Raw genomic sequence first — 227790 nt, forward strand, 5'->3', positions numbered from 1 at the left:
ACATCCGCGCCCTGCACGGCGTCGACCTCGCCGTCCACCCCGGCCAGGTCACCTGCGTCCTGGGCGACAACGGCGCCGGCAAATCCACCCTCATCAAAATCATCTCCGGACTGCACCAGCACACCGAAGGCGACTTCCTCGTCGACGGCCGGCCCGTGCGCTTCACCACCCCCCGCGAAGCCCTCGACAAAGGCATCGCCACCGTCTACCAGGACCTCGCCACCGTCCCCCTGATGCCGGTCTGGCGGAACTTCTTCCTCGGCTCCGAGATGACCAAGGGCCCCTGGCCCGTCCGCCGCCTCGACATCGAGAAGATGAAGAAGACCGCGGACGAGGAACTCCGCAACATGGGCATCGTCCTGGACGACCTCGACCAGCCCATCGGCACCCTCTCCGGCGGCCAGCGCCAGTGCGTCGCCATCGCCCGCGCCGTCTACTTCGGCGCCCGCGTCCTCATCCTCGACGAGCCCACCGCCGCCCTCGGCGTCAAACAGTCCGGCGTCGTGCTGAAGTACATCGCCGCCGCCCGCGACCGCGGCCTCGGCGTCATCTTCATCACCCACAACCCCCACCACGCCTATATGGTCGGCGACCACTTCTCCGTACTACGCCTGGGCACCCTCGAACTGTCCGCCGCCCGCAGCGATATCGCCCTCGAAGAACTCACCAACCACATGGCCGGCGGAGCCGAACTCGCCGCACTCAAACACGAACTGGCACAGGTCCGCGGCGTCGACGTCGAGGAACTGCCGGAAGAATCGGACCTCCAGGTACCGACCCCCGCAGCCGGAGGCACGACAGCCTCCGAGGCGTCCCGCTGAGCCCCTCCCCTCCCCCGCCCCCTCGGGTGAAAGGACAGTCCCGATGGCTGCCGCCAACTCCGCCCCCGCCGCCCTGGACCGCATCAGGGTCGGCTCCGCCCCGGACTCCTGGGGCGTCTGGTTCCCCGACGACCCCCAGCAGGTGCCCTGGGAGAGGTTCCTCGACGAGGTCTCAGGGGCCGGATACGAGTGGATCGAGCTGGGTCCTTACGGCTATCTGCCGACCGACCCGGCCCGGCTCACCTACGAGGTCACCAAGCGCAATCTGAAGGTCTCCGCGGGGACGGTCTTCACGGCGCTGCACCGGGGGCCCGGGGTCTGGGAGTCCACCTGGGAGCACGTCAGCGATGTCGCCAGGCTGACGCAGGCCATGGGCGCCAAGCACCTCGTGGTCATCCCCTCCTTCTGGCGGGACGACAAGACCGCCGAGATCATCGAGCCGCCCGAGCTGACCGGCGAGCAGTGGGCGCACCTGACGAAGGGCATGGAGCGGCTGGGCCACGAGGTGCGGGAGCGGTTCGGTCTGGACATCGTCGTGCACCCGCACGCCGACACCCACATCGACACCGAGGCGCACGTCGAGCGCTTCCTCGACTCGACCGACTCCGACCTGGTCAACCTCTGCCTGGACACGGGGCACTACGCCTACTGCGGCGGCGACAGCGTCAAGCTCATCGAGACGTTCGGCGAGCGCATCGGCTATCTGCACCTCAAGCAGGTCGACCCGGAGATCCTCGCGGACGTCGTCAAGAACGAGGTCCCCTTCGGTCCGGCTGTCCAGCGCGGTGTGATGTGCGAGCCGCCGGCCGGCGTCCCCGCCCTGGAGCCGGTGCTGGCCGCGGCACAGGGCCTCGGTGTCGACCTCTTCGCCATCGTCGAGCAGGACATGTATCCGTGTCCTCCGGACCAGCCGCTGCCCATCGCGGTGCGCACCCGTAAGTTCCTCCGCTCCTGCGGAGCCTGACGGAACCCCACCGGAAGGGACGACAGCCATGGCCCAGGGCGGAACGCTCGGCGTTGCCGTGGTCGGCACCGGCAAGATGGGTGCCGACCATGTGCGCCGCCTCCATGAGGTGACCAGCGGAGCGCGGGTGGCCGCTGTCGTGGACGTCGACGAGGTGCGGGCCGAGAAGATCGCGAACGCGATCGAGGGCTGCACCGTGTTCACCGACCCGTCCGCCGCCATGGCGGCGGACGGCGTCGACGCCGTGCTCATCGCCTCGCCGGGGCCCGCCCATGAAGCGGCCCTGCTCACGGCCCTCGAGTACGACCTTCCCGTACTGTGCGAGAAGCCGCTCACGCCCGATGCCGCCTCTGCGCTGCGCGTGCTGGAGGCCGAGGTGAAGCTGGGCCACCGGCGTATCCAGGTCGGTTTCATGCGGCGGTACGACACCGAGTACATGAAGCTCAGGTCGCTGCTCACCAGCGGTTACCTGGGGCGCCCGCTGATGCTGCACAACCGGCACCGCAACGCCGCGGCGCCGGCCGGGTTCACCAGTGCGAATCTCATCAACGACTCAGTGGTGCACGAGATGGACGTGACGCGGTGGCTGCTCGGCCAGGAGATCACCGCCGTCACCGTGCTGCGCCCGGCCCCCTCGGAGAACGCCCCCGAGGGCCTGGACGACCCGCAGTTCGTCATCTTCGAGACCGACGGCGGTGCACTCGTCGACGTCGAGATCTTCGTCAACTGCGGATTCGGCTACCAGGTGCAGGCCGAGGTGGTCTGCGAGCGCGGCACGGCCAGGATCGGCGACGGCCACGCCATGGTCACCAACATGGCCGGCCGCTGGGGCGGCACCATCGCCCAGGACTTCGTGGAGCGCTTCGAGGACGCGTACGACCGTGAGGTGCAGGCCTGGGTGGACGCCACGCGGCGCGGCGAGGTGACCGGGCCCAGCACGTGGGACGGATATGCGGCGGCGGCGGTCTGCGAGGCGGGGGTGCGCTCCCAGACGGACGGGGGGCGGGTGGAGGTCGAACTCGTGGAGCGCCCCGCGCTCTACGCCTGACGGCTCGACAGTCGATCCTGACGGTCCGTTCACGGGCCGACGACCCGCGCCCCCGTCTGCGGCGTCAGCGGGGACGCGACGTACGTCGTGTGCGGGTACCGGTTGCCGATGCTGCGGTAGACCACGGGTGCCGCTGCCATCCGGTCGGACAGCAGGCAGTTCTTGCCGTCGATCACGGCACGCGGGGCGGCGAGGAGATCCGACAGCGCGACCCAGTCCGCCTCGATGACCTCGGGCCATTCGGTCAGCACCACCACGGCGTTCGCGCCGTTCACCGCCGCCGCCAGATCGGTGCAGGGCGTGGCGTCGGGGAAGAACTCGGTGAGCCGGGCCGGGGGGATCGCCGGATCCCACACCCGTACGGCCCCGGCCTGCGCCGCGAGATGCGGGATGACGGTGAGGCTGGGCGCCGCACGCACATCGTCGGTCCAGGGCTGGTAGCGCACGCCGAGCACGGCGATCTCGGAGCGCGCCAGGTCCGCGCCCAGCGTCTCCTGCAGGATCTGCGCAACGACGCGCGGCTGTTCGGTGTTGACCTGGATGGTCGCGTCGAGCAGCGGAGTCGGGACTCCCTGCTCGGCGGCCCAACGGGAGAGCGCGGCGGTGTCCTTGGGCAGACACGAGTCGCCGAAGCCGAGCCCGGGCTGCAGGAACGCATGGCCGATACGCGGGTCGAAGCCCATGCCGCGCAGCACGTCGTCGACGTCAAGACCCGGCAGGGAACACAGCCGTGCCAGCTCGTTGGCGAAGCTGATCTTCGTGGCGAGGAAGGCGTTGCTGGCGTACTTGGTCATCTCCGCGCTGGCGGGACTGGTCACCACCCAGGGGCAGGCTACGGAGCCGTACAGCCGGCGCAGCACATCGAGATGATGCTCGGAGTAGACGCCGACGACCAGCCGGGCCGGGGTGAGCCAGTCGTCCAGGGCGCTGCCCTGGTTGAGGAACTCGGGGTTGTACGCGAAGCGGTCCCGCAGCTCGGGGTGGCGCGCGACGAGCGCGTCGCTGGTCCCGGGCGGCACGGTGGACTTCAGCACGAGGAACGGTACGGGGACCAGGCGCGCCACGTCCTCGAGCGCCGCGTCGACATGGGAGAGGTCCGCCGCTCCCCCGGGCGCCGGCGGTGTCCCCACAGCGATCAGTACCGCGTCGAAGGGCTCGCGCCGGTGCTCCTGGCTCATCTCGGCGGCGAAGCGCAGCCGGCCGCCGGCGAGAGCGAGGGCGAGCTGTTCCGCCACTCCCGGTTCGAACAGGGGCGCCTCGCCGCGCTCGAGCACACGCAGCCTCTCCGGGTCCCGCTCGATCCCCATGACGTCGTGGCCCTGTTGCGCCATGGCGACGGAGCCCGTCAGACCGACATAGCCCTGTCCGACGACAGCGATACGCAACGGACTTCACCCCCGTGAACGGCGCGGAACCAGGGCCTGTGTCGGAAGTGGCGCCGTCCGCCCGGAGGGCGGGCCGGGCGGCGTCTGGTGCGTGCTCTCGGCGTGCCGGGTGGAAGCCCTCGTACTGGACGTACTTGGGCTTTCGCCCGGTGCGGCGAGAGTGCGTGCCAGGCGTCGCCCGGCAGGCGCCACTTCCGACACAGGCCCTAGGTGCAGGGAAGGCGCCCACTGTAAGGAGGTGACCGAAGCGCCACCCGTCGGCTCACCCCGGAGGTGATCAGCTGTTCACTCCGGTGGTGTCATCACTGCGCCTCTGGCCGGACGGTTCCGCGCCCGCCCTGCCGGACCTCGAAGGTGACGCGCGCCGTCGTGTGGCGACGGCCCGTCAAAGCCCTGACGGCAGGCTGCGATACGGAGCCCGAAAGCCCGAAAAACCGGGGAGATACGGAAGCCCATTGGGCCATTCGGTCACGTAGTGCTTTCAACGGGTTACCCCGTGTGGCGAACGGGGTTGATGGAACCTAGCTTCGCCTCATGACGACTCGAAAGATCAAGTACCTCGGATGCGTCGCAGCCGTCGCGGTTTCGGGGCTCGGTGCAGCCCCGCCCGCCGCTGCCACGGCGCGTCACGTGGTGCTCCCCGGACAATCCATCCAGAAGGCGGTCGACGCCGCCCGGCCGGGGGACACCATTGTCATCGCACCCGGCACCTACCGTGAAAGCGTGCTGATCACCAAGTCCGGACTGACGCTCCGTGGGGCGGGGAGCCGGACCGTGATCACACCCCCGAAGAGCGGAGCCGGCAACCGCTGTGCGACGGCCGGCAACGGCATGTGCGTACTGGGCACGGACGCCAAGCCCGTCCAGGGCACCACCATCCGCTCCCTCAGACTGTCCGGCTTCAAGAAGAACGCCCTGTGGGCCTCACGTACCGACCGGCTGACGGTGCAGGGCGTGATCGCCGAGAAGAACGGCCAGTGGGGCATCGCCGAGGAGCGGTCCACGCGGAGTCTGTTCTGGGGCAACATCGCCCGGGACAACGCCGAGTCGGGCCTGTTCCTCTCCAACACGATCGACACCGAGGCCGGGGCCACGGACACTCGGTCCACCGTGGTCAGGTACAACCTCCTGCAGCGGAACCGCATCGGAGTCACGGTCAGGCGCCTGCGAAACCTCACCGTGGCGAACAACAGCGTCACCGGGAACTGCAACGGGGTGTTCGTCGTAGGCGACGAAGGGCGGCCTCAGGCCGGGGACATGGCCATCCGGCGCAACTCGATCTACTCGAACAACAAGTACTGCGCGAAGACGGCCCGCCTGCCGTACATCCAGGGCTCGGGCATCGTTCTCACCGGCGCCGAGGACATGCTCGTCGAGGGCAACATCATTCGCGGCAACGAGGGCAAGTCCACCTTCTCGGGCGGAATCGTGCTCTACAAGAGCTTCGTGGGCGCGATCAACCAGCGCAATGTCATCCGCGACAACCTGGTGCTGGGCAACACGACGGCCGACCTTGCGAACCGGGACACCGGGACCGGCAACCGCTTCAGCGGCAATGTGTGCGAGGTCTCCGAACCCGCGGGCCTGTGCTGACCGGCCGGCCGGCTCCCGCTGAACCGAGCGAATCGAGGCGCTACATGACCACGGTAACTCTCCGCCCCCAGCCGGCCACGGCCCCCCAGTCGGCCATGCAGCTGAGGGAGCTGATCTTCGGGGCGGCCTGCGCGGCGGCCGTACGCGCGACCGCCAAGCTCGGCGTCGCAGACGCGCTGGGGGACGAGCCCGCCACCGCGGAGGAACTGGCGGCCGCGCTGGGTGTCGAACCACGGCCGCTGAGGCGGCTGATGCGGGCCGTGTCCTGCTACGGCATCTTCGCCGAGACCGAGGACGGCAGGTTCGTCCACACCCCCATGTCGCGACTGCTGCGCGACGACGATCCGAACAGCCTGCGCTTCATCTCCCTGTGGTGCACGGAACCCTGGACCTGGGCCGCCTGGCCGCGGCTCGACGAGGCGGTGAGGTCGGGCGGCAGCGTCTTCCACGACCTGTTCGGCAAGGGGTTCTTCGACTACCTGCACGAGGACGCGCACGAATCGGCCCATGTGTTCAACCGGGCCATGACCACATCCAGCATGCAGTCGGCGCGGGACCTCGTCGAACTGCTCGACATGACAGGGGTGTCGACGGTCGCCGACATCGGCGGCGGCCAGGGGCACGTCGTGGCGGGACTCCTGGAGAGGTACCCGCACATGCGGGGGACCCTGCTCGATCTGCCGCGCGTGGTGGAGAAGGCGGATCCGCGGCTGCGCGAGGGCGGTGCGCTCGCGGACCGGGCGTTCATCATCGGCGGCGACTGCCGGGAGGGCATCCCGGTCGAGGCCGATCTCTACATCATCAAGAACATCCTCGAGTGGGACGACGACAGCACCCGCAGGACCCTGCGGAACGTCATGGCGGCGGCCAGGCCTGGCGCCAGGGTGGTGATCATCGAGAACATCGTCGACGACACCCCGTCGATGAAGTTCACCACGTCCATGGACCTGCTGCTGCTCCTCAACGTCGGCGGAGCCAAGCACACCAAGGAAAGCCTGGTCACCCGTATGAAGGAGACGGGTCTGACGGTGGGTGAGATCCGCCCGGTCAACCCGTATCTGCACGCCTTCGAATGCACCGTCCCGAGCTGACCGGCGCTGCAGCAGAGAACACCGTCGCCGGCTCCGCGGAGATTCCGCGGAGCCGGCGACGGTGTCTTCCGTGCGGGTACGAGCCGTCAGGCCGAGCCGTCCCGTTCCCAGAGGTAGAACTGCTGGGCCATCGCGTCCTTCGGACTGCGCCACGTCTCCGGGTCGTACGCGCTCACATACGCGGAGAGCCGGTCGCTGATGTCCCGGAAGGCAGGGTGACCCGCCACCTTGGCGATCGCCGGGCCGGGCGGCCGGTCCGCCTCCACCAGGTGCATATACACGTCACCGAACTGCCAGAGGGTGCGGCGCGTGACCCCGACCAGGTGCGGCAGCTCGCCGCTGTCGGAGTCCGCGAACACCTTGGCGATGTCGGGGGCCGCGCCCGGTGCCATCCGGGCCACGATCAGGGCTTGGTGCGTCAAGGGGCTTCCTTCCTTTCGGTGGCGCCAAGCCGCGCGGACCGCCCGGAAGGCGGTCCGCAGGGCGACTGGCGACTATGTGGTCAGTCGGTGGTGACGGAGGCGGTCGGACGCGCCTGGGCCGCGCGCTGCTCGATCTTGTCCCGGATGAGCTGCATCTGGACGACCGAGTTGCGGTTGATGTTGTCGGTCATCCACGCGTCGTCCACCGGGGCCTCGGGCTTCATCGCGAAGTCCTGCGTCCAGTGCATCCGGACTCCGTCGGAGGTCTCCGAGTACACCCACTCGATGTTCATGTACTCGAAGGGACCGGTCTCGACCCGGCGGGCCCTGACCTTCAGCGCGTTCCGGTCAGCCACCCGCTCGGAGACCCAGCTCCAGACCTTGCCGTTCTCGTCCGGGTGCATGGTCAGCCGGAAGGTCGTCTTGTCGCCCTCCCGCTCGAGGACATCGACGGACGCGTACTCGCTGAAGAGCTGCGGCCAGTTCTCGATGTCGTTGGTCATGTCCCAGACGAGGTCCAGGGGAGCGGCGATCGTGATCTCGTTCTCGGTGTGTCCCGACACGTCAGGCTCCCGCCATCAGGCTGCTGTTGACGAGGTTGAGGAACTCCCTCGGTGTCTTGCACCGCTCCGCGTCGGTGGGCAGCGCGCGGCCGTGGCTGTTCTCCAGCTCGCCGACGATGCCGAGCAGACCGAGCGAGTCAAGCCCGATCTCCGAGAAGCCGGTGTCGAGCCGGCGCTCCATGTCCTTGGCGTCGACGGTGACGCCGGCGGCCTTCTTCATCAGAGCCGTGAGCTCCTGGACGGTCAGTTCGCTGTTCATGAGGATTTCTCCTTCTCACGAGAGGGCATCGGTGCCGTGCCGGAGCACGAGCGCCGCGTTCGACCCCATGAGTCCCCGGCTGAGGACCAGCGCCGTACGCAGCTCGGCGGGCCGGGCACGGGAGGTCACCAGATCGAGGTCATGGCAGACGTCGAACACGTTCGGGGTGGGCGGGACGAGGCCGTGTTCCATGGCGAGTACGGCGGTCGCCGTGTCCAGCACGGGCGCACCGCAGTAAGCACGGCCGATTCCGGTCTTGGGCGCCGTCACCGGCACGCGGGTGGCGCTCGAGCCCAGTACGTCGGCGATCGCCAGCGCCTCCGCGCGATCCGCCTCCGGTACGCCGAGCGCGTCCGCGAACACGACGTCGATCTCCTCGGGGGCGCACTGCGCCTCCTGGAGTGCGCCGCGGATCGCCTGGGCGAGCCCCTCCCGGGACTGCTCCCAGCGGGAGGCGCCCGTGAAGGTCGCGGCGTGACCGGCGATGACCGCGCGCGCCCGGACGTCCCTGTCCCGGGCCGCCGCCTCCTCCTCCACCACGAGCATGGCGCCGCCCTCGGCGGGCACGAACCCGCTGGCGCCGGTGGTGAAGGGACGGTATGCGCGCGCGGGGTCGTCGCTCGTGCTCAGCTCTTCGTAGCCGAGTTGGCAGACGACCGAATAGGGGGCCAGCGGAGCCTCCGCGGCACCGACCACGACGGCGTCGGTGCCACGCCGGATGGCTCCGGCGGCGTGCGCCAGCGCGTCGAGACCACCGGCCTCGTCGCTGGCGACTACTCCACACGGTCCCTTGAAGCCGCCCCGGATGGAGATCTGGCCGGTGCTGGCGGCGTAGAACCATGCGATGGACTGGTACGGGCCGACGAAGCGGGAACCCTGTCCCCACAGTTTCTGCAGTTCGCGCTGGCCGAACTCGCCACCGCCGGACCCGGCCGCGGTGACCACGCCCACCGCGAACGGGTCGTCGACGGTGTCGGCGCGGCCGAGCCTGGCGTCCTCCCGAGCCATGTCGGCCGCGGCCATCGCGAAGTGGCTGAACCGGTCGGTCTGGACGAGGAAGGTCTCCTCGATCAGATCTGCCGGCTCGAATCCGCGGACCTCGCCCGCGATGCGGAGCGGCAGGTTCTCGCAGCCCTCGCGGGTCACCTTGTCCAGGACACTGGTGCCGGCCTGAGTGGACTTCCAGAAGGTCTCGGTGGTCGTTCCATTGGGTGCGACGACGCCGATGCCGGTGATGACGGACCGTCGTGCGGGCTTGGAGCTCATCGTGTGCCCCCTTCGGGTCGGGTCAGAACCACCGCGGACTGGAAGCCGCCGAACCCGCTGCCGACCGACAGCACGTTGCGGAGCTTGAGCGGGCGCGCGGTGCGCGGCACATAGTCGAGGTCGCATTCGGGGTCGGGTGTCTCGTAGTTCGCCGTCGGAGGCACCACTTGGTGGACGAGGGCGAGCACGCACGCGACGACCTCGATCGCCCCGATGGCGCCCAGCGAGTGGCCCACCATGGACTTGATCGAACTCATCGGCGCTTCGTAGGCGTGCGCGCCCAGGGAGCGTTTCACCGCGGCCGTCTCGTGCCGGTCGTTCTGCTGGGTGCCCGAGCCGTGCGCGTTGACGTAGTCGATCAGTGAGCCGTCGATACGGGCGTGGTCGAGCGCGTCGTCGATCGCGTGGGCCATTTCCAGGCCCTCCCGGGTGAGACCGGTCATGTGGTAGGCGTTGCCGTAGGTGGCGTAGCCGCTGATCTCGCAGTACACGTGCGCGCCGCGGGCGCGGGCGTGTTCGAGCTCCTCCAGCACCAGTACGGCTCCCCCTTCGCCCATGACGAACCCGTCGCGGTGGGCGTCGAACGGCCGCGATGCGTGCTCCGGGTCGTCGTTGTTCGTGGACGTCGCCTTGATCGCGTCGAAGCACGCCATGGTGATGGGCGTGATCGGCGAGTCGGAGGCTCCGGCGATGGCGACGTCCATCCGGCCGTCCTCGATGGCGTGGAAGGCGTAGCCGATCGCGTCGAGGCCGGAGGTGCAGCCCGTGGAGACCGTCTGTACGGGTCCGTGGGCGCCGAACATCTCGGCCACCTCGGAGGCGAGCGCGCTGGGCGAGAACGCCCGGTGCAGATGAGGGCCGGCCGCGCGGTGGTCGACATCCCACCTCCGGCCCTTCTCGCTCACCGCGACATAGTCGTGTTCGAGGCGCGTGGTGCCACCGACCGCGGTGCCCAGGGACACGCCCATGCGCCAGGGGTTCTCCTGCTCGGGGGCGAGACCCGCGTCCCGGACCGCCTCTCGGGCGGCGACCATGGCGAACTGGACGTAGCGGTCGGCGCGCTGTGCCGTCGCCACGTCGATTCCGTGTGCCGCCGGGTCGAAGTCGCACTCGGCGGCGATGCGCGAGCGGAGCCCCTCCGGGTTGAAGAGCGTGATGCCCCGCGTCGCGGTACGTCCGCCCGCGAGGAGGTCCCAGAACGCCGGTACGCCGACGCCGCCCGGGGCAACGATGCCGACACCGGTGACCGCCACGCGCCTGGTCATGACAGGGCCTCGGTTCGCTGAGGCGTCCTGGCCTGTCCGGCTCCTTCCGTGGCGTCGGTTTCCTCTGTGTCGACATGCCCGAGCGCGGGGCGCGGTGCCAGCGGGCCCAGATGGAACACCAGACGGGCCTCCTCGTCCCCCACGTTGCGGAACCGGTGCCGCATATAAGGGGGGATGAGCAGAGCCTGATCGGGCTTGATCGGATGCGTCTCCCCATCGAGGTCCACTTCGAGCGCACCGCACACGACGTACACGAATTCCTCCGAGTACGGGTGGTAGTGCTCACCGATGCGGTCGCCGGGCTGGACGATGGCCAGGCCCATGAAACCGCTCTTGGCGCCCACCGCCATGGGCGTGAGCATGGCGCGCAGATCACCTCCGCGCTTGGTGTTGGGCTGAGTCTCGCTGAGGTCCACGATGCGTGGGCGGTGCATGGTCATGTTTGCTTCCTCCATATGACGGGTGCCGACGGCGTACGCGCGTCCGGCTGTGACACGGCCGAGGCGGTCCGGGTCAGGAGTCCGATGCGCGGCGGTCGGTGATCAGTTGCATGTCGGAGCGTTGGAGGAAGCGCAGGATGTCCTGTTCGTCCGCCGACGCGCCGTCCACGCCGAGGGCATCGCCGTCGAGCAGACGCGCCAGGACGGCTGCCTTGCGGTCGCCCTTGAGACCGAGGGCCGCGGCGGGATCGGCATCGATGGGGCCCCGCACATCGACCAGCCGGACGACGATGTCGTCGCGCTGGAAGACGGTGCTGCTGTGAATGGGGCTGGTGGGGTCGTCCGCGGCCGCCTCGTCCTGGCGGGCGAGCAGCTGTGCCAGGGGCAGACCGCATCCCTCCTTGGCGGGGTAGAGGAGCGCGTGCCGCTGCACGTCCTCGGGGACCGGACCGCCGAACGACACATGGTGCACCGACGGCAGCGCGGCCCGTGTGAAGAAGAGCCGGGCGGATCCGGGGTTGCTGAGGTCCCGGTCCTGCTCGAGGTAGGGGTTGATGGCCTCCTCGATCGCCGTGACCTCGGGCTGGCGCGCCACGTAGCGCAGCGCGGTCATCAGGTCGCCCTCCACCTCGATGGCCCGGACCAGCCGGTTTCCGTGCATATAGACAGAGGTGCGGCGCAACATGGTGGTGTCGTCCACGTGTGGGTTCGGCGCGGTGTAGCCGGACATGATCTCGCGGACGACCGGCTCGCTGCCCGGCTTCACGGTGAAGGTGAGGGCATGGCGCACCACGCCGTCGCCCAGCCGTGGCGAGACCTGCAGATGTCCCTTGGCTGACTCGGGCAGGGGCCCGGCGACATTGCCGGTCTCCCGCAGAATGCTGAAGCGCATCGAGCGCGTGTCACGGACGCAGCTGTGCATGGGCTGCACCGTCTCCACGTGCTCTTCGCTGTTCACCCAGGCCAGGAAGGGCAGGGCGCTCTCCCACTCGCTGGTGATGAGCCACTGCGAGGGGTTCTCGATGGACTGGCACAACTGGTCGCTGATGTGCCCGGGCACCGAGGCCACATGGTTGCGCAGGCGCTCGTATGCCTCCAGGAACTCCTTCTGGGCACCTTCGTAGAGGTCCAGCAGCAGGACGACCCGAAGTCTGGAGCCGTCGAACGCGGACTGCGACACGCGTTCCGAGATTGTCATCGTCATCCAGCACACATCTCCTTCGAGACAGCAAGGACGCCACATCTCCTGATGCGACGTCAGGCCGCTTGGAATCCGGGTTGCTGTCCCGCGGATTCCGAGGGTCGTCCCCCGAGAGCGAGGGCGACGATCAGCACGGAACCGATCATTGGTCGGTCCCGGAAGGCGCGCGAGTTGCGTGAACCACGTGGGTGACAGCTCCGGCGAAGCGGGTGACACACCGGGCTCAACCGCCCGGGGGAAGCGCCTGAGGAACCGGCTGAACCACCTGGGGGAAGCCCGTGAGGGGCCCGGCTGAACCACCCGGGGGACGCGAGCGGCGAACCGGCTGAACCAGCCGGGTGAATGGGGCGGACGAAGCCGTCCCCCCAAGCCCCGTCAGGGCATGGAACCTTCATCCCCGAACGTGGGGGGACCCCAGCTGGAGGCATTGATGAACGAAGAAGTCGACCACCGCGTACCGGTCCTCATCGTGGGCGGCTCCCTGGTGGGGTTGTCCGCCTCGCTGTTCCTGGGCCGACTGGGCATCGAGCACATGGTGGTCGAGAAGCACTCGGCCACATCGATGCATCCGCGTGGGCGCGGCAACAACGTACGCACGATGGAGCTGTTCCGGGTGGCCGGTGCGGAGCAGCGGATCCGGGAGGCCGCGTCGATCCTCGCGGACAACCACGGCATCCTGCAGACACCGTCACTCGCCGAGGAAGGCGAGTGGCTGTTCAAGGAGATGGACCCGGGTGGCGGGCTCGCCCGGTTCAGCCCGAGCGGATGGTGTCTGTGCAGTCAGAACGACCTGGAGCCGGTGCTGCTGCAGTGCGCTCGTGAACTCGGGGGCGACATCCGCTTCTCCGCGGAGATGCTGTCCTTCGAGCAGGACGCCGACGGGGTCACCGCGGTCGTGAAGAATCGTGACACCGGCGAGCACACCACCGTGTACGCGGAGTACCTCGTCGCCGCAGACGGGCCGCGCAGTCCGGTCCGGGAACGGCTGGGCATCGGCCAGACGGGGCCCGGCGAGCTGTTCCACAACGTCAGCATCACCTTCAACTCCAAGATGCTCGCCGACGTGGTGGGCGACCGGCGCTTCATCGCCTGCTACCTGACAACCCCGGAGGCGGACGGGGCGCTGCTGCCGGTGGACAACGTGGAGAAGTGGGTGTTCCACGCGCCGTGGCAGCCGGGGCGGGGCGAGACGCTGGAGGACTTCACCGACGAGCGGTGCATCGACCAGATCCGCAAGGCCGTCGGCGTGCCGGACATCGACGTGGAGATCACCGGCAGGGCCCCGTGGCACGCGGCGGAGCGCGTCGCCGAGTCCTATGCGTCGGGCCGGGTCTTCCTGGCCGGGGACTCCGCCCACGAGATGTCGCCGACCGGAGCCTTCGGGTCCAACACGGGCATCCAGGACGCCCACAACCTCGCCTGGAAACTCGCCGCCGTACTGAACGGCTGGGCGGGGCCCGGACTGCTGGCGACCTATGAGACGGAGCGCCTGCCGGTCGCCCAGGTGACCAGCGCGCGCGCCTCGGCCCGCTCCGTGGAGCACAGCCACCCCGGCTATGCCCCCGCCCCCGGCGCGGGCGGCGGACAGCAGGGCGGTGTGCTCAAGGTGGCTCTGGGCTACCGCTACCCCCGCGGCGCCGTCATCGGCGCCGACCCCGCGCAGCCCGTGGTGCCGGACACCATGCAGCTGACGGGCGAGCCGGGCAGCCGCGCTCCGCACATGTGGCTGCTCAGGTCCGGCGTTCGCACGTCCACCCTCGATCTCTACGAGCGTTCCTGCGTGCTGCTCTGCGGCGCCGCGAGTACGTGGCACATGGCGGCGAGGCGGGTCGCCGAGCGGTTGTCCGTGCCCCTCGACTCCTTCCGGATCGGCAGCGGACCGGATGCTGATCTCGCCCCCGAGAAGGGCGGCGACTGGGCCGCGCTGCACGGTACGACGGAACAGGGCGCGGTGCTGGTCCGCCCCGACGGCTACGTGGCGTGGCGTTCGGAGGGCGCTGTCGCCGACCCGGAGGCGACGCTGTACGAGATCATGGCGTCGTTGCTGGACCTGGCCTGACGTAGGCCTTCCACAAGGCCGGCGCGGCGTCGGCCACGCCGCCTCCCGGGGTTGATGTCGGCACGGGAGGCGGCGGGCGGCTTCGGCTGCTTCTGTCCCGAGGCCGTGCGTGCGGGCCTCGGGACAGAGCCGTGTCTAGACGGTGCAGTCCGTCCCGTTCAGCTTGAACGCGGCCGGCGCGGTGTTGGCGCCCGAGAGCGATCCGTTGAAGCCGAAGGTCACCGTCGAGCCCGGCGCGATGGACGCGTTGTACGAGGCGTCGGTCGCCGTGACCGCGGTGCCGGACTGGCTGACGGTGGCGTTCCATGCCTGGGTGACGCCCTGTCCCGACGGCCAGCTCCACGCCAGCTGCCAGCCGTTCACGGTGGTCGTCCCGGTGTTCTTGATGGTCACCTGGGCGGTGAAGCCGGTGTTCCACTGGTTCTGCACGGTGTACGCGACCGCGCAGCTGCCCGTCGGGGTCGGCGTGGTGTCACCGGTCCAGCCGAGGGCCTCCGCGATGCCGTGATAGGCGGGCTTGGGCTGGAAGTTCTCGTCGTACGGGGTGGCCGCGCCGTATCCGTCGAAGAAGTCGGGGATCCAGGAGTCGGAGTCGGTGAAGCCCCAGACGGTGATGCCCTTGCAGCGTGAGACGGCGACGCAGGCGCTGGTGACCGCCTTGTAGTCGGCCTTCTGCTGCGCGAGCTGGGCCTCGGTCGGGGGAACCGTCATCCGGATGTCGAGCTCGGTGATCACGACGTCGACGCCGAGGTCGGCGAAGCGCTGGATGTTGGCCTGGAGGCTGGACGGGACCTGGCCGAGGATGAGGTGGGCCTGCAGACCGACGCCGTCGATCGGGACGCCCTGTTCCTTCAGCGACTTGACGAGGTTGTACATCGCGGTGCTCTTCGCGTTGATGCCCTCGACGTTGTAGTCGTTGATGTACAGCTTGGCGTCGGGGTCGGCGGCGCGGGCGGCCCTGAACGCGTCGGCGATGTACGAGTCGCCGATCGCGGTCTGGAAGACCGACTGGCGGCGGGTGCCGTCCTCGTTGAACGGCTCGTTGACCACGTCCCAGTGGTCGATGCGGCCCTTGTAGCGGCCGGCTTCGGTGGCGATGTGGTCGGTCATGACCGTGCGGAGGCTGTCCGCCGTCCAGGTGCCGTTCTCGACCCAGCTGGGCAGCTGGCTGTGCCAGACCAGGGTGTGTCCGCGGACCTTCTGGTTGTTGGCCTCGGCGAAGTTCACGACGCTGTCGGCGCCGGACCAGTTGTAGCTGCCGCGGGTCGGCTCGACCGAGCCCCATTTCATCTCGTTGCCGGGAGTGATCGAGTCGAACTGCTCGGCGGCGACACTCGCGTAGGTGCCGTTGAGCTTGGACGCGGTGACCGCGGTTCCGTAGTAGATGCCCTTGGCGGCGGCGAGGTCCCGCAGCACGGGGGCCTCGGCCGCGTGACCGGAGGTAGCTCCTCCGATCAGCAGCAGGGCGGCGGCCGAAACCCCGAACGCGGCTCTTCGTAAGCACTGGAGCTTCATGGATTTCCCTCTCCTGATGGCTTCACGTGACTTCCGGCTTCCGGAAGGCTTCTGCAAAGTTTCGAGAGTGCGTCCGGAACGCTAGAGGCGTATGAGCGAACGGTCAACGCAAGTGGGGGAATTGACTGCAGTGGCAGTGCTGCCTGGACCCAACGGCCGGTCGCCTGCGGTTCAGCCGACGCGCGGGCCCCGGCCGCTGACGCCATGCGGGGCATGGGCTTGACGCCAACGGCCGGTGGCCTGCGAGTTCACCGGCGTCCTGTGGTTTCTTCAGCGGTCCTGGTGCGGTGAGACGCTGAACGTCGCGTGCAGACGGCGGGTGTGGTCCACCTGCCGTACCGGTCCGGTGAGGGTCACCCTGGCCGTCAGCCGCGGCTCGGCGCTGGAGGCGCTGAGCCGCAGTTCCAGCTCACCCGGCTCGACGATCCGCCGCCCGCCGCGGCCGGTGAACGACGCGAGGTCCGCGGGCACGGTGACTTGGACGCGGCTCGCCTCTCCGGCCGCGAGAGGCACCCGTACATATCCGATCAGGCGCTGGACGGGCTGCACGACCGAGGCGACGGGGTCGTGCAGATAGAGCTGCACGACCTCGGTGGCCTCGCGGTCACCGGTGTTGCGGACCGTGAGGGCGAGCCGCACCTCGGCGTCCGTCGCGGCCTGCACATCGTCCACGGTCAGGTCCGACCACTCGAAGGTGGTGTACGTCAGGCCGTGCCCGAACCCGAAGGCCGGCGTGGGGTCGGTGTTGGACACATCGCTGATCTGGCCCAGCGGGGCCGCCAGGTAGGTGGACGGCTGGACTCCGGGTCGGCGCGGGATGCTGACGGGGAGCCTGCCGGACGGGGTGACCCGTCCGGTGAGCACACCGGCGATGGCCGCGGTGCCCTCCTCGCCGGGGAAGAAGGACTGGACGATGGCGGCGGATTCGTCGACGGCGCGGCCGAGCGCGTAGGGCCGCCCGGAGAGGAGCGTCACGACCACCGGCGTACCGGTGTCGAGGAGCGTGTCGAGCAGCTGCTGCTGTACGCCGGGCAGCACCAGGGACTCCGCGTCGCAGCCCTCGCCGCTGGTGCCACGGCCGAACAGCCCGGCCCGGTCACCGAGCGCGAGCACGACGACGTCGGCGCCACGCGCCAGTTCGGCGGCCACGGCGAAGCCACTGGTGTCCGTGGAGTCGACGCTCGCGCCGGGCGCCGTGACGATCTCGCTGCCGGGGAACTCGGCCAGAAGCGACTCGCGAAGCGTCGGAAGCTCGATGCCGGCCGGCACCTCGGGGTGGTGGACGCCGACGTGCGCGGGGAAGGAATAGCAGCCCAGGACAGAGTTCGGGGTGTCGGCGGTGGGGCCGATAAGGGCGATCCTGGCCGGGCTCGCCAGGGGCAGGGTGCCGTCGTTGCGGAGGAGGACGACGGCCTGCTCCGCGATCTCCCGGGCGATGGCGCGGTTGGCGGCCGTGTCCAGGTCCACCGATCCGCGCAGCGCCTCCGGGTCCGTCAGGTCGGCGTCGGCCAGCGCCTCGGGCACCGGGTTCCAGTCGGGGTCGAGCAGTCCCAGCTCGGCCTTCTGGATCAGTACACGCCGAAGGGCGCGGTCCACCAGAGCCTCCGGCACCTGACCCGCGGTGACCGCGTCGCGCAGCGACTGTCCGAAGGTCTTGACGTTGGGCAGCTCCACATCCACGCCGGCGGCGAGGGCGGCGCCGGCCGCCTCGCCCCAGCTGCCGGCCACGCCGTGCAGGGCCTTGAGGAAGGCGATGCCGAAGTAGTCGGCCACGACCGTCCCGGCGAAGCCCCAGGTGTCCCGCAGCAGTCCGGTCAGCAGCTGCTCGTCGGCGTGGGACGGCACCCCGTCGGTGTCGGTGTACGAGGCCATGACCGACCGGACGCCGCTCTCCCGCACCGCCATCTCGAACGGCGGGAGCATGACGTCGGCCCGCTCCCGGGCGCCCATGCTCACCGGCGCCAGATTGCGGCCGGCCCGGGAGGCCGAGTAGCCGACGAAGTGCTTGAGCGTGGCGACGACGCCGGCGGACTCCAGGCCCTGGATATAGGCGGTGGCGACCGTTCCCACCAGGTAGGGGTCCTCGCCGATCGTCTCCTCGACGCGGCCCCACCGGGCGTCGCGTACGACGTCGAGGACGGGGGCGAGCCCCTGGTGCACGCCCACCGAGCGCATGTCCCGTCCGATGGCCTCCGCCATGCGCCGGACGAGTGCCGGGTTGAAGGTGGCGCCCCAGGACAGTGGTACGGGATAGGCGGTGGCGCCCCAGGTGGCGAAGCCCGCGAGGCACTCCTCATGGGCGAGGGCCGGAATGCCGAAGCGGTTCGCCTCGGCGATGCGTCGCTGGGTCCGCAGCAGGGAGAGCGCTCCCAGGGCGGGATCGACCGGAGCCGTGCCGAACGGCCGGGTCAGCTGACCGAGTCCGTGCGGCAGGAGGGCGTCGAGGTCGACCGGTTCCTCCATGTCGTGCTGGTGCGGCGCGACCTCCCCGCCCTCGTCGGAGGCTCCGACCCAGACGCCGTACAGCTGCGCGATCTTCTCCGGAAGGGTCATCGCGGCGATGAGCGCGTCGGCTCGGGTCTCGGCGTCGAGGGAGGCGTCGCTCCACAGGGGAGTTGCGGAATCTGTCTCTACGGACACGTTGTCGATCACTTTCCTCCGACGCCCATGAGCCCCTGGACCAGGGTGCGCCGGGCGAACAGGTAGACGAGCAGGACAGGCAGGGTGGATACGACCACGGCCGCCAGCAGTCCGGGGATGTTCATCCCGTACTGCGTCTGGAAGTTGAAAAGGCCCAGGGTGATGACCTTGGTCGACTCCGACTGGGTCAGCACCAGCGGGAACAGGAAGCCGTTCCATGCCTGGAGGGCGGAGAAGACCGTGATGGTCGAGATGCCGCCCTTGGACAGCGGAAGCACCAGCTGGAAGAACACCCGCCAGGTCGGCGCGCCGTCCATGGCCATGGCCTCGTACAGATCCGGGGTGATGTCACGCATCACCCCGGTGAGGATCAGCGCGCACATCGGCAGCGCGAACGCCGCGGTCGGCAGGATGACGCCGATGAGGTTGTCGTACAGCCCGGCCTGGCTGATGACATAGAACATCGGCACGATGACGGCCTGCGCGGGGATCGCCAGTCCGAGCAGGAAGAGCCGGAAGACCCCCGTGGTCATCCGGCCGCGGCTCCTGACGATGGCGAACGCCAGCGGCGGCACCAGCAGCAGGACGATGGCGACCACGCTCACGGTGACGATCAGCGTGTTGAGGAAGTACTGTCCGAAGCCGGTGTCGAAGACGTTGGTGTAGTTGTCCAGCGTGAAGCTGTCGGGAAAGCTCAGCGGACCGTTGTCGGAGTAGTCGCTGCGGCTCTGCAGCGTGGCAGCCAGCAGGACGTACAGCGGCAGGGCCACCAGGAACAGCCAGACCAGCGATCCGAAGCCGGCGAGGTAGTTGGGACGACGCTTCATCACACGCCCTCCATCGTGCTGCGCATCTTGTCGTAGCCCGAGAGGCGCACCATGACGAGCGAGATGATGGTCGCCACGATCACCAGGACGAGGGCGACGGCCGAGCCGGCGCCGTAGTCGAAGCGCTTGAAGGCCGTTTGGTACATGTAGTAGGCGCTGATGGTGGTGTCGGTGCCGGGGCCGCCCTGAGTGAGGATCAGGATGGTGTCGAAGGTCGTCAGGCCGCCGACCACCATGATGATGCCCGAAGTGATCATGGTGTTGCGCAGCTGCGGCAGGGTGATGTGGAAGAACTGCCGGAACCTGCCGGCGCCGTCGATCTCCGCGGCCTGGTAGAGCACCTTCGGGATCGCCCGGGCCGCGCCCTGGTAGATCAGGGTGTGGAACGGCACGAACTGCCAGGCGCCCACGAAGACCAGCACCCCGATGGCGCCGCTCTGCACGCCGAGCAGGTTGCCGTCGCCGAACAGCCACTTTGCTTGTGCGGGGACTCCGAAGTTCGGGTCCAGGAGGGCACGCCACAGAACGGACACGGCCGTCGCGGACAGCAGCAGCGGGACGAAGAAGATCGCCGACAGGACCGCACGGTTGCGCTGCTGGCCGGCTGCCCAGACTCCCAGGACGATGCTGAGCGGTGTCTGGACCACCACGCCGAGTACGGTGATCAGCACGCTCAGCCAGAGGCTCTTGACCAGGACTGGGTCGTCGAAGAGCTTGGTCCAGTTGTCGGAGCCGACAAACTGCGGTGATCCGATTCCGTTCCAGCTCATGAAGGACAGCACCGCGACGAGCACGAGCGGGACGATGGCGAACAGGACGAAGAACACGGCGGCGGGGGCCGCCCAGGCGATGCCCGGGCGGCCCACCCTGGCGGCGGACCGGCCCGCGGGCCGCCGCCTTTCCACGGTTTTCACGGTGGTGATGGTGGTCATCTCGGAAGTCCGGCTCACGATGTCGGCAGGGCCTGCATGGCCTTGATGAAGCCGTCCGCGTCGAGCTGTCCGTTGAAGAACTGCTGGATGGCGGTGTGCATGGCATCGGCCGCGGACTGCGGGTACGCCTGGTCCCACGACAGCTGGAACGACGGAGCCGCCTTGACCAGGTCGTACTGGAACTTCGAGTACTCCGGGCTGGCGGAGGTGTCCAGGAACTTCTCGGTGTTGGTGGTCGTGGGCAGGTTGCCGATGCCCAGCTGCGCCTTCACGAACTTGTCCGAGTACATGAGCTTCAGGAAGTCGGCGACGGCCTCCGGGTGCTTCGTCTTCTTCATCACCGAGTAGAAGTTGTTGGTGTTGCCGACGACGTTGGCCGGGTCACCCTTGCCGCCCTCGATGGTGGGGAAGGTCGTGTACCCGAGGCCGTCCTTGGCGAACTCGGGGTTGTCGGTCTGGTGCTGGGAGTACTCCCACGAGCCCATCAGCTCGAACGCGGCCTTGCCCTTTGCCAGCAGCGTCACGGAGCCTTGGTCGGTGTACTTGACCGAGTCGAAGTTCTTGCCGAACGCGCCGGTGTCGACGAGCTCCTTGAGCATCGACAGCGCCTTCTTGCTGTCGGCGCTGGCCCAGGCCTCCTTGTCGCCGCCCAGCGCCTTCTCGAAGAGCTCGGGGCCCGCGACGCGGTCGTAGACGTACTCGAACCACATCAGAGTCGGCCACTTGTCGCCACCGCCGAGGGCGATGGGCGTCGTCACACCCTTGTCCTTCAGGGTCTTGACCACGTCCAGCAGCTCGTCCCAGGTCTTGGGCGGCTCGACACCCGCGTCCTTGAGTACGTTCCCGTTGTTGAACAGCACGACCGGCTGGGTGCCACGCATGGGCACGCCGTAGGACTTGCCGTCGATCACGGCCGCGTCGAACACCGACGGCAGGAAGTTGGACTTCAGGCCCGGGTCCTTGGCGATGAAGTCGTCGAGCGGCAGAAGCAGGCCCGCGTCGACGAACGGCTTGATGCTGCCGCCGCCCCAGTTGAAGAAGACGTCGGGGGCCTGGTCCGTGTTGATGATCGTCTGCAGCTTCTGCTGGTAGTTGGCACCGGGGATGGTGTCCAGCACCGCCTTGACCTTCGAGGTCTTGTTGAATTCCGCGACGATCTGCTTCTCCACCTTGTTGGCGGAGTCACCGTAGACCAGGACGTGGATCTTTCCGTCGTCCCCGCCCCCGGACGAGTCGCCCGAGCCGCACGCCGACAGCGAAAGCCCGAGGGCGAGTGCTGCACCGGCGGCTACGGCACGTGGAAACCATGCCCGCTTCTTCATCGAAGCCCCTCCGAAAAGTATCGAGCCCAACACCGAAATATGTTGTGCGCGGTGTGACGCTAGGCCTCGACTCCAGGAGGGTCAACCCTCCGTCATCGGGTTACCAAAGCGTTACCGGCCTGTCGTGTCGGGACTGCCGTATGCTGCCGCTCATGCGTGATGACGACGAGACGGGGCGCGTCACCCTCGCCCAGATCGCCGAAAAGGCGGAGGTCTCCATTTCGACAGTTTCGAAGGTCCTCAACGGCCGCCAGGACGTGTCGCCGCCGACGAGGGTCAAGGTCGAGCGCCTGCTGGAGGCCCACGGCTATCGGCGGACTCCGAAGTCCGCCGGTGAGGCACCGCTCATCGAGATCGTCTTCCACGAGCTCGACAGCATCTGGGCCATGGAGCTGATCCGGGGGGTGGAGAACGTCGCCGTGGCGAACGACGCGAGCGTGGTGCTCACCGAGAGCGGCACCCGGCACGCGCCGACCCCCGACTGGATCGAGAAGGTCCTGCGGCGCCGCCCGCTCGGGGTGATCCTGGTGTTCTCGTCCCTGCCGCTGGAGTTCAAGCAGCAACTGCGGTCACGGGCCATCCCGTTCGTCATAGTCGACCCGGCCGGCGACCCGGAACCCGACGTGCCCTCCGTGGGCTCGGCCAACTGGTCCGGCGGACTGGCCGCGACCCGTCATCTGATCGAGAACGGGCATCGGCGCATCGGGGTCATCACCGGTCCCGAGGACATGATGTGCTCGCTTGCCCGGCTCGACGGCTTCCGTTCCGCCATGAGCATGGCCGGACTGGAGATCGACCCGGACCTCGTCCGCTTCGGCGACTTCCATGTCGAGGGCGGCTACTCCCGGGCGATGGAGCTGTTGCAGCGGCCGGACCGGCCCACCGCCATCTTTGCGGGCAGTGACCTGCAGGCTCTCGGCGTACTCGAGGCGGCGCGCGTCAACGGACTGCGCATTCCGCATGATCTGTCGGTCGTCGGTTACGACGACGTCCCGCTCGCCCAATGGACCAGCCCGGCGCTGACGACCGTGCACCAGCCACTGCAGAAGATGGCCGAGGAGGCGGCACAGATGCTGCTGCGACTCAGGGCCGGAGAACCCGCCGTCACGCGCCTGGAGCTGGCCACCAGCCTGGTCGTCAGGAAGAGTACGGCCCCTCCCCCGCGCTCGTAAGTCCGCGCCGACCGTCGGTCTCGAGACGGGCCCGACGCCTACCGCAAACGTGGGCGACGACGAAGCGGGCGCGGTGATCAAGGACCACCGCGCCGCGCGTTCATCGGATGACGTTCGTCAGGAGGCGGTGCACGCACCGATGACGGGTGCCGACGTGTTGCCGTTCGTCATGACGGTGAACCCGAAGCTCGTCGATGCACCGGCTGCCAGGCTGCCGTTGCCGTTCGGCTTCATCGTCATCACGTTGCCGCTGCTGTCCCACGTGGGAGTGCCGTTCCACGTCGTGGAGATCTTCTGCGGCGAGGCCACGGTGACGGTCACGGTCCAGTTGGTGATCGCGGAACTGCCCGCGGTGATCGTCACCTTGCCGTTGAAGCGGTCGCCCCACTCTTCGGCCTTGCTGTAGGTGGCAGTGCAGGTGGCGCCGCTGCCACCGCCTGAGCTTGAGCCGCCGAGCGCGGTGAGGACGGCGGTGTAGGCGGGCTTCTTGACGTAGTTGCTGTCGAAGAGCAGCGGTGTCCCGCTGGCACGCCAGGAGTACTTGTCCGTCACACCCCATACGGTGATGCCGGTGCAGCGCGAGACGGCCAGGCAGGCCTTGACCACGCTGCTGTAGCTGTTCGCCTGCGCCGTCCCGGAGCCCTCGATGTCCAACTCGGTGATCTGCACGTCCACGCCGAGGTCGGCGAAGCGCTGCAGGTTCGCCTGGTAGTCGGACGGCACCGGGGACGAGCTGTTGAAGTGCGACTGGAAGCCGACGCAGTCGATCGGAACGCCGCGCGCCTTGAAGTCCTTGACCATGTTGTAGACGGCATTGCTCTTCGCGTTCACGCCGTCGGTGTTGTAGTCGTTGTAGCAGAGCTTGGCGCTGGGGTCGGCGGCGCGGGCGGTACGGAACGCCTCCTCGATGAAGCCGTTGCCGAGCTTGTCCTGGAAGGGCGAGCTTCGCCGGGCACCGCTGCTGCCGTCCTGGAACGCCTCGTTGACCACGTCCCAGGAGTGGATCTTGCCCTTGTAGTGCGTCATCACCTGGGTGATGTGGTTGTTCATCGCCGAACGCAGGTCGGTGGCGCCGAGGCTGCTCACCCAGCTGGGCAGCTGGGAGTGCCACACCAGGGTGTGACCGCGGACCTTCATTCCTCTGCTCTGGGCGTGGCTGACGATCCGGTCGGCCGAGGTGTAGGTGAACGAGTTCCGGGTCGCCTCCAGGGCGTCCCACTTCATCTCGTTCTCCGGTGTGACGGAGTTGAACTCGGTGTTCAGCGTGGAGACGTACTGCGACTCTCCCAGGTGACTGGCGGCGACAGCGGTGCCGAAGTACCGGCCCTTCTCGGCCGCCGCGGCGCCGAGCGTGCTCGCGGCGGCGGCGCTGCCCGACAGGGTGACGACGCCGGCGGCGGCGAGGAGACCCGCCACCCCCAGGGCGACCGCCTTTCGGGCACGCGACCGCCGTGGCGGGCGGCCCGGTTCGCGGTGGGTTGCAATGATCATGTCAACCTCTTCTTTTCGAGTGCCGGACGGACGGGGCAGGCCGCCCGGGCATTGCGGAATGGCGCCATGCGCGGAGCCGCGCATCCGGGGCATGACGCACCCGTGACGCGCGAGCCGCGTGGCGAGAGGTGGAACGAACGCTGGCGAGTGTGGCAGCCACTCCCTGCAACGTCAACGCCAAGTTTCAGAAAGATTTCGACGCCGGAAACGCGTCTGCCTGTCTAGCGCATCGCCGCTTTGACCAGCAAAAACGTGGCCTATCCAGAGGAGGAGTGGCTTGCGGGCCCGTACTCGCCACACATCGTCGAGCGGAGAGTTACGGCAATTCCGCGAAACAATCGACGCAGAGTCACCGAAACATCTCTCCGCATACGACGCGATGGGCGTCGCGCGTGACGCCGATTCACAATAACGGCCGTCGAAGCGACGGCTTCGCCCCCATCTATGCCACACCCAGGCCTGCAGTCATCTACGAAATGTTTCGAAATCTGGGTCCATTCGGATGGATGCGAACGGTGTCACGCCCAGGAGCGGCTGAGACTGACGGGCAGGGACAGGCAGCCCTCAGGCAGTCTCCCTTGCGTGGTCATGTGACTGCGCCCGGGCATAGTGACGGGCCCCGGCTCAGAGAGCCCGGGACCCGTCACGGTGCCCTTAGTGGGTCGCGGTGCCCTTAGTGGCCGCCGCCGCCACCGCCGCCGTGGCCGCCGCCGCCACCGCCGCCGTGGCCGCCGCCGCCACCGCCGCCGTGACCGCCGCCACCGCCGTGGCCGCCGCCGTTACCGCCGCCGTCATGGCCGCCGCCGTGGCCGCCACCGTCATTGCCGCCGTAGCCACCATCATGACCGCCGTAGCGGCCGTCACCGTAGCCGTTGTCGTCATCGTCGTCGTAGTTGCTCCAGTAGCCGCCCCACTTGTCGTGGTCGTTGTCGTCGTCGCGGTCGGAGTAACCCGAGTCTCGATGCGAATCCGAGTCAACGGCGCTGGCGACGCCGGCGCCGGTGAACGCCAGGGCGACCGCGGCGAACAGCGCGGCAGCCAGGCGCCCGAACCTGGACAGGATTGCACTCATGATGCTTGCCTCTCAGGGAGAAATGGATTGTCGCTGATCCCGGAACATCCAGGTCCAGCTCGCATCCGGCCCTCCACAGGGACCTGACACGTGGGACGCGCTCGCGGCCCTCTCCGGCTTCCCGCCCAGCGTGCAGGCGACTTCCACGCCACCTGATGTGCGGCTACTGGGCGTGATTCAAACCGGACCCTCGCGGCTCGCCGACGTGTTGCGGCAGGCCGAGCTTCCGCGACGCCACCCCTCCGACCGGACCGCGGCAACTCGGTCACGATGCCGACCGGCCTTTGAGGCTTCGTACGGCCTTCAAATCAAGCCCTGCGAATCCCTCGTGTCCTCACGCTAGGCAGATAACCGGCAAAACGTCAACTAATGCAGGAACCAGCACAAAAGGGATGCCAACGCGACGGACGATTCCACGTCAGATTTATCCCTGTTGTGGGCTGATTGAGAAGATTTCTTTGCATTGATACCTTCTCGTCATGCACGAGACTCAGCGGCGTGAAGTCTCGGACGCCAAGGCGCTCAAGGGACTGGCCCACCCCCTCCGGCAGCGGATGCTCGCCCGGCTGCAGCGCAGCGGCCCGGCCACCTCCGCCGATCTGGCCGCCGAGTTCGGCGCGGACCGCGGTGCCACCAGCTATCACCTGCGCCAACTCGCCCGGTTCGGCTTCATCCAGGAGGACACGGCCCGATCGACCGGTCGCCGTAAGTACTGGCGTGCCGTGCCCGAGGATGTCCGGCTCCCCCACCACGCGGCGGACGCCGAGGCCGAAACCACGGCCCAGGAGATCGGGCACCAGTGCTGGGAGCGCGCGGAACACGACCTTGCCGCCTTCCTGACCACCCCCGACGCGTTCGGCGAGTTCGGCGCCGCCGCCCTGCACTCGCTGGGCGGCACGACGCTGACCGCCGAAGAACTGGCCCGGTTCACGGACGAGTACATCGCGTTTTTCACTCGCTGGCATCGCGAACCCGATCAGGCATCACCCGGCAGTCGGCATATCACCGTGCTGTTCAACGCGTTCCCGACACCCGACGACAGCGACCGGCAGCGGTTGTCTCCACCCGGACCGGGGTCTGACGCCGACGCGCGTCAGTCCCCGTGAGGCATCAGCGACTTGGAGGACCTGTGCGGGCGTCAGGTCGCCCAACACCGACGTATGCCATCGGGCGCACGGGCGCTTCCTGACTATCCGTCAGTTGTCGGTACGGATGGGAGGGGCGGTGGTTCGGTCACGGTGACCTCAGCAGGGCGCAACAGGTGACCGCCGACACGGTAGCCCGGGCGGTGGACGGCGGCACAGGTGGGCCGGTCCACCCGGTCCGAGGGGTCGTAGGCGACGGCCTCGTGCAGGGCAGGGTCGAAGAGCTCCCCCGCACGACCGAAGGACTCGAGGCCCAGCGCCGCCAGTTGGCGCTGAAGCGCATCGGTGACCTGCCGGAAGCCGCCCGTCACTTCGCCGGCCTCGTCGGCGTGCTGGACCGCGTCGAGTACGGGCAGGAGCCCGGCGAGCACGTTGGCCACGGCGATCTCGCGTACGGCCAGGCGGTCGCGCTGCACGCGCTTGCGGTAGTTGTCGTACTCGGCCTTCAGTCGCTGAAGATCCGCGGTGCGCTCCTGGAGCTCTGCACGCAGCACCTCGGTTTCCGTCCGCTCCCCCTGCTCGGTCCCTTTCGGCTGCTCCTTCGCCTCCGTCCGCCCATCCGGCTGCGGCTGCGCAGGGCCGGCGGCTCGGCTCTGGGCAGGGCGCTCTGAGACCCCGCCGTTGCGGCCGGGGCCGCCGGGGGGCGCCAGTTCGGCGGATTTGCCGTCGGCGCCCCCGTACCGGGGCTGAAGGGTGACCGGATCGATGCGCCGCTTGTCCCGGACGAGCACCAGCCGGTCCTTGGACTGGTGATCGTGCGGCTGGTTCATCCCGTGCCTCCCTTCGAATGCTGCTCGTCATCGACGATCTCGGCGTCGACGACGTCTTCCTCCGTGCCCGTCGCCCCTGTGCTCTGGGCCCCGCCCTGGGCCTCGGACGCCTGGGCCTGGGCCTGGGCCTGGGCCGCCTGGGCCTGGGCCGCCTGGGCCTGGGCGTACATGGCGCTGCCGATCTTCTGCGCGGCCGCCGCCGCCTTCTCGGTGGCCGTGCGGATCGCGGCTGTATCGTCACCTGCGGCGGACTCGCCCTTGAGCTTCTCCTTCAGTTCGGCCAGCGCGGTCTCGGTCTCGGCCTTGACGTCGTCCGGGATCTTGCCCGGGTTGTCCCGGATCAGCCGCTCGGTCTGGTAGACGAGCTGTTCGGCCTGGTTGCGGGTCTCGGCGGCCTCACGCCTGCGGCGGTCCTCCTCGGCGTGCTGCTCCGCCTCCCGGACCATGCGGTCGATGTCGTCCTTGGGCAGCGCGGAGCCACCGGTGACGGTCATCTTCTGCTCCCTGCCAGTACCCAGATCCTTGGCCGACACATGCATGATGCCGTTGGCGTCGATGTCGAAGGCGACCTCGATCTGCGGAATTCCGCGGGGCGCCGGCGGCAGACCGGTCAGCTCGAACATGCCGAGCTTCTTGTTGTACGCCGCGATCTCCCGCTCGCCCTGGAACACCTGGATCTGCACGGACGGCTGGTTGTCCTCGGCCGTGGTGAAGATCTCCGACCGCTTGGTCGGGATGGTCGTGTTCCGCTCGATGAGCCTGGTCATGATGCCGCCCTTGGTCTCGATACCGAGCGACAGCGGGGTCACGTCCAGCAGCAGGACGTCCTTGACCTCGCCCTTGAGCACACCGGCCTGCAGCGCGGCACCGACGGCCACGACCTCGTCCGGGTTGACGCCCTTGTGCGGATCCTTGCCGGTCAGTTCCCTTACCAGCTCCGTCACCGCCGGCATCCGGGTCGAACCGCCCACGAGGATCACGTGATTGATGTCCGAGAGCTTGATCCCGGCGTCCTTGACCGCGTTGTGGAACGGGGTCTTGCAGCGCTCCAGCAGATCGGCGGTCAGCTGCTGGAACTGGGCGCGCGTGAGCTTCTCGTCCAGGTGGAGCGGGCCCTCAGCCGAGGCGCTGATGTAGGGCAGGTTGACGGTGGTCTCGGTGGCCGCGGACAGCTCGATCTTCGCCTTCTCGGCGGCCTCCCGGAGCCGCTGGACGGCCATCTTGTCCTTGAACAGGTCGACGCCGTAGTTGTTCTTGAACTGCTTGGCCAGGTGTTCGAGGATCCGCTGGTCCCAGTCGTCACCACCGAGGTGCGTGTCGCCGTTGGTGGCCTTGACCTCGACCACGCCCTCACCGATCTCGAGCAGTGACACGTCGAAGGTGCCGCCGCCCAGGTCGAAGACCAGGATCGTCTGGTCGTTCTCCTTGTCCAGCCCATACGCCAGCGCGGCAGCGGTCGGCTCGTTGATGATCCGCAGCACCTTCAGCCCGGCGATCTCGCCCGCCTCCTTGGTGGCGGTGCGCTGGGCGTCGTTGAAGTACGCGGGCACGGTGATGACCGCGTCCGTCACGTCCTCGCCGAGGTACGCCTCCGCGTCCCGCTTGAGCTTCTGCAGCACCCGGGCCGAGATCTCCTGAGCGGTGTACCTCTTGCCGTCGATGTCACCGGTCTCCGGGAAGCGCCACTGCGCGTCACCCATGTGGCGCTTCACCGACCGGGCGGTGCGCTCCACGTTCGTGACCGCCTGGCGCTTGGCGATCTCGCCCACCAGCACGTCGCCGCCCTTGGCGAAGCCCACCACCGAAGGCGTGGTTCTGGCGCCCTCGGTGTTGGTGATGACGGTGGGCTCTCCACCCTCCAGCACGCTCACCACGGAGTTCGTCGTACCGAGGTCAATACCGACTGCCCGTGCCATGTCAGCTCTCCCTCCTCCGCTCACCTGCGGCACGTAGACCCTCTTCAACACCGTGGTAAACCTTGAGTCCCCTTAAGTCAAGAATCCTTAGCGAGATCTGTGTGGGGCGCGCTGGAAGAGGCGGGCGTACCGCGGCGGCCTGGGCCTGCGCTGCCGGCGCGCGCATTCGGGGCACGTGTACGGCCGGCGCACGGGGTACCCGGTGTGGCACATGCCCATGTGAACGCTGTCGTCCTTTGCGGGCGGTGGCTGGGCCCGGGGGCCGCGGTGCCGCTCCAGGAGGAGTGCTGTGGAGTGGTTCACGGACGCGGACTACTGGCTGGGCAGGCTCGGCTTTCAGCGCGGCCTGGCCGCCTTGTACTTCGTCGGGTTCCTGAGCACGGTCAACCAGTTCCGGGCTCTGATCGGTGAGCGCGGTCTGCTCCCTGTGCCCCATTACGTGGCGACCGTTCCCTTCCGGCAGTCGCCCAGCATCTTCCACCTCCACTACTCCGACAGGTTCTTCGGGCTGGTCGCCTGGACGGGCGTGGTGCTGTCCGCCGCACTGGCCGCGGGGGCGGGCGACCGCGTCCCCCTCTGGGCGTCGATGCTGATGTGGGCGGCCCTCTGGGTGATGTACCTGTCGATCGTCAACGTCGGGCAGACGTGGTACGCGTTCATGTGGGAATCGCTGCTGCTCGAGGCCGGGTTTCTTGCGATCTTCCTGGGCAACGAGCGCACGGCGCCGCCGGTCCTGGTGCTGTGGCTGCTGCGCTGGCTGCTGTTCCGGCTGGAGTTCGGCGCCGGGCTGATCAAGCTCCGCGGCGACCCGTGCTGGCGAGATCTGACCTGCCTCTACTACCACCACGAGACTCAGCCGATGCCCGGCCCGCTCAGCTGGTTCTTCCACCGCCTGCCCCGGCCGGCGCACCGGGTGGAGGTCGCGGCCAACCACATCGCGCAGCTCGGCGCTCCCGCCGCGCTGCTCACTCCGCAGCCGATCGCCAGTGTGGCGGGCGGGGTCATCATCCTCACGCAGCTCTGGCTGGTCGCTTCCGGCAACTTCGCCTGGCTGAACTGGCTGACCATCGTGCTCGCGCTGCCCGCGATCGACGGAGGGTACGCCGCAGAGGTCCTGCCGCTCCCCGAGCCTCGCGCCTTCCCGGCCACACCGGCGTGGTACGAAGGCGTGGTGATCGCCGTCACCGCACTGGTGGCCGTGCTCAGCTACTGGCCGGTCCGCAATCTGCTCTCGCGCCGGCAGCTGATGAACTTCTCCTTCAACCCCCTCCACCTGGTCAACACCTACGGAGCCTTCGGCAGCATCGGCCGGGTCCGCTACGAGGTGGTGATCGAGGGCACGGACGAGCCGGAGATCACCGACGGCACCGTGTGGAAGGAGTACGGCTTCAAGGGCAAGCCGGGCGACCTGCGCCGCCTGCCGCCGCAGGTGGCCCCGTACCACCTGCGGCTCGACTGGCAGATGTGGTTCGCCGCGCTCTCACCCGTCTACGCGCTGTCCTGGTTCGCACCGTTCATCGGGCGACTTCTCGACAACGACCGGGCCACCCTCGGACTCCTGCGCAGCAACCCCTTCCCCGCGTCGCCGCCCACCTACATCCGCGCCCAGCTCTACAGCTACCGCTTCACCGACCGGCATGGGCTGCGCAAGAACCGCGCCTGGTGGGACCGCACGCTGGTGGGCAGCTACCTTCCGCCGGTGACCAAGGCGCCCTGACGGTTCCTTCCTCCCAGTTCATTCTTGACAAGGGATTGAGCAGGATCTATGCACATGTGTCGAGAGGGTTTTCTCCCTGTTTGCCAGTAGAGCGCCATTCGCCAGTGAAGCGTTCGGGAGGTGAGCCCAGTGGCGGGCCGCGCAACACCTGGCCCCCAGCGGGACCTCTATGCGGTGCTCGGTGTGGAGCCGACCGCTTCGGGCGGCCAGATCACATCGGCGTACCGCAAGCTCGTCCGCGCACTGCACCCGGACGCCAACCCGGGGCAGGAGGCCGCAGGCGAACGTTTCGCCGAGGTCCTGTCCGCCTACGGCACGCTCCGCGATCCCGTCCTGCGGGAGGCCTACGACGCCGAACGCTCTCCCACTTCCGCGCGCGGTGCCACGAGCGGGCCGCAAGGACGCCGCGGCCGGCCGGTCAGAATTTCCGTCAGAGTCAGGACGGCCGAGGCCCCGGGAGCGGCGGACGCGGCCATGGATCGGCCGGGGCGCGGGGCGCCACGCGCCGAGCCGTCGTGGACCTGGTCCCGCCGGACGGAGTGGCCGTACGACGAGGAAAGCGCTCCCGGGTCGAGCCTCTCCGACCCTTGGGATCTGTTGTGGCAGTGGATCATGCGGTGGTAAGGGGAACGTCCCTGCCCGTGAAGCCAGGGGGTGTCACAGGTGGCACGGCTGCAGGTCAAGGGCGGCGAACTGGTGGTGCGCCTGTCCGCGATGGAGAGGCTCTGCGCGCGTCGGCGACATGTCCGGGTGCCTTTGGCCGCCGTGGAGAACGTCGTCGTGACCCACGACTGGTGGCGTGCGCTGCGTGGGGAGCCCGAGGCGGCCGTGTGGTTGCCGGGGACGCGTTTCGTGGGTGTACGCAGGCATCCTCAGGGGCGTGACTTCGCCGTTATGCGGATGCCCAGGCCGGTGGTGAGCGTAGATCTGAGACCGCCGTCGCCCTTCGCTCGCCTCGTGGTCTCGGACCCCGAACCCGAGGCCACGGCCTCCGCCATCCGCGCCGCCGTACGGGGCCCGGAAGCCTCTGCGCGGCCGGCGCAGGCATCTGCCGACCCGAAGTAGGGATTGTCAATATGTCCGGAAAGCGGTATATCAACCGCTAGAGCAGACAGCCGGAAGGCGTTGACATCAGGCACGGCACAAGGAGAGGGGTGTGACCGATGGTGCTGATGCGTACTGATCCCTTCCGCGAACTCGATCGACTGACGCAGCAGGTCCTGGGAACGGTCGCCAGGCCCGCCCTCATTCCGATGGACGCCTACAGGCACGAAGGCGCCCTGCTGGTGCACTTGGATCTGCCCGGCGTGGACCCGGACTCCATCGACCTGAGCCTCGAGCAGAACGTCCTGACCGTGCAGGCGGAGCGCCGTGCTCCCGACACGGAGGGCGTCGAGATGGTCGTGGACGAACGGCCGCATGGGGTGTTCAGCCGGCAGCTGTTCCTGGGCGAGACACTGTCGCTCGATCAGGTCGAGGCGAACTATGACGCCGGCGTCCTGACCGTCCGTATCCCGGAGGGCGAGCCGGCCAAATCTCGCAAGATCGAGATCAGTCGCGGTGACGAGACCAAGGAGATCGCCGGCTGATCGCCGTCGGAGGCGGACCCAGGGACCATCCACCTGCGCGCCCGGGCGCGCGGGTGGAGCCGCGGGGCTCACGGTGAGTGGAGCCCGCAGGGTCGCAAGGAGGCCAGGAGCCGCGGGCCTTCCGCAGTTTTCGCCTTCCACCGTTCAGGGGTGAGGGAGGGCAAGTAAATGGAGCCACTGAGGGTTTCCTCCCAACGGCGAGACGCATGGGAGGTCGTCGAGGTCACGGGCGAGATCGACATCACCACCCGGGACGAGCTGGGCGACCACCTCGACGACGTGATCGCAGCCCACAATCCGGCGAGGGTCATCGTGGACTTCTCCGACCTGGACTTCTGCGACGCCAGCGGTCTGAGCGTGCTCCTCGCCGCCGCCCACGAGGCCCGGCAACGCAACGGGCAGCTTCGTCTGGTCTGCCCGGAGGGACCGATCAGGCGCCTGCTGCGCATCACCGAACTGACAACGATCATTCCCGTATACGACACCGTCACGCAGGCCATGTTCCCGTCAAGGAGGGGAGCCGATGATTACCGAACTGGCCCTTGAGCGAGTGGAGTTCACGTGCGGCCACTGCTGGTACCGGTGGAGCGCCGACTACGACGTGCAGCACTACCGGGACGACGACGGAGAGGAATGGGAGTACTTCACCCGCGACGGGATCGCCGCGACGTCCCCCTACGAGCCCCAGGGTGCGCCGCCCTGCCCGCTGTGCGGCCGCCGCTGGGTCGGCCGCCTCACCGCACGCAGGCCCGTGCCCGTCCCGCCGGGCGCGGCCGATGCGCCCCGTCAGAAGATCACGGGACTCGGTGAGTACCGCGCCGAGCGGCACGGTGCCCCGCTGCTCGGTGCGGCATCCCACGAGCAGCCGGAACAGCCGGCTCCGTCCTCGAGCGGCCAGGTATCGGACGATCGCTAGTCGAGCGGACGCCGCCGCCGGAACCGCCGGTCCTCGGTCGGTTTCCGGGGGCGGCTTCGCTCGACTGGACGCGTGTGATGCCGCCGAGCACAGCAGGCGCCCCTCACCTCGCAGGAGCGGCCGCGGCATGCCCTCAGTCGACCGGCCAGGTATGGACGGGTGCGTTCAGATGCATGTAGTCGATGTACTGCTGGGTCATCCGCCGCAGCGCTTCGTGGTGGCCGACGTGCGATGAGGCGTCGATCCGGTGGTACATCTCCTTTTGCCACACCGCGCCGTTGCGCCCGGTGACGCACCGTTGCTCGATGATGCCCAGCAGCGGCTCGCGCCAGGCCGCGTCCATTCCCGAGAGCTCGAGCCCCCGGTGCGCGAGCGGCAGCAGGCGCCTCAGAACGAGTTCGGGCACCGGTACTTCACCCATTCCGGGCCAGTACAGCCGTGCGTCGATGCCGTGGCGTGCCGCCGTATGGAGATTGTCCTCGGCGGCCGAGAACGACATCCGGGACCAGACCGGCCGGTCCTCCTCCACCAGGGCGCGGGTGAGCCCGTAGTAGAAGGCGCCGTTGGAGAGCGTGTCGGCGACCGTCGGGCCGGCGGGGAGCACGCGGTTCTCCACCCGCAGATGCGGTTTGTCGTGCGCGACCGCGTAGACCGGGCGGTTCCAGCGGTAGATCGTGCCGTTGTGCAGGGTCAGCTCGGCCAGCTCGGGGATGTCTCCGCCCTCCAGCGTCTCCTTGGGGTGCGGGTCGTCGCAGATGGGCAGCAGCGCCGGGAAGTAGCGGACGTTCTCCTCGAAGAGGTCGAAGACGCTGGTGATCCATCGCTCGCCGAACCACACCCGGGGCCGCACACCCTGCACCTTGATCTCCTCCGGGCGGGTGTCGGTGGCCTGCTCGAACAGGGTGATGCGGGTTTCGTCCCAGAGCTCCTTGCCGAACAGGAACGGCGAGTTGGCAGCAAGCGCGACCTGAACCCCCGCGATCGCCTGTGCCGCGTTCCAGTAGTCGGCGAACTCGTCAGGGGACACCTGCAGGTGGAACTGGGTGCTGGTGCACGCGGCCTCGGGGGTGATGGTGTCCGCGTAGGTCCGCAGCCGGTCCACACCGTCCACCTCGATCCGCAGATCCTCGCCGCGGGCGGCGAACACCTGCTCGTTCAGCAGCCGGTAGCGCGGGTTCTCCGACAGCGCCGCCTCGCCGACGTCCGCCTGGCGCAGCGTGGGCAGGATGCCGACCATGATCAGATGTGCGCCGACCGTCGCAGCGCGTTCGTCTGCGTGGTTGAGGGCGCCGCGGATCTCGCCCTCCCAGGCGTCGGGCCCGCCGGCCGTCAGCCGCCGCGGCGGAATGTTGATCTCCAGATTGAACCGCCCCAGCTCCGTGGACCAGGCGGGATCGGCGATCGCCTCGAGCACATCGCTGTTGCGCATCGCCGGCTCGGCCCCGGCGTCCACGAGATTGAGCTCGATCTCCAGGCCCACCTGGGGCCGCTCCGACTCGAACCGTGACTCACGCAGCATCTGCGCGAACGCGTCGAGGCACTCCTGCATCTTCATTCGGTACCGGCGGCGGTCCTCACGCGTGAACACCAGCGCCGGGACGTCCCGTCCCATCGGCCCTCCCGAGTCTCCTCGGCGGACACGTCACTACCAGACCAGAATCCCACTGCCGGGCAGCACTGACGAGGCGGAGCCCGTGCCTCGGACAGCAGCCGACCGGGAGGGCGGACGCGCGTAGCGGACAGCGCCCGAGGCCCTCTAGCGGGGCGGCGCGGTGGTGCGCATCATAGGGGTGCTTGTACTGCACAGCATTCTCCCTGCTCTCCTGCGCATCACCGTTCACGGGGTCGTTGCGCAGCAGCATTTGTCATGAGCGCGCCATAAGCGCGCCTCTCCGGAAGGGAATGCACCATGGCTTGCGGAACGACCAGCCTGTGGGCCGGCGAGACCAGCTGGTTCTGTTGTGGGAACGCCTGGGGCCCGTGCGGCAGCGCGGGCGGCGGCGCCTGCGGGACCTGCAGGTCCGCCTCGTACCACGGCGCCTGGCCCAACGCATCGCAGGCGTGCTGGGACATCACCCGGCCCGACCTGTGCGGCGAGAACATCCCCCGGCGCGGCTGCGGCTCGGTGATGAACGTCAGACACCAGTGCTCGGGCGCCACCGTGTGCATCACCATCACCGACTGCGGCCCGCGCACCAAGTCCTGGTGCGGCGAGGCCACCTGCTGCAACGGCGTCTGCCGCACCAACCGCGTGCTGGACCTCACGCCCGCGGCGTTCTCGGCCATCGGCAACCTCAACTCCGGCATGCTGCCGGTCTACATCTACGAGTGAGGGGGCGTCACGACATGACCGCTCACCAGGGCATACCCGGTGGCGTCGGCCGCCGTCGCTTCCTCACCAACGCCGTCGTCGGCGGCGCCACCATCGTCGGCGCGACCGCGCTCGGCGGCATCGACGCCGACGCCGCCTTCGCCGCGCCCCAGGCATCGCTCGACCCCGCATTCGCCAAGTCCTCCTTCGTGGAAGGGCGGATCACACGGATCGACGGCAGCGTGCTGCACGTCCTGGGCTCCCACGGCGACCGCGCCCGCATACAGCTCACCAACGCCACCAGCATCTGGAAGGTGGAGCCCACCACCGCTGATGCGATCGAGGCCGGCGACGGTCTCTACGCGCGTGGAGTTCCGATGCCCGACGGCACCGTCGCCGCCGACGCGGTGTGGGTGAACATCGTCAACATGGCCACGACGATCCGCGGCATCGAGAAACACCGGCTGCACCTCGCCCACGGACACCACGAGATCGTCGGCAACGTCGTCCCGTCCGCCACCAACGCCTCGTACGCCGGACGGGCCCTCACCTCCGACCTGTCCCAGCTCCGCATCGGACAGCACGCCCAGGTCCTGGGCGCGTGGCGGCCGTCCGACGACTCCGTCGACGTCGTGCGCATCTCGGTCGGGCACTGAGCGGGCGGGGGGAGAGATGGAGTCACTGACATCGGGCCTCGCATCAGGCCTGGCATCGGACCTGGCATCAAGCCTGACATCAGGGCTGGTCCCCGCTCTGGTCCCGCTGGTGCTGGCCGGGCTGCTCGGGTGGACCGGCGCGGTCAAGCTCTTCGGCCGCGGCACCGTCCGCCAGGCGCCGAAGACCGCGCTCGCCCGCATGCTGCGCAGCAGCGAACGGACGGTGCTGGTGCTGCGCACTGTGGGCGCGGCCGAGCTGGTCGCCGCAGTCGGCCTGCTTGCCCTCCCCGCGTCGGTGGGGGCGACGGCCGCGGCAGCACCGGGGGTTGTGGCGGCCGCTCTCGGGGCGGGCTTCCTCGGCTACCTCGCCCGGGCCCGGGCGACCGCGCCCGAGTCGTCCTGCGGCTGCTCGGCGAGCGACGACGCCCCGATCACCTGGCGCGCCTTCGCCCGTGCGGCCGCGGTGCTGGCAGGCGGGGCGGTGTCGGCGGCGTGTGCTCTGCGTGCCGCCGGGATGGCCGGAGGGCGTACGGGGGCGGATGGTGCGGCGCAGCCCTGGTGGACCGTGATTGAGGAACAGCCGTTCGTCTCACTGGGCTTCCTGCTGCTGTCCTCGGCGGTGTTGGTGGGGCTCTCCGCGGACCTGGACCGCTGGTGGCGGCTGCCGCTGCGCCGATTCCGGCTCCGTCTGTTCGGCCATCCGTTCAACTCGGCCGCGGCGAGCGGCTCCGCGGTTCCGGTCGCGGCGACGGTCGAGCTTCTGGAACGTTCTCTCGCCTGGCAGGCCGCATCACCCGTCGTACGGTCGGGGCTGGTGGACCACTGGGATGAGGACGGCTGGCGCGTCCTGCAGTTCACCGGCGTGTACGAGGAGGGCGGTGAGGAGGGCGGCACGGCCCGGCCGGTCGCCGTGCTCTTCGCGCTGGACGCGACGGTCAGCACGGACACGACCGCCGAGCCGGCCGTCCGGGTCGCCATCGTCGACGCGGACACCGGCGAGGCGGTGGCCAACGAACTGCTCTCTCCTGCGGTCCGGCCCGCCCTGCCCCTCGCCGGCTGACGGCAGTTGTTCGCCGGCGCCCACGTGGGCGCCGGCGAACACCCACCCTCGCCCGCCTCGCCGCGGTCCCGACCCGGAGCCGAGCAGAGCTCGTCCGCGCTCCCCAGGCCGCCGGTAGTACACGCGGCGCTCGGGGTCGGTGGCAATCGTGCTCGGTTCCAAGGCGGTCACGGTGGCCGCGGTCGTCACCGAATGGCACGGCGTGCCGGCCGACCAGCCCGGTGAGAGCGGATGACGGCGTAGACCGGCACGGTAGACCGGCACGCCCGAGTACCGGCGGCAGACGCCCCGACCCGACCACCTCGCTCAGCTGGCACCAAGTGAATGATCAAAGTGGCGAGGGGGTTAGCATATGAGCGCCGCCTAGCTCGAAAGATGAACTGTGACTGCCAACGAGGACTCGTTCACCAACTGGAAGAACCGCGAGGAGATCGCGGAGTCGATGATCCCGATCATCGGGAAGCTGCACCGGGAGCGGGACGTCACGGTCCTGCTTCACAGCCGCTCCTTGGTGAACAAGTCGGTGGTCAGCATCCTCAAGACCCACCGATTCGCCCGTCAGATCGCCGGCGAGGAACTCTCCGTCACCGACACGCTGCCGTTCCTGCAGGCTCTCACCACGCTCGATCTCGGCCCGTCCCAGATCGACATCGGCATGCTCGCCGCGACGCACAAGACCGACGACCGCGGTCTCTCCGTGCAGGAGTTCACCGCCGAGGCCGTCGCCGGCGCCACGGGCGCCAACAAGATCGACCGCCGCGAGCCGCGCGACGTCGTCCTCTACGGCTTCGGCCGCATCGGCCGCCTCGTCGCCCGCCTGCTCATCGAGAAGGCCGGCTCCGGCAACGGCCTGCGCCTGCGCGCCATCGTCGTCCGCGGGGGCGGCGACCAGGACATCGTGAAGCGCGCCTCGCTGCTGCGCCGCGACTCCATCCACGGCCAGTTCCAGGGCACGATCACCGTTGACGAGGCGAACAGCACGATCCTCGCCAACGGCAACGAGATCAAGGTGATCTACGCCAACGACCCGACGGAGGTCGACTACACGGCGTACGGCATCAGGGACGCCATCCTCATCGACAACACCGGCAAGTGGCGAGACCGCGAGGGCCTGTCGAACCACCTCCGCCCCGGCATCGACAAGGTCGTCCTGACCGCGCCGGGCAAGGGCGACGTCCCGAACATCGTCCACGGCGTCAACCACGACACGATCAAGCCGGACGAGCAGATCCTGTCCTGCGCGTCCTGCACCACCAACGCGATCGTCCCGCCGCTGAAGGCGATGGCGGACGAGTACGGCGTTCTGCGCGGCCACGTGGAGACCGTCCACTCGTTCACCAACGACCAGAACCTGCTGGACAACTACCACAAGTCCGAGCGCCGCGGCCGCTCCGCGCCGCTCAACATGGTCATCACCGAGACCGGTGCCGCCTCGGCCGTCGCCAAGGCGCTACCCGACCTGAAGGCGAAGATCACCGGCAGCTCGATCCGCGTCCCGGTTCCGGACGTCTCGATCGCGATCCTGAACCTGCAGCTCGCGCGCGAGACCACCCGCGAGGACGTCCTCGACTACCTCCGCAACGTGTCGCTGACCTCGCCGCTCAAGCGCCAGATCGACTTCATCAGCGCACCCGACGCGGTCTCGAGCGACTTCATCGGCTCGCGCCACGCCTCGATCGTCGATGCCGGCGCCACCAAGGTCGAGGGCGACAACGCGATCCTCTACCTGTGGTACGACAACGAGTTCGGCTACTCCTGCCAGGTCATCCGCGTCGTCCAGCACGTCTCCGGGGTGGAGTACCCGACCTACCCGGCCCCGGCGGCCTGATCTCGGCGGACTGTCCGATCCGCCGTCCCGGCAGGCGGGGCGGCGGTGGGGGCGGCAACCGGTCGCGCTCGGCATCCGGTTGCTCTCCCACCGCCGCCACCGCCCCATCACTCTGGCATTGTTCGCCCAGGCCCTGGCCTTGTCCGCCCAGGCCTGCCTGACCGCAGTCGGCAAATTCCAGCCCCGCATCGGTCACTGCAAACGCGGACACAGCCCTTCAGAAACTGCGCACCCGTCTGGGAACTGCCCACCCGCCACCGCAAACACCATTGCAGTACGAGTCGGGGATGCACATCAGTGCACGTGAAAGTGGGTCAGGGGCTATGTGGCGGTGCCCTTCTTTGCGCCGGTGCGGGCCTTTCCGTCAGACCCGTTCGACGTACTGCCGGGCGCCGGGCTGAACGCCCCTCCGTGGCGGAGGATGGCGTAGCCGATGCCGACGCCGGCCGCCACGGGCCATTCCAGCAAGCCGACTACTCCGAGCGTGCCGAGGCCGAGGAAAACAGGGAGCCCACCTTTGGCCGGCAGGACGCGCTGAGCTGCAGTGACGGGCATTGCGACGACTTTTGCAGCCGCGGAGGCGACGCGCCCGACGGGGATGTTGATGGTGAGGGTCTGCTCGGCGCGCCTTTTCGGGGGACTCGCTGCCTGCTCGGCACTCCTCTTGGAGGGGCTCGCTGCCGGCTCGGCGCGCTTGTTCGAGGGACTCGCTGCCTTCTTGCGCGTGGAGGCTGGGCGACTGGGCGTTTTCGCCGTCCGACTGCGGGCTTGCTGAGCGGTGGCGTTCACGGTTTTCCTCCCAATGCGCTGTTCGGTGTTACAGATTTGGCAATTATCATTCTCTGAGGCTTATGTTGCCTTTTGGTGCCGTTGTGTAGCTCTGAATGGCTCTACATCTGAAGGTGCCGCCGCTCAGCCTGTGACCGTTGCTCGCCAGCAAGCAGGAGGTGCCCAGTGCTGCCGTGGAGTGAGGTTCTGGCGTCTGTCCCCGGCCTGGCTTCTCCACCGGCGCCATGGAGGGTGGCAGGCGAGGTCGCGGGTGGCGCTGTCGGTGCGGTCCGTTCGAGTTGGCAGGCGGTGGGTGATGCCCTGAGCGCTCTGCCGCGGGGTCTTGCCGACGTATCCGCCGTACTGGCGGACGCCGGGCAGGACCGCTCACGGCGGCGCGTGTGGTCCCGTGGGGGCAGGGCGCACATCGAGGTACGCGGCCTGAGCGGGCGAGGAAAACGCCACGACCGGCTGGTGGGTGCGCTGGGGACGGCGCTGTGCGCCGTGGAGGGTGTGCGCTGGGCCGAGGTGAACGCGGTGCTGGGGCAGGTGGTCGTCGACGTGGATGAAGACGACTTCGGCCTGGACCGGCTGGTGGAGCTGGTGGAGCAGGTCGAAAAGGCGCACGGCAGCGATGGTGAGACCTTCGCCGGCCATCGTCCTCATCCACCGTTTGACGCGGCACCGGCGGTGCTGGCCGGGGCGTCGCTGGCCGCGGACTGCCTCGGGCTGGTGGCGGCGTCGCTCGGCCAGGCGGTGCCGTGGTCCGCACCAGCCCTTCTGCGGGTGCCGGTGGTGTTGGCGGAGACCCAGCCGCGACTGCGCCGTCTGCTGGATGGACGGCTGGGCCGAGCACATGCCGAGATGGTGCTGGGGGTGTCCAACGCGGCAGTGCACTCCCTGACTCGGGGGATGGCGCCGCTCGCCGTGGATGCGGTGCAGCGGCTTTGGCAGCTCGCCGAGATCCGCAGCCGGCAGGCCGTGTGGAGTCAGCGGGAGAACGAGTTGGTGGGCGGCGGCGAGGCACTGCCGCGTCATGCGCCCGAGCGGGCGCGCCGACCGGCGCCGCTGCCCGCCGGACCGGTGGAGGCATGCGGGCAACGGACCTCGCTTGCGGCGCTGCTGGGATCCGGTGGGGTACTGGCGTGGACCGGCAGCCCCGAGCAGGCCGCGCAGGCGATCCTGGCGACCGTGCCGAAAGCCGCGGGGATGGGCAGAGAAGCTTTCAGCGCACGGCTGGGCCGGGACCTGGCACGCGACGGCGTGGTCCCGATGGACGGGACCGCCCTACGGCTGCTGGACCGGGTCTCGACGGTCCTGATCGACTCGACCGTCCTGTGCGCCCCCCGCCCGCGGCTGCTGTCGGCTGTCGCCACCGGCCGGCTGGACGACGCCGATGTGTGGCGCGCCGGGCAGTCGGCTCTGCTCGGCCGCTCTCTGCAGGAGCTGTGCGGTCCGGGACCCTGGATCTGCGACGAATGGCGGCTGGAGCGCCCCGCCGACGCACCGCACGGGCGACCTGACGCCCCCTCGGGGCTGCCACTGGACCTACGCGACGCCGACGGGCGGCGCCAAGGCCGGGTTCTCGTCGGCTGCGAACTCGACCCGCTGGCTGACGCCTTGCTGGGAACGGCCCGCTCCGCCAGCCGCCGTCTGTTGCTCACCGAGCACGCGAGTGCGGACGAACTGGTCTCGTGGGCCGACGAGGCCGTGCCGATGTCCGCCTCGCTCCCCGAGGAGGTGCGGCGCCTGCAAAAGGACGGCCAGGTCGTCCTGCTGCTCACGTCTGCCGAGGACCAGGCACTGGCCGCCGCAGACGTCGGTGTCACGGTGCTGCCCGGCCACGGCGAAGCAGGCCGGGTGTGCTGGTCGGCGCATCTGATCTGTGGCCCGGGCCTGGCGCAGGCCTGGCGTGTCCTTGCCGCCCTCGACGAAGCGCACCAGGTCAGCAGCAGGTCGGCTCGCCTGTGCCTGGGCGCGTCGGCCCTCGGAGCGCTGATCGCGGCCTCCCGCACCCGCCGCACGATGCTCGGCGTGACCACCTCACCGATTCACGGCGCCGCGTTCCTTGCCCAGATCGGCGGTCTCAGGGCGGCCCGTCGCCTGGCGCGTAAGCCCCTGCCGCCCGCCCGTATCCGTAGCGTCTGGCATGCCTTGGAGGCCCACGAGATCTTCGGCGTTCTGGGGGCGCTCAGCAATGGCCCGGACGGCCGGGCGACGGCTGGGTCGTCCGCTGAATCAGGTCGTAGGGCTGAATCAGGTCGTAGGGCTGAATCAGGTCGTAGGGCTGAATCAGGTCGTACGGCGCAGGGCGCCCTGGCCGAAGCCGTACACACCATGGCTGACGCCGCCGGCCTGGCCGCAACGGCCCGCGGGGCCGCGCAGCTGGTGACCGCGGTACGCGAGGAACTGCGCGACCCCCTCACCCCCGTGCTGGCGCTGGGCGCTGCCGCCTCCGCCGCCGTGGGTTCCGGCATCGACTCGGCCCTGGTGGGCGGCGTGATGGCCGGCAACGCCGTGGTCAGCGGCGTGCAGCGGTTGCGTGCCGAACGCGCGCTGAACGGTCTGCTCCTCGCCGAGCAGCAGATGGCCCGACGGGTCCACTGGACACCCGTCGCCTCCACGGCACGGCACCCGGACCGGTCCCGGTTCTTCACCGGGCTGCAGACCGCCCCCGTACACACCACCACCGCACAGGACCTGCGGGTCGGGGACATCATCGCGCTGCGGCCCTCCGACATCGTCCCGGCGGACGCCCGGCTGCTGGTCAGCGACCGCCTGGAGATCGATGAGGCCACCATGACCGGCGAGTCCGTCCCGGTCGCCAAGGACCCGGCGGCCACCCCCGGCGCAGAGCTGGCCGAGCGCTCTTGCATGGTCTATGAGGGATGCACCGTGCTGGCCGGGACCGGCTGTGCCGTCGTCGTGGCCACCGGAGCGCAGACAGAAGCCGGCCGCGCCGCCGACCTGGCCGGTACCGCCACCACGCCGCCCGGCATCGAAAGCCACCTGGCAGCCCTGACCAAGACCGCGCTGCCCGCGGTCGGCATCGGCGGCGCCGCGGTCACCCTCCTGGGTCTCCTGCGCGGTGTGCCGGTACGCGAAGCGCTCGCCTCGGGTGTGGCCGTCGCCGTCGCCGCGGTTCCCGAGGGGCTCCCGCTGGTCGCGACCGTCGCCCAGTCCGCCGCCGCCCGCCGCCTGTCCCGGCACGGCATCCTGACCCGTTCCGCTCGCGTCCTGGAAGCGCTGGGCCGTGTCGATGTCGTGTGCTTCGACAAGACCGGCACCCTCACGCAGGGCAGGCTGAGCGTGACCGGGCTGGCCACACCCGACCACGAGCTACGGATGGACAGTGCACCCGGCCGCCACCTCCTGCAGACCGCGGCCAGAGCCTGCCCGATCCCCAAGGCCGGCCAGAGGCTGCCCCACGCCACCGACCAAGCGGTCGTCGACGCCGCAACCGCTCACTGCGCACCCGACCACACCTGGCGATCCGTCACCGAACTGCCCTTCGAAGCCAGTCGCGGCTACTCCGCCTGCCTGGGCACCGAATCAGGAGACCCCTACCTCGCAGTCAAAGGGGCACCGGAAACAGTCCTCGCCCGCTGCACCGCCACCGTCTCCACACCCCACGAGCCCGGCAACGACAGCACCGTCCCCCTCAACCCGGCCCGACGCCACGCCGCGCACCACCTCGTGCAGCGCATGGCCGCGGGCGGACTCCGCGTCCTCGCGGTGGCGGAGGCCAGGCCCACCTCACCCGCGAACCCCAGCGACGACGTGGCCGACCGGGCCCACGACCTGACGCTCCTCGGCTTCCTCGCCATCGCCGACCCCGTACGGCCAGGAGCCGCGGAAACCGTCAAACGCCTGGCGGAAGCCGGGGTACGGACTGCCATGATCACCGGCGATCACCCCGCCACCGCGGCCGCCATCGCCCGCGAACTCGGCATTCCCGATGGCGACACCGTCCTCACCGGCGCCGAACTGGACACCCTGTCCGAACGCGCCCGCCTCCGCCGGATCGCCCAGACCGCCGTCTTCGCCCGCGTCTCCCCCGAGCACAAGGTCCGCATCGTCCAGGCCCTGCAACGCACCGGACACGTGGTGGCCATGACCGGCGACGGCGTCAACGACGCCGCCGCCATCCGCCTCGCGGACGTCGGCATCGGCCTTTCAGCCCACGGCTCCACCTCCGCCCGTGCCGCCGCGGACCTCGTCCTCACCGACCCGGACCCCACCCGCCTCCTCCAGGCCCTCATCGAGGGCCGGACCCTGTGGCACAGCGTGCGCGACGCCGTCGCCATCCTCGTCGGCGGCAACGCCGGGGAGGTCGCGTTCACCGTCCTCGGCACCGCCCTTTCCGGCCGCGCCCCCCTCGGCACCCGTCAACTCCTGCTGGTCAACCTGCTCACCGACATGCTGCCCGCCCTCGCCGTCGCCCTCGCCCCGGCCCGGGCACCCAAACCCGGCGAAGACCCTCTGACCGGCGGCCCGGTCTCCTCGCTCCTCGGACGCGACCTGGTCCATGTTCTGGCCGTCCGCGGCACCGCCACCACCCTCGGCGCCACCACCGCCTGGCAGATCGGCCGCTTCACCGGCCTGCAACGGCGCGCGAGCACCATGGGCCTGGCCGCACTGGTCGGCACCCAACTGGGCCAGACCCTCATCACCGACTGGCACAGCCCCCTTGTCCTGGTCACCGCCGGTCTCTCCACCGCCGCACTCGTCGCCGTCGTGCAAACCCCCGGCATCAGCCACTTCTTCGGCTGCACCCCGCTGGGCCCCGTCGCCTGGGCCACGGTCACCGCCTGCGCGGCCACGTCCACCGTCGCCGCCGCACTCGCCCCCCGCCTCCTGGATTCCCAACCCGCAGCCACACCCGCCTGACCACCGTCGAAGGACGAACTGTGACTACGAGAGGCGATGGAAGAGGCGAGCCCGGTCATCGCGATGATCACGGAAAGACTGAGGTTCCGCAGGCCATCGACTCGTCGAACCCCTTGAGCTCTGTCCGGCGAAGCATGTCCGGCGAAGCGGCAGTCGTCACGGCTCCACCGTCCCAGGGACCATCGTGGCGCGGACCGTCTTGCCGGCGTCCGGGCGGTGAAACCATGTGACGTCGGCCTTGAGCCGCTGAACTTCCCGCAGACCGCGACCCCGCCCACCCTGGAGCGCTTCGGTGAAGGCGGGGAAGGCGGGGTTGGGGTCCTCGACATCGATGACGAGCTGGTGCGGCTCCCTGAGGGCCAGCCGGACGGTGATCCGCTGCCCGGCGCGTGGCGTAAGGCCGTGCCGAACAGCGTTGTCCACGAGCTGGGCGAGCACTTCCGTGGCTGCGTGGACGTCCCCCCGCCAACCGAGGACTGTGAGGGCGGTACGGGCATTGACGCGAGCCCGGTGGACGGCACCGGCGTTGCCGGGGAGGTCCATGGGTGGGTACTCGCGTAAGACCGGAGCGGTCACGGCGACAGGTTCCCTGTCGTCGGTTCCCTCGACGACGGGTCGTCCTGCCGTAGCTGGGTTGAACGAGGACGGCGTGTGGTTCAACGGGTCTCCTGCGCATGGGGGGTTGGCGCATTGACGGGACTCTGCAGCGACAATGCAGAAACGTTCCGTCACCGCGTTGTGTCGAATTATGAGGCATCCGGTTAAGGTTTCAACAAGACTCGCCGACCACGCCGGGACGTCCACATCCCCGGCCGACCAGGCCACAGCAACCAACGGCGGGCGCCGGAGCGGGGACCCTCGTCCCGCGAGAGCTCCTGCATTGCTCGTACTCACGCGTGAGGGGCGCTCCGAAGAGCGCCCCTCATCTGCGGAAACTTCTCCGCGCGGTCGTAGCCGGCTACCGGCAGTACGACAGCCCCTCAGCCCTCGACTGCCGGTGTTTCCGGACTGCTCAGTGGACCGGAGCAGTCGGCGACTTGTTCTCTTCGGCGAGGCGTTCCAGACCGCTCTGGGTCTTGAGCGGCTTCTCCTTGATGAAGAGGACGGCGATCAACGCGAGGAAGGCGAAGGGCACTCCGACCAGGAAGACATCGGCGGTGGCGACGCCGTAGGCGTTCTCCACCACCTGGCGGGCCGGTTCGGGGAGGGTCGCGAGGTCGGGGACTTCACCGCCACCGGCGGCAGCGCCGCCGCCCGCCGCGCCGCCGAAGCCCTTCTCCATCTCGCTCGTGACCCGGTGACTCAGCACGGCGCCCAGAGCGCTCGTGCCGATCGCGCCGCCGAGGCTGCGGAAGAAGGACAGGACAGAGGTCGCGGCGCCCAACTCGGAGGCTGGGACATCGTTCTGAGCCGCCAGGACGAGGTTCTGCATCAGCATGCCGACGCCGATACCGAGGACTGCCATATAGACGCTGAGCAGCAGGAAGGACGAGTCGGCGCTGATCGTCGACAGCAGGCCCATGCCTGCCGTCATGACGATGCCGCCCGCGATGAGGAAGGCCTTCCACTTGCCCTTGGCGGTGATGATCTGTCCGGCGATGGTGGTGGAGAGCATCAGACCGAAGATCATCGGCAGGCTCATCAGGCCCGCGACCGTCGGGGACTTGCCGAGGGAGATCTGGAAGTACTGGGACAGGAAGACCGTGCCGCCGAACATGGCCACACCGACGAGCATGCTCGCCACGGTGGTCAGGGTCACCGTCCGGTTGCGGAAGATGTCCAGCGGGATCATCGGTTCCTGGACCTTGGACTCGACCAGAACCGCAAGGGCCAGCAGCACCACACCGGCAGACACCAGGGCGGCCGTCTGCCAGGAGGCCCAGTCAAACTCGGTGCCGGCGAGAGTGATCCACAGCAGCAGGGCGCTCACCCCGGACATGATGAGGACGGCACCGACATAGTCGATCTTGACGTCCCTGCGGACCGTGGGCAGCTTCAGGGTGAGCTGGAGAAGCACGATCGCGAGCAGGGCGAAGGGCACGCCGATGAAGAAGCACCAGCGCCAGCCGAGCCAGGACGTGTCGACGAGGACGCCGCCGATGAGCGGGCCCGCGACCGTACCGACGGCGAAGACCCCGCCGAAGATGCCGGAGTAGCGGCCGAGTTCACGTGGCGGGATGATCGCAGCCATCACCACCTGGGCAAGAGCGGTCAGTCCGCCTGCGCCGATGCCCTGGACGACACGGCTCACGATGAGGATGCCGACACTGTTGGAGAAGCCGGCGACGAGCGAGCCGACGACGAACATCGACAGCGACAGCTGGATCAGCAGCTTCTGGTCGTAGAGGTCGGACAGTTTGCCCCAGATCGGGACGGTCGCGGTCATCGCCAGGAGTTCTGCGGTGACCACCCAGGTGTACGACGACTGAGTTCCGTGCAGGTCGGAGATGATCCGGGGCAGCGCGTTGGCGACCACGGTCGAGGCCAGGATGGCGACGAACATGCCGGCCATCAGGCCGGACATGGCCTGGAGTATCTGACGTTGAGACATGGATGATGCGGACGCCTGGGTTTCAGGCGTGACGGCAGCGGTCATCGGCTGTCGTTCCTCATTCTCTGATGATTTCTGTGATGAAGCCTGTGGGTGCTTCAGCGGTTCAGTCCGGCGGCCAGTGAGGCGAATGCCTGGTGGTAGACGCTCTGGAAGGTGCCCGTCCGGCCGGTGGAGGCCCAGTGCTCGACGGCGGAGCGGGCGGCGGCGATCGCCACGTGCACGAGGAGCCTGGGACGGAGGTCGGAGTCGGCGTTCTGCTCGAGGCGCTCGGCCACTGCGGTGATCAGTGCGCGTTCATCAGCACCACGTGCGGCGAGGATGCGGGGCAACAGCGAAGGCGTGTTCCGCAGCACCGCGCACTGCAGGTCCCAGCGCTCGTGGTCCTCCTCGATATGCGCGAGTTCCTGGCCGATGGCCTCCTGCACCGCGTCGAGCGCGGTGGCCTCCTCGGGTGCGTCGAGGACCGCTTGCCGAACCCGCTCGGCGCTCTCCGGGTCGGGCCGGATGATCGCGTCCTCCAGGCGCGGGAAGTAATTGAAGAACGTCCGCATGGAGACGCCGACCGAGGCGGCCACAGCTTCCACGGTCACGTTCTCCAGTCCGCGTTCCGCGGCCATGCGCAGCGCCGCGTCCGCGAGCGCATCACGCGTTGCCCGCTTCTTGCGTTCGCGCAGCCCCGGGCTCGGACCCCCTCCACTCATGAAGGTGCATGCTATGCAAGATTTCACCGCATGCAAAATTGTTTGGACCGACGCCACCGTCAATGGAACCGTCAATGGATGATGCGGGGTCGCGCGCTCGAAGCAAGGGCGGTTACCGCGCCAGGGCCGCCCTTGCCACCGCGAGTGCCTGTTCGGCGTAGCCGCGGCCGAACAGCACCGCGTGCACCAGCAGCGGGAAGAGCTGGTGCAGCCCGATGCGGTCGGCCCAGCCGTCGGCGAGTGGCACTGTTTCCTGGTAGCCGTCCAGTACGCGGTCCAAGTGCGGGCAGCCGAACAAGTGCAGCATCGCCAGGTCGGTCTCCCGGTGGCCGCCGTGCGCGGCCGGATCGATCAGCCAGGCATGATGGTCGGCGCCCCACAGGACGTTGCCGTTCCACAGGTCGCCGTGCAGCCGGGCGGGCGGCTCGGCAGGGCCCGCCAGCTCGGGCAGCCGCTCCAGTACGCGTTCGACCACGGCCGCTTCGGTGGGGCGCACCGTGCCGTCGTCGACGGCGCGGCGCAGGTAGGGCAGCACCCGATGCTCGGCGTACCAGCGCGGCCAGTCGGTACCGGGGATGTTACGCATGGGCGCGAGCCCGATGTACGCGTCCTGGGGGCCGTCTGGCGGCGGGGAGCCGAACGCGGGCGCGCCGGCTGCGTGCAGGGCGGCCAGATCGCGGCCGAAGCGGGCCGCTGCCTCACCGCTCGGCCGGCCGGGCGGAACCCGGTCGGTCACCAGCCAGCGCTCATCGTGGCAGTGCACAGCGGGAACGCGGACCGTGCCGGTGTCGGCCAGCCAGTGCAGCCCTGCTGCCTCGGCCCGGACGGCGCCGGGGGCGTCACCGCGCTTGACCATCACCACCCGCCCGCCGTTGAGGGTGACTTCGGAGAGCGTTCCGGAGAGCGCACGCTCGCGGGTCATGGCGCGCCCGATGAGCCGGGCCGCCGCGGCTCCCGGGCCTTCGCCGCCTTCGGCCGCTGGAGGTGTGGTCATGAGCCTGGGTACTTGCTCAGACCGGCGAGCAGGCCGGACGTAGCGGCATGGATCATGGCCGGCACCTGATGGCCGCGGTCATGCCCGGGAACACATCGGCGCGTGGGAGTTTGACGACAGGGCCTAAGGACGGCGACCGGCAGACGCCCCCGATGCGGACTGCGAACCAAGCACATGTGCACGGCCACCAGGGTACGGCCCTGTTCTGGCGGCAAGGCCTTCAAGGAGGGCGGGACGGGCGGGGCGCATGTCGGGCGGACTGCAACTCACCGACACGCAAAGGGCGATCGAGCGACTCATGCCTGCCGACAGCGAGTCACTCACGCCTTCCGACGTCGCCGTCCGCATCGCCTACACTGTCAGCCTTCCCTCCGGGGTCGGGTCGACGTCCCGGAAATCGCCATTCTGCCCACCCGTCAGACAGCAAGTACCCCCGGGAGACCCTGCATTGAGCCGCAAGCCCGCCACCTGACGCAGCTGACCATCCGAGAGCCGGCTGACGGCCGCCGCAGGGCGGCGAGGACGCCCCGGGAAGACCGCCGGGGCACCTGGCGCGTCAACCGGCAGCCCCTGATGGTGAGCGCGACGGCGGCCAAGCATCTGCACTGGTGGTGACCGCTTCTTGGTCCTCGCGTCCTGTCTCGGGACATCCACTGCCTTCCCAAGCCCTGTCACAGGAGAATCGTTGCACCACGATGAGCGAGTAGACCGGCCCGGAAGCCACGGCGAGCACCATATCCAACGGGAGTTGGACACCGTCGCCCGAGCCGACCGTTTCTACGAGGAGCAGGTTCTCGACCGGCTCAACGCGGGGATGCGTGAGTTCGTGGCGCGCCAGGAGATGTTCTTCCTTGCCACGTCCGACGCCCGCGGCGAGTGCGACAGCACGTTCCGCGCCGGGCCGCCCGGGTTCCTCCAGGTGCTCGGTGAGCGTTCCCTGGCCTACCCCGAGTACCGCGGCAACGGCGTCATGGCGAGCCTCGGCAACATCCGCGAGAACCCGCACGTCGGCATCCTGATGATCGACTTCCTCCGCGATCGGATAGGCCTGCACGTCAACGGCACCGCCCGCCTCGTCTCCGACGACAGCATGCGCACCGCGTACCCGGAACTCCCCCGCGATCCGGTACCCGGCCGCCGCCCCCAGGTGTGGGTCGAAGTCGAGGTCGAGGAGGCCTACATCCACTGCTCCAAGCACATACCGCGGATGACGAAGCTGCCGACCGCTGGTGGCAGGGCCTGGGGAACCGACGACGTCAGGCGCAAGGGCGGCGACTACTTCGGGGCCGCAGCCGAGGCCGGGCGGGCCGGTTCAGGCACCAGGGGACAGGTCACCCCGCAGTAGCGGAGGAGTGCGGTGCGGAGGACGGCGGCGGTTTTGTCGTACGGGGTGGCCGGGCCGCGCCACCGCGACCGTGACGCGGTTGGCACGGTCGCCGGCCTCTCGCTCGTCCCATCTCCCCATGCTGGGCGTTCTGTGAAGCGCCGCCGGCACCCCTGAAGCCGGGCGGGCCGGGTCAGCCGCGCAGGTGAAACAGGACGGTCCGCATCGCGCGTTGAACGGCGTGGCGTGACTGCTCGGTGTGATCGATCGTCTCGAACCCGTGGTGCCCGTCCGGCACGTCGATCACCTCGACGTCCGCCCCGCAGGCCTTGGCAGCGGCCAGGAACTCCTCGACCGTGGCGGCGATTTCGGCGATCTCCAGGCCCACGCGGGTCAGCACGATCGGCAGACGTCCCGCGGCGCTCACCATGGCGGCCGGGCGGAAGCGGGGATCCACGGCCCCCCGGGCGGGCAGCGGCGCGAGGACGGGATAGGTCGCTGCCGTGCACCGCAGCCACGACGGGGGCTCGGCGAGCCAGTCCGCGAGGAGCAGCCCGCCGCCGGAGAAATACCACAGCGCGATGCGCTCGGGGTCGATGCGCGGGTCGGCCCGGAGCAGTTCGACGGCGTCGGCGACGTCCTCGGCGGCGCGCCCGTAGTCGTCGAGGCCGTGCAGCCGGTGGTCCAGGGTCACGCCGACCACGCCCAGGCTAGCCGCGTACCGGCCATAGCCGACCAGGGTCGGCCAGTCCCGCGGTGTGGGCTGGGTGTCGGCGGGGACAGGGCCGCCGTGGACGAACATCACCGCCGGACGCGGTCCCTCGGCCTCGGCAGCGCCGGCGCCCTCGGCGGGCTCATCGGGGATGTAGAGGTCGATCCGTCCGACGCGCTCGCGGGGCCGCTCCGGTACGTCGAGTACGAAGGGCCGGAGGTACGCGGGCACCGTGTCGGTCGCGGTGATCCGGTGTCCCTCTCCCGCCGCGGCCCTGATCAGCACCTCGGTCAGCTCGTCGGGGCAGGAGAGCATCGGCCAGTGCCCGGTGGCGAGTTCGAAGAAGCTCACCTCGGGGTCGGCCAGGGCCTGGAACTGCGGCAGTCCGCCCGCGACCAGGTCCTCGATCATGGCGATGTTCAGGCCGCTGCCGGTGCACAGGACGCCCGTGGTGGGCAGTGCGGCGACCGCGCCCGAGAGCCTGAGCGGCCGGGTGAGCGTACCCGCCGGCTGCGGGGCGGCGTGGCGGGTCAGCCGGGCCAGTGCCTCGTCCGGGAGGCCGGCGGTGCTGCCCCAGCGCTGCCACTCGTCGGATGCGGGCGCGGGGATCAGCCAGTCGTCCCCGGCCTGCCCGGACCGGTCGAGCAGCCGCCGTCGTACTTCCTGGTCCGGCACCAACTGGAGGGCTGCGTCGCCGTCCTGGGGCATACCCGCGTCCAGGTACACGATCCGGGTGATCCGCTCCGGACGGCGGTCGGCGGCGCCCAGCACCGGGTGGATGCCGTAGTCGTGGCCGACGATCACCACCTCCGGCGCGTCCACGCCGTCGATCAGCCGCACCACATCCTCGATGTGCGTCTCCAGATCCGTGCCGGGGCCCGCCTCGTCGCGGCGGTCCCCCATGCCGGTGAGGGTCATCGGGTGCACCTCGGCACCCGACTCCCGCAGCCGGTCGGCCACCTCCTGCCAGATCCAGCCGCCGGTGAAGCAGCCCGACACCAGTACGAATGCCGTCATGATCGCCTCCTCGCCCATCCCGGTCCGTGCGGGTCACCTGATCACCCGTCTCGATTGGCGCGGGCGGCCTGATCGGCTGTCCGCGCTCGCCGGTACGGTAGGAACTCCCTCTGAGGGAGGTTCAAGTCTTGTCCGATGACGGCATGTTGAGCATCGGTGAGCTCGCCGAGCACGCAGGCGTCACCGTGAAGACCGTCCGCTTCTACTCCGACCGCGGCCTGCTGCCCGAGGCCGCCCGCAGTGCCGGGGGCCACCGCCGGTACGGCCCCGAGGCGATCGACCGGCTCCGCCTGATCCGCTCGCTGCGGACCCTCGACCTGCCGGTCACCGACATCGACCGGGTCCTCGACCGGGAGGACGCGCTGGAAGACGTCATCGCCGGGCAGCTGAAGGAACTCGGCTCCCAACTGGCAGCCATACGCTGGCGCCAGGCTGCGCTGCACCTGCTGCGGGACTGCACCGCCGAGGAGCGCGCCGACCGGCTGCGGGTGATCGGCACGGTCGCAGCTCCGCCGGACACGGCCGCGCTGGCCCGCTTCTGGCGGCGCGTGCTGCCTGTACGGCTTCCGGCCCGGATGGTCTCGTGGATCCTCGACGCCGCCGTGCCGCAGCCGCCCGCAGATCCCACGCCGGCCCAGGTGCTGGCCTTCGCCCGGCTGCACGCCCTCGCCACGGCACCCTGCCCACCGGGCCACGGCTGGCGCCCCCCACCCCCGGAGCGTGATCCGGAGTACCGCCCGGCCGTGCTCTACGACGGCCTCGGCGAGGCGTACCAGCTGGTCGCGCCGGCCCTGCGCACCGGGCGGGCGCCGCATGAGGGAGAGGCCCTCGACTGCTTCGTCTCCGCCTACGCCGGCGCCCACGGCACCCGGGACACCCCGGCCTTCCGCCGCCGGCTGAGCCTCCAACTCGACCGGTCCGCCCACCCCGTGATGGACCGCTACTGGCAACTCGCCGCCGAACTCGCCACCCCGCTCGAACCCACCCTCGGCGCCGCCCAGGACTGGCTCCGCACCGCCCTGGACACCAGCCTCTCCGAACAACACGCCTAGGACGCTTCTTTCGGTTCGGGAAGTGGGGTTCGGAAGGACGCGGGCGGCATAACTGGATTATCTGCTGTGCATCGCCTGAGCGGCTTCACTCTGAAGCCGCTCAGGCGGTCGTGGGCGACCCGCCCGTACGCCGCAAGGGGTACGGGCGGGTCGGCGGCGGTGCCTGCGGCGAACGGGCTCACGCATCGCGCCGCTGAAGCAGGACGGCCGCGCCGGCCAGGAGCACGACGATGTAACCGGCGAACACCGCGAGCCCGGGCCCGGGTGACAGTGCGTCACCGGTCGTCTGCACCGCCATGAAGGCGTTCCCGGCGTTCGACGGCAGGTACGGGCCGATGGCGTCGTTCCAGCTGCTCGGCAGCAGTTGGATCAGGCCGGGCACCACGAACAGCGCGCCCACCACGAGGGTGATCGCCCCGGCGGTGTTGCGCAGCAGGGCGCCGACCGCAAGGCCGATCAGCCCGGCACCGGTCAGGTAGACCGCCGCGCCGACCAGCGCGCGGAACACCCCCGGATCCGACAGCGCGGCGGTGGCCATGTCGCGGGAGGACAGGACCGACTGTCCGGCCAGGAAGGCCCCCAGGGCCGCGATGAACATGAGCACGAAGCTCACGGCTGCGAAGACGACGACCTTGCCCCACAGCACCGGCAGGCGGGCCGGCACCGCGGACAGCGTGGCGCGGATGGTTCCGGTGGCGTACTCGCCGGCGCTCATCAGCACGCCGAGCACCGAGATGGCAAGGGCGGCGAGGGTGACCCCGCCCAGGCTGATCGAGGTCGGGTCCCCGAAATCATCCTGTCCGGGGCCCTCTCCCGAGCCGACCACACCGGACAGCAGCAGCCCGAAACCGACGACGAGGGCTACGGTGATCGCCAGTGTGTAGATCGTCGAGCGCAGCGACCGCAGCTTGATCCATTCCATGTGGACGACCCGCGGAAAGGTGACCCGCTGACCGGCCGCGTGTCGGCCGGCCGTCTCGGGCGTGTCGTGCGGGGCGAGGGCGGTGGTGCTCATCGGTTCGTCCCTCCCGTGGTGGCGAACTCCGCAGTGGTGGCGTGGTATTCGACGGCGTCACGGGTCAGCTCCATGAACGCCTCCTCCAGCGACGCCTCCTGAAGGGACAGTTCGTGCAGGACCAGTCCGGAGACCGCGGCGCGTTCGCCGATCTCGGCGGCGTCCAGCCCTTGGACGTCCAGCACGCCGGGCTCGCTGCTGGTGACCGAGGCGCCGTCACCCACCAACAGGTCACGCAGGTGCGCGGCCTGCGGCGAGCGCACCCGTACGCTGCGGCCGGAGGACTGGGCGACGAAGTCGGCGAGCGGGCCGGCGGACAGCAGCCGGCCGCGCCCGATCACGATGAGGTCCTCGGCGATCAACGCCATCTCGCTCATGAGGTGGGAGGAGACGAAGACCGTCCGGCCCCGGTCCGCGAGGTCCTTCAGCAGGTTGCGGATCCACAACACCCCTTCGGGGTCGAGGCCGTTGACCGGTTCGTCCAGCATGACGACCTGTGGGTCGCCGAGCAGCGCCGAGGCGATGCCCAGCCGCTGCCCCATGCCCAGTGAGAACCCGCCCGCCCGCTTGCGGGCCACCTCCGTCAGGCCGACCATGTCGATCACCTCCAGCACCCGCCGCTTGCCGATGCCGTTGCTCGCCGCCAGAGCCACCAGGTGGTGATACGCCGAGCGTCCCGGGTGGATCGCCTTCGCCTCCAGCAACGCCCCGATCTCCTGCAGTGGGGCTTTGTGCTGCTCGTACGGGCGGCCGTTGATGCGCGTCGTCCCGGACGACGGCCGGTCCAGCCCCATGATCATGCGCATCGTCGTCGACTTGCCCGCCCCGTTGGGCCCGAGAAACCCCGTCACCACACCGGAACGCACGCTGAAGCTCAGCGCATCGACCGCGAGTTTGTCCCCGTACCTCTTACTGAGGTTGTTAACCTCGATCACAATCCACCTCCGCGACCTTTTGAGGCTTCAAGCTTCTTCGAGGAAAGCGGAACCCCGCGTCAACCCACGGCGTGCACTGCGCGTACCACGACCGCAGTACGCCACGGCCATGGACAGCGACCGTGGGACGACCCGCGCGCCGATTCGTACGTGGGCGACGCGCCCCCGGCGCCGTTCGTCGGAGTGGTTCAGGATGTGCCGGGCGCGGGGCGTGAGAGTCGGATCATGGCGCGGTAGAGGGCGCGGGGAGCGGGGGCCGGGGGCAGGGGCGGGAGCTCGGTTCCGGGGGTGGCGTAGGCGCGGAGCATCTGGCCGACCAGGCGGCGCCAGGCGTCGGGGGCTGCGTCGCCGGTGGCGGCGACGACGCCGGCGTTGGCCATCAGGAGGACGACCAGGTCCTCTGAGGCAAAGTCGTCGCGCAGGTGGCCGCTGTTCTGAGCGCGGGTGATGACTTCGATGAACCCGTTGTACGCCTCGGTGCGCCGGGCTTCGAGTGCCTTGGCGGCAGGAAAGGTCATGGTCAGGACGTCGGCGAAGCCGCGGTCGGCGGCCTGCATGGCGCAGACGGCCTCGATGTAGCGGATGAAGCCGTGCCAGGGGTCGGGGTCGGCGAGTGCTTCGGTGACGGCTTCGGCGTAGGCGTCCATGCGGTCTGCGAAGACCGCGGTGATGAGCTCTTCGCGGCTGGCGAAGCGGCGGGAGAGGGTGGCCTTGCCGACGCCTGCCTCGCGGGCGACGGAGGCCATGGAGACACTCAGGCCCTCGGTGGCGTACAGACGGCGGGCGGCGGCGAGGATGCGTTCGCGGTTGCGCTCGGCATCGGCGCGCAGACCCTGCTCGGGCTGCTGGCCTGGGGTTTCTGCGGGGTCTGCGGGTCCTGTCATGCCTTCCACTCTACCCAACTGGAACGCACGGCCCAATTATGCGGGTATGCTGGCACCACGGAACCGGGAAGGCCGTTCCAGTTCTTCTTGAAGGTGATCGCCGTGCCTGCTGTAACTCTCCAATCCGTCCCAGGGAGCGCTCTGGCCGAAGACGCTGCCTGCGGCGCACCGCGCGTGCCGGTCACCGCCGTCTATCCGCTGGAGCAGGCCCCGGACGCGTTCGCCGCCCTCGGTTCCGGCGCGCTCGGCAAGCTCGCCATCACCTGCTGCTCCTGAGCCCCCCACCTCCACAATGGAAGAGATCTGATCATGCCCACTCTCGCCATCGTCGGCGCCGGCCCCGGCATGGGCCTGGCCATCGCCCGCACCTTCGGCCAGCGCGGCTTCGACGTCGCCCTCATCGCCCGTACGAAGGAGAAGCTGGACGCCCTCGTCGACCAGCTCGGCCAAGAGGGCATCACGGCCGCCGCGTTCCCCGCCGACGTACTGGACCGCCCTTCCCTCACCGCCGCCCTGGACGCGGTGAAGGCCCGCTTCGGCACCGTCGACGTACTGGAGTACTCCCCAGCGCCGCACTCGCCGGTGCCCGGCTTCACCATGGCCGCCCCGAGCGAGGTCACGGTGGACAACCTGCAGCCGCAGATCGAGTACACCTTCTACGGCGCCGTCACCGCCGCCCACAGTGTGCTGCCCGCCATGCGGGAGGCCGGAGCCGGGACCCTGCTGTTCACCACCGGCGGGGGCTCCATCCATCCCATCCCGATGTTGGGCAACGTCAACGCCGCGGGCGGAGCACTGCGCAACTGGGTGCTCAACCTGCACAACGAACTGGCGGGCAGCGGTGTGTACGCCGCGCACGTGGCGATCAGCACCTGGATCGGCGACGGCGGCCCCGAAGGTATCCCCGCGGCCACCCCCGAACAGATCGCACCCCTGTACTGGGACCTGTACGAGCGCCGCGACCAGCCCGAGGCCGTCTTCAGCGGCTGACAGCCCGTCGGCACACGGTTCGCCGCCCACGGGCGGCGAACCCCTTGCTTTTCCTTTCCCGGCCCTACCCGAAGGATCTCCGCTCCCCATGAATGTCTTCCTGTGGATACTGCAGGCCGTCCTCGCCGCCATGTTCGCCATGGCCGGTGTCATGAAGTCCACCCAGCCCAAGGACAAGCTCGTCGACAAACTGCCCTGGGTCGCCGACTTCTCGCCCGCCACCGTCCGTCTCATCGGGGTCGTCGAGTTCGCCGCAGCCCTCGGGCTGATCCTGCCCGCGGCCACCGGCATCGCCCCCGTCCTCACCCCGCTGGCCGCGACCGGCCTGGCGATCACGATGATCCTCGCCGCCATCACCCACGCCCGCCGCAAGGAGCCCTCGGCGATCGCCTTCAACGCCGTTCTGCTGGTACTCGCCGCCGTGGTCGCCTGGGGCCGCTTCGGCCCCTACTCCTTCTGACCTCCCCCACCGGCAAGGAACGCACGATGCGTGTCACCGGCTTGGGCGCCACCGGCGGCATCGGCCGCCTCGTCGTCCAGATGCGTCAGGTGGCCGAGTTGGCTCTCAAGCTGGAGGAGGACGAGCACGAGCACGACTCGGCCCACGCCGACACGCAAGGGATCCGTGCCCAGGACGACGCCGCTTCGCCGTCGTCCTGACCAACCCCTCAACTGGTGCGGCTGCCGCCCTCCCCTGTGCCGATCAGCTTGATGCCGAACCCCGAACCCCCCGAACCCCGAGCTGATCAGGGGAGCCGGGCGGTCAGGTGATAGCGGCCGGAGGGCAACCGGTGTGAGGCCACGCCGTCCGTGTGGCCGAGGAAACGTACTCCGTCCACTCCTGCCAGCGGGGTCCGTCCTTCGCGGACGGAATCGGCGGAGACGGCCGGAAGGCGCAGCGTCGCCTCGCTGTTCGCGGGCACGACCGCGTCGTACACCAGGGTCCGGCCTGTGTCGTCGACTGCCCACTCGCTTCTGATCTCGCCGTACGGCGACTCGTACGAGCCCGACACCTGCGTGATCCTGCCGGTGGGATCGATGTGGGGTTGCAGGACGAAGTGCTTGAAGCCGGGGCTGTCCAGGTCGCGGGCGATGCCGGCCATGTACGCGTACATCCACTCCATGATCGCGCCGTAGGCGTAGTGGTTGAAGGAGTTCATGCTGACCGGACCGAACCCGTCGTCCTCGGAGTAGGAGTTCCAGCGCTCCCAGACGGTGGTGGCACCGTTCCTCACCGAGTACAGCCAGGACGGCAGCGCGTCCTGGTGCAGCAGCTTGTACGCCAGGTCCGGGCGTCCCTCCTCGGTGAGGACGGGGGCGAGGACGTTGACGCCGAGGAAGCCGACGGACAGCGTGTTCTCGGCGTACCTGACCCGGCTGCTCTTCGGGTGCGCCGCCTTGTAGGCCGCGTCGTTGCCGATGTTGTCGGCCAGAAGCCCGACGAGCGTGTGGCGCTGCGCTTCCGTCTCGTAGAACCCGAGCTTGAGGACCCACAGCAGCGCTGACTGGCTGTTGTCCTCCGCCTTCTCATTGGGGTCGGCGCCCGGCTCGATCGGGGACGCGTCGCCGAGGCTGGACTTCACCGTGACCCGGCCGCCCTCCGTGCTCAGGTACTTGGTGATGAACGCCTGCTTGATGCGTCCGAGGAGCCGCTCGTACGCCTCCCCCTCCGCTGTCCGGCCGATCTCGCGGGCCATCTGCGCCATCAGCCGCGCGGCATAGCCGTAGGAGACGTCGCTCATGAGCTGAGCGCTGGTCTTCTGGGGCGCCAGCCAGTCGCCGGTGAGGGAGCCCTGTCCGGCGTAGGTATCGCCGGTCTGCTGCCGGATCCAGTCCAGGTACCGGGTCATCGCGGGCCAGTTGTCCTTGACGACGGTCGCGTCACCGGTCATCTGCCACACGGTCCACGGGAGGATGACACCGCAGTCCGCCCAACCGCTCCCGCCGCCAGGCCAGTTGTACCGTCCGCCTGGGGCGACCCCGGTGAACTGTGCCTTGTCCATACCGTAGATGGCCTGGGAGTCGACAACGGTGTCCTGGAAGTGGCTGAGGAAGGCACCGGCGTCCGCGTTGTACAGGCCGGTCGTGGAGAAGACCTGCGTGTCGCCGGTCCAGCCGAGGCGTTCGTCGCGCTGGGGACAGTCGGTGGGCACCCAGAGGTAGTTGGCGCGCTGACCCCACCGGATGTTGTCGGCCAGCTGATTGATGTCGGGATCGTTGGTGGTGACGGTGCCTGTCTCGCGGATTGCGGACGTGGCGACCTTTCCGGTCAGGCCGTTGATCGTGACGGTGTCCGTCGCGGTGACGGACACGTAGCGGAAGCCGTAGAAGGTCAGGGAGTCCTGGTGGGTCTCGCCGTGCCGGTCGCCCTTGAGGATGTACGTGCTGGTGGCCTTGGCGCTGCGGAGGTTGGCCCGGTAGACGGAGCCCTCGGGGCCGTCCGCGCCGGCGCTGTCGTCGTTGAGCATCTCGCCGAACCTGAACTCGACCCGGGCTCCGGCAGGGCCGCGGAGGCTGTAGCGGGCCACGCCGACCATGTTCTGACCGAGGTCGAAGACGGCGGTCTCACCGCTGCCGATCGTGACCGAGGCGGAGGCCGCCTGTGCGGGATCGGTCACCGTGCGGGCCGAGTCGACGACGATGCGTCCCTTGCCGTTGGGGCTGCCGTCCTGTCCGGTCACTCCGGTGGCGACGGTGATCGACTGCGGTCGGCGGTCCCATCGCGACATCAGGCGAGCGGTCTCGCCCGGATAGGCGAGGAGCTGTGCGTCCGGGTACTTGTCCTCGAAGGCGACTCGTTCCACGTCCGACCAGGCGGTGTCGTCGAATCCGTGCGACGTCCAGCCCGGCAGCTCCATCCGGGCGTCATAGGTCTGGCCGTCGTAGATGTCGTCGGCGCGGTGGGGGCCGGTGTCCGTGGCCTTCCAACCGCCGTACGGCCTGGTGACGACCGTCTGCGACGTCCCGTCGGCGTACCGGATCAGCAGCTTGGCCTTGACCGCCAGGGCGTTGCCGTCCTCCGAGTAGTAGGTGCTGCCCTCGGAGACGCGGCCGTTGTACCAGCCGTTGCCCAGGACGATCCCGAGGGTGATGTCCGGCTCCCGCGTCACGAGGTCCGTGACGTCGTACGTCATGTAGTTGACGCGCGCGTCGTAGTTCGTCCAGCCAGGGGCGAGCAGCTCCATCGTGGTGGAGCCGTCCTGCGGAACGGTCACGTGGTGTCCGTTGACATAGGCCTCGTAGACCCCGAGGGCGGAGACGTAGAGCCGCGCCTCGCGGACCTGCGGCCGGTTCTGCGCGGAGCCCGCCGTCCTGAGGGATTCCTCCTTCCGCAGCATCGGTGCGCCGGGCGAGTTGGGGGTCTTCCCCTTCATCCCGATCCACTGCGCACCGTCCCATCCGGCCACGCCGTCGGTGCTCATGAGGCCGGTCTCGAAGAAGGAAGGGGAGGCGGTACCGACCGTTCGTCCTTCGGCGTCCCAGACGGTGACGGTCCAGTGATAGCGGGTCGAGGCGCGCAGCGGCTTGCCCGCGTAGCGGACGGCCACCGAGTTGGAGGAGCGTACACGGCCGCTGTTCCACACGTCCGCGCGGGCGGCGGTCAGCTTGTCCGGAGAGCTCGCCACGAGGATCTGGTAGGCCCCTTGGCTACGCCCGCGGGCCGCCGAACGCATGCGCCAGCCGAAGCGCGGCCGGGCGGCGTCCACGCCCAGTGGATCCGTGCGGTGTTCCACGGTCAGCCCGGACACGGCGTCATCTCCGGTATGAAGGGAGGATGCGGCGTGTGCGGTGCTTCCGCCGCCCATGGCACCGGCCACTACAGGCACAGCGCCCGCCGTCGCCGCGAGCACGCTCCGACGGCGGACTCCCCCGTCATCTCTGCCGGGACGGTCGCTGTTCTCGACATCGCGGTCCGCTCCATCTGCGTCGTGTTGTGCATAGCGCACACCGTCATCCCTTCGGTTTCTTGTGCTTCAAGGGCGGTCAGGAGCCGGCCTGGTAGTCGGTGTCCATGTCGCTGAGGAGTTGTTTGGGCGTGGACTGCCCGCTGAAGATCTCCTGGAGGCCGCTGAGCATGGTCTGCTGGACCTTGGCGTTGGGCCAGAGCTGGTCCATGAACGGCACCGTCCGGTCCGCCCTGACGAACTTGGACAGTTCGGTCAACGACGGGTCGACCGCAAAACCGGTGTCGGGGAGGGAGGGCAGACCGCCCTGCTTCTTGACGAACAGGTTCATGCCCTCGGGCGACATCACGAAGTTCACGAACTTGAGGGCTAGTTCCTCGTTCTTCGCCTTGGCGTTGACGCCGTAGCCGGCGCCCGCCGCAGCCGGTATGAGCGTCTCGGACGGGTCGTCGGTGGCCGGGAGCGCCCGGAGCGTGAACGTGCCTTTCGGGTTCTTCTGCTTCAGGAGGGCGATCACCCAGTTGCCCTGGACGATGCCGAGCGTCTTGCCGGCGGCGGCGAGTTCCTGGCTGGCTTCGTAGTTGGTGCCCAGGGGGTTCTTCTGGAAGCAGCCGGTCTTCTCCATCGTCAGGTACTTGTCCAGGGCGGTGGTCCAGGGCGACTGTGCGAAGGTGGCCTGGCCCGCCTGCATCTTCTTGTCGAAGTCGCGGTCGTCGCCGTAGACGGTCGAGGCGACCAGCACATACAGGACGAGCTGGGTCACCCAGTTGTCCTGGTTGCCCAGCGCGAAGGCGGGGGTTCCCTTGGCCTTCGCGGCCTTGCAGAAGGCCAGCAGCTTCGTCCAGGTGTCCGGCGGAGTGAGCCCGGCCTTCGCCATGGCCTCCTGGTTGTAGACCGCGCCGATGCCGTTCTGCCCGAAGACCGCGTTATAGGTCTTCCCCTCGTACTGGGCGACGCTCTTCATGGCGTCCGGCAGCTTGGCGGCCCACGGCTGGTCCGAGAGATCGCGCAGATACCCCGGCTCGGCCAGGACGTAGGTGGCGCCCGGGTTCCCGTTGCCGGGCCAGACCGACATCACGTCGGGTGCGGTGCCCGAGGACAGCTGCGTCCGGATCTGCTGCTGGTACTGGTCGGCACCGCTGGTGGTGTAGCGGACCTTGACGCCCGGGTTCGCCTTCTCGAACGCCTTGACGACGTCCTCGATGGAGCCCTGGTCGACCGAGGCCAGCGTCAGGGTCTTGGAACCGCCGCCGGAGCTTGCCTTGGTGCCGCCGCTGCAAGCGGCCAGCAAGGCGCCGGCCGTCACCGCGGCGATCAGGGCCGGGAGTGTGCGTGTCGTCATGATGTCCCCCTCGGGGAAGTGCCACCGGGCATGAGGGTCGGGCGGGCATCGTGCGTCATCCGCGCAGCCCTCCCGCGAAGCCGTTGATGATGCTGCGCTGCAGCAGGAAGTAGACGAGCAGGACGGGCAGGATGCTGATCACCAGTGCGGCGAAGATGAGGTTCCAGTCGGTGACGTACTGACCGACGAAGCCGGCGATCGCGACCGGCATGGTCTGCTGAGCACTGCCGCTGAGGTACAGCAGCGGGGTGAAGAAGTCGTTCCACACGGCGACCGCGTTCAGCACCAGGGCCGTCACCGTGACCGGTTTGAGCATCGGCAGGACGACGTACCGGAAGCCCTGCAGCGGTGTGCAGCCGTCGATCAGTGCCGCGTCCTCGAAGTCGCGGGGCAGCGCGCGCAGGAAGCCGACGTAGAGGAAGACGGTGAACGGCACCTGCAGGCCGGAGTAGAAGAGAACCAGCGCCCACGGGGTTCCGAGCAGGCCCATGTCGCGCATGGTCTGGTAAAGCGGGAGCGAGGCGAGTTGGAAGGGCAGGACGAGGCCCAGGAGGAACATCAGATACGTACCCCGCGACCAGCGAGCCGCGACGCGGGCCAACGGGTACGCCGCCAGCGACGAGACGGCGAGCACGATGACGACGCTGCAGGCCGTCACCAGCACGCTGTTGGCCAACGCCCCGCCCAGTGCGCCCTGTTGCCAGGCTTGCGAGAAGTTGTCCAGGGTGGGCGAGGTGGTCGGGCTGATCGGCGACGAGGAGTCGGACGTCGGCCGCACGGCCATGTTGACCAGGACATACACCGGGAAGCCCACGACCAGGGCGGTGGCGATCATCGCCAGTTCCAGCGCGAGCGTGCGACGGCGGTAACGGTTCACGACACGGCCCTCTCGTTGCGGGACAGCACGACGTACTGTCCGGTCGAGACGACCGCCACGATGATCGTGAGGACGACCGCGAGCGCGATGCTGTAGCCGAACTCGCCGAGTGTGAAGGCGTCCTTGTAGATCAGCGTCGAGATGGTGTCCGTCGCGTGCCCCGGCCCGCCGCCCGTCAACGCGTACACCTGGTCGAAGAGTTTGATCCCGCCGATGATCGACAGCATCAGGTTGATGGTGAGCGCCGGGGCCAGCAGCGGCCGCGTCACCGACCAGAAACGCCGCACGGGACCCGCCCCGTCGATGGCCGCCGCCTCATGGACCTCCTTGGGCACCGACTGGAGCCCCGCCAGGAAGATCACCATCGAGTAGCCCGCGAACTGCCAGACGATCACGCCGACCACCGCCCACAGGGCGAGCTGCGGACTGCCCAGCCAGTCCTGCCGCCAGCCGTCCAGACCCACCGCACCCAGAAGACTGTTGACCGCGCCGTCCGGACCGAGCAGGTTGCGCCAGAGGTAGGCGGTGACGATCGGCGTGATCACGGCCGGCGCGAACAGGAACACCCTGAGCACGTTGCGGGACTTGATCGCCGTGTTGACTCCGAGGGCCAGCAGCAGACCCACCGCGTTCTGAACGACCGTGATCGACACGGCGATCAGCAGGGTGTGCCAGACGGCCTGCATCGCGTCGGGGTCGCGGAACATGTCGGAGAAGTTGTCAAGCCCGACGAAGGCAAAGTGGGGATCGAGGCCGTCCCAGTCGGTGAAGGCGTAGTAGACACCGCGAACGCTCGGCACCAGGACGACGAAGGCGAACAGCAGCAGCGCGGGCAGCGCGAACCACCAGGGCGGGGTGGTACGCGCCCGCCGGACTCGTGGAACCGGTTCCGCATCCGGAGGCCGGTCATGGTCCGGAAGCTGCTCGTACGGGGCGAGAGTCACCGACACACCTCCTTCCTGAATCGTTTCAAAAGCGCTCCCGGTCAGGCTCCGGTCAGCGTGACATGGCGAGCAGCGCCTGCCGGATTCTTCGTCTTGAGTGGCTGATGCGATGCCGGGCCGGGCGGCCCGCGATGCCGTGGGTAACGTTTCCCAAAGGGTGTGGCCAGACCCTAGAGAGGGTCCCGCGTGACGTCAAGATGCCGCGCACGCTGCATCATCGTTACGGCGGTGAACTGGGCAGTCCGCCGCGAGACGCCTACTGAGCAGCGGGATCCGTCCGTACACTCGGCGGCAACGTTGCCCAAGGGGAAGGAACCGATGGAGCCGTCATCACCATCTCGCCGGGTCACCATCGTCGACGTCGCCCGTCACGCCCAGGTGTCCACGACCGCCGTGTCCAAGGTGTTGCGCAACGCCTACGGAGCCAGCCCCGAGATGCGCGCCAAGGTGCGCCGTGCGATCGATGAGCTGGGCTACCGGCCACACGCGGGTGCCAGAGGCCTCCGTGGGCAGACGTACACCATCGGCGTCATGCTGCCCGACATCCGCAACCCCTTCTTCCCCGAGATACTCGACGGCATCACGGGCTCGCTGGAGGACACCGAGTACCAGGTACTGCTGGGGCCCGGCTGCAACGGGGAGAAGGCGGAGGCCCGCGTCACCGAGGCGATGATCGACCGCCGCATGGACGGCATCATCATGATCGCGCCCGTGTCGCCGCGGTCCCATCTCGAACAGGTCGCCTCCTCCGTGCCGACCGTCGTCGTCGGCCGGCATGGCTCCTCTCCGGTGTACGACACGGTGGTGGACGACGACGTCGAGGGCGCGTCCTTGATCGTCGGTCACCTCGCCGGTCTCGGGCATCACCGGATCGCCCACATCGAGCACCGCGAAACCGATCCGACGCGCCGCGCGGAGATGCCCAACGCCCGGCGCGCCGACGGATACCGGCAGGCTATGCGGGCGCTCGGCCTGGCAGAGTGGATCGATGTGGTCTCCACCAGCTACACCCAGGAAGGCGGCTACAAGGGCGCGAAGGAACTGCTGGCTCGCCCCCGCCTTCCCACGGCCGTCTTCGCCGGAGCGGACATCGTTGCCATGGGCGTGCTGGAAGCGGTCGCTGAAGCCGGGCTTTCCGTTCCCGGCGACGTCTCGGTGGCCGGATACGACAACACCACGTTCGCCGCGCTCGGCCCGATCTCACTGACCAGCGTCGACCAGGCAGGCCACGAGATCGGCAGAAACGCCGCCCGTATCCTCCTGGAACGGATCGCCGACCGTCGCCGGCCGTCGGTCCAGGTCAGGCTCTCCCCCACCCTCGTGCCGCGCAGGACCACGGCCCGACCGCCGGAGTAGGACAACAATGTCCGACATCTCTCGCAAGCCGTCCGCGGCAACAGCGCCCCGGAAGTGTCGCTGAACGTCGGCTCGTTGATGCTCTCGAACACCAGCTTGGACGGCGCGTCCCGGAACTCCGTCGCGAGCTGGGTCCAGGTCGCGGTGTACTGGGCGAGGACGGCGTCGTGATCCGGTCCGAGCTTGTTGACCCACATCCACGAGTCGTGGTGCATGTTGAACATCACGTACAGGTCTTCGGCCAGCGCCCAGTCGACGACCTTCCGTACCTTCGCCATCCAGGCCGGGTCGATCGTGTAGTCCGGTGCCGCGCCCTGGTGGATGCCCCAGGTCACGGGGAGCCGGATGCTCTTGAACCCCTGCGACTTGACTTTCCTCAGGAGCTCCTGGGTCACGGGAGGGTTGCCCCAGGACGTTTCGTCAGGGATGGCGTCGTAGGTGTTGCCCAGGTTCCAGCCGGGCTGCATGGCTGCCACCGCGCTGCGGGCGGCGGGGGAACTGCGTGGTGCGGAGGGCTCGGCCGTAGCGGTGCGCGCGGCGGCGGGCACCATCGGGAGCAGGGCGAACACCATGGCGAGTGCCGCCAGTCGCAGCACAGGCCGCCACGACCCGCGCCATGGGGGAAGTAACCTTGCCGGTCTCCTCGTCATCACATGCACCTTCCAGTCGGTGGACGGCGAAGCGGGCCCTGTCAGGGCCATGCCAGGCGCTTGTACACGTGTGATCGGATCCCAAGCCGACCGGGATCCAGGTGGGGGCAATCCAGGTAGGACGCAAGAAACTTTCGTTGTGCGCGGCGGAGAATTTAACATGCAGTTGTGTCGGAGGCCACAGGTGCGTCCGCACGAGATGCCAGAATGGTGCCCGCATACGTACGCAACGTTGTTTCAACCAGCTACCACCCCCTCCTCCCGGCCGGGGCGGGGGGTTCGATGATCGGGGGAAAGCGACCTTGGCGGACCGCGCAACCGACGGACCGGCGGATCAGGAACGCTCACGGAGTGATGCGTCCAGGCCGGTCACGATCGCGTACATCGCCGAGTCGGCGGGGGTGTCGGTCCCGACCGTGTCGAAGGTGATCAACGGCAAGTCGGGGGTGTCCGCTGACACCCGCGCCCGGGTCGAGGAGCTGGTCAACAAGTACGGCTACCGCAAGCCCGCCGGGGCGAACCGCAGCAACGTGGTGGAGCTCGTGTTCCGCGAGCTCAAGGACATGTGGGCGGTGGAGATCATCCGGGGGGTCGAGAGGGTGGCCCGCCAGCACCGCGTCGGTGTCATGGTGTCGGAGTTCGGCCTGCATGACACCCCCGTACCAAGCTGGGACGACACAGTGTCCCGGCGTCCGAACTGCGTGCTGTCCGTGGCCCAGCTCTCCGAAACCGAACGCGAGCAGCTCACAGCGAAAGGGATCCCGTTCGTCGTCTTCGACCCGACCACCGAGCTGCCGGACGACGTCCCGTTCGTGGGCGCCACCAACTGGTCCGGGGGCCGGACCGCGACCCGCCACCTGACCGAGCTGGGGCATCGCCGCATCGCCATGATCAGCGGTCCCGAGGACGTACTGTGCTGCTGCGCCCGCCTGGACGGCTACCGCTCAGCCCTGCAGGCCGCCGGCCTGCCGATCGATCCGGAACTCGTCGTGCACGCCGACCTCACCCATGAGGGTGGCTGCGCCGCGGCGCGTGCACTGCTGGCCCGCCCCGAGCGTCCGACCGCGATCTTCGCCGCCAACGACCTTCAGGCACTCGGCGTCTACCAGGCCGCGCGCGAGGCCGGCCTGCGCATTCCTGACGATCTGAGCGTGGTCGGTTTCGATGATCTGCCGGTCGTCGCCTGGGTGGACCCGCCCCTGACCACCGTCCACCAGCCCCTGACCGAGATGGCCGTGGCGGCGACCGAGCTCGCACTCACCCTCGGGCGCGGCGAGGAGGCGCCCCAGGTCGGTCTGGAGATCGCGACGACCCTGACCGTCCGGGCCAGCACGGCGCCGCCGAAGAGCTGACCTGCGGGACTCCCCAACCCGCAACCTCATCAACTGCGCTGCGTGTGCTGCCAACTCAAGCCTGAGTGCCCCGCGCTACTGCCCTTGATCATGCGGTGCCCTCGCCGCTGCCGCCGATTGCTCGCGCGCCTCTTCTGCGTCACAAGAGGTGCGCGAAGCCGTTGACCGCAGTTGGGCCCACCGCTAGCCTCCAGAGAAACTGTCGGCCTATGAGAGAGAAAGTTTCTTAGCTGCGTATGGGTAGTTGCCAAGCACTCCCGAGGAGCGCGTCCCCCACCCGCCGCCTCAGCCGCCAACGCGGAGGGGCCGATGCGGAGGTCGGCAGGTATTGCGCCCGCTGGGTCGGGCCGGCCGCGGCGATGTCGCTCGCCGCAGCGGGTTCAGGCAGCTACGCCGCCGGCTACCGCTGGAAGACGCACACCGTCGAGGGTGGAGACGAGCCGATCACCACCGCCGACTACGGTTCGGGCACGCCGGAGGAGGCGGAGGACCGGGGGCGGTACGCGAACGTGACCAACCGCTACGGGGACCCCGCCCGCTGATCCACCAGCACGGACACCGGCTCCAGCGGTACGGCTGGTCTCCCGCCCCCCACTTCAGACTCAACGGCACTGGCCGGCGCCGGCGCCGTGTGGCCAAACCGATGAAAGGACTCGATGAGGGTGTCGAGCATGCCCGCAACCGCCAGCACCATCAACAACCCCGTGGTTCCCGGGTTCCACCCCGATCCGAGCATCTGCCAGGCGGGCTCGGACTACTACCTCGCGTGCTCCAGCTTCGAATACTTCCCCGGCGTACCCATCTTCCACAGCCGGGACCTGGTGCACTGGACCCAGATCGGCAACGCCCTGGAACGGCCGAGCCAACTGCGCCTCCCGCCCGAGACCACCTCCTCCGGCGGGATCTACGCCCCCACACTGCGCCACCACGACGGCCGGTTCTGGCTGATCACCACGAACGTGAACGACGGCGGCCACCTGCTCAGCACCGCCACCGACCCGGCCGGTCCCTGGTCCGACCCGATCCGGCTGCCCGGGGTTCCCGGCATCGACCCGGATCTCGCCTGGGACGACGAGGGCAACTGCTGGTGCACCTATGCCGGAGTCGAACAGATCCGCATCGATCCCCACACCGGCGAGTCGTTCGGACCGCCGCGTCGGCTCTGGTCCGGCACGCCCGATGCCAAAGCGCCGGAAGCACCGCATCTGTACCGGATCGGCGACTACTGGTACCTGCTCATCGCCGAAGGTGGCACCGAGCGGTGCCACGGTGTCTCGATCGCCCGTGGCCGCACGCCCAACGGGCCGTTCCAGCCATGCCCGGACAACCCGATCCTGACTCACCGCGGCACGGATCACCCCATCCAGAACACCGGCCACGGCGACCTCGTACAGGCGCCTGACGGTTCGTGGTGGATGGTGCTGCTCGGGGTACGCCCCGGCGGTGGCACCCCTGGCTGGCACGTACTCGGCCGCGAGACATTCCTGGCGCCAGTGAGCTGGGTCGACGGCTGGCCGGTCGTCGGTGAACTGTCGCTCGTCATGCCCGCCCCTCCCTGGCCGCTCCAGCCGGGCGCCGTCACGCCGGTCCGGGACGACTTCGACCTCAGTGAGCTGGCCCCCTGCTGGATCTCGCTGCGCCACCGCTCGGCGGAGACCTGCAGCACGAAGGAACGGACCGGCTGGCTGACGCTGCACGCCCGTGGGGGATCACTCGACGATCACGACGTGACGTTCGTCGGCCGGCGCCAACAACACCTGTCCTGCCGGGTACGCGCCCTGATCGACCCGAGGGAGGGACGCGGTGGCCTCGCCGTCCGCCTCGACGAACAGCATCACTACGACATCGAGGCCGCGTCCGGCGAGGTACGTGTGCTCGCCCGCATCGGCCCGCTGCACACGGTGGTGGCGTCTCATGCGATGCCCGCCGGACCCCTGGTGCTCAGAATCGAGGTGGCCGCCGTACAGGAACTGAACGACGCGCGTACCGGCCCCGACACCCTCACCATCGGCGTCGAGGAACCGGACGGCACGTTCGTCGAACTCACGACACTCGATGGCCGGTACCTGTCCACAGAGGTGGCCGGCGGCTTCACCGGCCGCGTCATCGGGATGTACGCCTCAGCCGGCACCGTCCACTTCGACTGGTTCGACTACGAACCGCTCGACCGCTGAATGGCGGGCCCCCGCCGCGTACAAGAAGTGAGGCGACGGGGGCGCGCAGGCCGGGACCGCTTATGCAGTGATCGTTGTGCCCACCCGGCTCACCTGGGAGCTCACGGTTGATGGCTCGTCGCGCCGGTTGACGGTTGCTCTCTACTTCACCTGGCCGAACGGGTCCGGCACGGTGTGGCCGCCCACGTTGTTCCAGAAACCCTGAATGGCGAAGCCGTACTCCGGCAGGTCATTGGTGTAGGGCTCCAGGAGTGGGCCGCCGCTGGTCAGTTTCCAGTCGGCCTGGAGCTCGCAGCCCAGTGCGAAGGTTGTCACCAGTTCCGCGCCGGCCCGGGTCATCCGGGCCATCGCGGCCTCGGCCTCGTAGTGGTTCCACGCACCACAGGCATCGACCACCGGGAAGACCTGGTATCCGTCGTTGAGCATCGCCAATGTGGGCATGACGGTACAGGTGCCGATGGTCACGCCGGCGAGCAGTACGTGAGTGCGGCCGGTGCGCTGGGTCAGCTCCTCGAAGGCGCTGCGGAAGCTGGGGTCCTCGTAGGCGTTGATGATGCCCGTGCGGCGGTAGATCGGCGTGTCCGGGAACAGCTCCTTGATCTCGGGCAGCGTGTCGCCGTTCTGCCACTGGGCGTTGGATGACGTGATCAGCACCGGGATTTCCAGCGCTCGGGCGATCTTGGCCAGACCCACCACGTTGGCCTTGAACGCCGAGAGTGAAGTGAAGTCGCGCGTGCTGTTCATCAGGCCGATCTGGTGGTCGATGAGCAGCAGCACGGAGTTCTGAGGGGTCGGCTTGTCGTAGGGAACCCTGCCTGCCGCACGGGCGTCGGCAGGGCTGGTCTTCAATGGGAGCACGCTGTCGGTGATGGGGCTGACGATGTCGGCTGCTCGCTCTGACATTGGAACTTCCTCGTCGAATTCCCCGCAGGCCGGGGGATGGTGAAGCGTCGTCGTCGGCGGCAGCATGGACGCGGCTGCGCGGCTTGGCTGCGGTCCATCCAGGGGAACAGGCCGTCGATCGCCTGTCTCAGGCTGCCTCACCGTCGTCGCCGCCGCGAGTCGGCGGGCCCTCGTGGGGGCGTGCCGCAGGGCGTTCGAGGCGGGATTGCTGAGGTCCTGGCGCATCCGCACCGGATCGGCGTCGAGCCAGACCGGCTTCGGTGCGGCTGCGCAGCCGTCCCCGCCTCGGCGGTGATCACCGTGCGTCCGCTGAGGACCTGGCGCATGGCGCCGCTGCTGCGGTACCGCTGCATGCACGCCAGGCGTAGCGTGGCGAGTTCCCGTACGCGTGCCCGGTCGCTGCGGTCGAGCACGTACGGTCCCACCGCCCGCGGGCCGACGCCGGAGAGCTGGGCGCCCGGTTCGGTGCAGGTGTCGGCGTGCAACGGGTCGATGGTGGCCGAGGCACGGGGCTCGATCACGCCTGGTCGGCGTGGTACGTGTCGGCCGGTGCGGCTCAGCCCAGATAGAACTCCTTGCGGGCGGCCACGAACGCTTCGACCGATCGGGCAGGAATGCCCGTGACGCGCTGTACGTCGTCCGTCGCGCGGTCGTAGCGATTCTCGCGGTGCAGTCGGGCCATGGTGGCGATGTGCTCCTCGGTGTGCGGCGGCAGCCCCACCTTGGCGAGGACTTCGGCCCGCCACTGCTCCAGCGGCACGTCCACATAGGACACCGGGGACCCCAACGCCCGTGAGAACTCCTCGGCCATCTCCGTCATATCGACCGAGCGCGGGCCCGTGAGCTCGTAGACGTGTCCGATGTGCCGGGCCGGGTCGCGCAGCACGGTGGCTACCACTCGGGCGACGTCCTCCACAGCGACCGGCGAAGTGCGCCCAGTGCCGAACGGCAGCGCGATCGTGCCGCTCTCCCGGATCGACCGTGCCGCCAGCACGGTGAACAGCGGGTTGTCCAGGAACGACGTCGGCCTGATGTGTACCAGCGGCAGGCCCGACCAGTTCAGTACCTGCTCCGCCAGCCAGTGCAGGCGCTGCTGGTGCGACTCCGCGGTGCTGGTGGCGGTCATCTGCGACACCGTCATCTGGGACATGCTCACCAGGGCGTCCAGGCTTCCGTGCTCGCGCGCCACGCTGGCCACCACGGTCGCGGCCAGCAGATGGTCCGGCGACACGGGCATGGCGAAGTACATCCTGCCGACGCCCTCCAGGGCGGCCGCGATGCTCTCGGGCCGGGTCAGATCGCCGAGGACCACCTCCGCGCCGAGCCCACGCAGCTCGGCCGCACGATCGTCGTCGCGGCGCACCATCGCACGCACGGGCACGCCCTGCGCGCGCAGTTGCTCCAGGACCGCGCGGCCCACACCACCGGCGTTGCCCAGGAGAACGAGGTTGCTGGCGACCATCGATCGCATCCTTAGCCGAGTGGGAGCGTGATCACACGTGTATGCCCGCGCCGAGGAGTTCGTCCCATCAGCCTAGGGGGACCAGCAGCCCATAGCATCACGTAAGAGGGCAACGTTGGTCATAGCCAGTGCACCGCCTACCGGCCACCGGAGTCACCATGTCTTACGACAATCTGGTCATCGTTCTCGCGGTAGGCGCCGGCGTCCCGTTCCTCCTCGCCATCGTGCCCCGAGTCCCCCTCCCGGGCCCAGTCCTCGAGATCGTGGCCGGCGTGATCGTTGGTCCGGCGGTGCTGAATCTGGTACAGCCGGACGCCACCGTTCAGGCGTTGTCGATCATTGGACTGAGCTTCCTGCTGTTCCTTGCCGGGCTCGAGATCGATTTCCAGCAACTGCACGGCCCACGGGCGCGGCTCGTCGCCATCGGTCTGGCGGGCACGATTGTGCTGGCCGCGATCGTTGGCTGGGTGCTGGACTCCGCCGGGCTGGTCGAGAGCCCACTGCTCATCGGCACCGCGCTGGTGGCAACGTCCTTGGGGCTTCTGGTCCCGATCCTGAAGGACGCCGACGCGATCGACCGGCCAGTCGGCCAACTGACCATCGGTGGAGCCTCTGCAGGTGAGATCAGTGCTGTGCTGCTGCTGTCGTTGTTCTTCTCCGAGCATGCTTCAGGCCCGGCCTCCAGGCTGCTTCTGTTGCTCGGCCTGGCTTGCCTTACGGCGCTCATCGCGGTGACTTCTATCCGTGCGGGGCGCTCGATGTGGCTGTCCCGGGCCGTAGTGAATTTGGCGGACACGAGCGCCCAAGTCCGAATCCGCCTGACCATGCTTCTGATCGTCGGCCTGTCCGCGGTCGCCATGCATCTTGGATTCGAGGCCATTTTGGGTGCCTTCATTGCGGGGGCCGTACTGCGGCTGGTCGACCCCGACGCGGAACGGACGCATCCGCAGTTCCACGTAAAACTGGAGGGCCTGGGCTATGGATTCCTCGTCCCGGTCTTCTTCGTGACCAGCGGAATCCAGTTCGACCTCGGCGCACTGTTCGCGGACGCCGCGACGGTGCTGCGGGTACCGATGTTCCTCGCCGCGCTCCTCCTCGTTCGTGGACTGCCCGCCTTGGCCTACCGCAGCGCGGGGCTCTCGCGGGCAGAGGTCATGGCCAGTGGACTCCTGCAGGCCACTTCCCTTCCCGTGATCGTGGCGGCGACAACGATCGGGCTGAAGCTGGACGCGATCCGACCGGCCAACGCAGCCGCGCTGGTGGCAGCGGGCCTCTTGTCCGTGATCGTGTTTCCCTTGATTGCGCTGCCCTTGCTGAACCGTTCACGGACATCCGCAGGATCGGGGGCGGAGGACAAGCCGGATTGATGCCCAGACCGACACCGCCGGCTCGTCTCGAGATGCTGTGCTGCGCGATGTCCTGGAGAATGGAAAACGCATTGTGCTGAGAATAGGGGCACGGTATGCCCATCGTTTCACGCGGATTCCACGGCCGAGCACGGGATGCACGGCACCGACTGCCTCCTGGGCAGTACGAGACCGCCGACTTCCCTGTTCTGTCGGCAGGACCCACCCCTGCGGTGGACCTCGACCAGTGGGAGTTCACCATCCGCACAGAGACCGGCGCACGGCACATCTGGGACTGGGCGGAGTTCATGGCCTTGCCCAGCCAAACGCAGACCGTTGACTTGCACTGTGTCACCAAGTGGTCGAAGTTCGAGACGGAGTGGCAGGGAGTCTCCCTGGACGTCCTTCTGAAGGACGTGGAGACCAGTGCCGAGTACGCGCTCGTTCACTCCTACGGCGACTACACCACCAACGTCCCCCTGGAGGACCTCCTCGACGGGCAGGCATGGATCGCTTACCGATACGACGGCGAGGAACTCGCGCCGGAGCACGGCGGCCCCGCCAGGTTGCTGATTCCGCACCTGTACCTGTGGAAGTCCGCGAAGTGGGTGCGCGGCATCCAGCTGCTCGACGAGGAAGAGCGGGGCTTCTGGGAGAACATCGGCTACCACGACTATGGGGACCCATGGCGCGAGCAGCGGTATCAGGGCGACTAGGCGACCGGCTGCGCTGGAAGGCTGCCCGTTTGACCGATCGGCGCGTCGAGTCCCACACTGCGCGCACCCTCGTCTTCGAGGTGCCCGGCTGGCCGGGTCATCTGGCGGGACAACATGTCGATGTGCGGCTCACGGCGGAGGACGGCTACAGCACACAGCGCAGCTACTCACTGGCGTCGGCACCCGACGGCGAGAGCGTCGAACTGACCGTTCAGCGTGTAGACGATGGCGAGGTCTCCCCGTACCTGACGGACGAACTCGCCGTGGGCGACGTGGTGGAGCTGCGCGGACCGGTCGGCGGCTGGTTTGTGTGGCGTCCCGAGCAGAAGGAGCCGATTCTGCTCGTGGCCGGCGGCTCCGGCCTGGTGCCACTGATGGCGATGATCCGCATGCGCCGCGCGATCGGCAGCCGTACGCCCTTCCGGTTGGTGTACTCCGTACGCAGCCCTGAGTACCGGCTCTTCGTATCGGAGTTGAGGCGGGACGACCCGGGCCTCGACAAGACGTACCTCTATTCCCGCTCCACCCCACCACAGTGGCCGCGGCCGCCCGGGCGGTTCACCGCTTCTGACCTGTCAGGCGCCGGGTGGCCACCGGACTTCGAACCCACTTGCTACGTCTGCGGTTCCACCGGCTTCGTAGAAAAGGCCGCCGGACTACTGGTGGCCCTCGGCCACCACCCTGGCCGTATCCGGACCGAGCGTTTTGGACCCAGCAGATGAAGCGAGCAGGTGGCGTGCGCGGCTATGGGCGGTAAGCCGCCAGTGGCCGACTCACCAGCCGGCGACGGCTCTCCGGGTACATCGGTACAAACGGAGGTGAATGCCATGACTCTGACGCCTGACTTCCTTGACGGCAACGCCGCCGCCGGGGACCTCGAGTCTGTGTTCGGAACCGACATGACCATGGCTTCCGGACGATGCCGTGGCTGCGGCGAGCAGATGATGCTTGCCCAGACGCACGCCTACCTCGGTGGTCCCGGGATGGTGCTGCGCTGTCCCGGCTGCGACGGCGTCCTTCTTCGCCTGGTCCGCTCGCCCACCCAGTTGTGGCTCGACGCCGGCGGACTGGATTACGTCAGGATCCCCACACCGGCCTGACGTACGACTGCATGACCGGACCCTCGCCGACGGACGATGCTCCGGTTTCGAAGGTGATTTCGTATTCGCGGACGGATCCGGCGCTGCCGTCATCCCCGCCGCACAGGTCCTCAGCGTGTTCGAAGAAGCCAACCGCATCACACAGGACGAGGCAGCTTCGTCGACAGGATCCGTAACGCAGCCCTCGCCGCCGAGTAACCGGATCGCGGCGACCTGCCGTCGACGGGCGCGCTGCCCGCGATCGTCGGTGACGTCATGACGAGCTTGGCTGCTGCCGGTCCCGGTAGGTCTCCAGCAGCCTCAGCCACACCTCGCTGATCGTCGGGAAGGCCGGCACGGCGTGCCAGAGCCTTTCCAGCGGCACCTCGCTCACGACCGCGACGGTGGCCGAGTACAGCAGTTCACCGACGCCGGGGCCGACGAAGGTGACACCCACCACGGTGCCACGGTCCATGTCGACCAGGAGACGGGCCTGGCCGCGGTAGCCGTCGGCGTACTGGTGGGCACCCGCGACGCCTGCGATGTCGTAGTCCACCACCTCGACCCGGCGCCCCGCCCGCTCCGCCTCGCGCGTGGTCAGACCGACGGCCGCGACCTCCGGGTCGGTGAAGACGACCTGCGGCACGGCCACGACGTCGGCCGTCGCGGCGTGCGCGCCCCACCGTGTCTCGTCGGCCGGCTCTCCCCTGGCCCGGGCGCCTATGGCGGCACCGGCGATTCGGGCCTGGTACTTCCCTTGGTGGGTCAGCAGGACCCGGTGGTTGACATCGCCCACCGCGTAGAGCCAGCCGTCGGCGACGGCGGTCACGCGGCATGTGTCGTCCGCGGTCAGCCAGTCGCCTGGAGTGAGTCCGATGGTCTCCAGGCCGAGATCGGCAGTCCGGGAGGCTCGGCCGGTCGCGAAGAGGATCTCATCCGCGGCCAGTTCCCCGCCGTCTGCCAGCGTTATCCGCACCTCGCCGTCCTCGCGTGCCAGGGATGCCACGGAGACCCCGAGTCGGACATCGGCGCCCGCTTCGCGCAGACCATCCGCGACCAGTTGGCCGGCGAACGGCTCCATTCTCGCAAGCAGTCCGGCGTCGCCGCGGACCAGCATGGTCACCTGGGAGCCGAGCGCCTGCCAGGCGGTGGCCATCTCGACGGCCACCACACCCCCGCCGACCACGGCCAGGCGGCCCGGTACTCGACCGGCGCTGGTGGCCTCGCGGCTGGTCCAGGGGCGTACCGAGTCGAGCCCGGGTATCTCGGGCACGGCCGCGCCGGTCCCGGTGCACACGGCGACAGCATGTCGCGCGGTCAGCAGCACCGTGTCGCCATCCGGGGTCTGCACGGCAACCCTCCGGGGACCGTCGAGCCGTGCGTGGCCGCGGATCAGATCGACGGAGACCGAATCCAGCCAGCCGACCTGGCTGTCGTCCTTCCAGTGGAAGACGATCTCGTCGCGGTGGGCGAGGACCGCGGCGACGTCCAGTGGCCCGCCCACCGCCTGACGCAGCCCGGGCACGCGTCGCGCGTCGGCCCGAGCCAGCACCGGCCGCAGCAGCGCCTTGCTGGGCTCGCAGGCCCAGTACGAGCACTCGCCGCCAAGCAGTTCGCGCTCCACGATCACGGTGCTGAGCCCGGCGGAGCTGGTGCGTTCGGCCACGTTCTCGCCGGTCGGGCCTGCGCCGAGGACGATCACGTCGTAGGTGCGCCGGTCCTCGGTCATCATCGCTTGGTTCATCGCTGTTCCCGTGACTCGGTGGATGTTGCGGACTTCGGCGGACCGGGCTTGCCAGGTCTGCGCGCCGTTGGCCGTATCTGCCGCACGGCGACGGGGTCCGAGGCCGACCTCAGGTCTCAGCGAAGGGGCGTGATCTGCGGCGAGAGCTCGTGCCCAGCGCTGCCCTGGGGGGCCTCACCGGGGGTGATGCGCACGGCGACGAGCGCCCGACACGGTCTTATGGCGGCAACCGCTGGTCACGGACCGTTGCGTCCGATGCCTGAGGTGGTGTCAGCGGCCGGGGGCCCGCTGCTTGATTTCCTGGAGTACCCAGCCGTTGCCGTCCGGGTCGCTGAAGGTGGCGTAGGAGCCGTAGGAGTCGCGGTTGGGGTGCAGGCCGGCCACCCGCTCCTGGCCCTGGCCCTCGTGGACGATCCGTCCAGCCTCGTGGCCGTGGTAGAAGATGCCTCCTGCGTCGTGGAACACCTCGCTCACCTCGATGCCGCGGCCGACGAGATCCGCGCGGGCCTCCTCGATGTCGAGGACGATGAGGTACAGGCCCTGGACGGAGCCCGGCGCCAGGGGGGTGAGCCCCTTACCGAAGATGATCGAGCACTCCGAGCCGGGCGGCGTGAGGTGCACGGCACGCCAGTCGTCAGTGGCGGCGACATCGATGTCCAGACGGAATCCCGCGGCCTCGTAGAAGGCCTTCGCCCGATCGACGTCGGAGACGGGCAGCACGATGAGTTCGAGCTTCAGATCCATGTCGGGGCCATCTTTCTTCTCGGCAACGGTGTGCCTGGGTCCTGGGCGTCACCGGTTCAACAGGTGGTCAGGGTCGGGCCATCGAACTTCTCGCCACCTACCTCGGCCCGGCGGACGCCCGGCGCGGAATGTGCACCGGGCCGGGTGGGCCGTGGAGCAGCACACCGGCCCGAAGCAGGGCCGGTCACAGCTCTTGTCCACGGTGGCCGACCGTTGCTGGTTCTCTGGTCGTCCTCTGGACTGGGTTGCTCGGCCGAAGCCGTCGGCCTCTGGACTGGGTTGCTCGGCCGAAGCCTCGCCGAGCTCAAGCACGGACAGGAGCGTCGCTGCGAAGTCGCACATCTTGCTTGCCTCGTTCTCCAGACCCTCGTAGCAGCGCGCGGTTGGACTTTCGCCACCTTGCATCTTTCGGCCAAGGTGGATCGGCCCGCCCAAGGGGGGCAGGGCACAGTCGGTGACACCTGGGCCAGCGCATGAGGCATCGGACGGCGAGGACGCCGATCCTGGTGCGTGGCGCTCACGCAACCTGGATGACGGTCTTGCCGACTGTTCCCTTCTTCGCGCGGAACGCCTCCGGGGCACGGTCCAGAGGATGGACGGCACCCACCAACGGGCGCAGCCGGCCCTCCCGGTGCCTGCCGATGATCTTCAGGAGGTGATCACGGTTGGGTTCGACGATGAAATACATGGCCCGACCGTCCTCGGGCCGCACGGTCGGGGGTTGGGCGATGGTCACCAGGGTGCCGCCGGGCCTGAGCACGGCGGCAGAGCGGTCGAGTACCTCCCCGCCGATGGCGTCGAAGACGAGGTCGACGCGGCCTACCGCCTCCTCCCACACCGGTTGTCCGAGGTCGAGGAAAACCTCTGCGCCGAGCTCCAGCACCCGGTCCCGGCTCCCCTCGCGCCCCGTCCCGAGCACGCGCGCCCCGGCATCAAGGGCAAGCTGCGTCGCGGCCATTCCCACGCCCCCGCCCGCTCCGTGCACCAGCACGCTCTGCCCAGCCTCCAGCCTTCCGTGTATGAAGAGGCCCTGCCAGGCGGTGAGGCCCGGCATCGGCAGAGCCGCCGCCTGCACGTGGTCGATTCCCGCGGGCAGCGGCGCCAGATTGCGCGCCTCCACCGCCGTGTACTCCGCGAGAGTGCCGTCCCGGTTCCAGTCGGTCAGCCCGACGACACGCTGACCGACCGACAGCCCGGTCGTGCCGACCGCCACCTCGGCGACCTCACCCGAGAGTTCGTGTCCCGGAATGACGGGCGCTCGGTCCCTGCCGCCCCGGTCGACCCACGTGGCCGGCCAGGCCAGCTCATCCGGGGTGAAGCAGGCCGCACGCACCCTTACGATGACGTCGCCCTCGCCCGCGTACGGGTACGGGGTCTCCTCCACAACCAGGCTGTCCACGGCCGCATCGCGATCGTGGGCTCGTACGGCCTTCATCGCCCCTCCTTCCGGCAGCGAGCGAGTACCCCTACCGTTCCAGAATGACGGCGTGGTGCCCTCGGGGCGATCCGGGGCGACGCACCTCCGATCTGGCCGTCTCAGGTGCACCCCAGCACCTGAGCACCGGGGCTTGGAAACGCACGCGCATCATGCACAGGCTGTGACCGGGATGGCGGGACGGCTCATTGGGTTAAGGCGGCCACATCGGTCGGCAGCGTGTAATCCCGGCCCGTCAACCGTTACGTTGCCGGTCCGACCGGAGATGATGCGCCCGTGGCGCCCGGCTGCCGAAGGTCGCTCTGCCGGGCGCCGCCTGGCGTCTGCCAAGGAGAAGAAGTCGGTCTGCCACAGGCGGACCCCGACGACCGGCTGCGCGAGCCCGTCACGGAACGCGTACGGGCACCCACTGCCTCGACGGCACCCTGCACCGAGAGCCTCACTCTCGAACAGACGTGCAGCTCCGATTCCTGATGGAATCGGATATTGAGAAGAAACAGTCGATCGAGTGGCTGTCTGGGACCACGTTTACCGGCGAGTGCGTCCTCGGTTACTGGGAGGAGCGACGGAGCCGGCTGACGCGGCGGCTCGGCCACCTGACACTCGGCAGACAGGACGGTTCGACCGCGCCAGGCGTCTGATGCACCGCACAGCCGGATGACTGATGGTGCTCCGCCGAGCACCACAGCCTGCCTCCACCTGGTCGCTCGCCCAACTGACCAGTCGGCATGACCTGGTAGCCACGTTTGCACACCCGCACCAAGACCATTGAACGGAGCAGTCAGGTGTCGAACACCACCAAGACAAGCAGCGTGAGATACCTGAGCGCAGCTGTCGGAGTAGCTGTGACCCTCGTCGGCGGTGCAGCGCTCGCGCCGTCGGCGTCGGCCGACGTGTCCGCCGCGAGGCACCGTGTGGAGACCTTCCAGCTGGTCGGCAAGCAGACCTCGGCCGGAGAAGTCGATCTGGGCGAGCCGGGAGTCAGCGTGGGTGACCAGCGGGTTGTGCACGAGGATCTCTACCGTGACGGCAGGAAGGTGGGCGATCACAGCGCGGTATGCACCTACACCCAGGTCAGTCCGGCCGCCCTCCAGTGCCTGGGCACCTTCGCGCTCCCCGATGGGCAGTTCGCCGTGCAGTCACTGCTGCACCTGCCGGCGCCGCCCTCCGTCGACGTCAGCATCACCGGCGGAACTGGCTCCTACCGCACCGCTCAGGGCTTTGTCCGCACCGTCCCCGCGGGTGAGACCGAGCGCCACTTCGCCGTGCACCTGCAGCGCTGACGAGTCCCTGCACGCCGACGAGCCCCAGACAGACCGTGCCGGCAGCCGGACCGGCCGACACGGTACCGACCGAAGCCCGGGCTACATCACCCAAGGCACGCCCGCACCTGCCTTGTGCATCCGCCCGCCACCTTCAGTTCGAGCCGGACATACAAGGCACGCCATCACCTGTCGTGGGTCCCGTTGGGTCCGTCCTCAGCCGGCCTTACGGGCCACACGGTTCAGGACCGCACCCACCGGGGATCCGGCGGGCAGCCGGACGCGTCGACGCCGAGTTCGTCGACAAGCTTCTGGCGAGGCTATCACTGCCGGCGAGGGCCACATCACGCCCGAATGGAACAACCTGGACAGCCCCTTCGGGGCCTCGTCAAGGCCGTCGAGAAGGATCCGGAACCGCTTTCATAGTGTGCGCGCGCACTCCAACGCCCAGAACTATGGTGTCCCACCACATACGCCTCTGACCTGCACGTTCCTACGGTGTGGCAACACGCAACCGTCCCCGTCGAACGCCAGGAAGTGGTGCCGATGTCGTCGCCCGCAACCGCTCCACCATCCCAGTCGAACCTCAAGCGCATCGTCGCCGCGTCCCTCATCGGCACCACCATCGAGTGGTACGACTTCTTCCTCTACGGCTCCGCTGCCGCTCTGGTCTTCAACCAGCTCTTCTTCCCCGAATCCGATCCACTCGTCGGCACGCTGTACTCCTTCGTGACGTATGCCGTCGGCTTCGCCGCCCGGCCGCTGGGAGCGCTGGTCTTCGGGCACTACGGGGATCGGCTCGGGCGTAAGAAACTGCTGGTGTTGAGTCTGCTGCTGATGGGTGGCGCCACCTTTGCGATAGGGCTGCTGCCGACCCACGCCACGATCGGGACCGCGGCGCCGGTGCTGCTCACGGTGCTGCGTCTCGTTCAGGGCTTCGCACTCGGTGGCGAGTGGGGCGGTGCCGTACTGCTCGTGTCCGAGCACGGCGATGCCAGGCGCCGTGGGTTCTGGGCCTCCTGGCCCCAGACCGGCGCCCCTGCCGGGCAGTTGCTGGCCACGGGTGTGCTCTCGCTGCTCACTGCCGTGCTGTCGGACGCCGCCTTCACGTCATGGGGCTGGCGCATCCCGTTCCTCCTGTCCGGTGTACTGGTCATGGTCGGTCTGTGGATTCGTCTCTCTGTCGATGAATCTCCCGTCTTCAAGGCGGCACTTGCCCAAGCCGCTGCGCGCAAGGCGGAGCACGCCTCCGAGGTGGAGAAGCTTCCGCTGATCGCTGTGTTGCGCCACCACTGGCGTGACGTCCTGATCGCCATGGGCGCACGCATGGCGGAGAACATCAGCTACTACGTCATCACCGCCTTCATCCTCGTGTACGCCACGACGTCGGCGGGGGTCTCCAAGCAGACCGCCCTCAACGCCGTACTCATCGCATCTGCCGTCCACTTCGCGGTAATCCCGCTCTGGGGCGCTCTGTCGGACCGGGTCGGCCGCAGGCCCGTTTATCTGCTGGGCGCGGCAGGGGTCGGGCTCTGGATGTTTCCGTTCTTCGCGCTGATCGACACCGGCAGCTTCGGCAACCTCCTTCTCGCCGTGACCGTCGGACTGGTGCTGCACGGCGCCATGTATGCACCGCAGGCCGCCTTCTTCTCCGAGATGTTCGCGACGCGGATGCGCTACTCGGGCGCCTCGATCGGCGCGCAGTTCGCGTCCGTTGCCGCCGGCGCGCCTGCGCCGCTCATCGCGACCGCACTGCTCGAGGAGTCCGGCAGCTCCACCCTCATCGCGCTCTATGTGATCGCGGCAGCCGTGCTGACCCTGATCGCGGTCGGCGTGGCGAAGGAGACCAGGCAGCGTGACCTGGCCGAGGTGGAGCCCGGCAGTGGTCAGGATGCCCCCGTGGCGTCGCCTGCCGATGCACGGACCGCATAGGGCACGCTGCTCCGTTCGACCCCCGCACGCATGGCGCGTGCGGGAGTCACGGTATGACTGCGGCGGACAACCGGTGCAGTCTCAGCGCGAGTTGGATCTCCAGTGCGCGGGCCGGGTTCTGCCATTCCGGGCCGAGCAGGCGGGCGATGCGTTCCAGGCGCTGTGCGACGGTGTTCACATGGACGTGCAGTTCGTCCTTCGTGCGGGCCGGGCTCATGCCGGAGCCGAAGTAGGCGTCCAGCGTGCGGACCAGATCGGTGCCACGCCTTGCGTCGTAGGCGACGACTTCCCCGATGGTGCGGTCGACGAAGCCGGCGATGTCCCGGCTGTCGGAGAGCAGTAGGCCCAGGAATCCGAAGTCCTCGGCTGCGGCGCCTTCGCCGGATCTGCCGAGCAGGCGCAGCGCGTCGACGCAGCGCTGCGCCTCCGCGTATGCGGCCACGACCGTGTCCGGATGTGCCGCGAGGTCCCCGACCGGTGCGGAGGCGCCGACGGTGACCGCCTCATGGACGGCTGTGCCGATGTGCTTCGCGGTGCGGCGGGCCACTGTGGCCGCGGTGTCGCCCTTGTGGAGCGGCAGCAGCAGAACTGTGCCGCCGTCGCGCGCGGCCGCCAGGCCGTGCCGGGTCGCGGCGAGATGCGAGGCTGCGGCCCACAGCCGTCGGCGCCCGGCGGCCCCTTCTTCGGCATCTGCGGCCGGAGCCTCCAAGCGGGCGGCGAGGACCACGTGGGTGGCGTCGAGGTCGGCGCGCAGCCGGACTGCACGCTCCCGTAGCACACGGGGGTCGCGGTCGCGGGAGTCGAGGAGGTCGTCCAGGAGTTCACCGCGGACGCGCTGTTCGGCTTCGGATGCCGAGCGTCGGGCGAGCATCAGCAGTGATGTGACCATGGCTGCCCGTTCCAGGGTGCGCTGGTCCACGGGGTCGAGGCCGGGGTGTCCCCGCAGCACCAGCGCGCCGAGCAGCTCATCGCCCGCGGTCACAGCTGCGATCCAGTCACCGCCGTGGCGTACAGCGTGGCCTTCGGCTCGGGATGTCTCCAGGGCTTCGGCCGGAGCGGTGCCCGCGTCGGCGAACTCCACGGTGCCATCCAGGACCTGGGAGACCGCCGCAGCCACGTCGTGCACTCCTCCGCCCCGCAGCACCAGTTCGGCGAGCCGGTCGTGGACCTCCGAGGCACGCTCGATCACGCCGCTGCGGTCGCGGATGATCTCGTTGGCCCGCTCGAGGCGGCCCAGCGCTTCCCGTGTCTCCGTCAGCAGGTTCGCCGTGTCGATGGCCGCCGCCGCGAGGGCCGCGAACGAGCCGAGCAGAGCGATCTGCTCCCGTTCGAAGACGCGGGCGCGGCGGTCCGCGGCGAACAGTACTCCGATGACGTGGGCCCCCAGCATGAGCGGAACGCCGAGGATGGCCACCAGCCCCTCTTCCCGCACGCCGGCGTCGATGGCCCGCGTGTGCTGGAAGCGGTCGTCCTTGAAGTAGTCGTCGGTGACGTACGGGCGGGCGGTCTGGGCGACGAGACCGCCGAGCCCCTCCCCCATGCCCAGCCGCAGCTGCTGGAAGCGTGCCGCGACGGAGCCTTCGGTGACCCGCATGTAGGTGTCGCCCCTGGCCGGGTCGTTCAGGCTGAGATAGGCGACGTCGGTGCCGAGCAGGGAACGGGCCCGGTACACGATGGCCTGCAGGACGGCGTCGAGGTCGCGCAGGCCCGCGAGGTCGTGCGCGGTCTCGAAGAGCGCGGACAGTTCGGCCTCGCGGCGCCGCCGCCCCTCTATCTCCGAGCGCACGCGCAGAGCGAGCAGTTTGGCCTGCTCCAGGGCGGCGATGCGCTCGGGCGGCTGTCCGTCGGCGCGGGCGAGCAGCACCGGCTGCTCGTACGCATCGGCGGAGGCCCCTCTGGCGAGGAGTTCCAGGAACGGTGCCTCCGCGCCGGCGGTCGTATCTCTGGCGGAGTGCAGTTGATCGCGAGACATGTTCACAAGGATTACCTGCCGGACGGCCGGGCCCGCCAGCCCTGTGGATAACCCGCGGGCGTTCGGATGTTCGAGACCACGGCCTAGTCAGTCGGCCCGCCGTAGTGAGGGCGGCCACCACCGGGTGCATCAGGCCCGCCAGGTGGGTGCAGACCCGCCACGTGTGTGCAGACCCGCCAGGTGTGTCATCCGGCTCAGCGGTGTGCCGGCTGTCGGTCGGTCGGCCGAGTCAGCTGTCAGTGGGCCGTCCAGCCACCGTCCATCACCAGCGACGTACCGGTCACGAACGACGCCTGCGGGCTGCACAGATAGGCGACGGCCTCGGCGACCTCGGCGGGTTCGATGAGCCGCTTGACGGCGCTGTCCTGCAGCAGGACCTCCGTCAGCACACGCTCCTCCGGGATGCCGTGCGCGGCGGCCTGGTCGGCGAGCTGCTTCTCGACCAGTGGGGTGCGCACATAGCCGGGATTCACACAGTTCGAGGTGACACCGTGGGGGGCGCCTTCCAGGGCGGCGGTCTTGGAGAGTCCTTCGAGTCCGTGTTTGGCGGCCACATACGCGGCTTTGAAGGCCGAGGCACGCAGCCCGTGGACGGAGGAGACGTTGACGATCCGGCCCCACCCTTGGCCATACATGTGCGGCAGCGCCCCGCGGATGAGGCGGAACGGGGCCTCCAGCATCACCGTCAGCACCGTGTGGAAGACGTCGGGCGGAAACTCCTCGATCGGCCGGACGAGCTGGATGCCGGCGTTGTTGACGAGGATGTCGGTGCCCTCGGCGACCTGCTCCGCGGCATCGAGGTCGGTGAGATCGAGAACCCGCGGCTCGATGCTGCCGGGCAGCTCGCCGGCTTGGTCGACAAGTTCCGCCAGGCCGGCGTCGTCGCGGTCCACGGCCCTCACCTTCGCCCCGGCGGCGGCCAGCCGCAGCGCGCAGGCGCGGCCGATGCCGCCTGCGGCACCGGTGACGAGTGCGGTGCGGCCGCCGAGGTCGAGGGGCTGGGCTCCGAGGGCCTGAGCGGGGATGCCGTGGGTGAGGGGCGCGGTCATGCCCCGACCCTAAGCAGGACCCCCGCCTCGACCGATGTGGCCTACCCCCATACTTGGCCCCTAGGTCATAGGGTCGAACCATGTGGGTCCATCAGCCAGCGCCTGCTTGATCCGCAGCATCCCGAACTCGTTCAGCTCCGGCAGCGCATCGATCGTGAACCAGCCCACTTCCAGCGACTCGTCGTCGTTGACCCGCGCCTCTCCGCCCACGGCCCGGCAGCGGAAGGTGATGTCCATGTACTGGCAGATGTCGCCGTTGGCGTAGGTGACCGGCTCCAGGGCCTGGACGAGGACGACGCGCTCGGCGACGCACCGTACCGCCGTCTCCTCGTACACCTCGCGCACTGCGCAGGCCGCCGGCTGCTCCCCCGGGTCCGGAATGCCGCCGATCACCGACCACTTGCCGGTGTCGGAGCGTCGCCCGAGGAGCACTCTCTCCTCGTCGTCGAGGACGATGGCGGTGACGCCGGGGAGCCACAGCAGCTGTTGTCCCGCGGTGGCCCGGATCGTGCGGATGAAGTCAGGAGTAGCCATGCGCCGACCCTAGCGGCCCGCCGCCGTCCCCCGTTCACGGCGATGGGTCACTGCTCCCGGCGATGGTTCACTCCGAGGGTTCGCTGCGACGGCTTCGTACGGCCGCGGTCCCGGCCCAGCCGAGCCCGCCGGCCGCGATCAGCACCAGAAGGACCTCGGGGAGTACGCCCAGTCGCGTGGCCGGCGTCTGTGAGGAGCGCAGCGGGACCTCCGCGACGAGCGAGTCCGGAGTGAACATCTGTGTCCTCTGGACGATCCGTCCGTCCGGCATGATCACCGCGCTGACGCCGCTGGTCACCGGCACGGTGACGGTCCGGCTGTGCTCCACGGCACGGACCCGGGACATCGCGAGCTGCTGGTACGTCATCTCGCTGCGGTCGAACGTCGCGTTGTTGCTGGGCACCGAGATCATCTGCGCGCCATGCGTCACCGTGTCGCGCACGGCCCAGTCGAAAGCGGCCTCATAGCAGGTGGCAAGGCCCACCTTGGTGCCCGCCATCGCGAACACGCCCGGCTTGTCGCCACGGCTGAAGTCCTGCCGCACCATGTCGACATCGCTGCTGAAGACGCTGATGAACGAGCGCAGCGGTATGTACTCGCCGAAGGGCTGGATCTGCCGCTTGTCGTAGGTGTCGGTGGGGCCCTTCTCCGGGTCCCACAGGATCTGCTCGTTGTAGAGCTTGCCGTTGTCGGCGAGGACGACGCCGCCGACCGAGATGGGCACGCCGATCGCCTTGGCGGCCGCATCGATCACGGCGCGCGCGTCGGAGTTGCGGAACGGGTCGATGTCGGAGGAGTTCTCCGGCCACAGCACGAAGTCGGGCTGCGCGACCTTGCCCGCCCTGACCTGCTCGGCCAGCCGCTCGGTCTCCCGCGCGTGGTAGTCGAGCACGGCGCGGCGCTGAGCGTTGAATTCGAGTCCCGCGCGCGGGACATTGCCCTGGATGACGGCGACGGTCGCGGTACCGTCCTCGGCCGCGTCGCTGACGAGCGGACTCGCGGCGAAGGCTCCCGCGACCGGTGCGACCACCGTGAGCACGGCCGCCAACGCGGCGCCACGCTGCACATTCCGGGCTCGCCGGGCCTCGGCCACCTGACGGACGGACTCGTACAGACCGAAGCCGCACAGTACGACCGCGAAGCCGAGCACCGGCGTGCCGCCCGCGGCAGCGAGAGGGAGGAAGACCCCGTCCGCCTGCCCGAATGCGATCTTCCCCCAGGGGAAACCGCCGAACGGTACACGCGCGCGTGCCGCTTCGCCGGCGATCCACACAGCGGCCCCCCACACCGGCCAGACAGGCAGCCGCGATACCGCTGCGATGCCGACGCCCACCAGAGCGACGAAGACCGCCTCGACGGCGACGAGCGCCAGCCACGGTCCGGGACCGACCTCCACACCGGTCCATACGAGCAGCGGAAGCAGGAAGCCCAGCCCGAAGACGTAGCCGAGCCCGAGCCCCGCCTTCCAGGTGCGGCCCCGCAGACACCAGCCGAACACCGCGAAGGCGGGCAGTGCCAGCCACCACAGAGTGCGGGGCGGGAAGCTGACGTACAGCAGCACTCCGGAGAGCGCCGCCGCGGCGGCCGGGACGAGCCGACGCACGATGCGTGCCGCACGGGGGGCGGGCTCTGCTCGCGGTTCGAGCTGTTCCGGCTCGTCTATGGAGGTGGCGGTGACGGTCACGCGGCGAGTCTACGGCGCGCGACCTCGGCCCCCGCAATGCGGGCGTACCGGCTCCTGGGGCCCGCCGCCTACCCGATTGCGGCCCGCCGCCTGCCCGTTTACTGCATCGTTCCTGCGCAACCTGTCCACAAAATGGTGCACCAGCCGTTACCGTGTGCCCGAGTCCCCGGCACGTGGCCGTATCGGCCCGGCAGCCGGGGCCCGTCACATGTCGGGGGGCGACGGGTGGGTGGTACGGGGATGGCGGCGGCAGGTGGTCCGCCCGGTGTGCGCGAGCTTCGCAATATCTCGGACGCGGCAGGCATCGTCGTGCTGTCGGCGTGCGCGGTGTGGTCCCTGATCACCGCGGCCAGCCGCCAGGGCAGGCCCGAAGGCGTACTTCTGGCCGTCCTCGCCGTGGGCGCCGGGTATGCGTGCGGGCGGATCACAGGGGCGCTCCTGCCCGTCGGGGCGCCCTGCGTCGGCGCTCTCGCCGGTCTGCTTTTCGCCGCTACCGCGCCTCCGGCGGCCCCGGGCCCGGACATGGCATCGCCGCTCGGCGACGCCGGGGCCACCGCCGCGCTGCTGGCGCTGTCCACCGGGGCTGCATGTTGCGCTGCGTGGGCCGCTGGACAGGCTGCGCTGCGCCTTGCTCTGCGGTTGCTCGCGGCCGGGATCGTGGTGGCCGCCGCGACGCTGGGGTCGACGGCCGGGTTCGCGGCGTGCGCCGGTGTACTGCTGTACTCACTCGCCGCCGCCCGGATGCGGCGCAGGGGCCTGGCCCTCGCCGGTCTCGGGGGCGCCATGGCCCTGGTGACAGGCCTGTCCTGGGCGGTCGCCGAGGACGTCCTCCCGGATGGGCTGACGATCTCCCTCGAGGGCCAGCTGACCGAGCACCGGATTCTGTTGTGGCGGGACGCGCTCGACCTCGCCGGTCAGGAGCCGTATCTGGGTGTGGGCCCAGGCCGCTTCGGTGAGCTGAGCCCCACGGTCGCCCAGACGCTGGTCGCGGACGGCAGGCCGCATTCGGCACCGCTGCAGCAGGCGGCCGAGCAGGGGATCGTGGGGGTGAGTTTGCTGGCAGCGGTGTTCTGCTGGCTTCTGTACGCGTTGTGGCGGTCGCCGCGTGCCACGCCGGTCGCCGTCACGGCGGGTGCCGCCCTGACAGCCCTGGCCCTCATGGCCCTGGTCGGCAACACGCTGAGCTTCACGACGGTGACGGCGGGCGGAGGGCTGCTCGCGGGGCTTGCGACGTCCCGGCCGTGGGGTGATGATCTCGGGCACGGCTTCGCCGGTGCGCAGGAACGTTCCGAAAGCGGCACGTTCTTGGAGGGCCGCTGAGGACGGAGAGCCGCTGAGGACGGAGGGCCGCTGAGGACGGAGGGCCGCTGACTCAGGTCAGAGCGTGCGTCCGGGCGCTGTCGGGCGCAGCTGGGCGCGGATGGCCCGCACCGCCGCTTCCGCGTTGTCGACGGTGATCGTGAAGGTGTGACCGTCGCCCAGCTTGAGCACCACCGCCTCGCCGCGCCGCACGATGACACCCGTGCCCTTCTCCGGCCGCCAGCGGTAGCCCCATCCGCCCCAGTGCCGCGGGGTCACCCTGGGTACGAAGTCGGCACGGACGATGTCGGCAAGGGGAATGCGGCGGCGGGGGACGCCGATGTGGCCGCACCGCACCTCCAGGAAGTCCTTGTCGACCTTCACGGCGACATGGACGAATGCCAGCGTGCCGAAGAGCACGAGGAGTCCCACGGCGATGCAGCCGACGACGGACATGACCAGCGCGGTGACACCGGAGGCCCATGGGGATTCGACGGCAAGCTGGATGCCCAGGGCCAGGCAGGCGAAGCCCGCCGTCGCCAGCAGCCACTGTGCTCGATTGGTTGCGCGGCCGGTCCAGATCTCGGGCGGGGGGCCGGCGCTGCCCCGCTTGCCGTGGGGGTGGTCCCTCATGGCATGAGACTACTCATGTTCCGGAAGGATGGCACAGAGTCGCGGAGCGTGACTGACGATGATGTCCGTCACGGGGCGGGGCTGACGGCCGCCAGCAGCCTGCCCTCAGCGTAGGTGAGGGCGGTTTCGGGCAGTGCCGCCTCGTGTCCGCTGAGCAACACGGTCACGCTGCCCTCTGCGGTCGCCGAGGGGGCGGGACGCTCGTTGATCCTGCGCAGCGCCTGGGCAGCTACGGCGCCCGCGGAGCCGTGCAGGGCGAGCGGCGGCAGATCGGGCTGCTGGAGAGCCTCACGAATGAGTTCCTCGACCAGTTCGTAATGGGTGCAGCCCATGACGACGGCCCTTACATCAGCCGGGGTGAGCGCGGCGGCCGCAGCGATCGCCTTCTCGATCGCCGCCTCGTCGGCGTGCTCCACGGCGTCGGCCAGGCCCGGGCAGGGCACCTCGGTGACCTCGACGCCCGAGGCGAAGTCGGAGATCAGACCTCGCTGATACGGGCTTCCCGTGGTGGCGGGCGTCGCCCAGATGGCGACGGGGCCACCACCGGCGGCAGCCGGTTTGATCGCCGGAACGGTACCGATGACGGGCAGGTCCGGTTCCAGACGTGCGCGCAAAGCGGGCAGAGCGTGCACGGAAGCGGTGTTGCACGCCACGATCAGCGCATCCGGCCGGTACGCGGCGGCCGCCTCCGCGGCGGCCATGGCACGGTCCGTCACGTCATCGGGAGTGCGCGGTCCCCAGGGCATTCCGTCGGGGTTCGAGGACAGCACCAGATCGGCGTCGGGCCGCAGCCGGCGTACCTCCGCAGCCGCCGCGAGCAGTCCGAGTCCCGAGTCCACAAGCGCGATCTTCACCCGGTCACCTTAGACGATGGGGTCCCGGCGGCCGGTGCGGTGGGGCAGACTGCGGCGGGTGAGCGCCGTTGTGTGGACCGCCGCCGGATCACTGGCCGCGTGGCTGTGGCTGCTGCTGGGGCACGGCTTCTTCTGGCGTACGGACCTGCGGTTGCCGCCGCGTGAGGATCCGCGCGAGTGGCCGGCCGTTGGCATCGTCGTACCCGCACGCGACGAGGCCGGCGTACTGCCGGAGAGTCTGCCGTCACTGCTGGCCCAGGACTATCCGGGGCATGCGGAGGTGTTCCTCGTCGACGATGGCAGCTCGGACGGCACCGGTGAGCTGGCGCGCACTCTGGCGGAGCGGCACGGCGGGCTGCCGCTCACCGTCTCGTCGCCGGGCGAGCCGCCCGCGGGCTGGGCGGGAAAGCTCTGGGCCGTACGGCACGGCATCGGTCTGGCACGCGCGCGTGCACCGGAATACCTGCTCCTCACCGACGCCGACATCGCGCATGGGCCGGACAGTCTGCGGGAGCTGGTGGCCGCGGCGCGCGCGGGTGGGTTCGATCTGGTGTCCCTGATGGCCCGGCTGCGCGCACAGAGCGCCTGGGAGCGGCTCGTGGTGCCGGCCTTCGTCTACTTCTTCGCGCAGCTGTATCCGTTTCGCCGGATCGGCGGCAGGGGCTCCCGGACAGCGGCCGCGGCCGGCGGATGTGTGCTGTTGCGTGCGGACGCCGCCGAGCGTGCACGGGTGCCGGATTCCATCCGGCATGCCGTCATCGACGACGTCGCGCTCGCCAGGGCGGTCAAACGCAGTGGTGGCCACATCTGGCTCGGTCTCGCCGAACGGGTGGACAGCGTGCGCCCGTACCCGCGCCTTGCCGACCTCTGGCGGATGATCTCGCGCAGCGCCTACGCGCAGCTTCGGCACAACCCGTTGCTGCTGCTCGGCACCGTAGGCGGACTGGCCGTGGTGTATCTGATGCCGCCCGTCGCACTCGTCGCGGGGCTCCTCACCGGCAACGCGGCGGCGGTCGCGGCCGGTGGAACGGCGTGGCTGCTGATGGCCTCGACGTACGCACCGATGCTGCGCTACTACGACCAGCCGCTGTGGCTTGCGCCCCTGCTGCCTGCCACGGCCTTCCTGTATCTCCTGATGACTGTCGACTCCGCGGTGCAGCACTACCGGGGGCGAGGAGCGGCCTGGAAGGGTCGCACCTATGCGCGTCCGGGGGCGGCGCCCGAGCCCGCGCCCGAGCAGCGCTGAACCACTCCGGCCCGCTGTCCCGTCACTTCCGGCCAGGCGTCCAGTTCATGCCCCAGCCGTACGCGCGGTCGATGGTGCGCTGCGGGCTCGTCCCGCGCTCGGGGACGAGGTAGCGGGCTTCGCGCTGCACGACGAGGTCGCCCCCGGTGTTGGTGATCAGCGCGAGCGCGCACACCGTCGACGGCACCGTGCATTCGTCCAGGGAGAACTCGACCGGCGCGCCGTGCTGCGGCTGCAGGGTGACCGTGGCGTGCAGATCGGCGAAGGAGCGCGCGCCTTCGTAGACGGCCACGAAGATGAGCACGCGCCGAAGGCTGTCCTTGTGGTCGAGATTGATGGTGAGGTTCTCGCCGCTCTCGACGGCTCCCGTCCGGTCGTCACCGTCGAGAAGTATGTACGGAGGCTGGTGGAGCGCTCCGAAGGCGTTGCCGAGGGCCTGGACGACGCCCTTGCGGCCGTCTGTGAGTTCGTACAGCGCGCAGAGGTCCAGATCGAGGTCGGCATGCATGGCGGCGGCGCGGCCGCGTTTGCTGCCCCAGCCCTTGAATTGTTTGCGCACCTGCCAGTTGAGGTTCACGCGCATGGCCCCCGAGGTGCCGCCCTGCTTGGTCAGCGAGACGGACGGTGCCTCCTTGGTGAGCGTCACCTTGGTGAGCCGCACGGGTGAGGGAGGTGCGGGCGATACGGGCAGCGCATCCGTCACGGGCGGCGGAACGGTGACCGGCGGAGAAACAGGAGGCGCGGGAGCGGTGGGGGGTCGCGTCGCAGGAGCCGGCGCTGCGGGCGCCTTCGTCTGCTGCGGTTCGTCGACGGTGATACCGAAGTCCGTTGCCAGGCCTTCGAGTCCACTGCTGTACCCCTGGCCGACCGCACGGAACTTCCAGTCACCCTGACGGCGGTAGAGCTCACCGAGGACGAAGGCCGTCTCCACGGTGGCGTCCGTGCTGTCGAAGCGGGCGATCTCGGTGCCGGACGCGGCGTCTAGCACCCGGATGTGCAGCCCGGTGACCTGGCCGAACGTGCCGCCGTCCGCCGATGCGGCCAGTACCACGGTCTCGATGGCGGGTTCCACGCGCGCGAGGTCCACGAGGAGCGTGTCGGTCACCGCTCCGCCGGCGTTCCGCTTGCCCTCGTGCCGTACCGCGCCGGAGGCGTGCACCGGCTGGTTGTAGAAGACGAAGTCCCCGTCGGATCGCACCTTTCCGGCGACGAGCAGGAGTGCGGAGGCATCCGCGTCTGGCGCACCGGGGCCGGAACGCCAGCCTAATTCGATCCGAACAGCCGATGCCGGCACCTGAAGATTCGAACCCTTAGCCATTGACATGTCCGCTCCCAACATGCGTCGCCATGGCCGGCCGAGCCGTCTTTGCGTTGACGGCCAACCTATTCGTACGGGACCGAAGCCGCCCGTGAACTCGCAGGAAGCTCCCCGGTCAACCGCCGGTAACCCGTCGGGAACTCGGCCTTTACACGATCCCAACGCTGAAAGACGACCGTTTTTGCCGAGTTCGCTCGCATTGGGGATCCGCAGCCACTGCCGACACGGAAAACAACCCTCTTATCGGTCTCCCCAACCAGCACATCGTGGGCTTAACTTATGTGCCATGACCTCCCCCCGCTCCACCTATGGCGGCGGTTACTACTCCGCGCCGTCCTTCCCGGACACTCCCATTTACGACTCGCTCGTCGCAGAGCGGGGCACACCGCAGATCGCGCCGATCCGTGTTCCCTCCGCGTACGACACGGGCAGCCATCTGCCCGCGCTGCCGGCAGCGCTGCCCGCCCTGCCCTCGGCCCCGTCGCCGCAGCCCGCTCCCCAGTACGGCTACGCGGCCCAGCAGCCCGCCCCGCTGCAGCAGGCCCCCTCGCCGTACATCCCCCAGCAGCCGACGGGTCCGCGTGGCTACGCGGGTCCGCAGGCTCCGCAGCGCCCCGTACAGAGCGCGGGTTATGAGGCGATGCGACCGGCGCAGCCCCGCCCGGCCCCCGCGCCGTACGAGGATCCGTACAACCGCCAGCAGCGCGGCTACTGATCCAAGAGCACATGGGGTTGTCAGTGCCGGCTGGCAAGATGGCCTCATGGTGAATGGGGTGCTCGACTCGATCCACGTCCATCCGCTGAAGGCGGCTCGGGGGCACGCACCGCGTGAGGCGGTCGTGGAGCCATGGGGCCTTCGCGGCGACCGGCGGTGGATGCTGGTCGACGAGGCGGGCAAGGTCGTCACGCAGCGCCCGCACCCACGCATGGCGCTGGCCGCTGCCGAGCTACTGCCCGGCGGCGGCATACGGCTGTCCGCGCCCGGACGCGAGCCGCTCACCGTGCCCGTGCCGGAGGCGGCTCGGACGATCCTGGTGGAGATCTGGCAGGACAAGGTCGACGCAGTGCCTGCCGGCACGGCGGCACACGCCTGGTTCAGCGACTACCTGGACGCGGACATGCGCCTCGTCCATCTCGACGACCCCGCCAGGCGCCGCCCCATCGACCCGGAATACGCGCAGCCCGGCGAGACGGTGAGCTTCGCTGACGGCTACCCCCTGCTGCTCACCACGCTCTCGTCGCTCGACGCCCTCAACTCCCTCATCGCGCAGGGCGATCATGCCGACGAGGGCCCCCTGCCCATGAACCGCTTCCGGCCGAACGTCGTAGTGCGGGGCACGGCTCCCTGGGCCGAGGACGACTGGTCGCGCATAGCCATCGGCGACGTGACCTTCCGAGTTGCCAAGATGTGCGGGCGCTGTGTGGTGACCACCACGGACCAGGCCACCGCCGGGCGGGGCAGGGAGCCGCTGCGCACCCTCGCCCGCCACCGCCGCTTCGGCGACCAGCTGGTGTTCGGGCAGAACCTGGTGCCCGAGTCCGGTGGCACGATCCGCGTCGGCGACGCGGTCGAGATCCTCGGATAACCGGCTCCGTCACGGGAACACGCCCGCCGCGCCCAGTCGTTGGCACTGTGTGGGAAATCGCTGAGAGGGAGGGGTGATCTCGCTCTCTCTTTCGCTGCATGCGCGCGTGGGCTGTGCCGTTCAGGGTTATCACGGACGGGGAAGGGGGTGCAGGACTGTGCGAGCACTCGCAGGCTTCTGGCGTTGGCGGCACAATCCGCTGCGCCGCAGGACCGACCTCGTCGAGGCATGGGTGGCGCTCGCGGCCGCGCTGTTGATCGCCGTCGCCGTGCCGGTCGTCGGAGTCGTCACCGGAGACCTCTCCCGCCACGCGTTGCTGCAGTCGGTCGAGGAGCAGCAGCGGGAGCGCCACCGGATATCCGCGACCGTGGTGAAGGAGATCGCTCAGCAACGGCTCGACCCCGACCCGGAGACCTCGCCCGACCACGACGTCCAGAGCCGGGTGCTCGCCCGCTGGACGGCACCGGACGGGAGCAGGCACCGCGGCACCGTCATAGCCGACCTCAAGGAGCCCCGCGCGGGCGACCGGTTCCCGCTGTGGACCGATGCCCACGGCGGTGTCGTGGGCCGTCCCCTCGACACCGCCACCGCCACGACACACGCCGCGCTGGCCGGGTTGGGCGCGGCCGCGGCAGCCGCCGCGCTCGTCGAGGGCGCCAGGCGCCTGATCGTATGGCGCATGGTGCTGCGGCGGTACGCGCGCTGGGACCAGGCGTGGGAGAAGACCGGGCCGGACTGGGGCAGGACGGGCACCGGCAGCTGAGAGCACAGCTCTTGGGTCAACTCGCCCTCCCCGCGCACGCTACGGTGGACCGGCCGAACACTTCGGCACCCTTCGCAAGAACCCGCGTACCACGAGGTGGGGGCAGAGCAGACCCATGGCACAGGGCACGGTCCAGGTGACGCACACCGGCACGTCGCGGTGGCGGCGCCGCACAGGCGAGTACGCATCACTCGCCGCCGCCCTGGAGGCCGCCGGGGACGGCGACGTCCTTACCGTGGCTCCCGGCACCTACCGGGAGAACCTCGTCGTCCAGCGCGCCGTGACACTGCGCGGCCCCGAGGGTTCCCCCGGCTCGGTGCGCATCGCGCCCGCCGACGGGGTGCCGTTGACGGTGCGCGCCTCCGCGGTGGTGCAGCACCTCCATGTGGAGGGCCAGGACTCCGCAGCGCCCGCCCTGCTCATCGAGGACGGTGCCCCCGAGCTCACGGATGTGCGCGTCGTGACACGGTCGGCCAGTGGAATTGAGGTGCGAGGGGGCGCGCGGCCGGCCGTGCGCCGCTGTACGGTCGACAATCCGGCAGGCATCGGCATCGCTGTGCTGGACGGCGGTGGTGGCGTCTTCGAGGAGTGCGAGGTCGTCTCGGCGGGCCAGTCGGGCGTCGCGGTGCGAGGAGGCGCCTACCCGCGTCTGGAGCGGTGCCGGGTGCACCACGCCTCGGGCGCGGGTCTCTCGGCGACGGGCGAGGACACGGGGCTCGACGCGGTCGGCTGCGAGGTGTACGAGATCAAGGGCTCCGGCGTACAGGTCACGGGGCGTGCCACGGCCAGTCTCACGGAGTGCGATGTGCACCGTACGACCGCCGACGGCATCACGCTCGACACCGATGCCGTCCTCACGCTCGCCGACTGCCGGATCCACGAGATCCCCGAGAACGCGATCGATCTGCGCTCCCGCTCCGTGCTGACGCTGACGCGTTCCAGCGTGCGCCGGTTCGGCCGCAACGGCCTGTCCGTATGGGACCCGGGCACGCGCGTGGACGCCAACCAGTGCGAGATCCACGACAGTACGGGCGACTACCCGGCGGTCTGGGTCAGCGACGGCGCGACCGCCGTCCTCGACTCCTGCCGTGTGCACGACGTGCCGGACGCGCTGTTCGTCCTCGACCGAGGTTCGCGCGTGGACGTCGTCGACAGCGACCTGTCGCAGGTCCGCAACACGGCGGTGTCGGTGAGCGACGGGGCGAGCGCGCAGCTCGACGACTGCCGTATCCGCGAGGCCGCGACGGGCGCGTGGTTCCGCGATCACGGGAGCGGCGGCACCCTTTCGGGTTGCACGCTCGACACCACGCAGACGGGCGTGATCGTCACCAAGGGCGCCGACCCGACCATCGAGCGGTGCACCGTCACATCCCCCGCGGAGGCCGGCTTCTACGTCTCCGCAGGGGGCCGCGGGACCTTCCACGGCTGCCAGGTGAGCGACAGCGGCGGGTACGGCTTCCACGTCATCGACGGATGCCGTACGACGCTGCGGAAGTGCCGTACGGAGCGCTGCTCGCGCGGTGGTTACGAGTTCGCGGACGGCGGCGCCTCCCAGGCGTCGGGGAGCGCGGGCGGACCGATGGTCGAGGATTGCACGAGCGATGAGAGCGGCAGCCTCCGCCGGGCTACGCGGGAGACCGCCGTACAGACGGCGACGCAGCCGACGTCCGGGTTTCTCTCCCCGATCCCGGGCCAGCGCACCACCGAACAGCGGCCGACGGCCCCCGAGCAGCCCGTCGCGCGGGAGTCGAAGGCCGTGCTGGGTGAACTGGACGCGCTGGTCGGCCTGGAGAGCGTCAAGCGCGAGGTGCGCGCCCTCACGGACATGATCGAGGTGGGCAGGCGCCGGCAGCAGGCCGGTCTGAAGGCCGCTTCGGTCAGACGCCATCTGGTCTTCACGGGGTCGCCCGGCACCGGCAAGACGACGGTCGCCCGGCTCTACGGCGAGATCCTGGCGTCGCTCGGTGTGCTGGAGAAGGGGCACCTCGTGGAGGTGTCGCGCGTCGACCTGGTCGGGGAGCACATCGGGTCCACGGCCATCCGCACGCAGGAGGCTTTCGAACGGGCCCGCGGCGGCGTGCTGTTCATCGACGAGGCGTACGCGCTCTCCCCGGAGGACTCGGGCCGCGACTTCGGCCGCGAGGCCATCGACACGCTCGTGAAGCTGATGGAGGACCATCGCGACGCGGTGGTGGTGATCGTCGCGGGCTACACGGCCGAGATGGAGCGCTTCCTTTCCGTCAACCCAGGTGTCGCCTCCCGCTTCTCACGCACCATCACCTTCAGCGACTACGTTCCCGAGGAGCTGCTGCGGATCGTGGAGCAGCAGGCCGAGGAGCACGAGTACCAGCTTGCTCCGGGTGCGTCGGAGGCGCTGCTGAAGTACTTCACGGCGATCCCGAAAGGGCCCGCGTTCGGCAACGGCCGTACCGCGCGGCAGACCTTCGAGGCGATGGTGGAGCGGCACGCGGGGCGGGTCGCCCAGCTTGAGGAGCCGAGCACGGACGACCTCACCCTGCTGTATCCGGAGGACTTGCCAGAGCTGCCGTGAGGCTCACCCGGTGGTGGCGCCCTGACCGCTGTCGGCACCGTCCCGGCCACCGGCACCGGCGTGCCCGGCTGCGGCCTCGTGACCGCCATCGGCACCCTCCGGGGGTGCCATGTCCGGTCGCTGGGCGGGGACGCCCGGCCTGAGCCGGGCGAGCAGCCGGGTGCGTTCCTCCGCGAAGGCGGGGTCGGCCTGGTAGTCGGAGTGCCCCAGGATCGGCGCCGGAAGCGGATGCTGCTCGGTACGGCCGTAGGCGAGCGGGTCCTTCAGGGCTGCGCGGTCGACCTGAGGGCCGCCTGCGCTGTGCAGCCGGACGGGACCGCCGATGGGATCGGTGGCCCGGTACAGATTGCGCCAGCAGTCCACCTCGCGGTGCAGGCCGGCGAGCGCGGCCGGGCCGAAGTAGGCCGGGAACCACCGTCCGTAGAGCCGCTCCAGCGGTGAGCCGTACGTCAGGAGGGCGACCCGCTTGCGCACGGCAGGCGTCAACTGCCAGGAGGCCGCGGCCGCAAGGACGCTGCCCTGCGAGTGACCCGAGATGACGAGCCTGCCGCCGGTGGTGCGCGTCCAGGTGGCCATGCGCCAGGTCAGGTCCGGAACGGCGCGCTCGGCATAGCACGGCGGCGCGAACGGGTGTGCGGCGCGCGGCCAGAACGTGCCGACGTCCCACAGGATGCCGATGGTGCGGCGGGCCGAAGCGTCGCGGTAGGCACGGCGGCCCCAGGTGACGAACAGGATGAAGCCGAGGCCGATCAGCCAGGAGCCGAGTGCCTGTGCGGTCTCTGCGGCTCCCGTGAGAAAGGCGCTGCTGCCCTTCGCCGCCTCGCCGGGTACCTTGCCGGCCGTCCAGGCCCCGGCCAGCGCGCCTGTGCCGAGGAGCAGGGTGACGGCGGAAATGATGCCGACGACCACGGGCACGCGGTCGGTGAGGGCGGCACCCGCGCGCGTGCCCGCGATACGCCGGGTGCGTGCGCTGTCCTCCGGCTCGCCCGGGTAGTCGCTCATCACCGTGGGGATGTCGCGGCGTGCGCGGCGCCAGGTGAGCACGGCCAGCCAGCCGCACAGCACGGCGAGTACGACCAGGAGCGGCGGGATCACGGAGGCCTGCCAGGTGAGCAGCACGGGCGGGCCGTCGATGGTGCCTCCGGCGCCGGGGGTTCCGGCGCCGTCCAGCCAGTCGCCGACACGCTGGGCCACTCCACCGGTCATGACTCCGCCCAGGGCGCAGGCCAGCATGGCCACCGCCGGGCCGCCCAGTCCGCGCATGGCGGTGCGTGCGTCGGGTGCGGTGCGGAAGAGCAGGGTGGCCACCACGGCCAGGGCGATGACGAGGAGGCTCTGGACCAGTGTGATGCCGCCGAACGTCGCGTCGCCGGGCAGACGGCCCGCGGACCGCCAGTCGGGGCGCGACCACCCGGCGTACACCACCGTGAGGGCCAGCAGGACGACTGCGCCTGCGGGCAGCCAGCGGATCAGGGTCCTGTCGAGGCGCTCGTCGATCCGGCTTTCGCTACGCCCCCTGCGGCACACCACCCACACCACAACTGCCGCTCCTACGGCGAGGGTTGCGTCCAGGACACGCCCCAGTACATCCAGCAGCGCGGGACCGCCGGACTCCCGGTCGAAGCGCGCGGCGGACGTGCCGACGGCCGCCGCCACGGTGAGCAGGCCCGCCGCTGTGTGCGCCCCGCGCAGCCGGGCCACCAGGCGACGCCCGTACCAGAAGCCGGGCCGGCCGAGGGCGGTACGGCCGGTGTCCTCGTCCGGGTCCGACTGGTGCGGCAGGGGCTGCTGGGACTCGTAGGCGCTCCAGGTGCGGTGGGAGAGGTACCAGAGGAGTCCGGTGAGCGCCACGGGTGCCACGGCCGCGAGGGCGAGGCGCCGCCCGGGCTGGCTCCACCAGCCGTTGTCGGACACCTCGGGCGACAGGAAGCCGAGCCATGAGCGGTCCTCGGCGCACGCGCGCGTGCCCGCGCACTGCCACGCCGTCAGGTCGAGGGCGACCTCGCAGGCGGCGGCCACCAGCAGCACGGTCAGGGTCAGGCCGGCCAGGCGCACGAGCAGGCCGTACAGGCGCACGGCTCTCTGCTGGTTGCGGCTGGCGGTGGGGCGCATCCAGTGCGCCAGATTGACGACCATGAACGGCAGCAGCAGAAGCCACAGGGCTCGCGAACCGTTGCCCGAGGTGAGGTTGCACCAGACGTACGCCTCGGGGACCGGCTTGCCGCGGTAGTCCTCCGGCCGCTGTTCGGCGTCCGCGTCATCGGTGCGCCGGAAGACCGCCGCCGTGTCATCGCCGGACATGCGTACGGTGCGCGGATCGCCCAGCATCTCCCCGGGGGTCGTGCCCCCGACTCCGTGCACCAGCAACTCCAGGGCGGTCTCGCCCGGAGTGGTGGGATCTTCCTCGACGATGCGCCCGTCCGACGTGACGCCTTGCCCGACGGCGGTCTCCTCCGCCGCGGGACGCTCTGTGGCATGGTCCACTGTTCCGCTTCCCCCGTACTGCGCGTATCTCCGGGCAGACGTATGCCCGGTGCAGGTTTATGTCATGTGCAGGCTTATGTCATGTGCAGGGACAGGATCTCGGTTCGGGAACCCGCGCGTACGCCTCGTCACGGAATCTCCCCCATCCGGTGACCTTGGCGTATGGCGTTAACGCAGGCAGTGGCACGGTTGTCGGTGGCTCGTGCAAGGATGGGGCGTCCTGAGGAATCGACGAGGCGGAAGGACCGGAGCGGGCGTGAGTGAGAACCAGAACCTCCTCGCGGAGCAGCGCCGCGCCCTGATCCTCGACGAGGTACGCCGACGCGGCGGTGTACGCGTCAATGAACTCACCCGCAAACTGGGCGTTTCGGACATGACGGTCCGCCGTGACCTCGACACCCTGGCCCGCCAGGGTGTGATCGAGAAGGTCCACGGCGGCGCGGTCCCGGTCGTCGAGGCGAGCACGCACGAGCCGGGTTTCGAGGCGAAGTCGGGCCTGGAGCTGACCGCCAAGGAGGACATCGCGCGGACGGCCGCGGCCCTCGTCACACCGGGCTCGGCGATCGCGCTGTCAGGCGGTACGACGACGTATGCGTTGGCCCAGCACCTGCTGGACGTGCCGGATCTGACGGTGGTCACGAACTCGGTGCGGGTGGCCGACGTCTTCCACTCGGCGCAGCGCAGTTCCGGCCAGAGCCAGGGCGCGGCGACCGTGGTTCTCACCGGGGGCGTGCGTACGCCGTCCGACTCACTGGTGGGCCCGGTCGCCGACCAGGCGATCGCCGCGCTCCACTTCGACATGCTGTTCCTCGGCGTGCACGGCATATCGGTCGAAGCAGGTCTGTCGACGCCGAATCTTGCGGAGGCGGAGACGAACCGGCGGCTCGTGCACTCCGCGCGGCGCGTGATTGTGGTCGCGGACCACACCAAGTGGGGCACTGTGGGTCTGAGTTCGTTCGCTGCGCTCGAGCAGGTGGACACGCTCGTCACAGACGCAGGGCTCCCGACCGAGGCACGCGCGGAGATCTCCGAGCATCTGCACCGGCTCGTGGTGGCGGGCGAGACGGACCTCGCCGCGGATCTCTGAGACCTGTGGACCTCTCGGAACTGCGGAACGCTGAGAACTGCGGAACGCCGAGAACCGCGGACCTCTGAGAACCGCGGACCTCTGAGAACCGCGGACCTTTGGGAATCACTGCAGACATCTGACGCTCCGCCAGCTATGGTGGCCAGCCCTGCCGACCGCCCACTTGCGACGGGTCGATCGGCTTCCGCCGGGGTTCCGTTTCCGCTTGGGGGTTCGTTTCATGGCACGACGCCTCACCGCCGTGGGACTCGAGTTCACCGAGTCCGCTCCGCTGCGCCTGATCTTCGCTCATGAGATCTCCGCGCCGCCGGACGTGGTGTACCGCGCGCTCGCCGAGGACGTCGCGGCCTGGCCCGAGTGGTTCACGGCGGTCACAGACATCCGCCCGACCGAGGACGGCGCGGGACGAGAGGTCCGGCTCAAGGGCGGTACGCGCTTCCAGGAGACGGTTCTCGCAGCGAAGGCGCCGGAGGTGTACGCCTACCGCGTCGACGAGACGAATGCGCCGGGCGTCCGCGCCCTCCTCGAGGAGTGGCGGCTGACTCCGGCCGGGACCGGTACGCGCGTGCAGTGGACGTTCGCCGCGGACGGCAACACGCTCTTCCGGTTCGCTCTGCGGCTGGGGCGGCCGGGCCTCGGGCGCGCCTTCCGTGACGCGGTCACGGCGCTCGACCGGCGGCTGGCGTCTGCGACCACCTGAGCCTGAGGACGGCCGAACAGCCTCGACGCCAGCGCCAGCCCGGCGGCCTGGCCACGTCCGTCCGCCGCCGGTCGCGGCGGAAGCCTGCTGCCTCAGCCCGGCCAGACCCCCGTTCCTGCCTCAGCCCGGCCAGACCCCCGTCTCGAGCAGCGAATCGATCGCCGTCACATACGGCGTGATGTCCAGTCCCTGCCCGGCCAGCCACGCGTCCGAGTAGTACTTGTCGAGGTAGCGGTCGCCGGGATCGCACAGCAGTGTGACGACGCTGCCCGTGCGGCCCTCCGCCACCATCTCAGCGACGATCTTCAGCGCCCCCCACAGGCCGGTGCCCGTGGAGCCGCCCGCCTTGCGGCCGATAGCACGCTCCAGCGCCCGGACGGCGGCGACGCTGGCCGCGTCCGGCACCTTCATCATCCGGTCGATGGCACCCGGCACGAAGCTCGGCTCCATACGGGGCCTGCCGATGCCCTCTATCCGGGACCCGGAATCGCAGGTGACGTCCGTTTCACCGGTCGTCCAGCCCTCGAAGAAACAGGAGTTCTCGGGGTCTGCGACGCAGATACGGGTGTCGTACTGCATGTAGTGGACGTAGCGCGCGAGAGTCGCGGAGGTGCCGCCGGTGCCGGCCGTGGCGACGATCCATGCCGGCTCCGGATACCGCTCCAACCGCAGCTGACGGTAGATCGATTCGGCGATGTTGTTGTTGCCGCGCCAGTCCGTGGCCCGCTCCGCGTAGGTGAACTGGTCCATGTAGTGGCCGCCTGTCTCCACCGCGAGGGCGGCCGACTCCTCGTACATCTTCCGGGGGTCGTCGACGAAGTGGCAGCGTCCGCCGTGGAACTCGATCAGGCGGCACTTCTCGGCGCTCGTCGTGCGTGGCATCACCGCGATGAAGGGGACGCCGATCAGCTTCGCGAAGTAGGCCTCGGAGACCGCGGTCGACCCGCTGGACGCCTCGATGACCGGGCGGCCCGGCCGGATCCAGCCGTTGCACAGACCGTACAGGAACAGCGAGCGCGCGAGGCGGTGCTTGAGGCTTCCCGTCGGATGGGTCGACTCGTCCTTCAGATACAGGTCGATCCCCCACTGTTCGGGCAGCGGGAAGCGCAACAGGTGCGTGTCCGCGGACCGGTTGGCGTCGGCCTGCACCTTGCGTACGGCCTCTTTGAGCCAGGTGCGGTACTCGGCGTCGCTGCGGTCCACGTCGAGCGTCGGGCGTGGGCTGCCGGTCTGTTCCTGCTGGGTGGTGTGCTGCTGGATGGTGCTCACCGCGGGGCTCCTTCGCATCGCGCCGACCCCCGTTCGCGCCGGCTGCACGTTTCGATCATAGGCACCTTCCGCACGCTTCTCACCTGCATAAACGCGCCTTTGAGCGCCCCCAAGGAAGGCCTGGGGCGGGATGCGGTACGGCTGCGTGGACGCGCCCAAGCACAGCCCCCGTGGGCGGCCGGGGCGCATCCGCGGAATGCTTCCGGTGGAGGACTCCTGCTGGGCGAGAGCACTGGTGCTCGACGCCGGGCGCGTGCAGACTGCACGGCAGCACCGGTGGACACGGCACGGCAGCACGGGTGGACATGGCCGAACACACGAGGGGGCGGGGAGCATGGCAGAGCCCGAGTTCACGGCCACGGGCGTGCGGATCGGCAAGGGGCTGCGCTCGCTCACGCGGGCAGGTCAGATCCGGATCACCGACGGCAGGCTGGAGTTGCTCACCAGCTACGGGAGCGAGATCGACAGCGCACCGGTACAGGCCGTGCGTGCCGGCAAGCCCTGGCTGGGCGACGACGACCGGGCACTGGCCGACGTCAACGGCACGCGCTACCACCTGACGCTCGCCGAGGAAGACCCGGCGCCCGGCAAGGGCGGGCCACCCTCCGCACGCCGGTTCATCGAGGCGGTACGCAGGGCCGGAGGCGGCCGGGCGTAGTCGCCGAAGCGGGCGGGCACGGCGCGAGTTGCACGCAGGCACCCCCTGAGTCACTCTGGTCTCAGTCTCAACGTTTACTCAGGGTTTACCGGCGACTACGCTGCGAATCAGTTCGCCGGTCACGCAGCAGGCGACCGTGATCCGCAGCCGCCTCGCTGGATCCGTACTTCGTCTTCTTCCGGACCTCAATTCGGGGAGTCGCAGCCGTGATCAGTCAGCCAAGCAGGCACTGCACGGTGGAGCTCCAGGCCCTGCCGTCGCGGATCGGCCAGGTCCGCAGAATCGTCTCGGCGCAGTTGCGCTACTGGCATCTGGACGCCCTGATCGATCGGGCGGCGCTCGGTGTAACCGAGCTGCTGACCAACGTCCACCGGCACGCACAGCCGGACAAGGTGTGCACCGTAGAACTCGAGCTGCTGCTCGACCGCCTCACCGTCTCCGTCCATGACCACGATCCGAGACTCCCGCAGATCCATGACGCGGAGTCCTTCGCCACCAGCGGCCGCGGCCTCGCCATGGTCGCCGCGGTGAGCGAGAGCTGGGGCGCTCGCCCGCACGGCGAGCGGGGAAAGGTCGTGTGGTTCACGCTTCCCGCCCCGAACCCGTCCGCCCCGTCGGTACTGCTGCCCGCCTCTCCCGTGTACGGCGCCACCACGACAGGTCCGCTGCTGGCGGACCTGGAGACGGTGCCTGACGAGGAGCACGTACCCGGACATGCTCCCGCCCGGTCGGCCGTTGTCGGCTGACCGGGCGGTGACCCGGGCTCAGGGCTGTCAGCCAGTGAGGTGCGTGCACTGGACGCGGGCTCGCGGCGTCGCTCTGCCACCTGGTGGCGCCCTCACTCCGAGGCACCGTCACTCCGAGGCGCCGTCACTCCGTGGCGTTGGCCCGCAGCACTTCCAGCCGTGCCTCCCGGCGCGCGGGCGCAACCCGGGTGGCTGTCCGGGTGGCGGCGGTCACGGTGCTCGTCACACCGCACCGCCCTTGCCGCCGCTGCGTCCGAACTGCTCGTCCAGGACCGACAGCCGGCGCCAGTACTCGTCCTCGTCGATCTCGCCGGAGGCGAAGCGGCGGCCCAGCATGGCGATCGGCGAGTTGTCGTCGGAGGGACCCCACGGGCCGCGTCGGTCCATGGGCCGCCACGGGCCGCGGCGGCCGCGCCACACAGTGCGGCGCAGGACGGCGACGACGCCGATCACGACGGCCGCCCAGATCAGCGGGAAGAACAGGATCCACGGGCCGGGCCCGCCATCCCAGTGCGCCAGGGTCTGCATCTGAACTCATCTCCTCGGTAGCGATGCTGTCGCTGTGACGCTTCGAGACTGACGCCGGAAGGGGTGCCGGGTCGTCGTACGGCCAGCGGCACTGCGCGTACCACTGCGGGAGTACGCAGCGCACGGCGCGCTGCTCCCCCGGGTGTCCCCCGAACATGGCTTCTGTACCTACTAGTATGTACAGTGGCCGTATGAGCACCCCGGAGCGACTGATCGAGTCCACTCGTGAGCTGCTGTGGGAGCGCGGCTATGTGGGGACCAGCCCGAAGGCCATCCAGCAGCACGCGGGGGCCGGGCAGGGCAGCATGTACCACCACTTCACGGGCAAACCGGATCTGGCCCTCGCGGCGATCCGGCGCACCGCCGAGGAGATGCGCGCTACTACCGAGGGCGTACTGAGTGCTCCCGGTTCGGCGTACGAGCGCATCCAGGCGTATCTGCGGCGTGAGCGTGACGTTCTGCGTGGCTGCCCCGTCGGGCGGCTGACGATGGACCCCGACGTGATGGCCAGCGATGAGCTGCGCGCGCCGGTCGACGAGACACTCGACTGGCTGCGCGAGCGGCTGGCCGCGATCGTCGAAGGGGGCAAGGAGCAGGGCGAGTTCGCGCCCTCACTCGACGCGGAGGCGATCGCCGCGACGATCCTCGCGACAGTCCAGGGCGGATACGTACTGGCACGGGCGTCCGGCTCGCCCGCCGCCTTCGATGCCGGTGTCGGAGGGTTGTTGTCCCTGCTCACGGCCGGCTCCCCCGCCACGTAGTCCTTGGAGGAACACGATGCACGCCATGCAGTACGAGCTCACCCTGCCGGCCGACTACGACATGGACATCATCCGCACCCGCGCTACGGGCAAGGGCCCGCTCATGGACGACTTCCCCGGCCTGGGCCTGAAGGCGTTCTTGATGCGCGAGCGCGGAGTCGACGGCTCGCCGGTCAACCAGTACGGGCCGTTCTACCTCTGGAACACCCTCGAAGGCATGAACTCCTTCCTCTGGGGACCTGGATTCCAGGGTCTCGTCAACGACTTCGGCCGACCCGTGGTGCAGCACTGGACCGGTCTCGCGTACGAGCCGGGAGCGGCCGCCGACTCCGCCGCGCGGGTCGCCGTACGCCGGCGGCACCACATGCCGGACACGGAACCGCTGTCCGAACTGATCGAGGAGGCCGTACGGGAAACCGAGCGGGTGGCCCGGCTGGACGGCGCGGTGTGCGCGGCTGCGGCCGTCGACCCGCGCCACTGGGAACTGGTGCACTTCTCACTCTGGGATCACGACACGCCGAAGGCGCCCGGTGATGTGTTCCAGGTGCTGCATCTCGCGACGCCCGAGCGGGACCGGCTGCCGCGGGGGCGGCAGTGGTGAGCACGGCAGTGGTGGGCGACGGCCGAGCGAGCTGATCCTCAGCGGGGCGATGCGGCCGGGCCTCAGCCGTGTCCCAGCGCGGCGAGCGGATCGTCGAGCACCGGCTGCCACGCCAGCTCGGCCGCTCCCACCAGGCTGTTGTGGTCCAGCGTGCATGCCAGGATCGGTACGCCGCCGCTGCGGCCCCACAGGCTGCGATCCGCCACGACGGCGCGCAGCCGCTCCGGGTCCGCGTCGAGCAGGGCGCGGTGCAGGCCGCCGAGGATGATGCGGTCCGGGTTGAGGATGTTGACCAGGCCGGCGAGCCCCAGGCCGAGCCGGTCGATCAGCGCCTCCGTGGCCATACGGACCGTCGGGTCGGCGTACTGGGTGCTAATCAGATCGAGCGACTGCTGCAGCAGCGACACCTCGGGGCCGGGGGTGCGGCCCGCCGCGTTGAGGAACGCGAGCGGGTCGGCCTCGACGTCGAGGCAGCCGCGGCTTCCGCAGTGGCAGGGGCGGCCTTCCGGGTTGACGGTGAGGTGGCCGACCTCCAGGGCGAGGCCCGAACTCCCGGTGTGCAGGCGCCCGTCGAGGACGAGCGCGCCACCGACACCGCGGTGGCCGGTGGCCACGCACAGCAGGTCGCGGGCGCCGCGGCCTGCTCCGTGCCGGTGCTCGGCGAGCGCGGCGAGGTTGACGTCGTTGCCGGCGAACACCGGCCCGGGGAGGCCCGCTTCGCGCACCTTCCCGCCGAAGATCTCCCGCACCGGAGAGCCCGCGGGCCAGGCGAGGTGCAGTGGATTGAGCGCGGTGCCATCGGGTTCGGCGACGGCGGACGGCACGGCGAGCCCGGAGCCCACACAGCGTCGTCCCGTCTCGCGCAGCAGCTGGGCGCCCGCTTCCACGACGGAGCCGAGGACCTTCGCCGGGTCCGGGTCGATGATCTCGCAACCGGGGGCGGTGGCGACGATACGGCCGCCGAGGCCGACGAGCGCCGCCCGGAATCCATCGGCGTGGACCTGTGCGGCGAGTGCGACGGGGCCCTCTTCGGCGATCTCCAGGCGGTGCGAGGGCCTTCCCTGCGATCCGGCGGCCGCGGTGGGGCGGACGTCGACGCGGATCAGGCCGAGGGCTTCGAGTTCCGCGGCGACCGCGCCGGCTGTCGCACGCGTGACGCCCAGTTCGGACGTGAGCACGGCACGGGTCGGGGCACGGCCGGTGTGGACGAGTTCCAACGCGGGACCGAGAGCGCCGCGCCCTCGCTCGAGCCGGTTGCGCGTGGACGTTTCTCCCGCCACTCGATGGGCCTCATTGCCGTTCATGAGGGCGAGTCTCCCATGATCAGCGGACAGTGCGGCATCGGACCCGTCACGCCACCGGCACCCGCCGTCCGCTCACCCGCAGGGTGATGTTCAGCCGCCCGCGCAGCCCGAGTTCTGGCGGCCCGCTGCCGGGCTCGACACGTGGCACCCCGTGGTAAGCGAGCCGTGCGGGCCCGCCGAAGACGAACAGGTCCCCGCTGCGCAGCTCGACATCCACGTACGGCCGCCCTCGCGATTCGACGTTGCCGAACCGGAAGACACAGGAATCGCCGAGGCTCAGGGACACCACCGGGTCGTCGGCGTCCTCATCGCTGTCCCGGTGCATCCCCATCCGCGCGCCCTCGTCGTAGAAATTGATCAGCGCGATGTCGTACGGCGAGGAGCACTCGGCGACACCGAGGGCGTCCTTCACTCCCTGGCGGGCGAGGTCCCCGAGCCACTGCGGGAACGGCTTCACGGGCGCCCCGTCCCCGTCCGTCACCGTGCGGGCGTAGCCGTACGGGTACCAGTGCCAGCCCAGACACACCTGGCGGGCGCTCATCGTGCCGCCGCCCGGCGTGCGCACGGTCCGTAGCCCGGCGGGCGGGCGCGCCCACTCGCGGCAGGCCTCGAGCAGCTCGCGCTGGCGCTCCGGAGGCAGCCAGTCGGGGACATGCACGGCGCCTGGGGCCACCTCGGAGCGGGTCCGGGCAAACAACTCACCGCTCATCACCGGCAATCATGTCACCATGACCGGTCTCGGTGGTCCTCCCGTCTGTCCCGGCGGGCCGCCGCGCACCACGGTGATCAGCTGCGTCACGCTGCGCACCATGGCCTCGCGTGCCACGCTCAGATATTTCCGCGAATCCACCACGTCGGGATGGGTGGCAAGGTACTCCCGGATGGCCGTCGTCATGGCGAGATTCAGCGCGGTGCCCACGTTGACCTTGGCGATGCCACCGGTGACGGCCGCCGACAGTTCCTCGGCCCGCACGCCGGAGGATCCGTGCAGGACGAGCGGGACACCCGCGGACGCGGCGAGGCGCTTCAGCAGGTCGTGGTCGAGGGTCGCGGTGCGGGTGGTCATGGCGTGCGAGCTGCCGATGGCGACGGCGAGCGCGTCGACACCGGAGTCGGCCACGAATGCCCGGGCCTCGACCGGGTCGGTACGGGCTCCGGGGGCGTGGGCGTCGAGCGGCGCCCTGCCGTCCTTGCCGCCCACCTCACCCAACTCCGCCTCAACCCATAGCCCGTGAGCATGGCCCCAGTCGGCGGCGGCGCGGGTCGCGGCGAGGTTCTCCTCGTACGGCAGGCGCGCCGCGTCGTACATCACGGAGCTGAACCCGGCGGCGGGGGCCTGCCGCAACAGGTCGTCGTTCTGGACGTGGTCGAGATGGAGCGCCACGGGAACCGGCGACCGCTCGGCAGCGGCCGTCGCGGCACGGGCCAGTGGAAGCACCTGCCCTTGGCGGAACTTCACGGCGTTCTCGCTGATCTGCAGGACGACGGGCGCCTTCACGGCTTCGGCGCCCGCGATGACGGCCTCGACGTGTTCGAGCGTGATGATGTTGAACGCGGCAACGGCGGTGTGCGCGGCGAACGCCTCCGCGACCAGTGCACCGGTTGTAGCGAGCGGCACGGCTGATCCTCCCTCTCTGCTCCGTGGTCGGGGGCGGGTGGGTCAGGAACCGGTGAGGATCACGGAGCGGGTGAGGTGGCGCGGCCGGTCGGGGTCGAGGCCGCGGGTGGCCGCGACCGCGACGGCGAGCCTCTGGGCGCGCACCAGCTCGGCGAGCGGGTCGAGGCCGACCGCCACCCACATCCCGCCCGTGGCGCGCACCTCCTCCTCCAGTCCTTCAGGTGCCTCGCCGAGCATCCATGTCGCGGTGCCCTTGGTGGTGATGGCGATCGGGCCGTGCCGGTACTCCATGGCGGGGTAGGCCTCGGTCCACGCCAGTGATGCCTCGCGCATTTTGAGTCCCGCTTCCAGAGCGAGCCCGACCGTCCAGCCACGCCCGAGGAAGGTGAACTGCGTGCAGTCGACGAGCCGTTCGGGCAGGGGTTCGGCGAGCGCGGTGCGCGCGTCGTCGACCACGGCTTCGGTGTGCAGGCCGAGGTGGGCTCGGAGCAGCGTGAGCGCGGTGGTGGCGAACCGGGTCTGCACGACGGACTGTTCGTCGGCGAAGTCGAGTACGACGATGTCGTCGGCGGCATGGATCACGGGCGTCCGGGGGTCCGCGGTGATCGCGGTCGTGCGGGTGCATCCCCGCAGCCGCCCGAGGAGTTCGAGTACCTCGGTCGTGGTGCCTGAGCGTGTAAGGGCGACAACCCTGTCGTACGCGCGGGCCCGGCCGGCGGGGAACTCGGAGGCGGCGAAGGCGTCGGTCTCGCCCTGGCCCGCCTGCTCACGCAGCGCCGCCGCTGCCTGCGCCATGAACCACGAGGTACCGCAGCCGACGATCGCGACCCGCTCCCCCGCCGCCGGAAGCACCGAGCGATGGCCGACGGCCAGGCCGACGGCGCGCTGCCAGCACTCAGGCTGGCTGTTCAACTCGTTCTCGACATGGCTCATGTCGGCCCCCTCCACACAGCGACTCGAGGTGCGATGCTCTTTTTTGCAAGATATCGAGCTGTTCCGAGCAGGATCAAGCATGCTGAGGGATCCGCACTGCGCTAGGGTCCCCGTGAAGATCGAGGAACGGAGAGTGCGGATGTCCCGCGACGCCCGCTGGAAGACGCTGCTGGAACTGCTCGTCGAGCGCGGCCGGCTGGACGTCGAGGAGGCGGCTGCCGAGCTGGACGTGTCGGCCGCGACGATCCGCCGGGACTTCGACCAACTCGCCGACCAGCAGATGCTCGTACGGACGCGGGGCGGCGCCGTCGTGCACGGCGTGTCGTACGAGCTGCCCCTGCGCTACAAGACCGCGCGGCGCGCCTCCGAGAAGGAACGCATCGCCAAGGCCGTGGCGGATCTCGTCTCACCCGGCGAGGTGGTCGGCCTGACCGGCGGCACCACCACCACCGGGGTGGCGCGCGCACTCGCCGTGCGACCCGATCTGGCCTCGGGCTCCCCGGCGTTGACGGTGGTGACGAACGCCCTCAACATCGCCAATGAGCTGGCGGTACGGCCACAGTTCAAGATCGTGGTGACCGGCGGTGTGGCCCGCCCGCAGTCCTACGAGCTCGTCGGCCCCCTCGCGGACGGCGTACTGGACCAGATCACCCTCGACACCGCCGTCCTCGGTGTCGTCGCCTTCGACGCGAACCATGGCGCGGCGGCGCACGACGAGGAGGAGGCCGCGATCAACCGGCTGCTGTGCGAGCGCGCGGAGCGCGTGGTGGTGGCCGCTGACTCCAGCAAGCTGGGACGACGGGCCTTCGCCCGCATCTGCGCCACGGAACGCGTGGACACGCTGGTCACCGACTCGGGCGTGGATCCCGAGACGGTGGCGGGGTTCGAGGAGGCGGGGGTGAGGGTCCTGGCGGTATGAGCCCCCGCGGCCCCAGGCCCGGCCGGGCGCCGCCGTACACGTCCGAACTCCTTGAGCGCCCGCGAACACCCTTGTACGCATCCGGGCCAGCGGTCCGTCGACACCTCGGGGGTGTCTGCGAAGACTCCGGTAGCGAGTTGTCGCGTTCCATACCTGGTTCCGCCGTAGCAACGACCTGCACCTCGGAGAGACCACCGCCGGTCTGGTAGCCGGCGTACCGATGCTGGCCCCGGGGGACACTGCTGCCGGGACCGCCCGCGATCGGCTTCATGGCGGACTGGTTCTCGCTCCCGGAAGCCCTGACAAGCGTGGCGGCACTGGCCGCGGTGGCGGCGCTCATCGGGTACGCGACCCGGCACGCGGCCACGCGGTGAGCAGTCTGAACGCCACGGAACCACCACCTCGCCGGGACCGCCTGCCCCTGTGAGAAGCTGAGCCGCGCTCAGATTCTCACGTCCTTTCAGACATCGGGGGAAGCAATGGGTTTCATCAACAACGCCAAGGCGAACGAGGCGACCAGAGTCGCCACCGAGGCGTACGGCGCCGGACGACAGATCCTGGTCTTCAAGATCATCGAGGCGAACTCCAGCCATCGCCACACCGGCCTCATGGCGGGCGTCGGCGAGCAGATCGAGGCCATCGAGGCACAGGGCTGGATACTCGACCGCATGGCCGGCGTGGAAGGCAAGGCGCTCACCGGCGAACGGACAGCGCTGATCTGCCTGTTCCGCCGCCGCTGAGGCGTAGAGAGGGTGGAACGCTTCGTGCAAGCGGCGGACGACGGTGACGCGACCGTCTCCCTAAGCCCCCTTCGACCGCACTCCATCGGGCACACTCACCGCATGGACACCTCCGAGCACATTCACACGCTGGAGGCGGAGGGCCGGTTGCTGGCCGTCGCCGCGGAGGAGGCCGGGCCGGACGCCAAGGTGCCGACCTGCCCCGGCTGGGAAGTGCGTGATCTGCTGCGGCACACGGGGATGGTGCACCGCTGGGCCGCCGCGTTCGTCGCCGAGGGCCACACCTCGTACCATCCCGACGGTGGTCTGCCGGATCTCGACGGCGGCGAGCTGCTGGCATGGTTCCGCGCGGGACACCGCGCGCTGGTCGAGACGCTCGCGACCGCCCCGCCCGATGTGGCGTGCTGGAGCTTTCTTCCGGCGCCGTCGCCGCTGGCCTTCTGGGCCCGACGGCAGGCGCACGAGACGGCGGTGCACCGGTTCGACGCGGAGTCGGCACGGGGCGGGACGCCCGAGACGATCGGCACGGACTTCGCCGTGGACGGGATCGACGAGCTGCTGTGCGGCTTCCACGCGCGGCCGAGGAGCAAGGTGCGTACCGAAGAACCACGCGTCCTGCGGGTGCGGGCGACCGACACGGACGCGGTGTGGACCGTCCGGATCTCCGCCGACCCCCCGGTGACCGAGCGCGACGGCGGCGGCGAGGCGGACTGCGAGGTCTCGGGCCCTGCCGCGCGGCTCTATCTGTCGCTGTGGAACCGGCTGCCGTTCCCCCGCGTCACGGGTGACAGCTCTCTCACGGCGCTGTGGCGGGAGAAGTCGGGCGTCACCTGGCGCTGACACAGCTGACCGAGCTGACCGATCAGGCGGACCGGTCCTCCGCCAGCATCCGCGTCAGCACCGCCCGCTGCAGCGGGCGCACCCGGGCATGCAGGTCACGTCCCTTCGCGGTCAGCGCGACGCGTACCCCGCGCCGGTCCTCCACGCACATGCCCCGCTCGACCAGGCCGTCCTTCTCCAGCCGCCCGATGAGCCGCGACAGCGCACTCTGACTGAGATGGACCCGCCCGGCGATCTCCTGCACCCGGTACGAGCAGCCGCCGTCCTCGGCCGCGCCTTCCGCGAGTACGTCGAGGACCTCGAAGTCGCTGGCGCCCAGGCCGTACTGGTGCAGCTCGCGGTCGAGTTCGCACATGGTGCGTGCGTGCACGGCGAGGATGTCCCGCCACTGGTCCACGAGCCCCTGCTCGGCCTTCTTCGCCGCCATGACCGCACGGTAGCAGAAGAAAGGTGTTTGTTGCATCGACATTAAATGCACTTGCATCAGATGCATGTGCATGTAGCGTGCTGCGCATGACCTCTCCGCTCACGGCTTCCGCGGCACACGAGCGCTGGACCCCACGACTGTGGGGAACCCTGCTGGTGCTCTGCGCCGCGATGTTCCTGGACGCTCTCGACGTCTCGATGGTCGGCGTCGCCCTGCCGTCCATCGGCTCCGAACTCGATCTGTCCACCTCGACCCTTCAGTGGATCGTCAGCGGCTACATCCTGGGATACGGCGGACTGCTGCTCCTCGGTGGACGCACCGCCGACCTGCTGGGCCGTCGCCGCGTCTTCCTCATCGCGCTCGGCGTCTTCGCGCTGGCCTCGCTGCTCGGCGGCCTCGTCGACTCCGGTCCGCTGCTGATCGCCAGCCGGTTCATCAAGGGCCTGAGTGCCGCGTTCACGGCGCCCGCAGGCCTGTCGATCATCACCACCACGTTCGCCGAGGGCCCGGTGCGCAACCGCGCGCTCTCCATCTACACCACCTGCGCGGCCACCGGTTTCTCGATGGGCCTCGTCCTGTCCGGCCTGCTCACCGAGGCCAGCTGGCGCCTGACGATGCTGCTGCCCGCACCCATCGCGCTCATCGCCCTGATCGCCGGGCTGAAGCTGATCCCGCACAGCGAGCGCGAGAAGAAGCACGGCGGCTACGACGTACCGGGCGCCGTCATCGGCACGGCCTCGATGCTGCTGCTCGTCTTCACCGTCGTCCAGGCGCCGGAGGCCGGCTGGACTTCGGCCCGCACCCTCCTCTCCTTCCTCGCCGTCGCCGTACTGCTCGCCGTCTTCGTGACGATCGAGCAGCGCGCCGCGAGCCCGCTGATCCGGCTCGGGGTACTGCGCTCCGGCAGCCAGATCAGGGCACAGCTGGGAGCGATGGCGTTCTTCGGTTCGTACGTCGGGTTCCAGTTCCTGGTCACGCTCTACATGCAGTCGCTGCTCGGCTGGTCGGCGCTGCAGACCGCGCTGGCCTTCCTGCCGGCCGGTGCGCTGGTCGCTCTGTCGGCGACGAAGATCGGCGCCGTGGTCGACCGGTTCGGGACCCCGCGGGTCATCGCCACGGGCTTCACGCTGCTGGTCATCGGCTACGCACTGTTCCTGCGGATCAGCCTGACACCGCAGTACGCGGCGGTGATCCTGCCCTCGATGCTGCTGCTCGGCGCGGCGTGCGCACTGGTCTTCCCGTCGCTCAACATCCAGGCCACCAACGGCGTCGACGACGACGAACAAGGCATGGTGTCCGGCCTGCTGAACACGTCGGTCCAGGTGGGCGGCGCGATCTTCCTGGCCGTGGTGACGGCCGTGGTGACCGCGAACGGCCACGGGGGCTCGTCCCCGCAGGCCGTACTGGACAGCTTCCGTCCGGGCCTGGTCGTGGTGACGGCCATCGCACTCGCTGGACTGCTGGTCACGCTCCCCGGGCTCCGCGCGCGGCGGCCGCAGCAGACTGTGCTCGTCGCGAAGTCCGTACAAGAGGACGAGTCCGTGCAGGCGGAGCGGGAGACGGCGGAGGAACGCGTCACCGTCCGCGACTGACATTCCACCGACCGACTGAAACCACCAGCACGCGCGCGTGCCCGGCGCTCAACGTCCCTGTGCGCCGGGCACGCGCGCGTGTCCGTGTCCCGTACGTGCCGTGGGCGCCTCGAGGTCAGCCCAGCCACCCCGGCCGTACCAAGCCCGACTCATAAGCCAGGACCACGAGTTGGGCACGGTCGCGGGCGCCCAGCTTCACCATGGTGCGGCTGACGTGGGTCTTGGCGGTGAGCGGGCTGACGACGAGGCGGCGGGCGATCTCCTCGTTCGACAGGCCGATGCCGACCAGAGCCATCACCTCCCGTTCCCGCTCGGTGAGTTCGGACAGTGACTCGGCGGCCGCGGGTTCCTTGGAGCGGGCCGCGAACTCCCCGATCAGCCGTCGCGTCACACTCGGCGACAGCAGCGCGTCGCCGTTCACCACCGCGCGGACAGCGCGCAGCAGTTCCTCCGGCTCGGTGTCCTTGACCAGGAAGCCCGAAGCACCGGCCCGGATCGCCTCGAAGACGTACTCGTCCAGTTCGAAGGTGGTGAGCATGACCACCTTCACCGCCGCAAGGTCCGGATCGCCGGTGATGCGGCGGGTCGACGCGAGGCCGTCGACCAGGGGCATGCGGATGTCCATCAGGACCACGTCGGGGCGCAGCTCGCGCACCATGCGCAGCGCCTCCTCCCCGTCCGCTGCCTCCCCGGCCACCTCGATGTCCGGCTGAGCGTCCAGCAATGCCCTGAAGCCGGCTCTCACCAGTGACTGGTCGTCGGCGAGAAGTACGCGGATCACCGGCCCTCCTTGAGCGGCAGGACGGCGGACACGCGGAAACCGCCGTCGGGGCGCGTGCCCGCTTCGATCGCGCCACCGAGGACGGCGGCACGTTCCCGCATGCCGGCGAGGCCGTTGCCGCTTCCACCGGCGTCCACGCCGGTCGCGGGCCCGTCGTCGTCGACGCGCAGGCGCAGTGCCCGGTCCTCGTACCGTACGAGCACGCGCGCGTGCCGGGATCCCGAGTGCCTCACGACGTTCGTCAGCGCCTCCTGGACGATACGGAAAGCGGCGAGGTCGGTGCCGGGCGGCAACGCCACATGCTGCCCCTCCGTCTCGACGCCGACGGTGAGTCCGGCGCTCGAGGCCTGCTCGACCAGCTCGGAGAGCCGGTCGAGTCCCGGAGCCGGGGCGCGGGGGGCATCCCCGGGTGTGCGGAGCGTGTCGAGGACCTGGCGCACCTCGCCCAGCGCCTCCTTGCTCGCCGCCTTGATGGTGGTCAGCGCGGTGCGGGCCTGCTCGGGGTCGGAGTCGAGCAGCGCCAGGCCCACACCCGCCTGGACATTGATCACGGAGATGCTGTGGGCCAGTACGTCGTGCAGTTCCTGGGCGATCCGCAGCCGCTCCTCGTCGGCACGGCGCTTGGCGGCCAGCCGCCGCTCGGCGCGTTCGCGGTCCCACTGTTCGCGGCGTGCGCGGGCCAGTTCGGAGACCGCCACGATGGCCGCCACCCAGGCGGCGATGACCGCTTCCTGGCCCCAGGACGTGGGCCTGTCGTTCGGCGGGGGCAGATAGGCGTAGAGCCAGTGGGCCACCAGCAGATGCCCCGCCCACAGCATGACGACAGCCGCCCAGACCGCCCGGCGGTGCCCGGAGACGATCGCGCTGAAGAAGCCCACGGCGACGGTGAGGAAGATCGGCCCGTACGGATACCCGGCACCCACATAGATCATCGCGACGGCCGCCGTACCGAAGGTCACGAGCACCGGGTACCGCTGCCGCCACAGCAGCAGGCCGGTGCCCGCGATGAGCAGTACCCGGGCGAGGACGTCAAGATCGGCGCGTTCGCCGGCCTGTTGGTGTGCCGCGAAGTGGGAGCCGGCGAGCACGAACACGGTGAGCAGCAGCGTGGAGCGCCAGGGCCACCGCGCGCGACGTACGTCCTCGTCGTCGTGGGCGGGGGCCCGCCAGTTCCACCAGGGCGGTCCGTGCCGCCACCACGCCGGCGGCCCGTGCCGGCACCACCGCGGTGTCCCGCCCCGGGTCCACAACGCCGGGCCACCGCGTTGCCGTACGCGCTGCTCCTCCATGCCTGCCACGCTAGACGCCGGCACCGGCCAGGGGCGTCAACCATGCGTGGCGATCACACATACTCCCGCTGGAGTACCTCAGGTTCGGGTGCCGCGGCCTCGCTGGTCCCGAACCGCCGGTTCAGGCGGCGCAGCGGCCGCTCATCGGACGCACTGCTTGCCTACGAGGAGGCGCGGCGGCGCATCGCGGATGTGATGAGCGCGGATCCGTGGGCCCGAGCTGCGCTCACTGTATGAGCGGATCCCGCGTCAGGATCCGGCCCTTCTGCCGCCCGAGGTCGTACCCTTGCCCCTGCCCTGAGGGCGATAAGGTGCCTCGGCGTTTCGGCCGTGGTTCAACAGGCCTACGTAATGGGCGAGTTGGGTGACAGCGTGGGTGAAGAACACCGCGCGGTCCTCGACGACCCGGTGGAACTGCCCGAAGACCTCGAAGCCGACCAGTCCGTACAGCTGCGCCCACGCGGACACCAGGGCCGCGACCACCTCCGGCGGCAGGTCGGGCGCCAGATCCGCCGTCATGCGCTCCGCCTCGGGCCTCAGGTCGGCCGGGAGCGGCGGGCGTGCGATACCGCGCCCCTCCCAGGCGCCACGGACGACACCGATGAGCAACAGCCCGACGCGCGACGCCGCGGGGACGGTCGAGTCGGGCGCGGAGTAGCCGGGCACGGGCGAGCCGTAGATGAGCGCGTACTCGTGCGGATGTGCCAGTGCCCAGGCGCGCACCGCCTCGCAGACGGTGGTCCACTGCTGCACCGGCTCGGCGTCGGCGGCCTTGGCGTGCGCCGACTCCGCGGCCTCGCCGAGGGAGTCGTAGGCGTCGATGATGAGGGCGGTCAGCAGGTCGTCGCGGCTCGGGAAATAGCGGTAGAGGGCGGAGGACACCATGCCGAGCTCGCGGGCCACGGCGCGGAGCGAGAGCTTGGCGGCGCCCTCGGCGGCGAGCTGTCTGCGCGCCTCGTCCTTGATGGCGGCGGTGATCTCGGTACGCGCCCGGGCACGGGCTCCACGTGCGGTGCTCATAAGGGCAGTGTCCCACGGTTTCGGAGCAGTGCACACAAACGAGAGCGCCGCATCAAAAAGAGAGCACTGCTCTTGCTTTGGATCACCGATCCCGTGCACACTGCTCTCGAGCGAGAGCAGTGCTCTCTCAACGGGTGGAGGTCACCATGGCACAGCAGCACTACATCAAGCCCGGCGCCTTCGAAGCGGGCATGAACCGCTTCATCGGATGGATCGCCCGCCGCGGCATCAGCCTCCTCGGCCACGCCGAGCTGTCCGTCCGCGGCCGCAAGAGCGGAGAGTGGCGCCGCGTCCCGGTCAACCCGCTGCCGTACGAGGGCGGCCGCTACCTGATCTCGGCCCGCGGACACTCCGAGTGGGTGCGCAACATGAGGGCCGCCGGCGGGGGCCGCCTCCAGGTCGGCCGCCGCACCCAGGAGTTCACCGCGGTGGAGCTTCCGGACGACCAGAAGCCCACAATCCTGCGCACCTACCTCAAGAAGTGGGGCTGGGAGGTCGGCCGCTTCTTCGGCGACATCACCGCCGACTCCACCGACGAGGAGCTGCTCGCGGCGGCGCACAAGCACCCCGTCTTCCGCATCACGGTCAAGAGCTGAGGACGCTCAGAACCGCAGTCGGCGCTCAGTCCCGTCAGCCGGGTCGGAGTGCGCACGCAGACAATTGCGCCTACGCAGACGGATCCAGGGCGCTCAGAGCGCGCCCCGCCATCGGGTGGGTCCTGACGAGCTCGCCCAGCGAGGTCGACCCCTGGGTGATGCCCGTGAACGCCTTCCAGGCGGGCCTGAACCCGGTGATCGCCGCGTGGAACAGGCCGGGCCTGCGCTCGAAAACGGCCAGCAGGCGCTTGCCGACGCTCATCTCGACACCGAGTCCCGCCTTGACGGCGAAGGCATAGTTGAGCGCCTGGCGCCGGGTGTCCACCGCGTCGTGCGCCTCGGCGATGCGTACCGCCCACTCCCCCGCGAGCCGCCCGGAGCGCAGCGCGAACGAGATGCCCTCGCGGGTCCACGGCTCCAGCAGTCCCGCAGCATCGCCGCACACCAGGACCCGGCCGCGCGAGAGCGGGGAGTCATCGCTGCGGCAGCGGGTCAGATGCCCGGAGGAGAGGCTGGGTTCGAAGCCTGCGAGACCGAGCCGCCCGATGAAGTCCTCCAAGTACCGCTTCGTGGCGGCGCCCTCGCCGCGCGCGGAGATGACACCGACGGTCAGCGTGTCGTCCTTCGGGAACACCCAGCCGTAACTGCCCGGAAGCGGGCCCCAGTCGATGAGGACCCGGCCCTTCCAGTCCTCGGCCACGGTGGGCGGAACCGGGATCTCCGCCTCCAGCCCCAGGTCGACCTGTTCGAGCTTCACGCCGACATGGGCTCCTATGCGGCTGGCGCTGCCGTCCGCGCCGACGACGGCCCGCGCGTACAGCGTCTCGCCGCCCTGCAGCACGACGGCGACGGTGCGCCGGTCCGGTACGACCGGCCCGTGCTGCTCGACCCGGGAGACCGTGACGCCGGTACGCAGTTCGGCGCCCGCCTTCTGCGCGTGCTCGACCAGCTGCTGGTCGAACTCCGGCCGGTTGATGAGCCCGAACAGCATGTGCCGTGAACGGCGGGTACGGGTGAACTTGCCGTCAAGGGAGAACGTCACGGCGTGCACCCGGTCCTTGAAGGGCAGTTCGAAGCCGGGCGGCAGTGCGTCGCGCGAGGGGCCGATGATGCCCCCACCGCACGTCTTGTAGCGGGGCAGCTCGGCCTTCTCCAGGATCAGCACCCGGCGCCCCGCGACCGCTGCCGCATAGGCGGCGGAGGCACCCGCTGGTCCGGCCCCGACCACCACGACGTCCCATACCTGCCGAGCGTCGTCCGCTGAGTTCTCGCTTGAGTTCTCGCTGCTCACGATGGTCTGCCGCTCCCGATCCAGCCGTCTGCCGCACTTTCCCCCGCATCCTACGGCGGACGCCGCCGCCCGCCGCTGTGGGAGGATCGGCAATGTGTTCGCCGTACATCCATGACGCGCGAACCCACAGACCGAAACACTACGAATACGTACACAAGCGCACGCGTGCAGGCACATGCATGCGCGCGCCGTCGCACCTACGAGGAGCGTGCCCATGTCGCCGAATCCGATCGCCGAGACCGTCGCCGCGCTGATGCCTCGGGCGAAGGCGGAGCTCACCGACCTGGTGGCCTTCAAGTCGGTGGCGGACTTCGAGCAGTTCCCCAGGAGCGAGAGCGAGAAGGCCGCGAACTGGGTGGCGGACGCACTGCGTGCGGAGGGCTTCCAGGATGTGGCGCTGCTGGACACCCCCGACGGCACGCAGTCGGTGTACGGCTTCCTGCCCGGCCCCCAGGGTGCGCCGACCGTGCTGCTGTACGCGCACTACGACGTGCAGCCACCGCTCGACGAGGCGGCATGGACGACCCCGCCCTTAGTCCTGACCGAGCGGAACGGCCGGTGGTACGGGCGCGGTGCCGCCGACTGCAAGGGCGGCGTGATCATGCATCTGCTGGCGCTGCGCGCCCTCCAGGCGAACGGCGGCGTCCCCGTCAACGTCAAGGTGATCGCCGAGGGTTCGGAGGAGCAGGGAACAGGCGGCCTCGAGCGGTACGCCGAGGAGCACCCGGAGCTGCTGGCTGCCGACACGATCGTCATCGGCGACTCGGGCAACTTCCGCGTGGGCCTGCCCACGGTCACCTCCACGCTGCGCGGCATGACCATGGTCCGCGTACGCATCGACACCCTCGAAGGCAACCTGCACTCCGGCCAGTTCGGCGGCGCGGCGCCCGATGCGCTGGCCGCCCTCGTGCGCGTACTGGACTCGCTGCGCGCAGAGGACGGGTCGACGACGATCGACGGGCTCACGGGCGACACCGCGTGGGACGGACTGCAGTATCCGGAGGCCGACTTCCGCAAGGACGCCAGGGTGCTGGACGGCGTGCAGCTGATCGGTTCCGGCACGGTCGCCGACCGGATCTGGGCGCGGCCGGCCGTCACCGTCCTGGGCATCGACTGCCCGCCGGTGGTGGGTGCCACGCCGTCCGTGCAGGCGAGCGCGCAGGCGCTGATCAGCCTGCGCGTGCCTCCGGGCGTCGACGCGGCAGAGGCGACGAAGCTGCTGCTGGCCCATCTCGAGGCGCACACGCCGTGGGGTGCGCGCGTGCAGACGGAACAGATCGGCCAGGGCCAGGCGTTCCGCGCGAACACCGCCAGCCCCGCGTACGCGGCGATGGCGGATGCGATGAGCGTCGCGTACCCGGGTGAGGAGATGCAGTACGCGGGCCAGGGCGGCTCCATCCCGCTGTGCAACACGCTCGCCGCGCTCTACCCGGACGCGGAGATCCTGCTGATCGGCCTGAGCGAGCCGGAGGCGCAGATCCACGCGGTCAACGAGAGCGTGTCCCCGGAGGAACTGGAGCGGCTGTCGGTCGCGGAAGCGCTGTTCCTGCGCAATTACGCGGCCAGTTGACGTAAGCGGGGGACGTAGTGGGGGCGCGGCGACGGGCGGGAGCCACTCGTCGGCCGCCGCCACGATCCGGTCGTACGCACGCACAACGCTGCACAAGGCGGCACGCGGGACCGCTGCGCCCGTCAGCCGACCGGCACGCCGCCCTCCAGATAGAGGGCCGCTCCGCGCTCGCGCGCACGCAGGGCCCAGCGGAGCCGCTCGTACCGGACGGGCGGCAGGAGTGAGGCCGCCTCATGTTCGGTGACGAAGCGCCAGTCGCGCAGTTCGGGGCCCGGCAGAAGCATCCGCCGGGTCTCTCCGCTGTCGAGCCGCCCGCCGTCGTAGAGCAGGCGCAGCCCGCCGTATCCGGGCGGGTTGGGCAGTTCCCAGTCGACGACCAGCAGCCGTGGCACGTCCTGGAGCCGGATGCCGGTCTCCTCGGCGACCTCGCGCATGCCCGCGCGCGCGGGAGCCTCACCTGATTCGACGACACCTCCGGGAAACTCCCAGCCCGGCTTGTACGTCGGATCGACGAGCAGCACCCGGTCCTGTTCGTCGAAGAGCAGTACGCCGGATGCGACGGTCTCGGCAGTCGGCTCAGGGCTCTGCACGATGTCGCAGACGGGCGCGTCCCCGGTACGCACGGCGTCGGCTATGCGGACCGCGGTCTCGTACGGGGTGAGCGGGCCGTTGTCGACGAGGTGGGCGTCGGTGGTGAGCCAGGAGCCGAGCGCCGCCTGGTACGGCTCGATGTGGTCGTAGGACCACTGGCGCACGCGCATCTCGCCGTCGGGTGTGCCGGGCGGTATGTCACGGTCGGCTATTCGCTCTCGGAGGATCGTTTCGGCCGGGGCGAGAAGCACATGCCTCACCGGGATCCTCCGCGAGGCGAGCCCGCCGAAGATCTCGTCGCGGTACTCCTGGCGCAGCAGGGTCATGGGGACCACGAGGACTCCCCCCAGCTCGGCGAGCAGCGCCGCGGCCGTGTCGACGACGAGGCGCCGCCAGATCGGCAGATCCTGGAAGTCCGTGACCTCGGCGAGGCGCTTGGGCGGCAGGAGATACGACAGTCCCCCGCCGATGAGCTCGGGGTCGAAGAGCGTGCTGTTCGGGATCAGGTCGATCAGTTCCCGTGCGGTCGTCGTCTTTCCCGCACCGAACGCGCCGTTGATCCAGACGATCACGTTTCCCCCTCTTCTGTTGGCCCCCTGTGGCTTGCCCGCTCAACCCTGCCACGGAAACCAGCCCCTGATGACGGCGACAGCACGTCCCCGATCACTTGACGGATCCGAACGGTAGCTGACTGTTCCCGAAGCCGGGCCTTGGCCTTAGTCTTGCTCCATGTCCCCGAGCCCACAGCCTTCTGGGTCCGTGCGGTCTGCCTCCGCGGTGAACGAGCAGATCCGCGAGTTGTGGCTGCGCGCAGGCGGCACGCTGTCCGCCGAAGAGCGCGTGGAGTACGAAAAGCTGGTCATGGAATGGGCAGCGGCCGTCCGCTGCAGTGTCGGCGAGGCCGCGTAGGCCGCGCCCGCAACGCATACGTCCATGGCCGGTCTGGGGTTCGTCGCGCTGGGCGTGGTGCTCATTGCAGCAGGAGCCGTCTGGAACGGACGCGCCCTTCGCCCCCTGTCGCGGAAACGGGCCCGCGCGGCGCTGGCACGCGACTACCGGAGGCATCTGCTCCGCTCCGCCGACATGGCGATCGCGGCGGCGCGCCGCAGGGCCGACCGCGGCGAGCCTGTCATCGTCCGCATCGACGACGTGATCGGCGTCGCGTCCCAGCACTTCGGCCACACCTACGTACCACGCGAACAGGCGGCCGCCGCGCTCCGTCAGCGGTACAAGGCGGGCGGCTGCCGCGCGGACTGCATGACGGACGCCTTCGACTGACGGCGAGAGGTCTCCTGGTCGGGCGCCTCGCCCGCCGACCGCGGCGGCGGTCGTAATCGGTGTGACCGGCAGCCTGGTCGCGGGTTAGAGTCCCGGCATGTACTTGCATCAGATCTACGGCTGACACGGACAGGGGCAGTGCCCCCGCCTCCGCCCCGCATACCCATGTGCGCCCCGCCGGCAGGACCTGCCTCTCGCAGCGGTCGGCGCACCGGTTTGCCGTGTCCTTGTCTCGCCGTAGACCTGAAATGAGTGATCTTCCATGTCCCGTCGCCGTGCCCACATCGCGATGGTCGGCATCCCCGCCGTCAGCCACGTCCTGCCGAGCCTTGAGATCATCCGCGAGCTGGTGGCCCACGGCCATCGGGTGACCTACGCCAACGACCCGGCGGTGGCCGACCTGATCGCAGCCACCGGCGCTGAACTCGTACCCTGCACCTCCGTGCTGCCGGTCGCCGACAACAACTGGCCAGACGACCCCATCGCCGCGATGGACCTCTTCCTCGACGACGCCATTCAGGCCCTCCCGCAGTTGCGCGCCGCCTACGACCACGACCGTGCGGACCTCTACCTGTACGACATCGGTGCCTACGCCGCGCGCGCCCTCGCGGAGACGCAGGACCGCCCCGTCATGCAGCTGTCCCCGACCTTCGTGGCCTGGAAGAGCTACGGCGAAGATGTGGGAGCACACCTGTGGCAGCTGCCGGGCGCAGACGCGTACCGAGCGAAGTTCGCACAGTGGCTCACCGACTGTGGGGCGTCCACCACCGACGTGGACACCTTCTCAGGCCGCCCCGCGCGGGCCCTTGCGCTGATCCCCCGAGCGATGCAACCGCACGCCGACGAGGTCGACACCGAGGCGGTGACATTCGTCGGCCCCTGTCTGGGTCCGCGTGGGGATGAGGGTGCCTGGACGCGTCCCGCCGATGCCGAGAACGTGCTTCTGATCTCCCTGGGCTCGGCGTACACGCGCCAGCCGGAGTTCTACCGCCAGTGCCTGGCGGCCTATGGCGACCTGCCCGGCTGGCACGTCGTACTCCAGATCGGGAAGTACACCGACCCGCAGGAACTCGGCGACATCCCGCCCAACGTCGAAGTGCACTCCTGGGTGCCTCAGCTGGCGATTCTTGAACAGGCCGACGCCTTCGTCACCCATGCGGGAATGGGAGGCAGCAGCGAAGGGCTGCTCACCGGCGTTCCGATGATCGCCGTCCCGCAGGGCGCCGAGCAGTTCGTCAATGCCGACCGGCTTGTCGAGTTGGGCGTGGCCCGCCGCATCGACACCGCGGAAGCCACCGCTGAGACCCTACGGACCGCGCTGAGTGAACTTGTCGCCGACGCGGAGGTATCCCGCCGCTCGGCGCTGCTCCGTGCCGAGGCGCGAGCCGAGGGTGGCACCAAGCGGGCCGCCGACCTCATCGAGGACATGCTGGGCTGAGCTTCGCCCGCGGCCGACCAAGGGTGGTGAGGCGGCGCCCCGCTGCTTCACCACCCTCGGCTCTTCACACGCGAACCCCTCACGGGGGCTGAGCGCTCAGCCGCCAACCCCGGCCACAGCCGTCCCGGCCCCCGCCCCGAGAGCCGCCGCGGCCGCGCCCACCAGGCCGGCGTCCGTGCCCATCAGTGCGGGCACCACGGTGAGGCGCTGCACGAACGAGAGGGTCGCGTAGTCCCGCAGGGCCCTGCGAAGGGGTGCGAAGAGGAGATCGCCGGACTTCGCCACTCCCCCGCCGATCACTGCGATGTCGATCTCGACGAGCGTGGCGGTGGCCGCGATGGCGGCGGCCAGCGCTTTAGCCGCGCGTTCGAACGAGGCGACGGCCACCGGATCACCGGCACGCGCGGCCTCCGCCACGGCGGCGGCCGAGGTGTCGCCGTCGGGACCGGGCCGCCATCCCGCCTCCAGCGCGCGGCGTGCGATGTTCGGGCCGCTGGCGATCCGCTCCACGCAGCCGCGCGCTCCGCACGGACAGAGATCACCGTCGAGATCGACGCTGATGTGTCCGATGTGGCCGGCGTTGCCCGTCGGGCCGGGGTGGAGGCCGCCGCCGAGGACGAGGCCTCCGCCGACCCCGGTGGAGACGACCATGCAGAGTGCGTTGTCGTGACCGCGGGCGGCGCCCTGCCAGTGCTCGGCGGCCGCGATGGCGACCCCGTCGCCGACGAGTTCGACGGGCAGCCCGGGGGCAGCCGCCCGTACCCGTTCGACGAGGGGAAAGTCGCGCCAGCCTGGGACGTTGACCGGGCTCACCGTGCCGGCCGAGGCGTCGACCGGGCCCGCGCTGCCGATGCCCACGGCCCGCGCCCGGGTCCACAGCGGGGAGGCCGTGAGCTCGCCGACCACATCTGCGACGGCGCGCATCACCGTCTCGCCGTCTTCCTGCGCCGGCGTCGGGCGCTGTGCGCGCACAAGGATCCGACCGTCACCGTCCACCAGGGCTCCGGCGATCTTGGTTCCGCCGATGTCGAGGGCGGCGACGAGGTCGTTCTGCATCAGCGTGGGATCTCCTGTGAAGCGCAGGGTGCGGAGAGTGAACGATACGGGGGCGATGGACAGTCTCTCCCCCTTCTGACAACGTTGTCCAGGGCCTATGCTCAGGTGCACATCCTTATGCAGCCCATCCTTATGCAGGATGCACCCGACCTCGGTGCGCATCCGGTGCATACGACCTACTCGTGGACGACAGGACAGGACAGCGCGAACGTGGCCGACCCCGCCCGACGACCCGACAACCGCTACGGCTCTCGTCCGACCATGAAGGACGTCGCCACGCGCGCCGGAGTCGGCCTGAAGACGGTCTCTCGCGTGGTGAACGGCGAGCCCGGCGTCACGCCCGACACCGAACGCCGCGTCCAGGCGGCCATCGACGCCCTGGGCTTCCGGCGCAACGACAGCGCACGGGTCCTCCGCAAGGGCCGCACCGCCAGCATCGGCCTGGTCCTCGAGGACCTGGCAGACCCTTTCTACGGCCCGCTCAGCCGCGCCGTCGAGGAGGTCGCCCGCGCCCACGGCGCCCTGCTCATCAACGGATCCAGCGCCGAGGACCCGGACCGCGAGCAGGAGTTGGCCCTCGCCCTCTGCGCACGCCGCGTGGACGGGCTGGTGATCATCCCGGCCGGCGACGACCATCGCTATCTGGAGCCCGAGATCAAGGCGGGCGTCGCCACCGTCTTCGTGGACCGGCCCGCCGGGAAGATCGACGCCGCTGCCGTGGTCTCCGACAGCTTCGGCGGCGCGCGGGACGGCGTCGCCCATCTCATCGCTCACGGCCACCGCCGGATCGGCTTCATCGGCGACCGGCCGAACATCCACACCGCGGCCGAGCGCCTGCGGGGCTACCGCGCGGCCATGGCAGACGCGGGCATACCGGTCCAGGACGCCTGGATGTCGCGGGGTGCCACGGATCCGGAGCGGGTCCGGCGGGCTGCCGAGGAGATGCTGAGCGGCCCGGAGCCGGTCACCGCGTTCTTCGCGGGCAACAACCGTGTGACCGTGACGGTGGTGCGTGTCCTCTCCGAACGTCCGCGCCCCGTGGCCCTGGTCGGCTTCGACGACTTCGAACTCGCCGATCTGCTGCAGCCGGGCGTGACCGTCGTCGCCCAGGACGCCGCGCAGCTGGGACGTACGGCCGCGGAGCGGTTGTTCCAGCAGCTGGACGGTGTGCTCGCCGCGCCGGAGCGCACCGTGCTCCCGACGCGGCTGATCACACGGGGTTCGGGCGAACTCCCGCCCGCCGGCTGACCGCTGACCCCGTGCGACCGCAACCATCGGCCACACCGCTACTACTGGCCACACCCCCGGGCGGGGCTACTACTGGCCGGAGACCGTCAGATCACCGCGCCGCGGTGCCACGTACCGCTCGAGGTCGGTGCGCGTGAGTCCGCTCAGGCGCGCCACCTCGCCGATGTCGAGGGCTCCGCAGTCGAGACCGCGCAGCAGATAGCCGCTGAGGGCCTTGGCCGTCGCGGGCTCGTCCATGATGTCCCCGCCGACCCGGTTGGCGTAGGCGGCCAGGCGCGCCGCGGCCTGCGCGAAACCCTCCCGGTAGAAGGCGAACACGGCGGCGTAGCGGGTCGGGATATGGCCCGGGTGCATGTCCCAGCCCTGGTAGTAGGCGCGGGCCAGCGCCCGGCGGGTGAGGCCGTAGTGCAGCCGCCAGGCGTCGTGGACCTTCTCGGTCGTGCCGACCGGCAGCACGTTGGTGGAGCCGTCCGAGACGCGGACGCCGGTGCCCGCGGCGGCGACCTGCATGATCGCCTTGGCGTGGTCGGCGGCCGGGTGGTCGCTGGCCTGGTAGGCGGCGCTGACGCCGAGGCAGGCGCTGTAGTCGAAGGTGCCGTAGTGCAGGCCGGTGGCGCGGCCCTCGGCGGCGTCGATCATCCGGGCGACGGTCGCCGTCCCGTCGGGGGCGAGGATGGCCTGGCTGGTCTCGATCTGTATCTCGAAGCCGATCCTGCCGGGCTCCAGGCCGCGGGCCTTCTCGAACGCCTCGAGGAGCCGGACCATGGCGGTGACCTGCTCGGCGTAGGTCACCTTGGGCAACGTCAGAACGAGCCCGTCGGGCAGACCGCCGGCCTCCATCAGCCCGGTGAGGAAGATGTCGAGCGTGCGGATGCCGCGGTCGCGTACGGCGGCCTCCATGCACTTCATGCGGATGCCCATGTACGGGGCCGCGGTGCCGTTCTCGTACGCCTGGGCGACCAGCCGTGCCGCGCGGGCGGCCGCCTCGTCCTCCTCCGTGTCGGGGCGGGGCCCGTAGCCGTCCTCGAAGTCGATGCGCAGGTCCTCGATGGGCTCGCGCTGCAGCTTGGCGCGGACACGCTCGTACACGGGTACGGCGAGGTCGTCGCTCAGACCGAGGACGGCAGCGAGCGAGGCGGCGTCCGGGGCGTGTTCGTCGAGGGCCTTCAGCGCCTGGTCGCCCCAGGAGCGGATGGTGTCGGCGGTGAAGACGTCACCGGGGACGTAGACCGTGTGGACGGGCTGACGGGTGCCGGGGTCTCCGGGGTAGCGGCGCTCGAGCTGCGCGTCCACCAGGGCGAGGGTGGCACTGATGTCCTCTCTGACCGCGCCGGCGAGGCTCGTGGCCACCTTCTCCTGCTGCCCCATGCCCACACCCTCCGCCGTCACTTTTCCGAGTCACGGAATCAACAATCCGTTGAGCGAAGCTATCCATGGCGCTTCCCGCTGGTCAACACCCTCTTCCCCCTGCGCGGACGGGGTGAGCCACAGGCCCTGATAAGGCAGGAGGCCCCCGCGACCGATGCATGCGGTCGCGGGGGCCTCACAGGCTCCGATGGAGGCACCTCCCAGGCCCTTGAGGCACTGGGGGAGGATCAGCCCTTGCGGGACTTGATCTCCTCGGTGAGCTGCGGGACGACCTCGAACAGGTCGCCGACCACGCCGTAGTCGACCAGGTCGAAGATCGGGGCCTCGGCGTCCTTGTTGATCGCCACGATCGTCTTCGAGGTCTGCATACCGGCCCGGTGCTGGATCGCACCCGAGATACCCGAGGCGATGTACAGCTGCGGCGACACGCTCTTACCGGTCTGGCCGACCTGGTTGGAGTGCGGGTACCAGCCCGCGTCCACCGCGGCACGCGACGCGCCGACCGCCGCGCCCAGGCTGTCGGCCAGCGCCTCGATGATCGCGAAGTTCTCCGCACCGTTCACACCACGGCCACCGGAGACCACGATCGCCGCCTCGGTCAGCTCCGGACGACCCGTCGACTCACGCGGCGTCCGCGCGGTGACCTTCGTACCCGTGGCCTTCTCCGAGAAGGACACGTTCAGCGCCTCGACCGCACCCGCAGCCGCAGCCGCCTCGACCGGCGCCGAGTTCGGCTTGACCGTGATGACCGGCGTGCCCTTGGAGACACGGGACTTGGTGGTGAACGACGCGGCGAACACCGACTGGGTGGCCACCGGGCCGTCGTCGCCGGCCTCCAGGTCGACGGCGTCGGTGATGATGCCCGAACCGATACGGACCGCCAGACGCGCGGCGATCTCCTTGCCCTCGGCGGACGACGGCACCAGCACCGCGGCCGGGGACACGGCCTCGTACGCGGCCTGCAGCGCGTCCACCTTCGGCACGACCAGGTAATCGGCGTACTCGGGCGCGTCGTGGGCGAGGACGCGGACCGCGCCGTGCTCACCGAGCGTGGCGGCAGTCGCCTCCGCGCCGGCACCCAGCGCGACGGCGACCGGCTCGCCGATCCGGCGGGCCAGGGTCAGCAGCTCCAGCGTGGGCTTGCGGACGGCACCGTCCACGTGGTCGACGTAGACGAGAACTTCAGCCATGGGACTTCTTCTCTCCTGCTTGCGAAGTATTGCGGGGCGGTTAGGGGTGATGACCGAAGCTCAGATGAACTTCTGGCCGGCCAGGAACTCGGCCAGCTGCTTGCCGCCCTCGCCCTCGTCCTTGACGATCGTGCCGGCCGTGCGGGCCGGACGCTCCGCCGCCGCCTCGACCTTGGTCCAGGCACCCTCGAGACCGACCTCGTCCGCCTCGATCTCCAAGTCCTCCAGGTCCCAGGACTCCACCGGCTTCTTCTTCGCCGCCATGATGCCCTTGAACGACGGGTAGCGGGCCTCACCCGACTGGTCCGTCACCGACACCACCGCCGGAAGCGAAGCCTGAAGCTGCTCGGACGCGGTGTCACCATCCCGGCGGCCCCTGACCACGCCGTCCTCGACGGAGACCTCGGAGAGCAGGGTGACCTGCGGGACACCCAGGCGCTCGGCCAGCAGGGCCGGGACCACACCGGCGGTGCCGTCGGTGGAGGCCATGCCGGAGACCACCAGGTCGAAGCCGGCCTTCTCGATCGCCTTGGCCAGGACCAGAGAGGTGCCGATGACATCCGTGCCGTGCAGGTCGTCGTCCTCGACGTGGATCGCCTTGTCCGCGCCCATCGACAGCGCCTTGCGCAGCGCGTCCTTGGCGTCCTCCGGGCCCACCGTCAAAACGGTGATCTCCACGTCGTCGTCGGAGTTCTCGGAGATCTGCAGCGCCTGCTCGACCGCGTACTCGTCCAGCTCCGACAGCAGCCCGTCGACGTCGTCACGGTCGACGGTCAAGTCATCGGCGAAGTGCCGGTCGCCAGTGGCGTCGGGCACGTACTTCACAGTGACAACGATCCTCAAGCTCACGCCGGCTCTCCTACTGCATCGTCATTTCAGGGCTGCCTTGTTGCAGGCAGCATAGGCGCCTGAAGCGGCAGATTCCGCTCGTGGCGGCCCTCGCTCCGAACGAAATATTACTCGTCAGTACACCCATTACTTACCCGCTAAGCAAGCGCTTTGAACTGTGACCTTTGCAACGCTGCGTAACCGGGATCTCTCAGTCGCGCAGGGCGTTGAAGCGCCCCTGGTGGTACACGAGGGGGCGACCGACACCGGCGGGGTCCCCCACCACGGCCTCGGCCAGAACGATGCGGTGGTCCCCGGCCGGCACCCGGGCGACGACCCGGCAGACGAGCCAGGCGAGAACGCCATCGAGCACGGGCACGCCGTGCGGGCCTTCGTACCAGCGGGTGGGCGCACCGAAGCGGTCGGCGCCGCTCCTGGCGAAGGTGGCGGCCAACTGCTGCTGGTGCTCGCCGAGTATGTGCACTCCGACATGCTCGGACTCGGCGATGACCGGCCAGCTCGAGGCGCCGAGGCCGATGCCGAACGAGACGACGGGGGGCTCGGCGGAGACGGAGGTGAGGGATGTGGCGGTGAAGCCGACGGGGCGGCTGCCCTGCGCGGTGATCACCGCCACACCGGCGGCATGCTGCCGGAAGACGGAGCGCAGGAGGTCCGGGGAGGCGAGCTGAGGAGTGCCGAGACCGGGCGTGGCCGTCATGCGGTTGTCCTTCTGGTGGAGGTTCGAGCGGGTCGGCGACTGTTCAGCGGCCGGGACAGCGGGCGCTCGCGTTGCGGGCGAGATCCACATCGATGCGCTCGTGAAGACGGAGTTCCGGGGGCATGAGAGTCAGGCTGATGATAGGTGGCCATTGCAGTCAAGTCTGTTCCGGCATCCGGAAGCCCCTCACCATGCGTCAGACGGCCTTCCCGAGCGCCGCAAACACGTCGGCCTTGCGCGGCTGACCTGTCGCCCGGCGCACGATGCGCCCTTCCGCGTCGAGGACCAGCACCGTGGGTGTTCTGACGATGTCCAACTCCCGCACGAGGTCGAGATGGTCCTCGGCGTCGATCTCGACGTGCCTCACGCCCGGGACCAGGCCCGCGACGTCGGAGAGCACCCGGCGGGTCGCCCGGCAGGGCTGGCAGAAGGCACTGGAGAACTGCACGAGCGTCGCCCGCTCGCCCAACTCGCCGCCCAGCTCCGCCGTTCCGAGCCGTCGGCCGCCGTCCCTTCCGCGCACTCCCGTTCTCCCGTTCCGCTCGTTGGTCACGCCACGTGCACTCGGTAGGCGCAGAACGCCCTTTTCATACTGCCGTTGTCAGCGCCCGTCGAGCGGCAAGGATTCCCGGTTCGGCGGCCTTTGCGTATCCGTTTGTTTACTCCAACGTGACGAGGATCTCGCGCTTCAAGGGACCCAGGACTGGCTACTCGTTCGTTCTTGGGGCACGATCTGCGCAAAGCCTAAAACCTACGGCTGCGTAACTTCCCGCCGGGAGCTCCCTCCCCAGGCAGAGACGAAGGGCCCTCCCCACCCATGGCAGAGCTTGTCTACCGTCCGGTCATCGGTGCCGCACTCACGCTGTTCAAGGCACTCGACCTGAAGATCGACTGCAAGGGGTCGGAGAACATCCCCCGCTCGGGCGGGGCGGTGCTGGTGAGCAACCACATCGGCTACCTGGACTTCATCTTCAACGGCCTCGCCGCGCTGCCGCAGAAGCGTCTGGTGCGCTTCATGGCGAAGGAGTCCGTCTTCCGGCACAAGGTCTCCGGACCGCTGATGCGCGGGATGAAGCACATCCCGGTGGACCGCAAGCAGGGCGAGCACGCGTACGCGCACGCGCTCGACTCACTGCGCGCCGGCGAGATCATCGGGGTGTTCCCCGAGGCGACCATCTCGCAGTCGTTCACGCTGAAGAGCTTCAAGTCCGGTGCCGCACGCCTGGCTCAGGAGGCCGGGGTTCCGCTGATCCCGATGGCCGTGTGGGGTACGCAGCGGCTGTGGACGAAGGGCCGCCCGCGCAACTTCAAGCGCCAGCACATCCCGGTCACCATCCGCGTCGGCGAGGCGGTGGAGGCCCCGCGCGACCAGTACGCGGGCGCGATCACGCGGCGCGTGCGCGATCGGGTGCAGGAGCTCCTCGAGGCCGCGCAGCGCGCCTACCCGGTGCGCCCGAAGGGCCCGGACGACACGTGGTGGATGCCTGCCCACCTCGGTGGTACGGCTCCGACGCCCGCCGAGGTGAAGGCCGCCGAGGCCCCCTGACGGGTTACGCCCGAGACTCCGGGGCATGGAGACTTAGCCGCGCCCCGGGGATGAACTTCTCGATCGGTTCGGCCAGTTCGGCGCCCGCCGCCTCCGGGGCACAGTGCGGTCCCTGCCTTGGCCGTGTGGGCCTCGCGCCAGGCGACCATGTGCGGGGCGCGCCGCGAGACGCCAGGCTGCGTCGTCCAGGAGTGCCGAAGTGGCCTCGGTGCTGGGACCGTTCACGAGGCCGTACGCCTCGACGGCTGCGTGGGTGAAGCCGGGCGCCAGGGCGCGGACCTCGTCCGACACCGTAAGCGTGAGGGTCATCGTCTGCCTTGCCTCAGAGTGCGATGGGAAGCGTCTCCCACAGGTGCTCCCGGTCGGAGGCGTCCGTGAGGGCGCGCAGCACGGCCGGGTGAGGTTCGGCGTACAGCACTGGATAGTCCATCTCATTGGACTTGTGGTCGGGCATGAAGGCGAGGCGCTCACCGTCCAGCGAGAACTGGGCGTCGACCCCCGGCTTGTTGCCCCGCGGATCCTGGCGGTGCCATGCGCCACGGAACCGCACGGCGACCAGCCCGTGCACCATGTCGAACTTCTGGTAGCACAGGGCCGTCGGGATGTCCTCGGCTCGGAGCAGCGCGGCCAGCGCATGGGCCTTGGCGTGACAGATGCCGGTGCGCTGCTCCAGGACGTCGGAGGCGCGCCAGGTCACGCGCATGTCGCCACTGTCGGCGGAGTGCGGGATCTCGTCGCGCACGAACTCGTAGGCGGCCTGCGCATAGGCATACGAGTCCACCGCTCCCGCGGCGATACGTGCCGCCGTCTCGCGCACCAGCGAATGGTGATGGTCGATGACGTCATCAGCGGCCAAATATGCCGACAGGTCGGGGTTTCCCTGGATCAGCTCCATGCCTGCAGAGCATAGGAATACGGCCGACCGGGCGTCAATAGCTTTTCGGTCGACCGTATATCTATGCAAGATCGGGTTGCCGCCTAGCGTGCCATGTCCTCCTTGAGCGCCGCCACGAACCCGTCGACGTCGTCCTCGGTCGTGTCGAAGGAGCACATCCAGCGGACGTCGCCCGCCGCCTCGTCCCAGAAGTAGAAGCGGTAGCGCTTCTGCAGCCGCGCGCTGACGTCGTGCGGCAGCCGCGCGAAGACCGCGTTCGCCTGCACGGGATAGAGGATCTCCACGCCGTGCACGGCGCGGACTCCCTCGGCGAGGCGCTGCGCCATCTCGTTCGCGTGGCGGGCGTTGCGCAGCCACAGGTCCTTGGCGAGCAGCGCCTCCAACTGCACCGACACGAAGCGCATCTTGGAGGCGAGCTGCATCGACAGCTTCCGCAGATGCTTCATATGGCTGACGGCGTCCTGATTGAGGACGACGACGGCCTCACCGAACAGCGCGCCGTTCTTGGTGCCGCCGAAGGACAGGATGTCGACCCCGACCGCGTTGGTGAACGCCCGCATGGGGACGTTCAGCGACGCCGCGGCGTTGGCTATCCGCGCCCCGTCGACGTGCACCCGCATGCCGTGGGCATGCGCGTGTTCGCAGATCGCGCGGATCTCGTCGACCGTGTAGACCGTGCCGAGTTCGGTGTTCTGCGCGATCGAGACGACCTGGGGCATGGCACGGTGCTCGTCGTCCCAGCCGTACGCCTGCCGGTCGATCAGCTCGGGCGTGAGCTTGCCGTCGGGCGTGGGGACGGTGAGCAGCTTGAGGCCGCCCATCCGCTCGGGGGCGCCGCCCTCGTCGACGTTGATGTGCGCGCTCTCGGCGCAGATCACCGCGCCCCAGCGGTCGGTGACCGCCTGGAGCGCCACGACGTTCGCGCCCGTGCCGTTGAAGACCGGGAAGGCCTCGGCGGTCGCACCGAAGTGGCCCCGGATGACCTGCTGCAGATGCGCGGTGTAGTCGTCCTCGCCGTAGGCGATCTGGTGCCCGCCGTTGGCGAGGGCGAGCGCGGCGAGGACCTCGGGGTGGGCGCCGGCGTAGTTGTCGCTGGCGAATCCGCGGATCTCCGGGTCGTGATGACGCCGGGCGTCGGTCTTCGGAGGGTTCACGGCTTCTCGGTGAGCCACAGACGCTGTCCGTTCACTTCCTGGGCGGGCCTCTCCCAGATCCCGGCGATGGCCTCGGCCAGCTCCTTGACGTCTGTGAAGCCCGCGAACTTCGCGTTGGGTTTCTCGGCGCGCATCGCGTCGTGCACCAGCGCCTTCACCACCAGGATCGCAGCCGCCGACGTGGGCCCCTCAGGGCCCCCGGCCTTGCGGAAGAAGTCCGCCATGGCCAGTGTCCACGCCTCGGCGGCTGCCTTGGCCGCGGCGTAGGCGGCGTTGCCCGCGGTGGGATTGCTCGCCCCCGCGGCGCTGATCAGGACGTACCGCCCACGGTCGCTGCGCTGCAGCGCCTCGTGGAAGGCCAGCGAAGTGTGCTGCACGGTGCGGACGAGCAGCAGCTCGAGGAAGTCCCAGTCGTCGACGCTCGTCCTGGTGAACGTCTCGCTGCCGCGCCAGCCGCCGACGAGGTGCACGAGCCCGTCGACGCGGCCGAAGTCCTTCTCGATGCGGGTGGCCCAGTCGCGGGTGGCACCCAGGTCGAGCAGGTCGACCGTGTCCCCCACGACGCTGGCGCCGCCGTGCGCGTAGCGGGCCGCGTCCACGGCCTCCGCCAGTCGCTCCGGGTCGTTGTCCGAGCCGACGACGGTGGCCCCCGCCTCGGCGAGCCGCAGCAGCGCCGCACGCCCGGCGGGTCCACCCGCACCGGCCACCGCGATCACCGCACCGCTGAGAGCCCCGTTCCCCATGATCCTCGCCTCCTGAGCAGTGTTGTGGACGTGATCGCTCACGCGGCGACCCGCTCGGCGCCGTCCGCCGTGATCCCCTTGGTGGAGGCGATCACGTCCTTCAGCTTCTTGGAGAGCGCCTCATAGAACATGCTGAGCGGAAACTCGTCCGGAAGCACGTCATCCACGAGTTTGCGCGGCGGCTGCCTCAGGTCGAGGGCGTCGGGGCCCTTGGCCCAGCGCGATCCGGGGTGCGGGGCGAGGTAGCGGGAGACCAGCTCGTATCCGGCGAACCAGTGGACCAGCTTCGGCCGGTCGATGCCGTCGCGGTAGAGCTTCTCGATCTCGGCGCACAGCTGGTTGGTGACCTGCGGGGCGCGGTCCCAGTCGATGTGCAGCTTGTTGTCCGTCCAGCGCACGACGTCGTGCTTGTGCAGGTACGCGAAGAGCAGCTGGCCGCCGAGGCCGTCGTAGTTGCGTACGCGCTCGCCGGTCACCGGGAAGCGGAACATACGGTCGAACAGCACCGCGTACTGCACGTCCCGGCCCTGCGAGAAGCCGTCGGCCTCGAGCTTCACGGCCTCCTTGAAGGCGGTGAGGTCGCAGCGCAGCTCCTCCAGGCCGTACATCCAGAACGGCTGGCGCTGCTTGATCATGAACGGGTCGAAGGGCAGGTCGCCGTGGCTGTGGGTGCGGTCGTGGACCATGTCCCACAGGACGAACGCCTGCTGGCAGCGGTCCTGGTCGGCGACCATGTCGCGGATGTCGTCGGGCAGGTCGAGACCCAGGATGTCGACCGCGGCGGCGGTGACCCGGCGGAAGCGGGCCGCCTCGCGGTCGCAGAATATGCCGCCCCAGGTGAAGCGCTCGGGCGCCTCACGCACGGCGATGGTCTCCGGGAAGAGCACCGCGGAGTTGGTGTCGTAGCCGGAGGTGAAGTCCTCGAACGTGATGCCGCAGAACAGCGGGTTGTCGTAGCGCGTGCGCTCCAGTTCGGCGAGCCAGTCCGGCCACACCATGCGCAGCACGACCGCTTCGAGGTTGCGGTCCGGGTTGCCGTTCTGCGTGTACATCGGGAAGACCACGAGGTGCTGCAGCCCGTCCTCGCGGTGTGCGGCCGGCTGGAACGCGAGCAGCGAGTCCAGGAAGTCCGGGACCTGGAAGCCGCCCTCGGCCCAGCGGCGCAGATCCTTGACCAGGGCGTGGTGATACTCGGCGTCGTGCGGCAGAAGCGGCGCGAGCTGCTCGATGGCCGACACCACGCGGTCCACGGCGAGTTCGGCCGCGAACGTCGACGGCGCACCGTCGGCCGCGAAGTCGATCGAACCGTCCTTGGCCTGCCAGGGCCGTATCTCTTCCACGGCATCCTTGAGCACGGGCCAAGCCGGGTGCTCCACCACCCTGCCCATGGAAGGATCCTGCCCCTCCACGACCGCCTGCACAAGAATTTCCGTCATAACCCATCCTCTACGGGAGAACCTCGCGTAGGCACACCATATGCATAAGCGCTTTGCCTCACAAGGCGAGGGTTCCGTAGATCCTCCGGCGTTCCCCTGCCTACACCGCTCTTTTTTCTGTGGCACCGCGTCACAGGAGGCGGTTTGTGACATATTCAACGGAATGATCTCCGCGGCGCCCGAGGGTCCAGGGCAGTCCTCCGGTTCGAGCAGATCCGGCGGCCGTCAACCCTTTCAGGACGCGCCCACGCAGGAGTGACGGGTACGCGGCGGTGGGGCACCGGCCGGTAGGACAGGCCGCGTCCCTCGCCTCACACCCTTGGAGCCCGGCAGTCATGAGCACCCGCACCGTCCTCGTCGCCGCCGCCATCACCGCGATCGTCCTGGGGGTCGTCGGCACCAGAGCGAACGCTTCCACCGACCCGCGTCGGAGCGGTTCCATCGTGGAGGCGGGCCGTTAGGCTGCGATCTGGCCGCGCGGCGCCTCCTACCCCGAGCTGCGATGGAGGGGGCACGGTGCCGCGCGGTAGCCGAGCCGCCGTCGACGGAAGCGGAGTCCCCCTTGAACTTCCTCACCATCGGTCATCGCGGAATCATGGGTGTCGAGCCCGAGAACACCCTTCGTTCCTTCATCGCCGCGGAACACGCGGGCCTCGACCTGATCGAACTCGATCTGCATCTCAGCAAGGACGGCGCGCTCGTGGTGATGCACGACGCCGACGTGGACCGTACGACCGACGGCAAGGGGCCGATCGCCGAGAAGACCCTCGACGAGCTGCGCGCCCTGGACGCGGGCGGCGGCGAGCGCATCCCCGTTTTCGAAGAGGTGCTGGACGCGGTCAAGTCACCTCTGCAGGCAGAGATCAAGGATGTGGCCGCGGCCCGCGCACTGGCAGAGGTCATGCACCGGCGCGACCTCGTATCGCGGGTCGAGGTGCTGTCGTTCCACGACGAGGCCATCGCCGAGATCTCGCGTCTCGTCCCGGGCGTACGGACGGCGCTCGTCGCCAGCCGCTACGGCACCGACGTCGTGGAGCGGGCCACGGCGGTCGGTGCCGCCGCGCTCGTGCTGAACATCCGCCGCATCACCCTGGAGATCGTGGAGCGCGCGCGCAAGGCCGACCTGAGGATCATCGGCTGGGTCGTGAACACCCAGGAGCATCTGCGGCTGGTGCGCGCCCTCGAGCTGGACGGGGCGACCACCGACTACCCGGAGATCAAGCGCACGGGCCGGTTCACCGCGTGACCGCCACCCCGGGGTGAGGCCGTGCGAACCGGCCGGTTCGCTGTTGTGAGGGTCAGCCGAGCGGCTTGACCAGCAGTTCGAACTGCAGGTCCGGGCGCTGGGGGATGCCGAACCGCTCGTCGCCGTACGGGAAGGGCGTCATCTCACCCGTACGGCGGTAGCCGCGCCGCTCGTACCAGGCGATGAGGTCCTCGCGCACCGAGATCACCGTCATGTGCATCTCGGTCGCGCCCCACTCCTCGCGCGCGGTCCGCTCCGCCTCGGCGATGATCACCTTGCCCAGCCCGCCGCCCTGCAGATCGGGCCGGACGGCGAACATCCCGAAGTAGGCGCTCGCACCCCGGTGCTCCAGCTGGCAGCAGGCGATGATCGCGCCGTCGCGCTCGACGGTCAGCAGCCGGCTGTCGGGCGACTTGATGACGGCGAGGACGCCCTCAGGGTCGGTGCGCTGACCTTCGAGGATGTCCGCCTCGGTCGTCCAGCCGCCCCGGCTGGAGTCCCCGCGGTACGCCGATTCGATGAGCGCGACGAGCGCGTCCACGTCGGCGTCGGTGGCCGCCCTGAATACGAGGTCGCCGGTGTCGGGGCGCGGGGCGGTCTCCATGGGGCGGTTCTCCGATCTCTGGTGCTGCCGGGGCTCCGTTGAGCCTAACGCGGCGGCTAGGGTGCGTCGGCATGGTGCATGTACTGAGCAGCAGAATCCTGCTGCGGCCGACCGATCCCGAGCGTTCACGGGCCTTCTACGGCGAGCAGCTGGGTCTGGGCGTCTACCGCGAGTTCGGCACGGGGCCCGAGCGCGGCACGGTCTACTTCCTCGGCGGCGGTTTCCTCGAGGTCTCGGGCCGCTCCGATTCCCCGCCGTCCCCCGGAGTGGAGCTGTGGATGCAGGTCGCGGACGCGGCCGCGGCCCACGACCAGCTCAAGGAGCGCGGCGTCGACGTGCTGCGGCAACCGCAGAAGGAGCCGTGGGGGTTGATCGAGATGTGGATCGCCGACCCCGACGGTATCAGGATCTGCATCGTCGAAGTCCCCGCCGATCACCCGATCCGCTACCGTCCGGGCATCTGACCACTCGGGCCGCTCGGTTCTGGCTTCACGCCCCGGCAGGCCTCAGGCGCCGGCCCCGGCATCAGTCGCTTCTGTGGCGCCGGGACTAAGCGGCCTTGGCGAAGTCTGGTGCGGTACCGCGCCCCGTAAGGGGCGCGGGGAACTGCGCGACCAGCCACGACGGACCCGCAGGTGTTGCACCGGACTTCCAGCGGAGCGCTTAGGCGCGGGGCCCGCCCAGCGCCCCCTCCAGGCGGCGGAGCAGCTCTCCCAGGCGGGCGCTCAGCTCCCGCTGGTCCGCGGGGTCGAGGCCGGAGAGGACGTCCTTCTCGTAGCCGAGTTGCACGGGGAGGATCGAGTCGACCAGGTCGCGGCCCGCGTCCGTCAGCGTCACATGGGCGACGCGCCGGTCGCGGACGTCGCCGTGCCGCTCGATGAGACCGCGCTCCTGCAGCTGCTTGAGGCGCTTGGTGACAGCGGCACCGGAGGAGAAGGTCTCGCGTGCGAGCCCGCTCGGCGTCAGGTCGCGGCCCGTGCGGCGCAGTGCGCCGAGGAGGTCGAACTCGGGGCGGGTGAGTCCGGCCCGCCGCAGCGGCGCGTCCTCGGCCTGCTGCAGCAGCGCCGCACAGCGGTTGATGCGGCCGATGATCTCCATGGGTCCGGTGTCCGTGCCGGGATGGACGGCCTGCCACTGCCGCACCACCACGGCGACGGTGTCGTCGGCCGCCGTACGGCCGTTCGTTGTCGTCATGTCCGTGAACCTTCCGATGCGTGCAGGCCCTGCCGCCGTACCAAGGCGGCAAGCGTGCGGTGTCCGGCCTGCTCGGCGAGGACCACCTGCTCCATGGGCAGCGCGCGCTGCCACCATTCTCCTGCGGCGGCGTCGGCTGCGTCGCGCAGGGCGACGACGGCTGCGGCGAGCCCTCGGCGGGCTGTTTCCAGGGCGCCGGGCGCGGGGTGGGGGTCGGCCAGGGTGCGCTCGGCGTGTTCGCGGGCGCTGTCGGTGGCTGTCAGGGCGCGCTCGATCTGGTCGCCGGCGCGCCGGTTGGTGACGGCGATGGCGGCGGCCATGCCGACCAGGGCGCCGACCAGCGTGTCCACGACTCGGTCGACGACCAGTTCGCCGGTCTGCTGGAACTGCGCGAACTCGGTGATGAGCAGTGCCATGGGCGTCACAAACGCGCTGCCGAGCCAGTAGTTGCGGCCCATCAGCCACTCGACGACCCAGCTGATGACCAGGAAGCAGACGACGAGCGCCGCCTGGCCGAGGTGAGCGACCGGCACGATCGCCGCGAACAGCAGCACACCGACGAGATTGCCGACGACGCGCTGCACGCCCCGCTTCCAGGACAGCGTGACATTGGCCTGGTAGAGGGAGGCCGCGGTGACGATGGCCCAGTACGGGCGCCCGATGCCGAGGGCGAGTGACGCATATCCGGCGACCGCGCAGCCGATGGCGCAGCGCAGGGCGATGGGCAGCAGCGGCGAGCCGGCGCCGATGCGGCGCCACAGCGAGGGCTTCGCGCCCGCGGCCTCGGCGTCGACGCCGAGGAGTTCGTCGGCGGCGCCGATCGTGACCGGGGGGCGGGGTACCGCGCCGCTCCCGCGCAGTGCCCTGGCCCAGGCGCGCAGCTGTACGGCGTCCGTGGCCGTGGGCGCGGCCAGAGCGACCTCGGCGCGGACGACGAGGAGTTCGAGGGCGCGCCGCGCCGCGGTGCGCTCGCCGGTGGCCATCAGCGACTCCCAGGCCGCGTGGATGGCGGCGGCACCGGCGCTCCGCGCGCGTTCATGCCCGGCGGCCGTGCCCTGGGTGTCGACGTAGACGGCTGCGGCATTCAGGGCGTCGGCGGTGGCGCGGCGCTCGGGACCGTGCGGCCGGACCAGGGCGGGTGCCATGCCGATCAGCCACGAGACGACGCCGGCACCGGCTGCCAGCGCGAGATGGCCGGGCACCTGTCCGAGCGTCTGCGGAGCGAACAGCGAGGCGGAGGTGACGAAAGTGAAGATCACCGAGCCGGGCGGGCCGAGACGCGTCGCATCGCAGAGGATCTTCTGCGCGGCGGCGAGTACCGCTCCTACCGTCACCAGCACCACCGCGGAACTTGTGAGCGAGGCGGTGACCAGGGCGACGGCGAGCCCCGCGACCATGCCGACGACGACCCAGAAGAGGGCACGCGCGCGTGCGGCGTAGGGGCGATTGTGCGCGTAGAGGGCACAGAACGAACCGGCCATGGTGTACATGGCGAGATCGAGCCGGTCGAGCGCCAGCAGCGTGAGGATCGGGATCGCGGCCGAGATCGCGACGCTCCAGGCCCGCTTGAACCAGATGTCGGGCGCCTTGCCGAGGCGCAGGACACCGGCAAGCGGCAGCCGGTGGGCACGTCGAGGCTGGTGGTGACGGGGTGCGCTGCTCATGGAGACAAGTTTAGCAAGTGTTTTACAAGAAAAACATCCAGAAACCGATCGGCCCCCCTCCCCTCGCCCTCTCCCTGCCGAGTGCTCCCCCAATACCCCTGTGCGCTCGCATGCGCCCCCGCAGCCCAGGGGCATCTACTCGCCGACATCGTCGAGCGGGGGAGGTGCTCCGTGCACGGACCGGCATCGTCCGGCTGGCTGCTCGTCGCGCTGTGTGCGGCGGCCGGGGCGTACTGTCTGCTCCGCATGCGCAGCGGCGTGGAGGATCAGCGCCGAGCGGCGGGCGGTGAAGCCCTCATGGGCTTCGGAATGGCCGTGATGAGCGTGCCCGCCGCCGCAGTGACCCCGCCGCCCTGGACGTGGCTCCTCTACACGGCGGTGTTCGGCGCCGCGGCGCTGCATGCTCTGTGGGCGGCCCGTACGAGCCCGCACCATCTGCACCACCTGGTGGGCGCGTTCGCCATGGTGTACATGGCGGCGGTGATGGCCGCCGGACCCGAGGGGCACGCCGGTCATGGCGGCGCGGGTGTTCCGCTGCTCACGGGCGTACTGCTGCTCTACTTCGCCGGATACGTGCTGTGGGCGGGCGTCCGGCTCGTGCCCGTGGCGGCGGCCGGCGGTCCCTCCTTCTCGGGCGAAGCCGAGAGCTTGGGAGAAGGTCACGGCGGCCGTGGTTCCGCGCCGGCCGCGTGGGGCGACCGGCCGGAGCTGGCCCGGGCGTGCCGGCTGTCCATGGGCATCGGCATGGTGGCGATGCTGCTCACGCTCTGAATCCTGTTCTCCGGTCCGGGAGGTCCCGGATCCGCCCGTGGCATACGTCACTTGCGGCGACGGCCCATACCCTCGGGCACCGCCCCCTGAATAGGCTGGCGCTCATGATGGTCCCCGCGGCACTGCTGCTGCTCGGCGCCCTGACCGCCGTCATGGCCCCGCGGCTGCTCGCCCGGTCCGACTGGGCGGAACGCGAACCGGTGGTCGCGTTGTGGGTGTGGCAGTGCGTCGTGGCGGCCGTCCTGCTGTGCTGCGCCCTCTCGATGACGCTCAGCGCCGCTGTCGCCTGGCAGGCGGTGCGCGGTCATGTGTTCGCCCCGGCGCCGCACGCGGTCGTGGCCGCGTACACCCCCGGCGCCACCGGTCCATGGCCTGCGGCGATCGCCGTACTGCTCGCCTGCGGCGGTGTGTGGACCGCGGCGATGCTGACCCGCGAGATCGCCCGTGCGCGGGCGCGGCGCAGGAAGCGGCGGGCCGAACTCCTCGTCCGTGCACCGCTGCTGCCCGGCGAGGAGCCGGGCAGTGACCGGCTCGTGGTGCTGGAGGGTCAGCGCCCCGACGCCTGGTGGCTGCCGGGTGCGGCGCCCCGGCTGGTCATCACCACGGCGGCGTTGCGCCGGTTGAAGGGGCGTCAGTTGGACGCCGTGCTCGCCCACGAGCAGGGACATGCGCAGGCCCGGCACGACTGGCTGCTTCACTGCTCGGCCGCGCTGGCCAACGGCTTTCCGCAAGTACCGGTCTTCGCGGCCTTCCGGGACGAGATGCACCGGCTGGTCGAACTGGCGGCCGACGACGTCGCGTCGCGCCGTTTCGGGCGGCTGACGATCGCGCTTGCCCTGGTCGGCCTGAACGAGGACCGGGGTGTCTTCGGCCCCTGCCCCGCTCCGGAGGCGCATGTGCCGCAGCGGGTGCACCGGTTGCTCGCTCCCCCGGGTCGGCTGACCGCCGGACGCCGGCTGCAGTTGACCGCGGCCGCCGCCCTGGTGCCCGTCGTGCCGCTGCTGGTGACGTTCGTGCCCGGCCTGCACGCGCTGGGATGACACGGGCCACACTGCCCGGAGTTGGCCTTCGGGCCGGGCCATCGGCGAGTATCACTCCATGCACCCCGCACCGCTTCAGGACCCGGCCCGCACACACCGCACACTCGACACCCGGTCCGCGCGCGCCGCTCTGGCCCTTGCGGTTTCCTCGGTTCTGCTCGTCCTGCTGGTCACGCTCCACTGGGGGCCCCTCATGGACCTCGACGGCGGCATCTCCCGCACGACGCACCGCTGGGCGGTCGCCGAACCGGAGCTCACGCAGGTCAACCGCATTCTGACGGACTGGGTGTGGGATCCCTGGACGATGCGTGCCCTGTGCGCCGCCACCGCTGTGTGGCTGGCCTGGCGGCACCGCGCATGGTGGCTCGCCCTATGGGTTGCAGCCACATGTGCAATCGGCACATGTATCCAGCAGTCACTCAAGGCTGCGGTCGGCCGCGAACGGCCCGTGTGGCCCGACCCCGTGGACTCCGCCCACTACGCGGCCTTCCCCTCGGGCCATGCCATGACGGCGACGGTCGTGTGCGGGCTGCTGCTGTGGCTGGTCCGGCTGTACGGCGCGGGGCGGGCCCTGTGGCGCGCGGCGGTGGTGCTCGCCCTGTTCTCCGTCATCGGGGTCGGGCTGACCCGCGTATGGCTGGGTGTGCACTGGCCGACGGACGTACTGGGCGGCTGGTTGCTCGGGGCCCTGCTGGTGGCGCTCGCGGTGACGTCCTACGGGAGGGTCATGCCGGTCAGGAGCGGCATGCCGCACGGGGACGTGATGCAGCAAGGAAATGACGTGCCGGAAAAGACCGGGCGGCACACGACGTGGCGCGATGGACGCGCTCAGGAGGTGCGCGGCTCCGGCCGTCCTTGACCGGATGAGGCAGGGGCGCGAAGGATCAGGCCCATGACGATCAAAGGCGTGTTGTTCGACTTCTCCGGGACGCTGTTCCGCATCGAGTCCAGCGAAGCGTGGTTGCGTGCCGTGCTCGACGAGGCGGGAATCGTCCTTCCCGAGCCGGAGGTGCTCCGCACCGCCGCCGCCCTGGAGGCCGCCGGCGCCCTGGCCGGCGGGTCGTTTCCGCAGCACGTGCCCGACCATCTCGCGAAGGCGTGGGCCACCCGGGACAGGACCGCCGAACTGCACCGGGCCGCATACACCGGGCTCTCCCGCCAGGTGCCGTTGCCCGACCCGGCGCTGCACGACGCGCTCTACGACCGCCATATGACTCCCGCCGCATGGTCGCCCTATCCCGATGCCGCCGAGGTGCTCCAGGCGCTGCGCGGTCGCGGGATCGCCGTGGGAGTGGTCAGCAACATCGGCTGGGACCTCCGGCCGATCTTCCGGGAACACGCCCTCGACCCGTACGTGGGCGCGTACGTCCTGTCGTACGAGCACGGCATCCAGAAGCCGGACCCGCGGCTGTTCGCGACGGCCTGCGAGGCGCTCGGCGTCACACCGCAGGACACGCTCATGGTCGGCGACGACCGGCGTGCGGACGGTGGCGCGGCCGCTCTCGGCTGCGCGGTGCACTTCGTGGAGCATCTGCCTGCGCCGGACCGGCCTGACGGGCTGCGACCCGTGCTGGACCTGATCGGCTGAGGTGTCGCACAGGCGATTCCGTCCAGGAGCCCGAGCACCCGCGGCCGTTTCAGGAACACACCTCCCGCGGTCCCGCGCGCGAGACCGGAAGCGTGGGCACAACGCACCGCGATGCCCATGTCGACCTGGCTGAACGCGCCGCTGTCCGCATGGACGATCCCCCGCGTCGCCCATGCGGACAGCCACCCCGAAAGGGCCGCTTTACGGCTGCTTTCGGACTCTCCGAGTATACTGGCTCGGAGCCAGTCAACGCAGGAGTACAGGATGTCCCCGCGCAGCGCATCGGTCAATGAAGAATTGCGCCGACGATCCCGGGAGCGACTGCTGCAGGCGACGGTCGAGCTGGTCAGCGAGCGCGGATACGAGGCGACGACGCTCGGCGACATCGCGGACCGGGCCGGGGCGGCGCGGGGCCTGGTGTCCTACTACTTCCCCGGGAAGCGCCAGTTGCTGCAGTCGGCCGTGCACCGGCTGATGCACCGTACGCTCCAGGCTGCGCTCGAGCGGGAGCCGCGGACCGAGGACGGCCGTGAGCGGATGGCCAGGGCCATCGACGCGATTCTGGGGCTGGCCGAGGACTGGCCGTTGCTGATGCGGTCCCACATGGCGGGAATCCTGCAGGCGGAGGGCTTCATTCAGTGCCCGGAGCAGCAGCGGCTCGCCGAACTGCTGCGCGACACCGTCCAGCGGTACGGGACGGCGGATGTGGACCACGACTATCCGGTGCTGCGTGCCCTGCTGATGGGCGCGGTGTTCGCGGAGCTGATGCCGGGGGCGCCGATGCCCATGGCGACGCTGCGGGCAGAGTTGTTCAAGCGGTACGGGCTGGAGTGGGAGCTCGGTGTCCCGCCGGGCGAGGAGCCGCCCGGCGGGACGCGTGCCGTGGAGTTCGCCCCGATCATCGTGACGGGGCGGTCCCCGGCCGGCCAGGATTCCGTCGACCAGTCGACCTGATCACTTCGACTTGATCAGCTGCCGGCCGACCGCCTTGACCGGTCGAATCGGCCGGTCGGACTGACTGGTCGAGCTGATCCGTCAAACTTGATCAGTCGAAGTAGTCCGGCTGCGTCTGGACGTTCAGCTCGCCGAGACGGACGTGCTTGGCCGGGTCGGTCCTCCTGTCGCTGATCTTCAGGACGTCGAAGCCCTTGGCGATGTCATTCGAGTAGATGTAGCCGTTGTAGTAGTACGCCGACCAGGAACCACCCACGACGATGCGGTCCGTGGTGAGCGGCCCACGCTCGAAGTAGGCGATCTCCTTCGGCTTCGACGAGTCGGTGAAGTCCCAGACCGAGACGCCGCCCTGGTACCAGGCCTGGACCATCAGGTCCTTGCCCTTGACGGGGATGATGGAGCCGTTGTGGGCCACGCAGTTCTCGGTGTCGGCCTGGTGGCGCGGGATCTTGTAGTAGCTGCGGAAGACCAGCTTGCTCTCGTCGCCCTTGCCGACGATGTCGTAGATGCCGTTGGCGCCACGGTTCGGGCCGATGGCCGCGTTGCAGGTGGCTCCGCTGCCGCCGCCCAGCTCGTCGGTGAAGACGACCTTGTCCGTCGTCTGGTTGAAGGTCGCCGAGTGCCAGAACGCGAAGTTGACGTTGTCCTGGACCTGGTGGATGACCTTCGGGTGCTCGGGATCCTCGATGGAGAACAGGATGCCGTCACCCATGCACGCACCAGCAGCAAGGTCCTTGGAGGGCAGGACCGTGATGTCGTGGCAGCCCGTCGTCTTGGAGACGCCCGGGTTGGTGGGCGCGCCCGGGTTGCCGCCGCCGTCGGGGCCGTCGCCCGGGAAGAGCACGGGGAAGTTGACGATCGCGGCCTTCTCGGGCGCGCTGCGCGGCACCTTGATGACGGAGATGCCGTCGTGCGGCGGCTGGCAGTCGGGGAACGTCGCGCTCGGCGAGTACGAGGAGACGTAGACGTAGACGTTCTTGCCCTCGGGAACCAGCGTGTGGGTGTGCGAGCCGCAGGCGGTCTCGACGGCGGCGACGTACTTCGGGTTCGCCTTGTCGCTGATGTCGAAGACCTTCATGCCCTCCCAGGACGACTTCTCGGTCGCGGGCTGCGTGGTGCTGCTGCAGGAGTTGTCACTGCGCGAGGAGTCGGTGGAGAGGAAGAGCAGGTTCCCGGACACGGAGATGTCGTTCTGCGAGCCGGGGCACAGCACTTGGGAGACCGACTTCGGTTCCTTCGGGTTGCTGATGTCGAAGATGCGGAAGCCGTCGTAGTTGCCGGCGAACGCGTAGTTGCCCTGGAAGGCCAGGTCCGAATTCGTGCCCGGCAGGGCCTCCTTGGGGATGTTGACGAGGTGTTCGATGTTGGCGGAGTGGACGATCTCGTCCTGTCCGGGTATCTCCCCGCTCTCGATGGCCGCCTCGGCGTCGGCGGCCTCGCTCTTCGACACCCTTTCAGGCGCGGCCGGGGCATCGCCGGGGTCGGGCGTCGCAGCCGCGGGACCGGCCGTGAGCAGCGCGCCGAGGAGACCTGCCGCGGCTGCGGCAACTCCCAGGCGTCTACGGCGGGTTCGGGGGTTCTTCAACAGGGTCACTGCATCCTCCCTAGATGCCGTTCACGGATGAACGGTTCAGGCACCCCCGCAGTATCGTCTTCATCATGCACAGATCAACAGAGTGCAATGTACTCGTAACGAAATTTCTTGATCGCCAGTGCTCGGAAGCGTGCTAGGACGGACTTCGGTCCCCTAACTCACCATGATTCACAGGAGGTTGCAGTGCTTTACCGCCGTATGTCGTCCTTGCGCGCTGCCGTCATCGCCATCCCTCTGACGGTGGCCGTCATGACACTGGGCGGCTGCGACTCCGGCGACGGCTCCGCGAACGGCGCCGGGAAGCCCTCGGCCGGTCCCTCCGTCATAGCCCCCGGCAAGCCGGGTGAGGCGGCCGAGACGCTGTCCGCCGCCGACGCCGCGAAGAGGGGATCGGACGACTCCCCCAACTCGGCCGACTTCGCCTATGCGCAGATGATGATCGTGCACCACAGCCAGGCCCTCGAGATGACTGCCCTCGCGCCGACGCGCGCCGGGTCGTCGCAGGTGGAACGGCTCGCGGACCGGATCTCCGCCGCCCAGCTGCCGGAGATCAACGCCATGAAGGGCTGGCTGAAGACCCACGACGGTTCGGAACAGCCGCAGGAGCATGATCATGCGGAAATGCCGGGCATGGCCACGGAGGCGCAGTTGAAGGAGTTGCGCGCGGCGAAGGGCAAGGCGTTCGACGAGCTCTTCCTCAAACTGATGATCACGCACCACGACGGCGCGATCACGATGGCCACGGACGTGCTCGCACAGGGCAACAACATCCAGGTCGAAGAGATGGCCAATGATGTGATCGCACAGCAGACCAGCGAGATCAACCGGATGCGTGAACTGTCCTGATCCGTACCCCCCGGTGTGCGGCGCACCTCCCCTCGGGCGTGCCGCGGTGCGATGCTGGAGGTACGCGCAGTCACCTCGCCGATGAGGTGCCGCCGTCCCTCGTGGAAGGAGCTCCGCCGTGCTCCAGGTCGCTGTGATCGGCTCGGGTCCGAGCGGGGTCTACACCGCGCAGAGCCTCGTCCAGCAGAACCAGGTCCCCGACGTCCGCGTGGACGTGCTGGACCGCCTGCCGTGCCCGTACGGCCTCGTGCGTTATGGCGTCGCCCCCGACCACGAGAAGATCAAGTCCCTGCAGAACAACCTGCGGACCGTTCTGGAGGACGACCGTGTGCGGTTCCTCGGCGGGGTCGAGGTGGGTCCGGGCGGGGTGACTCCCGCGCGGCTGCGGGAGCTCTATGACGCGGTGGTCTACTGCGTGGGCGCCTCGACTGACCGCAGGCTGGGCGTGCCGGGCGAGGAGCTGCCCGGGAGCTGGTCGGCGACGGAGTTCGTGTCCTGGTACAGCGCTCACCCGGACACCACGACCGACGGTTTCGTCGCGGGGGCGCAGTCGGCCGTCGTGATCGGTGTCGGGAACGTGGCCGTGGACGTGACGCGCATGCTGGCCCGCGGCGCCGACGAGCTGCGGCCCACCGACATGCCGGAGGCCGCACTGCGGACACTGGGCGCCAGCCGCGTGCGGGAGATCAGCATGGTGGGGCGGCGCGGGCCGTCGCAGGCCAAGTTCACGACCAAGGAGCTGCGCGAGCTCGGGTCGCTGCCGGACGCCGATGTCGTCGTGGACCCCGAAGAACTGGCACTCGACCCGGCGTACGCCGATCCCTCCGGGCTGCCCGCCGCGAACCGGCGCAACATCGAGGTGCTGCGCGGCTGGGCCGAGCGGCCTCCGCAGGGGCGCGCCCGGCGGATCCATCTGCGGTTCTTCCTCCGTCCCGTGGAGCTCCTGGAGTCGGCGGGCCGTGTCGGTGCGGTGCGCTTCGAGCGCACGCTGCCGGACGGGCTTGGCGGGGTGAGGGGCACGGGCCGGTACGAGGACATCGAGGCGCAGCTGGTCCTGCGCTCCGTCGGCTACCGCGGAGTGCCGTTGGACGGACTGCCCTTCGACTCCCAGCGGGGCACCGTGCCGCATACGGGCGGGCGTGTCCTGCGCGACGGCCAGGTGTCGCCCGGCGAGTACGTCGCCGGGTGGATCAAGCGCGGACCGACCGGCGTCATCGGCACCAACCGCCCCTGCGCCAAGGAGACGGTGACCTCTTTGCTCGAGGATGCACCGGCCCTGGCCGGACGGGGCGCGCTGCCCGATCCGCTCGACGCCCTGCGCGCCGACGGTCTGCAGCCGGTCGAGTGGTCCGGATGGCGGGCGATCGAACGGGCGGAGGCCGAGCTCGGCGCCTCGCTCGGGCGCGGGCCGGTGAAGATCCCTGACTGGGACTCACTTCTGGAGGCGGCGCGGGGGGCTACGGCTGCCCGCTAGGGCCTGTGTCGGAAGTGGCGTCGTTCGCCCGAAGGGCGGGCCTCGCGGCGTCTGGTGCGTGCGATCGCAAGGCGTCGGAATGTCCTCGATGGGGGCACCTCCCATGCCCTTAAGGCAATGGGGGAGGAGCTACTAGGGCAATCCGGCAACGCGGCGTGGGGGCACCTCCCAGCGTTAGCTGGGGGAGTGCGTGCCAGACGCCGCGAGGCAGGCGCCACTTCCGACACAGGCCCTAGTGCCCCGGCAGGCAACGTTTGCTCGCGACGGGGCGAACGTTGCCTGTTGGGGCACTAGCGCGGCAACGGGGGCCCGGGGAACGGTATCTCGGCGACAAAACGGCCGAACCTGCGCGCGGCGCGGACGCCGCCGGCGTCTGCCGCCTGCGTGCCCGCGGACCTGAGCAGGCCGGACGGGGTCCAGCAGCCTTGACACATCCCAGCAACGAGCATGTAATCAACAAATTGTTTAAGGCGATTACGGTCTCGCGCAGTTCAAGTCACCCGCATCCCCCCGGCCCTTGGAGTGCCCATGGCGTCCACAGCCCCACCCGTCCATCCCGTCGACGAGGTCCCACCCGTCCGCCAACTCGCCGCCTTCGGGCTGCAGCACGTCCTCGCGATGTATGCGGGCGCGGTCGCCGTGCCGCTGATCGTGGGCGGTGCGATGAAGCTGCCACCGGCGGATCTGGCGTATCTGATCACTGCGGATCTGCTGCTGTGCGGCATAGCCACGCTCATCCAGTGCGTGGGTTTCTGGCGCTTCGGTGTGCGTCTGCCGATCATGCAGGGATGCACGTTCGCGGCGGTGTCACCGATGGTGCTCATCGGTACGACAGGCGGCGGTCTGCCGGCGATCTACGGCTCCGTGATCGTCTGCGGGCTCGCGATCATCCTGCTCGCGCCCGTCTTCGGGAAGCTCCTGCGATTCTTCCCGCCCCTGGTGACCGGCACGGTGATCCTGATCATCGGCGTCTCGCTGCTGCCCGTGGCGGGGAACTGGGCCGCCGGCGGCGTCGGCGCGAAGGACTTCGGCGAGCCGAAGAACCTCGCGCTCGCGGCCTTCGTACTGGCCGTCGTCCTCGGTGTGCAGCGGTTCGCGCCCGCCTTCCTGAGCCGGATCGCGGTCCTGGTCGGCATCGCCGTCGGCATGGCGGTCGCGGTGCCGTTCGGCTTCACGGATTTCGGCGGGGTCGGCGAGGCCGACTGGTTCGGGATCAGCACGCCGTTCCACTTCGGCGCACCCACCTTCCACGCGTCGGCGATCGTGTCGATGCTGGTCGTGGGCCTTGTGACGATGACCGAGACCACCGGTGACTTCATCGCGGTCGGCGAAATGACCGACCGGAAGATCCAGCCGCGCACGCTCGCCGACGGACTCCGCGCCGACGGACTCTCGACGGTCCTCGGCGGTGTCTTCAACACCTTCCCGTACACGGCGTTCGCACAGAACGTGGGCCTCGTCGGCATGACCCGGGTCCGCAGCCGCTGGGTGGTCGCCACCGCGGGCGGCATCCTGGTCCTGCTGGGGCTGCTCCCCAAGCTGGGCGCGGTCGTCGCGGCGATTCCGGCGCCGGTGCTGGGCGGCGCGGGTCTGGTGATGTTCGGGACGGTCGCGGCGAGTGGTCTGCGCACGCTCGCCCAGGTGGACTTCAAGGGCAACCACAATCTGACCGTCGTGGCGGTGTCGGTCGCGGTGGGCATGCTGCCGGTCGGCGTCCCGGACATCTACCACCAGTTCCCCGACTGGTTCCAGACGGTGATGGACAGCGGCATCAGCGCCGGGTGCATCACGGCGATCGTGCTGAACCTGCTGTTCAACCACGTGGGCCGCGGTGCGTTGGCGGAGGCTTCGGCGGTCGGCGGAACGGAGTCGGCGGAGGCCCGGGAGACCGGCGAGGCGGAGGTCCGGGAGACCGACGAAGAGCGGGTCTAGATCCGCGCTGGACTCGTCGGTCCATGCGGCGGGCCGCTCGCCGGTGGCGGTCGGCCCGCCGCCATGCGCCATGCGGGCCTGTGCGGCATGGCGGCCTGTGCGGGTATGACGCGGTCGCGCGGTGCGCGCTCAGCATGCCCGTGCGACCTGCGGAAACAGCGCATGTGGGGCTGACTGTCAGTGGTGGGGTGCAGACTGGCCCGTAGCTGAGACAACGACGTCCCGGAGGTGGTCTGCCATGACCGACGTACTTCTCACCGTAGGCACACGCAAGGGTCTCTTCATCGGGCATCGGCGCGGTGGCGCCTGGGAGTTCGACGACAGTCCGTACTTCAACGCGCAGGCCGTCTACTCGGTCGCGATCGATACGCGCGGGCGGGTGCCGCGACTGCTGGTCGGCGGGGACAGTGCGCACTGGGGCCCGTCCGTCTTCCACTCCGACGACCTGGGCGCGACCTGGACGGAGCCGACCCGGCCCGCCATCAAGTTCCCGCCGGACACGGACGCTTCGCTGGAGCGGGTGTGGCAGCTCCATCCGGCGGCCGCCGAGCCGGACGTGGTGTACGCGGGCACGGAACCGGCGGCGCTGTACCGGTCGGAGGACCGGGGCGAGACGTTCGAACTGATCAGGCCGCTGTGGGAGCACCCCACGCGGTCGAAGTGGGCGCCGGGCGGTGGTGGCGAGGGGCTGCACACCGTGGTCACCGATCCGCGTGACGCGCGTGCCGTGACGGTCGCGGTCTCCGCGGCCGGCGTCTTCCGCACCGAGGACGGCGGCGAGAGCTGGTCGCCGTCCAACTCCGGTGTGTCGGCGGTGTTCCTGCCCGACCCGAACCCTGAGTTCGGCCAGTGCGTGCACAAGATCGCACAGGACTCGACCGACCCCGACCGGCTGTATCTGCAGAACCACTGGGGGGTGTACCGCAGCGACGACGCGGGCGCGCACTGGTCCGACATCGGCGAGGGCCTCCCGTCCACCTTCGGCTTCGCCGCGGTGTCCCATCCGCACCGCGCGGACACGGCGTACGTCTTCCCGATCAACGCCGACTCGGACCGTGTGCCCGCCGGCCGCCGCTGTCGTGTCTACCGCACAGCCGACGCCGGCAAGAACTGGGAACCGTTGTCCGCCGGCCTCCCCGAGGGCGACCACTACGGCACGGTGCTCCGGGACGCCATGTGCACGGACGGAGCGAACCCGGCGGGCATCTACTTCGGCAATCGCAACGGGGAGGTGTACGCATCCGCCGACGACGGCGACAGCTGGCGGCAGTTGGCCTCACATCTGCCGGATGTGCTGTGCGTACGGGCAGCGGTCATCGGGTGATCACTCGTGCGGGTATGACGCGGTCGCGCTCATGGGCAGCGCCTGCGGCCGGGGCGGGGTGGGCCTGACGGGGATTGCGCGGACGATCGGTCGCGGGGTGCTCGAAGAACGTGCCTGTGGCCCGGGGGGCCCTGCGTGCTGGCGAAGGCTCTGGAACTCTGGAACCCGTAGCCGAACGGATCGGCGAGCGGCGACTTCCTGCCCGCGGAAATCGTCGCGGGCGCACCCGTCTGCCGGCCGGAGCGAATGTGCTGCGCCTTCCAGCAACCCTTCGACACACCTGACCTACCACGAGCCGCGGCCGCGGTAGCGGAAGAAATCAAGACCCTGGATCGGCGGGCAGGACCGTCATCAGCTTCCGTAGGTGACGGAGTGCGTCAAGGAGTGGTGGGCCGCCGCGGTGCCAGCGGGTCTCCAGTTCCAGGGAGAGTTGTCCGTGGTAGCCGATGGTGTGGAGGGCGGTGAGGATTTCTGCCAGCGGCACCGCGCCCTCGCCTGGCAGGACCGGGGTCCGGTCGTGCCGTCCTGGAACGTCCTTGAGCTGGACGAGCCGGAGCCAGGGACGAAGGAGCGCGGCCGACTCGTCGGGGTTCTCCCCGGCGAGCCAGGTGTGCAGTACGTCCCAGATCGCGCCGACCGAGGGATGGTCGACCTGCTTCAGGACACGGGCGACGTCACGGGCGCCCCGGTGGGAGTCGTGTGTTTCCAGCAGGAGGAGGACGGGGCTGGTCCGGGCAGCCGCGCGGAGCCGCCGTATCGCGCGGTCGTCGGCTGCGGGCCCCGGCTCGGCCGCCCCGGGGAGACGCGTACGGCTGCGGCGCCCAGGTCGTGGGCCAGGGCGCAGTGCTCGCGCAGATCGGCGAGGCACGCCTCGTCGGAGATCGTGCCGTCGGCCATCCGGACGTAGGAGGCGACGTTGATCAGCTCGATGCCGGCGTCACGGAACTCGTTGGCGATCCTGCGGCGTTCGGCCGGGCCGAGCGCGACGGAGAAGGGCTCCTGGTCGGCTGCCCGCAGTTCGACGGCCCGGCAGCCGCTCTGGTCCGCGATGCGGATGATGTCCTGGACGCTCGCCCCGGGGCAGCCCAGTGTGCTGAAGCCGAGGGTGGCTGTGTCGGGCAAGAAGGGCCTCCTGGAGTCATGGAGCGGGGTCAGGCGATCCGGGCGAGGTCGTCGGCGTGGACGGCACCTGCGAGTGGCTGCCCGGCGAGGAACCGTTCGACCTCGGAGACGGCGAACTCGCCCAGTCGGCGCAGCTCGCGGCCATGAGCCCCTGCCACGTGAGGGGTGAGCAGGACGTTGGGCAGCGAGCGCAGCGGGTGGGCGGCGGGCAGCGGCTCGGGGTCGGTGACGTCGAGGACTGCGTCGATCCTCCCGGCGGCGCATTCCTTGGTCAGGGCGTCGGTGTCGACGAGGCTGCCGCGCGAGGTGTTGATGAGGACTGCGCCGTCGCGGAGCAGGGCGAGCCTGCGGCCGTCGAACATGTGACGGGTCTCGGGCAGTTCGGGCGCGTGGATCGAGACGATGTCGCCGGCCGACACCAGGGTGTCGAGATCGACGAGTCGCGCTCCCAGGGACCGGGCCTCCTCCTGCGTCACATAAGGGTCGGTGAGCAGGACGTTCACGCCCAGCGGCAGCAGCCTCTCGATGACCAGGCGGCCGATGCGGGAGGCGCCCACGATGCCCACGGTGGCGCCGTGGAGGCCGACCCCGTCGGGGCTGTGCTCGTCGAGTTCGGTATGCGGGTCGCGGGCGAGGGCGAACACGCGCTTGGCGGCCAGGATCATGGCGGCGATGGTGTAGTCGGCCACCGGGCCGGCGTTGGCGGCGACGGCGGAGGAGACGGCGATCCCGCGCTCGAACACCGCCGGGGCGAGGTGGTGCTTGACGGTGCCCGCGGCGTGGATGACGGCGCGCAGCCTCGGCGCGCGGTCCAGGACCTCGGCGTCGATGAGCGGGCACCGCCAGCCGGTGATGAGGATCTCCACCTTGGCGAGCCGCGCGAGCGACTCGTCGGTGTCGAACCGGGTCAGCGGTTCGGCAGAGTCCAGCCGGACCCGGCGGCCGAGACGGTCCACCAGGTCGGGCGGGAAGATGCCGGGCAGGAACATGGGCGCCAACGCGATGGCGGCGGTCGTCACTTGAGTGCCCCCGCGGTGAGGCCGGACTGGATCTGGCGGTGGAACAGGACGTAGACGATGAGCAAGGGGATGATCGAGATGCTCAGGGCCGCGAACAGCCCGCCCCAGTCGGCCTGGTAGCCGGCCTCGACGGAGATGTTGCTGATGCCCTGGGTCAGGACGAACTTGTCCTCGGCGTCCCCTGGCAGCAGCGCCAGCGGCAGGAGGTACTGGTTGGCCTGGCCGATGACGTTGAAGATGGTCAGGCTGACCAGCCCGGGCTTGGCCATCGGCAGCATGATCTGGAAGAAGATCCGGACGTGTGAGCAGCCGTCGATGAGCGCGGCCTCGGCCACTCCTGTGGGCAGCGTCTTGAAGAACGCGGTCAGGAAGAAGACCGTGAACGGCAGCGAGTAGGCCGCGTAGGCCAGGATCAGCCCGGTGTGCGTGCCGAGCAGCCCGAGGTTGCGCACCACGAAGAAGAGCGGCACCAGGGCGAGGAACATGGGGAAGGTCATGCCTGCGACGAACAGGTAGTACACCGCGCGGTTGCCGGGGAAGGTGTAGCGCGCGAGCACGTAGGCGGCCATGGAGCCGAGCAGCATCGTCAGCGCGACGCCGCCGGTGACCACGATCACCGTGTTGAGCAGGTAGCGGCCCACGTGCGCGGTCTGCCATGCGCGGACCCAGTTGTCGAGGCGGAGCTCGCCCGGGAGTGACAGCGGTGAACCGAAGATCTCGGTGTTGTTCTTGAAGGACCCCAGGAAGACGAACACCAGCGGCACGATGACGATCAGTGCCCAGAAGGCGAGGCCCACGTGGGCGAGCCGCATGTAGACCGAGACCTGCTTGCGCGCGGCCCGCTCGGGAGACGCGGCGCGGGGCCGGACTTCGCTCATCGATACCACGTCAGAACTCCGTCTCTTCACGGTTGCTGGTGAAACGCATGGTCACCATGGCGAAGGTCATCACGATGAAGAACAGCACCACCCCGAGAGCGGAGGCGTAGCCGAAGTTGTAGTTGGTGAAGGCGCTCTTCCAGACCTGCATACCGAGCACGGTGGTGGCCCCGTCGGGACCGCCCTCGTCGACCGAGAGCACCTTGATCAGCACGAAGTAGTCCAGGACGCCGATGCCCAGGTAGATCCAGCCGGTCTGCACGTGGTTGCGCAGCAGCGGGAGCGTGACGTTGAAGAACGTCCTGCCCCGGCCGGCGCCGTCGATCGCGGCGGCCTCGTACAGCTCCTTGGGGATGGCGGCCATGCCGGCCGAGAAGAGCACCAGGTAGAAGCCGACGTGGGACCAGACCATGACCGCGATGATCGACCACAGCGCCAGGTCGGGGTCGGTGAGGAACCCGACCGGGGCGATCCCGGCCTTGCCGAGGAGGCCGTTGAGCAGGCCGCCCTCGTCGGGCCGGTAGACCAGCTGGAACAGCACGCCGAGGACGGCGATGGACAGGACCTGGGGGAAGAAGAAGACGATCTTGTAGATGGTCGAGCCGCGCAGCCCCCGTATCGCGTTGCCCGCGCTGCCGCCCGCGACGTTGAGGAGGAAGGCGAACAGCAGCGCGATCGCGATGGTGAACAGGGGCACGGTGAGCAGCAGCTGCCCGTGGTTCCTGAGCGCCTTCCAGAACATCTCGTCCTGGAACACCCGGGCGAAGTTGTCCAGCCCGACGAGCCGGACCTCGGGTGACAAACCCCGCCAGTCGGTCATGGAGATGTAGAAGGCCTGCAGGTACGGCCCGATCACGAAGACCAGGTAGAGCGCCACCGGTGGGATCAAGAACCCGATGACGAACGGATACTTACCGTGCCGCATGATCAACGCGCTCCGTTCAGGTTCAGCGAGAGAACTTCTTGATGGACGAGTCGGCCTTGACCGCCGCGGCCTTCTTCTCCATCCGGTCGGCGAACTCGGCCGGGGTGGTGTCCTCGAAAAGCAGCGCGAGGGTTGCGGAGATGAGCTCCTCCTTCATCGGCGCGTACCACTCGGTGAGACGGACGTTGAAGACGTCCTTCCCGGCGGCCACCAGCGCGTCGGCGGCGCTCTTGGTGCCCGGCGTCAGCGTGAGGCCCTCGTAGCTGTCCTTGACGACGGTGAGCGCGCCCGTCTGCTTGGTGAAGCCGGACGCACCCGCCTTGGAGACCATCTGGCGCAGGTACTCCATGCCCGCGCCGGGGTTCTTCGCCTTGGCCGGGACGCCGAACGACTCTCCCGCGGTGGCGCGGACGGCCGCCCCGGGCAGGGCGTCGGAGGAGGTCAGCCTCGGCACCGGCATCATGGCGAAGGTGAAGCCGGACGGGGTGTCCTTCTTCATCTCGCTCTCCAGCCAGCTGCCGGAGGGGTAGAGGGCGAGCTTGCCCTGGACCTGGCGCAGCTGGGCCTCGGTGTGCATGAGCCCGGCGTACCGCGCGTCGACGTACTTACGGGCGAACTCCTTCCACGCGGTGAGCGTCTCTATGACGGCGTCCTCCTTCCAGGCGCCGTCCTCCAGGTTGTCGATGTTCTTGAGGACGTCCAGCCCGCCGGCCTTCCCGGCCTGGGTGAGGATGGCGAACGAGGCGTAGTCCGCAGCGTTCTTGCCGCCGAGGCCGAAGGGGTCCATGCCGGCCTTCTTGATCTCGCCGGCCAGCTCGGTGAAGTCGTCCCAGGTGGTGGGGACCTGCCAGCCGTTCTTCTGGAACAGCTGGGCGTCGTACCAGAGGCCGTAGACGGTCTGCACGTACATCAGCCGGTAGAACTTGCCGTCGACGGTGCCTGCCTCGATCGCGCCGGGGGCCAGGACGTCGCGGACCTTCGTGTCCGGGTCGTCCACCGTGGGGGCGTCCAACAGCGGGGTCAGGTCGGTCAGCGCTTCGGACTGGATCAGCGCGCCGAGGTCGAGCTTCTGGAGGGTGCTGACATCGGGCACGTCGCCGCCGACGAAGCGCGGTTGGAGCGTCTCGACGATGTTCGGGGTGCTGGAGTGCTTGATCGAGAGCTTGGGGAAGGCCTTCTGCAGCAGGGGCTGGTGCACCTTGGTGGCGTAGGCGTCGCCGTACCCGCCCTTGAAGATCACGGCCTCGAGGTTGCCGCTGTTGGCGACACCGAACGGGTTGGCCTTGCTGGTCGCTCCCTTCGGCGCGGCGGTTCCGGTGGAGGAGTCGCCAGGGGTGGCGCAGGCGCCCAGGACGCCGGCGGAGGAGACGGCAAGGGTGGAGGTCCCCGCCCAGCGGAGCAGTTGCCGCCGGGAAATCTGGGAGCGAGACATGGTTCTCCTTGATCAGAGACGTGGGGAACGAGTGATCCGCGAGCATCTGGGAGGCAGGTCACGGCTTCCGTGGATTGTGGGGGCCGGTCCAGAGCACCGGCAAGGGCCAATCCGAACATCGAACATGAACGAACATCAAGTGTTCACGGCCCATTCTGACCAGGCGTTATTTGTTTGATGCGGCAGCTAGACGGGCTGTCATGTGTGCGATCTGGTCGGTAAGGTGCGTACGAATGAACATCCGACGGGGGGTCGAACATGCACGCTACCCAGAGGCAGGACGCCATCCTTCAGCTCCTGCGCAGGTACGGCTCTGTCCGGGTGACCGCGCTGGCGGAGCGGTTCAAAGTCGCTCAGCTCACCATCCGCCGGGACATCGCCCTGCTGCACGAGCGCGGCGATCTCGTGCGCGTGCACGGGGGCGCGGTCCTGCCCCGGCCCGGCGACGACGCGCCCGCCGGGGCCGTCGAGCCCGCCGTGCCCAGGCCCGGCAAGCAGCGAGCCATCGGGATGCTGGTCCCGGCGGCGACCCTCTACTTCCACGAGCTGATCCGGGGCGCGCAGACGGCCGCCGCTGCCCACCATGTCAGGCTCGTCGTGGGGGTCTCCCGCCACGATCAGCAGGAGGATCTGATCCAGGCCGAGAGGCTGCTGGACGCCGGGGCCGAAGGGCTGCTGCTGACGCCCAGCGCCGCCGCGCCCGTACCGGCGTGGGCGCCGACGTTGCCCGTGCCCGTGGTGTTCGTGGAACGCCGCCAGCCGGTGGACGTCGATTTAATCGAGTACGTGGCATCCGATCACGAGTTGGGCGCGGTCCAGGCCCTCCGGCACCTGGCGGAGCTGGGCCACCGCAAGATCGCGGTCATCACACAGACCACGCCGACCTCGGCCCTGATCCATCGCGGATTTCAGATGGTCGCGGACGCCATCGGGCTCGACAAGGACGTCCCGCTGGTCGACATGTTCAGCATGGAGGGGCTCGACGACGTGCTGGAGGCGGCGCTGTCAGCCGGGGTGACCGCCGTCCTCGCCCATTCGGACGACGTCGCGATCTCCGTGCAACAGCGGTTGCTCAGCCGCGGCCTGGGCGTACCCGACGACGTCGCCCTTGTCGCCTACGACGACGTGTTCGCCGCGCTCGCCGACATCCCCATCACCGCCGTGTCCCCGCCGCGACGGGCCATCGCGCGCACCGGGGTGGAGATGCTGCTCCGGCGCATGCGCGCGGGGGACGGCCCGATCAAGCGCCATGTCCACCTCATGCCCACCCTGCGCGTCAGGACCTCCACCATGGGAGAGCGGGCGCCTCTTCCCGCTCCTGAGCGGGAAGAGGCGTGAGGCGTCGCCCGTCAGCCGCGGGTGACCGAGACCCGGCAGCGCAGGATGTGATCGCCCGGCTCCAGCGTCCCGCGGAGCATGGGCAGGACGGTGCGTGGATGCATCAGGTGAGAGCCCGCCATCGGCGTCATGGCCTCGCCGGCGCGCCTGCGGCCGCCCGGTGAGTGGCAGACGATTTCGCTGGAGATCCCGTCGGCCGCGGCACTCGCGAACCCCTTTTCCTCGACGGTTCCGGAAGGTGTGCGGCCACGCGCGCGCAGCGGGACGCAGAAACCGCCCTCGGCCGTGTGCAGCGGGCGGGCGGTGGTGATGCGGTGCTCGCGCAGGTGCCCGCCGACGTCCGGGGTCAGGCGGGTCTCCACGGCCACGTCCGGCCAGGGGCTCCAGCGCACGATGAGCGTCTCGCCCTCGAGGACGGCCTCCCCGTCGGTCCGGGTCCGCCATCGCGTGCCGTCGTCGGACAGCGCCAGGGTGCTGTCGAAGGCCCCCTGGTGCAGGCTCGCCGTGTCGAGGGGGACGCTGAAACCGGCCAGGGAGGAATAGGTGAACTTGGCGTACTTGGCCGCCGCGCCACGTGGGTTGAAGGCGGGCGGACGCTGCCCGGCCAGCGCGACGACATCGCCGTGCGCGTCCCGGGTGAGGACCATCGCCGCGGCCGGCTGGACACTGATGGTCTCTGTCGGCGCCGGGCCGGAGGGGTCGCAGGTCCAGAAGGGATGGCCGGCGGGCGCTGCGAGCGCGGCGAAGACCTTGGTGCCCCAGTACGGCGAGCCGCCGCCGATGTACTCCTCGACGACTGCCGCGTTCGGATAGCCGTAACCCGGGGTCAGCGAGCCGTCCTCGGCGGCGAGCGGCTGCCGCCACCACCAGGCCAGGTTGCGTTCCGCCAGTCCCCGCGCCACCGGCCAGTCCACAGCAGGCAGATCGGCCGCGGCGAGCGCGGACCAGAATGAGCCCTGGGCGAAACGGTAGGCGAGGCTGCGGCCGAAGGGCACCGCCGCGCCGTCCGCGGCGAACCAGTGCTGGAACTGCGCCGCGAACTCGGAGGCGCGGCTGCGGTACAGCGCGGCCCTTTCGTCGTCCACGGCCTTCAGCGAGGCGAGCAGCAGGCTGTAGAAGTGGAAGCCGAACGGCACGTAGTAGTCGCGTGCACCGTGGTCGCCGTCGGCGTACCAGCCGTCGGCGAGGGCGAAGTCCTCGATCCGGTCCAGGTGCGCGTCCGCGACCGCCTCGTCGACGGGCACGCCCACGGCACGCAGCCCGGCCGCGGCAAGCACGGGGAAGAAGCGCCAGTTGTTCTCGTGCGGGCGGGTCAGCGCGGCCGCCGACAGCCAGTCCGCCAGGCGCTCTTGCTGCCCGGCGCTCAGCGGATCCCACAGGTACTGCGGGGCCTCCGCCAGGGCGTAGCCGACCGCGGCGGATTCGACCACGCGCTGCTCCAGGTCCATCGGTGGGCCGATGTACCAGGCATGGTCCGGATCGACCGCGGCGGCCAGAGCTGTACGCGCCTGGTCCCACTGGGTTTCCGCGCCGGTCAGCCCGCCGGCGGCGTGGGCGGCCAGGCCCCACAGCGGGCGGGCGACCAGCTCGAACCAGGTGGCGCCCGGGTCGTTGGTGCTGCCGTGCACCGGCTGGCGTCCGGGGCCGAGCGCTGCCAGCCGGGTGGCCGGGGCGGCGATCGCGACCAGGGCGTCGGCCCAGGCGTCCCGGCTGGTCGGAGCGGGACCGTGCAGTTGGAGCAGAGTCGGCATGATTCCTTGGCTTGTCAGTCGGTGATTCGGTCGGTGATGAGGTGGAGGAACGCGCGATTCAGTCGGTGATGAGGTGGAGGAACGGCTGGTTGGCGGCGTTCTCCCGGCTGTTGAGCAGGACCACAAGCCCGGCGGCCTGCTGCGCGAGGGCGATGGTGGCGGTGCCGTCGCCGGAGAACTGGGTCTGCACATGCGCGGTGACGTCGAGAGGCACCCAGTCGTTGACGGAGCCGATCGGGCGGGAGGACAGGACTGTGCCGAGGGTGGGCTGGCTGTCCCAGGTCAGGCCGGTTTCGGTCCAGCTGTCGTTACTGGCGGAGTACGCGCTGACCGTCGATTGGGTGCCGCCGTTGTCGGCGGTCCTGCCGTACACCCAGAGCACCGCGCGGCGCGGCGCGACGGGCAGGCCGGACACGTCGAACTTCAGGAACGAGCGCCGGGCGTATCCCGCCGTGGTGTTCTTGACGACCAGCGTGGTGTCCGCCCCGTAGTTGGTCGCCGCGTAGGAGCCGTCGCGGACGTACGCGTCGGCTGTCGGTGCGAGAGACCGCGAGCGCCCGGCCGTGACCGCCGAACCCGTGCCGAAGGTGATGGTCCGGGACGCGCCCTGGCTGCCGCCCACCTCGACCACCAGGGTGATGGGGTCAAGCCCCGTCACCTGGACCTCGGCGTCGCCGCTCGCCGTGACGTAACCGGAGCGGTCGATCGTCACGGTGACCGTGGTGGCGGCGCGGGTGGGGTCGGCGACGCTGACGCTGAGCGTGCCGCCGCTCTCGCGCATCAGCACCGAGCAGGGCTTGGAGACCGTGATCGGACCTGCCGTGCCCGCGGTGAAGAAGTTGGCGGTGGTCACCCCGGTGGCGCTGTCGGTGATGGCCTGCACGTTCGCGGTGTTGGCCAGGACGCTGACCGTCGGGCTCGCGGCGCGCGCGGCGGTCGTCGTGGCGGTGGCACCGGGCAGGAGAATGTAGGAGTAGGAGCCGCTGCTCGGGTCGGTCCCGTGGTCGAACCAGAGGGTGACGTAGGGACGGGTCAGCGAGGTGGTGGAGGCGTCGGTGTTGATGTCGTGCCACGACCCGGTGCGGGATTCCCGTAGTGCCTTGAACGTGGCGCCGCCGGGGAAAACGTAGCCGCCGAAGCCCTTGAGCGCGGCCCATGAGGCGCCGGTGAACGTGGCCGACCAGCCCAGCGTGGCCGGTTGGGCGGTCCCGTCGACGGTGAAGGCGGTCGAACCGGTGGCGCCGAGGTTGCGGTTGTCGATCGTGGTCTCCACCGCGTACCCGTCGCTCGACGTGATCCCAGCGCCCAGGCAGACCACCTGGTCGTCCAGGCAGAACCAGGACTTCTTGGCGGCCAGCGTCGAGGTGAGTCCCCTGGTGTCCTGGCCGACGGCGGAGTACGTGCCGTCGGTGGCGCCGCCCACCCACACGGCGCCGGTGGGCACCGGTCTGCCGAAGGAACCGCCCTCGGCGTCGGCCAGCGGCTTGCGCGACACGGTCGTCCCCGGAAGCCGGTACGGGTCGACCGTCGGCCAGAAGGCGTCGGAGTACTGCCCGTTGCCGAACGTGTCGCCCCACCAGTACGTCATCCCGGAGTCGGTGTGCCAGCCCCGCAGGTTCTCGCCGTTGCCCGTCTCGTAGAACGTGGTCCTGGCCGAGCACATCGCCACCGCGAACGCCCATCCCGTTCTGCGGTGGGTGGCCCGATCCATGGCGCCGAAGACCCGGCTGGCAACCGGCTCTGCGGAGGGGGTGATCGAGGTGTCGTCGAGCACCGCCTGCCCCCGGGCCAGCGCCGGGACCTGCAACGACCTGTCGGAGAGGAAGGGGCTCCAGTAGTCGCGCTGCAGCCAGCCCTTGGCCATCGCCTTCCACTTGGCCGCCTGTTCGGCCGACGCCGCCTCGGCCAGCAACAGCAGGCCGCTGATCATGGCGTGTCCGCGGGTGTGGTCGTCCTGCTGGATGCCGAGCGGGTTGCCGGCGCTCCTGATCCCGCGGCTGATGGCACGGCCGGACTGGCCGTCCATCATGAGTCCGTTGAACAGGAAGGGCGCGGTCGCGGCGATGGCCGCGTCGAAGAGGACCTGCCGGCTGGTGTCGGTGATCGCCCAAGTGGAGCCGGTGAGCAACATCAGCAGCCCGGCCAGCCCGTTGACCAGGATCTGGCCGTACGTGCCGACGTAGGGGACGGTGTGGTGCTGGAGGAACGAGCCGTCGGCGTAGAAACCGTCGTCGTCGCGCACCAGGGGGAACACCGGCGACAGCGCGTCCCGCCCGGTCGTGATCTTCGCCGGGCTCTTGCCGAGGATGCCGCGCAGGATGAGCACCTGGCACAGGTCGACCCGGTTGCCGCCGGTGCTGGAGCCGCTGTAGGCGGCCACCGCCGAGTCGGGAACGAAGTGATCGACAGCTGACAGACAACCGCTGATCTGACTGCTCGACAGCGACGGGTACACCAGCGCCATGGTGTCCAACAGCGGCTTCGGCGCGCCGATCTGCCAGTCCCACCAGTTGTCGTACGTCGTCGTCGTGGGTGTGTAGGCGTTGGCGTTCATCCAGTCCAGGCCGCTGATGATGTCGGCGAGCAGGTCGGTGTCGCCGGTCAGGCCGGTGCCGGGCAGCGCCCAGGCCTGCGCCATCGACCTCAGCCTGGTGAAGCACGAGGTCACGTTGGAGCTGCCGTACGCGCTGCCGACCGGCAGCTCCGGCCACAGCGACGAGGATGCCGGGGCCATGGACGACTGCAGGGTCGAGGCCGTGGCGCCGATCTGGGCGAGCTGCCCGGCGAACGGCTCGGCCGAGGCGTCGTAGCCCGAACCGATGATGGTCTTGCTGACCCAGCGCTCGCGCAGCACGTCGTACTCGTCGGCGGCGTAGGCCGGGCGGGAGACTGAGGTGACGCCGAGGCCGACGCCGGTGAGCGCGGCGATGCGGAGCAGCCGCCGACGGCTGATCTGGGACATTGCGGCTCCAAAGTAGGTGAAACTGACGAAGGTTGAAGCCGTCCCAGGGCCAGCACGGTGGCATGGGCCACCGCTGTTCGGCAAGGGCGACCGAACAACTTGCTTGTTCGGGTGTTCGTTTGTGTGCGATCGGCTGTTCCGGTCTTGACCGCTCCCGCACGCCGGCCGGACGATCTGATCCCTGGCCGTCCCGCCGGACCACCTCCTGAAGCATCGCCAACCTCCTGCCGAGGCATCCGCAGATCAAGGCGGATCTCGACATCGTCAACGCCGCCTATGGGCCGGCCGTCGCGGCGTTCCCGGCGGGCGCCATCACGGCCGGCCGGGCAGCCGGGATACTGATCCGGGTCTGCGGCTACGTCGCCTTGGTGGGAGCCCAGTTCATCGGTCGCCTCATCGGCGACCGGCTCGTCGACCGCCTCGGCCAGCGCACCGTGGCCCGCGCCGGCGGCGTCATCGCCGCGGCCGGCGCGGACCTGGCCCTGGCCCGGGCCACAGCGCCCGGGACGATCCTCGGTTTCGCCGCGGCACGGTTCGGGGTGGCCACGCTGGTTCCCGCAGCGATGCACGAAGCCGATGAGCTGCCCGGCCTCAAGACCGGTTCTGCGCTGGCCATCGTCTCCTGGCTCATGCGCATGGGCTTCCTGCTCTCCCCGCCGGTCGTCGGGCTGATCGCCGATGCGACCAGTCTCCGAGTGGGCCTGCTGGTGGTGCCCGCCGGCTCGCCGATCCGCGGCCGGCCGGACACGGGCCGCTCGGTCACCGGCTGCGGGTGCGGCTGACCGAGTCGGAGCCGGGGGTGTCACCGATCCGGTTCGTACCCGCGGACGGGCCGCGCGCCCGCAGCGCGGCGACGGCGGACGCGGGGTCGTCGGCGTAGAAGCGGAATGCGCGGGCCTCGGCGGGCTTGCCCAGGGCACGTACGTACCGCACCGGCTCGGTGAGCTCGACGGTGACCGTCGTCTGGCCGCCCACGGCAATGTCGGCGACGCCTTTCTCATCCACGACGGCCAGCTTGCCGTCCGGGAATTTCCGGTCCAGGCGGACAGAGGCTATGCGGTCGGCCGGGATGCGGATGTCCAGCAGGGCGCCGTAGCGCAGGCGCAGTGAGCCGTCGGCCCCGATCACGTGCGGGCGCACCACGCAGGAGGCGTGCAGGGCGAGGACGAAGTAGCAGCCCCAGATGTCGAGGACGAGAGTGACGGCGTGCACCACAGGCCAGGGGATCAGCAAGGCGAGGGCCACGGTCTCGACGATGCAGACGAAGAGGAAGCCGTACATGACGGCCGTCTGACCCGGGGCGTACGGGACGGGCAGGTCGCCGTCGCGTACGCCGTGCGGGCCGCGGCGGGTCACCCAGCGCAGGAAGCTGGTGGAGAGGAAGAACTCATGGGCGGTCAGCTTGCGCACCGGCGCCGGGACGGTGTCGGCGAGCGCGGCCAGGAAGGCGGGGCGGCGGTCGAGACCGTCGCGGCGGTGCCGGCGGTAGTCGAGGGAGAGCAGGGCGGTCGCCGCGGCCATTGGCGCGAGCACCGCCAGCTCCACCGCCAGCCGGGCGGCCGGGGCTATCCGTACCCCACCGGCCACGCACAGGACGAGCACGAGCTCGCCGGGTACGAGTGCGGCGAAGGACCAGCGCACGGCCTTTCTCAGCGCCTTCACCTGGCACGCTCCTGCAGCAGCTCGATGGCGCGGCGCACAGCCGCGGCCTGGGCGGGGGCGAAGTCCGCGAAGAAGGCGTCCGCGAAACCGCCGTCCTCGCCTACGCCGCCGTCGTCCGGGATGGTCATCGCCTGCGCCGCCATGCTGTCGACGATGGCCCGGGCTGCCTCCTCCACCCGTGGGTCGTCCTCGGCGGCCTCGGCCAGCTCGTCCAGCTGGGCATAGACCTCGTAGGCGCGTTCCATGGCCTCCGGATCGGCGCTGAGGCTGTGCACCATGGCGTCGAGCCAGCCGCGGTCGCCGCCTGGCGAGCCGGTCTCCAGCAGGGCGAGCAGCTCCCGCTCCTTGGCCGCCATCGCCGGCTCCGGCCCGGGCAACCGCGCCGAGGCGCGGGCCATGTCGTCGAAGATGGCTGTGAGCTCGGGGGAGACGGGAGCCTCGGCGGGCAGCCGCCCGGTCTGCTCTGCCTGCTCGAGCAGCCGGCCCAGGCGGGCGCGGCGCTGCCGGATGGCCTCCTCCTGACGGGCCAGGTCGGCGTCCAACTCGGCGAGGATCTCGACGAGATCCTTGCCCGCGTCGTCCGCCAGCACGTCCTTCACCTCGTCCAGGCTCAGGCCGAGCTCGGTCAGCCGACGGATCCGGGCCAGCTCGACGGCATCGCGCAGCGAGTACTCGCGGTACCCGTTGGGCTGCCGCGGCGGCTCGGGCAGCAGCCCGATGCGGTGGTAGTGCCGCACGGCACGGGTGGTGACGCCGGCGATGCCGGCGAGCTCTCCGATTCGCATGGCACCAGTAGAAACGTTGTCGCTGCGACAAGGTCAAGCGGCACGGTTCACGGCGGACGGCGTCGGCCACAGACCAACGGCATCCCACACAAGTCCCGGACTGCCGGCGGATGAGGCTTATGGCAGGCGCCAGTCCACCGGTTGGGCACCCTGGCGCACCAGAAGGTCATTAGCACGGCTGAAGGGCCGTGAACCGAAGAAACCGCGGTCCGCCGACATCGGCGAAGGATGGGCGGACTCGATCGCCGGGAAGTCGTCGAGGAATGGCCGCAGATTACGGGCGTCACGCCCCCACAACACGGACACCAGCGGCTTGCCGCGCGCAACCAGAGCACGAATGGCCTGCTCCGTCACTTCCTCCCAACCCTTGCCACGATGGGCCCCGGGCTTGCGAGGTTCTGTGGTCAGCGCCCTGTTGAGCAACAGCACGCCTTGTCGGGTCCACGGGGTCAGATCACCGTTGGAGGGACGGGGAAGCCCGAGGTCCGTCTGCAGCTCCCGGTAGATGTTCTCCAGGCTGCCCGGCAACTGGCGTACGTCAGGTGCGACCGCGAAGCTGTGCCCGATGGCCATTCCTGGAGTCGGATAGGGATCCTGACCCACTATCAGAACCCGCACCTCGTCAAAGGGCTGCTGGAAAGCGCGCAGGACATGTGCCCCAGCCGGAAGATAGGTGCGGCCGGCTGCGATCTCCGCACGCAGAAAGTCACCCATCGCGGCGATCCGCTCGGCCACAGGACGCAACGCATCCGCCCAACCGGGCTCCACAAGTTCATTCAACGGTCGTGCTGCCACAGCGCGTCACTCTACTGGTGTGCGAAGTCCGCTCCCGAATCCGCCGACGCGTCACGGCACTCGTCCGCTGCCCTCACGCCTACCCGCTCAGGTCGCGCGCGGAGTCCGCGACGCGTGTACGCGACCTGCCCAACGGTCCCACGAGGCCCGGGGATACGCTGCGCTCGTCAGTCCTCTTCTTCCTGGAGCCGGGCCATGAGGTCGCGTAGGCGTTCGTCAGACAGCAGTGGTGCCCGGTGCTTCCAGTGATCAGGCCATTCGGCTTCCGTCATCGGCACAGGTCAGGCCCCTCGATCGAGAAACTGCTCGGCGACCTGCCGTCGGTGGAGTCCGCCCACCCCTTCCCCATGTCGGCGGACCGCGGCTTCTTCGGCTCGCGCCCCTTCAGCCGGGCGAACGAACTGCTGGCGCGGCAGGGCGCACAGCCGGTGGACTGGCGGCTGCCGTGACGGAGGCCGGGGTGCCGCCCGCGGTTAAGGGGGCCGGGCCGGCGTCTGCCGTGCTGGGCGTCGACTCGGGCGGCTCCGGGTTCCGGGCCGCCCTCGCGGTCCGTACCGGCACCGGCGCGGTCGCCCCTTGGGGCAGCGCGTCGGCGGCACCGGTTCGCACGGGACCCGGTGGCATCGACCCGGACCATCTGCTGGAGCAGTTGGTCCCCATGGCCAGGAAGCTGATGCGGGAGGCCGGTGTCGACGGCATCGGGACCGTGACCATCGGCGCCGCCGGGATGGCGACCCTCGGTGCCCGGCTGCGCGCCGAGCTGCCCGCAGCGCTGGCCCGCGAACTCGGGGTACGCCGCCTCGCGCTCGCCGCTGACGCCGTCACCGCGTACGCCGGGGCCCTGGGCCGGCAGCCCGGCGCGATCGTGGCCGCCGGCACCGGCATGATCGCGCTCGGCACGGATCTCAAGAGCTGGCGCCGGGCCGACGGTTGGGGACATCTGCTCGGCGACTGCGGCGGCGGAGCGTGGATCGGACGGGCAGGCCTCGAGGCGGCCATGCGCGCCCACGACGGGCGACGCGGTGGCTCACCCGCCCTGCTGGCGCATGCCGAGAAGCTCTTCGGCCCCGCGGCCGACCTCCCCGGGCAGCTTTATCCGCGCACCGACCGGCCCGCGGTACTCGCGTCGTTCGCTCCGGAAGTCGCCGCGTGTGCGGCCGACGACGCGGTGGCGGCGGGCATCCTGCGGGACGCGGCACGCCATATCGCCGAGGCCGCTGCCGCTGCCTGCCCGAAATCCGGTGAGAGCGAAGTCGCCCTGACCGGAGGCCTGTTCAAGATGGGCGAACCCCTGCTCGCACCCGTGCGCACACAACTCGCCCAGTTGGTTCCGCAAGCGCGCCAGGTGCCTGCCGCGGGTGACCCGCTGCACGGGGCCGTACGCATGGCTGTCGACCTCGCCCTGGACCAGCTGACCCTGCCCCACGACGAGCACCTGCTGCGCGTCGTAAGACTCGATGGCTGAGCAGTGTGAGGCTCGACGGCTGGGCGATCGTGTCTGGCGGCCCCAGCGTAAGCCAGGCGGAAATGAGGCGTTGATGCCTTGATACGCACCAATAGGCCACTACACGCACATGAATCCGCACATGCTCCATCCGCGCGGCGGTGTCCTTGCAACCGATTCGGACGGGCCCCGTAAGACAAATCAGGACGGATACCGCTCACCTGCACCCTCCCCGAACAGGGGAGCCCAAGAAGCCAGTAGCATGCGGCGCCATGAGCTCCCCCACTGGGCCCGCATCCGGCCTGCCTGTACGAATGCCGCGTCCCCGCCAGCCCGGGCGGCACCGCCGCCCTGAGCCCGTGGCGGCTCCCGAGGGCGCGCCCGCGCTCGTCCTCGCCGTGCCCGGCACGCCCAGCGCCGCCGCGCGCAGCATCGCCGAAGAGGTCGTGAGCATCGCCCGCTCCGAGCTTCCCGGCCTGGACGCGCGGATCGGATACGTGGACGGGGACGACGCCGAGTACCCCGCGCTCCAGTCGGTGCTCGCACACGCTGCCCAGGAGCGCACGGCCCGCTACGACCAGGCCGTCGCCGCCGGTGCCGACGTGGCCGCGCCCGAGGGCCCGGCGGCGGTCGTCGTACCGCTGCTCGCCGGCCCCGACAGCGCGCTGCTGCGGAGAATCCGCCAGGCCGTGATGGACAGCCGTGCCGCCGCGGAGCTGACCGATGTGCTCGGCCCGCACCCGCTGCTCGCGGAGGCGCTGCACGTGCGCCTGTCCGAGGCCGGTCTTGCCCGTGCCGACCGTGCCCGCCTGTTCACCGTGGCGACCGCCGCGGACGGCATCATCCTCGCCTCCGTCGGCGGCACCGAGGCCGTGCAGGCGGCCGGGATCACCGGCATGCTGCTGGCCGCGCGCCTCGCGGTGCCGGTGATGGCCGCGGCCCTGGACGAGGAGGGCTCGATCGCGGCTACCGCGGAGCAGCTGCGCTCCTCGGGCTCGGCCCAACTGGCGCTCGCGCCGTATCTGATCGGCCCGGAGATCGACCCTGGCCTGCTCGACGCGGCAGCCAAGGAAGCGGGTTGCGCGGCCGCGGAGGCGCTGGGTGCGTACCCGGCGATCGGCAAGCTGGCGCTCTCCAAGTACACGACGGCGCTGGGTATCGCCCCGCAGCCGACGGGTGCGCCGGTGCGCTGACCGTACGTGCAGAAGGCCCGCTCCCGGTGCCGGGGAGCGGGCCTTCGCCGTGCTGGGGAAGGGCCTTCGCCGTGCTGGGAAGCGGGCCTTCGCCCTGCGGCGACCGCCGCCCGCCGCGTCTTTCAGCCGAATACCACGCACGAAGCCGCAGGCGCTTCGATCGAGCCGACCCGACGCGGCAGCCCCGTCTCGGGATCGAGGCGGAACCAGGTCACGTCACCGGAGCGCTCGTTCGCGGCGTACAGGTACCGTCCCGCCGGGTCGAGGGCCAGGTCCCGGGGCCAGTGTCCGCCGCAGGGCACGGTGGTCAGCAGCCTCGGACGTTCGCCCGTTCCGTCGAGTGCGAGCACGGAGATGACGTCCTCGCCGCGGGTGGCGGTCCAGGCGAACCTGCCGTCGGGAGCGACGACGATCTCCGAGGGATAGGCGTCGCCGTCGGGTGCACCGGGCAGCACATGCGTCTCGCCGAGCGGTTGCACCAGGCCCTCCTCTGCGTCCCAGCGGCACGCGGTCACGGTCGGCGCCAGCTCGTTCAGCACGTACAGCAGATCGCCGCGCGGGTGGAAGGCGAGGTGACGCGGCCCGGACCCGGGCCTGAGGGCCACCTCGCGCCAGAGGCTCAGTTCCCCTTCGCCGTCGAGGGAGCAGATGCGCACGGAGTCGGTGCCGAGGTCCACGCTGACCGCCCATCGGCCGGTCGGATCCGGCACCACCTGGTGGGCGTGCGGCGCCTGCTGGCGCTGCGGGTGCGGGCCCGAGCCCTCGTGCCGCAGCAGGCTGGACGCGGCGGCGGCGAGGCTGCCGTCTGCCTTCACGGGCACGGCGGTGACGCTGCCCGAGCCGTAGTTGGCGGTCAGCACATGCCCTGCGTGCACGGTGAGATGTGTGGGACCGTCACCCTTCACCGGCACCGGGGAACCCGTCAGCTCGGGCCTGTCCCCGGCGACTTGACAGGCGGCCACCGAGCCGTCGGCCGTCTCGCTGACCACGTACAGCACGGCCCCGTCCGGCGAGAGCGCGAGATACGAGGGATCGGCGACCTCGTCGGTGGCGCCCAGCTCCGTCAGCGCACCCGTGTCCTGGTCGACGGCCGCGGCGATGACTCCCCTGCCCCCTGCTGCGGTGAACGATCCGATGTACGCCCGTCGGGCCCGCCTTCCGCCCATTGCCACTGCGTTCCCCTCTCACTACCGGTGCTGCTGGCCTCACCGCGCCCCTGCCGGTGCCGTTTGGCGCCGACGGTAGCAGTCGGCAGCCATCGGTCTAGACCAAGCGCCACCGAACGCGCACGGGTACCCACGCACGCACGCCGCCGGATGGCGCAGCCGCCGGCGAGGTGTCATCCCGTCGGCCCACGAGCAGGCCGCGCTCTGCCGGTTCAGGCCCCGACGAGCGGCGACCGCGGTGAGCTGCGCAGCGGTCCGGCCAGCGCGGCCAGTGCCCGCTCCAGGCCGTGCAGATGGACTAGTGCCCCGGCAGGCAACGTTTGCCCGTCAAGGAGCGGCGTCCGGTGCGTGCTCTCGGCGTGCCGGCCGGAAGTCCTCGTACTGGACGTACTTGGGCTTTCGGGCGGTGCGGCGAGAGTGCGTGCCGGGCGTCGCGACGGGGCGAACGTTGCCTGTTGGGGCACTAGCGCGGGTTCGACTGCAGGATGCCGCACACCGAAGGCGTCGGCAGCCGCGGCGTCGACCGTCGAGCCCGGAGTGGTGAGTGCCTCCACGGCGGCCTCCACACGCAGGCAGGCAGCGGCGAGCCGAGCGTCGTGCGAAGCCTCCGGGTCGGCGGCCACGGAGGCCAGCCCGCGGACCTCGCGGGCGCAGTCGTCGAGCAGCGCCAGCACCTGCCGGGCCCGGCCCTTTCGGGCACGCATCGGGCTCAGCGGGTGCACCAGCGGCGAGACCGAGAGGCGCACCCTGGCGAGCACCAGCTCCAGTTCGGCGACGCGCGCGGCGGGGTCGGCGGTCCCCGAGCCCGCGAGGCGCGCCGCGGATTCGGCGGTGCACTCGTGTACGGACCGCAGGGCGCGCTGGATCCACGCGTCGGTCGTGGCATGGGTGGTGACGGGCAGCACGAGGAGTACGGCCAGCGCCGCGCCGAGCGCCCCGACACCCGTCTCCGCGAGACGCAGTGCGAGCAGGCCCGGCTCCAGTACCCCCAGAAGCCCGTAGAGCAGCTCGACCAGCACCGTCACCGCGAGCATCATCCAGGTGTAGGAGACCGCGGCCGTGTAGAAGATGCCGAAGACGGCGACCGCGGCGAGGGCCGCCGTGGGAACGGCCGCTCCCTGCAACGGGATCGCGACGAGCAGGCCGAGACCGATGCCGATCACGGTGCCGAGAACCCGGCGAAAGCCCCGGACCAGCGTCTCGCCACGGGATGCGGTGTTGACGAAGACCCACCATGTCGCGCCCACCGCCCAGTACCAGCGCTGATCGGACAGCAGCTCGCCCATCATGAGTGCGAAGGCGGAGCCGGCCGTGGCCTGAAGCGCCTGGCGGGTCGTCGGCCGTGCGAGACCCGTACCGGTCGGCGGAGCCGGAACAACGGCCGGGGGCAGCCGCCGCTCGTAGCACCACAGGCCGAAACGGACGGCCGAGGAGGCGAGCAGGGACAGCGTGACCGCGGCATACAGCTCGGGCAGCTGGCCCGGCACCGTGTGCAGGAACTGCGTCACGAAGAAGGCCATGAACGCGAACACGCCGAGGCTGTGACCCCGCGGCCCCCAGCGCCGCGCATAGACCCCCACACCGACCACGGTGAGGAAGGCCAGGTCTCGGGCCACAGGATGATCGTGCAGCCCCGCCGCCAGGGCGAGTACGGGAAGGCCGACCACGGGCATCAGCGCGGTCGTGACCGCCTGGCCGCGCACCGTCGCGTCGCTCACCGTGAAGAGAGCGAGAAGCGCGGCGAGCCCACCCGTGATGGACGCGGCAAGGGAGTGACCGGCGAGGCCGCAGAGGGCGACCGCCAACCCGATGCCGGCGACGGCCCGGGTGGCGCTGCGCAGCCGCAGCCGCCCCGGGTCCGGAGCCACGAACACCCTCTTCAGCACTCTTCCCGCCCCTCACTGCGTACCGGCATGAAAAAGGCGCTGCGGGGTCCGCAGCGCCATCGACGGGTACATCACAGCATCCTTGCGCCTCATGGCTCAAGTGTCATCAGAATCACTGGGCCATTGGCACAACCTCGGGCCTTCGCGTTGCACCGACAGGAGGCCAACGGACCATGGAGACGGACGAGATCAACTTCCCGGCTTGAAGCTCCCTGCGCGAAGGGACCCACTCGAGGGGATCTACGCGCAGGGGCCTACTCGAAGGACCGCAGCCGCAGGCTGTTGGTCACCACGAAGACCGATGAGAAGGCCATCGCGGCGCCCGCGATCATCGGGTTGAGCATGCCGGCGGCCGCCAGGGGCAGTGCGGCGACGTTGTAGCCGAAGGCCCAGAACAGGTTGCCCTTGATGGTGGTGAGGGTCCTGCGGGAGAGCCGGATGGCGTCCGCGGCCACCCGCAGGTCGCCGCGTACGAGCGTCAGGTCGCCCGCCTCGATCGCCGCGTCCGTGCCCGTGCCCATCGCCAGGCCCAGGTCCGCGGTGGCCAGGGCGGCCGCGTCGTTGACGCCGTCGCCGACCATCGCGACCACCCGGCCCTCACGCTGCAGCCGCTGGATCACGTCCACCTTGTCCTGTGGCAGAACGTCGGCGATCACCTCGTCGATGCCGACGGTCCGGGCGACGGAGTCGGCGACGGCCTGGTTGTCGCCGGTCAGCAAGACGGGCCTCAGGCCCAGCTTCCGCAGTTCGGCGACCGCCTCGGCGCTGGTGTCCTTGACCGCGTCGGCGACGGTGAGGACGCCGCGCGCCGTGCCGTCCCAGGCGACCACGACCGCCGTGCGCCCCTCGGCCTCCGCCGCGGCCTTGGCCTCGGCCAGTTCCGGTGTGAGCTCAATGCCCCGTTCACCCAAGAGCTGCTCGCGTCCGACGAGGACCTGGTGCCCCTCGACGGCGCCCTGGACGCCGAGACCGGCGACGTTCTCGAAGTTCTCCGGTACGGGCAGACTTCCGGCCCTCCCCCACTCTCGGCTTCGCTCGAGCGGAGGGACCCCCACGACGGCGCCCGCGGCGATCGCCTGGGCGATCGGGTGTTCCGAGGCGTGCTCCAGCGCGCCCGCCAGCCGCAGCAGCTCGTCCTCGTCCACGCCCGGTGCGGCGACGACGTCCTGGAGCTGCATACGGCCCGTGGTCACGGTCCCGGTCTTGTCGAGGACGACGGTGTCCACGCGCCGGGTGGATTCCAGCACCTCAGGGCCCTTGATCAGGATGCCGAGCTGGGCGCCGCGCCCGGTGCCGACCATCAGGGCGGTCGGCGTGGCGAGGCCCAGGGCGCACGGGCAGGCGATGATCAGCACGGCGACGGCCGCGGTGAAGGCGGCAGCGGTGTCGCCGGTGAAGAACAGCCAGGCCAGAAGGGTGCCGAGGGCGAGAAGGATGACCGCGGGGACGAAGACCGCGGAGATACGGTCGGCGAGGCGCTGCACCTCGGCCTTGCCGTTCTGGGCGTCCTCGACGAGCTTCGCCATACGGGCGAGCTGCGTGTCGGCGCCCACCCGGGTCGCCTCGACGACCAGCCTTCCACCGACGTTCACCGTGGCACCGGTGATGGGATCGCCGGCCGTCACGTCCACCGGCACGGATTCGCCAGTCAGCATCGAGGCGTCGACTGCGGAGCTGCCCTCGACGACGGTCCCGTCGGTGGCGATCTTCTCTCCGGGCCGAACGACGAAGCGGTCGCCGACGGCCAACTGCGCCACAGGGATGCGCACTTCCTGACCGCCCCGCAGTACCGCGACGTCCTTGGCGCCCAACTCCAGCAGCGCCCTCAGTGCCGCGCCGGCCTTGCGCTTGGACTTCGCCTCCAGGTACCGCCCGGCGAGAATGAACGTGGTCACGCCGGCCGCTGCCTCCAGATAGATCGAGGAGGACCCGTCCGTACGAGAGATGGTGAACTCGAAAGCGTGCCGCATCCCGGGCATCCCGGCGTGCCCGAAGAACAGTGCCCACATCGACCAGCCGAGCGCGGCGAGTGTGCCGATGGACACCAGGGTGTCCATGGTCGCGGCGCCATGACGGGCGTTGGTCCAGGCCGCCTTGTGGAACGGGAAGGCACCCCAGACGACGACGGGAGCCGCCAGGGTCAGCGACAGCCACTGCCAGTTGTCGAACTGCAGTGCCGGGACCATCGCCATCAGGACGACGGGCACGGAAAGCGCCAGCGATACGAACAGGCGCTGCCGGAGCGAGAGAAGCTCGCCGTCCGCTCCCACCGGCGCGGCCTGGGCCTGGGCTCCGTCCTCGCCTCCGTCCGCGGCGGCCCCCGGCACGGGCGGGGGTGGCTCCTCGGCGGTGTAGCCGGTCTTCTCGACGATGGCGATGAGGTCGGCGACCTCGATCCCATCGGCGTACGAGACCCTGGCCTTCTCCGTGGCGAAGTTGACCGTCGCCGTGACGCCGTCCATGCGGTTGAGCTTCTTCTCGACGCGGGCGGCGCACGAGGCGCAGGTCATGCCGCCGATGGAGAGCTCGACCTCGGCGGTCGGCGCCGCCGTCGCATCCGGAACCGTCTTCTCGAGAGCCGTGCTGGTCATTGGGCGTATCTCCTGGGAGAGGCCGGGGCGTGCGGCGTCCGTATCAGCGGAGCGGCACCTCCCGGCGTGGGAGCGACATCGCGTTCCTGGGCGAACGGCGGCGAACGGCCCCGGCGGACCGGTCAGGCCGGGCTACGGGTCAGGCCGGGCCGACGAGCTCGTAGCCGGCCTCGTCGACCGCGGAGCGCACGGCTTCCTCGTCGAGAAGGGCGGCGGAGGTGACGGTAACCTCGCCGGAGGCGGCGACGGCCTTGACCGTGGTGACACCGTCCAGCGCGGAGAGCTCCTCGGAAACAGCGCTCTCACAGTGGCCGCAGGTCATGCCGGACACCTTGTAGACGGTGGTGACGTTCTCGAAGGTCATCGCTTCTTCCTCGGGTGTCGATGCGTGTGTATCGCGGAACCGGCCGGGTGTCCGCCGCTCCGCTAATACACTCACACTATACCCCCCCTGGGTATTTTCATGGGCAACACTCGTGGATGCCCGCTCACACTTCCGGAAGAGCCGCTGGGACGCGGTGCCTTCCGAACCCGAGAGAGGACGCGGGTCAGCTCCACGGCACGGTCGATGCGGCTGCCCACGCTGCCGCCATGCAGGACCGCCGCGGCGGAAGCCGGGCACTGGCTCAGCAGGCACAGAGCCGACTGGGCCATTGGTACCGTCATAGACGCTCACCGCCGACCAGGAGGAGCCCGACGGACCATGGCCGTGGACGAGTTGGACACCCGCATCCTGCGACTGCTGCTGGAGCAGCCGCGCACGAGCGCCCGCGAATACGCCCGTATCCTCGGCGTCGCACGGGGCACGCTCCAGGCCCGGCTGGACCGGCTCGAGCGGGACGGAGTGATCACCGGAACCGGCCCTTCCCTCTCCCCCGCCGCGCTCGGCCACCCCGTTCTGGCCTTTGTGCACATCGAGGTCACGCAGGGGCATCTCGACGAGGTGGGCGATGCGCTGGCCGCCGTACCGGAGATCATCGAGGCGTTCTCGATCACGGGTGGCGGCGATCTGCTGACCCGGGTCGTGGCCCGGGACAACGCACATCTGGAGGATGTGATCCAGCAGCTGATCCAGATGCCGGGCGTGGTGCGCACACGCACGGAGGTGGCGCTGCGCGAGCGCGTACCGCATCGTCTGCTGCCGCTCGTGGAGTCGATCGGCCGCTCCACTCGCGCGCCCGAACGGCCTCGCTGATCGCGCCCCGACTCCCGCGCTGATCGCGCCCACACGACGCTCTGGTCCCCTCGGTGCTCGTCGCGGCATGCCACTCTCATCACAGCAGTGCGATCGAGCCCCCTGAACCGCGCCAGTGTGCTGAGCCCCTCTTGTCACGCCCTGGCATGCTGGAGGGCATGAGCAAGGCAGGCAGGGCGGCCACCACCTCGGTCATATTCGATCTCGACGGAACACTCGTGGACAGCGAGCCGAACTATTTCGAGGCGGGACGTCATGTCCTTGCGCAGCACGGCATCACGGGCTTCACGTGGGAGGACCACCAGCAGTACGTCGGGATAGGCACGCAGGAGACGCTCGCTCTGTGGAAGGAGCGGTTCGGGCTCGGGGCGCCGCTCGACGAGCTGCTGGCGGAGAAGAACCGCCGCTATCTGGAACTTGCCCGGGTCTCCACGCCCGTCTACCCGGAGATGCGAAAGTTCGTGGAGCGGTTGCACGACGCGGGTGTGCAGATGGCCGTGGCCTCGGGGTCCTCTCGCGAGGCCATCGAGGCGATCCTGTCCAGCGCGGGCCTGGCGACGTTGCTGCCCGTCGTCGTCTCGGCGGACGAGGTGGCGCACGGCAAGCCCGCCCCTGACGTCTTCCTGGAGGCGGCCCGCCGGATCAGCGCCGAACCGGCCGACTGTGTGGTGGTGGAGGACGCCGCGCCCGGCGCCGCAGCGGCGCATGCGGCGGGCATGCGCTGCATCGCGATCCCCTACGTGGCGGCGCAGGCGGACGACCCGCGGTTCGCCACGGCGGGACTGCTCTTCCGCGGCGGCCAGGGCGAGTTCACCGCGCAGGCTGCGTTCGAATGGCTTGCACTCGCTCCCACGACGCCGTCCTGACCGCACGCGCCCCGAAGCTACGACCGGCGGCGAGGTTTGCCGCGCTTGGCGCCTTTCGGGCCGCCGGCACCGCTCCGAGGACTCTTGCCGGTCGACTTGCCGGCCGCGGGCTTCCGCCGTACGCCGCCTGAATCCGGCCGCTTCCGCTGCGGCTGAGCCGGGGCCGGCGTCGTGGGCCGGCGACCCCGAGAGCTGTTGACGGTCCGCCCGCGAACGATCCCGATGAAGTCCTCGACCATGTCGGTGGTCGCGTCCTCGGGCCACGACAGCGCGACGCTCGACTCGGGGGCGTCCGTGACCGGCCGATACGTGAGGTCCTTGCGGTGATGCAGACGGGCGAGTGACTGGGGAACCACGAGCACACCCACCCCAGCCGCCACGAGTTCGACGGCGTCCGCCGTCGTGGCGGGGCGCTCGATCGCGGGCTGTCCCGGCAGACGCTCCCAGCCGAGGACGTCGTCGAGGGGATGCAGCACGATGTCGTCGGCCAGATCTTCGGCGCACACCTCGTCGACCGCCGCCACGACGTGGTCTTTCGGAACCACGACCACCGTGGTCTCCGTGTAGAGAGGAATCGCGCTGAGTACCGCCCGGTCGACCGGCAATCGCACGAGTCCCGCGTCGGCGCCGCCGCCCAGCAACACATCCGATGCTTCGGCGGCGGCGACACCGATGAGGGTCAGTGGGACCTCGGGCAGCCGCTCGTTCCAGATCCGCACCCACTTGGCGGGCGTCACTCCCGGGACATACGCGAGCCGGAACGAAGGGGATACTTCCGAGCCTGTCACCCCGCCAGGTTACCGGTCGCAGGTCATAGGTCGTGGTCGGAGGCCGCTCAGGCGCTCGATACCCTTGACACCATGAAGTCGCACCAGACCACCCAGACGATGAAGCCGGCAACCGCGGCCAAGAAGCTGGGTGTGTACCTCGAGGCCACCCCCGCCGAGTTCCAGGAGGGCGTCGTCTCGCGCGCCGAGCTGAACGCGCTGCAGGCCGATCCGCCCGAGTGGCTGCGGGAACTGCGAGCAAACGGCCCGCACCCCCGCCCGGTGGTCGCGGCGAAGCTGGGCGTCTCCATCGCGGGTCTCGCTCGCGGCGGAATCACGGAACCGCTCACCACCGAGCAGATCGACGCGTTGAAGAGGGACCGTCCCGACTGGCTGGAGAGGGAGCGTGCAACGCAGGCCGAGGTGCGGAAGGAAGCGGTGCGCATCAGGGAGAAGAACGCCGAGCGCGGCGATCAGTCCTGAATGCGTTCCTGACCCGCACAGGCTCGTTCGCTACCGGCAGCCGGAGGTACCGCCACAGCAGCCACCGGCGGCCACAACGGGCTGGGACGTGGACGTCGTCGCGCCCGTCACAGCCGACACCGGCTTGACCGCCCGCACGATCGCCGAATGCATCCCGTCGGCCACCGCGTGCGCCGCAGTGACCTCGACGTCCGTGAACCCGGCGGTCTCCAGCCCCTCCCGGTACTCGGTGAAGGACAGCGCGCCGGCGATGCCGCCGACATAGTCGCCGCGCTCGGCGCGCTGGTCCGCCGTGATGTGGTCGTCGGCCACGACATCGGAGATACCGATACGGCCGCCCGGCGCGAGCACCCGGAACATCTCCGCGAACACGGCGGGCTTGTCGACCGACAGGTTGATCACGCAGTTGGAGATGACGACGTCGACAGTGCCGGCGGGCAGCGGGACCGCCTCGATGGTTCCCTTGAGGAACTCGACGTTGGCCGCGCCCGCCTTCCTCGCGTTGTCCAGGGCGAGGGCGAGCATCTCCTCGGTCATGTCCAGCCCGTACGCCTTGCCGCTCGCCCCCACTCGGCGGGCCGACAGCAGAACGTCGATGCCGCCGCCCGAGCCGAGGTCCAACACCCGCTCACCCTCGTGCAGTTCCGCGACCCCGAGCGGGTTTCCGCAGCCCAGCGAGGCCGCGAGCGCCTCGACGGGCAGCCCCTCCCGATCCGCAGCCGCGTACAGCCCCGCCCCGAAGTTCGAGACGTATCGAATCAACGACGAGCGTCGTTGCGCCGTGCCGGAGCCGGTGAGGTCTTGGTGCTCAGTTGACGAACAGCCCCCGCGCCATGGCCCGCGCGTCGAACTCCTCCAGGCGGGCCTGAGCGTCCGGCAAGGCGTCGCACATCGCCTCCAGGAGGACTTGTCCCAGCACCGTGGGGGCGCTCACGGTATCGAACACCAGACCGGTACCCACAGCGGCCGGGAGGAGCAGATCGCTGTGGGCGGCCACCGGGGCGAACGTGCCATCGGCGATCGTCACCACCGTCAGCCCCGTGTCACGGGCGTGGTCGAGCGCGTCGAGGACCTCGCGCGGATGGCGCGGCAGCGCGAAGCACAGGAGCGCGCTCGCGCCGGCATGCCTGGCCGCGTCGATGCGGTCGGCGAGCATCGAGCCGCCTTCGTCGAGCAGGCGTACGTCAGGGTGGACCTTCGCGGTGAAGTAGGCGAAGCCTCGTGCCTGGGCGGCGGAGGCGCGCAGCCCGAGCACCGGCAGCGGCCGGGACGCGGCGAGCAGCCGGCCCGCGCGTTCCACGGGCCCGGGGTCCGCGAGCAGGGACGCCAGCTGCCGCAGATTGTCGATCTCGGCCTGTACCGCTTGCTGGTACCGGTTGTTCGACCTGCCGTCCACGCCTGTGCCGTCGGGTGCGACATCCCGCAGATGTCTGCGCAGCGCCGGATATCCGTCGAAACCGAGGGCGAACGCGAAACGGGTCACCGACGGCTGGCTCACCCCGGCCAGTCGGGCCAGCTCCACGCTGGACAGGAAGGGCACGGCCGCCGCTTGCCGGACCAGGCAGTGCGCGATACGGCGCTGCGTCGGGGTGAGCCGACGGCCCTCGAACAGCTGGTGCAGCCGTGCGGAGGCGCCTGCTTCGCGGGGTGTGCCGACGGCGGCTCGTTGCGTGTCACTCAACTTGTTCCCCCCAGCCGGTCGTACTGTGTCCCCTCGCTCGCTCCCGGGTCGAGTACCTGGTCTGGCCGGGCGGACGGTGACCGCGTGGCCGCACTCACCACGAGCACCGTCCGCCCCGGATCCGAATGACCCGACGCAATGACCCGGAAACGGTCCGCCCAACCGTTGCGGTCAGCTCACGAGACCGGCCTTCGTCAGCCAGTCCTTCGCGACGGTGCTGGCGTCCTCCTTGTCATTGACCAGCTTCTTCATCATGTCCAGCAGGTCCTCGGTGGTGAGCTTGGCCGAGACGCCGTTGAGCGCCGCCTTGGCCGTGTCGTCGACCGCGGACTTGTAGATCAGGGGCGTGACGTTCTGCGAGGAGAAGAGGTTCTTCGGGTCCTCCAGGACCACCAGCTTGTCCTCGACGATGGCGGGGTCGGTGGTGTAGAGGTTGGCGGCCTGCACCTCGTTCGACTTCAGCAGCTTCACGAGGGTGCTCTGGGCGCCGGCGTCGAGCGGCTGGAACTTCCCGAACTCGACGCCGTAGACCTTCTTCAGACCGACCCCGCCCTGCGTGCGGGTCTTGAACTCCGAGCCTGCACCGATCGTCATGTCCCCCGCGACCGGCTTGAGGTCGGCGAGTGTCTTGAGGTTGTACTTGGCGGCGGTCTCGGCGGTGACCGTGACCGAGTCCTTGTCCTCGGCCTCGGCGGAGTCGAGGATCTCCACCGACGACGGGAGCTTCTCCTTCAGCTCGGCGTTGATCTCCTCGGTGCTGGTCGCGGTGCTGTTCTTGTCGACCGCCACCGACAGCAGGGCGCCGTTGTACTCCGGGAAGACACTGATGCCGCCCTTGACCACCTGGTCGTAGTAGACCTCGCGGGCCCCGATGTCGAACTTGCGGGCCACCTTCAGGCCCTTGGCCTCCAGGGCCTGGGAGTAGATCTCGGCGAGCAGCTGGTTCTCGGGGAAGTTCGCGGAGCCGACGACGAGGGACTTGCCGTCTCCGCTGTCGCTGCTGCTGCCCGTCAGCGGGTTGTCGTCGCCGTCGCCACCGCCGCAGGCGGTCAGCGTGAGTGCGGCGATCAGGCCGAAGGCGGCGCCGCGGTACATGCCTCTCATGGGTGTTTCCTTTCTCAGGGCCCGGAAGCCAAGAAACTCAAGGTTTGGCCGCCGAGACCCGCAGGCCCGGCGACACGATGAAGCGCCGCAGCGCGGTGAACACGATCTGGACGACGAGCGCCAGCACGACGACGACGGTGGAGCCGCCGATGACCAGTTCGTAGTCGTTACGGGAGAGCCCGTCGACGATGAAGCGGCCCAGGCCGCCGAGACCGGGATAGGCCGCCACGGTCGCCGTGGCCACGACCTGGATCGCGGCGACACGTAGTCCGAGGAGTATCAGTGGCAGCGCCATCGGCACCTCGACCCGCACCAGGACCTCCCACCCGGTCATGCCGACCCCGCGCGCGGCGTCCCTGGTGTCGGGGTCCACGCCGCGGACTCCCTCGAAGGTGTTGATGAGAATGGGCGGGACCGCGAGTGCGACCAGGGCGATCAGCACGGGCGTGGTGCTGAGCCCGGCGAGCGTGACGACGAGGACGACCAGGCCGAAGGTGGGGATCGCCCGTGCGAGGTTGGCCACGCTGGCCACGGCGAACGCCCCACGGCCGGTGTGCCCGACGAGCAGCCCGAACGTCAGCCCGATCAGCGCGGCGAACAGCAAGGAAAGGCCGCTGTAGGTGAGGTGTTCCAGGAGCCGGTGGGGAATCCCCTCGTCACCATGCCACTGTTTCGAGGACGTCAACCAGTCCCCCACGAGGCGGAGTTGGCTCAGGAGATCGTTCATGACGCCGTCACCTTGCTCCGGGACCACGGGGTGAGCAGCCGCTGCGCCAGGACCAGCAGCGCGTCGGTGGTGAGCGCGAGCAGCATGATCAGCACGATCGCGGTGACGATCGGGGTCGGGAAGTCGAGTTGGAGGCCACGGGTGATGTAGTAGCCGAGACCGCCCTGTCCGATCAGCTGTCCCACCGCGACAAGGCTGATGGACGAGACGGCGGCGACGCGTACGCCGGCGATGACGACGGGTACGGCGATCGGCAGTTCGACCTGGACGACACGGCGTACCGTGCCGAATCCCATCGCGGTGGCCGCAAGCCGGACCGGTTCGGGGACCGAGGCCAGCCCGTCCACGACGTTGGGCACCAGGACCGACAGCGTGTAGAGCGTCAGCGGGATCATCACCGTCTGTTCGGTCAGTCCCGTGTAGCGGACGAAGATCATGAACAGGGCCAGTGACGGGATCGAGTACAGGACATTGGCCACGGTCAGCACCGGTGGGTACAGCCATCGCAAGCGATGGCACAGGATCCCGAGAGGCACCGAGATGATCAGCCCGAACAGCACCGGCAGAAGGCCCAGTCTCAGATGGACAGCGGTGTAGTCGGCCAGCTCACCGGCGTGATCGCCTATCCACTGCCACCGGACCAGCGGCTCACCGTCGCTCATCGTTCACCACCGGCGGGGCCCTCGGCGCCCGCCTCGTCCCCGGCCGGGGCCCCGGCCACTTCGGCGGCGGCCGTCACTGCGGAGAGCTCGTACGCGTCGGCGACTCCGATGACCACGCCTTCCGCGTCCACGCCCACCGCGAGCCGGGAAGGCGACAGGAGGGCCGAGTCGAGGGCGGCGCGCGCCGAGTCGCCGACGAGGCTGAACGTATGGCCGAGCGGCGCCAAAGGGGCGTCCGCGAGCGTGCCGCCCTCCGCGAGTTCGGCGACCGCGGCCCAACCGAGCGGCCGCCGGCTGTCGTCGACGACCAGAACCCAGGGCTCGTCCGCCGCGCGGGCCAGCGTCACGGGAGAGGTCGCCGGCAGCACCGGACCGTCGCGCAGCGGCACATCGGCCGCCTTGACGAAGGACAGCCGGCGGATGCCCCGGTCCTGCCCCACGAAGCCGGCCACGAACTCGTCGGCGGGATCAGCGAGCAGACGCTCGGGGGTGTCGAACTGTGCGAGTTTGCCGCCGGTTCGGAACACCGCGATATTGTCGCCGAGTTTGATCGCCTCGTCGATGTCATGGGTCACGAACACGATCGTCTTGTGCAGCTCCTTCTGCAGCCGGATGAACTCCGCCTGCAGCTCCGCCCGTACGATCGGGTCGACCGCGCTGAACGGCTCGTCCATCAGCAGCACCGGCGGGTCGGCGCCCAGGGCCCTGGCCACCCCGACGCGCTGCTGCTGCCCGCCGGAGAGCTGGTTCGGGTAGCGCTTGGCCATCTCGGACGGCAGCCCCACCAGTTCCAGCAGCTCCGCCGCCCGCGCCCGCGCCTTCTTCCGGCTCCAGCCGAGCAGCAACGGAACCGTCGCGATGTTGTCGAGGATGGTGCGGTGCGGGAACAGCCCGGCATGCTGGATCACATACCCGATGCCACGGCGCAGCTCGGGGGCGTGGATCTCCCGGATGTCCTGGCCACGCAGGCTCACCGTCCCGGCCGTCGGCTCCACCATGCGGTTGATCATGCGCAGGGTCGTGGTCTTGCCGCAGCCGGAGGGGCCGACCAGGACCGTGATGCCGCCCTCGGCCAGCTCCAGGGACAAGTCGTCCACGGCTGTGGTGCCATTGGGATAATTCTTGCTCACCGCGTCGAATCTGATCAAGGCTGCCCCTTACCTGACTGCATATGGTCATGCAGAGTTACGGCTGACTGAATGAGAGTCAATGCCCTTCTGTGAACGGCGGGTAACGTTCGTACGAAATAGGTCCAGGGGGTGTCCGGAATCCTCACCTTCTACGACTGATGTGCCTTTCCGTATCCATCGACGCCGACCTGACAGTTGCCCTCGACGACTGCGTTCCGGCCGTGGCGCCGGTGTCGTGCGATTCGCCAGCTCAGACGTAGGGAGACAACCCATGGAACCGGTCTGGTTCACCTTCCTGAACGGCTCGGACATCGAACAACTAGAGCTGACCGACATCGAGATACTCGACGCCGTCGAGGAAGGGCTGCGCGCCCAGGGCCTTGGCGAGACGGTCATCGAACCGCGCGTCCACCTGATGCCCGATCCCTCGTTCAACGGCCACTTCAACGTCCTCCGCGGCTATGTCGCTCCGCTCGCGCTTGCCGGGGTCAAGATCGTGGGCGACTACGTCGGCAACTACAAGGCCGGGCTGCCCTCCGAAATGGCGCTGCTCAACCTCTTCGACCCGCGTACCGGCATGCCGGTGGCCGTACTCGACGCCACCGCCATCACCGAGATGCGCACCGGCGCCCTCACCGCGCTGGGGGCACGTCACCTGGCCCGTCCGGATGCCAGGGTGCTCGGGCACATCGGCGCCCGAGCCACGTCGTACTGGAACGTCCGCCTGCTCGACCGGATCTTCGACCTCACCGAGATACGCGTCCACTCGCGCCGCCCCGAGAGCCGCGAGGCCTTCGCCGAGCGACTGGAGCGGGAGCTCGGCAAGCCCGTCATCGTGACCGAGGACTGGAAGACCTGCGTGGACGGCGCGGACATCGTGGTGGAGGCGTCCCGGCTCGAGCGGCCGGAGCCGCTGCTCAAGACCGAGTGGATCGCTCCCGGGGCCCTGGTCGTGCCGTACGGAACACACAGCGCCGTCGAACTCACCCTCACGGACATCATGGACAAGATCGTCGTCGACGACTGGGGACAGGCGCACGCCGGGCCGTTCGGCGCCCTGCGCGCACACGTCGACTCCGGCAGGCTCGACGAGTCCAATCTACATGGCGAGTTGGGCGAGATCGTCGCAGGCAGCAAGCCGGGCCGGGAAAGCGCCGACGAGACGAACCTGTTCTGGCACCGCGGACTCTCGCTGTCCGACATCGCGCTGGGTGCGGCCATGCTCAAGAAGGCCGAAGAGCGCGGCCTCGGTCAGAAGCTGCGGTTCTCATGACGGGGGGCACGGAGGTCGTCATCGACGGGCGGACACTGTCGTACGACGATGTCGTCGCCGTCGCCCGCCACGGCGCCCAAGTCGTCCTGGGTGACGAGGTGATCCCCCGGCTGACGCGCGAGCGAGCCGCCGTCGACGACGTCGTCGACCGCCAGGTGCCGACGTACGGCCTGACGACGGGCCTTGGCACCCGCTCGTCGTACGCACTGCCCCGCGACGAACTCAAGGTGTTCAGCGTCCGCACGGTCCGGGGACGGGCCAACGCGGTCGGCGCTCCGCTGCCGATACCCGTCGTACGCGCCGCCGTCCTCGCCCGCGTCAACGGCATCGCGGGCGGAGGCAGCGGAGTGCGTCCGGAGATCCTGCGGCTCCTCGTGGCCATGCTCAACTCGCGGGTACATCCGGTGATTCCCGAGGTGGGTTCGATCGGCGCCTCGGATCTGTGCCAGATGGCCCATGTCGGCCGGGTCGTGATCGGTGAGGGCAGGGCCGAGTTCGCCGGCGATGTGCTCGACGGCGCCACGGCACTGCGGCGGCCGGTCTCACCCCGGTCGAACTGGGCCCGAAGGACGGGCATGTGCTGTGCAGCGCGAGCCCGCTGGCGGCCGGACAGGGTGCTCTCGCCCTGCACGAGGCGGCCGCCGTCCTCACACTGGCCCAGGCAGTCACGGCGTTGACCTACGAGGGCTTCCGGGCGAGCACGAGCCCGCTCGACGCCCGGGTGCTCGGCCTGCGCCCCGCTCCCGGTCAGTCCCCCGCGGCGGCCGAGTTGCTCGCTCTGCTGGACGGCGGTGAGCTGGGCGATCCCCGGAACGCGCGGCGGGTCCAGGACCCCGTCAGCCTGCGCTGTGCGGCCCAGGTGCACGGGGCGCTGCACGCCGCGCTGGACTTCGCCGACGCCGCGCTCCAACCGGAGCTCAACGGCTGCGGCGACAATCCGGTGGTGCTGGCCGACACGGGCGAGATCCTCTCGTCCGGCAACTTCCACACTCCGGCCCTGGCCCTCGCCTTCGACACCCTTGCGCTGGCCCTGACGCAGACCGCGTCGGTCTCCGCCGAGCGCATGCGCCGGCTGCTGGATCCCGCCGTCAGCGGACTACCCGCGAACCTCTCGCCGTACGGTCCGGAGCGCTCGGGCTTCGCACCGCTCGCCAAGACGGCGCAGGCACTCGTCGCCGAGATCCGCATGCTGTCTGCACCAGTGAGCACCGACCCCCGCCATGGCGCGGACGCCGTCGAGGACGACTCGACCAATGCGGCGCTCGGGGCACGGCGGCTGACCACGATCCTGGTGCGGCTGCGGCAACTGCTCGCCGTGGAGGCCGTGGTCGCCGCCCAGGCAGTGGACCTGGCCGCACCGTCCGCTCTGGGACGGGGCCCCGGACTCCTGCACCGCGCGATCCGAGCGATCGTTCCCCCACTGGACGACGACCGGCCTTGCGGGGACGACGTGGAACGGGTCAGCGCCGACGTTCTGGGCTCCGACGACGTACGGCGAACGCTCCGCGCTCTCGCCAGGATGGACGGTGGGGACGGTCGAGGCGCTCCGGGGGTTCAGGGCGGTGACCCGCACGGGTCGGCTCACCCCGCAGTCGAGGCGAACAGTTGAAAGACCCACGCCAAGAATCACGGGCCCCCAAGGAAGCTCAACCCAGGTACCGACGGCTGTGGCATCACCCAACTGCCCCTTTGCGAGCCGAGCCTGGGGAGGGCGACATCGCGATCGGCGGCGCGACTCTCGCCGCCGAGGCGGCCGCGTTGGGTCTGATCGACGAGTACCGGGCCATGGTCTACCCGGTGCTGGTTGGCGGTGGCATTCCGTTCTTTCCCCAACGCGAGCGCCGGGTGGATCTCGAACTCATCGAGACCCGGCCCTTCAGCTCGAGAGTCGTCTACCTCCGCTACCGCGTGGCGCGTTAGCCGGCTCGTCCGCCGAGCCCTAGGAAGAACGGGCCAGTCAGTGACGTCTACTCAGTGAAGATCACTTCCAGTGTCTGTTGAGGACGAGGGCGGCGCGGGTGATGTCGCCGATTCGGCTTGGGCTGAGGGCGACATGTTGCAGGGTGCGCCAGCGTTGTTTGAGTTCGGCGGCGGTGCGTTCGCCCAGGGCGCGGACGTTTCTGATCAGGGCGTTCGTTGCGCGGGTGTCGGCGTGCAGGGCCTGCTCGGACTGGCCCTTGGGACGGCGGACGGGGACCCGGATACCGACGCCGGCACCGATATAGCCCTTGTCCTCCAGTGTGTCGGCGAGGCATTCCGCGATCAGTCCCGCATGACCCTCGGAGTCGGCGTACAGCACCCTTCCGTCGCCACAGAGGAAGTAGGTACCGCCGGTATCGTCGCCTGCTATCCCCTCCAGCGGCGCACCCGATGCCAGACGGACGTCCTCGCCGTGGTCGGCTCGGCAGAGATCGAAGTCGAAGGGGAACGCTGCAAGTTCGGCCAGGCGTGGACTCTGCCGGAGCAAGTCGAGGAGGCGGAGATCGGACCGGGGCATGCGACGGACCGTAGCAGCCTGCGGGACGGGTCCTGTCGCCTGGACGGCGGGCGACAGCGGCTGAGAACTACGCGCCCAGCCGCAGGACCGCTGTGGAACGAGCAGCAGTCAGAACGGGCGCCGTCGGTCTCGAAGCCGCCGCGTATGGCCCACACGGCGCTGATGGCTCCGGTAGCCACCACGAGCAGGGCCATGGTCGCCGAGAATCTTGGTTGGCCGTTGGTGGTGTCGGTGCTCCGCGGCCTGCCCGAAGCCCTCTACCTGCTTGGAGGAGCACGCGGCGGAACTGAGCAACCCCGACCTGGCCCGCCGCGCCGCCGCCCGAATCGGCGAGGAACTGGACAGCCCGAGCCCTGACCAGCGCCGCCTGACGGAGAACCTCGAAGATCTCGGCCTGGCCGCCGGAGCGGTGGCGTCCGTCATCACCATCCTGCAGAGGCTCACGATCACTGTGGCTGCGCCGACCGGCGTCGATCTTGCCCGGACCTCATTCGGGACGAAAAGGTCGTGGGTTCAAAACCCGACTCAACCCCCGCGCCGCACGCGGGCCGCCTTGCGGGCTTCCGCGAGCTTGCGCGCCTCGCTCCCCTTGCGGGACTTACCGCCGGAGCCGCGAGCCTCGTCCTTGCTGGTGCCCAGACCGCGGAACGGAGCGTTGTGGTTCTTGGGCCGCGCTGCGGCGGGCGCACCGTCGAGGGACACTCCGGAGGGGGCCCTGGCGCCGGTGATCCGGCTCAGGTCCGCCTCGCCGGACCGTACCTTGGTGATCATGGGCGCGATGCCGGCGTCCGCCATGGCCTTGCTCGTCTCGCGGCGCTGTCCCGACAGCACCAGCGTCACGACCGTGCCGGATCGGCCGGCCCGGGCCGTGCGACCCGCGCGGTGCAGATAGTCCTTCGGGTCGGTAGCCGGGTCGACGTTGACCACAAGGTCGAGGTCGTCGACGTGCAGGCCCCGCGCCGCGACATTCGTCGCCACCAGCGCGGTGACCTGTCCGTTCTTGAACTGTGCCAGGGTCCGGGTGCGCTGCGGCTGCGACTTTCCGCTGTGCAGGGACGCGGCGGGGACTCCGCTGGCCCGCAGATGCCTCGTGAGCTGGTCGACCCCGTGCTTGGTGTCCAGGAACAACAGGACGCGGCCGTCACGGGCGGCGATCTCCGTGGCGACCGCGTACCGGTCCGGACCGTGCACGACCAGGACATGGTGCTCCATCGCGGTGACCGCCCCCGCCGACGGGTCGACCGAGTGGACAGCGGGGTCGTGCAGGTAGCGGCGGACCAGTTGGTCGACGTCACGGTCGAGGGTGGCCGAGAACAGCATGCGCTGCCCTTCGGGACGCACCTGGTCCAGAATCTCGGTGACCTGCGGCATGAACCCCATGTCGCACATCTGGTCAGCCTCGTCCAAGACGGTGATACGCACCCGTCCCAGACGGCAGTCCTTGCGCTCGATCAGGTCGTGCAGGCGACCGGGCGTGGCGACCACGACCTCGACCCCCTCGCGCAGCGCAGCAGACTGCCGGCCGATGGACACCCCGCCGACCACGGTCGCAAGGCGCAGCCGCAGCGCCCGGGCGTACGGGGTGAGCGCCTCGCTGACCTGTTGCGCCAGCTCCCTGGTGGGCACCAGGACGAGCGCCAGTGGCTGCTTGGGCTCCGCTCGCCGCCCGGCCGTCCGAGCGAGCAGCCCCAGACCGAAGGCGAGCGTCTTGCCCGAGCCGGTGCGCCCCCGGCCGAGGACATCCCGGCCTGCGAGAGCGTTCGGCAACGCGGCCGCCTGAATGGGGAAGGGCTGTGTCACGCCGAGTTCGTCGAGCATGCGCAGCATCTCGGCCGGCAACCCCAGCTCCGAGAAGGTCGCCGCCGGAGGCAAGGCCGGAGTAAGGGTCGACGCCACGGACAAGTCGCCTTGCCGGGCGTCGGCGCGTGCTGAATCGCTCACAGAGAGCCTTCCTCCGAAGGGGACCGTACCGAGGAAGGCGCGGCTGGGACGCAGCCACCGATCCCGGGGCGTCGGGCGGAGTCCCGGTACGACGGCGCTGCAAACGCATCACGCTAGCACGGGCCGTCTCCCCGGCTCCGGTCCGCACAAGCCGGCGTCACGCTGCCTGGGAGTGGCTCGTTCGGCGCGGCCGGAGTCCAGCCCTACAGTCGATCGCCCGCGACACCCTCACCCAGAAACGACAACCGCACCTGCCGCCGCGGATTGTCCTTGTTCGTGGTCCGCCAAACTCCGTTAGGGCAACCTTCACCTCAGGTGATGCATACCGCAAACCGCTGCTCGCAGCCACCGGCCGTCGTCGGTCGTTCCGCCGATCAGCAGGTTGACGACTGCCCGGACGGGGCGATGATCTCGGCGGCCAGTTCCGCGGAGGGTGGTGTGATCCTTCTCCCGGATCCCGTACGCCTTCCTGTACCGCCCGCATCGTCGCTCGTCCGGGCAGCTGCCGAACGGGCGCTCCCGAGCCACCCGACACACTCCGAGGGATATGTCGGGGGTCTCGGGATCGGACGGCGCGGATCGCCCGTTCACTTCCCTGAGGTGGGCACCTTCAGCTTGTCCCAGCTGACCTTGCCCGGGATGCCATCCGCGTCCTTGCCCCTGAAGTCGAGCTTCTGCTGCCAGGCGGCATAGGAGCGGCGGTCGGCCTCGGTCCACTCGGGGCTCGGGCCCTCCTCGTAGCGCCCGCAACCCTCGGCGACCAGGCGGTGTCCCATGGCGGTGATGATCGGGGACTTCTGGCCGATGTGGAAGAAGCCGGCGCCCGGGAAGGGCTCGTACGACGGCTTGGGCGCGGGCTTCGGTTCGGGAGCGGGCTCCTTGCTGCCGCCGCCCTTCAGCCGATCGGCGATGCGCCCCCGCATGCCGTCCATGGTGAAGCCGCGCGGGTCCTGCTTGCCGGGCTGCCACTCCTTGTGGCCGATGACCGAGCGCTCGCTCCAGCCGTGGTGGCGGCAGATCGCGGCGGCGACCTTCTCGATGGCCTCCTTCTGCGCCTCCGGCCAGGGGTCCTTGCCGTCGCCGAGGTTGATGCACTCGAAGCCGTAGAAGTGGCGGTTGCCGTCGGTGTCGGCCTCGTTGTCGGGCGGCAGCTTCGACTCGTTGACCACGGCGCGCAGGACGTCGCTGTCGCCGAGGCCGGCGTGGTTGGCGCGGCCGTTGCCGACGAGGTGGATGTGGCCCTTCTTGTCGATGACGCCGTGGCAGAGAGGGCCGGGCAGGCCGGAGTAGCCGTTGTAGCAGATGTTGACCGAGGCCTCGGTGCCCTTGGTGACGGTGTGGTGGATCATCACGCCGTTCACCGGGCCCCAGGGGCCCTTGCTGTTGCGGTTGTGGGTGCGCCAGCTGCGGACTTCATGGACCGTCAGGCCCTCCGCGCGGAGGATCTCCACCAGCTTGGACGCGCTCAGGGGCTTGGCCATTACTCGTCTCCTTCCACCGCGGCATCCGCCTCTGCCCTGGTCTGCGGCCTCCCGCGGGAGGGGTCTTCAGCCGCCTGCTCCTCCCGGCGGGCCTGTTCCTCCGCCGCGAGCGTCGCCTCGTCCGCCGCCGGGACGCTGCTGGCCAGCGGGGGGAAGGAGCGGCGCAGATCCACTGCGCCGGCCTCGCCCTTGACCAGGGCCAGCGGGGCGAAGTGACGGACGATGCCGGTCGGTCCCTGGAGCAGGGGGCGGCGTGCCGGGTCCGTCGGCCACTCGACGCTGCCCGTCGCGGTGCGGGCGGGGATGATCCAGTGGTCGCCGGTGCGGTAGGTGCCGCCCTTGGCGAAGTACACCTCGACGCCGTCCTCCAGGGGCAGCCACTCGCCTTCCTCGATCTTTGTCGCCCCGTGCTGCAGGGCGCTGCTACGGCCCTTGCGCTTCGGGCCCTCGTGGTGGTCCCAGCGGCGCAGGTACGGGTTCAGGTGGGGCAGCCGTCCGACACCCGGCTCCGGCTCGGCGGACAAACGCACCCGGCGGCCCGGCAGGTCCAGCTCCTCGACGCGCAGCAGGGGCAGGGGTTCGAGGCGGGACGCGTACGCGGTGTCCGTCAGCTCGACGTGGTCGCCGACGTCGAGGTCCAGCTTCTCGTCATGGCCGAGGGACGCCAACTGCACCCATGTACCGTCGAGTTCGTCGACAGGGAAGACCACGGAGCCGTTCTCGCGGGACCACTTGAAGGTGGCGTCCTCGGCCTCGCCCCCGTCGTGGACCTCGACGCGGTACAGCTGGTTCTCCGGGCCGCGGTAGCGGGCGTCCGGCTTGACCAGGCAGGGGTCCTCGTCGGCGTGGTCGGGCCGCTCGCTGCGGGCGGCGAGCCGGGCCGAGGGGGCCTGGCGCAGGGCCCACTTGTCGAAGGCGGCGCGGACGACCTCCTTGGACGGGTCGGTCTCCTCGATGTCCAGCGCGGCGAGGGACAGCGGCAGCACCTGCCAGACGACCTTCACGCGGGCGGTGGTGTCGGGCATCGCGGCGCCGAGCGCGACCTCGCGCAGTGCCGGGTCCTCGGCGGCGGAGACCGAGCGCTCCCAGACGTTCAGGTAGACCACGAAGGGCGACTGGGCGGGCGAGGGCAGCCGGTCGCCGGGCTTCTCCGGGTCACGGAAGGCGTCGGGCTGGTCCCAGTACGTCCAGTACGCGGGCAGGGCCGCGGTGTCCTGGTCCTCGGCGTCGTCGTCGGGGACGGGCGTGCCGGGCGCCGGGCGGTGGGCGTCGAGCAGGATGCCGTCGACGTAGTAGCGGCCGCCGTGGATGTGGAGGGTGTCGATGTCGTGCTTGCCGCCCACGTAGTCGATCTTGAAGCCCGGGGCGTCGCGCGGCCCGCCGTGCTGCCCGATCAGGTCGGCGGCGAGGGTGCGGGCCTGGTAGAGCTGGATCGCCGTCTGCTCGTTGGTGTCGGCGTCGAGCTGGACACGCCCCTGCTGGGCGATGACCGCCGAGTAGTGCCGCTCCGGGCGGAACGTGAGGCGGGAGAGGTCAGCGTGCATGAAGGGGGTCCCCCTGGTTCAGGAAAGTGCGGGTTCGCAAAGTCGGCGGGTGCGGCTCACGTCACGAAGAAGAGGCCGGCGTCGGTGCCCGCCGGCGTGTACTCGGCGAGCCGCGCCCGCAGGCCGTCCTCGCGCTGCGGCCGGTACAGGTCGTGGAAGGCGCCCATCTCGGCGCCGTCGTCCGAGCCGCGCCGGATCTCCTCGGCGATGGGGGTCCCCCCGCTCGAGCGAAGCCGAGAGTGGGGGAGGTCGGCCGGCAGACCGTACCAGGGCGTCCCGTAGCGCTCGGAGGTGAACAACGGCCTTATGCCGGTGGCCTGTTCGGGCTGGCAGCGGTACCGGCGGGGCGTACGCGACCCTGCGGGCACGTATGAATACCGCAGACAGCCGATGCCGCGCCGGGCCACATGGAGCGTGCCGGTGAGGATCGAGTTCTCGGCGATCTCCACGGCGTGGGTGTGGATCTCGCCGATGACCGTGGTGCGGTGCAGGTGCAGCACGGCATGGGCGTGGCGGCAGTCCGGTGCGGACAGGGCCTCGCGGTCGTTGCCGGTGGCGTCGAGGATGCTGTCGCGGAGGTGGATGTCGAGGGGCTCCTCGGTGACCTCGTCGCCGATGACCTCGATGGTGCCGAGGATGCTGTGCTCGATCTGCAGGCACGCGGTGGTGCGCTCCAGGACGATGCTGGGCTCCTCGGGCGAGTGCGGTGCGCACTCGGGCTCCAGGGACCAGCCGGGTACGAGGGTGCAGTGCCGTACGACGACGGCGCCCATCGGCCCGGTGACGTTGATGCCGCGGCCGGCGACCAGAAGCCCGTCGAGGACGATGCGCGGGCGCTCGTGCGGGGCGCAGTCCTCCGACACCGCACGGATGTTGAGGGCGTCCGGGCGGTTGCTGTACCAGTCGAGCAGGCGGATCACCGGCCGTGTTCCCTCGGCGGCCCGCACTTCGAGGCGGTCGCCGGGGTCGAGGTCGAAGTCCAGCTGCTCCTGGTAGGCGCCACTGTGCGTGATCTCGATGATGCCCGCGGGGCCGGTGCGGTCCGCGCGGCGGTCGTGCTGCCAGGCCCGGTACGCGTCCATGATCTGGCGGTACGGCTGCCCGGGCCCGACGCGGTAGACCTCGGCGCCGGGCCGCGGCTCGCGGTCCTGACGGTCGTACTCGCCGCCGCCCATGTCCGCGCCGAACGCGTAGTGGTAGTCGACCCACACGCCCTGTCGGGGCGCCGACCGCGACCCGAACGCGATCCGGCCCAGCTCCGGGTCGACGGCCACCTGGCCGCGCCCCGGCCGGTAGCGCCAGTCGGACAGGTCGGCGACCACGATGTCGGAGGGCGGCACGGGCTGGTCCTCGCCGTCGCGCCGGATGACCAGGCTCTTGCCGGGGCCGTAGTAGTCGGCGAGCCGGTCGTGCAGTTGGCGGCGGGTGATGAAGGCCGGGACGTTGTCGATGGTGGCGATGTGCGTGGGCGAGGGCTCCGGGAAGGGCTTGGTGACCAGCGGGGTGTCGTTGCCCAGGATCGAGAAGGTGTAGAGGTTGCGGGCGCGGTCGACGCAGTACGCGGGGGACTGCGTGAGCGAGTGCGCCTTCAGCCGCCAGACGAAGAGTGCGACCCCGGCAGGTGTCCAACCACCCTGCTGGTAACGGGAGTTGGCCCGGCGCACGTCGACCGTTCGAGCCGTCGCGCCGAAGGGGCCGCCCGCGAGGTCGAGGGCGGAGTTGTCGCGCAGGTCGACGAGACGGCCGCGCTCGGCACGGTGGACGCCTGTGTCGCCGTACAGCCTCACGGGCTGGGTGTGGGCGACCTGGCGGGACAGCTCGACCGCGCGCGCCGGCCAGCCGGTGACCTGCTCGGAGAGTTCCTCCAGGAGGTGCAGGGTGCCCTTGCGGCGCCGGCCCGCGACCGTGGCGGCCACGTCCCGGCGCGGGGCGACGGCCTCGGCGAGGGCGGCGCGGCCGCCGTCGTGCAGCCCGGTGGTCAGGACGCGCTCGTAGCCGGGCAGGGTGCGGTAGCCGACCAGGTCGCCGAGGTACGGCAGCACCCAGGGCGCCGCCGTCTCCACGAACAGGTCCTCGTAGCCCTGCTGTACTCCGTCGCGGACCCGGTCGAGCTGCTCGGCCATGACCGCGAGCAGCGCGCGCAGGGGCTCGCCCTCCTCGGCGTCGCGCAGCAGGTGCCAGCGGGGCAGGAGCGCGGCGAGTCCGTCGGGTTGCCTGGACGTCGTCGCCGGGGCTGCCGTCTCGAACGGGACATCCGCCGACTTCGCAGACATCACTTGACCTCCGTCAGTATCAGGGTGTCCGCGGCCTTCGGCGACAGCAGCGCGAGCTGGGCCGGGCGGATGCCGCGGAAGACGAACACCGACCGGCCCTGGGCCAGGCGCCGGGTGTCGGTGATGTCGGGGTTGAGGCGCAGGAGTTCGGCGAGCGGGATGCCGTGGCGCGCGCAGATCTCGGAGAGCGTCTCCCCGTTCGCGGTGCGGACGGTATGGACCTTTTCGTCGTACGTCGCCGGGTGCGCCGGTACGGATGCCCTGGGCGGTCCGGGGCGGGTGAGGATCTCGGTGAGCTCCTCGGGGGTGGCGGACGCGGGGACGCCGGTGAAGACGTCGACGTCCAGGTAGTCGACGCCGGGCACAGCGTGGGCCGTGGCAAGGATGTCGGAGAGGCGGGCGGGCTGCCCCAACTCCCTTCCCTCGTAGCCCAGTCGGCGCAGCAGGGCGTGGCGCAGGCGCGGTTCCACGATCTCCCAGGCGTGGTCGGGGGCGACCTTCACCTTGGCTGCCACGAGCAGCAGAACCAGCTCGCGCACGTCCACCCGGACCGGGAGATTGATGTCCCCGTACTCCGTCAGCGCGCCGCGCAACGCCCGCAGGGTATGCGCGTCGCCGTCGATCGGGACATCGTCCGTGCCTGCGACCGTCACATGCAGCACGCGCCGCCGTCCGTCGAAGAGTTCGCGTGCGGCGGCCCGGCCGATGCCGGCGCGGGAGCGGGCGAAGTCCTCGTAGTCGGCGGCGGAGACCAGGCGGTCCAGGGCCGAGACCGCGAGGGGGATCGTCCGGCGGGTCAGACCGGGGCCGTCCGCGTCCGAACCGCCCTTCGCCTGGCGCGGGTTGGTGACCTGCGTGACGCCGAGGGGACGGGTGAGCGGCTGGGTGATGCGGTCGGCGGCGACGTTGGCCGCCCTGCCGGTGCCGAAGCGGTAGCGGGCTCGGACGTTCTCGTGGCCACTGGGCAGCCGGGCACCGTGGACGCCGTCGCCGAAGGTCACCGTCGTACGGCCGTCGGCGGTGGATCCGGTGATGTAGACGCGCTCGCTCGTCCCGCGTCCGGCGAGGCTGTCGACCTCGTGCCAGAGCACGCCGTCCACCCGGACCTCCAAGACCGGAGTCGCGCCGAGGGGGTTGTCGTCGGCGAGCCAGGTGAGCGGGGACTGCCACAGCGCGAACGTCTGGTTCGTGCGGTCCGAGTCGCCGCTGCCGATGGCCTCCTCGCGGCTCTCGCCGTGGGTGGCCTCCACGACGTTGCCGAGGATGCGGACGGTCTCCCGGCGGTAGCGGTGGGCGAGGTCGGCGGTCAGGGTCAGGCAGGTGTGCACGTGGTCGCCGGGGAGTCGGGGGTCGACGGCCGGGTCGGCGGCGGCGATGGTGACCACCTCGGTGGCCTGGACGCCGGCCGTGCCCGGGATGTCGCTGCGTTCACCGGTGACGACGAGGGTGCGGCCGGGCTGCAACCCGTCGTGGAGCCGGTCGAGCTCGATCTCGTTGCCGTGCACGTCCTCGCCGAGCGGTTCGTCGGCGAGGCGGAGCGGCTCACCCGCCGCGTACACGGTGGTGTCGCGGATGTGCGAGAGCAGCACGTCGAACTCGTCCAGCCACGGGTCGGCGAGGGTGAGTTCGGTGCCGCGGCCGGTGATCCCGTAGTTGGTGTACGCCGCCGTGCGTGCCGCGACCACCTGGGTGGTGACGAACGCGAGTTTGGCGTCGCCGGGGATGCCTCCCTCTGCTCCCTTGGCAGGGCGCCGGATCGCCACCCAGCTGCCGACCGTGATGCCGTCGTGGACGGCGTCCAGCTGGAGCACACGGCGGTTGACGGGCTCCGGCCTGCTGGTGATCAGGACGTCGACGTGGGGCTCGGCGCTGCCGACCGTGTACGTCATGGTGACGTCGTACTCGCCGTGGGTGAACTGCTCGGTGCCGCCCGGCCGCAGAGCCTTCTGCGCGGACGTGCCGTTGTGGACGCCGATGTGGATCAGGCCGTCCTCGTCGGGCCGGGACACGAAGAGGGTGCGCTCGGGCAGGCCCGAGTGGAGGCGGGCGGTGACACCGGGCTCCTGGGAGTCGGTGGGGCGACGGTGGAGCCAGCTCAGGTCGCGGTCCTGGCCGGAACGGACGGACAGGTCGACCCGGCCGGGGCCGAGCCGGAAGGTGACCGGCCGGGGCACGGGCAGGTTCTCGGCGCGCTGGTCGGAGCTGCTGCCCTCCACGTACTGGAACTCGGCCCTGACCGGCGCCTTGCCCGCCGTGTCGTACACGACCCGCATGCCGGCCAGCACGGCGCCTCTGAGCGGCCAGTCAGCGGTGCGGATCACCCGACCCCGGTCGTCCTGGACCGGCTTGAGCGGGGCCGTGGCGCCGAAGGGGGCGGCGGTGACCCGCATGGCGAGCAGTTCCCGCAGGAGCTGCGGGGTGCCGGGGGCGGCGGCCGTCCGCCAGGCGGGGTAGAGGCTGCCGAGACCCGGGTTGAGTGCCGCGAGCAGACGCGCGGTGTCGCCGCCCGGGCGCTGTGCGCCGGTGCCGCCGCCGGGGGCGGGAGTCGCGGCGCGCAGGGCGGGCAGGACGGCGCCCAGGGTCTGGAGGGCGGCCGCGCGAGGGTCGACGGCGGCCTTCAGGGGCTGCTGTAGCGCCTCGCTCTCAGCGGGTTGCGCGGGCGCCAATTCCCTTGCCCGCTCCGCGAGTTCGGCGAGCACGGCGTTCAGCTGCTCGAACCACGCCGCCACGTCCTCGTACGGCTCGGCCAGCACCTGCGCCTCGCCCAGCCGCGCCACCGGCTCCGCCAGGCGGGCCGCAAGCCGCTCGGGGGTCTTGATCCCGTCCAGGTCGTCCCGCAGCGGCTCGAGAACCTGGTCCTCGAAGTCCTCGATCAGGCGGCTGACCGGGCGCGGGTTGGGGACCTCGGGCGTGGGCGGCTCGTCGCCGGGCTCGCCCGGGACCTCGGGTCCGGCGGTCCAGCGCCGCACCTCGTCGACGAGCTCCTTCAGCGTCGGCAGGGCCGACTTCGGCAGGGAGATCGCGGTGATCTCGTCGTCACGGTCGACGCGGGCGCTCGCGACCGGCAGCAACTTGCGTTCCCCGCCCGCCTGTTCACCGAAGACGAAGAGCAACTGGTCGCCGGTCTGGAGGGAGTTCGCGGTGCCCTCGACGAAGAGCTCGGAGCGGCGCTCCAGGTCGCCGGGGGTGACGAGGGAGGGTCGCCGGCGGCGGACCTTCAGCTCGTTCCAGTCCCAGCGCGCCGTCAGGTCGCGGCTCGTCTCGAAGGTCAGGGACTGCTCGTCGGCGGAGGCGGGCACGCTGTGGCTGCGGGCGCCCCGCGGGATCAGGACCGGCAGGGCCTCGGCACGCGGGTCGCGTTCGAGGGTGTACGCCAGGTGGGTGGCGGCGGCGACGCCGGGGCGCGGCCGGTGGCCGACAAGGCGGCCGAGCAGGACCAGGGAGCGGTGCTCGTCGGCCGTGCGGATGTAGGCCTCGTCGGCGATGCGCTCGGAGTGGAAGGTGAGCAGGTCGCCGAGGACGGCGGTGACGTCCAGCAGGCCGATCGCCGGGTCGTCCGGGGTACGGACGGTCAGGCTGTCGAGGGCCGGGTACGCCGGTGAGGCGAGCCGGTCGAGCAGGGCGGCCAGGAAGGAGCCGTACTCGCCGACGCGGTAGTCGAGGGCGGTGCGGCCGGGCGGGTTGTGGAGCGGGGCCGGGGCCAGGCGCTCGTCGTGGCCGCCGGAGCAGGCGCCGCCGCAGCCGCACTCGTCGGTCAGGGAGTCGGTCGCGGTCATCGGGCACCTCCCAGGGCTATCGCCAGCCGGCCGTTCTCCGGCCGGTCGGGGTCGTTGTCGCAGGTGGCGATCTCCAGCGGGCCGAGCCGCAGCACGCCGTCCTCCTTCTCTCCTCGATCCGGCTCGAACAGCCGCTGCAGCCGGTTGACTTGGATGCTCTCCACGCCGGGGACCGCTGCCGCGACGGCGACCAGGCGGCTGGGCCGGACCGGTTCGCCGAACGTCAGCGCGTCCGGGTGGAAGAAGCCCCGCACTCCGCTGCCGAGCACGCGGTACAGCTCGGCAAGGATCTGCCCGTGCTGGTGGCCGGGCCTGGCGCACACGGTCAGCGCGATGTCGAGCGGCACCAGGCGGGCGGGGCCGACGACGAGATCGTGGCCGATGCGCCGGTACGCCTCCAGGGACTGGGTGACCGAGTCGAGCAGGTCGTCCGAAGGGGCGCCGGTGCCGTACGCGTCGATCGCGATATGCGCCTCCTGGACGCTGCCGGTCCAGCGGATCTCGGCCGCCGCCCGCTGTACGCCGGGCAAGGCGGAGGCGAGGGCCGCGTAGTCCTCGGCGGTGACCGCGCGCAGGCGGGTGCGGCGCAGGTCGAGCGGGGCCAACTGGCGCACCTGCTCGACCGGTTCGGGTTCCGTGCCGCCGATGGCGGGGAGCGGGTTGCGGACCGTGGCGATCGGCGCCTCGCAACCGCCTTGCACGACGAGGTGGTTGATGGCTTCCGCGCCGACGTTGCCCGCGATGCCGCCGCCCAGGCGGTAAGCGGCCGTGAGACGGGACCCGGGTGTCGGCCTGGCTCCGTGGCGGCCGTCGCCGAAGCGCAAGGCGAGGCGGCCGTCGTCCTCCAGTTCGCCGACGAAGTGCCGGTCGCGGGGGCCGCTGTCGAGCAGGTCGCGGCGCGGCTCCCAGAGCTCGTCGTCGCTCTCGTGGAGGCGTACGGCGGGGAGGGCGCGGCGCGGGTCCTGGGCGAGCGCGGCGGTCGCGGAGCCGCGCAGAACCAGCTCGTCGGGGTGGAGTCCGGCCGCGTATGCCGGTCCCCAACTGTGCGCGATCTCCCAGGCCATGTGCCCGTCGAGGACGGTGCCCGCGCGGGCGCGGGCCGTCAGCACCTCGACGCGGCGCAGCTTGGCCTCGAGCAACTGGTCGCTGCGGTGCAGGAGTTCGCGAAGGGCACGGACGGGATGCCGGTGCAGCTCGATCCGCTCCAGGATCTTCAGGCCGTAGATCACCGCCAGTTCGGCGATCTCGTCCTCGGCGAGTCCGTCCCGGTCGCGGGCGCTGCGCCACAGCTCGACGAGCCGTTGCCGGACCCGTCCCGGGATGGCGGCGACCCGCTCGGCCTGTCCTGCGGCGACGGTGCCGGGGTCGGGGAACGGCACAGCCTGCGCGACCGGTGCGCGGCCGAGGACGGGACGGAAGCGGGGCAGGATGCCGGGGTAGACGGACTGCGCGAGCAGGGTGCGCAGGGCAGCGGCCTGGGCGTACGCCGTGCCGGGCACGACGCTCCCCCAGCTACCGCTGGAAGGTGCCCCCACGTGTCGCTGGCCGGCGCGTTCCAGGCCGAGTCCGGCGCGGTTGGTCGCGCTCTCCCCCACTTCCTGGAACAGCTCGCGGACGTCGTCGGGTGTCAGGGACTCCCCAGACTCCGCCTTGTCGTTAAGCGAGTTGATGAGTCGCGCGGGGGCGTTTCCCTCGTCGCGGTCGTAGCAGCCGAAGGCGGGCGGGTCGCAGGGGGCGACTTCCGCCGGGACGGGCGGGACGGTGAACGTCTCGGGGAGCCCGTCGAGCGTGCGGCCGTGGTCGACGAGGAGGACGTTGCCGCGGGCGAGGGTCACGTCCTCGACGGGCAGGCAGTCGCGCCCGCCTCGCGTCGTGAGGCAGAACGGGAAGCGGAGGGCGTCCTCGGCGGCCCAGGTGACCTCCAGGACCGGCTGGTCCTCGATGCGGTCGACGGCCGGTGTGACGGAGGTCAGGCGGACGGCCTGGCGGTGGCTGGGGTCGGCGTCGCCGGGAGTGCCGGTGCGGGGGCCCTTGACCTCCTCCAGGACGAGCACATCCCCGGGCTTCAGGTCGAGTTGACGCTCCCGGCAGGTCTCCGGGTCGACCCACTCGTCTCGCAGGGTGGCGGAGGTGGCGCCCTTGGCAAGGGTGCAGACCTCGCCGCCCCAGGTCCACAGGCGGATCGCGTTGTGCGCGACGCGCAGCTGAAGCGGGTCGGCGGTGACGACCGGTTCGAAGACCTCCACCGAGCCGCGCTCGTCGAGGTCGCCGAGGTCCGCCTCGTCGATGACCGTGCCGGGTTCGGGGCGGTCGTGCGGGTCGAGGGTGCGGACGTCGACGGAGGCGAAGCGGAAGGTACCGGGGGCGAGGATGTGGTCGCCGGCGGTCTCCACGGCGACGTAGGCGCGGGCGGTGCAGCCGTCGTGCATCGCGTAGTCGATGAGCCGGACGTGCCGCCGTACGGAGACCCGGCGGCGCGCGGTGTCGAGGTAGGCCTCGGTGGCGACCGCGTCCTGCTGGTAGCTGATCTGGTCACCGGTGTACGCGAGCAGCTCGACGAGGGTCATGCCCAGGTCGGCGGGGTTGCGCTCGACCCAGTCCGGGGTGGTGAGCGCGAGGCGGTCCAGGAGCAGCTTGCGGATGGTGTCGTAGTCGCGGGCGGTGTAGTCGATGACGGGCGCGGTCGGGAAGCCCTCGGACTCCTGATCACCTTCCCCGCAGTCGAAGGGAGTCGGGCAGTCGGGCCGGAAGGTGAAGGTCGTGGCGTGGTAGCGCTGGTCGAAGCCGCGGAAGGGTTCGGTGCCAGGGCGGCCGTACGGGTCGGTCTCGACCAGGGAGAACCGGTAGCGGGAGGTGTCGCCGGCCTGGTCGAGGGTGACGTAGAGCCGGTCGTCGAGCTCCGGGTCCTCCTCGCGCTCGACGCTGACGTCGACGGCGGTGATGGCGGTGATGCGGCGGCCGCCGTCGATGCGCACGTTTTCGGGGCCGAGCCCGTGCGGGGCCTTGCCGAGGAAGGTGACGGTGAGCAGCAGCCCGTCGTCGCTGACCTCGACGGCGTCGACACCGTTGAGCTGAGCGGCCCTTACCTTCGCCCGGCGGGACGTGGTCGTGCTCGTCATACGGCGGCCCTCCCTTCGAACACGTCGTCGCGCCGGGCGCCGGTGGCGCGTACGGCGTACGAGAGGTACACGCGGACCACGTTGTCCTCGCTGACCACGTCGAGGGCCTCCACGTCGATGAGGTCGCCGAGCCAGCGCTGGAGCGAGGCCTGGACGGAGAGTTCGAGAGTGCTGATCAGCTCGGGGCTGGTCGGGGCGAAGACCAGGTCGAGGAGCCCGCAGCCGAAGTCGGGGCGCATCACGCGCTCGCCGGGGCTGGTGAACAGCAGTTGCTCGATGAGGTCGTGGACGTGCTCGCCGTGGGTGGCGTGCGCGGTACGGCCCCGGCGGTCGGCGCGGAAGGGGAAGGCGATGTCGCTGTGGGTCTTCAACTGGCGGCTCATCGGACGGTGACCTTTCGCTGCGCGGCCTGGACTACGGGCGGTCCCTGCGGCACGAAGGCCGCCGTGAAGCACTCGGCCACGGAGGTGTCGAGCAGCACGGGCGCGCCGTCGACGGTGATGCCGGTGCCGTCGGCGGTCCAGCGGACCGTCACGCACGGCGTGGGCACGCCGTCGACGGTGTGCGGGCAGCCGGTGACCACGTAGCTGTGGGCGGCCGTGGCGACGGCGGCGCCACCGGCTCGTACGCCGCCGGTGGGTGTGGTGGCGGCGGTGACGCGGCCGCCGTGCGGGCAGCCGATCACGGCGTCGGCGTCGAGCAAACTCCCGGACAACTTGGTTCGTCCCCCGTCTTCTATCGCTTCGAGAGCACGGTCAGCTGGCCCTCGTTGATGGTCACTTCGCGTCCGCGCAGGACGACCTCGGCGCCCGCGCCGGTCGCGATGACCACGGCTTCCTTGGTGATACGGATGTAGGCGCCGCCCTGGGCCTGGAGCAGGATTCCCTGCTCGGCGCCGGCGGTGTCGTTCAGCACGATCTTGTGCGCCTGCGGTGTCTGCACGACGACCGGCTTGTTCGGCGAGCCCGCCTGCAGCTCGCGGCGCGCGTCGGGCGGCAGCTCCTCGGCGGCGCCGTACCAGCACCCGGTCCACACCGGGAAGCTGGGATCCCCCTGCTCGAACTCCACCCACACGCCCGCCCCCGGCGGCGGCACCACGAACTGCCCCGACTCGGGCCCGGTGAACGGCAGGCAGGGCAGCGCCCAGGTGGACGGCTCGTCGCCGAGCACGTCCGGGACCTCGACGGTGATCCGGCCGATGCGCAACGGGTCGTCGTTGTTGACGACCCGGCCGCGGAACTTGCCGAGGTAGCGATTGCTGGGTGCCGCCATGCTGCACTGCTCCTGGTCGTTGGTGTGATGGCCGCTACGGCCGTACGTAGTCGCTGCGGGCTTCGAGGCCCTCGCGGGAGAGGGTGAAGTTCTGCTGGAACGAGCCCGGGCGCAGGTTGTGCGTGACGGACTTGACGTAGTAGTCACCGTCGTACGCCCGTCCCGCGCCGCGCACGCCGACGAGCTGGCGCGGCTGGAGGATGTAGCCGTGCCGGTTGACATCGAGCGAGCCGGAGCCGGAGACCACGTCCGCGGACACGGCGGCGCGGGCGAGGAGCTCGGCCTCGGCCTGCTCGCGCTGCTGTTTGGCGGTGCCGGACAGGGACTTGCGCTTGAGGGCCGGGGTGGGCCGCTTGCCGAGGGGCGGGCGGAGGGGGCTGATCGACGGCTGCGGGAGCAGGGCGGACTGCCGGGTCTCGGGGTTCTGCCAACGGGCCTGCGGCTCTTCGCGCGCCGTACCGTCGTACGCGAACGTCAGCTGATCCACGGTGGAGTTGGCGTCCATGTTGACGTTGAGGGCGTGCTGGCGGATGCCGAGGCGGACCTCGGGTCCCCAACGGGCCGATGACTGGCCGGGGTGGGGCCCGGGCTCCAGGTAGAAGGTGTAGCCGTTGGCGCGGGCGAGCTCGGTGACGTACTGGAGGTCGGTGCCGGTCTGGTAGTGCACACGGAGATCCTGATGCGGGGGCTGCGCGACCTTCTCGGTGTAGACGTCGGGCCGGACGCCGTAGTCGGAGTAGCGGCGCAGGATGTTCAGCACGCGCTCGGAGGGCGGCAGGTTGGGATACCGGGCGGTGCGCTCCTCCAGGTCCATGAGGAGGGTGAGGTCCTCGCCGGTGACGGTGAACGTGGAGTGACCGGGCTGGTTGCTGGCGCCGACCTCGTGCCGGACGATCAGGCCGTCGAAGAGCACGTCGGGGGTGCCCTTGACACTGACGGTGACGATGATCCGGGTCTTGGGGTCGAAGAAGCCCTCGGGGAGGAGTCTGCGGCTGATGAGCCCGTTCTTGGTGAGGTCGAAGGCGAGCTGGAAGCCGCTCCGCTCCCCCGCCGTGGCGGTGATCTGGGCGGACAGCAGAGCCTCGGTGACCTCGGCCGGGACGGGCTTGGCGAGCTTGGGCCCCATGAGGAGCGTGATGTGGACGGGGCCCTGCCCGACGGGCAGATCAAACACGCCGGTCTCCCCTGCCGCTGGGGAACCCGCCGGCGAGCGGGATGTCGATGACGCGTCCGGCCTCGTCGGTCAACTCCCGAGGATCGAGTACGGGGTTGGCGTCGGCGATCTGCCACCACTGGCCGGGGTCACCGAAGTAGCGCTGGCCGAGCAGGTCGGGGCGTTCGCCGGCGCCGACGACGTGGTCCTGCGTCTCCTGCTCGTCCAGAGGGGGCAGCAACCGCCGCTTGATGTAGCGGACTTCGGTCCCGTCCGGTTGGCGGTGGATGCCGATCTCGGCGTCGTGGTAGCGGCTGGTGCGGGGATAGGGGTGCGCGCCCGGGATGGCGTCCAGGGCATTCTCGTACGGCTCGATGTCGGCCATAGTGTGCGGTTCAGCCCCTTCCGGTCACGGCGTTGGTTCCGGTGAGCCCGAGCGAGCCCAGGCTGCCGCCGCGCGCGGCTGCGGCGAGGCGCTCCTTCTGCGCGAGGTGCGCCATGTACAGGTCGGCGCCGCGGTGCCCGGCGGGCAGGTCGCTGACGGTGAGGATCTTCATGCCGATGCTGAGCGAGGCCCGGATCGGGTTCAGGTTCACGTCGAACGCGGATTCGTTGACAGACAGCTCGGTCAGCCGGACGGGCATGACCCGCTTGCTCCCCCAGGTGAACAGCGTCAGGGGCATCTCGATCGGGCTGATCTCGATGGCGCCCTTCTGGGACAGCCTGCTCGCGGCACGCAGCTGCGCGACGGTCGGCTGCACCAGCATTTCGAGCGTGGCGAGCTGCGGGTGGATGCCGTCGGGCGCGGCGATCTCGAACTGGTCGGTGGCGTCGATCTCGGCGGTGAACTTCCAGGTCTCCTGGGCGGGGCCCTTGAGGCGGAGGGCCTCATTGCGGTCGCCGCTGCCGGTGCCGCCTCCTCCGGCGTCGCCGCTGTCGCCGGCCGACTGAGGGCTCACGCTGCGTTCGAGGGTGTCCGGGTTGAACTGCAGGACGATGATCCGCTGGGGGGTGCCGGTGTCTGGGTTGACTACGACTATTCCGGAGCGGATGGGTTTGGGGATGTCGGCGTAGCGGGTCACAGGCGTTCCTCAAGTCGGGCCCGCAGGTCCGTGTAGTCGTGGTCCGGGAAGAGCCGGGGAAGGACGTCGAGCATTTCCCTGAGCCCGTCTTCGAGTGGGATGAACCCCTCACCGCACAGCTCCGGCTCGCAGTACAGGTACTGCCAGCCGATCACGCCCTTCGTGACGAGCAGAGCCTCCACATAGCCCGGGTAGTCCAGCTCCATGGGCATGGCGCCCTGACGCATGTCGAAGAACCAGACCTCGGGGTCGGTGGCTCCCGGGGTCGCGCGCAGCAGGGACATGCGGCCGGAACCGGTCTGGGGCGTGTCGTCGAAAATGCGCAGCTCTCGGTAGAGGGCTCGCTGCTGGTCGTCCTCGCCCTCCCAGATGTCGTCCATGCGCTTGTTCACGAGCGCGCTCATGATGTGGCTGAGCTTGAACTCGCCGACGAGCGGCGAATCCGGGTTCCGGGACCGCCAGGCCGCCTCGATCGCGCCGTAGCGGAAGAAGTACTCCTGGATGCGGCTACTCAGCGGCAGGTCGTCCTCCTCAGCGAGTTCCTCGAAGACCGTCTCGGCGACGTCGAGGGCGTAAACGACCTCACCCAGCTGCGTTCGATGAACATCGAATTCGGGGGTCTCCCTGATGTGTTGGAGGACCCTTGCGCAGCGCTCCTCGAAGGGATACCGGAATTCGACATCGTTATTATCAGTCATGGCGCACCTAATTCCAGTTCACTTCGTTTGCCCTGATCAACTCGCCGTAATTCTTCACCATGTCTTCCAGCCCCGCCAAGGAGATCTTGGTGCCCTTCGCGAAGTTCTTCATCACCGTTCTCAGCTGCGCCTTGCCGCCTTCCCGCGTGAAGCGTATGCCTTTGTCGTGCATCTCATTGCGCGCGTCGAGGAAGTGGTCCGCAAGACGCGGGTACAGGCCTCCGAGGAGCCTGACCTGGACAGTCGGGCCGCCAACCGTGTTGATGGACAGGCGATTCTTCTCGTTCGCCGCGATCGGATCGGGGCTCTGGTCCCAGGGCTTCGTCAAGCCCTTTTCCCGCCAGTCGTCCCTGCTCTTTCCGGTGCCGCCGACCTTGTCGTAACCGCCGAACTTCGCATAGATGTAGCTCGGCAGATGCGGCCAGTCCGGGTGGTTGAACTTCGCTCCGGAGTGGTACCAAATGAGGGTTTCCGTGTCCCCGATCGCACTGTAAGCCTGATCCTCGACTCCTTCCCGGGCCTTGATGTTCGTCTCCGGACCGCGCGCCGGAACCAGGTTGTTGCCCCTGGCCTTTCCTCCGATCCGTTCCGGCAGCAGATGCATACGGACCCAGCGGGATCCTTCACTCAACCCTCGGTTCACCACATCATCGATCCAGCCGGGCGGCTGCCCAAAGGGGGCCTGGTTGGCATCCTCACCGCCGCCTCCGAAGACCGTCTTCGACGGCGTGCCGATGAACTTGGACTCGTGGTCCTCATCCAGCCTCCGCTGCTTGGGGCCGAGCGACAGGTTGGAGAAGGACTGGAGTTGTTCTTCGGGAATATCGAAATAGAGCCGGTTGCGGGCCTCGTTGGCGAACTTCTTCATCTGCCGCGCCAGGTCCCTCTTGTTCTTGTCGACCTCCCGCTTCTTCTTCTCCTTGTCGGTCTCCACCGGGATCCTCGCCTGGATCTTCAGCGCTTCCTGGTACTCGTTGTCGGCCGCGTCCACGTACCTCTGCTGCTTCGCCTTGTCCTTCTTGGCCTCCGGCCGCTCAAGGTCCTTGCGCCATTCCGCCATGAATGGCGGCACTTCCTTCGGCGTGCTGTGGATGTACAGGGGGGCGCGCGGGCCCCGGCCGTGGAACCGCAGCGTGTGCCCCTCACCGTCGTCGGCGTCGGCGTACCGCACCTGCGGCAGGTCCACCGACTCCTTGGTGTCGTCGCGCCGGTCCCGGCGACGGTCCCGGCCCGGACGGCGGGTACGGTCGTCGCGCGTCCGGTCCCTGCGCTTGCGCCACCGGTCCCGCAGACGCCGCAGCCGGTCGTTCAGGCGACTGCCCAGCCGGCGGCGGGCCTTGCCGTAGAGCTTGCGGGCGGCCCGACGGGCCCTGTTGGCGGCCGACTTGACGGTCTGGCGGGCACGCCGGACCCGGCGCGGACGGTCCCGGTCGGTGTCGCGACGCTGGTCGTCCTTGCGGTCGCGACCCGGACTGCGGTCGTCCGTGCGTCGCTTGTCGTCGGGGCGCCGATCACCCGGACGTGTACTGCTGGGATCGCGGTCCCGGTCCCGGTCGTCCTTACGGTCTGTGCCAGGACGGCGCCGGTCGGGGCGGAGCGTGTCGCGGGCCGGACCGCGCCGGCCGGCGGTGCGGCCGTCCCGGCCCTCCTCGCGCGTCCTCTTTTCCGCGTCCTTCGCTTTCCGCCTGGCCGCGTCGACATCGCGGCCCTCCTCGCGGCGTTCGTCGTCGTCGCGACGCTTCTTCGGCCTGGTCGTGTGCGAGGGGCGCGGCTTCTTCTCCGGGGAGGAGCGCTTTCCGGGGCGGGGCTTGGACGGGGGACGGGACGTCTTGTCCGGCGAGGGCTTGCGCGGGGCCGGGCGGTCGGCGGGCTTGTCCGTGTCCTTGGGGTCGTCGTCCTTGGGCTTGTCGTCCTTGGGTTTGTTCGGTGCGGACGGCTGGCCCGGCGCGTCCGGCTGACCCGGCTTGTCCTTCTTCGTGCGGAGGTTCTTCAGCATGTCGCCGAGCCGTTCGGCGACCTTGCCCATGAACCTGCTGACGCCCTCGATCAGGAACGTGTAGACGAGCTCCAGCAGGGCCACGACACCGGCCGCCACCGCCTTCGCGAAGGGGAGCGCGCCGTTGCCGCTCTTGACTGACTTCAGGAAGTCCATGAACAGGCCGAAGGCGGCCAGGATTTCGCTGAGTGCGCCCCATGCTGTCTGGAGCGCGTCGATGACCGCCATCACCCAGCCGGCGCCGGGGATCAGCTTGGCGACAACCTTCTCGACGACCAGGACGCCGATGATGAAGGGCAGTTGGGGCACCGCCTCGTCCCAGGCCATCTGGGCCATCTGGTCGACCGTGACGCCGCCGTCGATCAGGGCCTGGAAGTCCTCCATCGGGATGCCGATGATCTCCTGGACCTTCTGGTTGAACCAGGCCTTGACCGCGGTCTTGATCTCGTTGAAGAGGTGTTCCTTGGCGCCCGTCTCCGCTGCCGCGCCGGCCTTGCTGATCCAGTCGCCGGGGTCGGAGACGATGTCGTTGAAGATGGCCGCCCACTCACCGAGGCCCGCCACAACGGCGGCACCGAACTCCAGGGCGCCGACAGTGACGGACTCGGCGACGTCGACGGCCGCCAGCAGTCCGGTCTCCAGCATGTCGAGGCCGGCGAGCAGCGCGCCGCACAGCCCGTCGAGCAGCTTCCCGGCGACCTCCTTGAGGGCGTCGGCGAACTCGTTGACCTTCTGCACAGCCCAGTCGCGCGCGCCGTCGATGGTGTTGCGCCACTTGTCGCGCATCGCCGGGTAGTCGGCGAGGAGTTCGTCACCGAGGGCGATCAGGGCGTCGGCGAAGGTGTTGATCTGGTCGATGACCCAATTGCGGGCGTCGTCGATGAGCTTGAAGACCTGCTGCTTGAACTTGTCGATGAGGTCGGTGACAGCCTGGCGGGCCTTCTCGAAGATGCCCTTGATGGCGTTCTTGAGCCCCTCGAAGAACTCCTTCAGCTTCTCGATGGCCTCTTCGAGCCAGTTGTCGGCGTCGTCCTTGCCCTCGTTCTGCTTCTTCTCCGCGTCCTGCTCGGCATTGGTCTGTTCCGTCTCGATCTTCTTGTTGTCGTCCTCGGTGCGCTTGTCGACGTCCTTGTCGGTGTCCTCTTCCTTCTTCTTGATGTCCTCGCGGACCTTGTCGTACTTCTTGCCCTTCTTGTCGTCGATCTCCGCGACCTTGTCGTCCTGCTCCTTGCGCCACTGATCGCGGGAGTCGGAGATGTCGGAGCGGCCCTTGTCACGGGCGCCGGCCTGCTTCTTGCTGCTGGCGTCGACCTCGCGCTTGAGGTCCTCGTCGTGCTGCTTGCGGTCGTCCGTCGCCTTCCTGTCCTTGGCCTGACGCTCCTGGCCCATCTTCTGCCGGCCCTCGGCGAAGCCGGCCTGGATCTGCGGGCCGCGGTCGTGTTCGGCGACAGCGGAGGCGGACTCGATGGGCACGCCGCCGGACACCGAACGCGGGCCGCTCGCCTTCCCGCCCTTCTTCCCGCCGGGCACCTTGCCGGTCAGGGTCTCCTTGGGAACGTCCGGATAGAGCTGGTCCTCACCCATCGGCAGGGCGGCGTCCGCACGGCCCGACTGATGCAGCTCGGTCTTCCGCTCGTCGAGCTTCTGGCCCTGTTCGTCGGTGCGCTGCGGGTCGGAGTCGTTCTCCAGCGGCAGTCCGGGGGCATCGCCCACCTTGGCCTTCTGCAGGCCCTCGTCCTTGGTCGGGAGCCCGAGGATGGAGTCGATCAGGTCGTCGAGCGGGAGGATCTCCTTCAGGAGCTTGCCGAACAGCTGGGCGCCGACGGTGAGGGCGATGTCCCACCAGCTCGGCTCCGGCACGTTCGCGCCCGGGACCTCGCCTTCCGGCTTCTGCTCGCCGGCGATCTCGGGAGTCTTGCCGGCTGCCGCCTCGGTGCGGGCCACCTTCGCGTTGGTGTACGTGCCGGGGGCCGCCGGCGTCGGACCGCCGGGCACCGTGCGCGGTGAACCGGACGGCCGCTGCGTCTTCGGCGGCGCCTTGCGCAGCGTCGAGCGCTCCTTCTCGACCGAACGGCCCACGGCGCCGTCAACGCCCTTCAGCGTCTCCAACGCCTGGTGCGGCTTGAGCGATCCCGCCGTCGCCAGGCCCGACTCGGGTGTGGCGTTGGAGACGTCCGGGGCCGGCGCCTCCTTCTTGGGCTTCGATCCGCCGGCCGGGGCGCTACGACCTCCGCCGCGGCCACCGGCCCGAACGGGTGCGGGTGCGGATGCCGTACGGCCGCCGCCCCCGCCGCTCCTGCGAGCGGTCTTCGCCACCTGCCGTGCCGCCTGCCGCTTGCTGCCCGTCGGCCGGGCGCGCGAGCCCGTCGAACCGCCGGATGCCGGTGCTTCGGTGGCCTTGGGAGCGTTGGTCCTCGCCTCCGGTCCGGCGGACATGGGAGAGGGACCGTTGCCCGGTGCCAGTTTCGGGGCGGCGACGGGTCCCGGGGTGGAGACCTTGTCGGGGCCGGTCACGGGGCCGGGAGACGTGGCGTTGCCGTTGCCTTCGGACACGTCCTGGTCGCCAGGAGCGGGCGTGGTCGGGGCGGGCCGGGTGCCGCCCTTGCCCTGGTCCGTGCCGTTCCCGTCCCGGCCCGTCGCGTTCTCGGCCTGGTCCGTGCCCTTGCCCGACTGCTGGTCCGTCCCCTTCCCGGTGCCTGCGCCGGTCTCCGTCCCGCTCCGGCCCGGGGCGCCCGCCTCCGCTGCCGTCCTGCCTGCGCCTTCGCCGCGGCTCCCGCCGTCCGACGCGCCCTGGGTGCCCGACGGTGAACCCGCCGTCTGGGTACGGGCGTCCTCATCCGCCTTGGCCAACTGCTGGGGCCCGGCCGCCTCACCGGGAGCGGGTGCGGTGTCCCGTCCGGCACCGTCAGCGGCGCGTGCCTCCTCGTCGCGCCGCGTGGCCTCGGCGTCCTCCTGGCGTTCTTCCGTCCGCTCCTTGTCCGCGTCCTTACCCGCGACCGCCGTGGACGTTCCCACAGCTCCGACACCCGCCGACGCCATGTCCCTTGCCGGGCTGTCCCCGTCTGCCGCGGAGTCCTGGTCCGCGGTCATGCCGTCCATGAGCTCCTGGACGGCCCGGCCCTCGGCGTCGTCCTCGTCCGTGCGCGCAGCGCTGTCGGGGGCGGTCTCGGGTTCCGCAGGGTCCTGGGCCTCTTTCGAAACCGACGGGCCGTCGGAGAACGAAAGGGCCGGCGCACGGGGCGCTCCCCTCTTTCGCCGCTCGAACAGCCGTGGGTCGTTCGCTGTGTCCTCGCCCGACGGCGCGGTGTCGGCATCGGATGCGCGGCCGTCGCCCGCCTCCCCCTCGGCGCCCGGCTCGGCGTCGTCCTCGGCGGACTCCGACTCCAGCCCCAACGGCTCGTCGTCGGCTTCCTGTTCGTTCTCCGGGTCACCCACGGTGCGGGCCGCACCGGTGTCGCCGCCGGTGCGCAACTTCTCGCCCGGCTCCGCCCCACTCCGGTCCACCGCCGCCGGGACGGGGGCCTGGTGCCGGGCGGCCTCGGCCTGCCGCTGCTCCTGCTCACCGGCCTGCTTCTCCGGTTCCGGCGCGGCCTCCTCCTGAGCCCCGTCCGCCTCCTCCTGCGCCTGCCGCTCCTCGCTCTGGTCCTGCTCCTTCTGCTCCTTCTCGGTGTTCGCCGAGTCCTTGCGCTCGTCCGCGGCGTCCTTCTGTGCGCCCTCGCCGGAGGCATTCCGTTCCTCCTGCCGGTCCTGGGACCGTTCCTGCTGCCGTCCGGCTGACTCCTCGCGGTCCCGGGCACCACCCTGCCCGCCGGGCGCGCCGCCCTCCCGCTCCGCGGCGTCCGGGGCGTCCTCGTCCCGACCATCGCCAGGCTCGGTCCGCCCGTCCCCCTCCTGTCGGCCGTCCCCCTCCCGAGGCCCGTCCGCCCGCTCGCCCTCCTCCTGCCGCTCCTCGGCCGAGGCCCGCTCGCGCTCCTCCTCGACGTCCTCCGCGGCACCGGGCACGGCCAACGGCGCCGCAACGGACTCCATCGGCAGCGGCCCGGCCTGCTCCGTCTCCTCCACGGCCTCCAGCAGCCGGTCGAGTACGGGGGTGGGCAGCCGCAGTTCCAGCCGGTCGAGCACGATGTCCTGGACCTGCGGCGCCATCCGCGCGAGCCGCAGCCGCACCCGCCCCGACCGGTCCTCCGGGTCACCGCGCAGGGTGCGCAGGAGGGTGTTGGCCATGCGGTCGACGACGGTCGCCGGGTCCAGTTGCTCCATACGGCGGCGGTCGGCGTCGACGGTGGCGTACCGCAGCCAGCCAGGCGTGGCCTGTCCCTGCTCGACCTCCGGCTGCTCGGCGGCCCCGGGCTCCGGCTGCCGTACGAGATCCTGCGCCGCCGACTCCGCCTCCCGCTCGATGGCCTGCTGCGGCAGGCTCACCGCGCCGAGTTCGCGGCCTGCGCGCAGTGTGCCGAGGCCGTGCGGGTTCTGGACAGTGTGCAGGAGTTCGTGGGCGAGGAGGCGGCGGCCCTCGTCGGTGCCGGGCTTGAAGGTGCCCTCGGCGAAGAAGATGTCCTGGCCGACGGCGACCGCGTCCGCGCCGAGCAGGTCCGTCAGGTGTCGGGCGTCTTGGCCGGTGTGCAGGCGTACGCGGCTCAGGTCGTGGCCGAGCCTCTCCTCCAACTCCCTTCGCGTGCCGGGGTCGAGGGGCTGTCCGGCGCCGCTGACGACGTCCTTGGGCTCCGGGGTTCGGGACTTCGCGGCGCGTTCCTTGCGCTTGCGGCGGCGCTGTTCGGCCGTCTGCTCGGAACGGGCCTCCTGCGACTGGGAGTTCACCGGGTCACCTCCCCGTGGCCGCTGAGACCCTCGTGCACCGCACGGGCCAGTTCCTGGCCGAGGCGGCGGGCGGACAGGCCGGCGGGCAGCGGCGGCAGGCCGACGAGTGCGTCGACGGTGAGGGTGCCGTCCGCCGCCAGCGGGACGCCGTGGGTGCGGACCAGCCGGGTCAGCTCGCGCCCGAACTCGGCCGAGACCCGCTCCGGATCCACCCGGAAGCCCTGGAGGGCGAGTTCACCGATCTCCACCCGGATCTCGCTCGGTTCCCTGATCACACCCATCCGCGAACCTCCGTCGGCGTCAGGGAGCGCTCCAGCTTCAGATACTCCGTGCGGGCCGCCGCGAGCATGTGCCGCATCTGCAGCCGGTCGCCCTCCTCAGCGGCGAGGAACGCGCCGGACAGCGCGATGTTGCGGATCGAGCCGCCCGCGACGGTGAGCTGGGCGAGGAGGTCCGCGTCGATGTCCTTCACCGGGGCCTGGGACGGCAGCACCCTGCGCCAGATCTCGGCGCGCTCGTGTTCCGCCGGGAAGGGGAAGTCGACGACGAAGCGGATACGCCGCAGAAAGGCCGTGTCGAGGGCCTTCTTCATGTTGGTGGTGAGGATGGCGAGGCCCCGGTAGGCCTCCATGCGCATCAGCAGGTAGCTCACTTCGAGGTTGGCGTAGCGGTCGTGGCTGTCCTTGACCTCGCTGCGCTTGCCGAACAGCGCATCTGCCTCGTCGAACAGCAGCAGCGCGCCGCCGCGTTCGGCAGCGTCGAAGACCCGGCGGAGGTTCTTCTCCGTCTCACCGATGTACTTGCTCACCACCTGCGAAAGGTCGATGACGAACAGGTCCAGGCCGAGCTCCTTCGCCATGACCTCTGCGGCGAGCGTCTTGCCGGTGCCGGAGCCGCCCGCGAACATCGCGGTGACGCCGAGGCCGCGGCGCAGGGTGGCGGCGAACCCCCACTCCTGGTGGACAGTCGCGCGCTGCCGGACGTGCGCGACGATCTCGCGCAGCACGCTCGTCTGCCGGTCATGGAGGACCAGGTCGTCCCAGCCTGCCTGCGGTTCAATGCGGCGGCCCAGCTCGTCCATGCCGATCCGGGCCTCCTCCAGGCCGGCCCGCCATGCGAGTTCGGCGGTGTCGAACCGGTCCTCGTACGGCAGCCGGCGGCCTACGGTGGCGGCCGCGGACCGTACGACGTGCGGCGGCAGCTGGAACTGGGCGATCAGGGACCGCAGTTCGGTGTCGTCCAAGTCGGCGACGGGTTGGAACGCGTCGGCCCAGAGGGCGAGTTGCTCGTCGTCGTCCAGGCGGGGCACCGGCACGCGCGCGCCGTGCGGGCGGTCCGTGCGCAGCGGGTCCTCGCTCGACACGACGACGGGTACGGCGGCCCCGGCCAGGAACGCCTCGGTCGCCGCCCGCTGGTCGCGGTCCAGGTCGCCCACCTCCACCAGCAGCGCGGCGGGCAGCAGGATCGCCTCGCGCTGCCACAGCCGGGCGAGCGCGTCGCGCTCGGCGGGGTCCGCCGGGATGTCCTCGGCGCCCATCGCGTACACCCCGAGCCCGGTACGGGCTGCCGCGACGGCGGCGATGTCGGCCCGACTGCGCAGGTCCCCGCCCGTCACCTCGACGACCGGCGGCGTGTCCGGGCCCGTGAGCACCGTCCAGCCCTCGGCGACCCGGCTCGCGGCCAGGTCGTACGACGGCGGCAGGCGGTCCGGCACGGGCGTGCGGCGCAGAGGGCCGTGCAGCCGGGCGTCGAGGTAGGGCGAGCCCAGCAGGAAGTGCAGGATGCGCTCGTCGAGCCGCAGCCGGGACGTGGTCAGCCGGGACTCGTCGTCCAGCTCGACGATCCGCCACCGCCGCAGCGGCGCGACGGGCGTGAGCGCGCTCCAGTGCGGCTCGGCCAGCGCGGCCAGGGCGAGCGAGAAGGTGGGGAACGCCCGCCGCGGATCGCCGCAGGCCGCGGCGCAGCGGGCGGCGGTCGTGGGGTCCAGTTCGTCGGCGGCGGTGAGGAGGATCAGGTCGCGCTCGAAGGGGGTGAGGGCGAAGCAGGCCACGAGGGCGTCGAGGGGCTCGGTGACGGAGGCGTCCGTCGGCACCGCGGTGCCGGCCGGCCCGGGCTCCGCCTCCAGGCGGCCCTCTCCCGCCGCGTGGGCGTCGACGCGGGACAGGACGCGCCGGATCTCCGCCATCAGTGCCGCGCCGCCGTCACGCGCGCCCGCCGCTCCCGGTTTTCCCGTCGATCCCGGCTCGTTCGTCCCCATGTCCTCACCCGCCCCCGTCCTCGTCATGTCGTCTCAGCTCTCCGCGTTCTCGGTCCCGCCGCCCGCCTCCGTACCGCGCGCCCTCGTCGATGTGCTCGGCTGGGCCGTCTTGCGGCCGCGCGCCGGTGCCTTGGCCGGCGTCTTGGCGGGTGCCTTCTTGGCGGGGCCCTTGGTGGCCGTCTTGGCCGGCGCCTTCGCGCGCGTCTCCGCGACGGGTTTCGCAGGGCCCTCAACGGCCTGTTGAAAGGCGGGAGTTGATGTCTCATCAGCCGCTGTCGGCGGCACGGGCGCCCCCTCAGCCCCAAACGGCACCACCCGCACCTCCGGCCGCTCCACCGGCTTCGCCGGCACCGGCGTCTCGCGGCCGTCGATGAAGACCAGGGACGCCTGGTAGACCACCGACAGCGAGTAGGGCGTCTGGTGGAGCATCCCCCACAGCTTCGATGTCTCGTCGATGTCCATCACCGCGGGCGTGAAGCGCACCCGCTGCACTGCCTCGACGAGGTTACTGCCTGTCAGGTACGGCCGTTCACCGGCCTGTTCGATGACGTCCTTCGGCAGGACCGGTATCTCATGCAGGGCACGCACCACGGCGCCGATCAGCCGCTGGCCGACCAGCTCCGTCTCCTCGCCGTACGCACTGATCAGGTAGTGCAGGTCCAGCGCGGCGGCGGGCCGCTTGCGCAGCGTGCCGTCGGCCGCGCGGGTCGGCAGGTCGTTGCCCCGCTGCGAGGTGTTGGGCGTGACCTGGTAGAGGAACACGGAGACAGTCGGCTCAGCCGGCGGTTCGGCGGGCGGCTTACGCGGCTCCACCTTGACGGCCTCGCCGAACTCCGGCCCCAGGTTGGACTCGATCAGCAGGGCGAGGGCCTGGGTGACATGCGCGATGGCGAGTGCGTTGCTCATGACGTCCGTTCCTCGGTTCCTGTGTGTGTCTCGTGCCGCATGTCACTCCCGCCCTCGCGCCAGGTACTCCGCCAGGCTCAAGGTCGCCCCCGCACGGCCCGTCGCGGGCGTCCGCTGCCGGCTGCCGCCGGACGGCGACGGACCCGCCGTCACCTCCAGCCGCCCGATCTGCACCTGCACCACCTGCTCGGGCGCCCGCCCCGGCCGCCGGGCCGCGGCCTGCCGTACGGCGTCGCGTGCCGCCGCCGTGTCCGCGGCGCTGGGCCGCAGAGGGGTGGACACGGCGGCGGGGGAAGCGGCGTCCGTACCCGGGGGGATGGGCACGGACGCCGCGGTCTGGGCGGAGCCCTGCTCCGACCGCGCCCGGCCCGTGGCGCGCCGTGCGGCATCGGGCACGGGCCGCGGCTCCGGCGCGACCGGCGCGACGGGACGCAGCAGCGGCGGCCCGGGCACCGCCTGCTGGGCGGGCAGCGGCGCCAAGTCCCCTTCCGCCGGGGCACGTTCGGTGTGTACGACGGTCCGCTCCCGTTCCGTACGCAGCCGCGCCTCCGCCGCCGGACGTGGTACGTCCCGCCGCGGTTCGGCGGACGGAGCGGCGGAGGGCCACAGCAGGCCGGTCCCGTCGTCCGGTTCGGGCGCTGTGTCCCGTACCGCCTCGACCCGCTCGAACGGGCCGGGCAGCCGGGGCCGTACCCGCGCCACACCCGGGCGCGGGCCGACCGCGGCCGGGGCGTGCCGGGCGATCAGCCGGTCGAGGAAGTCGGAAACCGGCGCCCCCTCAGCGTCAGACATCCGCACACAGCTCCAGGTAGTAGCGGCGCCGCAGCGGGCTGAGCGCCAGGATCTCCGGCTCGGTCCAGCCGTAGGCGGTGGCGAGCAGGTGGACGTCGAGCAGCACGTCCCGTGCCCAGGCGTCCAGTTCCGTCCACAGGTAGGAGGTGATGTCGAGCTCGGCCCGGGTGGCCTGCCCGCACTCGGGGCAGGCCACGTTGAGCGTCACGTCGGCGCCCGGGTCGGCGGCCTCGACCGCCTCGGCGATCCGGCGCTGCACGGGTGCGGGCAGGTCACCCGCGGCCATGTCCGCCCCGTCCCGCACCGCCGAGACGAGGCACCGCGCGAGCAGGGCCGTACGCGGATCCGCCGCCCGAGCCGCCGCCGTCAGGTCGGCGACGCCGGGCAGCCGGAACTCGACGTCCCAGCCGTCCTGCCGTACCCGTACGACGGAGTCGCCGCGCGCGCCAAGCGACCGAGCGAACTCCCCGGCGTCCAGGTCGAACTCCATATCCGCCCCGCACGCCGTGCACTCCATCCGCACCTGCATCCGCTCCCCGAACAGGGCCCGGCGCAGTGCGAACAGGTCGGCCTCCCTCTCGCCCACCGGCAGCACCGGCAGGCTCGCGGCGTCGAGGTCCGGCCGGGCGGTGCGGTGCAGCAGCAGCGCCCGCCCGACCGAAGCCTCGGCGAGCCCCGCCTCCCAGGTGACCAGCAGATCAGCCGCCCCGGTGATCGCCATCTCTCCCCTCGAATCCTGCGGATCCCCCAACTGCCCTCGTTTCACGCCGGGTTGAGGAACGACGGCTCCTCCGGCTCGGGCACCTCGTAGTCCCGCTCCCAGCCCTCGCACTCGAGCTTCAGCGACTGGATGGCCACCGCGTTGGCGTTGGCGTCGAGCTCGCCGAGGACCTGGTACTCACTGGGCCAGGTCCGGTAGAGCTTGTGCGAGACGGCGACCTGGCCGGCCTCATTGAGGACCTGGATGACAATGTCCTTGCGGAAGTCGGCGAGGGACACCTCGGAGCCGAGGCCCGCGCCGACCTGCCAGACCTTGTTGGCCCAGCGGTCGAACTCCGGGTCGTGGGTGACCCCGCGCTCCAGGGTGATGCCCTCGAACTCGGAGCGGCCCGGCGACTTGCGGGGAGACGACGGGTCGCCTCCATGTCGGTGCTTGACGACCTCCGTCGTCCGCTTCAGCGGACTGATCTTGCTGATGCCGGCGACCGTCCGACCGTCCCACAGGACAAGGAACTTGAAGTTCTTGTAGGGGTCGAAGCGATGCGCGTTGACCGTGAACTCAGCCATCGGATTCCTTCAGCTTTCCAAGATTCCCTGGCGCCTAGAGCGCGAACTGCCCGGACGTCTGCTGGATTTTGACGACCACGAACTCCGCCGGCCGGACCGGTGCGATGCCGACCAGGACGTTGACGATGCCGTTCTCGATGTCCTCGGCGGTCGTCGTGTCGCTGTCGCACTTGACGAAGTAGGCCTCGCGCGGTGTGCCGCCCTTGAAGGCACCCTGGCGGAAGAGGGTGTGCAGGTACGAGGAGGCGGCGAGGCGGATCTGCTGCCACAGGTTCTCGTCGTTGGGCTCGAAGACCACCCACTGCAGGCCGCGCTGGAGGCTCTCCTCCACGTGCAGCGCGAGCCGCCGCACGGGGACGTACTTCCACTCGCTGTCGAGGGCGTCCGAGCCCTCCAGCGTGCGCGCGCCCCAGACGACCGGGCCGGTGACCGGGAAGGTGCGCAGGCAGTTGACGCCGAGCGGGTTGAGCAGGCCGGTTTCGCGGTCGGTCAGGTTGACCGTGAGCGAGTGCACGCCCGCGAGCCGGGCCTCTGTGCCGGCCGGCGCCTTCCACACGCCGCGCTCGGAGTCCGTACGGGCGATGACGCCCGCGACCGCACCGGACGGCGGGAAGGAACGCAGCCGCCCGGTGAGCGGGTCGGTGAGCTGGAGGTGCGGGAAGTACAGGCCGGCGTGGTTGCCGCGCACGGCGTCGAAGGCGGCGAGCCCGGCGCGTGCGGTGTCGACGCTGACCCAGGTGCTCGGCGCGTCGACCAGCAGGAAGATCCGCCGCTCCGCGCACAGCCGCTGGGCGGCCGAGACGACCGTGAGCGCATCCTCGATCTTTTCGTACGCCGCCAGCTCAGGCAGGGCAAGGAGGTTGATGTCGGCGACGCCGCGCAGCGCCTGGATGCCGGTCTTGCCGGCCTCGCTGCCGATGAGGTCGCGCGGGCCGGGCGCCTCGCCGTCCTCGCCGCCCTCCAGCGGGAACACCGGCGGGTTGACCGAGGCCTCCAGGCCCAGGTCGTTAGCGCATTCGCCGAGGAAGCGGACGACGTCCTCGGGGTCGGCGGAGCCGGCGACGACCTGGATGCGCTTGCCGAAGGCGGTGACCTCGGCGCCCGCGAAGGCGTGCTTGCCGGGCGCGTCGGGCAGTGCCCGCAGCCTGCGCTCCAGGAGCAGCGCCAACTCGGCCACGCTGCACGGGGCTTCGCCGTCGAAGTCCGGGTCGTAGAGCGTGAACTCGCGCTCCACCTCACCGATCTTGACGGTCAGGTCGACGGCCAGGGTGGGCAGCTCGTCGCCGAACGGCTTGGAGACGGTACCGGACGGGTCGGGCCGGCCCTCGCCGACCACCTCGACGCGGATCAGCCGGGAGCCCGCGTTGATCACGGTCTGCACGTAGCGGCCGTGCGAGGCGTCCATGGACAGCCCGGTGAAGCTCTCGCGGGCCTCGCCTTTGGCGTCGTAGACGCGCAGGTTGAAGGTTTCGTCAGGGTTCGACGTGTCGTGGTCGACGGCGACGCGCAGGCCGTTGCCCCAGACGCCTGGCTCCTTGGCGTGCACTTCGAGGACCCGGCTCTCGCTACGGCCCTCGGTGGACTCCAGCGTGACGCAAGCGGCCTTGCCGCTGCCGGCCTTGGTGACACGGACGATCACCGCGACGGTGCCGCCGTTGCCGAAGAACTGGTGGACCGCGTAGCCAACGGCGCTCTGGGCGCTCAGGCCGCCGAAGCGGCGTTCGAACTCTGCGAAGCTGGTGACGCGTACCGGCTCGTTCAGCGGACCCCGCCGGGTGTGACCCACGAAGGCGGTCACGGACGTGGTCAGGGTCGAGATCGTGCGGGTGCTGCTGGGAAGCTCTTCGACGTAGACGCCGGGATACGTCGGCTTGGCGGCGCTCACCGCGCTCATCGGCATTCCCCCTCCTTATCCCTGTCTCTGGCACCGGGATGAAGGCACCAAGAGACGTGGGAGGGAGGTGCTCCGGAGCGGCGCGCAAACAGGCCCGCTAGTCGGTCGACGGCGGCCGTGCGCACCGCATCAAGTTCCCCCGTCATCGCCCCGGGCTTGTCGGTCGCCCGGGTCAAGCAACGCGCTTGTGACTCCTGATGCTCAAGTGCTCAATCCACCCTGATGTGCTCGGAGTTGACAGAACAAGACGCGTTTTGGCCACCCCGTGCAGGAGATTTCGTGAAGGTGGCCCCGCAGAATTCACACCTCAGGCCCGCGCGCCCTCGACAGGCGATCCACGGCTCCCACATAGGGGGCGCCGCGGAGTGGAGGGTATGCCCCGGCGCATCCGCGAACCTGACAGGCAGCGCTCCACCGGCCCCACGCAGCCGTCCACGTGTCCCCGTGGCGTCCCGAGTCGTACACAAGCCTGTCATGGCCGGTTTCCTCGGGGTGACGTGCACGCGCTGGCCACCGAGGCGCCAATGCGCGCCCTCGCGTGCCGATCCATGGCCGAATCACCCCGCATCGGCAAGGAACACTCCCCGGTTGCGCGGGGATACGAACGTTCGGGGCAGGGCGGGCAGGAGCGCGTCGAGCTGTACGAGCGGCGGGCCCGCGGCCTGGTGCACCGCAAGACGGTCACCGCGGCCCGGTTCGTCCGGCTGTACGGCGCCCATGGCTACGACCAGCGATGACGCGCTCAGCGCTGATAGGCCCCTTGGAAGGCCGTCCACCAGCCGCTCACGGTCCGGCTGTATCGAGGGACAGGACGTGCTCCACCAAGGAGATGAGGACGTCCTTGCCCGAGGCGTGTTCGCGTACGTCGCACAGGAGCACGGGGGTCTCGGGGGTCAGGTCCAGGGCCCTCGCGACGGCCTCGGGGGTGTGGGTGCGGATCCCGTCGAAACAGTTCACCGCGACGATGAACGGGATCCGGCGGCTCTCGAAGTAGTCGACCGCCGGGAAGCAGGCGGCCAGGCGGCGGGTGTCGGCGAGGACCACCGCCCCCAGGCATCCGGTGGCCAGCTCGTCCCAGACGAACCAGAAGCGGTCCTGGCCCGGCGTGCCGAAGAGGTAGAGCGCCAGGTCGTCGCCGAGGGTGATGCGGCCGAAGTCCATGGCGACGGTCGTGGTGGTCTTCGTGGTCACGCCCTGGAGATCGTCCACCGGTCGGGAGGCCTCGGTGAGGTGTTCCTCCGTGCGCAGCGGGCGGATCTCGCTCACCGACTCCACCAGCGTGGTCTTTCCGACGCCGAAGCCTCCGGCGATCAGCAGTTTCAGCGCCGTGAAGTCGGGGCGGGTGGCGCGGTCAGAGTGCTCGGAGGCCATGGATCACTTCTCGTAGGAGGCGGGCGTCCGGTCGGGAGCCGGGACCGGACGTCGTGTCGGGCGGGGTGATGCGGATGAGGCCGTGGGCCGCCAGGTCGCCCAGCAGGACGCGTACGACGCCCAGCGGCAGGCTCGAGTCCGACGCCAAGTCCGCTACGGGGCACGGGCCTTGGTCACAGAGGGCGAGCAGGTTGCGCTGTTCGGGCGGCAGGTGCACCTGCGGGGTGGCCGTCGTCGTGCGGACGATCGCCATCAGGTCGACGTGTTCCGCGCCGTTGCCGGTGCGGGCCCGGCCCGCCGTCATGGCGTAGAGGCGGACGAGCGGGCCCGCCTCGTCGTCGTAGCGGTCGGCCCAGGCGTCCGTCCGATCGGAGTGCGCGTCCGTCATGGGGCCTCGCCGTCCGACCTCGTGGGAACGCCGAGGTGTTCGCGGACCCGGTCCACGAGCAACGCCATCTCGTAGGCCACCAGGCCGATGTCGGCGTGGCCGTCGGTGAAGACGGCCAGGCAGGAACCGTCCCCGGCGGCAACCACGAAAAGGAAGCCGTCCTGCAGCTCGACCATGGTCTGCACGACGCCACCCGCGTCGAAGTGCCGGCCCGCGCCCTTGGCCAGGGAGTGGAAGCCGGAGGCGATGGCGGCGAAGCGCTCCGACTCGTCGCGGCCCAGGCCCGTCGAGGCGCCCACGCACAGGCCGTCGTTGGACAGCATGACCGCGCTGCGGACCTCGGCGACCCGGTCCACGAGGTCGTCGAGCAGCCAGTCGACGCCAGCAGGGCCGCCGCTGCCGGGTTCGTCGGCGCCGCCCAGGTTGGTGACGGTGTAGGTCGGGGTCATCGGGGTCCTTCTTCGGTCGCGGCGGCCTGGCCGCCTTCGGGCGGGGAAGAGGGGGCTTGACGAACCGCCCGGGCCCGGTGGCGGCCGGAGCGCAGGGACGTCATGGTCGCGCGGGCAGCCTCCGGGGAGCGGCGGACCGACAGCGACGCCCGGTCGTCGGCGCCGCCGGTCCGCCTCCCGGGTTCGCGCAGTTCGGGCGCCAGGTTCGCCTGGCGGACGCGGCGCGGCAGACCGTCCTGGGTCGCGGGTTCGGGATCGGGCTCGGGCTCAGGTTCCGGGGCGGGTCGGGTCCAGCGGGCGGTGTCGTCCACGGCGGGGTCGGGGGCAGGACCGGGCGCCGGTGTGTGCCGAATTTCCGGCGTCGTACGGCTGCGGCGCGGGAGTTCGGGTGCCTCCGGTGCGCGACCGGGGGCGGCCGATTGCGGCTCCTCTGCCTGCCGGGGGCCCATCTCCCGTACGCGCGCGGACAGTTCTGCTTCCTCGGCATGCACGGGCGTGCCCGGGTGCGGGTCGCGTACGGCTGCGGGCTCCGGTTCCTGCAGGGGCTCCCGTGCCTCGTCCGGCAGCGGGCGCAGGCCCGGGTGCGGGGCCTCGAGGATCTCCTGCGGCACGAAGACGACGGCTGTGACACCGCCGTAGACCGAACGACGCAGGGTGACCTCCGCGCCCAGTCGTTGTGCGAGGCGGTTGACCACGAACAGGCCCAGCTGACGGGAGTCGAGCAGGTCGATGTCGGCGGCGCGGATCTTCCCGTTGGCCGCCGCCAGAGCCTCGTCGCCCATACCGAGACCGCGGTCCTCGATCTCCAGGACGGCACCGGCGCCGACCTCCTCGCCGCGCACCACCACCGGGGTGTGCGGGGGCGAGAACTGCGCTGAGTTCTCGGTGAGTTCGGCCACCAGGTGCACCAGGTCGGCCACCGCGCTGCCGGCCAGATGCAGGTTGGGGACGTCGTGCAGCTGGACGCGTTCGATGTCCGCCGTTTCGGCGATGCCCGCGCGCACGGCGTCGATCAGTGGCACCGGGTTGCGCCACGCACGGCCGGGCGCCGAACCGGACAGGATGAGCAACGACTCGGCGTGCCGGCGCATACGGCTCGTCAAATGGTCCAGGCGGAACAGGTCTTCCAGGTCGGCCGGGTTCTCGGTGCGGCGCTCCATCGTGTCCAGGAGGTCCAGCTGCCGGTGCAGGAGCACCTGGCTGCGGCGGGCCAGGCTGACATAGACGCCGGACACACCGGTCAGCACGGCGGCGCGGCCGGCGACGGCGCGCAGGGCGGCGCGCTGCACGGTGGTCAGGGCCGCGCCGACCTGGCCGACTTCGTCGCGGATGGGGGTGCGGGCGAGCGGCGCCTCAGTGTCGAGGTCGACGTCCTCGCCGTTGTGGATGCGGCGCATCGCCGAGGGCAGCCGGGTCGCGGCCAGATCGAGCGCGCGGTTGCGCAGCCCGGTGAGGTCGGTGACCAGACCGCGGCCGATACGTACGGACAGGACGAGCGAGAGCACCACGCCGAGCAGGCCGAGGATCACCGCGAGGCCCGAACTGCCCAGGTTGGAAAGGGAGTAAGGCTCCGCCGTGGATCCCGCGGCGGTCGCGGAGCGCTCGGCTCGGGCCAGTCCGGTCAGGACGTATCCGGCGGCGGACTGCCAGCGCCCGGCGGGCACGGCGGTGGCGGCGCCGGCGGCTTTGGCGTCGAGCACCGCTTCCTGGGCGGCGATCAGGTCGCTGCCCCTGCCACTGTCGAGGACCGTGCGGTAGGCAGCGGCGTCCTGCGCACCCAGGTCGGGGACGGCGCTCTTGGTGAGGGTGCGCTGCAGCGCCACGTCGCCGACGAACGCGCGGTACTCGGCGTCGGTCATGGTGCCGCCGGCCTGCGCCGCGCCGAGCACGGCATCCTGGCGGCTCAACGCCTCTCGCGCACGCGCCAGTTCGAGCACGGTGCGGGTGTCGGACGCAGATTCGGTGCGGTCGGCGCGGGCGAGCACGGACCGCACCGCGAAGGCCCGGTCGACGATGGCGCTGTAGTCGGACAACGCGGCCGAAGGCCCGTGGGCGGTGCGTCCGGCGAGCCGGTCGGCGCTCTTGAGCAGCCGCTCGATGCGGTCAGGCAGCGTCGCGTCCAGGCCGGCGATGTCGGTGCTGCTGGAGCGGATGCCCGCGCGCAGTGCCGTGACCGCCTTGTCCGTACGGGACTTGGCGGCAGCGTTGTCGTCGCGGGTGGCGACGCTGGGGGTCGCGCGGTACTTCAGGGCGGCGGCGCGCTCGTCCTGCACGGCGTCGGTGAAGTCCGAAATCGGCTGTATCAGTGCCGAGTTGACCTCCTTGAGCTGCTCGGTGGCCGAGACCTGGGACGCGGTGGTGACCGCGGCGTGGCCCCACAGCGCCATGAGCGATACGGCCGGCACGGTCAGCAGGGTGACGACCTTGGCTCTGATCGATTTGGGGCGCAGCCGTTCGGGCAGCGGAAAGTGTGCTGGCATGACGAGGGATCTCCTTGACGGGCAGGAGTGTTGAGGGGGCGCGGAAACGGGGCGGGCCCCGGGCAAAAGGTGTGCGGGAGTTGCGGTGCAGGCGGCCGGTCAGCTCGCCGGGAGCTCCACCTCGTGCAGCGGCCGGGCCGCGGCCTCACTCTCGGCACGCTCCCGCGCCGTCGGGGACAGCGCGACGAACGCACAGGTCAGGAAGAGGAACGAGCCGATCACGACGGCGAGCGGCAGAATGAACGCGGTCGCGCTGGCGCCCCCGAGAGGCTCGGCGCTGGAGCGCACGGACACGGACGCCGCGGCCATGCCGGTGTAGTGCATGCTGCTGACCGCGAGGCCCATCGCCAGCGCGGCGACGGCGGCGACCAGGGTTCCCCGCACGGCGAGCGCGGCCCACAGCGCGGCGGACGCGGCGACGACGGCGATCACGACGGAAACGGCGACCAGGGCGGGATCGTACGAGATGGCGCCGTTGAGCTGCACGGCGGCCATGCCGATGTAGTGCATCGCGGCGACGCCCAGGCCAGCGCCGAGGCCGCCGAGCAGGACGGAGCGGGCGCGCGAGCCGCCGTAGCCGGCGACGAACACACCGGCACCGACGACGGCGATGGCGACGACGAGGCTCAGCAGGGTGAGCGGGATGTCGTAGCGGATCGCGGTGCCGTCGACGTGGTAGCCGAGCATCGCGATGAAGTGCATCGTCCAGATCCCGGCGCCGATCGCGGTCGACGCGGTGATCAGCCAGTTCCTCTTGGACCGCCCCCCGGTGGCCAGGGCCCGCACGGTGCAGCGCAATCCCAGCGCCGCGCCGACGACGGCCATGGCGTACGACAGGACTGGAGTGATCCAGCCACCGTCCATGTGGTGCATGTGACCCACGAATTCCCTCTCGCTCTGCGCAGTCGCCCCCAGTCGGACGGGACGCTAACACGCAGTTCTTTTCTCGCCACGTGTCGGAAAATCGACCCATCACGAGGGTTACTGATCGGTAGGGCCCGAGTTCAAGCGGCCCTCGCGGGACATGGCGACTTATCGGGGCCCGACGTCGATGCGACTCTTGTCACGCCGCGCCTCGGGGCGCTTCAGACATCCCGGACACGGAAGGTTTCGGGTATCTGGGACGGCCTCGACGGACGCCAACTCTCCGCCGGACCTGGCGAAGGCTGCCTGCGGTCGTCCCGCGCGGTGACGGGCGTCGGGTCAACCGGAGTTGCAGACGCGGAGTCCCGGAAGCAGCCAGGAGCGTGGGTCAGTAAGGAGAAACCCGCCTCCGCTTCGTGATCATTGATGCGAGATGGTCTTGGTATGCGTGGAGGGGATGGGCTGTTCGAGGCCGAGCGGTCGGGAAGAAGCGGCCGCATGGTCGTGCGGCGGGGGTGGACAAGCCGCTTCGGGCGTTCGACCCGCACCAGGTGCTGCTGCTGCCGTCGCTGGACGACTGGCTGCCGGAGGACCACCTGGCCCGGTTCGTCGCCGACCTGGTCGACGAGGTGCTCGGCCTCGGGCCGATCCTCGCGGACTACACCGAGAAGCGCGGCTACCCGCCCTACGATCCCCGGCTGATGGTGCGGCTGCTGATCTACGGCTACACCACCGGCATCCGCTCCTCGCGCGATCGAGCGCAAGTGCTCCGACGACGTCGCACTCCGGTTCATGGCCGCCGGCCAGGCCCCTGACTTCCGCTCGATCGCCCGGTTCCGCCGCCACCTGGACGCGCTCGCCGGCCTGTTCACCCAGTCGCTGCACCTCGCCTTGAAGGTCGGCATGGTCAAGATGGGCCGCGTCGCGCTGGACGGCACGGAGCTGGAGGCCAGCGCCTCCAAGCACAAGGCGATGAGCTACGCGCGGCTGGTCGACAAAGAAGAGCGGATGGAGGCCGAGATCGCCGCTTTGGAGGCCAAGGCAGCCTCCCTGCTGGCAGATGCGGAGGCCACCGACGAAGCCGAGGACCAGATCTGCGGCCCCGACGGCAAGGACACCGACCTGCCCGCCGAACTGGACCGACGGGAGAAGCGCCTGGCGAAGCTGCAGGCTGCCCGCGCGCAGATCGAGGCCGAGGCCGCCGAGAAGGCACGCCGCCACGCGCAGGAGAAGGAACGCCGCCGCCAGGACCGCACTGGCACCAGCGACGAGCAGGCTGTCACCGACGCGGGCGAGGCGGCCGCCCCCAAGGCACGGCCCGAGCCCAAGGCCCGGGC

General features: G+C 70.1%; 198 protein-coding genes and 8 pseudogenes (2 of these 206 cut by a window edge). 84 read left to right on the top strand and 122 right to left on the bottom strand.

Going from position 1 to position 227790, the window contains the following annotated elements; all coding sequences use genetic code 11:
• The 3 genes in view from ACSMXV_RS03650 to ACSMXV_RS03660 are tightly spaced (at most 43 nt apart) and all read left to right on the top strand, a layout consistent with a single transcriptional unit that may run on beyond the window.
• Window positions 1-821, top strand: partial view of an ATP-binding cassette domain-containing protein gene (locus ACSMXV_RS03650; protein WP_473176252.1) — the 3' portion only. The gene continues 109 nt to the left of window position 1, outside the view; only the last 821 of its 930 coding nucleotides appear in the window; its start codon lies beyond the left edge, outside the window; it ends in the stop codon at window positions 819-821.
• A 43-nt stretch (window positions 822-864) separates the two neighbouring features.
• Window positions 865-1785, top strand: a complete 921-nt coding sequence (locus tag ACSMXV_RS03655) for a sugar phosphate isomerase/epimerase family protein (RefSeq protein WP_473176253.1) — start codon at window positions 865-867, stop codon at window positions 1783-1785.
• Between the two features lie 28 nt (window positions 1786-1813).
• Entirely contained in the window at window positions 1814-2833 is a 1020-nt protein-coding gene (locus tag ACSMXV_RS03660) for a Gfo/Idh/MocA family protein (protein WP_473176254.1), read from the top strand.
• A 29-nt stretch (window positions 2834-2862) separates the two neighbouring features.
• Here ACSMXV_RS03660 and ACSMXV_RS03665 read toward each other — a convergent pair whose 3' ends face one another.
• On the bottom strand, window positions 2863-4218 hold the full coding sequence (locus tag ACSMXV_RS03665; protein WP_473176255.1) for a UDP-glucose dehydrogenase family protein: 1356 nt from the start codon (window positions 4216-4218) through the stop codon (window positions 2863-2865).
• Between the two features lie 534 nt (window positions 4219-4752).
• On the opposite strand from ACSMXV_RS03665, the gene ACSMXV_RS03670 reads away from it, so the two are divergent.
• Both ACSMXV_RS03670 and ACSMXV_RS03675 read left to right on the top strand, forming a co-directional pair.
• Window positions 4753-5811 (top strand): right-handed parallel beta-helix repeat-containing protein, encoded by a 1059-nt coding sequence (locus ACSMXV_RS03670; RefSeq protein ID WP_473176256.1) that lies wholly within the window; start codon window positions 4753-4755, stop codon window positions 5809-5811.
• Between the two features lie 44 nt (window positions 5812-5855).
• A complete protein-coding gene (locus tag ACSMXV_RS03675) occupies window positions 5856-6902 on the top strand; it encodes a methyltransferase (RefSeq protein WP_473176257.1) in 1047 nt (348 codons plus the stop codon).
• Between the two features lie 86 nt (window positions 6903-6988).
• On the opposite strand, the gene ACSMXV_RS03680 is transcribed toward ACSMXV_RS03675, so the two are convergent.
• The 7 genes from ACSMXV_RS03680 to ACSMXV_RS03710 form a co-directional block, all read right to left on the bottom strand.
• Entirely contained in the window at window positions 6989-7324 is a 336-nt protein-coding gene (locus ACSMXV_RS03680) for a TcmI family type II polyketide cyclase (protein WP_258563956.1), read from the bottom strand.
• Window positions 7325-7404: 80 nt separating this feature from the next.
• Window positions 7405-7887 (bottom strand): SRPBCC family protein, encoded by a 483-nt coding sequence (locus tag ACSMXV_RS03685; protein ID WP_181656947.1) that lies wholly within the window; start codon window positions 7885-7887, stop codon window positions 7405-7407.
• A 1-nt stretch (window position 7888) separates the two neighbouring features.
• On the bottom strand, window positions 7889-8146 hold the full coding sequence (locus tag ACSMXV_RS03690) for an acyl carrier protein (RefSeq protein WP_067284952.1): 258 nt from the start codon (window positions 8144-8146) through the stop codon (window positions 7889-7891).
• 15 nt (window positions 8147-8161) lie between these two features.
• Entirely contained in the window at window positions 8162-9412 is a 1251-nt protein-coding gene (locus ACSMXV_RS03695) for a ketosynthase chain-length factor (protein WP_473176258.1), read from the bottom strand.
• Window positions 9409-10677 carry a beta-ketoacyl-[acyl-carrier-protein] synthase family protein gene (locus tag ACSMXV_RS03700; protein WP_473176259.1) on the bottom strand — a complete coding sequence of 423 codons (1269 nt, stop codon included), beginning with the start codon at window positions 10675-10677 and terminating at the stop codon, window positions 9409-9411. The genes ACSMXV_RS03695 and ACSMXV_RS03700 overlap by 4 nt, the downstream gene beginning before the upstream one ends.
• Window positions 10674-11117, bottom strand: coding sequence for a cupin domain-containing protein (locus ACSMXV_RS03705; RefSeq protein WP_181656944.1), 444 nt, complete (start codon window positions 11115-11117; stop codon window positions 10674-10676). The genes ACSMXV_RS03700 and ACSMXV_RS03705 overlap by 4 nt, the downstream gene beginning before the upstream one ends.
• Window positions 11118-11190: 73 nt before the next feature.
• Complete coding sequence (locus ACSMXV_RS03710) at window positions 11191-12321, bottom strand: SchA/CurD-like domain-containing protein (protein WP_473176260.1); 1131 nt, start codon at window positions 12319-12321, stop codon at window positions 11191-11193.
• Between the two features lie 427 nt (window positions 12322-12748).
• On the opposite strand from ACSMXV_RS03710, the gene ACSMXV_RS03715 reads away from it, so the two are divergent.
• Window positions 12749-14377 (top strand): FAD-dependent oxidoreductase, encoded by a 1629-nt coding sequence (locus ACSMXV_RS03715; protein WP_473176261.1) that lies wholly within the window; start codon window positions 12749-12751, stop codon window positions 14375-14377.
• A gap of 135 nt (window positions 14378-14512) precedes the next feature.
• Here ACSMXV_RS03715 and ACSMXV_RS03720 read toward each other — a convergent pair whose 3' ends face one another.
• The 5 genes from ACSMXV_RS03720 to ACSMXV_RS03740 form a co-directional block, all read right to left on the bottom strand.
• The gene (locus tag ACSMXV_RS03720) at window positions 14513-15892 is read right to left on the bottom strand and encodes a glycoside hydrolase family 10 protein (protein ID WP_473176262.1); all 1380 of its coding nucleotides are present in this window, start codon (window positions 15890-15892) and stop codon (window positions 14513-14515) included.
• A 270-nt stretch (window positions 15893-16162) separates the two neighbouring features.
• On the bottom strand, window positions 16163-18532 hold the full coding sequence (locus tag ACSMXV_RS03725) for a beta-xylosidase/alpha-l-arabinosidase (RefSeq protein ID WP_473176263.1): 2370 nt from the start codon (window positions 18530-18532) through the stop codon (window positions 16163-16165).
• An 8-nt stretch (window positions 18533-18540) separates the two neighbouring features.
• Window positions 18541-19359, bottom strand: a complete 819-nt coding sequence (locus ACSMXV_RS03730) for a carbohydrate ABC transporter permease (RefSeq protein ID WP_473176264.1) — start codon at window positions 19357-19359, stop codon at window positions 18541-18543.
• On the bottom strand, window positions 19359-20291 hold the full coding sequence (locus tag ACSMXV_RS03735; protein WP_473176265.1) for a carbohydrate ABC transporter permease: 933 nt from the start codon (window positions 20289-20291) through the stop codon (window positions 19359-19361). The genes ACSMXV_RS03730 and ACSMXV_RS03735 overlap by 1 nt, the downstream gene beginning before the upstream one ends.
• A gap of 14 nt (window positions 20292-20305) precedes the next feature.
• The gene (locus ACSMXV_RS03740) at window positions 20306-21613 is read right to left on the bottom strand and encodes an ABC transporter substrate-binding protein (protein ID WP_473176266.1); all 1308 of its coding nucleotides are present in this window, start codon (window positions 21611-21613) and stop codon (window positions 20306-20308) included.
• A 140-nt stretch (window positions 21614-21753) separates the two neighbouring features.
• Between ACSMXV_RS03740 and ACSMXV_RS03745 the strand changes: the two genes are divergently transcribed.
• Entirely contained in the window at window positions 21754-22785 is a 1032-nt protein-coding gene (locus ACSMXV_RS03745) for a LacI family DNA-binding transcriptional regulator (protein ID WP_473176267.1), read from the top strand.
• 117 nt (window positions 22786-22902) lie between these two features.
• Here the strand turns inward: ACSMXV_RS03745 and ACSMXV_RS03750 are convergent, their stop codons facing one another.
• Together ACSMXV_RS03750 and ACSMXV_RS03755 are read right to left on the bottom strand one after the other, a co-directional pair.
• Window positions 22903-24276 carry a glycoside hydrolase family 10 protein gene (locus ACSMXV_RS03750; protein ID WP_473176268.1) on the bottom strand — a complete coding sequence of 458 codons (1374 nt, stop codon included), beginning with the start codon at window positions 24274-24276 and terminating at the stop codon, window positions 22903-22905.
• A gap of 673 nt (window positions 24277-24949) precedes the next feature.
• A complete protein-coding gene (locus ACSMXV_RS03755) occupies window positions 24950-25348 on the bottom strand; it encodes a hypothetical protein (protein WP_473176269.1) in 399 nt (132 codons plus the stop codon).
• A 479-nt stretch (window positions 25349-25827) separates the two neighbouring features.
• On the opposite strand from ACSMXV_RS03755, the gene ACSMXV_RS03760 reads away from it, so the two are divergent.
• Window positions 25828-26454: an ArsR/SmtB family transcription factor gene (locus ACSMXV_RS03760; protein ID WP_473176270.1), complete on the top strand. Its 627-nt coding sequence runs from the start codon at window positions 25828-25830 to the stop codon at window positions 26452-26454.
• Between the two features lie 83 nt (window positions 26455-26537).
• On the opposite strand, the gene grpE is transcribed toward ACSMXV_RS03760, so the two are convergent.
• Both grpE and dnaK read right to left on the bottom strand, forming a co-directional pair.
• Window positions 26538-27263, bottom strand: a complete 726-nt coding sequence (gene grpE / locus ACSMXV_RS03765) for a nucleotide exchange factor GrpE (RefSeq protein ID WP_473176271.1) — start codon at window positions 27261-27263, stop codon at window positions 26538-26540.
• Window positions 27260-29179 (bottom strand): molecular chaperone DnaK, encoded by a 1920-nt coding sequence (dnaK, locus tag ACSMXV_RS03770; protein ID WP_473176272.1) that lies wholly within the window; start codon window positions 29177-29179, stop codon window positions 27260-27262. The genes grpE and dnaK overlap by 4 nt, the downstream gene beginning before the upstream one ends.
• A gap of 289 nt (window positions 29180-29468) precedes the next feature.
• On the opposite strand from dnaK, the gene ACSMXV_RS03775 reads away from it, so the two are divergent.
• From ACSMXV_RS03775 to ACSMXV_RS03800, 6 genes are all read left to right on the top strand, one after another.
• Entirely contained in the window at window positions 29469-30896 is a 1428-nt protein-coding gene (locus tag ACSMXV_RS03775) for a lipase maturation factor family protein (protein WP_473176273.1), read from the top strand.
• A 129-nt stretch (window positions 30897-31025) separates the two neighbouring features.
• Entirely contained in the window at window positions 31026-31520 is a 495-nt protein-coding gene (locus ACSMXV_RS03780; RefSeq protein WP_473176274.1) for a J domain-containing protein, read from the top strand.
• Between the two features lie 39 nt (window positions 31521-31559).
• Window positions 31560-31961, top strand: a complete 402-nt coding sequence (locus ACSMXV_RS03785; protein WP_473176275.1) for a hypothetical protein — start codon at window positions 31560-31562, stop codon at window positions 31959-31961.
• Between the two features lie 98 nt (window positions 31962-32059).
• Window positions 32060-32485, top strand: a complete 426-nt coding sequence (locus ACSMXV_RS03790) for an Hsp20/alpha crystallin family protein (RefSeq protein WP_473176276.1) — start codon at window positions 32060-32062, stop codon at window positions 32483-32485.
• Window positions 32486-32653: 168 nt separating this feature from the next.
• Entirely contained in the window at window positions 32654-33031 is a 378-nt protein-coding gene (locus ACSMXV_RS03795) for an STAS domain-containing protein (protein ID WP_473176277.1), read from the top strand.
• Entirely contained in the window at window positions 33009-33401 is a 393-nt protein-coding gene (locus tag ACSMXV_RS03800) for a hypothetical protein (RefSeq protein WP_473176278.1), read from the top strand. Before ACSMXV_RS03795 ends, ACSMXV_RS03800 begins: the two co-directional genes overlap by 23 nt.
• A 133-nt stretch (window positions 33402-33534) precedes the next feature.
• Here the strand turns inward: ACSMXV_RS03800 and ACSMXV_RS03805 are convergent, their stop codons facing one another.
• Window positions 33535-35013, bottom strand: a complete 1479-nt coding sequence (locus tag ACSMXV_RS03805) for a glutamate-cysteine ligase family protein (RefSeq protein ID WP_473176279.1) — start codon at window positions 35011-35013, stop codon at window positions 33535-33537.
• 297 nt (window positions 35014-35310) lie between these two features.
• Between ACSMXV_RS03805 and ACSMXV_RS03810 the strand changes: the two genes are divergently transcribed.
• The 4 genes from ACSMXV_RS03810 (at window position 35311) to ACSMXV_RS03825 (ending at window position 39256) form a co-directional block, all read left to right on the top strand.
• Window positions 35311-35733 (top strand): RlpA-like double-psi beta-barrel domain-containing protein, encoded by a 423-nt coding sequence (locus ACSMXV_RS03810; protein WP_473176280.1) that lies wholly within the window; start codon window positions 35311-35313, stop codon window positions 35731-35733.
• Window positions 35734-35747: 14 nt separating this feature from the next.
• The gene (locus ACSMXV_RS03815; protein WP_473176281.1) at window positions 35748-36368 is read left to right on the top strand and encodes a cell wall protein; all 621 of its coding nucleotides are present in this window, start codon (window positions 35748-35750) and stop codon (window positions 36366-36368) included.
• Between the two features lie 16 nt (window positions 36369-36384).
• On the top strand, window positions 36385-37428 hold the full coding sequence (locus tag ACSMXV_RS03820) for a MauE/DoxX family redox-associated membrane protein (protein WP_473176282.1): 1044 nt from the start codon (window positions 36385-36387) through the stop codon (window positions 37426-37428).
• A gap of 382 nt (window positions 37429-37810) precedes the next feature.
• Window positions 37811-39256 (top strand): glyceraldehyde-3-phosphate dehydrogenase, encoded by a 1446-nt coding sequence (locus ACSMXV_RS03825; protein WP_473176283.1) that lies wholly within the window; start codon window positions 37811-37813, stop codon window positions 39254-39256.
• A 321-nt stretch (window positions 39257-39577) separates the two neighbouring features.
• On the opposite strand, the gene ACSMXV_RS03830 is transcribed toward ACSMXV_RS03825, so the two are convergent.
• Window positions 39578-39811, bottom strand: a complete 234-nt coding sequence (locus tag ACSMXV_RS03830) for a hypothetical protein (RefSeq protein ID WP_473176284.1) — start codon at window positions 39809-39811, stop codon at window positions 39578-39580.
• A 522-nt stretch (window positions 39812-40333) separates the two neighbouring features.
• Between ACSMXV_RS03830 and ACSMXV_RS03835 the strand changes: the two genes are divergently transcribed.
• Window positions 40334-44914: an HAD-IC family P-type ATPase gene (locus tag ACSMXV_RS03835; protein ID WP_473176285.1), complete on the top strand. Its 4581-nt coding sequence runs from the start codon at window positions 40334-40336 to the stop codon at window positions 44912-44914.
• A gap of 156 nt (window positions 44915-45070) precedes the next feature.
• Here the strand turns inward: ACSMXV_RS03835 and ACSMXV_RS03840 are convergent, their stop codons facing one another.
• The 4 genes from ACSMXV_RS03840 to ACSMXV_RS03855 all read right to left on the bottom strand — a co-directional run bounded on the left by ACSMXV_RS03840 (window position 45071) and on the right by ACSMXV_RS03855 (window position 49163).
• Complete coding sequence (locus tag ACSMXV_RS03840; RefSeq protein ID WP_473176286.1) at window positions 45071-45490, bottom strand: ATP-binding protein; 420 nt, start codon at window positions 45488-45490, stop codon at window positions 45071-45073.
• Window positions 45491-45926: 436 nt separating this feature from the next.
• The gene (locus ACSMXV_RS03845; protein WP_473176287.1) at window positions 45927-47465 is read right to left on the bottom strand and encodes an MDR family MFS transporter; all 1539 of its coding nucleotides are present in this window, start codon (window positions 47463-47465) and stop codon (window positions 45927-45929) included.
• A 98-nt stretch (window positions 47466-47563) separates the two neighbouring features.
• Window positions 47564-48169: an acyl-CoA-like ligand-binding transcription factor gene (locus ACSMXV_RS03850; protein WP_473176288.1), complete on the bottom strand. Its 606-nt coding sequence runs from the start codon at window positions 48167-48169 to the stop codon at window positions 47564-47566.
• Window positions 48170-48281: 112 nt separating this feature from the next.
• Entirely contained in the window at window positions 48282-49163 is an 882-nt protein-coding gene (locus tag ACSMXV_RS03855; RefSeq protein WP_473176289.1) for a fructosamine kinase family protein, read from the bottom strand.
• A 748-nt stretch (window positions 49164-49911) separates the two neighbouring features.
• Here ACSMXV_RS03855 and ACSMXV_RS03860 point away from each other — a divergent pair.
• Window positions 49912-50508, top strand: coding sequence for a pyridoxamine 5'-phosphate oxidase family protein (locus ACSMXV_RS03860; RefSeq protein WP_473176290.1), 597 nt, complete (start codon window positions 49912-49914; stop codon window positions 50506-50508).
• Between the two features lie 172 nt (window positions 50509-50680).
• On the opposite strand, the gene ACSMXV_RS03865 is transcribed toward ACSMXV_RS03860, so the two are convergent.
• Complete coding sequence (locus ACSMXV_RS03865; RefSeq protein WP_473176291.1) at window positions 50681-52216, bottom strand: alpha/beta hydrolase; 1536 nt, start codon at window positions 52214-52216, stop codon at window positions 50681-50683.
• A gap of 143 nt (window positions 52217-52359) precedes the next feature.
• Here ACSMXV_RS03865 and ACSMXV_RS03870 point away from each other — a divergent pair, with 143 nt between their 5' ends.
• The gene (locus ACSMXV_RS03870; protein WP_473176292.1) at window positions 52360-53268 is read left to right on the top strand and encodes a helix-turn-helix domain-containing protein; all 909 of its coding nucleotides are present in this window, start codon (window positions 52360-52362) and stop codon (window positions 53266-53268) included.
• A 178-nt stretch (window positions 53269-53446) separates the two neighbouring features.
• On the opposite strand, the gene ACSMXV_RS03875 is transcribed toward ACSMXV_RS03870, so the two are convergent.
• From ACSMXV_RS03875 to ACSMXV_RS03885, 3 genes are all read right to left on the bottom strand, one after another.
• Window positions 53447-54283, bottom strand: coding sequence for an ABC transporter permease (locus tag ACSMXV_RS03875; RefSeq protein ID WP_473176293.1), 837 nt, complete (start codon window positions 54281-54283; stop codon window positions 53447-53449).
• Complete coding sequence (locus ACSMXV_RS03880) at window positions 54280-55218, bottom strand: ATP-binding cassette domain-containing protein (RefSeq protein ID WP_473176294.1); 939 nt, start codon at window positions 55216-55218, stop codon at window positions 54280-54282. Before ACSMXV_RS03880 ends, ACSMXV_RS03875 begins: the two co-directional genes overlap by 4 nt.
• A gap of 188 nt (window positions 55219-55406) precedes the next feature.
• Entirely contained in the window at window positions 55407-56102 is a 696-nt protein-coding gene (locus ACSMXV_RS03885) for a TetR/AcrR family transcriptional regulator (protein WP_473176295.1), read from the bottom strand.
• A 102-nt stretch (window positions 56103-56204) separates the two neighbouring features.
• On the opposite strand from ACSMXV_RS03885, the gene ACSMXV_RS03890 reads away from it, so the two are divergent.
• From ACSMXV_RS03890 to ACSMXV_RS03905, 4 genes are all read left to right on the top strand, one after another.
• Window positions 56205-56378 carry a hypothetical protein gene (locus ACSMXV_RS03890; RefSeq protein ID WP_473176296.1) on the top strand — a complete coding sequence of 58 codons (174 nt, stop codon included), beginning with the start codon at window positions 56205-56207 and terminating at the stop codon, window positions 56376-56378.
• A gap of 33 nt (window positions 56379-56411) precedes the next feature.
• Window positions 56412-57092 carry an SDR family NAD(P)-dependent oxidoreductase gene (locus tag ACSMXV_RS03895; RefSeq protein WP_473176297.1) on the top strand — a complete coding sequence of 227 codons (681 nt, stop codon included), beginning with the start codon at window positions 56412-56414 and terminating at the stop codon, window positions 57090-57092.
• A gap of 88 nt (window positions 57093-57180) precedes the next feature.
• Window positions 57181-57552 (top strand): DoxX family protein, encoded by a 372-nt coding sequence (locus ACSMXV_RS03900; RefSeq protein WP_473176298.1) that lies wholly within the window; start codon window positions 57181-57183, stop codon window positions 57550-57552.
• 26 nt (window positions 57553-57578) lie between these two features.
• Entirely contained in the window at window positions 57579-57752 is a 174-nt protein-coding gene (locus ACSMXV_RS03905) for a hypothetical protein (protein WP_473176299.1), read from the top strand.
• 86 nt (window positions 57753-57838) lie between these two features.
• Here ACSMXV_RS03905 and ACSMXV_RS03910 read toward each other — a convergent pair whose 3' ends face one another.
• The 4 genes from ACSMXV_RS03910 to ACSMXV_RS03925 all read right to left on the bottom strand — a co-directional run bounded on the left by ACSMXV_RS03910 (window position 57839) and on the right by ACSMXV_RS03925 (window position 64160).
• Window positions 57839-60898, bottom strand: coding sequence for an alpha-L-rhamnosidase (locus tag ACSMXV_RS03910; RefSeq protein ID WP_473176300.1), 3060 nt, complete (start codon window positions 60896-60898; stop codon window positions 57839-57841).
• A 178-nt stretch (window positions 60899-61076) separates the two neighbouring features.
• Complete coding sequence (locus ACSMXV_RS03915; RefSeq protein ID WP_473176301.1) at window positions 61077-62339, bottom strand: ABC transporter substrate-binding protein; 1263 nt, start codon at window positions 62337-62339, stop codon at window positions 61077-61079.
• Window positions 62340-62394: 55 nt separating this feature from the next.
• The gene (locus ACSMXV_RS03920) at window positions 62395-63216 is read right to left on the bottom strand and encodes a carbohydrate ABC transporter permease (protein ID WP_473176302.1); all 822 of its coding nucleotides are present in this window, start codon (window positions 63214-63216) and stop codon (window positions 62395-62397) included.
• A complete protein-coding gene (locus tag ACSMXV_RS03925) occupies window positions 63213-64160 on the bottom strand; it encodes a carbohydrate ABC transporter permease (RefSeq protein ID WP_473176303.1) in 948 nt (315 codons plus the stop codon). Before ACSMXV_RS03925 ends, ACSMXV_RS03920 begins: the two co-directional genes overlap by 4 nt.
• A 318-nt stretch (window positions 64161-64478) precedes the next feature.
• Here ACSMXV_RS03925 and ACSMXV_RS03930 point away from each other — a divergent pair, with 318 nt between their 5' ends.
• Window positions 64479-65516 (top strand): LacI family DNA-binding transcriptional regulator, encoded by a 1038-nt coding sequence (locus ACSMXV_RS03930; RefSeq protein WP_473176304.1) that lies wholly within the window; start codon window positions 64479-64481, stop codon window positions 65514-65516.
• Between the two features lie 62 nt (window positions 65517-65578).
• Here the strand turns inward: ACSMXV_RS03930 and ACSMXV_RS03935 are convergent.
• Window positions 65579-66328 (bottom strand): annotated as a pseudogene (locus tag ACSMXV_RS03935) (glycoside hydrolase family 5 protein); the annotation flags it as partial.
• A 140-nt stretch (window positions 66329-66468) separates the two neighbouring features.
• Between ACSMXV_RS03935 and ACSMXV_RS03940 the strand changes: the two are divergent.
• From ACSMXV_RS03940 to ACSMXV_RS03950, 3 genes are all read left to right on the top strand, one after another.
• Entirely contained in the window at window positions 66469-67518 is a 1050-nt protein-coding gene (locus ACSMXV_RS03940) for a LacI family DNA-binding transcriptional regulator (RefSeq protein WP_473176305.1), read from the top strand.
• Between the two features lie 359 nt (window positions 67519-67877).
• On the top strand, window positions 67878-68060 hold the full coding sequence (locus tag ACSMXV_RS03945; protein WP_473176306.1) for a hypothetical protein: 183 nt from the start codon (window positions 67878-67880) through the stop codon (window positions 68058-68060).
• Window positions 68061-68189: 129 nt separating this feature from the next.
• A complete protein-coding gene (locus ACSMXV_RS03950) occupies window positions 68190-69692 on the top strand; it encodes a glycoside hydrolase family 43 protein (protein WP_473176307.1) in 1503 nt (500 codons plus the stop codon).
• A gap of 141 nt (window positions 69693-69833) precedes the next feature.
• Here the strand turns inward: ACSMXV_RS03950 and ACSMXV_RS03955 are convergent, their stop codons facing one another.
• The 3 genes from ACSMXV_RS03955 to ACSMXV_RS03965 form a co-directional block, all read right to left on the bottom strand.
• Entirely contained in the window at window positions 69834-70595 is a 762-nt protein-coding gene (locus tag ACSMXV_RS03955; RefSeq protein WP_473176308.1) for an isochorismatase family protein, read from the bottom strand.
• A 137-nt stretch (window positions 70596-70732) separates the two neighbouring features.
• Window positions 70733-71116 carry a hypothetical protein gene (locus ACSMXV_RS03960; protein ID WP_473176309.1) on the bottom strand — a complete coding sequence of 128 codons (384 nt, stop codon included), beginning with the start codon at window positions 71114-71116 and terminating at the stop codon, window positions 70733-70735.
• Window positions 71117-71151: 35 nt separating this feature from the next.
• Window positions 71152-72057 carry an NmrA family NAD(P)-binding protein gene (locus tag ACSMXV_RS03965; RefSeq protein ID WP_473176310.1) on the bottom strand — a complete coding sequence of 302 codons (906 nt, stop codon included), beginning with the start codon at window positions 72055-72057 and terminating at the stop codon, window positions 71152-71154.
• Between the two features lie 158 nt (window positions 72058-72215).
• Between ACSMXV_RS03965 and ACSMXV_RS03970 the strand changes: the two genes are divergently transcribed.
• From ACSMXV_RS03970 to ACSMXV_RS03985, 4 genes are all read left to right on the top strand, one after another.
• Window positions 72216-73424, top strand: a complete 1209-nt coding sequence (locus tag ACSMXV_RS03970) for a cation:proton antiporter (RefSeq protein ID WP_473176311.1) — start codon at window positions 72216-72218, stop codon at window positions 73422-73424.
• Between the two features lie 95 nt (window positions 73425-73519).
• Window positions 73520-74119: a sulfite oxidase-like oxidoreductase gene (locus tag ACSMXV_RS03975; protein ID WP_473176312.1), complete on the top strand. Its 600-nt coding sequence runs from the start codon at window positions 73520-73522 to the stop codon at window positions 74117-74119.
• On the top strand, window positions 74089-74841 hold the full coding sequence (locus ACSMXV_RS03980; RefSeq protein ID WP_473176313.1) for a ferredoxin reductase: 753 nt from the start codon (window positions 74089-74091) through the stop codon (window positions 74839-74841). The genes ACSMXV_RS03975 and ACSMXV_RS03980 overlap by 31 nt, the downstream gene beginning before the upstream one ends.
• Before the next feature lie 105 nt (window positions 74842-74946).
• Entirely contained in the window at window positions 74947-75219 is a 273-nt protein-coding gene (locus tag ACSMXV_RS03985) for a DUF6510 family protein (protein WP_473176314.1), read from the top strand.
• Window positions 75220-75472: 253 nt separating this feature from the next.
• Here the strand turns inward: ACSMXV_RS03985 and ACSMXV_RS03990 are convergent, their stop codons facing one another.
• From ACSMXV_RS03990 to ACSMXV_RS04000, 3 genes are all read right to left on the bottom strand, one after another.
• The gene (locus tag ACSMXV_RS03990) at window positions 75473-76927 is read right to left on the bottom strand and encodes a dihydrolipoyl dehydrogenase family protein (RefSeq protein ID WP_473179226.1); all 1455 of its coding nucleotides are present in this window, start codon (window positions 76925-76927) and stop codon (window positions 75473-75475) included.
• Window positions 76928-77212: 285 nt separating this feature from the next.
• Window positions 77213-77686, bottom strand: coding sequence for a VOC family protein (locus ACSMXV_RS03995; protein WP_473176315.1), 474 nt, complete (start codon window positions 77684-77686; stop codon window positions 77213-77215).
• Window positions 77687-78203: 517 nt separating this feature from the next.
• Entirely contained in the window at window positions 78204-79121 is a 918-nt protein-coding gene (locus ACSMXV_RS04000; RefSeq protein WP_473176316.1) for an NADP-dependent oxidoreductase, read from the bottom strand.
• A gap of 845 nt (window positions 79122-79966) precedes the next feature.
• On the opposite strand from ACSMXV_RS04000, the gene ACSMXV_RS04005 reads away from it, so the two are divergent.
• A complete protein-coding gene (locus ACSMXV_RS04005) occupies window positions 79967-80404 on the top strand; it encodes an allene oxide cyclase barrel-like domain-containing protein (RefSeq protein WP_473176317.1) in 438 nt (145 codons plus the stop codon).
• A 525-nt stretch (window positions 80405-80929) separates the two neighbouring features.
• On the top strand, window positions 80930-82315 hold the full coding sequence (locus ACSMXV_RS04010) for an MFS transporter (protein ID WP_473176318.1): 1386 nt from the start codon (window positions 80930-80932) through the stop codon (window positions 82313-82315).
• Between the two features lie 46 nt (window positions 82316-82361).
• Here ACSMXV_RS04010 and ACSMXV_RS04015 read toward each other — a convergent pair whose 3' ends face one another.
• From ACSMXV_RS04015 to lnt, 4 genes are all read right to left on the bottom strand, one after another.
• Complete coding sequence (locus tag ACSMXV_RS04015; protein ID WP_473176319.1) at window positions 82362-84287, bottom strand: helix-turn-helix domain-containing protein; 1926 nt, start codon at window positions 84285-84287, stop codon at window positions 82362-82364.
• A gap of 236 nt (window positions 84288-84523) precedes the next feature.
• On the bottom strand, window positions 84524-85336 hold the full coding sequence (locus ACSMXV_RS04020) for a 3-hydroxybutyrate dehydrogenase (RefSeq protein ID WP_473176320.1): 813 nt from the start codon (window positions 85334-85336) through the stop codon (window positions 84524-84526).
• 60 nt (window positions 85337-85396) lie between these two features.
• Window positions 85397-85870, bottom strand: a complete 474-nt coding sequence (locus tag ACSMXV_RS04025) for an NUDIX hydrolase (protein WP_473176321.1) — start codon at window positions 85868-85870, stop codon at window positions 85397-85399.
• Window positions 85871-85937: 67 nt separating this feature from the next.
• The gene (lnt, locus tag ACSMXV_RS04030) at window positions 85938-87554 is read right to left on the bottom strand and encodes an apolipoprotein N-acyltransferase (RefSeq protein WP_473176322.1); all 1617 of its coding nucleotides are present in this window, start codon (window positions 87552-87554) and stop codon (window positions 85938-85940) included.
• Between the two features lie 240 nt (window positions 87555-87794).
• Between lnt and ACSMXV_RS04035 the strand changes: the two genes are divergently transcribed.
• Window positions 87795-88874, top strand: coding sequence for an O-antigen ligase family protein (locus tag ACSMXV_RS04035; protein ID WP_473176323.1), 1080 nt, complete (start codon window positions 87795-87797; stop codon window positions 88872-88874).
• Between the two features lie 57 nt (window positions 88875-88931).
• On the opposite strand, the gene ACSMXV_RS04040 is transcribed toward ACSMXV_RS04035, so the two are convergent.
• Window positions 88932-89486: a hypothetical protein gene (locus tag ACSMXV_RS04040; RefSeq protein ID WP_473176324.1), complete on the bottom strand. Its 555-nt coding sequence runs from the start codon at window positions 89484-89486 to the stop codon at window positions 88932-88934.
• Between the two features lie 68 nt (window positions 89487-89554).
• The gene (locus ACSMXV_RS04045) at window positions 89555-90340 is read right to left on the bottom strand and encodes a glutamate racemase (RefSeq protein ID WP_473176325.1); all 786 of its coding nucleotides are present in this window, start codon (window positions 90338-90340) and stop codon (window positions 89555-89557) included.
• A 58-nt stretch (window positions 90341-90398) separates the two neighbouring features.
• On the opposite strand from ACSMXV_RS04045, the gene ACSMXV_RS04050 reads away from it, so the two are divergent.
• Entirely contained in the window at window positions 90399-91586 is a 1188-nt protein-coding gene (locus ACSMXV_RS04050) for a glycosyltransferase (RefSeq protein WP_473176326.1), read from the top strand.
• A 22-nt stretch (window positions 91587-91608) separates the two neighbouring features.
• Here ACSMXV_RS04050 and ACSMXV_RS04055 read toward each other — a convergent pair whose 3' ends face one another.
• The gene (locus ACSMXV_RS04055; protein ID WP_473176327.1) at window positions 91609-92910 is read right to left on the bottom strand and encodes a TerD family protein; all 1302 of its coding nucleotides are present in this window, start codon (window positions 92908-92910) and stop codon (window positions 91609-91611) included.
• 280 nt (window positions 92911-93190) lie between these two features.
• On the opposite strand from ACSMXV_RS04055, the gene ACSMXV_RS04060 reads away from it, so the two are divergent.
• The 4 genes from ACSMXV_RS04060 (at window position 93191) to ACSMXV_RS04075 (ending at window position 97804) form a co-directional block, all read left to right on the top strand.
• Entirely contained in the window at window positions 93191-93619 is a 429-nt protein-coding gene (locus ACSMXV_RS04060) for a DUF6643 family protein (RefSeq protein ID WP_473176328.1), read from the top strand.
• Window positions 93620-93665: 46 nt separating this feature from the next.
• Window positions 93666-94490, top strand: coding sequence for an MOSC domain-containing protein (locus ACSMXV_RS04065; protein WP_473176329.1), 825 nt, complete (start codon window positions 93666-93668; stop codon window positions 94488-94490).
• 157 nt (window positions 94491-94647) lie between these two features.
• The gene (locus ACSMXV_RS04070) at window positions 94648-95253 is read left to right on the top strand and encodes an Rv1733c family protein (protein ID WP_473176330.1); all 606 of its coding nucleotides are present in this window, start codon (window positions 94648-94650) and stop codon (window positions 95251-95253) included.
• Between the two features lie 115 nt (window positions 95254-95368).
• Window positions 95369-97804, top strand: coding sequence for a right-handed parallel beta-helix repeat-containing protein (locus ACSMXV_RS04075; protein ID WP_473176331.1), 2436 nt, complete (start codon window positions 95369-95371; stop codon window positions 97802-97804).
• Between the two features lie 3 nt (window positions 97805-97807).
• On the opposite strand, the gene ACSMXV_RS04080 is transcribed toward ACSMXV_RS04075, so the two are convergent.
• Window positions 97808-100216, bottom strand: coding sequence for a hypothetical protein (locus ACSMXV_RS04080; protein WP_473179227.1), 2409 nt, complete (start codon window positions 100214-100216; stop codon window positions 97808-97810).
• A gap of 328 nt (window positions 100217-100544) precedes the next feature.
• Here ACSMXV_RS04080 and ACSMXV_RS04085 point away from each other — a divergent pair, with 328 nt between their 5' ends.
• Window positions 100545-101375: a DeoR/GlpR family DNA-binding transcription regulator gene (locus ACSMXV_RS04085; RefSeq protein ID WP_473176332.1), complete on the top strand. Its 831-nt coding sequence runs from the start codon at window positions 100545-100547 to the stop codon at window positions 101373-101375.
• Window positions 101376-101595: 220 nt separating this feature from the next.
• A complete protein-coding gene (locus tag ACSMXV_RS04090; RefSeq protein ID WP_473176333.1) occupies window positions 101596-102075 on the top strand; it encodes an SRPBCC family protein in 480 nt (159 codons plus the stop codon).
• Window positions 102076-102195: 120 nt separating this feature from the next.
• On the opposite strand, the gene cds1 is transcribed toward ACSMXV_RS04090, so the two are convergent.
• Window positions 102196-103335: an L-cysteine desulfhydrase Cds1 gene (gene cds1, locus ACSMXV_RS04095; protein ID WP_473179228.1), complete on the bottom strand. Its 1140-nt coding sequence runs from the start codon at window positions 103333-103335 to the stop codon at window positions 102196-102198.
• A 343-nt stretch (window positions 103336-103678) separates the two neighbouring features.
• On the opposite strand from cds1, the gene ACSMXV_RS04100 reads away from it, so the two are divergent.
• Both ACSMXV_RS04100 and ACSMXV_RS04105 read left to right on the top strand, forming a co-directional pair.
• Window positions 103679-104002: a hypothetical protein gene (locus ACSMXV_RS04100; RefSeq protein ID WP_473176334.1), complete on the top strand. Its 324-nt coding sequence runs from the start codon at window positions 103679-103681 to the stop codon at window positions 104000-104002.
• 206 nt (window positions 104003-104208) lie between these two features.
• Complete coding sequence (locus ACSMXV_RS04105) at window positions 104209-104748, top strand: ATP-binding protein (RefSeq protein WP_473176335.1); 540 nt, start codon at window positions 104209-104211, stop codon at window positions 104746-104748.
• Between the two features lie 222 nt (window positions 104749-104970).
• Here ACSMXV_RS04105 and ACSMXV_RS04110 read toward each other — a convergent pair whose 3' ends face one another.
• A complete protein-coding gene (locus ACSMXV_RS04110) occupies window positions 104971-105276 on the bottom strand; it encodes an SHOCT domain-containing protein (protein ID WP_473176336.1) in 306 nt (101 codons plus the stop codon).
• A gap of 176 nt (window positions 105277-105452) precedes the next feature.
• Between ACSMXV_RS04110 and ACSMXV_RS04115 the strand changes: the two genes are divergently transcribed.
• Window positions 105453-106037, top strand: a complete 585-nt coding sequence (locus ACSMXV_RS04115; protein ID WP_473176337.1) for a TetR/AcrR family transcriptional regulator — start codon at window positions 105453-105455, stop codon at window positions 106035-106037.
• Between the two features lie 16 nt (window positions 106038-106053).
• Window positions 106054-106638 (top strand): DUF4865 family protein, encoded by a 585-nt coding sequence (locus tag ACSMXV_RS04120; RefSeq protein WP_473176338.1) that lies wholly within the window; start codon window positions 106054-106056, stop codon window positions 106636-106638.
• 62 nt (window positions 106639-106700) lie between these two features.
• On the opposite strand, the gene ACSMXV_RS04125 is transcribed toward ACSMXV_RS04120, so the two are convergent.
• From ACSMXV_RS04125 to ACSMXV_RS04140, 4 genes are read right to left on the bottom strand one after another with little or no spacing between them, the layout of a single operon-like run.
• Entirely contained in the window at window positions 106701-107942 is a 1242-nt protein-coding gene (locus tag ACSMXV_RS04125; protein WP_473176339.1) for an ROK family protein, read from the bottom strand.
• Between the two features lie 46 nt (window positions 107943-107988).
• Complete coding sequence (locus tag ACSMXV_RS04130) at window positions 107989-108651, bottom strand: alpha-ketoglutarate-dependent dioxygenase AlkB family protein (protein ID WP_473176340.1); 663 nt, start codon at window positions 108649-108651, stop codon at window positions 107989-107991.
• A 9-nt stretch (window positions 108652-108660) separates the two neighbouring features.
• Complete coding sequence (locus tag ACSMXV_RS04135; RefSeq protein ID WP_473176341.1) at window positions 108661-109560, bottom strand: class II fructose-bisphosphate aldolase; 900 nt, start codon at window positions 109558-109560, stop codon at window positions 108661-108663.
• Window positions 109561-109602: 42 nt separating this feature from the next.
• The gene (locus ACSMXV_RS04140; RefSeq protein ID WP_473176342.1) at window positions 109603-110493 is read right to left on the bottom strand and encodes an SIS domain-containing protein; all 891 of its coding nucleotides are present in this window, start codon (window positions 110491-110493) and stop codon (window positions 109603-109605) included.
• A 139-nt stretch (window positions 110494-110632) separates the two neighbouring features.
• On the opposite strand from ACSMXV_RS04140, the gene ACSMXV_RS04145 reads away from it, so the two are divergent.
• From ACSMXV_RS04145 to ACSMXV_RS04160, 4 genes and pseudogenes are all read left to right on the top strand, one after another.
• Window positions 110633-111412 carry a DeoR/GlpR family DNA-binding transcription regulator gene (locus ACSMXV_RS04145; protein WP_473176343.1) on the top strand — a complete coding sequence of 260 codons (780 nt, stop codon included), beginning with the start codon at window positions 110633-110635 and terminating at the stop codon, window positions 111410-111412.
• Window positions 111413-111645: 233 nt separating this feature from the next.
• Window positions 111646-111786: pseudogene (locus ACSMXV_RS04150) on the top strand (MFS transporter); the annotation flags it as partial.
• A gap of 105 nt (window positions 111787-111891) precedes the next feature.
• Complete coding sequence (locus ACSMXV_RS04155) at window positions 111892-112152, top strand: hypothetical protein (RefSeq protein WP_473176344.1); 261 nt, start codon at window positions 111892-111894, stop codon at window positions 112150-112152.
• A gap of 102 nt (window positions 112153-112254) precedes the next feature.
• Entirely contained in the window at window positions 112255-112992 is a 738-nt protein-coding gene (locus ACSMXV_RS04160; RefSeq protein WP_473176345.1) for a maleylpyruvate isomerase family mycothiol-dependent enzyme, read from the top strand.
• Between the two features lie 22 nt (window positions 112993-113014).
• On the opposite strand, the gene ACSMXV_RS04165 is transcribed toward ACSMXV_RS04160, so the two are convergent.
• Window positions 113015-113419 carry a MarR family winged helix-turn-helix transcriptional regulator gene (locus ACSMXV_RS04165; protein WP_473176346.1) on the bottom strand — a complete coding sequence of 135 codons (405 nt, stop codon included), beginning with the start codon at window positions 113417-113419 and terminating at the stop codon, window positions 113015-113017.
• A gap of 86 nt (window positions 113420-113505) precedes the next feature.
• Between ACSMXV_RS04165 and ACSMXV_RS04170 the strand changes: the two genes are divergently transcribed.
• The gene (locus ACSMXV_RS04170) at window positions 113506-115011 is read left to right on the top strand and encodes an MFS transporter (RefSeq protein ID WP_473176347.1); all 1506 of its coding nucleotides are present in this window, start codon (window positions 113506-113508) and stop codon (window positions 115009-115011) included.
• A 115-nt stretch (window positions 115012-115126) separates the two neighbouring features.
• Here the strand turns inward: ACSMXV_RS04170 and ACSMXV_RS04175 are convergent, their stop codons facing one another.
• The 3 genes from ACSMXV_RS04175 to ACSMXV_RS04185 form a co-directional block, all read right to left on the bottom strand.
• The gene (locus tag ACSMXV_RS04175) at window positions 115127-115792 is read right to left on the bottom strand and encodes a response regulator transcription factor (RefSeq protein WP_473176348.1); all 666 of its coding nucleotides are present in this window, start codon (window positions 115790-115792) and stop codon (window positions 115127-115129) included.
• Window positions 115789-117090 carry a sensor histidine kinase gene (locus tag ACSMXV_RS04180; protein WP_473176349.1) on the bottom strand — a complete coding sequence of 434 codons (1302 nt, stop codon included), beginning with the start codon at window positions 117088-117090 and terminating at the stop codon, window positions 115789-115791. Before ACSMXV_RS04180 ends, ACSMXV_RS04175 begins: the two co-directional genes overlap by 4 nt.
• Window positions 117091-117330: 240 nt before the next feature.
• Window positions 117331-118101 (bottom strand): TetR/AcrR family transcriptional regulator, encoded by a 771-nt coding sequence (locus tag ACSMXV_RS04185; protein ID WP_473176350.1) that lies wholly within the window; start codon window positions 118099-118101, stop codon window positions 117331-117333.
• A gap of 146 nt (window positions 118102-118247) precedes the next feature.
• Between ACSMXV_RS04185 and ACSMXV_RS04190 the strand changes: the two genes are divergently transcribed.
• Complete coding sequence (locus tag ACSMXV_RS04190) at window positions 118248-118697, top strand: nitroreductase family deazaflavin-dependent oxidoreductase (RefSeq protein WP_473176351.1); 450 nt, start codon at window positions 118248-118250, stop codon at window positions 118695-118697.
• A gap of 70 nt (window positions 118698-118767) precedes the next feature.
• Here ACSMXV_RS04190 and ACSMXV_RS04195 read toward each other — a convergent pair whose 3' ends face one another.
• Entirely contained in the window at window positions 118768-119988 is a 1221-nt protein-coding gene (locus tag ACSMXV_RS04195) for a geranylgeranyl reductase family protein (RefSeq protein ID WP_473176352.1), read from the bottom strand.
• Between the two features lie 214 nt (window positions 119989-120202).
• Between ACSMXV_RS04195 and ACSMXV_RS04200 the strand changes: the two genes are divergently transcribed.
• Window positions 120203-121558, top strand: a complete 1356-nt coding sequence (locus ACSMXV_RS04200) for a M20/M25/M40 family metallo-hydrolase (RefSeq protein ID WP_473176353.1) — start codon at window positions 120203-120205, stop codon at window positions 121556-121558.
• A 122-nt stretch (window positions 121559-121680) separates the two neighbouring features.
• On the opposite strand, the gene ACSMXV_RS04205 is transcribed toward ACSMXV_RS04200, so the two are convergent.
• Window positions 121681-122721 (bottom strand): NUDIX hydrolase, encoded by a 1041-nt coding sequence (locus ACSMXV_RS04205; RefSeq protein WP_473176354.1) that lies wholly within the window; start codon window positions 122719-122721, stop codon window positions 121681-121683.
• 157 nt (window positions 122722-122878) lie between these two features.
• Between ACSMXV_RS04205 and ACSMXV_RS04210 the strand changes: the two genes are divergently transcribed.
• The 3 genes from ACSMXV_RS04210 to ACSMXV_RS04220 all read left to right on the top strand — a co-directional run bounded on the left by ACSMXV_RS04210 (window position 122879) and on the right by ACSMXV_RS04220 (window position 124865).
• Entirely contained in the window at window positions 122879-123058 is a 180-nt protein-coding gene (locus ACSMXV_RS04210) for a hypothetical protein (RefSeq protein ID WP_473176355.1), read from the top strand.
• 24 nt (window positions 123059-123082) lie between these two features.
• A complete protein-coding gene (locus ACSMXV_RS04215; RefSeq protein ID WP_473176356.1) occupies window positions 123083-123427 on the top strand; it encodes a hypothetical protein in 345 nt (114 codons plus the stop codon).
• Between the two features lie 262 nt (window positions 123428-123689).
• Window positions 123690-124865: a macrolide family glycosyltransferase gene (locus ACSMXV_RS04220; RefSeq protein WP_473176357.1), complete on the top strand. Its 1176-nt coding sequence runs from the start codon at window positions 123690-123692 to the stop codon at window positions 124863-124865.
• Between the two features lie 96 nt (window positions 124866-124961).
• On the opposite strand, the gene ACSMXV_RS04225 is transcribed toward ACSMXV_RS04220, so the two are convergent.
• Window positions 124962-125921, bottom strand: coding sequence for an ROK family protein (locus ACSMXV_RS04225; protein ID WP_473176358.1), 960 nt, complete (start codon window positions 125919-125921; stop codon window positions 124962-124964).
• 261 nt (window positions 125922-126182) lie between these two features.
• Here ACSMXV_RS04225 and ACSMXV_RS04230 point away from each other — a divergent pair, with 261 nt between their 5' ends.
• The gene (locus tag ACSMXV_RS04230; RefSeq protein ID WP_473179229.1) at window positions 126183-127169 is read left to right on the top strand and encodes a LacI family DNA-binding transcriptional regulator; all 987 of its coding nucleotides are present in this window, start codon (window positions 126183-126185) and stop codon (window positions 127167-127169) included.
• Between the two features lie 69 nt (window positions 127170-127238).
• Here the strand turns inward: ACSMXV_RS04230 and ACSMXV_RS04235 are convergent, their stop codons facing one another.
• From ACSMXV_RS04235 to ACSMXV_RS04255, 5 genes are all read right to left on the bottom strand, one after another.
• Window positions 127239-128543, bottom strand: a complete 1305-nt coding sequence (locus ACSMXV_RS04235) for a DUF6986 family protein (RefSeq protein ID WP_473179230.1) — start codon at window positions 128541-128543, stop codon at window positions 127239-127241.
• 221 nt (window positions 128544-128764) lie between these two features.
• Complete coding sequence (locus ACSMXV_RS04240) at window positions 128765-129727, bottom strand: electron transfer flavoprotein subunit alpha/FixB family protein (protein WP_473176359.1); 963 nt, start codon at window positions 129725-129727, stop codon at window positions 128765-128767.
• A 60-nt stretch (window positions 129728-129787) separates the two neighbouring features.
• Window positions 129788-130576 (bottom strand): electron transfer flavoprotein subunit beta/FixA family protein, encoded by a 789-nt coding sequence (locus tag ACSMXV_RS04245; protein WP_473176360.1) that lies wholly within the window; start codon window positions 130574-130576, stop codon window positions 129788-129790.
• 190 nt (window positions 130577-130766) lie between these two features.
• Window positions 130767-131273: a flavin reductase family protein gene (locus ACSMXV_RS04250; RefSeq protein WP_473176361.1), complete on the bottom strand. Its 507-nt coding sequence runs from the start codon at window positions 131271-131273 to the stop codon at window positions 130767-130769.
• 196 nt (window positions 131274-131469) lie between these two features.
• On the bottom strand, window positions 131470-131850 hold the full coding sequence (locus ACSMXV_RS04255; protein WP_473179231.1) for a TlpA family protein disulfide reductase: 381 nt from the start codon (window positions 131848-131850) through the stop codon (window positions 131470-131472).
• A 240-nt stretch (window positions 131851-132090) separates the two neighbouring features.
• On the opposite strand from ACSMXV_RS04255, the gene ACSMXV_RS04260 reads away from it, so the two are divergent.
• On the top strand, window positions 132091-132819 hold the full coding sequence (locus ACSMXV_RS04260; protein ID WP_473176362.1) for a lysophospholipid acyltransferase family protein: 729 nt from the start codon (window positions 132091-132093) through the stop codon (window positions 132817-132819).
• A 119-nt stretch (window positions 132820-132938) separates the two neighbouring features.
• Here ACSMXV_RS04260 and ACSMXV_RS04265 read toward each other — a convergent pair.
• From ACSMXV_RS04265 to ACSMXV_RS04285, 5 genes and pseudogenes are all read right to left on the bottom strand, one after another.
• Window positions 132939-133128: pseudogene (locus ACSMXV_RS04265) on the bottom strand (cytoplasmic protein); the annotation flags it as partial.
• A 13-nt stretch (window positions 133129-133141) separates the two neighbouring features.
• The gene (locus tag ACSMXV_RS04270; RefSeq protein WP_473176363.1) at window positions 133142-133714 is read right to left on the bottom strand and encodes a transglutaminase domain-containing protein; all 573 of its coding nucleotides are present in this window, start codon (window positions 133712-133714) and stop codon (window positions 133142-133144) included.
• A gap of 83 nt (window positions 133715-133797) precedes the next feature.
• Window positions 133798-134868, bottom strand: coding sequence for a threonine aldolase family protein (locus ACSMXV_RS04275; RefSeq protein WP_473176364.1), 1071 nt, complete (start codon window positions 134866-134868; stop codon window positions 133798-133800).
• A complete protein-coding gene (locus tag ACSMXV_RS04280; RefSeq protein ID WP_181862723.1) occupies window positions 134865-135611 on the bottom strand; it encodes an SDR family NAD(P)-dependent oxidoreductase in 747 nt (248 codons plus the stop codon). The genes ACSMXV_RS04275 and ACSMXV_RS04280 overlap by 4 nt, the downstream gene beginning before the upstream one ends.
• 38 nt (window positions 135612-135649) lie before the next feature.
• A complete protein-coding gene (locus ACSMXV_RS04285; RefSeq protein WP_473176365.1) occupies window positions 135650-137047 on the bottom strand; it encodes a DUF6421 family protein in 1398 nt (465 codons plus the stop codon).
• 335 nt (window positions 137048-137382) lie between these two features.
• On the opposite strand from ACSMXV_RS04285, the gene ACSMXV_RS04290 reads away from it, so the two are divergent.
• Together ACSMXV_RS04290 and ACSMXV_RS04295 are read left to right on the top strand one after the other, a co-directional pair.
• Complete coding sequence (locus tag ACSMXV_RS04290; RefSeq protein WP_473176366.1) at window positions 137383-137508, top strand: hypothetical protein; 126 nt, start codon at window positions 137383-137385, stop codon at window positions 137506-137508.
• A 101-nt stretch (window positions 137509-137609) separates the two neighbouring features.
• Complete coding sequence (locus ACSMXV_RS04295; protein WP_473176367.1) at window positions 137610-138293, top strand: glycerophosphodiester phosphodiesterase; 684 nt, start codon at window positions 137610-137612, stop codon at window positions 138291-138293.
• Window positions 138294-138345: 52 nt separating this feature from the next.
• Here ACSMXV_RS04295 and ACSMXV_RS04300 read toward each other — a convergent pair whose 3' ends face one another.
• Entirely contained in the window at window positions 138346-138897 is a 552-nt protein-coding gene (locus ACSMXV_RS04300; protein ID WP_473176368.1) for a GNAT family N-acetyltransferase, read from the bottom strand.
• A gap of 71 nt (window positions 138898-138968) precedes the next feature.
• On the opposite strand from ACSMXV_RS04300, the gene ACSMXV_RS04305 reads away from it, so the two are divergent.
• A complete protein-coding gene (locus tag ACSMXV_RS04305; RefSeq protein ID WP_473176369.1) occupies window positions 138969-139361 on the top strand; it encodes a VOC family protein in 393 nt (130 codons plus the stop codon).
• A gap of 199 nt (window positions 139362-139560) precedes the next feature.
• Here the strand turns inward: ACSMXV_RS04305 and ACSMXV_RS04310 are convergent, their stop codons facing one another.
• Both ACSMXV_RS04310 and ACSMXV_RS04315 read right to left on the bottom strand, forming a co-directional pair.
• Window positions 139561-140091 (bottom strand): MarR family winged helix-turn-helix transcriptional regulator, encoded by a 531-nt coding sequence (locus tag ACSMXV_RS04310; RefSeq protein WP_473176370.1) that lies wholly within the window; start codon window positions 140089-140091, stop codon window positions 139561-139563.
• Window positions 140088-141755: an FUSC family protein gene (locus ACSMXV_RS04315; protein WP_473176371.1), complete on the bottom strand. Its 1668-nt coding sequence runs from the start codon at window positions 141753-141755 to the stop codon at window positions 140088-140090. Before ACSMXV_RS04315 ends, ACSMXV_RS04310 begins: the two co-directional genes overlap by 4 nt.
• A gap of 171 nt (window positions 141756-141926) precedes the next feature.
• Between ACSMXV_RS04315 and ACSMXV_RS04320 the strand changes: the two genes are divergently transcribed.
• The 5 genes from ACSMXV_RS04320 to ACSMXV_RS04340 all read left to right on the top strand — a co-directional run bounded on the left by ACSMXV_RS04320 (window position 141927) and on the right by ACSMXV_RS04340 (window position 146108).
• Window positions 141927-142526, top strand: coding sequence for a DUF5134 domain-containing protein (locus ACSMXV_RS04320; RefSeq protein ID WP_473176372.1), 600 nt, complete (start codon window positions 141927-141929; stop codon window positions 142524-142526).
• 104 nt (window positions 142527-142630) lie between these two features.
• The gene (locus tag ACSMXV_RS04325) at window positions 142631-143566 is read left to right on the top strand and encodes a M56 family metallopeptidase (protein ID WP_473176373.1); all 936 of its coding nucleotides are present in this window, start codon (window positions 142631-142633) and stop codon (window positions 143564-143566) included.
• A 58-nt stretch (window positions 143567-143624) separates the two neighbouring features.
• A complete protein-coding gene (locus tag ACSMXV_RS04330) occupies window positions 143625-144425 on the top strand; it encodes a phosphatase PAP2 family protein (protein ID WP_473176374.1) in 801 nt (266 codons plus the stop codon).
• 33 nt (window positions 144426-144458) lie between these two features.
• A complete protein-coding gene (locus ACSMXV_RS04335) occupies window positions 144459-145154 on the top strand; it encodes an HAD family hydrolase (RefSeq protein WP_473176375.1) in 696 nt (231 codons plus the stop codon).
• Between the two features lie 264 nt (window positions 145155-145418).
• Complete coding sequence (locus ACSMXV_RS04340) at window positions 145419-146108, top strand: TetR/AcrR family transcriptional regulator (RefSeq protein WP_473176376.1); 690 nt, start codon at window positions 145419-145421, stop codon at window positions 146106-146108.
• A 91-nt stretch (window positions 146109-146199) separates the two neighbouring features.
• On the opposite strand, the gene ACSMXV_RS04345 is transcribed toward ACSMXV_RS04340, so the two are convergent.
• Window positions 146200-147702, bottom strand: a complete 1503-nt coding sequence (locus ACSMXV_RS04345) for an LVIVD repeat-containing protein (protein WP_473176377.1) — start codon at window positions 147700-147702, stop codon at window positions 146200-146202.
• A 183-nt stretch (window positions 147703-147885) separates the two neighbouring features.
• Here ACSMXV_RS04345 and ACSMXV_RS04350 point away from each other — a divergent pair, with 183 nt between their 5' ends.
• The 4 genes from ACSMXV_RS04350 (at window position 147886) to ACSMXV_RS04365 (ending at window position 153278) form a co-directional block, all read left to right on the top strand.
• A complete protein-coding gene (locus ACSMXV_RS04350; RefSeq protein WP_473176378.1) occupies window positions 147886-148548 on the top strand; it encodes a DUF305 domain-containing protein in 663 nt (220 codons plus the stop codon).
• A 118-nt stretch (window positions 148549-148666) separates the two neighbouring features.
• Entirely contained in the window at window positions 148667-150022 is a 1356-nt protein-coding gene (locus ACSMXV_RS04355) for an FAD-dependent oxidoreductase (RefSeq protein ID WP_473176379.1), read from the top strand.
• A 528-nt stretch (window positions 150023-150550) separates the two neighbouring features.
• Entirely contained in the window at window positions 150551-151954 is a 1404-nt protein-coding gene (locus ACSMXV_RS04360; RefSeq protein ID WP_473176380.1) for a nucleobase:cation symporter-2 family protein, read from the top strand.
• 238 nt (window positions 151955-152192) lie between these two features.
• The gene (locus ACSMXV_RS04365; RefSeq protein WP_473176381.1) at window positions 152193-153278 is read left to right on the top strand and encodes a WD40/YVTN/BNR-like repeat-containing protein; all 1086 of its coding nucleotides are present in this window, start codon (window positions 152193-152195) and stop codon (window positions 153276-153278) included.
• 319 nt (window positions 153279-153597) lie between these two features.
• On the opposite strand, the gene ACSMXV_RS04370 is transcribed toward ACSMXV_RS04365, so the two are convergent.
• Genes ACSMXV_RS04370 through ngcE form a run of 6 tightly spaced genes read right to left on the bottom strand, consistent with a single transcriptional unit; the run spans window position 153598 to window position 158654 of the window.
• Window positions 153598-154035 carry a sugar phosphate isomerase/epimerase family protein gene (locus ACSMXV_RS04370; RefSeq protein ID WP_473179232.1) on the bottom strand — a complete coding sequence of 146 codons (438 nt, stop codon included), beginning with the start codon at window positions 154033-154035 and terminating at the stop codon, window positions 153598-153600.
• Complete coding sequence (locus ACSMXV_RS04375) at window positions 153936-154400, bottom strand: sugar phosphate isomerase/epimerase family protein (RefSeq protein WP_473176382.1); 465 nt, start codon at window positions 154398-154400, stop codon at window positions 153936-153938. Before ACSMXV_RS04375 ends, ACSMXV_RS04370 begins: the two co-directional genes overlap by 100 nt.
• A 29-nt stretch (window positions 154401-154429) precedes the next feature.
• Window positions 154430-155389 carry a hydroxyacid dehydrogenase gene (locus ACSMXV_RS04380; protein WP_473179233.1) on the bottom strand — a complete coding sequence of 320 codons (960 nt, stop codon included), beginning with the start codon at window positions 155387-155389 and terminating at the stop codon, window positions 154430-154432.
• A 26-nt stretch (window positions 155390-155415) separates the two neighbouring features.
• Complete coding sequence (locus ACSMXV_RS04385) at window positions 155416-156297, bottom strand: carbohydrate ABC transporter permease (protein ID WP_473176383.1); 882 nt, start codon at window positions 156295-156297, stop codon at window positions 155416-155418.
• 10 nt (window positions 156298-156307) lie between these two features.
• Complete coding sequence (locus ACSMXV_RS04390; RefSeq protein ID WP_473176384.1) at window positions 156308-157222, bottom strand: carbohydrate ABC transporter permease; 915 nt, start codon at window positions 157220-157222, stop codon at window positions 156308-156310.
• A 22-nt stretch (window positions 157223-157244) separates the two neighbouring features.
• Complete coding sequence (gene ngcE, locus ACSMXV_RS04395; RefSeq protein WP_473176385.1) at window positions 157245-158654, bottom strand: N-acetylglucosamine/diacetylchitobiose ABC transporter substrate-binding protein; 1410 nt, start codon at window positions 158652-158654, stop codon at window positions 157245-157247.
• Window positions 158655-158912: 258 nt separating this feature from the next.
• Between ngcE and ACSMXV_RS04400 the strand changes: the two genes are divergently transcribed.
• Window positions 158913-159992 carry a substrate-binding domain-containing protein gene (locus tag ACSMXV_RS04400; RefSeq protein WP_473176386.1) on the top strand — a complete coding sequence of 360 codons (1080 nt, stop codon included), beginning with the start codon at window positions 158913-158915 and terminating at the stop codon, window positions 159990-159992.
• An 11-nt stretch (window positions 159993-160003) separates the two neighbouring features.
• On the opposite strand, the gene ACSMXV_RS04405 is transcribed toward ACSMXV_RS04400, so the two are convergent.
• Both ACSMXV_RS04405 and ACSMXV_RS04410 read right to left on the bottom strand, forming a co-directional pair.
• Window positions 160004-161743: a DUF2264 domain-containing protein gene (locus ACSMXV_RS04405; protein WP_473176387.1), complete on the bottom strand. Its 1740-nt coding sequence runs from the start codon at window positions 161741-161743 to the stop codon at window positions 160004-160006.
• Window positions 161744-161801: 58 nt separating this feature from the next.
• The gene (locus ACSMXV_RS04410; RefSeq protein WP_473176388.1) at window positions 161802-164705 is read right to left on the bottom strand and encodes a polysaccharide lyase family 8 super-sandwich domain-containing protein; all 2904 of its coding nucleotides are present in this window, start codon (window positions 164703-164705) and stop codon (window positions 161802-161804) included.
• Between the two features lie 353 nt (window positions 164706-165058).
• On the opposite strand from ACSMXV_RS04410, the pseudogene ACSMXV_RS04415 reads away from it, so the two are divergent.
• A pseudogene (locus ACSMXV_RS04415) lies at window positions 165059-165487 on the top strand (hypothetical protein); the annotation flags it as partial.
• On the opposite strand, the gene ACSMXV_RS04420 reads toward ACSMXV_RS04415, so the two are convergent.
• The 3 genes from ACSMXV_RS04420 to ACSMXV_RS04430 form a co-directional block, all read right to left on the bottom strand.
• Window positions 165465-166367, bottom strand: coding sequence for a hypothetical protein (locus ACSMXV_RS04420; RefSeq protein ID WP_473176389.1), 903 nt, complete (start codon window positions 166365-166367; stop codon window positions 165465-165467). The pseudogene ACSMXV_RS04415 and the gene ACSMXV_RS04420 sit on opposite strands and share 23 nt — an antisense overlap.
• Window positions 166364-167152, bottom strand: a complete 789-nt coding sequence (locus tag ACSMXV_RS04425; RefSeq protein WP_473176390.1) for a MerR family transcriptional regulator — start codon at window positions 167150-167152, stop codon at window positions 166364-166366. Before ACSMXV_RS04425 ends, ACSMXV_RS04420 begins: the two co-directional genes overlap by 4 nt.
• A gap of 117 nt (window positions 167153-167269) precedes the next feature.
• Window positions 167270-167947 carry a uracil-DNA glycosylase gene (locus tag ACSMXV_RS04430; RefSeq protein ID WP_473176391.1) on the bottom strand — a complete coding sequence of 226 codons (678 nt, stop codon included), beginning with the start codon at window positions 167945-167947 and terminating at the stop codon, window positions 167270-167272.
• 299 nt (window positions 167948-168246) lie between these two features.
• Here ACSMXV_RS04430 and ACSMXV_RS04435 point away from each other — a divergent pair.
• From ACSMXV_RS04435 to ACSMXV_RS04445, 3 genes and pseudogenes are all read left to right on the top strand, one after another.
• Window positions 168247-168396, top strand: a pseudogene (locus ACSMXV_RS04435) (uracil-DNA glycosylase); the annotation flags it as partial.
• An 11-nt stretch (window positions 168397-168407) separates the two neighbouring features.
• Complete coding sequence (locus ACSMXV_RS04440; protein WP_473176392.1) at window positions 168408-169412, top strand: N-acetylglucosamine kinase; 1005 nt, start codon at window positions 168408-168410, stop codon at window positions 169410-169412.
• 251 nt (window positions 169413-169663) lie between these two features.
• On the top strand, window positions 169664-170584 hold the full coding sequence (locus ACSMXV_RS04445; protein WP_473176393.1) for a sirohydrochlorin chelatase: 921 nt from the start codon (window positions 169664-169666) through the stop codon (window positions 170582-170584).
• A gap of 122 nt (window positions 170585-170706) precedes the next feature.
• Here the strand turns inward: ACSMXV_RS04445 and ACSMXV_RS04450 are convergent, their stop codons facing one another.
• The 4 genes from ACSMXV_RS04450 to ACSMXV_RS04465 form a co-directional block, all read right to left on the bottom strand.
• Window positions 170707-171750 carry a lactonase family protein gene (locus ACSMXV_RS04450; RefSeq protein ID WP_473176394.1) on the bottom strand — a complete coding sequence of 348 codons (1044 nt, stop codon included), beginning with the start codon at window positions 171748-171750 and terminating at the stop codon, window positions 170707-170709.
• Between the two features lie 212 nt (window positions 171751-171962).
• The gene (locus ACSMXV_RS04455) at window positions 171963-173636 is read right to left on the bottom strand and encodes an FUSC family protein (RefSeq protein WP_473176395.1); all 1674 of its coding nucleotides are present in this window, start codon (window positions 173634-173636) and stop codon (window positions 171963-171965) included.
• 254 nt (window positions 173637-173890) lie between these two features.
• Window positions 173891-176227, bottom strand: coding sequence for a heavy metal translocating P-type ATPase (locus tag ACSMXV_RS04460; protein ID WP_473176396.1), 2337 nt, complete (start codon window positions 176225-176227; stop codon window positions 173891-173893).
• 139 nt (window positions 176228-176366) lie between these two features.
• Window positions 176367-176591 carry a heavy-metal-associated domain-containing protein gene (locus ACSMXV_RS04465; protein WP_473176397.1) on the bottom strand — a complete coding sequence of 75 codons (225 nt, stop codon included), beginning with the start codon at window positions 176589-176591 and terminating at the stop codon, window positions 176367-176369.
• 339 nt (window positions 176592-176930) lie between these two features.
• Between ACSMXV_RS04465 and ACSMXV_RS04470 the strand changes: the two genes are divergently transcribed.
• Both ACSMXV_RS04470 and ACSMXV_RS04475 read left to right on the top strand, forming a co-directional pair.
• Window positions 176931-177422: an Lrp/AsnC family transcriptional regulator gene (locus ACSMXV_RS04470; RefSeq protein ID WP_473176398.1), complete on the top strand. Its 492-nt coding sequence runs from the start codon at window positions 176931-176933 to the stop codon at window positions 177420-177422.
• A gap of 158 nt (window positions 177423-177580) precedes the next feature.
• Window positions 177581-178288, top strand: a complete 708-nt coding sequence (locus ACSMXV_RS04475; RefSeq protein ID WP_473176399.1) for an HAD family hydrolase — start codon at window positions 177581-177583, stop codon at window positions 178286-178288.
• A 17-nt stretch (window positions 178289-178305) separates the two neighbouring features.
• Here the strand turns inward: ACSMXV_RS04475 and ACSMXV_RS04480 are convergent, their stop codons facing one another.
• Complete coding sequence (locus ACSMXV_RS04480) at window positions 178306-179076, bottom strand: LysR substrate-binding domain-containing protein (protein ID WP_473176400.1); 771 nt, start codon at window positions 179074-179076, stop codon at window positions 178306-178308.
• Window positions 179077-179148: 72 nt separating this feature from the next.
• Between ACSMXV_RS04480 and ACSMXV_RS04485 the strand changes: the two genes are divergently transcribed.
• Window positions 179149-179538, top strand: coding sequence for a DUF5997 family protein (locus ACSMXV_RS04485; RefSeq protein ID WP_473176401.1), 390 nt, complete (start codon window positions 179149-179151; stop codon window positions 179536-179538).
• A gap of 30 nt (window positions 179539-179568) precedes the next feature.
• On the opposite strand, the gene ACSMXV_RS04490 is transcribed toward ACSMXV_RS04485, so the two are convergent.
• From ACSMXV_RS04490 to ACSMXV_RS04515, 6 genes are all read right to left on the bottom strand, one after another.
• Window positions 179569-180300: a methyltransferase domain-containing protein gene (locus ACSMXV_RS04490; protein WP_473176402.1), complete on the bottom strand. Its 732-nt coding sequence runs from the start codon at window positions 180298-180300 to the stop codon at window positions 179569-179571.
• 46 nt (window positions 180301-180346) lie between these two features.
• The gene (locus ACSMXV_RS04495) at window positions 180347-181219 is read right to left on the bottom strand and encodes a MurR/RpiR family transcriptional regulator (protein ID WP_473176403.1); all 873 of its coding nucleotides are present in this window, start codon (window positions 181217-181219) and stop codon (window positions 180347-180349) included.
• A gap of 171 nt (window positions 181220-181390) precedes the next feature.
• A complete protein-coding gene (locus tag ACSMXV_RS04500; protein WP_473179234.1) occupies window positions 181391-182314 on the bottom strand; it encodes an ABC transporter substrate-binding protein in 924 nt (307 codons plus the stop codon).
• Between the two features lie 46 nt (window positions 182315-182360).
• Window positions 182361-183050 (bottom strand): ABC transporter permease, encoded by a 690-nt coding sequence (locus ACSMXV_RS04505; RefSeq protein WP_181656825.1) that lies wholly within the window; start codon window positions 183048-183050, stop codon window positions 182361-182363.
• Complete coding sequence (locus ACSMXV_RS04510; RefSeq protein ID WP_181656824.1) at window positions 183047-183712, bottom strand: ABC transporter permease; 666 nt, start codon at window positions 183710-183712, stop codon at window positions 183047-183049. The genes ACSMXV_RS04505 and ACSMXV_RS04510 overlap by 4 nt, the downstream gene beginning before the upstream one ends.
• Window positions 183709-184860 carry an ABC transporter ATP-binding protein gene (locus ACSMXV_RS04515; RefSeq protein ID WP_473176404.1) on the bottom strand — a complete coding sequence of 384 codons (1152 nt, stop codon included), beginning with the start codon at window positions 184858-184860 and terminating at the stop codon, window positions 183709-183711. Before ACSMXV_RS04515 ends, ACSMXV_RS04510 begins: the two co-directional genes overlap by 4 nt.
• A gap of 253 nt (window positions 184861-185113) precedes the next feature.
• On the opposite strand from ACSMXV_RS04515, the gene ACSMXV_RS04520 reads away from it, so the two are divergent.
• From ACSMXV_RS04520 to ACSMXV_RS04530, 3 genes and pseudogenes are all read left to right on the top strand, one after another.
• A complete protein-coding gene (locus ACSMXV_RS04520; protein ID WP_473176405.1) occupies window positions 185114-186115 on the top strand; it encodes an ornithine cyclodeaminase family protein in 1002 nt (333 codons plus the stop codon).
• Window positions 186112-187724 (top strand): annotated as a pseudogene (locus ACSMXV_RS04525) (HAL/PAL/TAL family ammonia-lyase). The gene ACSMXV_RS04520 and the pseudogene ACSMXV_RS04525 overlap by 4 nt, the downstream one beginning before the upstream one ends.
• A gap of 80 nt (window positions 187725-187804) precedes the next feature.
• Window positions 187805-188035: pseudogene (locus tag ACSMXV_RS04530) on the top strand (dihydrofolate reductase family protein); the annotation flags it as partial.
• Window positions 188036-188096: 61 nt separating this feature from the next.
• On the opposite strand, the gene ACSMXV_RS04535 reads toward ACSMXV_RS04530, so the two are convergent.
• From ACSMXV_RS04535 to ACSMXV_RS04640, 22 genes are all read right to left on the bottom strand, one after another.
• On the bottom strand, window positions 188097-188612 hold the full coding sequence (locus ACSMXV_RS04535; RefSeq protein ID WP_473176406.1) for a transposase family protein: 516 nt from the start codon (window positions 188610-188612) through the stop codon (window positions 188097-188099).
• Between the two features lie 525 nt (window positions 188613-189137).
• Window positions 189138-190553 (bottom strand): DEAD/DEAH box helicase, encoded by a 1416-nt coding sequence (locus ACSMXV_RS04540; protein ID WP_473176407.1) that lies wholly within the window; start codon window positions 190551-190553, stop codon window positions 189138-189140.
• Window positions 190554-191140: 587 nt separating this feature from the next.
• Entirely contained in the window at window positions 191141-192034 is an 894-nt protein-coding gene (locus ACSMXV_RS04545; RefSeq protein ID WP_473176408.1) for a peptidoglycan-binding protein, read from the bottom strand.
• Entirely contained in the window at window positions 192034-193578 is a 1545-nt protein-coding gene (locus tag ACSMXV_RS04550) for a DUF6519 domain-containing protein (protein ID WP_473176409.1), read from the bottom strand. The genes ACSMXV_RS04545 and ACSMXV_RS04550 overlap by 1 nt, the downstream gene beginning before the upstream one ends.
• Before the next feature lie 56 nt (window positions 193579-193634).
• Window positions 193635-195851, bottom strand: coding sequence for a hypothetical protein (locus ACSMXV_RS04555; RefSeq protein ID WP_473176410.1), 2217 nt, complete (start codon window positions 195849-195851; stop codon window positions 193635-193637).
• Window positions 195851-199627, bottom strand: a complete 3777-nt coding sequence (locus tag ACSMXV_RS04560; protein ID WP_473176411.1) for a putative baseplate assembly protein — start codon at window positions 199625-199627, stop codon at window positions 195851-195853. Before ACSMXV_RS04560 ends, ACSMXV_RS04555 begins: the two co-directional genes overlap by 1 nt.
• Complete coding sequence (locus tag ACSMXV_RS04565) at window positions 199624-202746, bottom strand: putative baseplate assembly protein (protein ID WP_473176412.1); 3123 nt, start codon at window positions 202744-202746, stop codon at window positions 199624-199626. Before ACSMXV_RS04565 ends, ACSMXV_RS04560 begins: the two co-directional genes overlap by 4 nt.
• Window positions 202743-203129 (bottom strand): GPW/gp25 family protein, encoded by a 387-nt coding sequence (locus ACSMXV_RS04570; protein ID WP_473176413.1) that lies wholly within the window; start codon window positions 203127-203129, stop codon window positions 202743-202745. The genes ACSMXV_RS04565 and ACSMXV_RS04570 overlap by 4 nt, the downstream gene beginning before the upstream one ends.
• Window positions 203126-203461 (bottom strand): hypothetical protein, encoded by a 336-nt coding sequence (locus ACSMXV_RS04575; protein WP_473176414.1) that lies wholly within the window; start codon window positions 203459-203461, stop codon window positions 203126-203128. Before ACSMXV_RS04575 ends, ACSMXV_RS04570 begins: the two co-directional genes overlap by 4 nt.
• Window positions 203462-203481: 20 nt before the next feature.
• Window positions 203482-204018, bottom strand: a complete 537-nt coding sequence (locus ACSMXV_RS04580; protein WP_473176415.1) for a phage baseplate assembly protein V — start codon at window positions 204016-204018, stop codon at window positions 203482-203484.
• 34 nt (window positions 204019-204052) lie between these two features.
• A complete protein-coding gene (locus ACSMXV_RS04585; protein ID WP_473176416.1) occupies window positions 204053-205192 on the bottom strand; it encodes a hypothetical protein in 1140 nt (379 codons plus the stop codon).
• A complete protein-coding gene (locus ACSMXV_RS04590; RefSeq protein WP_473176417.1) occupies window positions 205185-205556 on the bottom strand; it encodes a hypothetical protein in 372 nt (123 codons plus the stop codon). The genes ACSMXV_RS04585 and ACSMXV_RS04590 overlap by 8 nt, the downstream gene beginning before the upstream one ends.
• A 10-nt stretch (window positions 205557-205566) precedes the next feature.
• A complete protein-coding gene (locus ACSMXV_RS04595; protein ID WP_473176418.1) occupies window positions 205567-206253 on the bottom strand; it encodes a hypothetical protein in 687 nt (228 codons plus the stop codon).
• Entirely contained in the window at window positions 206250-206951 is a 702-nt protein-coding gene (locus tag ACSMXV_RS04600; protein WP_473176419.1) for a hypothetical protein, read from the bottom strand. Before ACSMXV_RS04600 ends, ACSMXV_RS04595 begins: the two co-directional genes overlap by 4 nt.
• A gap of 7 nt (window positions 206952-206958) precedes the next feature.
• Complete coding sequence (locus ACSMXV_RS04605) at window positions 206959-213765, bottom strand: eCIS core domain-containing protein (protein WP_473176420.1); 6807 nt, start codon at window positions 213763-213765, stop codon at window positions 206959-206961.
• Window positions 213762-214046 (bottom strand): hypothetical protein, encoded by a 285-nt coding sequence (locus tag ACSMXV_RS04610; protein WP_473176421.1) that lies wholly within the window; start codon window positions 214044-214046, stop codon window positions 213762-213764. The genes ACSMXV_RS04605 and ACSMXV_RS04610 overlap by 4 nt, the downstream gene beginning before the upstream one ends.
• On the bottom strand, window positions 214037-216022 hold the full coding sequence (locus ACSMXV_RS04615) for an ATP-binding protein (RefSeq protein WP_473179235.1): 1986 nt from the start codon (window positions 216020-216022) through the stop codon (window positions 214037-214039). The genes ACSMXV_RS04610 and ACSMXV_RS04615 overlap by 10 nt, the downstream gene beginning before the upstream one ends.
• Window positions 216023-216055: 33 nt before the next feature.
• Window positions 216056-216928 carry a Pvc16 family protein gene (locus ACSMXV_RS04620; RefSeq protein WP_473176422.1) on the bottom strand — a complete coding sequence of 291 codons (873 nt, stop codon included), beginning with the start codon at window positions 216926-216928 and terminating at the stop codon, window positions 216056-216058.
• Window positions 216929-216970: 42 nt separating this feature from the next.
• Complete coding sequence (locus tag ACSMXV_RS04625; RefSeq protein WP_473176423.1) at window positions 216971-217720, bottom strand: hypothetical protein; 750 nt, start codon at window positions 217718-217720, stop codon at window positions 216971-216973.
• Window positions 217713-218441, bottom strand: coding sequence for a T4 family baseplate hub assembly chaperone (locus tag ACSMXV_RS04630; protein WP_473176424.1), 729 nt, complete (start codon window positions 218439-218441; stop codon window positions 217713-217715). The genes ACSMXV_RS04625 and ACSMXV_RS04630 overlap by 8 nt, the downstream gene beginning before the upstream one ends.
• A 41-nt stretch (window positions 218442-218482) precedes the next feature.
• Complete coding sequence (locus tag ACSMXV_RS04635) at window positions 218483-219007, bottom strand: phage tail protein (protein ID WP_004003113.1); 525 nt, start codon at window positions 219005-219007, stop codon at window positions 218483-218485.
• A 34-nt stretch (window positions 219008-219041) separates the two neighbouring features.
• A complete protein-coding gene (locus tag ACSMXV_RS04640) occupies window positions 219042-220907 on the bottom strand; it encodes a phage tail sheath subtilisin-like domain-containing protein (RefSeq protein ID WP_473176425.1) in 1866 nt (621 codons plus the stop codon).
• A 542-nt stretch (window positions 220908-221449) separates the two neighbouring features.
• On the opposite strand from ACSMXV_RS04640, the gene ACSMXV_RS04645 reads away from it, so the two are divergent.
• Window positions 221450-221638 carry a hypothetical protein gene (locus ACSMXV_RS04645; protein ID WP_473176426.1) on the top strand — a complete coding sequence of 63 codons (189 nt, stop codon included), beginning with the start codon at window positions 221450-221452 and terminating at the stop codon, window positions 221636-221638.
• 46 nt (window positions 221639-221684) lie between these two features.
• Here the strand turns inward: ACSMXV_RS04645 and ACSMXV_RS04650 are convergent, their stop codons facing one another.
• From ACSMXV_RS04650 to ACSMXV_RS04670, 5 genes are all read right to left on the bottom strand, one after another.
• Entirely contained in the window at window positions 221685-222272 is a 588-nt protein-coding gene (locus tag ACSMXV_RS04650; RefSeq protein WP_473176427.1) for a GTP-binding protein, read from the bottom strand.
• Window positions 222253-222660 carry a DUF742 domain-containing protein gene (locus tag ACSMXV_RS04655; protein ID WP_473176428.1) on the bottom strand — a complete coding sequence of 136 codons (408 nt, stop codon included), beginning with the start codon at window positions 222658-222660 and terminating at the stop codon, window positions 222253-222255. Before ACSMXV_RS04655 ends, ACSMXV_RS04650 begins: the two co-directional genes overlap by 20 nt.
• Entirely contained in the window at window positions 222657-223109 is a 453-nt protein-coding gene (locus ACSMXV_RS04660) for a roadblock/LC7 domain-containing protein (RefSeq protein WP_473176429.1), read from the bottom strand. The genes ACSMXV_RS04655 and ACSMXV_RS04660 overlap by 4 nt, the downstream gene beginning before the upstream one ends.
• Window positions 223106-225589, bottom strand: coding sequence for a sensor histidine kinase (locus ACSMXV_RS04665; RefSeq protein WP_473176430.1), 2484 nt, complete (start codon window positions 225587-225589; stop codon window positions 223106-223108). The genes ACSMXV_RS04660 and ACSMXV_RS04665 overlap by 4 nt, the downstream gene beginning before the upstream one ends.
• Before the next feature lie 99 nt (window positions 225590-225688).
• Entirely contained in the window at window positions 225689-226471 is a 783-nt protein-coding gene (locus ACSMXV_RS04670) for an MHYT domain-containing protein (protein WP_473176431.1), read from the bottom strand.
• A 497-nt stretch (window positions 226472-226968) separates the two neighbouring features.
• Here ACSMXV_RS04670 and ACSMXV_RS04675 point away from each other — a divergent pair.
• Window positions 226969-227790 (top strand): annotated as a pseudogene (locus ACSMXV_RS04675) (IS1182 family transposase); it runs 598 nt beyond the window's last position.

Source organism: Streptomyces sp. DSM 42067 (assembly GCF_055792885.1).

Coding starts and splice junctions, on each gene's coding strand:
- ACSMXV_RS03820 (WP_473176282.1), top strand. CDS start 36,385: ATGGAGTCACTGACATCGGGCCTCGCATCAGGCCTGGCATCGGACCTG.
- ACSMXV_RS04460 (WP_473176396.1), bottom strand. CDS start 176,227: ATGACCAGCACGGCTCTCGAGAAGACGGTTCCGGATGCGACGGCGGCG.
- ACSMXV_RS03830 (WP_473176284.1), bottom strand. CDS start 39,811: ATGCCCGTCACTGCAGCTCAGCGCGTCCTGCCGGCCAAAGGTGGGCTC.
- ACSMXV_RS04250 (WP_473176361.1), bottom strand. CDS start 131,273: ATGACGGCCACGCCCGGTCTCGGCACTCCTCAGCTCGCCTCCCCGGAC.
- ACSMXV_RS03695 (WP_473176258.1), bottom strand. CDS start 9,412: ATGAGCTCCAAGCCCGCACGACGGTCCGTCATCACCGGCATCGGCGTC.
- ACSMXV_RS03915 (WP_473176301.1), bottom strand. CDS start 62,339: ATGACGACACGCACACTCCCGGCCCTGATCGCCGCGGTGACGGCCGGC.
- ACSMXV_RS03760 (WP_473176270.1), top strand. CDS start 25,828: ATGCACGAGACTCAGCGGCGTGAAGTCTCGGACGCCAAGGCGCTCAAG.
- ACSMXV_RS03730 (WP_473176264.1), bottom strand. CDS start 19,359: ATGAAGCGTCGTCCCAACTACCTCGCCGGCTTCGGATCGCTGGTCTGG.
- ACSMXV_RS04060 (WP_473176328.1), top strand. CDS start 93,191: ATGACCTCCCCCCGCTCCACCTATGGCGGCGGTTACTACTCCGCGCCG.
- ACSMXV_RS03715 (WP_473176261.1), top strand. CDS start 12,749: ATGAACGAAGAAGTCGACCACCGCGTACCGGTCCTCATCGTGGGCGGC.
- ACSMXV_RS03945 (WP_473176306.1), top strand. CDS start 67,878: ATGTCGCTCGCCGCAGCGGGTTCAGGCAGCTACGCCGCCGGCTACCGC.
- ACSMXV_RS04555 (WP_473176410.1), bottom strand. CDS start 195,851: ATGTCTGCGAAGTCGGCGGATGTCCCGTTCGAGACGGCAGCCCCGGCG.
- ACSMXV_RS04330 (WP_473176374.1), top strand. CDS start 143,625: ATGCACCCCGCACCGCTTCAGGACCCGGCCCGCACACACCGCACACTC.
- ACSMXV_RS03905 (WP_473176299.1), top strand. CDS start 57,579: ATGCGTGTCACCGGCTTGGGCGCCACCGGCGGCATCGGCCGCCTCGTC.
- ngcE (WP_473176385.1), bottom strand. CDS start 158,654: ATGTCTCGCTCCCAGATTTCCCGGCGGCAACTGCTCCGCTGGGCGGGG.
- ACSMXV_RS03815 (WP_473176281.1), top strand. CDS start 35,748: ATGACCGCTCACCAGGGCATACCCGGTGGCGTCGGCCGCCGTCGCTTC.
- ACSMXV_RS04465 (WP_473176397.1), bottom strand. CDS start 176,591: ATGACCTTCGAGAACGTCACCACCGTCTACAAGGTGTCCGGCATGACC.
- ACSMXV_RS04545 (WP_473176408.1), bottom strand. CDS start 192,034: ATGGCCAAGCCCCTGAGCGCGTCCAAGCTGGTGGAGATCCTCCGCGCG.
- ACSMXV_RS03720 (WP_473176262.1), bottom strand. CDS start 15,892: ATGAAGCTCCAGTGCTTACGAAGAGCCGCGTTCGGGGTTTCGGCCGCC.
- ACSMXV_RS04610 (WP_473176421.1), bottom strand. CDS start 214,046: ATGGGTGTGATCAGGGAACCGAGCGAGATCCGGGTGGAGATCGGTGAA.
- ACSMXV_RS03660 (WP_473176254.1), top strand. CDS start 1,814: ATGGCCCAGGGCGGAACGCTCGGCGTTGCCGTGGTCGGCACCGGCAAG.
- ACSMXV_RS04405 (WP_473176387.1), bottom strand. CDS start 161,743: ATGCCGACTCTGCTCCAACTGCACGGTCCCGCTCCGACCAGCCGGGAC.
- ACSMXV_RS03885 (WP_473176295.1), bottom strand. CDS start 56,102: ATGACAGGACCCGCAGACCCCGCAGAAACCCCAGGCCAGCAGCCCGAG.
- ACSMXV_RS04615 (WP_473179235.1), bottom strand. CDS start 216,022: ATGGGGACGAACGAGCCGGGATCGACGGGAAAACCGGGAGCGGCGGGC.
- ACSMXV_RS03950 (WP_473176307.1), top strand. CDS start 68,190: ATGCCCGCAACCGCCAGCACCATCAACAACCCCGTGGTTCCCGGGTTC.
- ACSMXV_RS04200 (WP_473176353.1), top strand. CDS start 120,203: ATGTCGCCGAATCCGATCGCCGAGACCGTCGCCGCGCTGATGCCTCGG.
- ACSMXV_RS04260 (WP_473176362.1), top strand. CDS start 132,091: ATGGCAGAGCTTGTCTACCGTCCGGTCATCGGTGCCGCACTCACGCTG.
- ACSMXV_RS03675 (WP_473176257.1), top strand. CDS start 5,856: ATGACCACGGTAACTCTCCGCCCCCAGCCGGCCACGGCCCCCCAGTCG.
- ACSMXV_RS03900 (WP_473176298.1), top strand. CDS start 57,181: ATGAATGTCTTCCTGTGGATACTGCAGGCCGTCCTCGCCGCCATGTTC.
- ACSMXV_RS04165 (WP_473176346.1), bottom strand. CDS start 113,419: ATGGCGGCGAAGAAGGCCGAGCAGGGGCTCGTGGACCAGTGGCGGGAC.
- ACSMXV_RS04190 (WP_473176351.1), top strand. CDS start 118,248: ATGGCACAGCAGCACTACATCAAGCCCGGCGCCTTCGAAGCGGGCATG.
- ACSMXV_RS03790 (WP_473176276.1), top strand. CDS start 32,060: ATGGTGCTGATGCGTACTGATCCCTTCCGCGAACTCGATCGACTGACG.
- ACSMXV_RS03995 (WP_473176315.1), bottom strand. CDS start 77,686: ATGGATCTGAAGCTCGAACTCATCGTGCTGCCCGTCTCCGACGTCGAT.
- ACSMXV_RS03955 (WP_473176308.1), bottom strand. CDS start 70,595: ATGTCAGAGCGAGCAGCCGACATCGTCAGCCCCATCACCGACAGCGTG.
- ACSMXV_RS04390 (WP_473176384.1), bottom strand. CDS start 157,222: ATGCGGCACGGTAAGTATCCGTTCGTCATCGGGTTCTTGATCCCACCG.
- ACSMXV_RS04120 (WP_473176338.1), top strand. CDS start 106,054: ATGCACGCCATGCAGTACGAGCTCACCCTGCCGGCCGACTACGACATG.
- ACSMXV_RS04000 (WP_473176316.1), bottom strand. CDS start 79,121: ATGAAGGCCGTACGAGCCCACGATCGCGATGCGGCCGTGGACAGCCTG.
- ACSMXV_RS04620 (WP_473176422.1), bottom strand. CDS start 216,928: ATGAGCAACGCACTCGCCATCGCGCATGTCACCCAGGCCCTCGCCCTG.
- ACSMXV_RS04145 (WP_473176343.1), top strand. CDS start 110,633: ATGTCCCGCGACGCCCGCTGGAAGACGCTGCTGGAACTGCTCGTCGAG.
- ACSMXV_RS04240 (WP_473176359.1), bottom strand. CDS start 129,727: ATGGCTGAAGTTCTCGTCTACGTCGACCACGTGGACGGTGCCGTCCGC.
- ACSMXV_RS04325 (WP_473176373.1), top strand. CDS start 142,631: ATGATGGTCCCCGCGGCACTGCTGCTGCTCGGCGCCCTGACCGCCGTC.
- ACSMXV_RS04665 (WP_473176430.1), bottom strand. CDS start 225,589: ATGCCAGCACACTTTCCGCTGCCCGAACGGCTGCGCCCCAAATCGATC.
- ACSMXV_RS04075 (WP_473176331.1), top strand. CDS start 95,369: ATGGCACAGGGCACGGTCCAGGTGACGCACACCGGCACGTCGCGGTGG.
- ACSMXV_RS04445 (WP_473176393.1), top strand. CDS start 169,664: ATGAGCTCCCCCACTGGGCCCGCATCCGGCCTGCCTGTACGAATGCCG.
- ACSMXV_RS04110 (WP_473176336.1), bottom strand. CDS start 105,276: ATGCAGACCCTGGCGCACTGGGATGGCGGGCCCGGCCCGTGGATCCTG.
- ACSMXV_RS04600 (WP_473176419.1), bottom strand. CDS start 206,951: ATGACTGATAATAACGATGTCGAATTCCGGTATCCCTTCGAGGAGCGC.
- ACSMXV_RS04220 (WP_473176357.1), top strand. CDS start 123,690: ATGTCCCGTCGCCGTGCCCACATCGCGATGGTCGGCATCCCCGCCGTC.
- ACSMXV_RS04410 (WP_473176388.1), bottom strand. CDS start 164,705: ATGTCCCAGATCAGCCGTCGGCGGCTGCTCCGCATCGCCGCGCTCACC.
- ACSMXV_RS04550 (WP_473176409.1), bottom strand. CDS start 193,578: ATGCACGCTGACCTCTCCCGCCTCACGTTCCGCCCGGAGCGGCACTAC.
- ACSMXV_RS04115 (WP_473176337.1), top strand. CDS start 105,453: ATGTACAGTGGCCGTATGAGCACCCCGGAGCGACTGATCGAGTCCACT.
- ACSMXV_RS04065 (WP_473176329.1), top strand. CDS start 93,666: ATGGTGAATGGGGTGCTCGACTCGATCCACGTCCATCCGCTGAAGGCG.
- ACSMXV_RS03755 (WP_473176269.1), bottom strand. CDS start 25,348: ATGAGTGCAATCCTGTCCAGGTTCGGGCGCCTGGCTGCCGCGCTGTTC.
- ACSMXV_RS03855 (WP_473176289.1), bottom strand. CDS start 49,163: ATGACCACACCTCCAGCGGCCGAAGGCGGCGAAGGCCCGGGAGCCGCG.
- ACSMXV_RS03800 (WP_473176278.1), top strand. CDS start 33,009: ATGATTACCGAACTGGCCCTTGAGCGAGTGGAGTTCACGTGCGGCCAC.
- ACSMXV_RS04215 (WP_473176356.1), top strand. CDS start 123,083: ATGGCCGGTCTGGGGTTCGTCGCGCTGGGCGTGGTGCTCATTGCAGCA.
- ACSMXV_RS04365 (WP_473176381.1), top strand. CDS start 152,193: ATGACCGACGTACTTCTCACCGTAGGCACACGCAAGGGTCTCTTCATC.
- ACSMXV_RS04185 (WP_473176350.1), bottom strand. CDS start 118,101: ATGAGCACCGCACGTGGAGCCCGTGCCCGGGCGCGTACCGAGATCACC.
- ACSMXV_RS04020 (WP_473176320.1), bottom strand. CDS start 85,336: ATGACCGCGCCCCTCACCCACGGCATCCCCGCTCAGGCCCTCGGAGCC.
- ACSMXV_RS04625 (WP_473176423.1), bottom strand. CDS start 217,720: ATGTCTGACGCTGAGGGGGCGCCGGTTTCCGACTTCCTCGACCGGCTG.
- ACSMXV_RS04635 (WP_004003113.1), bottom strand. CDS start 219,007: ATGGCTGAGTTCACGGTCAACGCGCATCGCTTCGACCCCTACAAGAAC.
- ACSMXV_RS04285 (WP_473176365.1), bottom strand. CDS start 137,047: ATGACGGAAATTCTTGTGCAGGCGGTCGTGGAGGGGCAGGATCCTTCC.
- ACSMXV_RS03965 (WP_473176310.1), bottom strand. CDS start 72,057: ATGGTCGCCAGCAACCTCGTTCTCCTGGGCAACGCCGGTGGTGTGGGC.
- ACSMXV_RS04425 (WP_473176390.1), bottom strand. CDS start 167,152: ATGCGAATCGGAGAGCTCGCCGGCATCGCCGGCGTCACCACCCGTGCC.
- ACSMXV_RS04500 (WP_473179234.1), bottom strand. CDS start 182,314: ATGTACCGCGGCGCCGCCTTCGGCCTGATCGCCGCACTCACGCTGACC.
- ACSMXV_RS03870 (WP_473176292.1), top strand. CDS start 52,360: ATGTTGAGCATCGGTGAGCTCGCCGAGCACGCAGGCGTCACCGTGAAG.
- ACSMXV_RS04335 (WP_473176375.1), top strand. CDS start 144,459: ATGACGATCAAAGGCGTGTTGTTCGACTTCTCCGGGACGCTGTTCCGC.
- ACSMXV_RS04225 (WP_473176358.1), bottom strand. CDS start 125,921: ATGCAGAACGACCTCGTCGCCGCCCTCGACATCGGCGGAACCAAGATC.
- ACSMXV_RS03930 (WP_473176304.1), top strand. CDS start 64,479: ATGGAGCCGTCATCACCATCTCGCCGGGTCACCATCGTCGACGTCGCC.
- ACSMXV_RS04485 (WP_473176401.1), top strand. CDS start 179,149: ATGAAGTCGCACCAGACCACCCAGACGATGAAGCCGGCAACCGCGGCC.
- ACSMXV_RS04570 (WP_473176413.1), bottom strand. CDS start 203,129: ATGAGCCGCCAGTTGAAGACCCACAGCGACATCGCCTTCCCCTTCCGC.
- ACSMXV_RS03865 (WP_473176291.1), bottom strand. CDS start 52,216: ATGACGGCATTCGTACTGGTGTCGGGCTGCTTCACCGGCGGCTGGATC.
- ACSMXV_RS04510 (WP_181656824.1), bottom strand. CDS start 183,712: ATGAGCGACGGTGAGCCGCTGGTCCGGTGGCAGTGGATAGGCGATCAC.
- ACSMXV_RS03795 (WP_473176277.1), top strand. CDS start 32,654: ATGGAGCCACTGAGGGTTTCCTCCCAACGGCGAGACGCATGGGAGGTC.
- ACSMXV_RS04160 (WP_473176345.1), top strand. CDS start 112,255: ATGGACACCTCCGAGCACATTCACACGCTGGAGGCGGAGGGCCGGTTG.
- ACSMXV_RS04270 (WP_473176363.1), bottom strand. CDS start 133,714: ATGGAGCTGATCCAGGGAAACCCCGACCTGTCGGCATATTTGGCCGCT.
- ACSMXV_RS04125 (WP_473176339.1), bottom strand. CDS start 107,942: ATGAACGGCAATGAGGCCCATCGAGTGGCGGGAGAAACGTCCACGCGC.
- ACSMXV_RS04040 (WP_473176324.1), bottom strand. CDS start 89,486: ATGAGGGACCACCCCCACGGCAAGCGGGGCAGCGCCGGCCCCCCGCCC.
- ACSMXV_RS04385 (WP_473176383.1), bottom strand. CDS start 156,297: ATGAGCGAAGTCCGGCCCCGCGCCGCGTCTCCCGAGCGGGCCGCGCGC.
- ACSMXV_RS04340 (WP_473176376.1), top strand. CDS start 145,419: ATGTCCCCGCGCAGCGCATCGGTCAATGAAGAATTGCGCCGACGATCC.
- ACSMXV_RS03655 (WP_473176253.1), top strand. CDS start 865: ATGGCTGCCGCCAACTCCGCCCCCGCCGCCCTGGACCGCATCAGGGTC.
- ACSMXV_RS04140 (WP_473176342.1), bottom strand. CDS start 110,493: ATGAGCCATGTCGAGAACGAGTTGAACAGCCAGCCTGAGTGCTGGCAG.
- ACSMXV_RS04560 (WP_473176411.1), bottom strand. CDS start 199,627: ATGACCGCGACCGACTCCCTGACCGACGAGTGCGGCTGCGGCGGCGCC.
- ACSMXV_RS04090 (WP_473176333.1), top strand. CDS start 101,596: ATGGCACGACGCCTCACCGCCGTGGGACTCGAGTTCACCGAGTCCGCT.
- ACSMXV_RS04310 (WP_473176370.1), bottom strand. CDS start 140,091: ATGACGACAACGAACGGCCGTACGGCGGCCGACGACACCGTCGCCGTG.
- ACSMXV_RS03670 (WP_473176256.1), top strand. CDS start 4,753: ATGACGACTCGAAAGATCAAGTACCTCGGATGCGTCGCAGCCGTCGCG.
- ACSMXV_RS04380 (WP_473179233.1), bottom strand. CDS start 155,389: ATGTTCCTGCCCGGCATCTTCCCGCCCGACCTGGTGGACCGTCTCGGC.
- ACSMXV_RS03690 (WP_067284952.1), bottom strand. CDS start 8,146: ATGAACAGCGAACTGACCGTCCAGGAGCTCACGGCTCTGATGAAGAAG.
- ACSMXV_RS04305 (WP_473176369.1), top strand. CDS start 138,969: ATGGTGCATGTACTGAGCAGCAGAATCCTGCTGCGGCCGACCGATCCC.
- ACSMXV_RS04645 (WP_473176426.1), top strand. CDS start 221,450: ATGGCCGAATCACCCCGCATCGGCAAGGAACACTCCCCGGTTGCGCGG.
- ACSMXV_RS03805 (WP_473176279.1), bottom strand. CDS start 35,013: ATGGGACGGGACGTCCCGGCGCTGGTGTTCACGCGTGAGGACCGCCGC.
- ACSMXV_RS04035 (WP_473176323.1), top strand. CDS start 87,795: ATGGCGGCGGCAGGTGGTCCGCCCGGTGTGCGCGAGCTTCGCAATATC.
- ACSMXV_RS04210 (WP_473176355.1), top strand. CDS start 122,879: ATGTCCCCGAGCCCACAGCCTTCTGGGTCCGTGCGGTCTGCCTCCGCG.
- ACSMXV_RS03845 (WP_473176287.1), bottom strand. CDS start 47,465: ATGTCTCAACGTCAGATACTCCAGGCCATGTCCGGCCTGATGGCCGGC.
- ACSMXV_RS04630 (WP_473176424.1), bottom strand. CDS start 218,441: ATGGCGATCACCGGGGCGGCTGATCTGCTGGTCACCTGGGAGGCGGGG.
- ACSMXV_RS04470 (WP_473176398.1), top strand. CDS start 176,931: ATGGCCGTGGACGAGTTGGACACCCGCATCCTGCGACTGCTGCTGGAG.
- ACSMXV_RS04300 (WP_473176368.1), bottom strand. CDS start 138,897: ATGGAGACCGCCCCGCGCCCCGACACCGGCGACCTCGTATTCAGGGCG.
- ACSMXV_RS03750 (WP_473176268.1), bottom strand. CDS start 24,276: ATGATCATTGCAACCCACCGCGAACCGGGCCGCCCGCCACGGCGGTCG.
- ACSMXV_RS04230 (WP_473179229.1), top strand. CDS start 126,183: ATGAAGGACGTCGCCACGCGCGCCGGAGTCGGCCTGAAGACGGTCTCT.
- ACSMXV_RS03895 (WP_473176297.1), top strand. CDS start 56,412: ATGCCCACTCTCGCCATCGTCGGCGCCGGCCCCGGCATGGGCCTGGCC.
- ACSMXV_RS04590 (WP_473176417.1), bottom strand. CDS start 205,556: ATGGCCGACATCGAGCCGTACGAGAATGCCCTGGACGCCATCCCGGGC.
- ACSMXV_RS04565 (WP_473176412.1), bottom strand. CDS start 202,746: ATGACGAGCACGACCACGTCCCGCCGGGCGAAGGTAAGGGCCGCTCAG.
- ACSMXV_RS03705 (WP_181656944.1), bottom strand. CDS start 11,117: ATGACCATGCACCGCCCACGCATCGTGGACCTCAGCGAGACTCAGCCC.
- ACSMXV_RS04450 (WP_473176394.1), bottom strand. CDS start 171,750: ATGGGCGGAAGGCGGGCCCGACGGGCGTACATCGGATCGTTCACCGCA.
- ACSMXV_RS03985 (WP_473176314.1), top strand. CDS start 74,947: ATGACTCTGACGCCTGACTTCCTTGACGGCAACGCCGCCGCCGGGGAC.
- ACSMXV_RS03740 (WP_473176266.1), bottom strand. CDS start 21,613: ATGAAGAAGCGGGCATGGTTTCCACGTGCCGTAGCCGCCGGTGCAGCA.
- ACSMXV_RS04505 (WP_181656825.1), bottom strand. CDS start 183,050: ATGAACGATCTCCTGAGCCAACTCCGCCTCGTGGGGGACTGGTTGACG.
- ACSMXV_RS03875 (WP_473176293.1), bottom strand. CDS start 54,283: ATGAGCACCACCGCCCTCGCCCCGCACGACACGCCCGAGACGGCCGGC.
- ACSMXV_RS03735 (WP_473176265.1), bottom strand. CDS start 20,291: ATGACCACCATCACCACCGTGAAAACCGTGGAAAGGCGGCGGCCCGCG.
- ACSMXV_RS03975 (WP_473176312.1), top strand. CDS start 73,520: ATGCCCATCGTTTCACGCGGATTCCACGGCCGAGCACGGGATGCACGG.
- ACSMXV_RS04290 (WP_473176366.1), top strand. CDS start 137,383: ATGAGCACCCGCACCGTCCTCGTCGCCGCCGCCATCACCGCGATCGTC.
- ACSMXV_RS03970 (WP_473176311.1), top strand. CDS start 72,216: ATGTCTTACGACAATCTGGTCATCGTTCTCGCGGTAGGCGCCGGCGTC.
- ACSMXV_RS04170 (WP_473176347.1), top strand. CDS start 113,506: ATGACCTCTCCGCTCACGGCTTCCGCGGCACACGAGCGCTGGACCCCA.
- ACSMXV_RS04400 (WP_473176386.1), top strand. CDS start 158,913: ATGCACGCTACCCAGAGGCAGGACGCCATCCTTCAGCTCCTGCGCAGG.
- ACSMXV_RS03990 (WP_473179226.1), bottom strand. CDS start 76,927: ATGACCGAGGACCGGCGCACCTACGACGTGATCGTCCTCGGCGCAGGC.
- ACSMXV_RS03910 (WP_473176300.1), bottom strand. CDS start 60,898: ATGGGCGGCGGAAGCACCGCACACGCCGCATCCTCCCTTCATACCGGA.
- ACSMXV_RS04360 (WP_473176380.1), top strand. CDS start 150,551: ATGGCGTCCACAGCCCCACCCGTCCATCCCGTCGACGAGGTCCCACCC.
- ACSMXV_RS04535 (WP_473176406.1), bottom strand. CDS start 188,612: ATGCCCCGGTCCGATCTCCGCCTCCTCGACTTGCTCCGGCAGAGTCCA.
- grpE (WP_473176271.1), bottom strand. CDS start 27,263: ATGAACCAGCCGCACGATCACCAGTCCAAGGACCGGCTGGTGCTCGTC.
- ACSMXV_RS04130 (WP_473176340.1), bottom strand. CDS start 108,651: ATGAGCGGTGAGTTGTTTGCCCGGACCCGCTCCGAGGTGGCCCCAGGC.
- ACSMXV_RS04280 (WP_181862723.1), bottom strand. CDS start 135,611: ATGGGGAACGGGGCTCTCAGCGGTGCGGTGATCGCGGTGGCCGGTGCG.
- ACSMXV_RS04475 (WP_473176399.1), top strand. CDS start 177,581: ATGAGCAAGGCAGGCAGGGCGGCCACCACCTCGGTCATATTCGATCTC.
- ACSMXV_RS03745 (WP_473176267.1), top strand. CDS start 21,754: ATGCTGCCGCTCATGCGTGATGACGACGAGACGGGGCGCGTCACCCTC.
- ACSMXV_RS04010 (WP_473176318.1), top strand. CDS start 80,930: ATGTCGTCGCCCGCAACCGCTCCACCATCCCAGTCGAACCTCAAGCGC.
- ACSMXV_RS03810 (WP_473176280.1), top strand. CDS start 35,311: ATGGCTTGCGGAACGACCAGCCTGTGGGCCGGCGAGACCAGCTGGTTC.
- ACSMXV_RS04100 (WP_473176334.1), top strand. CDS start 103,679: ATGGCAGAGCCCGAGTTCACGGCCACGGGCGTGCGGATCGGCAAGGGG.
- ACSMXV_RS03710 (WP_473176260.1), bottom strand. CDS start 12,321: ATGACGATGACAATCTCGGAACGCGTGTCGCAGTCCGCGTTCGACGGC.
- ACSMXV_RS04025 (WP_473176321.1), bottom strand. CDS start 85,870: ATGGCTACTCCTGACTTCATCCGCACGATCCGGGCCACCGCGGGACAA.
- ACSMXV_RS04660 (WP_473176429.1), bottom strand. CDS start 223,109: ATGACCCCGACCTACACCGTCACCAACCTGGGCGGCGCCGACGAACCC.
- ACSMXV_RS04640 (WP_473176425.1), bottom strand. CDS start 220,907: ATGCCGATGAGCGCGGTGAGCGCCGCCAAGCCGACGTATCCCGGCGTC.
- ACSMXV_RS04650 (WP_473176427.1), bottom strand. CDS start 222,272: ATGGCCTCCGAGCACTCTGACCGCGCCACCCGCCCCGACTTCACGGCG.
- ACSMXV_RS04655 (WP_473176428.1), bottom strand. CDS start 222,660: ATGACGGACGCGCACTCCGATCGGACGGACGCCTGGGCCGACCGCTAC.
- ACSMXV_RS03700 (WP_473176259.1), bottom strand. CDS start 10,677: ATGACCAGGCGCGTGGCGGTCACCGGTGTCGGCATCGTTGCCCCGGGC.
- ACSMXV_RS03850 (WP_473176288.1), bottom strand. CDS start 48,169: ATGAGTGGAGGGGGTCCGAGCCCGGGGCTGCGCGAACGCAAGAAGCGG.
- ACSMXV_RS04015 (WP_473176319.1), bottom strand. CDS start 84,287: ATGTCTCGCGATCAACTGCACTCCGCCAGAGATACGACCGCCGGCGCG.
- ACSMXV_RS04155 (WP_473176344.1), top strand. CDS start 111,892: ATGGGTTTCATCAACAACGCCAAGGCGAACGAGGCGACCAGAGTCGCC.
- ACSMXV_RS04315 (WP_473176371.1), bottom strand. CDS start 141,755: ATGAGCAGCGCACCCCGTCACCACCAGCCTCGACGTGCCCACCGGCTG.
- ACSMXV_RS04520 (WP_473176405.1), top strand. CDS start 185,114: ATGGAACCGGTCTGGTTCACCTTCCTGAACGGCTCGGACATCGAACAA.
- ACSMXV_RS04580 (WP_473176415.1), bottom strand. CDS start 204,018: ATGGCGGCACCCAGCAATCGCTACCTCGGCAAGTTCCGCGGCCGGGTC.
- ACSMXV_RS03980 (WP_473176313.1), top strand. CDS start 74,089: ATGGCGCGAGCAGCGGTATCAGGGCGACTAGGCGACCGGCTGCGCTGG.
- ACSMXV_RS04055 (WP_473176327.1), bottom strand. CDS start 92,910: ATGTCAATGGCTAAGGGTTCGAATCTTCAGGTGCCGGCATCGGCTGTT.
- dnaK (WP_473176272.1), bottom strand. CDS start 29,179: ATGGCACGGGCAGTCGGTATTGACCTCGGTACGACGAACTCCGTGGTG.